Raw genomic sequence first — 230,686 nt, 5'->3', positions numbered from 1 at the left:
GCCAGCCATTGCAGCAGCGCCACCGCCAGCGAGGCATTGCCGTAATTGTTGATGGCGGTATCCGCGGCAAAGTGACCGTCACCGATCACAACCACACGCTGGTGCTTCGGACCGAGTTCGCGCTGCAAGGCAAGCCCAAGCGTAAACGCGCCGCGCGGAGCATCGAGCGGCACGCTGGTTTGATTGGCATCGCTGACGATTACGCTGTCGCTGCTGCTGCTCAGAATGGCCTGGCCGGTGAAGCCATTGCTCGGGGTAAATTGCAGCGCCGCCGCCCACGGCAGCGCCGTCAGACTGGTGACGCCTTTCAGTGCCGGATGCGCGGGGTAATGATCCACCAGCGCAATGGCCGGATGCGGGCTGCCACGTTGCACGCCGGCCAAATCCAGCACGGTGCCGGGCACGCGACTGACGCCGAGTGCCTGCTCCAGCGGGGCAAAGCCAGTCGGTTCGTCGGGTTCGCGTAACCAGAGCAGGGCGCCGCCGCGATCCAGATACTGGCCTATGGCGCGCAGCTCGTCCGGCAGATAAGCGCTGGTCGGCGAGGCCAGCACTAACGCGCTGGTGTTGTCGGGAATACTCGAGCCTGCCTGAAGTTGCAGTGACAATGCGCGAATACCTTGGTTGCCAAGAAGTTGCTTTAGCGTGGCGAAATCACGAGGACTGTTGCCAAACAATCTGCGCTCACCATGACCTTCTAAAAAAACCAAAAATTGGTCGCTCCGCCGTTGCAAACGGACGAGCCAAGTAGCGGCTTTTCGAGCGAGATCGGACGTCGGCAATTTCAGCCAAGCCGATTGCCCGGCTACGCTTATCAGTAGCCCTTCGCGACCGGGCAAGGTGTCGCGTTCCGCCGCGGTTAGTTCGTCGGGGTGAACTCCTCCGACTTCGAGTTTGGAATGGTAAACCTTCAGGATCTGTAACGCCGCGATATAGTCACGCCGTCGTTCTGGATCGGCACTGACTGCTAGCAGGCGATCGAAATTAGGTAGAGATTGCAAAGAAATTTGTTCTGCGGGGCTCAATGTGGCTTCGCTTTGTGGTTGCCACCGCCACGGCAGCCAGCTGGCGCCAACGGCGAGGCCGAGCAGCAGCAGTGTGAGCAGGCGCGACGAGCGCGCCACGCGGGCGTAACGGCTGGCGATCAGCAGGCGCCACAGCGCCAGCAACAGCAGCAGATAAAACAGCGTGCCGGCAGCGGCAATGGCGCCGTCGCGAAAGCTGCGAAACAGACCGAGCGGCGTAGGCAGCAGCGTTTGCAATTCGAGCGCGGCGACGAGCGCCATGGCCAGATAACCGAGCGCCAAGGCGGCAGCCAGTGCCCGTACCTGCAGCGCCAGCCAGAGACTGAGCCAGAGCAAACTGAGTCCGAGCAGCAGCAAACCGAGGCCGGCACTGCACAGCAGCCACAGCGACAGCGCACTGGCGAATTTGAGCAAGGCCAATTGCAGCAACAGCAAAACCGGAACGGCGAGCAACAGGCCGCTGCCGACCAGCAAGGTCGGCAACAACCAGCGAGCATTGCGGGCAGCCGACAAGCGCCGATACGGTGCCTGCAGTGCCGAGCGCATGGCTGCGGCGAGCAGTGGTGCAGTCAACAGCAGCAACGCCGCCAGCACGCCGAGCACCGGCGTCAGCAAATCATTGCCGACCGACAGATTGCGCACGCCACCGGCTTGCAGCGCCAGATAGTTGTCGAGCTGGCCGCGCAGCAGCCAGGTTGCACTCAGTGCCTGCAGCAACAGCGCCGCCAGCACCAGCGGTTGCCGCAGCAGCCGAAGCAGTTCGCGGCCGATGCCGGTGTCACGGTTTTCTGAATGACCGGTGTCATGGTTTTCTGATTGAGTGGAAGTCATGGTCATCAGCCGGCCCGCCGCCACGGTGACGGCAGCGCGCTGACCGGGCCGTCGTGACGCAGGCCGATGGTGCCGCTGTCGAGCGCCGCCAACAGCAGCGCCCGTTCAATGCAATCCGGCAAGCGTTCAATGTGGTGACTGACCAGGATCACGGCGGTGTTCCGGTCGCGATTGAGCCAGTCGTTGAGCAGGGCTTGCTGCTCCGGATCGAGGCCATTACCCGGCTCGTCGAGCAGCAGCACGTCCGGCTTGGCCAGCGTCGCCAAGGCCAGCCCCAGCCGCTGCCGAAAGCCGAGCGACAACGAACCGACCGGCCGGGCAGCGACCCCGGCGAGCTGCCAGTCGGCCAGCGCCTCGCTTACCGCAATGGCCGGCAGGCCATGCAGGGCGGCGGCATCGGCCAGGCTTTCCTGTACGGTCAGCTCCGTCAGCTGTTCCAGCCCGTCGCCGGCCAGCGCCAGCCGGGCGGGTCGGGAAATCCAGCCACTGGCCGCCGGCAGCAGGCCAGCCAGCGCCAGCAGCAGGCTGGTTTTGCCGCCACCATTGGGGCCGAGCAGCGCCAGCTTCTCGCCCGGTCGCAGCAGAAACGTCACTGGGCCAAGCCGCAATGCGCCGCGCCGGAGCACCAGATCGGCCACTGCGAGCGCATCGGGCGAAGGCGCCTGGGCGCCGGGCACAACCGTTTCCGTCATTGCGGTACGCACGTCTTTTGTCAGGACAGAGGGCGCCAACTATACCGGACTGGCTGGCCAATTCGGGCGTGGCCGGCGGCCAGCTTGCAGCGCGTTGCCGGCCGGGTCTTAGATCGGAGCATTCCTTGTTCGGTCCGTGCCGGCCGCGTATCCTGCACACGCTGCAGCCGTTCCGGCTGCCTCCGGAGTTGTATATGTACGGTTTGCTTGATCTCAGCCTGGGTGGTTACATCCTGGCGACTTTCATCCTGACTCAAATCACCATTGCTGCTGTCACGCTGTATCTGCACCGCTGCCAAGCCCACAAGGCGATCGACCTGCATCCGATCGTCAGCCATTTTTTCCGGCTCTGGCTCTGGCTCACCACCGGCCAGAACACCAAAGCCTGGGCCGCGATTCATCGCAAGCATCACGCCCGCTGCGAAACCGAAGACGATCCGCACAGCCCGCAAGTGCTGGGCCTCGGTAAAGTGATGCGCGAAGGCGCCGAGCTCTACCAAAAAGAAGCGGTCAACGAAGAAACCCTGCGCAAATACGGTCACGGTACGCCGAATGACTGGATCGAGAACACGCTGTACACGCCGTACAACTATCTCGGCATCGCGATCATGTTTGTCGTCGACCTGCTGCTGTTCGGTGTGCCCGGCATCACCATCTGGGCGATCCAGATGGTCTGGATCCCGTTTTGGGCTGCTGGCGTCATCAACGGTGTTGGCCACTACTACGGTTACCGCAATTTTGAATGCCCGGATGCCGCGACCAATATCCTGCCGCTCGGCCTGTTCATCGGTGGCGAAGAGCTGCACAACAACCACCACACCTTCGGCACCAGCGCCAAGTTTTCGGTGAAGTGGTATGAGTTCGATATCGGCTGGGGTTATCTGAAAGTGCTGGGCTGGCTCAAGCTGGCCAAAGTCAATCGGGTCGCACCGAAACTGGTTCGTGAAGACAGCCGGCAACACATCGACATGGCCACGCTGACCGCCATCGTCAACAACCGTTATCAAGTGCTGGCGCAATACTCGCGCGACGTAGTCAAGCCGATCTGGAAAGCCGAGCGCGCCAAGGCTGAAGCGGCCATGGCCGACTTGCTCAAGCGCGCCCGCCGCGGTCTGTTCCGCGACGAACGCCTGCTCAAAGGCGTCGACAAAGAACGGCTGCAAAAAGCGCTGGCCGAAAACGAAATGCTGCGCAAAGTGCAGGAATTCCGCGAGCGTCTGCAACAGCTCTGGCAAAACGCCAGCCTGAGCCGCGACGAGCTGGTCGCCGCACTGCGCAAGTGGTGCGAAGAAGCGGAAGCGACCGGCATTCGGGTGTTGCAGGATTTCGCCCGGTCGTTGCGTGGGGTAGTACCGCAAGCGGCGTAATCTGTTCTAGTTGTAAAACAAACGGCCCGTTGGGGCCGTTTGTTTTTGTCGAAGAATCGTCGCTCCCCTGTGTTCGATTGTCTGCACGGTTTGGCAATCGATGGAGGTCGCCGGGTCTCGCCCCGGCGGGCGCCTCACTTTTCTTGCTCGTGCAAGAAAAGTAAGCAAAAGAACACGCCCCACGCGCCAGAATCGTTTCGTTGCTTCGGAAACTCCGCCCGTCGCTTCGGCGTTATCGGCTTCGGGCACGTGCTGATGCGGCGTCCTGCCTTATCAGCACTGCGCTGGCGTCCCTGCCAGCGCACCCGACCGCTAACGCCGAATCGCCGGCTGGCGCGAATGGGGGCCCCGGGATCTAGCTGGTTGAGGTTGCTTCGATTTTTCGTCTGGTCTTTTCTTTGTCATCCCCGCGTACGACTGCATGAATGCAGGAGGTTGAGCAACGCAGGAGCAGTTGCCGAAACGAGGACCCAGTGTCTCTTCTTGATTCAAAGTCGCTGGATTCCCGCCTTCGCGGGAACGACGGTTCATTTTCTTTTTTTGAGCTCTGTTTTTTTGCGCGCAGCGTGCCCTTGCTTTTTTCCCCGCCGTCTGACGAGCCGAGCAGCGGAGTGCAGTCTGGGTTAACAGCCCGTAACGCAGTGAAGGGGCGAGGCAGGAAGCCGAAGCCTTTTCAGACTGCACAAGGATGTGCTGTCTGAAAAGCCCCAGACGGAATGAGCAGCGCAGGGTACCGCGCGTTGTTCGCGCGGCGAGGAGTACAGGCCATGTTCTTTGGTGACTTTCTTGCGCCAAGAAAGTCACTCGGCCGCCGGGCCGAGACCCGGCAATCTCGCCAGCAGAGCCCACTCCAAATCATGAGCAGTACAGAATTGCCACCAGCGTGGGAACGACAAACCACAAATCACAAACCCGCTGCAACTGACAGAACCCTGTCAGCAACTCCGGTTATTGTTCACAGGCAGCCCGCGCGTCTGCGTGTACCATACCGGCCATTAACACTCCGGAATTGTCCGCATGACCCGTCGCGCTGATCGTCTGTTTGCCGTGGTGCAGTTGCTGCGCCGGGGCAAGCTCGTCACGGCCCGCCAGCTGGGCGAGCGGCTGGAGGTGTCGGAGCGGACGATTTATCGCGACATCGCCGATCTACAGGCCAGCGGCGTGCCGATCGATGGCGAAGCGGGGGTCGGTTATCTGCTGCGGGCCGGGTTTGATTTGCCGCCGCTGATGTTCAGTCGTGAGGAAATCGAGGCGCTGGTGGTCGGGGCGCGGCTGGTCAAGACCTTTGTCGGTGCCGGCCTCGGCCGTGGCGCCGAAGACGCCTTGTCAAAAATCGAGCATGTGCTGCCGGATGGCCTGAAACGCGAGCTGGAAAAGTCGCGGTTGTTTGTCCCGGAGTTTCTCGCCGACGCCGGGGTACAGGCGGTGCTGGAGCAGCTTCGTCAGGCCATCAATCAGAAGTCGGTGGTGCAGTTCGGTTATCAGCGCGAAGACGGTTTGCGCAGCGAGCGGGCGGTTGAGCCGCTCGGGCTGTTTTGCTGGGGCCGGACCTGGACGTTGGCCGGCTGGTGCGAGCTGCGCAATGATTTTCGCCATTTCCGGCTCGACCGGATCAACGCGCTGGTGCTGACCGAGCGCCATTTCCAGGAAGTGGCCGGGCGCTCGCTCAGCGACTTCTTCCGGGCGGTGGAAGCGCAGGAGCGCGACCGCAAGGCGGCCGAAGCCTGAAGCTGCCGGGCCCGGCCTGGTCGGGCTTTGAACATCGGCCGCGCCGACAAATATCCCCGACCCTGAGCGGCGCCAGCCGCTAAAATAGCGCCACCTTCCGTTTGCCCCCGCCCCGCCCATGGACCAGAACGCCCTGAAACGTCGCGCCGCCGAAGCTGCGCTCGCCTTTGTCGAAGAAAACAGCATCCTGGGGGTCGGTACCGGCAGCACGGTCAACTGCTTTATTGATTTGATCGGCGAACGCCGGTTTCCGCTGAAGGCGGCGGTGTCGAGCTCAAAAGCGACCGAGGCCAGACTGCGGGCGATTGGAGTTGAAGTGCTGGACTTGAACGACGCCGGCCCGATCCCGCTGTATGTCGATGGCGCCGATGAAACCGATGCCAAACGCCATCTCATCAAGGGCGGCGGCGCGGCCCTGACCCGCGAGAAAATCGTCGCGCAGGCGGCAGCAAAATTTGTCTGCATCGTCGATCAGAGCAAGCTGGTGCCGCAGCTCGGCAAGTTTCCGCTGCCGGTCGAGGTGATCCCGATGGCGCGTTCGCTGGTGGCGCGCGAAATCGTCAAGCTCGGTGGCGATCCGGTTTATCGCGAAGGCGTAGTCACCGACAACGGCAATGTCATTCTCGATGTCTGGCATCTGGACATCGTCAACCCGGCGGCGCTGGAGCAGACCCTGAACAACATTCCCGGTGTGGTGTGCAACGGCCTGTTTGCGCTGCGCCCGGCCGATGTCGTGCTGATTGCCCGGCCGGAGCAGATCGAGCAGATCTGAACCCGTTGGCAACGTTGTTGCCAGCATCACTCGCATTGCCTGCAGAGCGGAGGTCCCGGTCCGCAGGTCCAGACGCTATACTGCCGCCATGACCGAGTCGGCACTGCGCCAGCCGCTCCCGTGCGGGGCGCGGGCAGCAAGGAATGCATCGCGACGCCAGGGTTCGCGATGATTCGCCAGGCTCGGTTACGGCGTTGTCGGCTGCGGGGCTTCTGCCCAGCGCAGCCAGGCCAGGAAAGGTCGCGCTCTCCGGAGCTGGATTTGCTACAAGGACGCAGTCATGAACGCCCGCTTTTTACCCGGTTCGGGTTTCGGTTTTTCCCTTTCTTCGACAGGCCTGCTGTTGGCGCTGGTCATGGCGTTGCCGGCTGCGTTGCCGGTTAGCGCCGATGACGCCGGCAATGCGCTGGCCCAACAGGTGCGCGATCGCCCGACTGGCAAGGACAGCGTCACTGCCGGCAGCATGGTGCTGCTCGAACCCGGCCATCCGCCACGGCTGCGCCGCATGCGCACCTATCAACTCGAACAAACGCCCGATGAGCAATGGACGCTGATTCGTTTTTCCGAACCGGCCGATATTGCCGACACCGGTCTGCTGACGCTGGATCACGTCAGCGGTGAAACCGATCAATGGGTGTATCTGCCCGCGGTGAAAAAAGCCCGGCGCATTCCGGCGGATCGGCGCGGCGGCAATTTTGTCGGCTCGGATCTGATTTACGAGGATCTGCGTGACCGCAAAATCGATCAGGACGTGCATACCATCGTCCGGGAAGAAAAACTCGAAGGCCAGCTGTGCAAAGTGCTCGAGAGCGTGCCGGTCGACAAAAGCAATTCTGAATACAGCAAGCGAGTCAGCTGGATTCATCCGCAAACGCTGGTGGCTTTGAAGGTCGATTTGTACAGCGGGGGCGAGCAGCCGAGCAAACGCATGGAAGTAAAAAAACTGCAGAAGCTGCAAGGCTACTGGACTGTGCTGGAGCTGGTCGTCACCGATCTGAAAACCCAGCACAGCACGCGCATGCTGGCCGATCAGGTGCAGTACGACAAAGGCTTGTCGCCAACCCTGTTCACTCAGGCCGTGCTGGAAGACCCGATTCAGGAAGCGAGTTTGGCCAAATAAGCCGGCAGTACGAATCCGCAGCACCCGCCAACGTGACAAGGACGAGCAGAGATCGGCATGGCGCAGCATCGTGACGGTAGATCCGTCTTCTTCACCCCCGCTTTCATCAAAACTGCCGCATTCAGCCTTCGGCATCGCGGCTTGCGACTGGCGTTGCTGGCGGCAGTGCTGACAGCGAGTGCGAGCCACGCCGATGACGTGGTTGTGCGCGGTGAGTACGACAATTATCCGCGCGCCCAGCAAGTGGTCGCCGATCTGCGCAGCGAAGGCCGTATGGTCAGCCTGCTGCGCGAACCAACCAAACGCCGTGGCGACGCCGTCCAGCTGACGTTTTATCAATTGTTCGATGCCGCCGATTGGGCCGCGCGTAATTTGCAGCGCTACGGTTTCAAGGCCTGGGTAATTCCGCAGCGCGAATCCTACGGCTACGTCGTGCAAGTCGGCATTTACGGCAACAGCGCCGACACGGCGGCCACTGTGGCGAAATTGCGCGAGCTGGGTCATGCCAACATCCGCGTGCGCAAACTGGAATGGCCGGGTTATCGCTACATCGTTCAGGAAACCGTCGATCCCAATCGGCCGCTGCCGGATACCGGCAGTGTGGTCAGTGCAACTGTTCCCGCTATACCGAGCACAACATCAACGACAACCGCAGCACCAGCAAGCCAGGACGAGCCCGATAGTTTTACCTTTGGCGCCGAAGCCGACGAAGGCGCCGTGCTGGCGTTCGGTACCCAAACCAACTACGACGCGCTGCTGGTGCAAAATCAGCACAAGACGCCGAGTCAGCGTAACACCGGTTTCCGCTTTGACGAGCTGCGGCTGGAATACGGCGCGCTTGATGCCGAAGATGGCGGAGTGGTCAAAAGCAGTCACGCCATGCTGGCGCGATTCGGCTATGGCTTTCAGTTCGGTGATCACGTCGACGGCCGCATCGCCGCGCGTTTTGACGGCGCCAAGCAAGGCCCGGATCGCACCGTCAGCAGTTCCGAATGGGAGCCGGATGAAGCGTTCATCCGTTATCGCGCCGGTGATCACAAATTCACCTTGGGTGCTGTGCCGATCAACTGGGGCACGCTGGATGAGCTGGCGCCCGGCAATGTGATCGCGCGGCAGGACATGACCCGGTTTGTGCTCGACGATCTGAGCCGTCGTTATCGGGCCCAGGGCGTGCTGCGTTACGAAGGCTGGTTCGATCGCTTCAAACTCGATGTGGTCGCCATTCCGGTATTCGAACCGGCCGCGCTGCCCGATGCCGACAGCATCTGGTCACCCTACGATCAGCAGCGCGGGCAATTGCTCGGTGTTGAACCGAATCCGGTGCTCGCCACGCTGCTGCAGTTTGGCACCGTTGAGCCGGAGCCAGCCGACGAAGAAAATGATGGCGGCGGTGGCATCCGCTTGTCGCATCAGGGTCAGGGCCTGGATTGGGGTGTGTCAGTGCAACATGTGCGGCATACGACGCCGTATTTTGTCCTCAATGACACGGTGCGCACCGTGTTGCTGGGCACCGGCAATCCGGCGCAGGCGCTGGCCAGCACCACCGACCCGACGTTCACCGCTTGGCATCCGTTCACCGATGTCGCGTCCGCCGATGTCACGTTCAACTGGGGTGAATCCACCTGGCGCGCCGAACTCGCCTATCTCAGTGACTATCCAGTCACCACGCCGGATCTGCGCGCATTGACCGCGCCGGCCATTCAATACGGTTTTGGCGTCGAATTTTTCCCCGGTGATGGCAACACGAGGCTGAGCCTGCAGGCCGGCGGTTTGCAACTGAATCCGGATGAAGAAATCGCCGACCGCGAGCAAGTCGGGTTTTTTTCTGGCGAACTGGAAATGCTGTTTGCGGCTGAGAGCTGGCGGCTGCGCACCCGTTTTCTGGCGACCAGCGGCGAAGGTTTGAGCGATCTCTACGTCAATCCCGAGCTCGCCTATATTCGCGCCGAGCCGGACGAATTTTATATTGGTGTGCATGCGTTCAGCGGTGATGACGGCACCGCTGGCGGTTATCACGACGAGCACGACCTGTTCGTCATCGGCTGGCGGACCCAATTCTGATGAGTGCATCCCCGATTCGGTTTTTGCCCTGGCAACTGGCGGCGGCGCTGCTGGCGCTGATCCTGCTGATTCCGGCTGCGTTGCTGCCGTTTCTGCAAATCAATAACTCGCCGGAAATCTATCTGAGCAAGGATGAGCCATCGGTGCAGCTGCAGGACCGGTTGCGCTCGCTGTTTCCGGATTATCAGGTGATTGTGCTGCTATTCGAGCCGGCCGATATCAGCGCGCCGGAATTCCTGCACAAACTGGAGAGTCTGGCCCAGGATCTCAAGCAACTGCCGCTGGTGGATCGGGTGCACCGGGTTACCGATTTTGAGCAGATCGCTCGCACCGACGATGGCTTCGCGGTGCGGCCGCTGGTCGACGTCGACAAGCTGGACCAGCAACCGGTCACGCGCGAACGCCTGACCGCCGATCCGTTTGCGCCCGGTTTTGTCTTGGCCAAAGATGGCAGCGCCGCTGCGCTGGTGATCCGGCCCACGCATGTTCCGGATTCGCCAACGCGGCAGCAATTGCTGACGACCATCCAGCAAAAAGTGCAGGCGCATGGCTTGAGTGACGTACTGAAAGCGTCGGCCGGGCAGGTCAGCGTTGATGTCGCCGAATTTGAATCGATGCTGCATGACAACCTGATTTTTGTGCCGGCGACGATGGCGCTTGGGTTGCTTCTGATCTGGTGGTTGTTCCGGCGACCGTTGGCGGTCGTGATGGTAGCGGTGGTGATGGCCGCCGCGGCACAAAGCGCGCTCAGCGTGCTGGTGATAGCCCGTGAACCGTTCACGCTGGTCGCGGCAATTCTGCCGCCGTTCATGTCGGCGATCAGTCTGGCGTTCATGGTGCATTTGCTCGGCCAATTGCAGGCAGTGGCCGGCAGCAAACTGAGCCGGGAAGCGCAATTGAAAACGGCCGTCGGCCATGTGTTCCGGCCGAGTCTGTACGCGGCGCTGACCACAGCGGTTGGCTTGGGCTCGTTGGCGGTCAGCCCGATCCGGCCGGTGGCCTGGTTCGGTATTGCCGGTGGCGTGGCGGCGATGGTGCTGTTTGCGACTGTCAATTACCTGTTGCCGCCCTTGCTGCTGCGTTTTGACAAGGGCCAGTGGCCGCGCGAACCGGAAAATACCAAGGCACTCACCCGCATTACATTGCGCATCGCCCACTTTTCGATGCGTCGCGCCGGCTGGGTGGCCTCCGGCTTTTTGCTGGCAACGCTGCTGACGCTGCCGCTGCTGGCGAAGATCTACACCGAAACCGACATCTACCGATTTTTTCAGGACGACCATCCGATCAACGTTTCGACCCATGAAGTCGAGGCCAAGCTCTCTGGCGCCATGCCGCTCGATGTCGTCTTCACCGGTCCGGATCGCGATGCACTGACCGATCCGGCCCGGCTGCATTACATCGAAGCGTTCCAAGCCTACGCCGACAGTTTGCCGGCGGTGAACTACAGCATCTCGATGGTCGATTTGCTCAAGGAAATGCATTGGGCGTTTCAGGAGCAGGACAGTGGCGTGCGTCAGCTGCCAACCGACAAAGCGTTGATCACCCAGTACCTGTTTATTTACGACGGCAAGGATTTGTACGACCTGACCGATCGCGAGCTGAAAACCACCCGGGTTACGTTGTCGCTGACCACCCACAGCACGCGCGAACTGAAAGCGGTGATGGCGCAAATGAAAACCTGGCTGGCGGCGCAACCGGCCATCGATCTGCAGGTCGAGTTTGGCTCCGAGGCGCGCATCTTTACCGATCAGGAAGATCTGTTGGTGATCGGCCAGATCAGCGGGCTGTGGTTGTCGTTCATCATGATCTTCCTGTTTTTCGTGCTGATGTGGCGCTCGCCGCCGGTTGCCTTCATGGCGGTGCTGCCGAACGCCGCACCGATTTTCTTTGTCTTTGTCTTCATGGCGGTGGCCGGCGTGCCGCTAGACATGGCCACCGCCTTGATCGCCGGCGTCGCGGTCGGGGTCGCAGTCGATGACACCATTCATTTCATGGAAAGCTATTGCCTGCTGGTGCAGCGTGGTCGCAAGAGCAGCTACGCGCTGTTGCACACGCTGAAAGATTCCGGCAAGGCCTGCACCATCAACACGCTGATCTTGTCCTCGCAATTTGCCCTGTTGCTCAGTTCGACATTTGTGCCGACCCGCAATTTTGGCTTCATGACCGCACTGGGTTTGATCACGGCGGCCATTTTCGAATTGCTGCTGCTGCCCTCGCTGCTGACCTTGCTGGCGCGACTAAGCTGGTGGCAACACCATGTTCGCCATGCCCGCACGCCCCGTCATGAGCAGGTGGCCTGATGCGGCTGATGTCAGTGCGGCAGTGCACAAAAAATGTTGGCGTCGTAGCCTTGTTGCTGGTGACCACGTTACTGGTGACTACCACTGCGCAGGCTGGTGATCGTTGGGACTGGTCCGAAGGCAGTGCCGATGGCGCCGGCGGTGCAACGCGCGAGTTCTACAACGCGGCGGCCTCGCTGCGCTGGCGCCACGCCAACGGCGATTGGCGTGATCGCAATGGCGACGCCCAGGGCAAACTGCCGTATGCCGAAACTGCGGTTGCCAGCGGCAAAGCCGAACTCGCCGTCGCACTCGATGTGACGGCCTTGGTCAAGGCCTGGCTCGCCGGCAGTGTCAGCAATCGCGGCATGCTGTTGCAGGTCGGCAATGGCAACGGCGGCACCATACGCTTTGCCAGCAGGGAAAATCCGCAAGCCACATTGCAGCCGCGCCTGCAGCTGCAGTTTTCCGATGGTCAGCAAACGCTGGCGGCCAGCGCCGATACCCATCTGGATCCGTCCACGTACAAAGCCAAGGGCAAGACCGCCACGCTGACCATCAGCACCGGCGGTCATCCGGCTTTATTGCAATTTGATCTGGCGGCGCTGCAGGGCCGGCAAAACCGTTTGCAAAAAGCCGAGCTGCAATTGACCGCCGTCGAGCGCAGCGGCGGCACCAGCAAAGTGCAGGTATTCGCAGTCGATATTCCGGTGCCGATGACACTGGCGCCGCGCTTGGGGCTGGCCAGCCAGTTTGTCGGCGATGCCGACATCAAACGTCATCCCGATGTGATCTATGCCACCGGTTTTGATGACAGCGATTTCACCGATCAATGGCCGGAATTTCGCGGTCACTATTGGCTGACGGCGCGCGGTGAACAGTTCGCAGCGCTGCGCAGTAATGCGCTGCAGGTGCGTCTGGAAAAAGGCGACAACTACGGTGCCACCGGCAGCCTGATGTTCAAGCCATTGATCGGTGCCGAACCGGAGCAGATGTATGTGCGCTATTACCTGCGGCTCGGTGCCAATTGGCGACCGCGCAGTCAGGGCGGCAAATTGCCCGGCTTCGCCGGCACTTACGGCAAAGGCGGCTGGGGCGGTCGACCCAATGACGGCCGCAATGGCTGGTCAGCACGTGGCGCGTTTCTGCAACAGATTGGCGAGGGCAATCCGCTGGCCGGGCGCACGCCGATCGGCTCCTATGTCTATGAAACCGGCAAGAGTGCTGATTTTGGTGCGGTCTGGGCTTGGAGTGAAGGCGAGGGCGCGTATCTGGAAAACAATCGCTGGTACTGCGTCGAGCAGTTCATCAAGCTCAATACGCCGGGCCAGGACAATGGCGAATTGCAGGCCTGGCTCGATGGCCGCGAAGTGTTTCATCGCAGCAATCTGCGCCTGCGGCTGGTGCCGGAATTGAAGATCGAAAAATTCTGGTTTGATATCTATCACGGCGGCACGATGACCTCGCCAACCGATCAGGATTTGTATTTCGACAATCTGGTGGTGGCGCGCAGCTACATCGGGCCGATGGCGGAATCGGCGGCGCGCCTGTCAGGGCATGCCGGCGCCGCCCGGTAGTGACCAGTGTTCAACCTTGATCACTTTTTGCTGTTCGTCGACGACAAAGCTGAGCCCGCCGACATTGACCCGGCCCGGCACTTCTTCAATGGCGTTGGCTGACACCCGGCGCTGTTTCAGTGCGCTCAGCAAGTCTGCCTTGCTGAGCCGGCCACCCAGCAATTCACTGAGCAGCTGCACATCACCCTTGGTTCGATCCAGCGCCACCTGTGGCCGCCGGTAAGCATCGGCCAGCAGATAGAGCAACACCAGATTGACCAGCAGCAAACTGCCGGCGGCGAGGAAGAAACGCTGTCGCCAACGGCTGTGCTGGCGTGCCGATTCGGAACTGCGGTGATGACGTGGTGGCATGGTGGTGGCTGACAAGATCCCTCTCGTGCCGACTACTGTACGCAACCGGCGCGCCAGTCTCAATGGTCTCGACGCCGGCTTTCTGCTATCGTGCGCGCACGCAGGATGCGCTGCAGCACAGCCGTGGCGACCAGCCGATCAACCTGATCCGCGCCAGTCAAAACCACGCCGCTGCCAATCACAGTCCGGGTACGTGCCCACCGTACCTGTCAGGCGGAGCGATGCATGGAGCATCTCGCACAACATTTTTTCAGTTATTTCGAACTGCATCAGGCCTTGACGCCCGAGCAGGTCGATATCGCGCTGCGCTTGCGCTACGCCGTCTACTGCGAAGAGCTGGCCTACGAAGATCGGCACGCCTTCCCCGATGGCCGCGAAAGCGACCGTTATGATCCGCAATCCCGACACTGCTACCTGCTGCACAAAGCCACTGGCCGCGCTGCCGGTTGTTTCCGGCTGATCCTGAGCCCGGATGGTGTCAGCCAACTGCCGTTTGAGCAGGTCTGTGACGGCCATCTTGAAGCCGGGCCATTGGCGCCGAGCACCACCGCGCGGCAGCATTTCGGCGAGATTTCCCGGTTGGCGGTGCACAGCGATTTCCGCCGCCGGGCCGGCGAGCAAACCTCGCCCATCGGCATCGCCGGCGATTCCGATGCCAACCCGGACAGTCGGCACTATCCCATGGTCGCGCTGGGCCTGTTTCTCGGTGCCTCAGCGTTGGCGCTGAACCTCGGGCTGGAACGGGTTTACGTGATGATGGAGCCGCGCCTGGCGCGCTTGCTGCGCAGCTGCGGCATCGTGTTCACCCAGGTCGGTGAAGTCATCGATTACCACGGTCGGCGCGGCCCGTTTGTCATCACCGGCGAAGCGCTGTACCGGACCCTCGGCGGCGATACCCGCGAGCTGCTGGAAACCATGCGCGAGCAGCTGCGCCAGCAATAGATTCACGCGCCAAGGCCAATGCGCTCCGCGCTGCACTGACACCTGAACGTGCTGGCCGGCTGGCATTGGCTACACTCGTTGGCATCGGGCCTCACCGGACAGACAACATGGATGCGTTTGATTACTCCCGGGCGTTCTCGCGCAACATCGGCTGGGTCACCGAGGCCGAACAGCAAATCCTGCAGCGCAGCCGCATTGCCATCGCCGGTTTGGGTGGCGTCGGTGGCAGCCATTTGCTGACGCTGACGCGACTCGGTATCGGTGCCTTTCATATTTCCGACTTTGATCGGTTCGAGCAGCAGAACTTCAATCGTCAGGCCGGCGCGTTCGTGTCGCATCTGCATCAGGACAAATGCGCCGTGCTCGCGCGCATGGCCGCCGACATCAATCCGCAAGCCACGCTGAAAGCTTTTCCGCAAGGCATCAACGACGACAATCTTTCGGCCTTTCTCGATGGCGTTGATGTCTATGTCGACAGCCTCGATTTTTTTGCCGTCGATATCCGCCGCAAAGTATTCGCCGCCTGCGCCGCGCGCGGCATTCCGGCACTGACCGCCGCACCGCTCGGCATGGGCACCGCGTTTCTGGCTTTCCTGCCCGGCGGCATGAGCTTCGAACAATATTTCCGGATGGAAGGTCTGCCAAAAACCGAGCAGCTGGCCCGCTTCATTGCTGGCCTAAGTCCACGCATGTTCCAGCGGCCCTACCTGCAAGTGCCGGAGGCGGTGAATTTCAGCAAGGAGAAAGGCCCGTCAACCGCGATGGCCTGCGAACTCTGCGCCGGCGTCATGGGTGTGGAAGTGTTGAAAGTGCTGCTCAAACGCGGCCGCGTCACCGCCGCGCCCTGGGGCCTGCACTTTGACGCTTATCGGCAGCGCTACAAAAAAACCTGGCGCCCGTTCGGCAACGCCAACCCGCTGCAAAAAATTCTGATTGCACTGATCCGCAGCAAACTCAATCTGAACGGCTAAGCCGCTACTGGCCACCGGCGATCCAGCGGATTTGTGGTATTCGCGCCGAGCTGCGCAAAATGGGTATCGATCATGGTGGTCTCCACATGCTGATAGTCGAGCAGACTCTGTGCCGGGCTACTCAGGAGCAGCGATAGTGCGAGTGTCGCTACCGATTTTCAGCAGATGCGTGGCAGAATCATGGCGAGATATCGGCAATGGACAGGCCATTGTCTTGCCTCCTTGGCAATTGACTGTCAGCTCGGTCACCGCCCGTAACGCCCGACCTCAATAATCGATAATCTCAGGTAATTCTTTGAATAGTTGGAATTATTTCGACACGATTGAGAAATATTAAAAACCGCTAGGTGGAATGCCGCCTAATCACTAGTTAGCCGTTGGGGCGCACATGCATCTGTTTCGAAAAGTAGTTAGTATTGTTTTTGTTGTGTTTGCAGTAAGTAGCATTTCATATTGCGCTTATAGCTATGGCACTGCGGAAACTCGTGTCAAAGAGTTGTGCGGTGAAATTAAGCCCGGCATGTCAATTTCTGAGCTTCGCGCTTTTGGCTTGGCTAAAGGCTTAGGCCCTGAGCCACATAATGAGTCTGGTGTTAATTTTATGGTTGAGCGTAAAACGTACGGGCGCTACGGCTGTAAGATCGTTATTGAATCTGGAGTAGTTAAAGGAGCGCAATATGATTTTGCAGATTGAGCCGGCTAACAAGGCAATCAAGTCTCCAAGATATTGCTAGCACTTTCCATGCTGACGCAAAAGAAAAAGGCGAGGTTTCCCTCGCCTTTTTTCAATACCGTCATTGCTCACGGCAATTTCTTGTAGAGCTCTTCCGCTGCGGCCAGCTCGGTGAATTTCTGCTTGCTGTCGAGCACAGCTTTCAGCAGTTTCTTCGCTTCAGCTTTGTTGCCTAGCTTTTCGTTGGCGAGTGCCGCGTGGTACTTCGCTTCCACCATGGTCGGTGCAGCTTTCATCGCGGCATTGAATTGCTCCAGCGCTTTCTTGGCATCGCCAAGTTGCAGATAGGCATAGCCCTGAGTGTCCAGCACGCTTGCCTGAGTCAGTTTCAGCGCTTCCAGTTTGCCGAGGTATTTACGGGTGTTGGCCGCGTCGGCCTTTTCGGCATACAGCCAGGTCAGGTTGTTGAGCAGGATCGGATGATTCGGCAGCTTCTGCTCGATCAGTTTGTATTGCTCCAGCGCCTTGTCGGTTTGCTTGGCTTGCTGATGCAGGGTGGCCAGAGCAAAGCGGGCATCCAGATCATCGCTGTGGGACTTCAGCCAGTCCTGCACCGGCGCTTCGGAATTGGGCTTGCCGGCGCGCTGCAGTGCCATGGACTGGCTGGTGGCCAAACCCAGGCTGGGCTGCTGCTTGTAGGCTTTGTCGAAGGCTTTGGCCGCTTCAACATATTTGCCTTCCGCGACCAGCGCGTCGCCTTCCAGTTGCGCGCCGACCGACAGGGTCGGGAAGTCCTTGCTCAGCTGCGCGGCGCGGCTATGTGCCTCGGCGTAGCGCTGCATGCGCAGATCCAATCGCGCCCGCGCCACCGACGCCTGCCAGTTTTGCGGTTGCAGGCGCAGCAGATCATCGAGCGCGCTGGCAGCGCCTTTGTTGTCGCCGCTCTCTTCCAGCGTATCGGCCACGGCAAAGTAGAAATCGGCATTTTTATGATTGAGCGAAATCGCTTTGCGGAACGCCGAAATCGCCGAGCTCTGGTTCTTGGTGGCGCGTTGCGACAGGCCAAGTGCGAACTGGGCATCGGCCGCATCCGGGTTGGCCGCGACCATTTGCTGAGCAACTGCCAGTGCGTCCATGGCCTTACCAACCTGCAGCAGGCGCCGCATGTAGGCATTGCCGGCTGCCAGCGAACGGGTGTCAAACTCCCAGGCTTTCTTCTGCCATTCCATGCCGTGTTCACGGTCGCCCTTGGCGTCGTAGACCTGCGCCAGTTGCAAGGCAATGACGTTCAGCGACGGGCTTTCCTTGTTCAGCGCGTGCAGCTTGGTCAGTGCCTTGTCGAAATCCTTGCGCGCGACATCGACCCGTACCTGATTGAGCCGGGCGGTCAGGAATTCCGGTTTCAATTTGGCCGACTGGGCAAACAGTTCTTCGGCGCGCTTCAAATCATTGGTGGCCAGCTTGACCACACCGAGCATGTTGGCGGCGAGCGCGTTGTCCTGGTATTTGTCGTACAGCTTTTGCGCCAGCGCGACCGCCTTGTCGGTTTGCCGCTGTGCCATCAGGCTGGAGACCAGCATCAGATCGCTGATTTCCAGATCGGTGTTGTCTTTGGCGGCGGTTTCCAGTTGGGCGATCGCCGCGCTACCTTCGCCTTCCTGCAATTGCAGCAAGGCCAGACCGGTGCGCAGATTGTCGGCGTTCGGATCGATGGCGACTGCCTGCTCCATGATCTCGGCGGCTTTGTCGAACTCCTGCATCTGAATGTAAGCGGTCGCCTGATAGCTCAGCAACTGCACGTCCTGTGGACTGCGCCGCAGCGCGTCGGTGACCAGTGACAGTGCGGATTTTGGATCACGCAAGCCGAGCTTGGTTTGCACCAGCAGTTTCACGGCGCCCGGATGGCCCGGTCGGGTGGCGAGCGTGCGCGACAGCATGTCTTCGGCCTGACGCCAGTGCCGCTTCTGTACGTACAGATAACCGGCCAGCAATTGTGCTTCGGTGTAGTTCGGCATCACCGACAGCGCCTGTTCCAGCGTGTTGATCGCTTCTTCCGGCTTCTTCTCTGACACCAGCGCCTTGGCTTTCATGAACAGACCGACCGGATGCTTTGGCGTTGACGCCAACACCAGATTGATGTCCGGCCAGGCCTCTTTGACTTGACCGAGGCTGATCAAGGCCTCTGACCGCGCCAACCGGATGCGGGCGTCATTGGGCGACAGATCAACGGCTTTGTTGATCGTCTTCATCGCTTCGTCTTTCTGATTTTTCAGCACCAGCAATTCGGTCAGCAACAGATAATTGTTGGTAAAGCTGGGGTCGGCCTTGATGGCCTGATTGACCATGGCTTCGGCCTTGCCGAGATCGTTGCGCAGTCGGGCGATCTGGGCCAGGCCGTACATGGCTTCGCTTTGGTTGGCTTGCAGGCTGGTCGCTTGCAGCAAAATCTTTTCCGCGTTTTCGATATTGCCTTGCTGCAGGATGGCGAGACCACGCAAACCGAGCGCCTCGGCGCGCAGCGGCACCGGATCTTTGCTGTCTTCTTCAATCAGGTCGAGAATTTTCTGCGGCTGGTAAATGGACAGCCAGGTACGGCCGAGCATGCGCTGATAGCGATCTTTCGGGGCTTTCAGTTCGCGGGCCTTGTCGAGTTCTTTTTCGGCGGCGGCCAGATTGCCTTCCTGATAATAGAGTTCACCGAGCAGCAGGCGGGCTTCGACGCTGCCCGGCTTTTCCTGCAGCGCGTTGCGCAGTTCGATGATGGCAGCGCGGGTGTCTTTTTCTTTCAGCAGCTGCTGGGCTCTTTGCCAGGCGTCGCTGTAGTCATCGGCGAAGACGCTGCCGCTACAGACAGCGGCGAGGCAGAGGGCGAGGGCAGAACGGTGCAGCGACAGCGGATGATCCTTGCGTTTCATGGGGCGACTCCTTGTTGCCAAAGCAGGTTATTGCCAGATTATGTGTACAGCTTTTTTATCAAATTTAAAAAATTCCGATTTGCTTGCCGACGCGTGAGCCGTACCGACTTCCGATTGATGCCGAGTTTGTACGCGCCGCCGATCTCGCCAATCCGGCAATCTTTGGTGCGGCGCGTCGCGGAAGTTCAATGCTCAGTGACTGCGGGCCAGCTGATCGTTTTCGTGCAAGTGGTATTTGTCGACCAACGCGTACAGGGTGGGCCGGGTAATGCCAAGCAGTTCGGCGGCACGCGACATATTGCCTTCGGCATGTGACAGCGCCCGCAACACCGCTTCGGTTTCGGCCTGTTCCCGGACTTGCCGCAAATTCAGTGGCAGTTCGCGCTGCAGGTTTGGCTTCAGCTGCAGATCGTCCGCATTGATGTGGCTTTCTTCGGCCATGATCACGGCACGCTTGATCCGGTTTTCCAGCTCGCGAACATTGCCCGGCCAGCTGTGTGATTCCATCGCGTTGATGGCGTCATCGCGGAAGCCTTTGACGTGCCGGTGCAGCTGCTCGTTGAATTTTTGCAGGAAGGCGCGGGCGAGCAGGATGACATCGCCGCTGCGGGCCGCGAGTGGCGGAATGTCGACGGTGATTTCGCTGAGCCGGTAATACAAATCTTCCCGGAAGGTTTCGTGCTTGACCATGTCCGGCAGCACCCGGTGGGTCGCGCAGATGACCCGGACATCGACCGGAATTTCTTCCCGGCCGCCGATGCGCTCGATCACCCGCTCCTGCAGGAAGCGCAGCAGCTTGGCTTGCAGCGCCATCGGCAGATCGCCGATTTCATCGAGGAACAGCGTGCCGCCATCAGCGTATTCGATCTTGCCCTTGGTCTGGCGGGCGGCACCGGTGAAGGCGCCTTTTTCGTAGCCGAACAATTCGCTTTCGAGCAGGTTTTCCGGAATCGCGGCGCAGTTGATGGCGACCAAGCGGCTGTTGCTGCGCGGGCTCAGTTCGTGCACGGCGCGGGCGATGATTTCCTTGCCGGTACCGGAGTCGCCGAGCAGCAGCACGGTCAAATCGGTCGGCGCGACTTTTTCCACCATGCGGCAGACCTTCGCCATTTCCGGCGAGCCGGCGATGATGCCGGCGAGCGGCGCGCTGTTGGCTTTTTTCTGCAGCTGGCGGTTTTCGCTTTCCAGCGCGTGCAGATGAAACGCCCGCTGCACGATCAGGCTCAGCGCCGCGGCGTCGATGGGTTTCTGGTAGTAGTCGTAGGCGCCGAGGCTGATTGCGCGCAGGGCGTTTTCGCGCTCGTCGTTGCCGGTGACCACAATGATTTTGGTGTGCGGGCTGAGCCGCTGGATGGCTTGTAGCGTGGCCAGGCCTTCGGAGGCATTGGCCGGATCGGGCGGCAGGCCCAGATCGAGAGTGACGACTTGCGGTTCGAACCGTCGCAGCGCGGCGATGGCTTCTTCACGGTTGCCGGCGACGATCACTTCGCAGTCTTCAAAACACCAGCGCAGCTGGCTTTGCAGACCCGGATCATCTTCCACTACCAACAGCCGTTTCTGACTCCTGTCCAGGCTTCCCATCACTGTCTTCCCTGTGATCCAGACGCACGAAGCGTCGGGTGAATTCCGCGCCCTATCCCGGGCTACTGTGTTTGCTCAGCGCCAACCGACTCGCTGTCATTGCCGATGCGAACCAGCCGCAAGCTGAACTCCGAGCCCTGGCCGGGACTGCTGGTCACGGTGACATCACCGCCAAAGCTGCGCACCGTCTCGCGCGCCTGGTAAGCGCCGATACCCATACCGGCATTGCCTTTGGTGGTATCAAACGGACGGAAGAGTCGCTCGCGGATAAAGTCTGCATCCATGCCGCAGCCATTGTCTCTTATTTTTACAGTGACGTCATTAACCTCTGACACCACTGTCAAATTGACCTGACCCTCGCCTTCACAGGCCTCCTGCGCGTTCTGGATCAGATGCTGCAGCACAGCAAGCAAGCGCTCGCGATCGGCCCGTACCCGGGCGCCGCTGGCCGGGCCAGCCTGCGGCTCCGGTGTTTGTTTGCTGCACTGCCGCACCGCTTCGGCAATGACCTCGTCGATAGCAACTGCCGTGGTCGTGGCGGCCTCGACCGAACCCTTGCGCAGGGCGGCCAGCATTCGCTGCATCTTGCCGGTGGCATTGCCGACCGTCTGAATCGCGTCATCAATGAAGGCCGGGTTGTTCCGGTGGCGGTCGGCGTTGCTGACGATCAGCTGCAGCTGGGCGGCAACGTTTTTCAGATCATGCACGACGAATGCGCTCAGCCGGTTGAAGGCCTCGAACTGACGGGCTTCGACCAGCGCCAGCGTGGTTTGATACAGCGCCAAGTAGGAGGCGACTTGGGCGGCAGCGGTCTTCAGCAGATCGCGCACTTCCCAGTTGATCGGCCGGTTGGCGCGCGGCGCTGCCAGCAGCATGATGCCGGTCAGGTGTTCGCCGTGGCGCAGCGGCAAAATCAGCCAGGGATTGGGCTGATTGAACCACCAGTTTGGCAAGTCGAGCTCGGCGTAACGGTCAGGAAATTGCCGGTACTCGGCCAGCTCAATCACCCAGCCAGTGCGGCGCAGAAATTCCAGCAGGGCCCGATCCGGTTTGGCATCAAAGTCCTTGCCCGGTGGCATGCACCAGTGCTCGGCAAACTCGCAGTGCTGTTCGTCCTGACACAACCAGAGCATACCGGCCGGTGAGTCGACGATATCGGCCAGCGCCCGAATCGCCCGTTCGTGGATGCGGCCGCCGCCGTCCTCGCCGGCCAGTGTCCGGTTCAGTCGCAGCCATTCCTCGCGGTAGTCGTATTGATAATTGAAAAAGTGCTTGTTGATGAACACCTTGATGCGCGAGCGCACCTGGCCGGAAATCGCCACCACCAGCAGCGCGACCAGCGCCAGCGCCAAGAACACGATGCGCAGGGCGTCGCCAAATTCGGCATTGGTGCTGCGAATGTAAAACCCGACCAGCGCCATCAGCAGCAGATAACCGCCAGCGCCGAGCACCGACAACGAGCGCAGCATCAGCCCGCGCGAGATGAACAGATCAATCGACCAGCGCGGATTGCGGGCCACGGCTACGGCCAGCAAGGGCACCCCGACGGCGTAAACAAAACCACGCGCCGCTTCGATGTCGGCATCGATGCGGCGGAACAGCAGGGCATCGGAATACAGATAAAAGTCGTAGGCAAACACGCAGGCAAAACCGAGGCAGAGAAATTTAATTGCCCAGCGTTGTTCCGGTCGGGTCCGGCGATACAGTTGCTCGGTCAGCACGCCGCTGCTGAGCGCCAGAATCAGCATGCCGGTTTGCAGCAGGGGCAGGCCAAGCGTGCGGCTGATCAGCACATCGAGCGCCGGCCATATCGCGGCAATGGTCAGCACTATCGCCAAGCCAATCAGCAGCAGTTTCAGTTGCCGATACCAGCGCACCGATGCGCCTTCGGCCTGCACCAGCGGTTGCCACAGTTCGCGCAGCAGCAGCAACCAGCCGATATAGCGCAGCGATTCCAGCCAGCCATAAACCCAGGCCGTTTCGGTGGTTTCCAGCCAGTGGAATACGCTGGCCGACAACGCCCAGGCCAGCTGCAGGACCAGCACCAACAATAGCCAGTTGCCGGTCAGCCGGCCGCGCCAGCGAGAAGCCAACAACAGGGCCAGGACAGCAAAAGCCACTGCAGCGATGCCGTAGCCCAGCAAGGCAAACCAGCTGATGGAAAACGACATCATGGTGCGCAACTCTCCAACAGCGCTGAGCCCGTTTGCGGCGACAACGGCTGGCGCAAACACGGGAAAAACCGATCGTGAAAACGGTGATCATTCATGGCGTGATTTTTTCCAGCAAAGGCAACGCGTGCTTGATCGGAATGGCGTAGGTAATGGCGGTCGGATGATCGAGTGCCGATTCCTTGCTTTCTTTGACCAATACCGAATTGATCACGCCGACCACGGCGCCATCGCTGACCCGGTACAGCGGGCTACCGCTGTTGCCGGGATAGGCGATCGCATCGAGCTGATAAATCGGATAAGGGTCTTTCAAGCGGCGAATGGTAACGGCATTCAAATCGGACGCGGCCGAGGCCGGAATGGCGACTGGCGCAATATTCGACACCATCGCTCGCGTGGTGGTTGGATACAGGCCGAGGATATGGCCGAGCGGGAATCCGGTGAACAACAGATCATCGCCTTCCCTGACTGGCGTCTGGGCATCGATGGTCATGGCCGGCAGCGCCGGTCCTTCCAGTCGCAGCAGCGCCAGATCGTATTCCGGTGCCGATTGAATCACCCGCGCCGTCCGGGGCTGGCCCTGCTCGCCAACGCCGACGAAAACCACCAGCGTTTCGTGTTGCTCTTCTGCCAGCGAGGTCGGGATCACGTGGTAATTGCTGAGCACATAACGGCCATCGCCCACGACAAAACCGGTGCCGCGAATGACCGCCGGCGGGCGTCGGGTCGGCAGCAGCGTACCGACACCGACCACAGCCCGTTTTGCGGCAGCAATGCGGGCCGGCACCGGATTGTCGTCGCTGCTGGCGGTGATGTCGTCGCGACTGTCGGCAGCGTCCGCCGCCAGCGCGGTGTTGACCGGCAAGGTGCAGATCAACATGGTGCTGACCAACATGGCGCGAATCCACGCCGCCAGCGCAACCCGCCCCATCCGTCCGCGCAACCGCTTCATTCTGTTGACTCCGCTACCCTGCGTTCAGTCCGGTACTGTGGCCGAGCGCGGCAGCGGAAACAAGCCCGCGCTGCCGTTGATGCCGTCGTTGATGTTGGCGTCGTGCTGGTTACCCGCACTCCCGCTGCCGGTGCCGGCGTGGGCAGGGTACAATCCGGCCGGCACCAGCGTGGTGCCAGGGACCAGCGCGGTCGGCGTCAGCGGCGCCAACGGCAACATGCAGCAGGGAGAGTCACGGATGAGTTCGGCGTTTCGTTTTGCCTATCGGTTGCGGCTGTTGCCGCAGCGGCATCACGTTTTCATTTTTCACCGCGTTGTCGCCGAGCGCGATCCTTTGATGCGGCTGTTGCCCACCGTCGCCGAATTCGCCCAGCAACTCGAGCGCATCCGCGCCGCCTTCACCGTCATTCCACTGGCCGACAGCCTGGACCGGCAACCCGATGGCACGCCAACGGCCAGCATCACGTTTGATGACGGTTATCGCGACAACCACGAACTGGTGTTGCCACTGCTGCAACGCCTGCAGCTGCATGCCACGTTCTTCATTGCCACGGCGTTCACCGACGGCGATCTGATGTGGAACGACTGGCTGACCGAAGCGGTTCGTCAGCATGCCAGCGGCGAACTGGATTTGACCCAAGTGGGCCTCGGCAAAACCCTGCTGAGTGACGACATCGAGCAGCGCCGCAGTGTGCTCGGGCCGCTGCGGCAGAAACTGAAATACTTGCCAGCTCCGGCGCGGATGGCCGTGGTGGCGCAGCTGCGCAGCCTGGTGCCTGAGCCGCCGCGGCTGATGATGAATGCCAGCGAATTGAACGCCATGCAGGCCGCTGGTATGACGCTCGGTGGCCACACTCATGATCACCATGTCCTGGCGACACTGACCACCGATGAAGCGCGCTGGCAGATTCAGCACAATCGCCAGCGCCTGACCGAATTGCTCGGCAGCGCGCCGACGCTGTTTGCTTACCCGAATGGCAAGCCCGGTCAGGATTACCGCCGCGAACATGTCGAGCTGGTTCGTGAAGCGGGCTACCGCGCCGCCTGGACTACCGAACACGGGGCCTGGAATGGCCGCAGCGATTGCTTCCAGATTCCGCGGTTTACCCCGTGGCGCTGGGATGGTTTGGGCTTTGCCCGGCAACTCGCCGAAATCAGTTTCAAGACGCCGCAGTTGTTGCCGGCGTAAGGGCCGATTTGGCTAGTTCGTGGTGAGCAGATTGGCAAGCGCAACACGGTTTATGAATCGCTGACCACGAGCCGCTCACCGCGAACTACATATCACGAACGGTTTAAAGTCAGCCGTTCTCTTCCAGCCACAACTCCAGCACCATCAGAATCCAGTTCAGCTCGCCGAAGAACGAGGCGTGGCCGGTTTCGTGCTGGTGCCGGGCGTGATCGATGAAACTGGGCAGGAAGATGTCGCGCTGCTTCAGCGCATCCAGTTTGCTGGCGACCAGTTCGCGCAGGCCGGCGTGTTCGCGCAGCCAAACGCCGAACGGCAAACCGAATCCGTGTTTGCTCTTGTCCAAGGTTTCGTCGGCCAAAAAGCCGCGACAGGCTTCTTTGTAATAGTGGCGCAGCTTCTGGCCCGGCAGTTTACGCTGGGCCGACAGTTGCAATGACAAATCGATCAGGTCGTCATCCAGCATCGGATAGCGCACATCGATACCCGCCAGCTCGCACATGCTGTTGACCTTGACCAGATCGTTGTCGGCGAGCGTGAACTTCCAGTCTAGATAGAGCGTGGCATCGAGCGAATCCTCGGCGTCGGCTTCGCGGTAGCGTTCGCGCCAGAGCTGCAGCGGATAGCGCTGATCGCTGTGCGCCAATTGCTGTGATGTGAATACTGTTTCCGGTGCATGCAGATGCAGGAAGTTGTAACTCTGCAAGCGATCCGGCATCGGCACTGCCGCTTGCCGGATATAGCTCTGCACTTTGCCAAACGGGCCGGGCCAGCGTGAGCTGTCATCGGCATGCGAGCCGGAGCCTGCGAGCGTTTCGCTGAGCCGGCGCAGGCCGCCCGGCAGCCGCCAGTAATACTCGAACAATTTGTTTTTGGCGTAACGGGAGTTGCCGGCAAACAGTTCATCGCCGCCGTCGCCGGCCAGCATTACCTTGATGCCGTTTTCGCGGGCGAACTTGCCGCAGAAGTAGGTCGGCAGCGCGCTGGAATTGCCAAACGGTTCGTCACCGTGCGCGGCGATGGTGGACAAAGCCGCCAGCGCCTCATCCGGCTCCAGCTTCAGCTCGAAATGTTCGGTGCCGAAATGCTTGGCCGACAGCCGGGCATACGCGCTCTCGTCGTATTTGGGATCACTGAACGCGATATTGAACGTCGCCGGCTTCGGCTGCGCTTTTGCCAGCATGCCAACCACACTCGAACTGTCCAGGCCGCCACTCAGAAACGCGCCGCAATTGTCACTGCCACGGGCGCGTCGCACGGCGGATTCCAGCGCCGGTAGCAGCAGCGCTTCGCTGTTGGCCGGTTCGGCGTCACCGCGATGATGGAAGCGGGCCTTGAAGTAGTTGTCGGTGCGCAGTTTGCCGGCCTGCCAGTGCAGAACATGGCCCGGTGCCAGTTTCTGGCAGCCCTGAAAAATCGTGTCCGGGCTCGGCACCATATGAAAATACAAATAGTTGTACAGCGCTTGCTGATTGATCACCGGGCGCCGACCGGCATGGCGGGCGACATCGGCCAATTTGCTGCCGAACAGCAACTGGGCGCCGTCCTGCCGGTAAAACGCCCGGCGCACGCCGGTGCGATCAATGGCCAGCCAGAGTTGCTGACTCTGGGGCTGGGCGACGACCAGCAGAAAATGTCCAAGCGCATCGGCGAGGCAGGCACTGCCATCGCGGGCAAATCGACGCTGCAGTTTCGGCAAAATCTCGTCCGGCGCGCAGATGGTGTTGCGCCAGCGCAGATCACCAAACAACAAAATCTGCCAACCGTCGTGGCTGAATGCCCGGGCTCCGTGGGCAAGCACCTGTAATCCGGCCGGATCCGTGATGTGATTGAGCGGTTGTGGCGCGTTGCCAGCGGCGGTCAAAGGCGGGGCACTGCCAGTGCCGGCTTGGCCGAACAAATAAGTCATGTTGGGGTTCCTGGCGGCGATCAGAGCGGCGTCGGGGTGGGCGTATCGGTGGTCGCGTTGGTCGAAGCCGAGCCTTCGGTTGGCGCCGGTTTCGTTGCTGCACGTTCGGTTGGTGCAAGTCCAGTTGGTGCAAGCTCAGTTACTGCGGGCTTCGGCACGACAGATTCCGGAGTGACTGCTTGCGGAGAGGCTGCTTCCGGAACGACTGTTTCCGGAGAGACAGCGCCCGGCAACACGCCATCTGGCGAGACCGGTTCAAACGCCGGCGTCTTCGCGATTGGGGCCGGCTCGGTCCAGACCTTGGCGGCGATCAGCCGGTTCTTCAAACCGGGCAGCGGATACTTGAGCTCATAAGCGCGGTGCGCTTCGGCGAGCGATTCCGGCCAGCGTTTTTGATCAGCGAGCAGCAAGCCCAGGTTGTAATGGCCTTCGGCGTAATCCGGCTGGATTTGCACGGCCATGCGGTACTGCGCTTCCGCCTCGTTCAGGCGCTGATTCTGGTGCAGGTAATAACCGAAGATCATCCGCGACACGGCATCGCGTGGTCGCCAGGCCACGGCGCGGTAGAAATAGCATTCCGGCCGCATTTCGCTGGTCCAGTCTTCCGGCTTGTGCAGCTTGAGCCAGCGCGCCAACGCCATCAGGGCGCGGTGGTGATTGGGAAACGCGCGCAGCGTGTAACCAAAATCGACTTTGACTTTGGAATTGGGTTTGTAGGTCGACAATTCCTGTTCCGGCCGGAAGTGGAATTTTTCGACGATGGACAGCTTGTGCGCGAAATGATCCGGGTTGGTGTAATCAAACGGACCGTAGGAGTTGGTGAACTCGCCGCAGTCGGGCGGTAATTCTTCGGCGTGGCCGGGCGTCGGGGTGGCGAGGGTCAGCGCCAGTCCGGTCAGCATGAGGGTGGCAAGCCGGCGGCCAAAAGCCCAATCCAGCCCGCGCAAGCGAGTGTGCATCCGTAAATCCATGACAGTTCGTGCATCCATTGCTGCGTCGGTTCCCGCCGTAAGATGGCGGCAGCGCCTGCGGAAACCGGGCAGGCCGCGGTCTCAACAAATGACCCGCAATCGCCCCGGCACGCCTGATCAAGGTAACAAGCTTGCCGGGCTGCGGGCAAGCTTGTCCGGTCGTGACCGGGTGATGACAACGGCGAATCGGGCCGCGCCGGAGGCGACGTTCCGGGCATTCTCCTGTATCCTGTGCGCCCCGGTCAGGGCCAGCAAAATCAGGCCGCCGCGCGGCGCCAGTGCTGACAACCGACCCGGGCAACTCAATGGATTCGTGGAAAGGAAAGCAAGGACATGACAGTAATGGCTGATGTCACCCGGGTGCTGGGCGAAGTGCTGGCGCTGGGTGAGCGGGCAAAGCAACTGACGGCGGATTCGGCGCTGCTTGGTGCCATGCCGGAATTTGATTCGATGGCCGTGCTGGGCGTGATCACCCGGCTGGAAGAAGTGTTCGGCATCAGCATTGCCGATGACGAAATCTCGGCCGAAACCTTTGAGACCGTCGGCAGCCTGGCGGCATTTGTCGAGCAGAAACGTGGCTGAGTGGCCGCTGACCCGGACCGTTCGGCACGGGTTTGCAGTGGTTTGCTCGGAAAGCGGCCACCGCCATTCAGCGCGCACGCGCATTATGCGGAACTGAACCATTGAATCGCGGCAAGGATGCCATGTCAGACGTCTTTTTCCTGCCCGGCACAGCCGGTCCTCTGTTGGCAGTGCATTGGCCCGGTCGCGCGCAGCGCCAACCGGTCCTGCTGCTGCCCCCGCTGCTCGAAGAACTGAACAAATCACGGCGACAACTGAACCAGCTGGCGCGCGCGCTGCACGGCGCCGGTCACGGTGTTTTGCTGGTCGACTGGTTTGGAACTGGCGACAGCGCCGGTGATTTGGCAAACGCCAGCTGGTCGCAATGGCAGGCCGATGTCGCCAGCGCTCGGGCGTTTCTGCAGCAACAGTATGCGCAGCGTCCGGCGCTGTGCGCGATTCGCGGCGGTGCGCTGCTGCTGCCGGAACACGCAGATTGCGATTGGCTGTTGTGCGCGCCCATCCTGACTGGCCAGCAGCAACTGAACCAGTGGCTGCGGCTGAAACTGATGGCGGCCAGAATGGCGGGCGAATCGCTCAACAACGAGCAATTGCTGGCCCAGATTGCCGCCGGCGGCGTCGAAATTGCCGGCTATCTGTTGACGGCGGCGTTGGTCGAACCGCTGCGGACGGTGAGCATCAGCGCCCCAGCCGGATCGCTCGAGATATTTGAAATCGGCGCCGGCGAACAACCGCTGCCGGCGCTGCAAACCTTGCTCAATGGCCAGCTGCAACACTGGCATCCCATTGCCGGCGATGCGTTCTGGCAGACCACCGAAATCAGTACCTGTCCGGCGCTTGATCAATCCGTGCTGCAAGCCTTGGCGGCGCGTGCGGATGCGACGGTCAGCGAGGCGATCGTATGAACGCCAATGCCACACGCAACGATCACATCAACACCGATCATCCGAGTGTCGAACACACGAACACTAGCCTAATGAGCAGCGAACGCGTACTGACTTTCCCCTGTGCCGAGGCTCAACTCATCGGCATCCTGCACGAACCCGCCGCGGCTGACAGCCCACTCAGCCACACCGGGGTGGTGATCGTGGTCGGTGGCCCGCAATACCGGGTCGGCAGTCATCGCCAGTTTGTTTTGCTGGCGCGGCAGCTGGCCGCGGCCGGGATTCCAGTGCTGCGTTTCGATTATCGCGGCATGGGCGACAGCACCGGCGAGGCGCGCGATTTTGAACAGATCGATGCCGATATCCGCGCTGCCTGCGATGCTCTCTGCGCCGCCAATCCGGCGGTTCGACAACTGGTGCTCTGGGGGCTGTGTGATGCCGCGTCGGCGGCGCTGTTCTATGCCCACACCGATGCCCGTGTCGCTGGGCTTGTGTTGCTCAATCCCTGGCTGCGGCAAGCGCAGGCGCAGGCAAAGACGGTTATCCAGCATTACTACAAGCAACGCTTGTTCTCGGCCGGGCTCTGGCGCAAATTGCTGCGCGGGGAGTTCGACTTTCGCGCCAGTCTGCGCAGCCTGCTGACAACGCTGCGGCAAGCTAGTGCCGGCAACCGCGCCAGCGCGAATGCTGCGGGCACAGAGACTGGAATGCGCGGCAGTTTGTCGGAGCGGATGGCGCAAGGCTGGCAGAAATTCAACGGACCGATCCAGCTGATTTTGTCCGGCGACGATCTGGTCGCCCGAGAATTTGAGACGGTCAGCAGCCAGCAGCCGGAGTGGCGCGGCCTGTTGAGCGCCGCGCGCGTCCAGCAGCTGGCCATGCCGGCCGCCAACCACACTTTCGCTCGCGCGGAATGGCGCGATGCGGTGGCGACAGCGACCCGCGATTTTGTCCTGGCGCTGCCGAGCAAGGCCGGGCCAACCTAATCATCATGCTGCCGCGCCGGGCGCGGTGGAAATCAGCAAGCAAGGAGTGAGTTCGTGCCAGGATTGCATGCTCTGCGACGTATCCTCAACGCCAGCCGTGATGCGGCCCAGCATGGCGGCCTGCCGGTCACACGGCAATTCGCCGAAATGCTGGTGCTGAAATTGCTGCGCGATCTCGGCCCCAATTATTATCACGTGGCCCGGTTCTGGCGCCGCGAGATTCCGTTTCGCAACAAATGGCGCCACGCCAACGAGCGCGAATACGACGAGCTGTTGTTCGCTATCAATCCGCCCGCTTACCAGAAAATTTCACAACATAAGGTGACCGAAAAGGCCACGCTCTCGCTGTTTGGCATTCCAACGCCGACTTTCATTGGATTCTTTCATCAATTTCGTGGTGCAGATCGTCACAACCTTCCGTTGACTTGTAGCGATGATTTGCAGCGAGTGCTCAAGGCCATGGCTGGCCAGCGGGTCTGCTTCAAGGCAGTTGAGGGCTTTGGTGGGCTAGGTTTTGTTGCTCTTGATGTCAATAGTTCTGGGGAAATGCTGCAGCACCCAATCAGTGGCCAGCAATGGACGGTCGACGGGTGGGCGCAGCATCTGCTGCAGTCCTCAGCAGGATGGCTGCTGGAGACCTATTTGACGCAGCACCCTGATTTGGCCGCGCTGAATGCCAACTCAGTCAATACTTTGCGGATATGGGTGTTGGAACAGCACGGGAAATTTACCGCGCATCACGCCGTATTGCGCATTGGTCGGGCCGGTAGTCAGGTTGACAATACCACCAGCGGAGGACTAGCGGTGGCTGTCGATATTGTGACTGGTTGTTTGCTCAATGGTATCGATGTGCGCAAACCGGGCAAAGTGATCAGCCACAATCCAGACACTGGCAATTTGTTGACAGGTGTGCAGCTGCCACATTGGAACGAGGTTTTGCGCTTGAGTGAGCGTGCATTGGCGGTATTTCCCGAAATGCGTTTCGCTGGTGTTGATGTAGCAATCACGCCTGAGGGTCCAGCCATTATCGAACTGAACGTATTTCCTGACCGCATTACGGCTGTCCGCTGGGATTTGCCACACAAGGACTTTTTTGAGCCAGCGCTACGGTCTGATGTGGCGACCGGCCGGGCCAGTGACGGTGGCAAATAACGTGACTGAATCCGTTCTGGTTTTCGAAGCACAAGCCATCGGCATGATCGGCGTGATACGTTCGCTTGGCCGTGCCGGTTATCGGGTTCATGCCGCCAGCGCGCACCCGGATGCGCCGGGCTGCCATTCGCGTTTCGCGCAGGTGGCGGTGGTGCATCCGCGCTATCAGGAGCCGGCGTTTCTCAACTGGCTGGCGACCTATGTGCGCGAGCAGAACATCGCCGCCATCATGCCATCTGAAGCATTTTTGCTGGCGATTGAACCGGTGTACGAGCAATACCGCGCCTTGTTGCCGGATGCGCCCGACGCCGAGGTGTTGTATCGCTGCTTTGGCAAAGCCGATGTTCAGGCTTTTTTTTCCAGCCACAGTAATCCCTCCGTGCAACAGCAGTTGCCGCGCGCGATTGTGGTGCGCCGCAGTCAGCCGCTGCCGGATGCAAATGGTTTTCGTGACTGGCAGTGGCCGCTCTATGTCAAAACCGATGGCCGTCACGCGGATCGCGATCAGCAAGCCGGCGTGCGCGCCGTGCACAGCGCCGAGCAACTGGGCTCGGCATTGGCGGCGGCGCTGCTTAGTCATGATCGCTGTCAGGTGCAGGAAACCGTGCCCGGAGTCAAAGCCACCGTGAACCTGTGGCGCCACCGCGGTGAGTTCCGCGCGGAAAGCATGTGCGTGGCCATGCACGAAAATCCGCACACCGGCGGCTTGACGGCCTACCGGAAAATCTGGTGGCACGAAGCGATGCTGGCCGATGCCAAGCTGCGGTTGAAAACGCTGAACTGGCAAGGCGTCGCGATGGTGGAATACAAATGGGATGCGGCCAGCGGCCGGTTCTGGTTTCTCGAATTGAATGCCCGCTACTGGAATGCGCTGAATCTGGATTTACTGGCCGGCAAGGATTTTCCGCGCTGGCAACTCGATGCGTTTCTCGGCAAGGCAGTCGTGCAGGACCAAGGCCCGGGACCACTCGGTTTTCGCGCCCGCTACACCGTGCCAGCTGATATCGGTTGGCTGATGTCACGTTGTCGTGATTCCAAGGTGACCGTTACCCAGAAGCTGGCGGCGCTGGTCGAGTTTGTGCTGTTGGCGATCAATCCTGCCGTGCATTCGGATCTGTGGTTCAAAGGTGATCGCCGGCTGTATTGGCGGGCCTGGCTGAAATTCCTGCGCCAACTGGGGCAGTCGTCATGAAGCATTCCGGCAAGCGCCGACTGAAGCTGGCGATACTCGCCTTTGCGCAGACGTTCGGGCTGTTTGCGCTGGCGCGTCGATTCACCCGCGAGCAGGCGCGCATTCTGTGCTATCACGGGTTTGCCTATCGCGATGAACATCAGTTCATTCCGCAGCTGTTCATGCAGTCGAGTACATTCGAGCAGCGGCTGCAGCAAATCGAACGCAGCCAGTTCACCGTGGTGTCATTGACCGAGTTGGTCGAGCGGCTGGAGCGTGGCGACTCCATTGCCAATCTGCTGGTCATCACCGTCGATGATGGCTGGACCGGCTTTGCCCGCTTTGCCCTGCCGCAATTGCAACAGCGGCGCTGGCCATGCACCTTGTACCTGACCACCTGGTATGCCGAAAAGGAGCGGCCGGTACTGAACGTGCTGCGCCGTTATCTCGCTTGGCATGGTGTCAGCTTGCCGGCCGAGCAGTCCGACAATGCCGCCGAATACGCCGCGCTGCAGGCCGCCGCTGCCGCGGCGCAAATCGATTTGCGCTGCCCCGATGGCGAACTGTTCCGACTCAGTCCGCTTCCTCACTTTGCCGCGCTGGCGCAACAACCGGAACAGCCGCTCGACATCCAGTTGCACACGCACCGGCATCGTTTGCCGCTGGCACCGGCCGCACTGGCCGATGAGCTGCAACAGAATCGCCAGCGCATCGAAGCGCTCAGCCAGCGCAGCGCCGAGCATTTTTGTTACCCGAGTGGCGAATACACCGCCGCGCATCTGCCGCTGCTGCGCGCCAATGGCGTGCGCAGCGCCACCACCACGCAACTTGGCTTGGTTCGTCGCGATTGTGATCGGCTGCAATTGCCGCGAATTCTTGACGGCGAAAATTTGCACCCGCTGGAGCTGGCGGCAGAATTGTCCGGTTTTATGACGCTCATCCGCCGTTTACGCGGCAAGCCGGTTGCGTTGAACCATTATTCTGAAGAGACGAGTCCGGCACCATGACGGCAGCAAGTTCAGTAAATGTAGTCATGGCAGCCATGCCGCAAGTGGTGCGCCGGGCATGAGCGGAAAAAAAGTCGCAGTCGGCTCCGCCATCATGGTTGCCAAGCGCTGGGCGGTGCGTCTGCTCAGCCTGGTCAGTACGATGATACTGGCGCGATTGCTGGTGCCGCAGGATTTCGGCGTGCTCGCGCTGGCGCTCAGTTTCAGCATGCTGTTCGAAGTGCTGGCCGAATTCAATTTTGATCTGGCGCTGATCCGCAAAAGCGAAGTTGACGACAGCCATTACCACACCGCCTGGACCTTGAATGTCATCGGCAACTCGGCCATTGCCGCGGCGCTCGCCGTGGCCGCGCCGTTGTTCGCTACCTTTGCCAAGGTGCCGGAAGCGACGGTAGTGCTGCAGGTCATTGCGCTGTGCTTTTTCTTTGATGGCTTACAGAACATCGGCATGGTGGCGTGGCGGCGCGAATTGCAGTTCAGCCAGGAATTTCATCTCGAATTCTGGCGCAAGGCGCTGGAAGTGTTGGTCGCGGTGTTGTGGGCGCTGTACTCGCCGTCAGTGTGGGCACTGGTCGCCGGCATGTTGGCCGGTCGGCTCAGCGGTTTGCTGCTGAGTTTCTGGCTGCATCCGTTCCGGCCCCGGTTCAGTTTGCTGCACTGGCGCGAGCTGGTCGGTTTTTCCGGCTGGGCGATGGCGTTCAATTTCGCCGTGAAAGTAGCGCAGCGTACTGATCACTTTCTGATCAGCCGGATGCAGGGCGTCACCAGCGTCGGTTTTTATTCCAATGCGCAAATGTTGGCGTCACTGCCCACGGTTGAGTTGGTGATGCCAATCAGCCGGGCGCTGTTCCCCGGCTTCAGCGCCATGATTGGCGAACCGGCGCGGCTGCGTGACACCTATCTGCAGGCTTTGTCGGGTTTGCTGTTGCTGGCGCTGCCAATGGCGGTCGGTCTGGTTTTTGTTGCTGACGCCGCGGTACTGCTGCTGCTCGGTGAACAATGGCTCAGCACTACGCCGCTGGTGCAGGCGCTGGCATTGGCGCAGGTGGTGGCCTTGTCGGCGGCCAGCAGTGTGCCGCTGCTGATGGCACTCGGCCGCATGCGTGGCCTGTTTTTGCGCGCGTTGGCGATGATCGCCTACCGGCCCTTGCTGATGTATGTCGTGCTGACCTGGCATGGTCTCAACGGCGCGCCGTGGGCGGTGCTGGCTTCCGTGCTGATCCAGGTCAGCATCGACAGCTGGCTGATCCGGCGGGCGCTGGATTTCACGGTGCTGGACTGGCTGCGTCGCACCTGGCGGCCGTACGTGGCGGTGCTGGTAATGGCAGCGGTGCTCTGGCTCAGCCTGCCAGCCGCGGCGCCGGTCGGTGTATCCGCCGCGCTGCTGCGGCTCGCTGTGGCGGTCGCGCTGGCGGCCCCGGTTTATGCCGGCACCGTGCTGCTGCTGTGGTGGCTGGCCGGGCAACCGGCCGGGCTGGAGCGGATGCTGGTGCAGGCCGTGAAGCAGCGGCTGCGGCCGGCAGCGGTTGGCTGATGGGCGGCGGCTTGAAGGTGGTGGCGTAAGGGTGATGCAGTCGGCAATGTCGAGATTGCCCAGCGCCGAATGACGTTGCGGCTTGAGCCGGACCCATCGCCGGACTAGGCTTGGACTTCGTTCCCTTGCTGTCGACCGCGCTGATGCACGATCTCCCGGGCCGGCTTGAGGCGCTGCTGGCACAAGCCGACGAGCTGCTCACCGCCGCCGCTGATGCCGCCACACCGCTGTCACAGCGCACCCGATTGGTCTGGCGTGGCCGCTGGCTGGAAGCCGGCAGCCGGCGCTGGCTGACCGAACAGGCCGATATCGACCCGTTGGCGCACCCGGCGCTCAACGCACTCCCCACCTTGCTCGCGCTGGCCGCTGCTGCCGGCGCTACCCCCTGGTCACAACTCGATGTGCCGGAACGGCAACTGGCCGAGCTCGCTCTCGGTTCGCTGCGCGGGCTGGACCGCTTCAGTGGCCGGCGCAGTGAAAACCTGCCGAATCAAGTCGGTGACATACTCGCCGCTGTGGTCAAGCGCAGCATCGACCCCGGCACCGGCAGTCAGCAACTCGGCGAATTGCTGCGCAGCCACGCCACCGACGTGCGCCCGCTCGAGCAACAGCTCATCAACAAAGAACGGCAAAGCCGCCAGCAACAGGACGCCATGCGCGGCGTCAGCCGGGCGCTGCAGACGCGCATCGGCGAACATGTGCTGCCGGATTTTGCCGTGCAGTTTTTTGATGGCGAATTGCGCAAGCTGCTGCAGATCGTTCACGTCCAGAGTGGCGAAAGCAGCACCGCCTGGACGCAATTGCTGCAAGCCGTGGACAGCCTCATCTGGGGTCTTACCGAACCGGACACTGCAACGCTGAAAGCCGCCTATGGCACCCGTGTGCGCGACGGTCAGCGCCATTTGCGCGAACAGTTCGGGCTGATTCACCACAGCCAGCCGGCGGTCGAAAGCTTCTTCGATACCCTCGATTATTTCCTGCTGATGCGGCAAAGCGGACAAACGCCGGCGCTGCCTGTGCAACCGTGGCCGCAAAGCAGCGACAGCGACCAGGGCTGGACCCTGACCGGCGATCCGCTGCTGAAAGCGCGAGCGCTGCGGGTCGGCGATTGGGTGGCACTGAACTTTGACCAAGGCCCGGTGCGCGCTCGCCTGATCGACAAAGACATGCAGCGCGGTGTTTACCTCTTCGCCAATCTGTCCGGCTTGCGAGTGTCACGGCTGACCCTGAACGCACTCGCCACCGAATTTGCCGAACAGCGCATCCGGGTCATCGACGCCCGCCCGATGTTGCTGTCCGCGCTGCCGGTATTGATCGAAGAACTGGAAAACCGGGTGCTGCAACTGCAGCTCGACGCCAAGAAACTTGAAGATCAGCAACGCAAACAGGAAGCCGAGCGTTTGCAGCGCGAACTGGCCGCCGTGCGCGCTCGCCAGGCCGAAGCGCTGGCGCAGCAACAAGCCGAACGCGAAGCTCAGGCCAAAGCGGAAGCCGAGGCGCGCCTGCTGGCGGAATGCAAACAGGATTGCAAACGGCTGCAACCCGGTGCCTGGATCGAGCTCAGGCAAGACGGCAAAGAGATTCGCGCCCAGCTCGCGGTCATTTTGAATCGCACCGGCGAACTGCTTTTTGTCGACAGTCAGGGCCGCAAGATCTTGCAAGCCGACATCGACAAACTCGGTGCCATGCTGGCCGCTGCCGAACTGCGCATCAGCGATTATGGTCGCGCACTGGATGATGCCCTGCAGCAACTCGTTGCCGATCACCGGCAGAAAATGGAAGAGTGGCGTTGAACGCCTGCCAGCAAAAGCTACCCGCACTTTTCAGTTGCGCCGACCGGCGGCGCAGGAGCCAACCGTGAGCGATTTCGACAAACGGGAAGATCCCCGCCTGCGCCGTCAGGAGCGCGCCTTCATTCGCGTGCTGCTCGGTGATGGCGCCGCGCTGCCCACCCAAACCGAAGACATCTCCCGCGGCGGCTTTCGTGCCCAGTTCAGCGAAGCCATCGCCGAGTCCAGTATCCACCACGTGGTGATCGAACTCGAAGCCTCCAAGCTGCGCTTTCTGCTCGCCGCTGAAGTGCGCTGGTGCCAGCCAGCCGCAACTGGCGGTTACTATGCGGGCTTTGCCTTGCTCGATGCTCGTGGTACCGATTATGAGGCTTGGCGTGCGTTTGCTGAGGCTGATGCGGAGAGCGGAGTGTAATCGGCTTCATAGTTAAAGGGCTCCGACCCGATAATTCCTCATAATTCCGAATGCGCTTCAATGGCAAGGAGTTCATAAATGACTATGTTCAGAAAACTTGGTAAGAGCTTTCTGATTGTTGAGTTTCTCGCCATTAGCCTACTGCCTTTTTCGGTAGAGGCGGAGTCAAAGCTTGGCTTGGCGAATGACACATTTAAAAATACTCCGTTAGCTCTACTCGATCTAACGTGCGACCATAAAGAATCTCTTTCCCTTGTTGATGAGGTGGGCTGGAATATATTTCTAGTACTGGAGGATTGCGTCTCACCAATTCTTAGCCGAGCTTTGGTAGACGCTTATGCTGCCGCTTATTCCGATAAAGTAACTGCAGGCAAGGTTGACTTGGCCGCCATCTTTGAGTGCGAGCTGCAATCAAAAGATGGTTTGTTGCACAGGTTCTTTGCGGCAAATAGGGAGATTTACTTTGAACTTGTTTCAAAGCAATATGGTGCTTCAGAGCTAAAGAGATATGATGAGTCGTATTGGCGGGATACTGATTACTATATTCAGCAGTTTATTGCGCAAGGGTTATATGCGCGCTTAGCTAAAGAATTCAAGTTGGTTAACATTGGTGATGGCGACGATCAGAAGAGTGCTTTATACATTTCTTTAGAGCACGCCGGTTATACGACACCTGAGTCTAAGGCTCGTTGGGTCGTGATGTCGTATGCGGCGAAAGTTGCGAACCTTCCGTTTCCATTAGCATTTGAGTGAGATCTTGTGCGAAGAGAACGCGCGGAAGGTTGATTGTCGGCTCGGCGTAGGGTGGCTTCGCGAAGCAAGCCACCATTTCACGCTCAGCATATGCAGCGTAATTCGAAATGGCGGGTTGTCGCTGCGCGCCGAACCCAGCCTACGCGTGGGCAAAGAACTCCGGAAACAGCCGCCGCCCCGGCTTGCCAAAACACGCGGTGCCGATCTGGGCGGGATTGTCGAGATTGATTTCGATGACTTCCGGGCCGTGTTCGGTGATGGCGATATCGAGGCCGGCGATGGCCATGCCGGGAAAGCTGGCGAGGGCGTCGCAGGCGAGTTGTTTGGCGGCGGCGAAATGCGGCAGCACAAGACCGGTGACGGCAATGCCGGAATCCGGGTGTTGGGGCAGCTCGCGGCGAAACAGATCGCCGGTGCTCAACTGTTGCAACAGGCCGGTTTGTTCGCCGACGGTGCAAATCAAACCACCGACTGCGGTGTTGTCGACCATCACCTGCCGCCGACCAATACGCAGAAGCACGCCCACCACGCGCAACTGATTGGCTTCGCTGCTGTACCGGAACAGAAAATATTGCTCAGCTTCAGATTCAGCGGCGAAGTGGGTTGGAAAAAAGCTCAGTTGAGCGGCAGGTCCAAGGTTTTGAAAATCATGCGGCCGGGCTTATCAAAAGAGGCAAATCCCAGAATGGACGGACTATTGGTATTGATTTCAAGAACCGCTGGACCGTCAATGCCGATTGCGATGTCTAATCCGGCAATGCCCGTCTCCGGCAGTCGACGCAAGGTTTCTACTGCCAGTTGCAGCGTCTCTTGCCAAAATGGCAATTGAACATCCGCGCAGCGCAGTTCGGTACCCGGAAATTGCGAGTACTGACGGCGACAAAGGTCTCCAGTCGTAATTTCCAGTGGTACACCACGCTGCTCATCCAGCTTCACAATGAGACCCCCGGCAGCTGTGTTGTCGACCAATGCGCCCGGGCTGCCGACCCGCAAGAAAGCGCCCACAACCTTGATATCGCGAGCGGCCCTTGCCACAAGTACCCGAATGGTATTCACCGAGCTTTCATTCAACGCAGCTAGCTGCGGGTGTTGTTCGAAGCGTGATTCGATGAGGTAGCCATGTTTATGACTTGCCAGCAAACTAAAAATTGAACTGGTCGGTTGCAGATTCGCCTGCCGACCGCTTCGCAACAAAATTTCAGCACCATTCCCCACCACGGTGAAAGCATGGCAGTCTTCGCCACCACTGCCGTGGGCGTCCTTGATGATGATGTCGCTGCCCACGTACCCAGCCAAAACTGTAGAAAGATCGTTGGCATCACAAAGGCGCTGGCCGGTGCTGGACCATCCCTCGTTTGTATGCAGATAGCCAATGAGGTGTGGCGTCGGAATTCCGGTCTGCAAGAACAGGCATTTTTGGATGGTTTTAAACCGAAATGTGGCTCGGTGCGGGTTCAGTCTGTCGCACAGTCGGTCATATTCTGGAATGCTGAAGTGATGCCATTTTTCCTGCCAGCGCAAAGAGCGACGATAGCATCGTGCAAAATAATAGTACTGAATCGAGTGCCCTCGCAGCAGGCGCAAAGTGATTGCTTCCAGGATCTGGCGCCAAGCCGGAATGCCGTCACGAGCCGCATGCCAGCGAGCCAGCGCGACCAATGTAGCGAAATTCATCGGTTGCATAAATCTCGGAGGTTTACTGTCGTTGAACATTAGCTGGCCACTTTGCTGATGATGTAACGAAACTTGCCATTGGCCTCGGTGGCGATGTGATCCACCACATTGACGCTGACCTGCACGCCACTGCCGAGCCGTGCCTGCATGCCGCGCACAACCTGTTGCTGTTTGCTGGCGTTCCAGCTGTTGCTGACAATCAGCACTTCCAGCTGATTGATGCTGTGCTGGATGATCCGGAAGGCATCAACGCCGTCGATATCGCGCACCACGTAAATCAGCGCCAGCCCATGCATTACGGTGCCATTTTCCGCGACCACGAAATCGGTGCTGCGACCTTCCAGATTGGCAATCAGCGGCAGACCACGACCGCAACTGCAACGCTGATCCGACAGCACCGCGACATCGCCGGTACGGTAGCGGACAAACGGAAAATCGCCAGTGCGCAGATGGGTGACCGTAACTTCGCCGGCAACGCCGGGCGGAGTGGGCAGGCCGTTAGCACCGATGGTTTCGATGATCACGTCTTCGGCCATGATGTGCATGCCGCCATGCGGGCATTCATGGGCGAGAAAGCCGGCATCGCGACCGCCGTAGCCATTGGCCACCGGTGCGCCGAACACCCGCTGGATTTGTTCACGTTGTTCCGGATATAGCCGCTCGGAGGTGACGAACGCCACTTTCAGCTCAGTATTGTCCAGCGCGATTTTCTGCTGCTCGACAAACTTGCCGACCCGCGCCATCGCCGACGGATAGCCGAACAGCATCTGCGGTTTGAACTTGCGGTATTCGCCGAGGAAATGCCGAATGCCCGGTTCAGCCAGATCAAACGCCGGCACCAACTGACTGCGCAGCAGCCAGTCGCGCAGTTGCTTGACCCGATCTTGCGTGTTCACTTCAATGGGTGAACCCCACAACACCAGTTCGCGATCACCGATATCGACATCCCACCAGCGGGTCACGCGCCATTTGGCGGCGACATCGTGATCGGTGCGTTCACCGAGAAAAAAAATCAGCGGCTGGCCGCTGGAGCCGCCGGTGTTGTAGCGCTTCAACCGGGTGGCGCCACGCGCTTTCAACTGCTCGGTGTGGGCGCGGATGGTGGGCTTGTCGAGCAGCGGCAGCTTGACCAGATCGGCGGCGGTCTGGATATCGTCCGGGCGCAGGCTACGTTCGGCAAACAGCCGCTGGTAGTACGGCACCTCCTGGGCAATGCGGCGCATGAACTGCTGCAGCCGCTGCTGCTGCAGCTTCTTCAGCGCGGCGGCATCGAGCCACTGGCTTTTTTCCAGCTCCCGGCGCAGGGCAACGCTGCGATGGCCTTTCAGCTGCTCATGCAAGGGAAACAGCAGCTGACTGCAAAGACGGGTGTAAAGCGACATCAGCTCTTGCTCCCCTGACTGATGGCCGGATTCAAGGCATTGGCAAAACGCGGACCGACGGGCGCCGCTCCAGTTGCGGTGGCCGCAGCGGGCTGCTTGTGCACCAGCACATCCAGGATCACCACAATCGCGATCAAATGGTAAAGCAAGTCGAAATAACACAGTCCGAGGAAGACGCCGCCGGTACAGAACGCCAGCAGCGAGACCTGCAACATGTCGGCCAATTGCGCGGCCCATTCCTGATTGCTGCGTTTGGCGATCCGGCGGATGCTGAGCGCGCGAAACCAGGCCATCGCGATCAACAGCAGGAACAGGAACAAGCCGACAAAGCCATGCTCGCCCAGTATCTTGAAATACAGCGAGTGGGCATCGTGAAAATCTTTCGGGTCCGGCGCGTAGCGTTCAAATGCGGCCGGGTCAAAGGCATCAAAGCCGCCACCGAAAAACTTGTGCTTGGCCAAATTGAACGCAAAACACCAAGCGTTGACCCGGCCGCCAGCGGACGGATCATGGCTCTGAATTTTTGCCGTCATCTGTCCGCACCAGGTCGAGGTGTCGGTGTTGCGGGTGATCTCGACGTTGGCGACATCAACTTTCATGGTCGCCATGCGCTGGTGCCAACTGTCCGGCAGGAAGAAATACAGCAGCGGCAACAGCACCAATGCCGCCACCGTGATCGGCAATTTGTGCGGACTCTTCCACCAGAAGTAAGTGCCCATGACAATCGCCGCCAACAGCGCGCCGCGTGACTGGGTGCCGAGCGCGGCAACAAATACCAGCACCATCGCGGCGGTCAGACCGTGGATCTGCCATTTCTTGCTGACTTGCAATTGGACAAAGCGCAGCAGCGGCAGAATGGTCAGCAAGGCGAGACCGAGCTCGTTATTGCCTTCGAAGAAGCCGCCGGGCGGGCCCCAGACCCGTGAACCGCCGCCGGTCAGCAAAGTGAACAAGCCGCCTTTGATGCCGAAAAAACCGATCGACAGTGAAATGACGGCAATCAGTTGCAGCAGCCGTTCGCGGGTATTCACCAGCATGATGGTAATGAACGTGAACAGCTGAATCTTGAAAATCTTGTCGAACTGAATCCAGGCGTACTGCGTCCGGTCATTGACCAGAAACGTGACCAGCCACCACAGCACCATCAGCAGATGCACGATGACGATGCTGTTCATCGGCAATTTCTTCGGCTCTTTGCTGAACAGGTAGCCAAGCATGAACAAGCCGCCGACGGCCATCGCCACCGGCCAGTGCGCGGTCAGGCCCCAGCCGAGTTTGTGCGGCACCATGTAGGCCACCCAGCACCAGACCAGCAAACCAAAAAAAGGCCGGAACAATACCAGCGGCATCACGCCGAGGATGGCCAGCGCAATGACGTAATCACGCATGACGCAGACTCCGTTGACTGATGGCGGCACGATAACACTGTTGCAGCCGCGGCCAGACACTGGTCCAGCTGAATTCGGCGGCGCGCTGCTGGCCGGCGTGAATCAGCCGCTGCCGCAAGTCTTCATCGCGATGCAGCCGCAGCAGAGCTGCCGCCATCTGTTCCGGTGCGCGTGCCGGCACCAGCAGCGCTTCCTGATCCGGTCGACACAATTGCGGCACGCCACCGACCAGGGTGCTGACGATCGGCACGCCAGCGGCCATCGCTTCGATCAGCGAATTCGGGCTGTTGTCGGCGGTGCTCGGGTTCAGCACGATGCGCGCCGACTGCAGCAGGCCGGCCACTTGCTCGCGCGGCAGCCGGCCAGCAAAGCGCACGGCATCAGCGATGCCAAGTGCCTGCGCAAGTTGCTGCAGCGACTCGCGTTCCGGGCCTTCGCCAGCCAGCGTCAGCCGGGCGTCGTGAATCTCGCTTTTCACCAGTGCAAACGCCTGCAGCGCACTGGCGTTGTCGTACAGGGCTTCGAGATTGCGGGTGACCACGATGTGCAGCTGTGATACCGGATTTGCTGCCGGTTTGAACAGGCTGTTGTCGAGAATGTTTGGCACGATCTCGGCGCGTTGACCGCGCGCGCCGAACACCTCTTGCAGAAATTCGGTCGGTACAGCCAGCACGTCGGTGATGCGCAAGGTTTTCTGCACTCTTGGCCAGGCGGTGGCGAAAAACGCTTCGGCCAGACCGCCGCGATAATTCAGCAGCACCGGCCGGCCGCGCCAGTGAGCGATATGCAGCGCCGGCGCCGCAAACAGATACCAGGCCCAGCCGCTGTTGCCGAGCACATGCACCAGATCATTGCGGCCGCTGCCGCGCCACAACCGCAGCAGATACGGCAGCAAACGGAAACCGGCGCGCAGGCCGGGTACCGATGCAATCCACGCCGGTTGATACGGTGCGTTGTTGGCGACCACTTCTACCTGCAGGCCTTCGCTGCGCAGACAGCGCACCAGCGCTTCGGTTTGCAAGGCCATGCCGCCGTTCGGCGGTGGCAGCGGGCCGACCACCAGCACACGCGCCGGCAGTGGCGCTTGCAATGTGCTGCTGCGATGCGCGTTGTCGGCGACCGGCGCTGTGGTCACAGCAGGCGAATTCATCGACGGGCGTTCCGGGCGGCGTCGGCGTAGACGGTTTCGTAACGGGCGATGCTGCGGGTCCAGTTGCGTTCCTGTTCGACGAATTGGCGGCCGTTGGCCAGCATCGCCGGCCACTGTGCTTGCGCGGCCAGTGCCCGTTCGATGGTGGCGGCCAGCGCCGGCACATTGTCGGCGGCAAACAGAAAACCGGTGTCGCCATCACGGATCAATTCCTGATGACCGCCGACATCGGAAGCGACCACCAGTTTGCCTTGCGCCATCGCTTCCAGCGGCTTCAGTGGCGTGACCAAATCGGTCAGCCGCATCCGGTGGCGGGCGTACACCAGCAGATCGACCAGACTGTAATAACGGTTGACGTCGTGATGCGGTACCCGGCCGGTAAACACCACCCGATCGGCAATGCCCAGCGTTTGCGCCTGCGCTTTCAGCGCGGCCTCCTGCGGGCCGCCGCCAACCAGCAGCGCACGCAAATCCGGATACCGGCCTTTCAGTTGCGCGAGCGCATCGAGCACCATGTCCAGACCTTCGTAGCCGTAAAACGAGCCGAGAAAACCGAGCACGGTTTTGCCTTGCAGACCGAGCTGTTCAGCCAGCGCCTCGTCTTTGCGATCAATCCACTGGAATTGATCGATGTCGACGGCATTCGGAATCACCGTGATGCGTTCTGCAGCGATGCCGCGGGCCATGATGTCGCGGCGCAGGCCTTCGCAAATGCAGGTGATCGCATCGGCGTGCTTCAGGGTCCAGGTTTCCATGGCGCGGGCGGCGCGGTAACGCAGGCTGCCTTCCTTGGTGGTGCCATGATCGACGGCGGCGTCTTCCCACAGCGCGCGCATTTCATAAACCCAGGGCAGACCGTTCTCATGCGCGACCGCAGCAGCGGCCATGCCATTGAGGCATGGCGAATGCACGTGGATGACATTGACCTGTTCCTGTGCCAGCACTTCCCGCAGCCGTGCTTTCAGGGTGCGCACGACATCCCACTGGTTCAGCACCGGCAGCTTGGTCAGTGCGCCGGGCGCGGTGCGGTAGAATTTCAAGCCGTCGAATTCTTCCACCGACGCTTTGGCATCGTAATGCTTGCTGCTGGTGACGTGGACGGTTTGCCAGCCGCGCGCGCGCTGCTCGCGCAAAATGGCGCGACTGCGAAAGGTGTAACCGCTCTGCAGCGGCAGCGAGTGATCAAATACATGCAGTATGCGCATGGCCAGCAAACGTTCCTTTTCTAGCAATAGCAGTGATCGGCAAACCGATCTGATTTCAAAAAACGGTGTGGTTTGACAAACACGTTTGTCCAGCGCGTTGGCGACGCGTTGTCCGGTTCAGGATACCTGCGAGTCCTGCAGTAACTTGTGCTGCGACCGGCGCCATGATTTGCGCCAGGCCAGCAACTGCCACAGCAGAACACCGAACAGCATCAGCTCGATCAGGGCGGCGCCGAGCAGGAATGCCTTGAGTCGACCGACGGCGGCAACGGTGTCGGCATTGTCCTCGGTCACCAGCATCTTGAAGCCGGGCATGGCACCGGTCAGCAGGCCGGCCACTTGTTCCGGTAAACGGCCGAAGCGGGCGGCAAACGCCACCACCGCATTGCTGTCGTAACTGAGCGGATCGTTGCCCCACCACAAATACCATTCATTGGCGCCGTTGCGAAAATAGGTCAGCGCTTCCGCGTCATCATGAAAGCCGAACCGGCCTGCTTCCAACCGTTCCCAGAGGATGCTCTGCGGGCTCTGCAGCAGACGCTGCCGAAACTCCAGCGCCGACAGACCTTCGCCGCTGTTGGCATCGCGCGGATAAAAGCCGTTGAACACATCGATCATGCGCCAGCGCTGCGCCGCTTCGTCCCAGATTTCGTTGAAGGTGTGGCCCCAGCCACCGAAACCATCAAATGAGAACGACCATTGCCGGACCGGAATATCGGCGGCATAACCGAGCGCATTCAGCACCTTGGTGTAGTCGGCGCAATAACCGGCACCGCTGCGTTCGATGATCTGCAGCGTTTGCAACGTCGGCTTGGCAATCATGTTGCCCTTGCGCGGCCGGCCGGTCAGCGCCTTGGCCAGCAACAGGGTTCGTGACCAGACGTTGAGATTCGCCGGTTGCTGCAAGCCATGCCACTGCTGCAGTGCGCTGGGCACCGGCGCGTGTTCGCGCTGGAAATCGGCCGGCCAGTTGGCCGGCGTCCAGTCGAAGTCGCCAGCCTTGCCGCGCTCCGCCAACAGGGCATTGCGATAGCGAGTGACTTCGGTGCCGTGCTGATCGCGCAAGATCGGCAACACGACCACGAGCGCCAGCACCAGCATCGCGAACAGCGTGCTGGCGACCCGTTGCCAGTGTGGTCGTTTGCTCATGGCGATGGCGTCCGTCGCGGTCTTACCAGGCCAGACCGAGGTACTGACAGGGCAGATCGCTGATGTCTTTCAGCGGCGCCAGATCGATCAGTTTGTGCTGGGCTTTCAGCAAGGGTTTCAGTTCCGCGTGCACCTGCTTGTCGCCGCTGCCGAGGATCAGCACGTCAGCGTGTGCGACCACTTCTTCCAGGGTCGGCCGCAGCAGTTCGCCGATATGCGGAATATGTTCCTCGATGTAACGCTTGTTGGCGCCGAGCAGCCGCGACAGATGCACTTCACCGTCATACACCGCCAGATTGACGCCCTTGCCGAGCAGGCGCTCGGCCAGCGTCACCAGCGGGCTTTCGCGCAAATCATCAGTACCCGGTTTGAAGGCGAGACCGACCAGCGCGACTTTGCGCGAGCCGAGTGACAACACCTTGTTGATGGCGTGATCAATATGCACGCGGTTCGACGGCAACATGCTGCCGGTCAGCGGCAGATCGATGTCGTGGTTTTTGGCCATGTACATGGTCGCGCGCAGATCTTTTGGCAGACAGGAACCGCCGAAGGCAAAACCCGGACGAAGATAGGCAGTCGAGATATTCAGCTGCTTGTCCTGGCAAACCAGTTCCATCACTTCAAACGGATTGACCTTCAACGGCTCGCACAGGCGCGCGACTTCGTTGGCGAAGGTGATCTTCAGCGCGTGGAAGTTGTTGCAGCAGTACTTGACCATTTCGGCGGTGCGAATGCTGGTGCGGTTGAACTGGCAGGGCAGGTGGCCGAACAGATCCTTCAGCACTTCTGTGGCCCGATCGGAGTCGGTGCCGATGATGGTGAACGGCGGTTTGTCGTAATCCTTGATCGAGCTTCCCTCGCGCAGGAATTCCGGTTGGAAGCCAACCGAGAAATCGACATTGCGCTTCTTGCCAGACTGCTGCTCGATGAGCGGTACCAGCAACTCTTCGACCGTGCCGGGCACCACCGTTGAACGGAAGATGAAGACATGGTGCCGGTCTTTGTTTTTCAGCGCTTCACCAAACTGGCGGGCGATGCTGAGCAGGGCACCCTGATCCTGGCTGCCGTTATACGATGACGGTGTGCCGACGCAGATGAACGACAAATCGGTTTCACGCAGCGCTTCGCTGACCTGATCGGTAACGGTGGCGCGGCCACTGCTGATGACCTGCGCCATCAGCTCCTGAATGCCTTCCTCGACAATCGGCGATTTGCCGCTGCGGATCAGCGCCAGCTTGTGCGGATCGATATCGACACCAAAAACACGGTGACCGTCACGGGCCAGACAGGCCAGCGATACCGCGCCAACATAACCGAGACCAAAAATACTGATATTCATGATGCGCTTCCCTGTTCACAGTATCGGTCGGCTGCCTGCGGCAACGACCGGGAAAAAAACTTTAAAAAAATGAGTAAACTCAAGCCCTGGCTGGTGCCGCGTTGCCGCGTCGCAGGCTGGCCTGCTTCTGCGCTTCGGCCAGTATCGCATCCAGTCGCAGCATCGATTGCGGCCAGTGGTGATGCGACAACATGCGGGCCCGACCGGCTTCAGCCAGTTGCTGACGCTTGTTGCGATCCTGCATCAGGCTGAGCACCGCCGCTGCGATGTCATTGGCGCTGTCAGCGACCAGCAAATGTTCACCGGCAACGCAATCGACACCATCGGCCGCCAGCGAACTGGTCACCACCGGCACGCCCATCGCCAGCGCTTCGAGAATCTTGTTCTGGGTGCCGCGGGCGATGGCAAGCGGCGCCACCATCACGGCCGAACGCCGGACATAGGGTTGCACTTCCGGCACCGAGCCGGTCACGATGACGCCCGGCAGTTTGCCCAGTGCGCGAATTTCCGCGCTGGGATCGGCGCCAACGATGACCAGCTTGGCACTTGGCCGCACGGCCTGGATTTTCGGCAGCACGTCCTTGCAGAAACGCACCATGCATTCCTGGTTTGGGTAGTAGTCCATCCGGCCGATAAAGCTGATGGTGTCGTCGTCGTAATCGCTGCCGTCCGGTGCGAACACGCTGCTGTTGACGCCGTTCGGAAACCAGTCGCTGGCCAGCCCCGGCGACAGCTCGCGCAGCGTCGCCAGCTCCATGCGGGTGGTGGCCGTGCAGTAATCAAATTTGCGGCTGAGCCGGCGCTCGGCCCGCTCCATTTTCTTGCCTTCCCACCAGTAACCGAGATTCAGCGGGAACGGTTTGTAGTGGGCATACTCCAGCCACTTCTGGGAATCCATGTCACCGAAATCGAGCACCTTGACTGCGTCGTCAATATCTTCGACATACTGGGCGACAGACGAGCAGTGGACGAAAATCAGGTCATAGCGATGTTCGGCATGCAGTTGCCTGATGCGTTGCTTCAATTCGGGAGAATAGAAATAGCCCATCGACGACGGCGTCGGCACCGGTAATCGAATAATCATCCGCAGCGTTTGCCAGGGCTTGCTGACCACCGCGCATTCGGTATGAGCACAGAACTCGCGCAGACCTTTGCCTTCATCGGCCTCGGCGGCGGAGCGCGCCAGCGAGCAGACATGCACTTCATGCTGCTGCGACAGATGCTTGATCATGTTGAACGGCCGAATCTTGCCACCGCGCTTGGGCGGGAACGGGAATCGGTGACAGACATACAGAATTTTCATGGCGAACTCGTCAACGCAGTCGCGTCAGGCAGCGACTTTCAGCAAATCTTCTTTCACCTGCTCGACGCTGTGACCATCGAGATACAGGCGACACCACAATTCCAGATTCAGCAGCGCCTGCAGGTGATCGGTGTGATCGGCCTGCTGGCTCAAATGCTCCTGCATGACCCGTTGCACCGCCGCCGGATCAAACAGGCCGCGGGCGGCAACGGTTTCTGCTGACAACACCTGCTGCATCAGCGGCAGCAACTGGCCGCGCAGCCAGGCGCCCATCGGCGCGCCAAAACCGCGCTTCTTGCGATACAGGATTTCGTCCGGCAACAGCCCACGCAGCGATTTTTTCAGCAGCGATTTCAGTTCGCCGCCGCGGACCTTGATCGAGGCCGGCATGCTGGCGGCCAGCTCCAGCAGCTCATGATCCAGCAACGGCACCCGACATTCCAGCGACACCGCCATGCTCATCTTGTCGGTCAGCAGCAGCAGATCGTCCGGCAGCTGCGTTTGCGCGTCGACTTGCAGCAGACGGTTGATGTGGTCCGGGTTGTTGGCGCGGGCAAAAGCCTCGTGCACCGGATCGCGGCTGTTGTGTGACTTATGGCCGCCGGCGTCCTTGGCCAGCAGGGCGCTGATGGCGTCCGGCGCGAACACCTGAACGTAGCTGCGGTAGCGATCTTCAAACGGCATGTCGGCCGACAGAATGAAACCGCGTGCCAGCCGGGCCAGATCCAACCAGCGATTATGGCGATCCGATGGCAACCGCTTGGCAATGGCGCGCAAGCCACTACGAGCCATGGCCGGCAGTTTCTGATAGCGGCCGGCATAGTGTTCGCCAAGATAACGGCGATAACCACCGAACAATTCGTCGCCGCCAACCCCGCTCAGGATCACGGTGACATCGCGGCGGGCAAATTCCGACACCAGATAGGTGGTCAGAAAAGCCGAGTCGGCCATGGGTTCATCAAGTTGCCACAGCAACTGCGGCAGCAACCGGGCGACATCCGGCTTGACCAGAATTTCGTGGTGCTCGGTGCCAAACAATTCGGCGACTTTGCGCGCATACGGCAGCTCGTTGTAGTAACGGCTGGCGGCATCGCCATCGAAACCGATCGCGTAGGTTTTGACCGGGCCGCTGGCGTGCTTGGCCATGTAAGCCACGACAGCGCTGGAGTCGATGCCGCCGGACAGGAACGCACCGAGCGGAACGTCGGCCACCATCTGCATCGCGATGGCGCGATCCAGTTCGGCGCGAACTTTTTCCTGCCACTCGTTTTCACTGTACGTCGCCAGTGAACTGCCAATCGACCAGTAATTTTTTAGCCGGAGTTCGCCGGCCTTGATGATGGCGACCGTGGCCACCGGCAATTTCTGGATGCCGGCAAACAGCGTCTGCGGCGCGGGCACATAACCCAATGACAGATAGGCCGGCAAAGCGTCCTTGTTCAACTCCGGCCGGATGCCGACCGGGAACAGGCTTTTGGCTTCCGAAGCAAAGCTGAAGGACTTGCCATCAAAATGGTAATACAGCGGTTTGATGCCGATGCGATCACGGGCGACGATCAATTGTTCGCTGCGGCCATCCCACAACGCGAACGCATACATGCCGTTCAGCTTTTGCAGCAGCGTGTCGAGACCCCATTGCAGATAACCCCAGAGGATCGTTTCGCAATCGGAGTGCGAGCGGAACACGTGGCCGGCTGCTTCCAGTTCACGGCGCAAGGCCTGAAAATTGTAAACCTCGCCATTGGCAACCAGCGCCAGCTTGCCGGCTTCGGCGACAAATGGCTGGTGGCCACCGTTCAGATCGATGATCGACAGCCGGCGCATGCCGATGCCAATCGGACCGTCAGTAAAGGCGCCTTCATCGTCGGGGCCGCGATGGATCATCGCATTGCCCATCGCGGTCAAACGCTCGCGCGGAACCGTCTGGCCGTCAAACCGCAGTTGTCCGTAAATGCCGCACATGATTAGACCGACTCCGGCGACGTATTGGCCAGGAAGCGGGCGAACATCATCAGCGTCCACAACGGTGCGCTGAAGTCACGCAGCCCGGACTGATGTTGATCGAGTAGGGTTTGCAGATATTGCCGGTTGAACAGACCGCTTTCCGCCAGTGGTCCGGTCAACAGTTCATTGCGGATGCGTTCGCGCAGGGGGCCGCGGAACCAGCTGGCCAGCGGCACGGCGAAGCCCATTTTCTTGCGGTACATCAAGTCATGCGGCAGATGCGGCGCCATGGCCTGCTTGAGCAGATATTTGCCTTCACCGTCGTGCAGTTTCAATTCGGGCGGCAGACCCGACATCCATTCGACAAAGCGGACATCAAGGAACGGTACCCGCACCTCGAGCGCGTGCGCCATCGAGGCGCGGTCGACCTTGGTCAGAATGTCGCCGACCAGATAGGTTTTCATGTCGAGATACTGGATCAGTGACAGCGGGTGCTCGGTCGGCGCGTTGGCAGCATGCGCGCGCATGACTTCGAGCGCGCCATAACCTTGCAGCGTCGATTTCAGTTGCGGGCTGAACAGATCCCGGCGCATGTCATCCTTGAAAATACTGACCGCGTGAAAATAGGCCTCAACGCTGTCACGTGCCAGACCTTGGAAGGTCGCCTTGGCCCGGATGAAGCGCGGTGCGAAATCCAGTTTCGGGTAGACCTTGCCGAGAAAGCCGAAGACATTTTTGCGCAGACCGAGCGGTAGCCGCTGACGGACCCGCTCTTCCCGCATGTGCCAGAGGTAGCGGCGATAACCGGCGAGGTTTTCGTCACCACCGTCACCCGACAGCGCCACGGTGACCCGTTCACGTGCCAGCTGACAGACCCGATAAGTCGGCAGTGCCGAGCTGTCGGCGTAGGGCTCGTCGTAGAGCCGGGCCAGTTCGTCGATCAGCGAAAAATCTTCCGGGTCAACTTGGCGGACGCTGTGATTGGTATGGTAACGCTGGGCGATCTGGTTGGCGTATTCAGACTCGTTGAACTTGGGGTCGCCAAAACTGATCGAGCAGGTGTTGACCGGCTCGCGACTTTCTTTTGCCATCATCGCGACGACAGCGCTGGAATCGACGCCGCCCGAGAGAAACGCGCCGAGCGGCACTTCGGCCATCAGCCGCACGCGTACCGCTTCCTGCAGCCGCTCAGCCAGTTCATCGCGGGCCGCAGCGGCACTGGCGACGGCAACCGGTTCAAACGGCACATCCCAGATGACTTTCGGGCTGTTGACCCGGTCGCGGGTGATGAGCAAAGTCGAGGCCGGTGGCAGCTTTTTCGCATTGACAAAAATCGTTCGCGGTTCGGGCACGTAGCCGTAGGCGAAATAATCTTCGACGGCGATCGGGTCGAGTTTGCGCACCATGGCCGGGTGAGTCAGCAGCACTTTCATTTCGCTGCCGAAAATCACTTCGCCGGTTTGCAGCTCGGCGTAGTACAGCGGCTTCTTGCCCATGTGATCACGGGCCAGAAAAAGGCAGTCATGCCGGCTGTCAAAAATGGCGAAGGCAAACATGCCGCGCAAGCGGCGCACGCAGTCTTCACCCCATTCCAGCCAGGCGTGCAACAACACCTCGGTATCGGAGTGCGTGTGAAAGTGATGGCCGGCCCGCATCAACTCTTTCTGCAGATCAAGAAAGTTGTAGATTTCACCGTTGAAGACGATGACCACTTTCTTGTCGTCGCTGTACATCGGTTGCTGGCCGGAGGCCAGATCGATGATCGACAGGCGGCGGTGACCCAGACCAACGCCGCGGCCGATATACAGACCGGATTCGTCCGGGCCACGATGGACAATGCTGTCGGTCATCCGACGCAACAAGCCCTCGTCCACCGTTCCGGGCGTGCGCAGGTGAAACAGACCGGCAATACCGCACATAGCGTCAAATTCCTTTTGGATGAGCAGCGAGCAATTGATCGTACAGCGCCTGATAGCGCTCCATCATGCCCGCCAGACTGAATTCGGCAACGGCGCGCGCGCGCGCCGCAACACCATGACGACCAAGCAAGGCGCGGTCATCGACATAACGCCGCAATGCTGCGGCCAGCGCTTCCGGTTGCTCGGCCGGCACCAGAAAACCGGTTTCGCCGTCGACCACCAATTCGGCGTTGCCACCGACCCGGGTAGCCACGACTGGCAAGCCGCTGGCCATTGCTTCCAGCACGGTATTGGAAATGCCTTCGGCGCGGGAGCCAAGCAGAAAAACATCAGCGTGACGCAGGCGCTGGGCGACATCACTGGCGGCGCCGGGCAGTTGCACACAGTCACGCAGGCCAAGCGCTTCGACAAACTGGCGGCAAGCGTCCAGCAGCGGCCCGTCACCCACCAGCTCAAGCTGCATGGGCTGTTGCGGTCGCAATTGCCGGATGGCGGCAAAGGCCCGCAGCACATTGAGCGGATCCTTGACGTCCTGCAAACGACCGACGCTGATGAAGCGCAGCACCTCGTCGCGCTGACCGGTATTGGCCGGCGTGAACCGATCGCAATCGACACCGTTGCAGATCACCCGGACCTTGTCGCTGGCGATGCCGACCGAGTCGCGCAAATACCCGCCCAAATCCTGCGACAGCGCCACCACGGTTTGCGCCAGCGGCAACAGCCAGCGGCGCAACATTTGATAGCGCTTGTTGCGGCCATCGAGATCGCCGACATCGCGACCGTGTTCGCTGTGCAGCCGCGCCGGCACGCCGGCCAGCCACGACGGCAGCAGCGCTTCCAGTGCCGACAGATTGCGGGTGTGGATCAAGTCCGGCTGCAACTGGCGCAGCAATTTGTACAGCCGCCACCAGACCGCGAGATCAAGTCCCGGCTGTTTTTTCAATTCGAAAATTTGGACATCGCTACGCTGCAGCCGGCGCGCGAATTCCGGATCGTGATCGGTCACGCAGATGATGACGTGCCGATAACGGCCGGTCGGCAAATGATTGATCAGGTTGACGACGCCATTTTCCAGACCGCCGACCGCGAACCGGAACAGCACGTGCGCCAATAACGGCCGCGGTTCGGTCATGGCGTGACACTCCCGGCTTCGGCCAATTCTCGCAAGCGTTGTTGCAAGACCGGCAGCAAACCGGCCAGCCGTTGCTCCAGCTCGGCATCGGTCATGCTGCTGGCACGGGCAACGATCAGGTGCAGCGCCGGCGCTGGCCGACGGGCCAGACGTGCCTGCATTTGCTGCCACTTGGCGCGCCAGTCCCGGCCTTGCACGCTGTCGGCAAACACATACAGGGTGTGCACCAGCAGCGCTTCGCCGGCCGGATTGCCGAGCCGCAGGCCATCAGCTTCTACGCCGCTCACAATCCGGCGATCCGCTTGCAGGCGGCGCCAGCGTTGCTTGTCGTACACGCGATGTTTGTCGTTGACCAGTTCATGGCCGCGGCTGTCATTCGGAAAATAGCCGATGATGACTTCGAGCTCGTCGTCGCGCAGCACTTGCACCTCAGCGGCGCCGAGCAGTTGCGCGCCGAGCGGCTCGCTGCTTTGAACTTGCCACGATGCCGGTAGCGACGTGATGGCCAGCATTGGTGCCGTGTTCGCCGCATCCGTGCGCTGCAGCGCTGCCGGCAAACTGACCAGCAGCAACGCGCCGATCAATACGGCGTAAGGTTGCCGGCTCCGGCGTTCGGTTGTGCTGCTACCAGCGCCCGGTGCGTCCGGACCGCCATCGGAGAAACTGCGACCCAGCGCAAACAGCAGGAAGATCACCACGCCGAAGAAAATCCAGCCGTAGATCAGATGATCGACTCCGACCGCGTATTCGTTGTTGGTCAGGTGGGCGGTCAGGATGATGCCGAACGCGCGCACGCCATTGGCAATGATCGGTACCACCGTGCTCAGCGCGATAAACAGTGCGCGACGGCGATAGGAACGGTATTGCAGATACGCATAGACGGTACCGAGCGCCAGTGAAGCGATCAGGTAATTGATGCCGCTACAGGCTTCCTCGACCAGAAAATCGCCGTTGGGCAGCGCGATAAAATGACCATCGCGAAACACCGGAATGTCAAACAGCCGCAGCAACCAGACCGCCATGTCGGCGGTGACATCCTGCAGCTGCGGCACCAGAAATTCGCCGAACGGCACCATGAACCAGAGATAGAGCAGCGGGAACAGCAAACGCCGGCAAATCTCGGTACCGAGCACCGTCCACACCAATGCTTGCACGCTGAGGATAAACGCAAAATGCGCAGCCACCGCAACGCCGGCGAGTTCTGCCAGCAGCAACAGCAGGCTGGCGGCCAGCAGCAGCAGCAGCCCCAGTGCGCTGGCTTGCGGAGTCAGCGTGGTGACGTATTGCCGGCGTTCGTAAACGAGATAAGCGCTGATCAGCGGAATGACCAGACAGTGATTGAAGGTCTTTGACCGCCACCAGATGGCAAACATGTCCTGCGCCAGTTGCCACTGGGCAAACACCAGCAGCACGATCAAACCGATCAGCAGCGTCAGTGCTTTCGCCCAGCGCGAAGCTGACGACGTGGTCGGCTGGTTCGGGGTAGGCAGTATCGTGGCGTCGGTCATGGTTTACCCCAGATGCCGCGACAGCATCGGACCAAGCAGGCGGGCAACCGGCAGCGGCAGCCGTTTCCAGGTCTCGATGAACAGTTTGTATTTCGGATTGAGCGGATTGACATCCGGCATCTGTTTGGCCTTGACCAGAAAATATTCGTAGGCCAGTGGCTGCGGCTCAAAGCCCCAATTCTTTTTGAAGTGATAAGCGCCGGTGTCAATTTTGCTGCGGCCGTAATCGAACAGTCTGGCGCCACGCTCACCGGCGTGTTTCATCAGCGCCCAATACAGCATGTCGTTGCCGGCCAGTTGCCTCGCCAGCATGCCACCGCCGCCGTAGTACGGCAGCACTTCGTCGCGGAAATAGAAACTCATGACGCTGGCAACCGCGGCGCCGTTTTTGCGCACCGTCAGAATCTCACAATCATCGCCGAACACGTCGCGCAGTACCCGGAAATAGCGGCGCGGAAACACCGGCGTGCCGAGATTGCGGACACTGGTGTCGTAGCAGTCGAGAAAGTCGTTCAGCTGTTCGTCGATGCTGTGGTCCAGACCATTGCCGATGGCCTTGCGCACCATGGCCCGCTGTTTGCGCGGAATGGCATTCAGATCCGCCTCGGCATCACCGGTCAGGGCGCGGCGAAAGGTCACGTGCAGCGATTTGCGCGGCCAATCATCATGTACGGGCTGGCGGTTGCGCACTTCGAGGGCATCAACCTGCAGTGACGTGGCGAGTTGTTGGGCTGCCTGATCGAGCGCCTGCTGCACGTCGTGATCATCGCTCAGGATGCCGCCATACACACAGAACGGCAGCGCCACCAGGTTGTGACCGAACAGCAGGCTGCGCACCTCTGCCAGCGGATAAACGCCGACCAGTCGCTCGCCGCGTCGGGCACAGAGAAAATGGCTGCGGTGACCGAGTCCTTCGGTCATCACCCGTTGCCAGCCTGCCAGATGGAAAAAGCTGCCATCCGGATGTTGGCGGACGTAGGCATCCCACTCGGTGGCGAGCGCGGGGCTATACGGTTGTATGCTGATTGGTGTCACACGCACATCCATGGCGTCGGTTATCGCTGGCTGGGATCACTGCAAATCGATGGTCGGAGCGGACTGCGGCAGAAAAATTTCGTCCATCCGGCCCCACTGAAAATCACTGAGCAAACGTTGCAAGCGCGGCGCCATGCGGCGCAAATTCAGGTAGTGGCGAACCCGGGTACGCAGATCCAATTGATTCGGCCGCGGCTGGGCCGGATCAATTTCCCACGGGTGAAAATAAAACACCGCCGACATCTGATCGCGCCGGTTGACCCGTTCGATCAGTTTGCGCGACAGCGCATACGGGAACAGCCGGAAATAACCGCCGCCGCCAGCCGGTACATTGCGACTGCCGAACTGCGCGGTGGTGACCGGCACTTCCAGCAGGGTCGGTGCCCGGGCCGGAAAAAACGGCTGCCGCGGCGCGTCCGGAATGCCGTAGAGATCGTGATGAACCGGATAAATGCTGGAGCTGTAGCGATAGCCGGCGGCCGCCAGTTCATCCAGTGCCCATAAATTGGCGCGGGTGATCGAATAGCTGGCGGCGCGATAGCCGGTGACGCTGACCCCGGCCATGTCTTCCAGCAGGGTTTTGGTCTTGCGCACATCGGCGGCAAACTGTTCGCGATTCTGCTGGTGCGCGCGGGTGTGTTCGTAGCCGTGGCTGGCGAGCTCGTGGCCATTGTCGACAATGCGTTTGATCAGCGCCGGGCAACGCTCAGCGACCCAGCCGAGCGTGAAGAAGGTGGCCCGGATGCCCGCGTCGCTGAACAACTGCAGCACCGTTTCGGTGTTGCGCTCAACCCGCAGCGGGGTTTTTTCCCAGTTTTCACGCGCGACATACGGCTCCATCGCGGACACCTGAAAATAGTCCTCGACGTCGACCGTCATTGCGTTGCGCAGCAATCCAGCTGCTTGTTGCGAGTCCTGCACCATCCACCTCAAAACTGCATGTTCAGTTCGGCGATGACTCGCCCTTCGTCGTAACTGCGGCCACCACGGTCGCTGTCCTGTTGCACTTTTTGTACGCTCAAACTGGTGTAACTGCGCTTGGACAGGTCGATGCGAAGACCGAGGCTGGCGAGCTGAAAATCTTCTTTGGCGCCGTCGCTGGTAAATTCGCCGTGCTGCTCACGGTACTGACTGAGCAGGCTGGTACCGGCTGCAAGTGGCCAGCTGAAGTTGATCGCACCGCCGTAACTTTCATTGTCGAGTTCATCACGGACCAGGTACTGGCGGTCTTCTTTCGACAAGGTGAGGTTGATCGTAGCGCGACGCGCTTTCCAGACCGTACTCAGGGCGCCACGGTGGCGCTCGAATTCATCGTCAGCGATGGCAAAGAAGTTGACGTTCTGACCAAGCACTTGATGGGTGACTGGATCAATTACGGGGTTGCCATTCTGGTCGATAAATGGAACGAACTCCGTGTGGTCGAGCACCAATTGCTGCTCGGTGGTCACTTCTTCGTTGTAGCTCAAGGAACTGGTCAGCGAACGGCCACGAAATTTCGCGCTGGCGCGCCAGCTCGGGCCGGCAACCAAACCGATATCGGTGTCGCGATAACCCAGCGAAAAATCAGTTCGACGGCTGGGCTTCCAGTTCATTTCGGCATCGCTGTAGCCACTACCAGCCAGCGCCGACAAATTGAACCGGCGATTGGGTGACCATTGGAAACCGCCGGCGCTGTAATCGCCATTGCGATCGCTGTCGAAGCCACCCAACTCGCTTTCACTGCGGCCGGCCCGACCCAACACCGCCAGGGTGGTGCTGAGCTGGTAGCTCAGATCAATCTGGGCGCTGCGAAAATCCGGATCGGCCAGCGTTTCCGATTTTCGATCAATGTATCGACGTGTGCCGACCACGCTCCAGTGCAGACCGGTGTTCATGGCTTGATTGTCCAGCCGAACCCGATAGTTCTCGGTGGTGGCGTCGTGCAATACGTCGTTGCGGTTTGGATCATCGCGATCAAATTCGCTGACGCCACGCTCGGCCCGCGCTTCAAAGAAAATGCCGTTGCGGGCACGGTGACGCAGATACGGCGCGATGGTATAGGTCGAATAATCGGTGCGATCGCCAGACAGCGCGATGTTGTCGTAGGAACCGCGATTGCTGTCCGACACCAGCCGCTGCCCGGCGCTGCCGCCGATATCGACATAGAACAGCGATGGCAGCAAGGTGGTGGTGGAGCTCAAGGTCAGCTGCGGATTGCTCTGGGTGTGATCACCATCGGCAATGGCGGCATCGTGGTAATACAGGTTCTGCGACGAGGCATTCAGGTTCATCCGGAACGCGTCGCTCTGGCCGCGCAGGGTGAAGCCCGGGGTCAGTTCGGTGACCCAGTCGCTCTGCGGATCGGTTTCGCTGAGGCCGATGTTGTCGGAGTAGATCTCCCGCAGGGAAATCGTCGGCGTGAAATCCCAGTGCCCAGCCTGAGCGGCAGGGACAAGCAGGAACAGCGGCAGCAACGACAGAGCGAAAGGGCGGGCGCCACGCATGGGCTCAGTACCCGTACCCGTAGCCATAGCCGTAATAGCCGGGGTCCATTTCGTGCCGGGTTTTGTTCAGCACGAAACCGACCGCGGTTTCCGGCAGTGCGCCGAGCCGCTCCAGCGATTCGCGAACATCGGAGCGGGTGGTCCGTTCCGCTTCGACCACAATCACGATCTGGCCCATCAGATGCGCCAACACGCAGGACTCGGTGGTCGGCAGCAGCGGCGGCGAATCAAAAATCACGATGCGATCGCGATAGCGGCTGGACAGTTGTTCGGTCAACTGCTGCATCGCGGTCGAGGCCAGCAATTCGGTCGACAAATGGTGCGGCGTGCCAGCCGGCAGAATGGTCAGCGTCGGCAGTTCGGTTTTGATCAGCAAGTCGCCGAGATCGAGCGTCGGGTCGATCAAATGATCAACCAGACCTTTTTCGGCGCTGAAACCGAGCAGGGCACCCAATGACGGGCGCACCACGTCTGCGTCAACCAGCAGCACGGTCTTGTCGCGTTCGGCGGCAATACTGAGCGCCAGATTGGCCGCAGTGAAGGTCTTGCCTTCGCCCGGGTGCGAGCTGGTCACCATGATCAGGTTGGCGTGCTTGAGCACGCTGGTGCCCTTTCCGGCTGCGTTCATCAGCAGCGGCCGTTTGATATGGCGATACTCTTCCTTGATTTTGCTGCGGGTGCTGTCCGGCACCACCATGCCGGCTTGGCGCAGTCGCTCTTCATCCAGTTTCAGCAGCGGCAGGCCGTGCTCTTCCGAGCGGTGCAGCACCGCTACCGGGCGTGGCGGCGCTTCTTCCCGTGCGTCGACGACATTTTCCGCTTCGGTTTTGCTGGTTTTGTTTTCTTGCTGGGCCAGACGGGCGGCAGCGCGTTCGATCAAATCCATTTGCCTGTCCTCACATCATGAGCCGAGTAACGCGCGGCCGGCGGTCTGCATGTACAGCAGTCCTCCGTAAACCGGTAACAACGCGAGCCCGAGCCCGAGGAAAACCCAGTTCTTCATCCGGCGAATACTTTCCGCGCGCGGACTGAGCACCATCGACACGGTGCCGAGCACCGGCACCTGCAGCGCCTGGGTCAGCATTTTCGGATTGTCGAACGTACTCAAGATTTGCGAAATCAGCAGCGCCACGGCGAAACCGACGCCGAGTCCACCAGCCAGCACGCCGGACAGCAGCAGCGGCCGGTTCGGACCGCTCGGCTCCGGCGGTACCCGCGGCGGGTCGATGACCTGGAATTTGACGTCGCTGGTGTTCTGATCGCGATCCTGGGAAATACGCGCCTGCTCGCGTTTGGCGATCAGTTTGTCGTAGTTGTCTTTGGTGACATCGTAGTTGCGGTTCAGACCAGCCAGATCGGCTTCCACCTGCGGCAAAATGAATACTTTTTTGTCGAGCTCGGTGGCACGTGCCTGGTAGTCCGCCACCTTGGTGCGTAGCGAGGCGCTGCGTGCTTCCGCTTCGCTCAGCGAGATTTTCAGCTGTTGGTAAACCGGATTGGTATCGATCGGGCCGTTGTTGGTAAAACCGCCACCAGCCTTGATTGCTTCGGCTTTCTGGTTTTCCAGTTCGGTGATGCGGGCGCGGGTGTTGACCACGTCCGGGTGTTTGTCAGTGAACCGGGTCAGCAGCTCGTCGAGCTGTTGTTGCAGGCGGCTGATGCGACCATCAAGCTCCGGAATATTGGCGCTGACTTTCGGTGCGGTGACCATGCCGAAGGTCGGGTCTTCGCCTTGCAACTGGCGGCGCAATTCGTTGGCCAGGTTTTCCGATTGCCGCAGCTCCAGTTGCGCCTCTTCCACGGCTTGCCGGGCTTCCTGCAGACGCTGGTAGTAGTCCTTGCCCTGCTCCGGCATCAGGCCGAGGTTTTTCCGTTTGAATTCTTTCAGGCGGTTTTCCGCGTCCTGCAATTTCTGCGCATATTCGTCGATTTGATTGTCGAGAAAACGCTGGGCGCTGTCGGTGTCCTGGCGGGAATCGCCGAGCGCCTGTTCGATGAACAGATTCAGCAACGACTGCACAACCCGTTTGGCCTGGGTCGGGTCATCGGCCTGATAGCTGATCGAATACAGATCGTTGTTGCCGGCACGGCGGAACTGGATGCTTTCTTCCAGTTCCTTGACCAGCTCTTCGAATTCGGTTTCGTTGGTGGCTTTCAGATCCAGATCGGACGAGCGGATCACTTTTTCCAGATTCGGCCGGGCCAGAATGGTTTGCTGCAGCTGACGGACCCGTTCCGGTGCGGCGACCGGCACTGTCATGTCGCTCAGCAGCGGTTGCAGCATCGAATAGGTATCGACCTGGACCCGGGTGGTGGCCTGGTATTGATCCGGCATGTGCATGACAAAGGCCCAGCCGGCGATGCAAACCGACCAGGTAACCAGCAAGGCATACCAGCGCTGGCGCCAGATCCCGCGCAGATAACTGAGGATTTGCTCAATGACGTCCTGCATGTGTGCGTTCCGTGCAAGTCAGGGCCGCTGGCGAGTCGCTTCCGATGCGTACCAGCGGCGAAAAATCAGAAGAAGGCTTCGGGAATGATGATGACGTCGCCGGGCAACAGTTCGGCGTTGGCACTGATGTCGCCGTCCTTGATCAGGTCTTCCAGCCGAACGCTGTATTGCTGCTGCTTGCCGCCAACGATGCGAACCACCAGGGCGTCATTGCCATCAGCAAATTCGGTCAGCCCGCCGACGGCAATCATCACGTCGAGCAGGGTCATGTTCTGGCGGTAGGACAGCGATTGCGGCTTGGCGGCCTCACCCACTACCCGGACCTGCTCGGAATACGGGCCGACAAAGCCGGTCGCGGTGACGGTGACGATAGGGTCCTTGATATAGGAACCGAGCGCTTTTTCCAGATCCCGGGCCAGCTGGGTCGGGGTCTTGTTGGCGGCCATGACGTCTTCGACCAGCGGAGTGGTGATGCGGCCATCCGGCCGCACCGTGACGCTGGAACTGACGTCCGGGTTGCGCCAGACGAAAATGCTGAGACCATCGCCCGGGCCAATCAGGTACTGGTACTGGCCGGGGTCAGTGGTGAACGGTTGATGCGGGGCCGCGCTCGGCAGCGGCTGGATGCCACTGCAGGCGGTCAGGAGGCTCAGTGCAGCCAGGCTGGCGCACAGGCGACGGGTGAAAATTCGAGTGGCGTGACGCATACGAGGGGTCCCCTTTTTCCTTTGCTTGCCGTTGGGCTCCGTCCCAAGGCGGCTATTGTGTGCGCCTGTTATGAAATTGGCAAGAAAGCTGACAACCGGTGTAAATGCTGCACTGCAGCGCCAATTTGCAACGGACGTCTAAACGTGCGAAAGTCGGCCTCAATTTCCCGCCGTTTCCGTCCTGTGAGGTTCACCGTGAGCACCCGTCAGTCGCTGGGCAAGGAGCGCATCCGCTTCCTGCTGCTGGAAGGCATTCATGCCAAGGCCGTCGATTACCTGAAAGCCGATGGCTACACCAACATCGGTTATTTCGAGAAGTCGCTGCCACCGGATCAGCTCGAAGCCGAATTGGCCCAGGCCCACTTTGTCGGTATTCGCTCCAATACCCAGCTGACGGCCGAGCTGCTCGCGAAAGCGACCAAGCTCAATGCGGTCGGCTGTTTCTGCATTGGTACCAATCAGGTTGATCTGGATGCCGCCCAGAGCTTGGGCATTCCGGTGTTCAATGCGCCGTTCGCCAATACCCGCTCGGTCGCCGAACTGGTGCTCGGCGAAATCATTCTGCTCTTGCGCCGGGTGCCGGAAAAAAGTGCGGCGGCGCATCGCGGCGAATGGCAGAAAGCGGCCAACGGCTGCTTTGAAGCGCGCGGCAAAACGCTCGGCATCATCGGTTACGGTCACATTGGCACCCAGCTCGGTATCCTGGCCGAAAATCTCGGCATGAAGGTGCGCTACTACGATGTCGAGAACAAATTGGCACTCGGCAATGCCCAGCCGGTGTCGACGTTGGACGAGCTGTTGGCGACCGCCGACGCAGTGACCCTGCATGTGCCGGAAACCGCGCAGACCAAAAACATGATCGGTGCCAGCCAACTGGCCAAGATGAAACCGGGCGCGCTGCTGATCAACGCCTCGCGCGGTACCGTAATTGATATTGAAGCCCTGTATGGCGTACTGAAAAGCGGACATCTCGGCGGCGCCGCGATTGACGTGTTTCCGAAAGAGCCGAAGTCGAACAAGGATGAATTTGTCTCGCCACTGCGTGAATTCGACAACGTCATCCTGACTCCGCATATCGGCGGCTCGACCCAGGAAGCACAAGCGGCGATCGGCATGGAAGTGATCGAGAAGCTGGTCAAATACAGCAACAACGGTTCAACGCTGTCGGCGGTCAATTTCCCGGAAGTCTCGTTGCCGACCCACGTCGGCAAACACCGGCTGTTGCACATTCACCGCAACGAACCGGGCATCCTGCGTCAGGTCAACAATATTTTCGCCGACGGCGATATCAACATCTCGGCGCAGTATCTGCAGACCAATGCCGAGATCGGTTATGTTGTGACCGACATTGATCAGGAGTCGAGTGATCTGGCGTTCGAAAAACTGAAAGCAATTCCGGGCACGATCCGGGCGCGTTTGTTGTACTGAACGCGGCAGGCAAAAAAAAGGACGGTTCACCGTCCTTTTTTTTCGTCAGTCAATACCGACGGTTAACACCGGCCGTCAGGCGGGTAGTCGCCGATCATTGCAAACGGAACAACCGGACCTGGCCTCTGGTCTTGGCATCGATGAACCATTCGCCATCGAGCATGTCGCCATCGACCAGATCGTCGGAGGTCGGGTCGCCCTCGCTGTAGCTCAGCTGCAGATGCACCGAATGGTTGACGCCACCACTGCCATCGTATTTCTTGATCAAGCTGACCACATCATTGGTCATGGTGCCGCTCAGTGCGGCGCCAAGGCCGGTCGCGGGTTCACCACCAAAGGTCTGCACTTCGATCAGCCGGCCGCTGATGGCATCGCCCTGGCTTTCCAGCACCACCGAGAAGCCGACGTTATCGGTTTCGGTAAACTGCGGTCCGCTGGAGTAGATGCCAACCCACAGACCATCGAGTACGCCATCGGCGTGGGCCAGTTGGCACAATCCAAACCACAGAAACAATCCGTACATCAGTCGCGACATGACAGGCTCATCACGGGAACATTGGAAACTGGCAAGATAGTGGCTTCTCGGCCACTTGGCCAGCGAGGCAGCAACAAAGTTAGCCTCGTGAAGAAATCGGAGTGGACATGGCGAGCCTGACGGCATTTGTGACCGGCGCCACCGGTTTTGTCGGTACCAATCTGGTCAAGCTGCTGACCGAGCGAGGCTGGCAGGTGCGGGCGTTGTGCCGGCAGCCGGCGCGCGCCGGCTTTCTCGACCGCTTTCCGGTCGAGAAAGTGCAAGGCGAGCTCGATGATGTGGCGCGCTTGGCGCAGCTGATCCCATCCGGTGTCGATGCCGTGTTTCATGTTGCCGGCGATACCAGCATCTGGCCACGCGAACGTGTGCAGCAATACCAGACCAATGTCATCGGTACCCGCAACATGGTCAACGCGGCGTTAGCGGTTGGCGCCAAACGGTTTATTCACACCAGCTCGATTGCGGCGTTTGGTCTGCGCGATGATGTTGTCAACGAACACAGCGCGCCGCTGGGTAAGCAAGCGCCCATTCATTACTACCAGACCAAGGCGCTGGCGGAAGAAGAAGTGCGCGCCGGTATTTCGCGCGGATTGTCGGCAAGCTTCATCAATCCCGGTCATATCCTCGGCCCGTTTGACACCAACAATTGGGCGCGGCTGTTCCTGCTGACGGCGGCCAAAAAACTGCCGGGCGTGCCGCCGGGCTCGGGCATGTTTGCCGATGTCCGCGAGGTGGCAAAAGCGCATCTGGCCGCGGTCCGGTATGGTGCCGTCGGCATGAATTATTTTCTGGGTGGTGATGAAATCCGGTTTCTGGAGTTGCTGCAGCAGGCTGGTGCAGCGCTTGGCGTACCGGTGCCAACCCGGCCGTTACCGGCGCCGCTGATCTATCTGGTCGGCGCGATCAAGGAAACCGCTGCCGCCGTGACCAACAAGGTGCCGGATGTGACTCGGGAGGGCGCGCGGATCGTCTGTTCGCAAGTGCGCTGTGACAGCTCACGTGCTATCACCGATCTGGGTTATCAGCCGACGCCGCCCGCGCAATTGCTGGCGGATACCCTGGCCTGGTTGCGCGACGAAGGGTTGCTGCGCTGAAGTGCGGCAAGCGGCTGGGCGAGCGGAGATAGCGCCGACGCTATACCGTGTCGCCTTTCAGCAACGCTATTTCCGCATCGCTATTCCGCAAATAGCCGCGCGCCAGTCTGGCTGCTGATGCTGAAATAGCCACAGACGCAGTCGTGGGTTAGCGAGCGGAATTGTTCCTGGGTTAACTGGATCAAATCTTCGTGATCGCCGGCTTCGAGATAGACCGTGGTTTTGCGGCGCAAACTGTCGTCGATCACGGTTTCGATATCGTAGGCGGCGCCCAGTGCCGGCACCGCGCCGTTATCGCAGTCGGAAAAGCATTGCACCACGTCGTTTTCATCAACCAGCTGAAAATGCCGGCCCAAATGCTGTGACAGATGAAACAGGCTGAGCTGGCGGTCGGCCGGGATCAACGCCAGCAGATGTTGACCATCTTGATCCTGCACCAGCACCGCCTTGATCATCTGTTCCAGCGGTACGCCACAACAGGATGCCGCCCGGGCGCTGCGCTCGGCGTAGGGATGCGGCAGCAGCGAGTACTGCACGCCTTGCCGATGCAGATAGCTTTGCATCGATGGTGCGATCGCCATGGCAGTGACTCCTCGACAGGGGAGGGGCAGTCTAGCGAGCACGGTAGCGGCTTAGCCGTTTTCAGAAAGCAACGGCCTAACCGAGTGAGGGATTGGCATTTATCGGCAATAAAAAAGCCCGACCGTGGTGACGGTCGGGCTCGTTTCCCGCTACAGCTTAGGGCAGGGCTGGGGTGTTTTCCGCGAAGTACTCATGGCTGTCGGCATTGTCGAGCGCGCCGGTCGGGTTGCTGATGGCCAGACTCTTGGCGGCCGATTGACCGTAAGCGCGGTCATCGGTTGCCGCGACCACATTGAAGTGGCTCAGCTCATGGACAATGGTGCCGCCCTTGGAGTCGGTGCCGGACAGTGGTGCGCTCCAGAATGCCGAGCACAGATACACCTTGTACGGTTGGGTCGGATAGACGTACGCATAAGCGCTGTCGGTGCAGCCGCAGTCGAACACCAGCGGTTTGGTGTCGAGCGCATCATCGATGTTGACGAAATGGTTGGTCGCCGTGGTCCAGCGTGAGCTGGTGTAGGAGCCAAACCAGGTTTTGTAACGCTTGCTGCTCGAGCGATTGGCGGTGGCAGTGTTCTGCAGATAGCTCTTGGCATTGGTCGCCATGGTGTTGGCGGCGTTGACGGCGCTGGCGATGGTGCTGCGACGCGATGTGCTGCAATTGCTCGAGTAGCCCACGCTTTGCATCACGACCTGACCGGTCTGCACTTTTTCACTGAGTTGTTTTTCAATCAGCGATTCGCTGGCGGCTTGCACCCAGATGGTCACTGACGGCGAGGTGCCGATGCCGGCAACCTGCTCGGCGCCGGCCTTGTTGGCAGCCAGACTGCCACGATCGATCGGCAGGAAATGCTGCGGCGCGTATTGGATGTTGTAGTTGCCGGTGACGGTGAAATCGAACTGGGTCGACAGATCGATTTTCCGGCTCAGTGTCTCGCCTGCTTTCAATACCAGATAGTCGGCTGCGGCCGGCGCACCGCGTTTGTAATGCTTGCCGATATACAGCACGTCGCGACCATCGCGATTGACTGAAAAGAACGACGCTTCATCGGTTTCACCGGGAATGTCCCACTTCAACAGGCGTACAGAACGGCGACCGTTGTTGGTGATTTGCACCGTGAATTCGACGTCATCACTGGCGTTCAAGCTGGTGCGTACCGGTTGCAGCTCGACCGACAGATCGCTATTGACTTGCTGGGCATTGGCGCCGCTGGCCAGCAGCAGCGCTGCCAACCAGAGCATGGGTTTACGGAACATGACTGTCTCCCTCGATTTTTTTGTGATCAGCCCAACGACCGATTCGGGAGCACAGCCTGATGCAGCGCACAGGATGTCGCGACCAAGCCAGCAGATGGGCCGGTTATAGCGGCAGCCGCTCGCCATTCCGCGTGCGAGCTGCCACTGCCCACCGACCCCTCCGCTGGTGTGCGGAACAGAAAATGGGAGAGAGTGCCGACTACTGTCAAGCGTTGTGCCGGGGAAAAACACAATTCGGGAGCCAATCGACAGGAAAGGCCCTGCGCCAGCGACAGGGCGATACAAAAGGCTACGATTCGATACCGAAGTTGGCGGTGTATACGGCAATTCGAATTGTTGCCGGTGGCATCGAAAAGATGCGTGAGTGGCTGGTGCGCTGCCTGTGATGCCGCGAACAGAACGACGTCAGCAAGATGCGCTGGGCAAAACTGGAGCGTGCATAGCAGGAAGGTGCGAAGCAAAAAAAGGCGAACAGGAAAAGCGCGAATCGAATCGTGAACGCGCGAATAGGCAATGAGCGGTTCAGGAAAAACCGGAACACCAGCGTTGAAAACAAAAACGCCAGCAGGCAGTGCCAGCTGGCGTTTCGAAAATGCTTCAGGTCTTTAACGCACTCTCTGCTGTTTGCAATCGCCGCTGTGACCTGCGCGGCGACGCGCTACCGGACATTGCGTTCCGGTTTTTGCCTTACAGCTTCGGAATCTTGATCGTGCTGATCATTAGCGAACCCGACAGCGCAAACATCAGCACCAGCGGATGCAGCACGCCGGGGCCGAGTTGCCATTGGCCGAACCACAGTGCATCACCGAGGTTGCCCTGACCGGCCGCTGCTGCCAGTACGACCACCAGCAAGGTCGAACTGGGAATCGGTGTGCCTTCAAAATGTTTCACTTTGCCAGCTTCTTCGCTCATCGCCTCGGCGGTGATGTTGTAGCGCGCCAACCGGCTGACGCCGCAGGCGACAAAGCAGAGCAGAATCAGCGCATCCCACAGGCCATGCATGCCGCTGCTGTAGGCAATGGCCGCCGGCGCAACGCCGAACGAAATGATGTCGGCCAGCGAGTCGAGTTCGCGGCCCATGGCCGATTGTTCCTGACGCCAGCGGGCGATGCGGCCGTCGAGAATATCGAAGACCAGCGCCAGCGGAATGAAGCCGGCGGCCAGCAGCAGGTAATCGCGCTGCTGGGTCTGCAGGAAGGCCATGGCAGCGAACACGGCACCCATGCCGCAGAAAGCATTGCCGAGGGTGAACCAATCCGCCAGATGAAAATTGCGGATCATGGAGAAGGGCTTTTTGCCAGTCATCGTATCGTTGTTTGCGTCACGGGTAAGGGAGGTTCGGGCTGGTCAGAGCCCGCATCAGCTTAGTGTAACACCGGCGTTTCGTCCGGTGCGCGGTAGAACCGGCTGATGTCGTGCATCACCTGTTGCATGGCGCGTTGACGGCTGAGCAAGGCGGCATCGGCGGCCTCGTCGCTGACCGCCTGACCACGGCCATCGGTGACCTGCGGCCGGAACCCGGCATCGGTGCTGAGCGGCAGCGTCAGGATGTAATCGGCATCCAGATAGCCAACCCGATCCCAATCGGAGACCAGCACCTGCTGGCGCGCCGGGGCGGCCAGCAAATCAAAACCGAGGCTGTAATCGCTGACCGGATTCTGTACACCCAGTCGCGGCATCAGTGTCGCCACAACATCCATGTGTGCCGACAGCCGATCATCGACTGCCGCTGACTCGCCTGGCAGCCACAGCACCAGCGGCACGTGCAGCTGGGCCGGGACAAAGGCCGAGTTGTGGCCCCAGCGACCGCTGTCCATGAACTCTTCGCCGTGGTCGCCGGTGAATACGACCACGGTATTGTCGAACAGCTTTTCCTGTTCCATGTACGCCCACAGCGGCGCCAGTGCCTGATCCAGCGCCCGCGCGGAATTGACATAGCGATCGCGAATGCCGTTGATGTCGCGTTTGAACGAATCGACATCCATACGGGCGTAATTGAATTCGCGCAGATAATCCGGCCGGATCGCCGCGTCATCCGGGAAGGTGTAGCGAGCATGGGTGGACTCGAAGAAATTGAACAGGAACAGTGGCTGCTCCGCGTGCCGCTGTTGCAATTGTTCGATCAAACGCTGGCTATTGCGCCGATCCCGTTCCCAGCCTTCGCCCTTGTCATCAACGTGCAGACGGTTGCTGTCGATATTGGCAAAAATGGTCCGATCGAATTCCGGGTAGGTGAACGACTGCGCGGTGAAAAGCTGCATTTCATAGTGCTGTTGCTGCAGCACATCGATGACGGCCGCACTGCGGTGCTCGCCGAGAAAACTGAACCAGTAATTGCCGGGCAAGCCGTAGAACAGCGAGAACATGCCCATGCGGGTGCCATTGCCGCCACTGAAATGTTGACGGAACTGGCGACCGCGCTGCGCGGCGTGCCAGGTCGCCGGCATGATGTCCGGATCCAGCATATCGGCACGCAGCGATTCGGCAACCAGCCAGATCACGTTGTAACGCTGTGCCGGTACAGTGACCTGCAAGGGCCGCTGCGGATAATGCAGTCGACCGCTGACGCTCGGGCCGTCGACCTTCACATTGGGCCGCTGAGCCAACCCGATGCGTTTGCCAAAACTGCGGAAATAGGTTTTGTCATACATCGGAAAACTGTTGGCAACGGTCAACACGGTACCGGGACCGCGCAGATCGGCAATACCGTAAATAATGCGCTCACCGAGCAGCGCCACGATCAGCACGATGACGCCATAACGACAGACGCGGGCATTCAGCCAACGCTGACTGATGCGTCGTGCCGCCAACCACAGCAGCAGCAGCGGCAGCAACAGCAGTGCCGTCACTTGTGCGCTCATGCTGATGAAACTCATCGCATCGCCGCCGAGCGAATCAATCCCGCCCGGCGTCAGCACCAGATTCAGGACAAAGCCGTTCAGATGGAAGCCATAAATCGGATACAGCCGGCTGTCGATCAGGGTCAGCACAAACACGATGCCGGCCAGCAACCAGAACCAGACGGCGGCAGCGCGCGGCAGTTTGAATCGATTCAGCAACCAAGCCGGCAGCAGGGCAACGGCCAGATACATCGAAGCATAGGCCAGCAGCGCCATGACACTGAACGCGACGGTCGTCGGGTTGGCGCCGGCACTATCGGGCAGCATGTCGGCCAGCAATATCGCTTCGACCAATACCGTCAGCAGCGCCGCCCGTAGCGGGACTCCTGCTTGCAACAGCTGACGAAGAAACGAAACCAGTTTGCTCATGACACGCTACCAACCCAGAAAAAAAATAATGAACACAACAACCGTACTGGAAAAAAACAACACCCCGCCATCATGACGGGGTGTCGATTAACGCGGACTTAGCGGGCCCTTGCTTTGGACCGTGTGCGATCCCGCTCAGTTCACCTTGGCAGCCAGCTCGCCTTTGGCGTAACGCGTGGTCATCGCGTCCAGACTCAGCACCTTGATTTTCGAGGCCTGACCGGCGCAATTGAACTGCTCGTAACGCTCTTTGCAGATGCCCAGCATCGCCTTGGTGGATTCGGCGAGGAATTTGCGCGGATCAAACTCTTTCGGGTTCTTGGCCAGGAAGCGGCGAATGGCACCAGTCGAAGCCAGGCGCAAATCGGTATCGATATTGACCTTGCGAACACCGTGCTTGATCGCTTCCTGAATTTCGCTGACCGGCACGCCGTAGGTCTCGCCGAGATCGCCGCCGTACTCGTTGATGATTTTCAACCAGTCCTGCGGCACGCTCGACGAGCCGTGCATGACGAGGTGAGTGTTCGGAATGCGGGCGTGGATTTCTTTGACGCGGCCGATGGCGAGAATGTCGCCGGTCGGCGGCCGGGTGAATTTGTAAGCCCCGTGCGAAGTGCCGATGGCAATGGCGAGTGCGTCAACGCCGGTGTCCTTGACGAAGCGCGCGGCTTCTTCCGGATCGGTCAGCAGCTGCGAATGATCGAGCGCGCCTTCGGCGCCGTGACCATCTTCCTCACCCATCATGCCGGTTTCCAGTGAGCCGAGGCAGCCGATTTCCCCTTCAACCGAGACGCCACAAGAGTGCGCCAGTTCGACCACCTGCTTGGTCACGCGCATGTTGTAGTCATAGTCTTTCGGGGTCTTGCCGTCTTCGCCAAGCGAGCCGTCCATCATCACCGAGGAAAAGCCCATCTGAATCGAGCGCTGACAGACCGCCGGCGAGACCCCGTGATCCTGGTGCATGACCACCGGGATATGCGGAAACTCTTCAATCGCCGCCAAGATCAGGTGGCGCAGAAACGGTGCGCCAGCATATTTGCGGGCGCCAGCCGAGGCCTGGATGATTACCGGAGCGTCGACCGCATTGGCCGCTTCCATCACCGCGCGCATTTGTTCCAGGTTGTTGACGTTGAACGCCGGAACGCCGTAGTTGTGCTCGGCGGCATGGTCGAGCAATTGCCGCAGGGTAATCAGTGCCATTTCGTTATCTCCTCTCCATTCGGTAAGTCATTGGGTGCCGATCACTTTGCCCGTTCGATCAAAATCGCAATCGCTGGCAATTCCTTGCCTTCCAGAAATTCGAGGAAAGCGCCGCCACCGGTTGAAATATACGACAGCTTGTCGTTGATGCCGTACTTGTCGACCGCCGCCAGCGTGTCGCCACCACCGGCCAACGAAAATGCCGGCGAGTCCGCTATGGCGAGTGACAGCGCCTTGGTGCCTTCACCAAATTGGTCGAACTCGAAGACGCCAACCGGGCCGTTCCAGACGATTGAACCGGCTTTCTGCAGCAGCGCGGCAAATTGTTTGCGAGTTTCCGGGCCGATATCAAAAATCATGTCGTCGGCGGCGACGTCTTTTGCCGCTTTCACGACGGCCGGTTCGTTGGCATCGAACTTCTTGCCGACCACCACATCGACCGGCACCGGAATATCCGCGCCGCGCGCCTTGGCTTGCGCCATCAGCGTTTTCGCCTGTTCGACCAGATCGGCTTCGTACAGCGACTTGCCGACCGGGAAACCGGCGGCGGCGAGGAAGGTATTGGCAATGCCGCCACCGACGATCAGCTGATCCACTTTCTGCGCCAGCGCTTCGAGTATGGTCAGTTTGGTCGAGACTTTCGAGCCGCCGACAATCGCGACCAGCGGCCGTTTCGGGGCGGTCAGCGCTTTCGTCAGCGCTTCGATTTCGGCGGCCATCAGCGGACCGGCACAGGCAATCTTGGCGAACTTGGCGACGCCATGGGTCGACGCCTCGGCGCGGTGGGCGGTGCCGAACGCATCACCGACATAGACATCGCAAAGCGCGGCATAAGCCTTTGCCAGTTCGTCGCTGTTTTTCTTCTCGCCTTTGTTGCAACGGACATTTTCGAGGAAGACGACTTCGCCAGTGTTGGCTTCGACCCCATTGAGGTAATCACTGGTCAGCCGCACCGGCACGCTCAACCGGCTTCGAAACCAGTCGACAATCGGTGCCAAGGAATCTTCCGGCTTCAGTTCGCCTTCGGTCGGCCGGCCGAGGTGCGACATCACCAGCACCTTGGCGCCTTTGTCGAGGGCCAGCTGGATGGTCGGCAGCGAAGCTTCGAGCCGAATCGCCGAACTGATCTTGCCGTCCTGAATCGGTGCATTCAGATCTTCCCGGATCAACACGCGTTTGCCGTGCAGATCCAGATCGGACATCTTGATAACGTTCATGTGGTTTTCCGTAAACGAACTATTTGGCCTTCATCATCGCAATTGCGGTGTCGAGCATGCGGTTGCTGAAACCCCATTCGTTGTCGTACCAGGCCAGCACCTTGACCAGACGGCCGTTGACCTTGGTCTGGGTCGCGTCAAAAATCGACGAGAACGGGGTGTGGTTGAAATCGACCGAGACCAGCGGTTCGTCGTTGTAAGCCAGCACACCTTTCATGGCACCGGCGGCCATCGCTTTCATCGCGGCGTTGATTTCGTCTTTGCTGGTATCGCGTTTGGCAACAAAAGTCAGATCGACTACCGAGACATTGGCAGTCGGTACCCGCATCGAGAAGCCGTCGAGTTTGCCATTCAGTTCCGGCAGCACCAGACCGACCGCTTTGGCGGCGCCAGTCTTGGTCGGGATGATATTTTGCGCAGCAGCGCGGGCGCGGCGCAGATCCTTGTGGTGACCATCGACGATGTTCTGATCGTTGGTGTAGGCATGCACGGTGGTCATCAGGCCGTTTTCGATGCCGACCAGTTCGTTCAGTACCTTTGCCACCGGTGCCAGGCAGTTGGTGGTGCACGACGCGTTCGAGACCACGGTCATGCCGCTGTTCAGCAAACCATGGTTGACGCCATAAACAATGGTGGCATCGACATCTTCGCCACCCGGGGCCGAGATCAGGACTTTTTTGGCGCCGCCAGTGAAATGGGCCGATGCGGCTTCCTTGCTGGTGAATTTGCCGGTGCATTCGAACACGATATCAACGCCGGCATCGGACCATTTCAGATTGGCCGGATTGCGATCGGCGAACACCCGAATGCGATCGCCATTGACGTAGATGTTGTTCTCGTCGCAGGTCACGTCGGCATTGAAGCGGCCATGCACGGTGTCAAAACGGGTAAAAAAGGCTTCATCCTTGATCGGGTGTGAGGTATTGATGGCGGTGACGATGATCTCGTCACGACGGGCGTGTTCATAAATCGCCCGCAGGACGGTGCGACCAATACGACCATAACCATTGATACCGACTTTGATTGCCATTGCAAAGCGCTCCTGACTGCAATTCAGATAAGACAAACACAACAAACGAAACCATCTTCAGACAAAAAAACCATCTTCAGACAAACAAAACCATGTTCGGTCTTGACCACCGCTGAGTGGCCACGACCGTGATGCGATTAGGCCAGCAGTTCGCGGGCGACGGTGACGACGTGCTCGGCGGTGAAACCGAACTGCGCCATCAACTTGTCGCCGGGCGCGCTTTCGCCAAACGTGGTCATGCCGATTACGCGGCCGTCGAGCCCGACGTATTTGTACCAGCCATCGACATGGCCGGCTTCAACGGCGATGCGTTTGCGCACCGACGACGGCAGCACCGATTCGCGATAGGCCGCATCCTGCCGGTCAAACACATTGGTCGACGGCATCGAGACGACCCGCACGCGCCGGCCGGCTTCGCGCAGCGTCGCCGCTGCGGTCATGGTAATGCCGACTTCGGAACCGGTAGCGATCAGGATCAACTCCGGTGTTCCTTCGCAATCGCTCAAGGTATAGCCACCGCGCGCGATATTGCTGAGCTGGCTGTCGTTCCGGGTTTGATGTGGCAGGTTCTGGCGCGAGAACACCAGTGCGCTCGGGCCATGCTTGTGCAGCAAGGCTTCTTTCCACGCTACCGCTGACTCAACCGCGTCGCAGGGCCGCCACAGGCTCATGTTCGGGGTGCCGCGCAGATTGGCCATTTGCTCGATGGGCTGATGCGTCGGGCCGTCTTCTCCGAGGCCAATCGAGTCGTGGGTATAAACGAAAATGGAACGCTGTTTCATCAGCGCGGCCATGCGCACGGCGTTGCGGGCGTATTCCATGAAAATCAGGAACGTACCGCCATACGGAATGAAACCGCCATGCAGCGCGATGCCGTTCATGATCGCGCTCATGCCGAATTCGCGGACGCCGTAATACAGATAGTTGCCGCTGGCATCTTCGTTGCTGACGCCTTTCGAGCCTTTCCAGATGGTCAGGTTGGAGCCGGCCAGATCGGCCGAGCCGCCGAGCAATTCCGGCAGGTGCGGCGCCAGCGCGTTGATGCTGTTCTCGCTGGCTTTGCGCGAGGCAATGGTGGCCGCTTTGCTGTTGGTTTCGGCGATCCAGGCATCGGCCTTGGCGCTGAAATCGGCTGGCAGCTCGCCCTTGATGCGACGGCTGAATTCGGCAGCGAGGTCCGGATGGGCTTTCGCATAGGCGGCAAAGCAATGGTTCCAGTCGCTTTCCAGTTTCTGGCCTTTTTCTTTTGCATCCCAGGCGGCGTAAATGGCGGACGGAATTTCAAACGCCGCGTGCGGCCACTTCAATTGCTCGCGGGCGCCGGCGATTTCGGCATCACCGAGCGGCGCGCCGTGACATTCTTCTTTGCCGGCTTTGGTCGGCGCGCCAAAACCGATCACGGTCTTGCAGCAGATCAGCGTCGGCTTGCTGGTTTCGGCGCGCGCGGTGGCCAGCGCCATTTGAATTTCGTCGGCATCGTGACCGTCGACATTCGGGATCACTTGCCAACCGTAAGCTTCGAAGCGTTTCGGCGTGTCGTCGGTGAACCAGCCTTCGACATGGCCATCGATCGAAATGCCGTTGTCGTCATAAAAGCAGATCAATTTGCCCAAGCCGAGGGTGCCGGCCAGTGACGCCACTTCATGCGAGATGCCTTCCATCAGGCAGCCGTCGCCGAGGAAGACATAAGTGTGGTGATCGACGATGGCGTGGCCGTCGCGGTTGAACTGCGCGGCCAGCATTTTTTCGGCAACGGCCATGCCAACCGCGTTGGCCAGACCCTGACCGAGCGGGCCGGTGGTGGTTTCAATGCCCGGCGTGTAACCGTATTCCGGATGGCCCGGCGTTTTCGAATGCAGCTGGCGGAAATTTTTCAGATCATCGAGCGAGACGTCATAACCACTCAGGTGCAGCAGTGCGTACTGCAGCATCGAGCCGTGACCGTTCGAGATCACGAAGCGATCGCGGTTCGGCCAGTTCGGGTTTTGGGGATTGTGCCGGAGCGCGTCGCTCCACAGCACTTCGGCGATATCTGCCATGCCCATTGGCATGCCGGGGTGACCGGATTTGGCTTTCTGAACGGCGTCCATTGCCAATGCACGGATGGCATTGGCCTTCTCAAAACGACTGGGCATCAGGGGCGTCTCAGTTTGGCTCGGCGCAGCGGGGGCGATGAGCTGGCGCAGGGGGCTGGCGAAAAAGCGCGCTATTTTCGCTGAACGCGCCGGTCAGGGCAAAAGCTTTCCCGTTTTCCCGCCAGCTTCCTTAATTGCACATGTGTCTTATATAGGAGGGCAATGCCTGCCCCTCGGGTCGCCACGGCCCTGCCGATGGCGCAGCGCAGCAGATGTATCGCTTTGTGGTGGTGTTGTCATCTTACCGTAGCAATGTGACGCAGTTCTCATTTTGACCTCCCCAGCAGGCCTAGTTTCGCCCCCCGGCAGCGGTCATGGAGGTTCGCCATACCGGGAGATAACCCGGAGGCGGAGGCCGACTGCCAGCAACTGCGCCAAGGAAGGGCATGCAGCTGATACTGGCTGGATTGGTTCCGTTTCCCCCGTCTTTGCGTTGTAGGCGTTGGGTTGGGCTGCGTCGGTTTTGGTCGCATGTCGTCGGCAGGCTGGCGTCAACCCGGTTCTCTCAACCCGAGAGGCCCAGGGCACCCTACAACACAACATCGGGGAAACACTGCAATGTCAGTCATGAACAACAAGATGGCAGCCGCCATCGCTCTGGCCCTGGCGGCCAGTGCGCCGGCTTGGTCTGCCGACCGAGTCGAGCTCAGTCTCGACACCCTCGCCAGCAACAATGTCGTCGGCCAAACCTCGACCGCCATGGCCAAGTCCGGCGGCGGCAACGCGATGACCGCGCTGCTGGCCCGCGACGAGTCGTTTGCGCTGAAGGCAGATCGTAACTTGGGCGGCGGTGAGCGGCTTGAGCGCGGTCAACAAACCTTCCGTGGCCTGCCGGTCTGGGGCGCGGAATACACCGCGACCCGCGACAAGAACGGTATTTTCACTTTCGTCTCCGGCACCGTGTACCAAAACCTCGGTCGCGACGTGACCAGCGTGACGCCGCGGCTTGATGGCAAGGCTGTCAGCCTCCGCGCCAAACAAGCCTTTTTCGGTCTGAAGCCGCAAGTTGGTGGTCGCAATGCCTTGAAGCAAGCGCAAGTGCTGCCGGCGGTTGAGCACGAGAAAGCACCGGAACTGATGATTTTCCAGGGCGATGACGGCCGCGCCAGCCTGGCCTATCGGGTGACGTTCTTCAGCAAAGGCAAAAAAGGCCAGCTGCCGAAACAACCGGTGATGTTCATCGATGCCAACACTGGCAAAGTGCTGTTCCAGTACGACAACCTGCAAACCGAAGAAGCCGGTTCCGGCCCCGGCGGCAACGCCCGCATGGGTCAGATCGAGCACAGCACCAGCGGTACCGGTTTGGCCGGCGCCACCATGGTCACCAAAAGCGGTAGCACCTGCTCGATGAGCAATACCGCGACCCGGGTGATGAACGCCAACAACGGCACCAGCACCAGCAGCACCACGCCGGTATCGTTTTCCTGCACCACGACCGCCAACCGTTTCGTCGAAGCCACCGTCAACGGCGGCTACGGCGTGCTGAACGACATCCTGTTCAACGGCGCCAAAACCGTTGAGATGTACAAGACCTGGTTCAACGTCGCGCCGCATCCGCATTGCTCGGGTACGCTGCGTCAGTACGGTCACTACGACAGCGGCCTCGACAACGCGTTCTGGTCGAATTGCACCATGGCCTATGGCGATGGCAGCAGCTTCCACCCGCTGGTCTCGATGGATGTGGTCGGTCACGAAATTTCGCACGGTGTTACCGAAGCGCGCTCGAATCTCGCCTACAGCGGGCAGTCGGGTGGCTTGAACGAATCGTTCTCGGACATCGCCGGCATGGCGGCGATTTACTACGTTGGCGGCAACGTCGACTGGAAAATCGGTTCGATGATCAAGAAGACTTCGGGTCAAATGCGCTGCATGGATGATCCGACTTGCGATGGCCGCTCCATCAAGAACGTGGCCAATTACACCAGCGGCATGGACGTGCACTACAGCTCGGGCGTGTACAACCACGCGTTCTACCGGCTGGCCACCACGGCGGGCTGGAACGTCAAGAAAGCCTTCGAAGTCTATTACCGCGCCAACAACAACTACTGGACTTCCAGCAGCACCTTCCAGCAGGCCGGTGATGGCGTCTGCAAAGCGGCGATCGATCTGGGCTATTCGGCCACGGACGTCAAAGCCTCACTGACGGCGGTCGGTGTTACCGGCACCGCGTGCGGCGGTGGCGGTGGCGGGACGACCACCACGCTGAGCAACGGCGTTGCGCTCGGTAGCCAGGGTGCAGCGGCCGGTTCGGGCCTGAACTACAAGATTGACGTGCCGGCTGGCGCCAGCAATCTGAAGTTCGTCACCACCGGTGGCAGCGGCGATGCCGATCTGTACGTCAAGTTTGGTAGCGCGCCGACCTCGTCGTCGAATGACTGCAAGTCGGAAGGTAGCACCAGTGCCGAGAGCTGCACGATTGCCGCGCCGTCGACCGGCACTTACTACGCTCTGCTGAGCGCCTACTCGACGTTTTCGGGCGTCACCATCACCGCGTCGTACAGCACCGGCGGTGGCGGCGGTGGCAGCAGCGAAGTCGAGCCGAATGACAGCACGGCAGCGGCCAACAGCGTCAGCACCAGCGGCACGACGATGAGCGGCAACATGGGCAGCAGCACTGACAGCGATTACTTCAAAGTCACGCTGCCGGCCGGCGCCACGCTGACCGCGACGCTGACACCGAACACCAGCTCGGACTACGATCTGTACATCTACAACAGCAGTGGTACCCAGGTCGCCGCCAGTGAAAATGGCAGCGGTGCGGTCGATACCGCCAGCAACACCAACAGCACCACGGCGGCCTCGGTTCGTTACGTCCGGGTCAAGTACTACAGCGGTGGCACTGGCGCCACCAATGGCAAGTACACCGTGAAGCTGACCTGGTAAGCCGCCACCGCAGCTTTACCAAGAAGGACTTTACAAAGTCGTACCAAAACGCCCACCACCTGGTGGGCGTTTTGCTTTTCAAGGCACCACTCACTTTGTGTCCTTGTGCAGCGGATTTGTCGAATTTTGTACAGCCATGTTGACGGTGGCGGCACTCGGGTATGCTCTGCGGCAATTATGTGAACTGAATCACGTTGTCGGCTCATGGATCTCAGTGCTCGTGCGGTTCTGATTTTGGCGGCAGCCGTCGTGACCACGGCCGCAACGGTCATGCTCTATGTCCGAGCCAGTCGGCGCGTGTACCCCGGTTTTGGTTTCTGGACACTGGCGATGCTGGCTTATCTTGCCGGCCTGGCCGTGTTTGCCTTGAAAGATGTCTGGAGTCTGGCCCGGCCGCTGGCCAGCCAACTGCTGGTGGCGGCGCCATTTTTGATTGCGCTGGGGTTTCGCCGGTTTTATCAGCAGCAATTGCGCCTGTCATTGCGCTGGGATGTCAGTCTGCTGGCGCTCAGTTTGCTGACCCTGTTGCTGCTGCCGGTGTTGACCACGACGGCCGGTCAGCAGGTTGGCGTGTTCTCGCTGTTGTATGCCGCAGCCCATCTGTATCTGCTGGCACTGCTGATGTGGCTGCGCGACGGCCGTCGCAACGCCACGCTGCGCGCTTACGCGCTGGTGCTGCTCGGCGTGGCGGCCTTGTTCACCTACCGCGCCTTTGTCAGTTTCTTTCTGGAGCCGGGCCACGAGATTTTTTTTGAAGATGCCTCGGCGCTGCTGCGCATGGCCTGGAATGCCGTCGCGGTGGTGTTGACGCTGTGCCTGTTTCTCGTGCTGACCTTTGAGCGCACCGAGCAGGAGCTGGTCCGGACCCAGCAGCAACTGCGCCAGCTGGCGCAATTTGATTCCCTGACTGGCGCGGCCAGTCGCAGCCATTTTCTGGCCTTGGCCTGGCAAGCGGTGCAAACCAGTGCCCGGCAAGCTGCCGCGACTTTGGTGATGTTCGATCTCGATCACTTCAAACGCATCAATGACAACCACGGTCACGCCAGCGGTGATCAGGCGCTGCAGCAACTGGCGATGACCGTGCAGGCCAACCTGCGTGCCGGTGATGTGTTCGGCCGACTCGGTGGCGACGAGTTTGCCCTGTTGCTGCCGGCGACAACACCGGCGGCAGCGACCAGTGTCTGTCAGCGCATTGCCGAGCGCCTGAAAGCGGTGCCACAAACCGACAACGCCACGACCCTGACGCTGAGCATGGGCGCGGTCACAGTGACACCGCCGGAAACCATCGAGCGGGCGCTGGCCCGGGCCGATGCGGCGCTTTATCGCGCCAAGCGCGAGGGCCGTGATCGGCTGATCATCGATGACGCCGCTGCCAGCGCCGGGCTGTACGCTTCGGATTGATGATTCATCGCGGTCGAGTGCTCCTGGCATCGCCGTTCGCACCGAGCCCGTCATCGAGGCCGTCACCGAGCCCATCATCCAGCCGCCACCCGCTGCCATCCATCCACTTCAATCTGCCGGGCGCCGAGACCGTTGATTCAAGGCGGCAAGATTTTGCCGCCCGCGCAGGCTATCCCGTTCGCCATTCAAGTCAGCCGGCACGGCGCCGATAGCCTGTCAACAGCGCTCGCGGAAAAGACTGCTAGTGTTAAGCGGCCGACAGAGGCCCAGTTCGGCGGCGGAGAAAAACAATGAGCATGCGCAATTATTCGGTCGGCCAACGCAATGTGGTCGGCTTTGGTCTGTTGACGGCAGCGATGGTGTTGCTCGGCATCGTGGCCCTGGTCCAGATGAGCAAAATCCAGGATGCCTTGGTCGAGACGCGCGATGTCTGGCTGCTGGGCACCAAGGCGCTCGGCGAGATTCAGTCCGTACACGCGCAATCCAGAGCCGACGAGCTGCGCGCACTGCTGTCCAGCGCGGTCAGTGATCAGCAGCACCAGCGCGATGAGGTCAACCAGATCCGGACCAGTCTGCGGCAACCGGAAAAAGCCTACGACGACACCATCATCGATGACGTCGATCGGCGCAATTTCGATGAGTACCGGCGTCTGGCGCAAAGCTATCAAACGAGTGCCGATGCGGTTTTTACCGCGATCTCCGGTGGCCAGCACGAAGCGGCGCTGAGCAAGGGCCTTGGCGATTCGGAGCAAGCATATACGGCGCTGGCCAAGCATCTGGCGATGATGGTCGATTACAACAGCGATGGCGCCAAGGCGGCCGGCATTGCCGCCGATGACACGGCCAGCGCCGCGCGCTGGACGGTCATCGTGCTGCTGGTGTCGGCACTGATTTTCACCGTGCTGACCGCCAAATTGCTCAGCAGCAGTGTGACCGGTCCGCTGGATCTGGTGGTGAAAGCGGCCGAACGCGTGGCCGACGGCGATTTGACTCACAGCATCGGCGTCGATGGCAACGACGAGCTGACCCGGGTGCAATCAGCATTGCAACGCATGCAGGCCAGCCTGCGTGAAACCATGCAGCAGATTCAGGGCTCGGCGGTGCAACTGGCCTCGGCCGCAGAAGAGTTGCATGCGGTGACCGATGGCGCCAGCAAAGGCATTCAGCGCCAGAATGATGAAATTCAAATGGCGGCCACGGCCGTGACCGAAATGTCGGCAGCGGTGGATGAGGTGGCGCGCAATGCCAACCACACCTCCGATACCTCGCGGGCAACCGAAGGCACCGCGGCCGCGGGACGCAAACAGGTACGCGATACCGCGCAGGCGATTGATCAGCTCGCCGGCAACGTGGTCCAGACCAGTGAATCGATCAAGACGCTGGCGCAGCAGGCCAGTGATATCGGCCGGGTGCTCGATGTCATTCGCGGCATTGCCGATCAAACCAACCTGCTGGCGCTGAACGCCGCCATCGAAGCGGCGCGCGCCGGCGAGCAGGGCCGCGGTTTTTCAGTGGTGGCCGATGAAGTGCGCGCGCTGGCCCAGCGCACGCAAGCCTCGACCCGGGAAATCGAGCAGATGATTGCCAGCATCCAGCAAGGCACCCAGGGTGCGGTCGGGGCAATGGAACAAAGCAACGAGCAGGCCCAGCGCAGCCGCGCGCTGGCCGAATCGGCCGATGACGCGCTGGAAGAAATCACCAAGATGGTCAGCCGGATCAATGAAATGAATTTGACCATCGCGGCGGCGGCCGAAGAGCAGGCGCAAGTGGCGCGCGAGGTCGACAAAAACCTGATCGCGATCCGCGACATCGCCAGCCAGACCGCCACCGGCGCCGAAGAAACCTCGGCCGCCAGCAATGAGCTGGCGCGTCTGGCCAGTTCGCTGAATGCGATGGTCAGCCGGTTCCGACTGCGCTGATCGGGCGTGATAAACCGCGTGCGCCTTGCGGTCCGTTGCCAATAAAAAACCGGCTATTGCCGGTTTTTTATTGGCGTCTCGGCCAGTTTAGCGAAAGCGCGTCTGCCAAGCCTGAAAGTCGCTGCCCTGCGCGGCCATCACGACAAAGCCGACCGAATAGTTGCCGCCTTCACGCGCTTGGCACCAGCGCACTTCAGCGGTCAGCAAATAGGGTTGGCTGCCATCACGCAATTCAATCAGCACATCCAGCAGCAGCCCGGGCGTCAGTTCGACATTGCTGAGGGCGTTGAACCCGCTGCTGGAAATGTCGTGGGTATTGGCATGCAGCACCGCGGTCGTGGCCACCGAGGTTGGCACCTGACGCAGGATCTGGATATGCACCGGCTCGGCGCTGGCGAGTCGATTTTCCTGTCGCTGTTCCTGTTCCGGTTTGTTGCTCATGAGCCGTCCTCGTCACTCAAGAATTGCCGGCGCTCGCTGACCAGATTCTGCAAGGTGTTGTCGAGCGCCGAGCCGGATTCAACCACCCGGAAACCGTCGACCAGCACCAATTGAATCAAGGCGTCTATGTCATGCTCGGCCACTTTCTGGCCCTGCCGGTCGACAAACAGATAATGCTGATCGCTGGCCCGTATCATGGCCAGATAGCAGGCGCGGAAATGCTCTTGGTCGCGGCGCAATTCGACCAGCGCACCACTGCGTAACGTGGCGATCAGGGCGCGGGCCTTTTCCTGTTGGGTGGCCAGCAGCGCAGCCTGTTCAGCCTGTCGCCGTTCTTCCGCGATTCGTTCGGCCCGTTCGGCCGCTTCGGCTTGCTGGCGTTTGGCAAATTCAGCGGCCCGCACCGCTTCTCGCTGTCGCATCGCCTGTTCAGCGGCTGCTTGCTGCTGTTGCTCGGCCTGTTCGCGCTGACGGGCCTGGGTATCGCTGGCGGAACTGAGCAGCGCTTTCAAAAGATGTGGCAGTTGCGGCAGCAGGGCCTGAACCGGATCACGGTCCGGCAGGACCCGGGCTTTGTCTTCCTGCATCAGCGCGTGCAGTTCATTGGGTGAAAACGCCGCGACCCGGCTGCCGGCAAAATCGGCCAGCAAAACGTAATTGCCTTCATCGAGATGGTTGGCGACCCGGACCCGCAACCAGTCGTTACCGCGTTTGAGCAGCAGGCTCTCGCCCCGATCCGGCACCGCGCCCCGATTGCTTGCCGCACTGCTGGCGGCCGCGACATCATCCGGCTCGTCGAGTAATTCACCCAATGGCAGGCCGGCATCCGGCAGGTTGCGCGCCCGCGCCGCCAGCAACGCGGCAAAGGTTTCCGGAAAGCGCTGACCCTGCTCGCTGGTGCGGGTCTGGGCCACGGCTTCGCGGATGCGCCGCATCAACCCCGGCAATTCGGTCTTGACCGCCTTGCCGAGCTCGTCCGGGCTGGCCTCGCTGGCGAACCGGACCATGGCCTGAATGTCGGCGATCGCCTGTTGCCAGAGTGGATGCTGCATGCCGACTTTCAGGTGCAGCAGCTGCAGGTATTTGCGCCAGGTTTCGTCGAGAAAATTGACCACGCTGGCAGGCACCGGCTGGCCCCAGACGGCTTGCCGGATAGCCCGACTGGTGTCGGCCTGGGCATGCAGTGTGCGCCGGCTCTGATCTTCCTGTTCCAGCAGCCGGTGATCGCTGTGCCTTTGCTGGTCGTGCACGTTACGCAGCAGGGCATACAGCGACTTCAGCAGCGGCAACAGATTGTCCGGGCCGGCACCGGCAATGGCCTGTTCCGCCAGATTGTTGAGTCGGCTGTGCAGGCGTTGCGGAAACTGGGCACTGGCCGGGTGGGCGGACAGGCTGTAGCTGCGGCCGGTCAGTAGCAGCTGGTGCAACAGCCGGCGCAGCGGCTGGCGGGGCGAATGCCAGAACTGCCAGTCGGTGAGGCTGGCGGTGGCGACGGTGAACCAGAACGGCCGCATCGCCTGCAGATAGGTGGCGTCCAGTTCATCGCTGTCGCCGACCTGCACCGCCAGCGCGGCGGCCAGCAGCAGCACCGCGTCGCTGCGGGTCTTGGCCGGGTGCAGTGCCCGCACCAGCGCGGCCGGCTCGGCAAAAACCTCGGCGGCCAGCAGCTCGCGCCAGTTGGCAGGGGGAAATTCCCGGTTCAGCGCCGCCAGGCGGTCGAACAGGGCATCACTGGCCGCTATGGGCATGGGTCTCAGTTTCCTAGCTGCGCCAGTCCTTGGTCGCTGCGGGGTCAGCAGTCGGGGTTGGGGGGTCTAGTCAGCGTAGCTGAGCTGGCCGCGCTTGCCCCGGTAAATTGCTTCGGCAAATGGTGTCGGCACAAAGGGGTCGGTGCATACGGTCTCGGCGACGCCAGCGGCGACACCGACACCGACACCGACAGTGAAACCCCCAAGCCGCCGGCCGTCACTGCTCAAGCTTGAGCACGGCCTCCCAGTGCCGCTTCTCCACCGGCGTGATCGACAGCCGGTTGCCCTTGCGCAGGATCAGCAGCTCGGCCAGCGCCGGCGTGGCTTTCAGCTCGTCCAGCGGGATGAACCGCTTCAGGTGCCGAACGTAACTCATGTCGCGCAGGACCCAGCGCGGGTTGTCCTGTTTGGAGTCTGGGTCGAAATAATCCGAGCGGCCGTCGAACTGGGTCGGGTCCGGGTAGGGCTCGGAGCTGACCTTGGCGATGCCGGCGATGCCCGGCGGCTTGGCGTTCGAGTAATAGAAAAAGCATAGGTCGCCGACTGCCATGCCATCGCGCATGAAATTGCGCGCCTGATAATTGCGGACGCCATCCCAGCAATGGGTCTGCTTGGGTGACTTTTTCAGGTCATCGAGACTGAACACATCAGGCTCGGATTTGATCAACCAGTAGTTCATCGGCGAGTGCTTCCAACAATTGATTCCAACACGGGCTGGCGTCGGTACACGACCGTCGCAAAATTTTCAAGAAGTAAGAATTGCATCACTGACTTGACGGAGGTAGAGTCGCATGCTCCGTCGGACGGACGCGCTGTATAAACCGTCCGCGGATTAAAAAACAACAATTTGGCACGGCGCAAGTCGATGTCTTTTCCTTTTGTCGGTGACAAGCAGTGATGATGAAGCGCAAACCGGACCTGTTGATGGTCCTCGCGGCAGTACTTCTTGTAGGTGTGATTGCAACCAGCCTGCTGATGGATTCAGCACCCGAAGACAGTGATCAGGTAGCGACCGGATTCGCCAAAAACAGCGCCAATGATGTGGCGCTGGGTGCCCGCTGAAGCCAGCAACACGCTGGAAATTCAGTGGTTCACGCAATAAAGAGTAAGTGTCGTTTTACTACATCTAGTCGGTAGCGATGCCTTGAACCGGCAGATCGTGTGGCTCACATGCGAGCGTCTCGATCTGCTGCCAATGGTAACCCACTCCGATCAACCGTGGCCTGCTGGCGAGTGAATGCCGGCGGTACGCGAACGTGCGGTCATAAAATCCCCCACCCATGCCCAGCCGATTGCCTTGTCGATCGAATGCGGTCAATGGCAGCAACACAACATCCAGTTGTCGACTTGCCAACACAGCACCACTAATGGGTTCCGGAATGCCAAACCGATTGCGTTTCATTGGCGTATTTTGCGCGTAACGACGAAACCATAACCGCTGCGGCGCCAACCGGGTCACAACCGGCAAATACACCTTCTTATTGTTCGCCCACAGTCGCCGAATCAGCGGCATCAAATCGAGCTCACCATCAAAGGCCAGGTAGACCGCAACGCGCTGACAACGGGTGTGTTGAAGCGACGGCCAAATCTGCTGCTGGAAACGCTCGGCCGCTGCAGTTCGTTCGGCCAGACTCAGGGCCCGGCGCCGGCGCCGCATCAGGGCGCGCAGCGCTTTTTTATCGGTCGGATGATTGCTGTCGGGAGTCATCGGCTCGTTGCTGGCCACCATGGCTCCGCCGGAGTGGGGATACCGATAAGGAAGAAGAGGGGACGCCTGCCGCCTGTGCCGTCCGCGGGTTTAGCCCTGGAACCATAGGCTCCAAGGGGGTGCATCTGGCATCGGATCAGGCTTTCCGGTCGAAACGGACTTGCACAACACCAACGGCACAAACGCACCCGGTAACGCGATTATCGGCTCGAGGACATGACGCCGCTCGCGAACACCGCAGCAGGCGCCCTTTCTAACTCGTAACTTGTTAAACCATACCTAATCAGGAAACAGAAAGCCCGGATACCGGTCCAGCTTAAGCCCATTTTACCTGACTGTTATGACGGATCGTTGTGGCCGACCCCGGTTGTTTTCCACCTTACTCAGCTACTACGGGCCGGATGACCGCTCGGCCCAACCCGCCGCAGGCCGCGGTTACACCAGCACTTCAGAACGCCGGCACGCCGGTGGCGGCGGGACACGCTGACTGAATGGGGAGGATTCGGGCCGTTACAAGTGTCGGCAGAACAAAGGGGTGACAACCATAGCTCTGCAGGCAACATCCGGGGCAGGCAACATCCGGGACAGGCAAAACTTGGGGCGGGCAAAACTTTGGGGCGGGCAAAAACCGGCGGCTGGCAAAAAGACCGGCACCGGCGTGCGATCAGCTCAACCCAGCTCCAATTGCCGGGTCGCCTTCAGGCTATCGTCAATTTTCTCCTGCATCCGGCGCAGCCTGTCGGTCAACTCGGCACCGGCATTGCCGGCCTGCTGCAGCTGCAGCAGCTCGTGGGCCAGATTCAGCGCCACCATCAGGGCAATTTTCTCGACCCCGGCGACCTTGCCGACATCGCGAATTTCGCGCATGCGGCCGTCGAGTTGGCGCGCCGCTTCCAGCAACTCCTGTTGCTGCTCAGGAGGGCAGGCGACTTTCAGCTCGCGGTCCAGCAGCCGCAGGTTCAGGACATTGCTCATGGCCAATCACCGCGCATCCGAACCGCCATCATCGACCACGTTCTCATCCGCGTTGCTCCAGACCACGCAAGCGGGTCAGCATGGCTTCGACTTTGTGTGCCGCCAGCTCGTTTTTTTCCAGCAAACGGCTGCGCTCCGCAGTCAGTTCGGCGGTTTTGGCCCGGAGCTGGGCGTTTTCGCTCTTCAGTCGCTGGAACTGGCTCAGCAACTGATCCAGCTGCCCTTCCAGTTTTTGCAGATCGGCCTGGTTCATGATGACCGCAGTGGGAAAAAGATCGGCGTCACTATAGGGCTTCGGCCCCGGCCGATGCAATTGCCGACCCAGCCCGGTTACCATGTCGCATCCGCCTCTGTTCACAAAACCGGAACCATGGTCAAAGTCGCCGATTATGTCCGCCGCCGTCGCCGGCTGATGCAACTGCTCGGCAAAGGCAGTATTGCCATCATCCCGTCAGCGCAGGAAATCATCCGTTCCCGCGATACCCATTTCCGCTTCCGTCAGGACAGCGACTTCGCCTATCTGACCGGTTTTCCGGAACCGAATGCGGTGCTGGTGCTGATCCCCGGTCGCGTGCACGGCGAGACGGTGCTGTTCTGCAATGAGCGCGATCCGCTGGCGGAAACCTGGCATGGCCGTCGCTACGGCCCGGAGCGTGCCGCCGCCGCGTTTCAGTTTGACGATGCCTTTCCGATTGATGACATCGACGAAATCCTGCCGGGGCTGATGGAAGGGCGCGATCGCATTCACTATGCGCTCGGCCACAATCCGGATTTCGACAATACCGTGATGGGTTGGCTGAACACGCTACGGGCGCAGGTGCGCAAAGGCGTGCATCCGCCCGGTGAAATCATCGATGTCCGGCATCAGTTGCACGATATGCGCTTGTTCAAGGATGCTGCCGAACTGAAACAGATGCGCGCTGCTGCTCATGCGGCGGCACAAGGGCACATCCGCGCCATGCGGTTTGCGAGGCCCGGCGTCAACGAAGCGCAAGTCGAAGCTGAGCTGGTGCACGAGTTTGCACGTCACGGCGCCCGGCACACGGCCTACAACAGCATCGTCGCCGGTGGCGAGAATGGCTGCATCCTGCATTACGTCGAAAATGATGCCGAACTGAAAGCCGGTGACCTGCTGCTGGTCGATGCCGGCGCCGAATACGAGTGGTATGCCTCAGACATCACCCGCACGTTTCCGGTCAACGGCAAATTCACCGCGATTCAGCGCCGCTGCTACGAATGGGTATTGAAAGCGCAGCAGGCGGCGATCGAGCAAGTCAAACCGGGCAATACCTGGAACCAGATCCATGACGCGGCAGTGCGCACGCTGACCCAGGGTTTGATCGATCTCGGTGTGCTCAAAGGCAAACTCAGCGATCTGCTCGACGGCGAAGCCTACAAGCCTTACTACATGCACAAGACCGGCCACTGGCTCGGCCTCGATGTGCACGATGTCGGCGATTATCAAATCGACGGCCAACCGCGTGTGCTTGAGCCGGGCATGGTGCTGACAGTGGAACCGGGGCTGTATTTCGCGCCCAGCAACAAAGGCCTGGCAAAAAAATTTCACGGCATCGGCATCCGCATTGAGGACGACGTGCTGGTGACCAAAACCGGTTTTGAAGTGCTCAGCGCCGGAGCGCCGAAAGATCCGGATGAAATTGAAGCGTTGATGGCCGCGTGAACATGACGGACGCGCAAAACAATTTTGATGTCGTCATCATCGGGGGCGGGCTGACCGGTGCCGCGCTGGCATTAGCGTTGACGCAATCGCCGCAAGCCTTGCGGGTGGCGCTGCTCGATGCCAGCCCAACCAGCGCCAATGACTTGCCGTCATTCGATGAGCGGGTGCTGGCGCTGTCGGAAGGCAGTCGGCGTTTGCTGGTGCAGCTCGGGCTCTGGGACACGCTGGCGTTTGAGGCCTGCCCGATCCGGACCATTCATGTTTCCGATCGTGGCCAGTTTGGTCGCACCGTGTTGACGGCGAGTGAACAACAACTCGATGCGCTCGGTCAGGTTATTGCGCTGCGCGTGCTCGGTCAGCAGTTCTATCGGGCGCTCGGGCAGCGTGCCGGCGTGACTCGCTTGCACGGCAAGCTCAGTGCGTTTGTGCAAGGCGAAGATGGAGTGCAGATCACGCTGCAGCACGATGGCGCGGCGCAGCAGCTGCAGACGCGAGTATTGCTCGGCGCCGATGGTGGCCCGTCCGGTTTGCGAGCGATGGCTGCTTTGCCGGTGGATGTGATTGATTACCAGCAGAGCGCGGTGATCGCCACCGTGCGTGCCGAGCGCGCGCATCAACACTGGGCTTACGAGCGGTTTACCGAAACCGGCCCGCTGGCACTGCTGCCGATGACCGACAACCGACTGTCATTGGTCTGGACGCAAACGCCGGATGAAGCGGCGCGCTTGCTGACGCTGACTGACGCGGAATTTTTGCGCGAACTGCAAAGCGCATTCGGCTGGCGACTCGGCAAGCTGATGCAGATCGGCGCGCGCGAGAAATTTGATTTGCGCAGAATGCGCAGTCCGGTGCGCCGGCAAGGCCGCATGCTGCTGATGGGCAATGCTGCCACCACGCTGCATCCGATCGCCGGTCAGGGTTTCAACCTCGCGCTGCGCGATGCGATGGCGTTTGCCGATCAGGTCCGCGTTCAGCAGGCCGCCGGCACGGACTGGGCCAGCCCGGCTGCGCTCGATGCCTTTGTCGGCTCGCGTCAGACCGACGCCGATGCAGTGGCTGGCGTCACCGACAGTTTGGTTCGTTTGTTCAGTAACCGGTATCCGCTGTTGCGGCCGCTGCGGGCGCTGGCTCTGTCGGCGCTTGATGCGCTGCCGGCGCTGAAACGTCAGGTGGCTGGCGGTGCGATGGGCCTACGTCGTTAGCGGCGGCGTAGTTCGTCAACGACGCTTCTTGGCTTTCCGGCACGGGGCTTTCCGCAAGACCCAGCCTTTCCACAAGACACCCAAAGGCGGGGCCGCGTGAGCGCGCGCCCGCTACGTGCCGGCAGGGCGTTTGGATCAGCGCCGGGGCTGGCGTCCTGACGCCGGTTATGTCCTAATCCCCGCCCCTTTTTTCTCCCTGCCGGGCAGGGGTCGTATGGGTTCAGGAGTTTTCGGCATGACGGCATCGCAACAGCCCACTTCGCCAGCGCCGGCTGGCCAGCGTCAGGTCTGGCGCACGCCGCAGGCCGGCGATCTGGCCCAGCTCAGTCTGCAAACCGAAGCCTTGCCGGACTTGCCGGCCGATGCAGTTCGAGTCGACGTCCGGGCGGTCGGGCTGAACTTTGCCGACATTCTGGCCCTGACCGGCATGTACTCGGCGGCACCAACCGGTGCCTTTATTCCGGGTCTGGAGCTGGCCGGTGTGGTCAGTGCGGTCGGTTCGGCGGTGACGGAATTCAAGGTCGGCGACCGGGTCATGGGTTCGGTGCGCTTTGGTGCCTATGCCAGCGTGGTCGATGTTGCGGCCGACCGCTTGCAGCCGCTGCCGGACAGCTGGAGCTTCGCCGAAGGCGCAGCCTTTTTTGTCCAAACCTTTGCGGCCTGGTATGGCATCCATCATCTCGGCGCGGCCAAGCCTGGCCAGCGCGCACTCATTCATTCCGCCGCCGGCGGCGTTGGCCTGCAGGCGGTGCGGATCTGTAAGGCACTCGGCATCGACGTGGTCGGCACGGTCGGCAATGTCGACAAGGTCGAGTTCCTGAAATCGCAAGGGGTCAGCGATGTGCTGGTCCGTGAGCCGGATTTTGCCGCCCAGCTCAAACGCGAGCTGGCCGACAAACCGATCCATCTGGTGCTCGATGCGGTCGGCGGCAAGGTCCAGGAGGCCTCGTTCAAGGCGCTGGCGCCGACTGGCCGGCTGGTCGTTTACGGTGCCACCGTGTTCGCCCCGGGCGAACGCAAGATGCGCCGCTTTCATATGCTGCTGGAATACCTGCGCCGGCCGCGTTACGACGCGCTGTCGATGATCAGCGAAAACCGGGCGCTGCTGGCGTTCAACCTGATCTGGCTGTGGGAACAACGCGAGTTCTTCGACGCGATGATTCGGGAAATCGCCACCCTGAAGCTGCCGGCGCCGCATGTCGGACACCAGTTCCGTTTTGACGAGGCGCCGCAAGCGCTGGAGCTGCTGCGCAGCGGCCGTTCGGTCGGCAAGGTTGTCCTGACGCGCTGATCGCAATGGCCGTTTCTTTCCTTATTACTGGCGCCGCCTGTCGAGCCCATCGAAAAGGCGGGATTCGCCATTGCCTTTGGTCGAACCTCCCGATAGCATGGCGCCCCTTTCCCGAGCGGTTAAAATTTGACCGACTGCAGGTGCAGGATCGGCAGCGCATGGTTGCGGCTGGCCGCTGCGCCGGCCGGTCGGTTGCCATGGCATGAACGCATTCACCCTTCCGATTCGACGCTGGCATGCCTGGGCACCTGGCGTCGTTGATGCGGCGGCTTGGCAGCAGTGGGCCGAGCAGGGCGCTGCCGTGTTGCCGGCAGCAACCGCTAACGCGCCGGTCGAGTTCGTCGAGCCGATGTTGCGCCGGCGGCTGTCGCCACTGTCTCGGGTTGCCTTGCACTGCGCGCACGCGGCGCTGGCAGGCGAGCGCGCTGAACAATTGATTTTTGCTTCGCGTCACGGCGAGCTTGGCACCACGGTGAATTTGCTGCGCCAACTGGCGCAGGGCGAAGCGCTGTCGCCGATGGGGTTTTCGCTGTCGGTGCACAACAGCGCCGCCGGTTTGTACGGCATCGCCGGCAAAGATGCGACCCCGGCCACGGCGATTGCCGCCGGTCGCGACAGTTTGCTGGCTTGCTTGTTGGAGGCGGCGGCAATGCGGGCCAGCGGCATCAACGCCGTGTTGATCAGTTATGTCGAACAGGATTTGCCGGCGCCGTACCAGCCATGGCAAGACGCGGAAGCACCGCTGCTCGGGCTGGGCTTGTTGATTGCCGATGGTGGTGTGCCCTTGCAGCTTTGCCGTGACCCGAACAATTCAGCCTATGCCTCGCCGGCACTGGCGCTGATTTGTGCACTGACTGGCGCACTGACAGGCAAGAACGCAGCGATACTGGTCGGCGAGCAATCGAGCTGGGTCGTTCGTCATGGCTAGACCGGTCAACGAACTGGCGGTGACCCGCGCTCCGACAACGCTGTGGCAGCGACTTGGTCGGCAGCTGAATTATTGCTGGCGAGTGCTCGCCACCGGCTGGTGTTTTTTCAGTTTCAGTCTGGGCGGTTTGCTGCTGACGCTGACGGTGTTTCCGATCACCCATTTGTGCTGGCGCGATCCGGACCAGCGCCGGGATCGGGCCCAGCGGGCGATCCACCAGAGTTTTCGGTTTTTTATCGGCCAGATGATCTGGCTCGGTGTGATGAGTGTGGAGCTGCGCAATGCCGAACGCTTGCGTGAGCTCAACGGCGTGCTGGTGCTCGCCAATCACCCGACCCTGATCGATGTGGTGTTGATGATCAGCCTGATGCCGCGCGCCGATTGCATCGTCAAGGAAGCGCTGTGGCAGCACCGTTATCTCGGCGGGGTGGTGCGGGCGGCGCAATACATTCCGAACCGCGGCGCCGAGCAACTGGTGCAGGACTGCGGCAAGGCGCTGGCAAAACAGCGGCCGCTGATCGTGTTTCCGGAAGGCACCCGAACCGTGCCCGGTGATCCGTTCAGCTTTCAGCGTGGTGCGGCCCATGTGGCGCTCGCCACCGATTGCGAAATGGTGCCGGTGATTCTCACCTGCAACCCGCCGACGCTGACCAAGGCGACGCGCTGGTATCAGGTGCCGGCGCGTCGGTTTCACGTTCGGCTCGATGTGCTGGAGCCGATCCGGGCCGAACAGATCATTGCCCGTGGCACCGAAGCGCCGCTGGCATCGCGCCAGCTGACCCGCTGGCTGCAACAGTTTTTTTCTGACGCCGTTGCCAAGCGTGATGGCGAGGCGTCGGCAGTAGAGTGATACGGAATCGGTGGCCGCACCGATCACCGTTTGGCAAGTGCAAAACGAAGGTAGCAAGCAGGCATGAACGCATTGGAACTCGAGCTCAAACAGCTGATTATCGACACGCTGGCGTTGGAAGACATGACGCCGGACGATATCGATAGCGCAGCGCCGTTGTTTGTCGAAGGTCTGGGGCTCGATTCGATCGATGCGCTTGAACTGGGCGTCGCGGTGCAAAAGAAATATCAGGTCAAGCTGGACGCCAACAACAGCAGCAACAAGGAGCATTTCCGCTCCGTTCGTAATCTGGCCGCGTTCATTGCCGGTCAGCAGCAACAGGCCGTATGAGGTAAGCACCATGAAAACCCAGACTGAAATTTTTGAGGCCTTGAAAGGCATTCTGGTGGATGTGTTCGAAGTCGATGGCGACGCGATCACCATGGAATCTCGCCTGTACGAAGAGCTGGATCTCGACAGCATCGATGCGGTTGATCTGGTGATCAAGCTGCAGGAACTGACCGGCAAGAAAATCAAGCCAGACGAGTTCAAGCAAGTCCGCACTGTCGGTGATGTTGTGCGCACCGTGAGCGGTTTGCTGCAGGCTGCCTGATGCGGCGATTGCTGCAAGCATTGGCCGTTGGCCTGCTACTGCTCTATCCCGTTCTGGTCTTCGTCGGTATCCAGCATTGGTCGCCGCGGACGCTGGCGACCTTGCTATTGCTGGCGCTGTTGCTGCGCGTGCTGACGCTGCGCTCGACTCAAGCTTGGCGCGATTGGCGCTGGCCGATGCTGGTGGCCGTGTTGTTCGCCCTCTGTGCGATGCTGCTGAACAGCAGTCAGTGGTTGCGCTATTACCCGGTCATCATCAGTCTCAGCATGCTGATCTTGTTTGCCGGTTCGCTGATCTGGCCACCGTCCATCATTGCCCGCATTGCCCGGCTTGAACTGGGCGTCGAACTGGATGCCCGTGAAGTTCGGTACACCGCTCGCTTGACCTTGATCTGGTGCGGTTTCTTCATCATCAATGCCACCGTGGCGCTGTTGACGAGCTTGCAGCCGAATGTTGCCATTTGGGCGCTCTATAACGGTCTGCTGTCCTATCTTTTGATGGGCTCGCTGCTGTTTGGTGAGCGCCTGTTCCGGGCGCGTCTGCGCGATTGGTTGGCGCCGCAATGAGCCATTCCGTCCCGACGCACGACCGCGCGGCGCTGCAAAATACGGCGTCGTCTTCGTCCCGTTCACTGAGTTCGTCGGTGTTGGCTGACTTGTTTGAGCTCGCTGCCTTTCCGCACTGGCCAGGCTTTGCTGATCGCACCGTTTGCCGGCGTGCAAACGCCGCCATGACTGGCGCTGATTTTCTGGCGCGGGTCGAGAATGTGCGAGCGCGACTGTCGTCTACACAACTGTCATCGACACCAAGCCAACGCTGGCTGCTCTGGTGTGAAGACAGTTTTGAATTTGCGGTCGGCTTGTTTGCCCTGTGGCAGGCCGGCCATGGCGCCGTGTTGCCGCCAAATGCGCAGCCGGAAACGCTAGCGCAGCTGTTGCCGGACTGTGCTGGCATCCTGAGTGACCATTTGCCGACAGCAATTCCCACGCAGCAAACGACAACGGCAGCGATGGTTAGGCCGCCGCAACCGATTACGGCTGACGCGTTGGCCTTGCAGCTGTTCACGTCCGGGAGTACCGGTAAACCGAAAGCGGTGCATCGCACACTGCGTCAGTTGCAAGCGGAGTTGCAGGCGCTGTCGCAGCAGTTTCCGCTGCCTGATGCGACCGTGCTGGCAACGGTTCCGCATCACCACATATATGGTTTGTTGTTTCGCCTGTTGTGGCCGTTGGCAAGCGGTCGCTGCTTTGTTGCCGAGACGGAACACTATCCGGAACCGCTGCTGGCACAAATTGCCACGCATGCACCGTGTTTGTTGATCAGCAGTCCGGCCCACTTGAACCGGTTGCCGGCGGCGACCGATTTGACTCGGGTCGCGCCAGCGCTAGTTGCCACATTCAGCTCGGGCGCACCGTTGTCGCGGGACTCTGCCTTGCTGCTGCAACAGCAATGGGGGGCGGCGCCTTACGAAGTGTTGGGCAGCACCGAAACGGGCGGTGTCGCCTGGCGCCAGCGTGATGCCGCCAGCAGCGATGAGCGCTGGCAGTTGTTACCGTCGGTGCAGGCCAGACTGACCGCTGACGGCGGCTTGCAGGTGCTGTCACCGGCCGCCGAACGTCAGGATTGGTGCGATCTTGGTGATCGGGCGGTGCTCCGGGATGCGCGTCATTTCGAGCTGTTGGGGCGCGCTGACCGCATCGTCAAAATTGAAGCAAAACGTTTGTCATTGACCGAGCTCGAGCAGGCTCTGGCGACCCACCCGGCTGTTGCCGAAGTGGCGGCGCTGGTATTGGACAGCCCGCGCAGCATCGTGGCGGTGGTGATACGGCTGACCGCTACGGGGCAACAATCGCTGCATGAGCAGGGCAAGCGGGCAGTGAACGAGCAGCTGCGCAACCACCTCGCGGGACGCTTCGAGCGGGTGTTATTGCCGAAACGGTTTCGCTACGTTGCCGACATGCCGAGAGACAGCCGTGGCAAACTGACCCAGCAGGCGCTGACAGCTTTGTTTGCTGCCGATAGCCATGACGGAGTGCCGCAATGACCCGCATTGCCGCGGTTGAAAAATTGCCGAGTCTGATACAGACCGAGCAGACCGCTGCCGGACTGGTGCTGACACTGAACGTGCCGGCGTCGCTGGTGTATTTCCCCGGGCATTTTCCGATGCATGCGATATTGCCCGGCGTTGTCCAGATTGACTGGGCGACTCATTTTGGTCGTCGTCATTTCGGTTTCACTGGCCGCTTCCAGAAAATGGAAGCGCTGAAGTTCCAGGCCATCATCGAACCACAACAGCAGATTCAGCTGACTCTGGATTACCGGGCTGCCACCGGCAAATTGCTGTTCAGCTACGACTCCGAGCGCGGCCGTCACAGCAGCGGTCGCATCGTGTTTGCCGACCCAGCCGCGACGAGTGAGCATGCCTCGTGACCACGCGACCGGCATTCCTGATACCGAATTTCAATCATGGCGGCGCGTTGCCGGCAACGGTCGCCGGCTTGCGCCGCTTTGGTTTGCCGATACTGATCGTTGATGACGGCAGTGATGCAGCGGATCAACAGGTGCTGGATCAGTTACAGCATCAGCCTGACATTCATATCGAACGTCTGCCGGTCAATCGCGGCAAAGGCGCCGCCAGCATGCACGGTTTTCGCTGGTTGCAGCGCAATGGTTACAGCCATGCTTTTCAGATCGATGCCGATGGCCAACACGATCAGGCCGTGGTGCCACAATTTCTGGCGGCCTGTGCGGCGGCGCCAACGGCGTTGATTGCCGGTAAGCCGGTCTATGATGCCAGCATCCCGAAAGCGCGCTTGTATGGTCGCAAGATCACCGATTTCTGGGTTGCCATCGAAACGCTGTCGTTGGCGATCGAAGATGCCATGTGCGGCTTCCGCATTTATCCCCTGGCCAGCACCTGTGCGTTGATCGACCGGGTCGGTATTGGCGAGCGCATGGATTTTGATATCGAGATCCTGGTCCGTCTGTACTGGGATGACGTGCCGCTGCAGTTTTTGCCGCTCGCCGTGACCTATCCACTGGATGGGGTTTCCCATTTCAAAGCGCTGCGTGACAACCTGATGATTTCGCGCATGCATGCCGGTTTGTTTTTTGCGATGTTGCCGCGGGCACCGCTGCTGTTACGGCGGCGCTTGCGCCGCGTTTTCTCAACGCCGCGTGCACGCGCAGTATCAGCCCAGGTCAGTGCAACTGAGCCGAGCCATTGGTCGGCCAAGCCGGAGCGCGGCTCGACGGCCGGTATCGCGTTTCTGGTCAGCTGTTACCGGCTGTTTGGCCGTCGGTTTTTTTCCGCGCTGCTGTATCCGGTGATGCTGTACTTTGTTCTGGCGGGCGGCAGCGCCCGCCGTGCGTCGCAGCAGTTTCTGCAGCGCGCACATGCGGCCGGCAGCCCGGCATTGCCGACACCGCCGACCTGGCGTGACAGCTGGCGCCACTTTCGCTGCTTCGGCGAGGCCATGCTGGACAAGATCGCGGCCTGGCGCGGTGAGCTGGATGCGCACGATGTGCGGTTCGAGCAACAGGCCGAATTGCTACAGCTAAGGGCCAGTGGTCGTGGCGCGCTGTTGATAGGCAGTCATCTGGGCAATCTGGAATTGGCGCGCGCCCTGAGCACGCGTCAGGATGGTCTGGTGGTCAATGCGGTGGTCTTCACCGAACATGGCCAGCGCTTCATGGACTATCTGAAACAACAGCATCCGGATGTCGCAGCACATCTGATCGAAGTGCGCGACATGAGCGCGGACACGGCCATGCTGCTGCGGCAGCGGATCGATCGGGGCGAGCTGCTGGTGATTGTTGGCGACCGGACGCCGGTGCACAGCCAGGGGCGGGTGCAAATGCAGCCGTTCTTGGGCGCGCCCGCTGCGTTCGCACAAGGACCATTCATTCTGGCCAGTTTGCTCGATTGCCCGGTGTACCTGTTTTTCTGTTTACGCCAGGGCAAACAGTTTGAACTGATTCTGGAGCCGTTCGCCACCACGCTGGCCGGCCCGCGCAGCGCGCGTGCCCAGATGTTGCAGGACGCGGTCGCGCGCTATGCCGAGCGGCTGGCTTTTTATGCCAGGCAGGCGCCACTGCAATGGTTCAATTTTTTCGATTTTTGGCAGCGGCCAGAGGCTGAATACAGCAGCCGGAGTGCAATTCATGACAGCAGCAACTGAACAAGGGTTTGCCGGCAGCCGACCGCCGGTCTTGGTGGGCGGCCAGCGCCTGACCATCGAACAGCTATGTGCCGTTGCCGAACGGCAGCAGGATTTGCAATTGAATCTGGCGCAGCGGGCGTTGATCGACCAGGGCGCTGACTTCCTGCGACGCTATCTGGCCGACAGCGGCATTATTTATGGCGTCACCACCGGCTATGGCGACTCCGTGACGACCACGGTACCGGCTGAACTGGTGCAGGAATTGCCGCTGCATCTGACTCGCTATCATGGCTGCGGACTCGGCCGTTACCTGGACCCGGTCGCGACCCGTGCCGTGCTGGTGGCGCGCCTGAACTCGCTGGCACATGGCTTTTCCGGCGTGCGCTGGGAACTATTGGAACGCTTGCAGTTGCTGATCGAAAAGAACTGGTTACCGTTGATACCGGAAGAAGGTTCAGTCGGTGCCAGCGGCGATCTGACGCCACTTTCCTATGTCGCCGCTGCCTTGGTCGGTGAGCGCGACCTGTTGGTGGACGGTCAAAAAATCCCTGCTGCCGAGCTGCATCGCCAACACGGTCTGGCGCCGCTGAAGCTGGCGCCGAAGGAAGGTCTGGCAATCATGAACGGCACCGCCGTCATGACTGCTTTGGCGGCGCTGGCATACCAACGTGCGGAATACCTCAGTCAACTGTGCAGTCGCATCACCGCATTGGCCTCGCTGACCATGCAGGGCAATCGCGGCCATTTTGATCCGCGCTTGTTTGCTGTTAAACCGCATGCCGGCCAGCAGTTGGTGGCGGAACGAATTTGGAATGATTTGGCGCCGGGGCAACCGGAGCAGGGCCCACGACTGCAGGATCGTTATTCGATTCGCTGCGCGCCGCATGTGATCGGTGTGCTGCAGGACGCGTTGTCATGGATGCGCCGGGATATCGAGAACGAACTGAACAGCGCCAACGACAACCCCATTATCGACAGTGCCGAAGAAGCGGTGCTGCATGGCGGCCACTTTTACGGCGGCCATATCGCCTTCGTCATGGACAGCATGAAAACCGCGGTCGCCAATCTGGCTGATCTGCTGGATCGGCAATTGGCGCTGCTGGTCGATCGCCGCTACAACCATGGTTTGCCGCACAATTTGTCCGGCGCCCATGGCAGTCGTGCCGCCATCAATCACGGTTTGAAAGCGGTTCAAATCGGCGCGTCGGCCTGGACTGCCGAAGCCCTGAAGCTGACCATGCCAGCCAGTGTGTTCTCGCGCTCAACCGAGTGTCATAACCAGGACAAGGTCAGCATGGGCACCATCGCCGCACGCGATTGCTTGCGCACGCTGGAGCTGACAGAGCAAGTCGCGGCGTCGCTGCTGATGGCGGTGGCGCAGGCTTATGATTTGCGCACCGCTGCCGGCGAGTTGAGCGCCGAAGCGCATGCCCCGGCATTGACCGAAACGGTTGTCAGCGTGCGCCAGTTCAGCGGTTTCATCAGTGAAGATCGCATGCTGGAGTTTGAGCTGCGGGCGCTGACGGCTGCGGTGCAGCAGCGGCAGTTCCGTTTGTACTCGGTATGAGCTCGACGGAATACCCCGAGAACACTTTGAGTTTGGCCAACCGGATGCGACCAACGTGAGCACAGCGCTGCGCGAGCAGGAAATCGAACTGGAAATCCCCTTTCATGATTGCGACATGATGGGCGTGGTCTGGCATGGCAATTATTTTCGCTATTTCGAAGTGGCGCGCTGCGCGCTGCTGCGCAGCTTTAATTATGACTATCTCCAGATGCGTGACTCCGGCTATGCCTGGCCGATTGTCGATGCCCAGATCAAATACGTGGGCTCAGCCCGGTACGAGCAGCGCATCAAGGTGCTGGCGAAGTTGGTCGAATGGGAAAACCGCTTGCGTATCGACTATCTGATCCGGGCCGCCGACACCGGTGCCCGCCTGACCCGTGGTTACACCATTCAGGTGGCAGTGGCGATGGCCAGCGGCGAAATGCAGCTGGTGTCGCCGCCGATTTTGCGCGAGCGGCTGGGGTTGTCGGCATGAACTTTCGCCTGCTGTTCATCATCAGCGTGTTTTCCGTGTCGGCCACCGCAGCCGAATTGACGCTGCCGGCGCTGACCGCGCAGCTGGCGCAGCAGACTCAGCAACAGCCCCAGCAACGGACACAGTTCACCCAGCTGAAGACGGTCGCCGGCCTGAGTCGACCATTGCGGGCCTTCGGTGAGGTGTTGGTGGTGCCGGGTCAGGGCGTCTTGTACAGCCTGAAAAAACCTTTGCCGGCGCGCTACGGCATTGGTCGCGACAAACTGATACTGGAAGAAGCGGGTCAACAGCGGCTGTTGCAGGTCAGCGAGGCGCCCTGGCTGCGCACCCTCGGCCGCTTGTTGCACAGCGTGCTGGCCGGCGAGCTGAGCGCACTCGAGCAGGATTTTCACTGCGAGCTGAGTAGCGTCCCCGGCGGCTGGCAACTGACTTTGACGCCGCTGCATGAACCGCTGACGCTGGCGCTTCAGCAGGTGCAATTGACCGGTTCGGCGCATATCGACACGGTCGTGATCCGCGATCGCAACGGTGATCGCACCGAGCTGCAGTTTCAGCCCGCGGCTTCTACGCCACCGAGCGCAGACGAGCAGGCTTTGCTGGAGCAGTTGCGGTGAAAGTCTGGTTGGCGCCGCGCATACTGCTGTTCCTGTTCGCCTTGATTCTGGCTGCGGCTTTCGTTGGCCAGCGCCTGCGCGCCGGTGACGCGTTCAGCACCGATCTGCTGGCGCTGTTGCCGAGCACCGAGCGTGAGCCGCTGGCCGAGCAGGCGGCCCAGCAAGTTCAGGCCACAATCGGCAGCCACAGTATTTTTTTGCTCAGTCATCCGGACCGGGACACGGCCCGGCGCGCCGCCCAGCGCTTTGCTGACAGCTTGCGGCAGAGCGCGGTATTCGAGCGTATCCAGTTCGAATTGCCGGCGACTGCACAAGCGGCCGTGATCGAAGCGCTGTTGCCGTATCGCAGCGCACTGCTGACGCCGGCCGATGCCCAGTTGCTGCAGCAAGGTGGCGAGGCCTTACAGCAACGCGTGCTGCAGGCGCTGTATTCACCGCTGGCGGTGGCGGTTCCGGGTGGTGACCCGTTAGGTTTTTTTGCCAACAGTCTGCAAGGCTTGTCGGCACGGAGCGGTGGCGCCCGGCCCGATGACGGTTTGCTCGCATTGAGTCATGACGGCCGCTACTACGTGCTGGTTGATGCCATCTCGTCGCGTTCAGTATTTGATGACCAATATCAGAACCTCGCCATGGCCGCGCTCAATCAGGCCAAGCAAGTGGCGCAAACCGAAGCAGTGGAGGTGATCGGCACCGGCACGCTGTTGTTTGCCGCGCAAGCGCGCGCGCAAGGCGAGCGTGATTTCAGTGTCATTGCCAGTATCAGCACCATCGGCGTGTTGCTGCTGGTGTTGCTGGTTTTTCGCCGGGTGCAGCCGCTGCTGCTGATGCTGGCCGTGATCGGGGCATCGTTGCTCGGTGCTACCGCGCTGTGCCTGCTGATCTACGGTCGGTTGCATTTGTTGACCTATGTCTTTGGCACCACACTGATCGGCATAGCCGGCGATTACGCGCTGCATTATCTGACCTTGCATGCGAGCAGCACGCACTGGGATGCCCGCGCCGCGATGCGTCAGCTGTTCAAACCCTTGACGGTTGCGATGCTGACGACCTTTGCCGCCTATTTGGCCATCGCCTTGACGCCGTTCAGCGCGTTTCGTCAGATCGCGTTTTTCTGCATGCTCGGCTTGCTCTGCGGTTATGTCGCGGTGTTGCTGCTGTTGCCAGCGGTACTCGCGCAGGCCTCGGACTGTCCGCCGCGCGGTTTGGCCTGGATGACTGCACTGCATGACCGGCTGTTACGGCTTCGGCAAAAACGGCGGCCACTGCAACTGGCGATTGCGCTGTTGGTGCTGCTCGCCTTGCCCGGTCTGTACTGGCTGCATGCCGATGATGATATTCATTTGCTGCAGAAATCCGATCCCGGTTTGCTGGCGCAGCAGCAGCAAATTGCCGCGCTGTTGCAGTTGCAAGGCAACAGCCAGTTTTTTCTGGTTCGCGCCAACTCCGCGGAGCAATTGCTGCAGCGGGAACGGCAATTGACGACCGCGCTGGCAGCAGCGCGCGCGCAAGGTTTGTTGCTGGGCTGGCGCGCGCTATCCGACGGGCTGCCGACAACCGAGCAGCAGCAGGCGAATATCCGTTTGTTGCAGCAAGTGTTTGCCGATGGTGGCAACCTGAACAACAGTCTGCGCCAACTTGAATTCACGAGTGGCGAAATTGCCGAGCTGCAGCAGCGTACGCTCAGCAGCGCGCTGCTCGATCTGCCGCATTATTTGGCCTTGCCGCACAACCGGCTGTTGCAGGCGCAATTGCTGCAAACCGGAACCGAGCACGGTAATGCTGCACCAGCAGCGAACACACATTCCGACGAATTCGCCAGCATCGTGCTGCTCGATGGCATACACGATTTGGCCGCGGTCGCGGCGATTCAAGGCGATGGCGTACTCTGGGTCGACAAAACCGCCAGCATCTCGGCACTGTTTGCCCAGTTCCGTCAGCAAGCCAGCCATTACGTGCTGCTGGCTTACGGTGCGACGCTGCTGTGGCTGTTGTGGCAGTGTGGCGCTTACGGCGCGTTCGTTCGCTTATTGCCGACCGCTCTCGCCAGTGGCATGACGCTGGCCATGCTTGGCTATCTCGGCCAACCTTTCAATTTGTTTACCGGTATCGCGCTGTTGCTGGTGCTGGGCATCGGCATCGACTATGCCCTGTTTCTTGCCGAAGGCGAGGGCCATGAACCGGTCAGTCTGCTGGCGATTTTGCTGTCGGCGCTGACCGCGGTATTGGGTTTTGGTTTGCTCGTTGGTGCCAGCTTGCCGGCGGTCAGCGGTTTTGGTTTGACGGTTTTGCTCGGCGTCTTGCTGGCGCTGATGTTGGCGCCGCTGACGCTGGTGCTGAGCAAGGAAACGCCGTGATTCGCGCTGGTTCTTTCTTTTGTTTGCTGTTGCTTGTGCTGGTGTTGCCGGGCTGCAGTCATCAGCCCTGCGTCCGCTGGCCGGGTGCCGCTGCCTGGTGTGCAGCCGCGCTGCCCGCCCAGCCGGCATTTGCCAGTCGTGAAGATATTGTCAGCGCCGATGCCCGTGGTCAAAAACTGCAAGCGATGGCGAGCACGGAGTGGACTGCAACGCGCTTTACCCAGGTGGTGCTGACGCCGCTCGGTCAGCGCTTGTATCGCTTGCAATACGATGGCCGTCAGCTGCAGTTCGAGCGCGGCTTGTTGCCGGTGCCCATTCTGCCGGAACAATCCTTGCTGGATATCCAGCTGATGCTGTGGCCGCTTGAGCTGCTGCAGGCAAACTTGCCGCGCGGTTGGCAACTGCAGGAACAGGCCGATACCGGGCGGCGTGAACTGCGTGCCGGGGAAGAATTGTTGGCAGAGGTTCACCGGCTGGCGCCGGACGAACTCGAATTGATTCAATACCGGCTCGGTTATCGGGTCCGGGTTCAGACTCTGGATCAGCAAGCGAACCTTCCGGTGGAAGCGCGCGTCCCGGTGGAGCCAGCGCGATGACGGTCGCGCGTTTTTATCTGTCGGCGCCGGGACTGGTGTGTCCGCTCGGCAGCGATCCGCAGACGATCTGCCAAGCCCTGTTCGCCGGCCAGCATGGCTTGACCGAGGCGCACGGTTGGCTGCCCGATCGCGCGGTCTGGCTTGGCCAGGTTGATGCGGAGTTGCCGGCCATTGCGCCGGCATTGGCGGCGTTCGATTGTCGCAACAATCGCTTGCTGCTGGCAGCGCTGCAGCAACTGCAACCCACGCTGGCACCACTGCTGCAACGCTATCCCGCCGAGCGCATCGGCGTGGTCATCGGCTCCAGCACCTCCGGTATTGCCGAAGGTGAACGCGCCATTGCCGAGTACGAACAGCGCGGACAATTTCCGGCCGGTTTTGCTTATCGCCAACAGGAAATTGGTGCGCCGGCCTTGTTTGTCGCGCGTCAGCTGGGCGTTCGTGGCCCGGCTTATACGGTTTCGACGGCGTGCACGTCCAGTACCCGCGCCATGATGTCGGCGCGGCAGTTGCTGCAGGCCGATATGTGCGATGCCGTGATCGTCGGTGGTGCCGATTCGCTGTGCCGGTTGACGGTGCAAGGTTTCGCTGCGCTGGAATCGTTTTCCCGCGGGCAATGCCGGCCATTCAGCGCCGATCGCGATGGCATCAATATCGGTGAAGGTGCCGCACTGTTTGTGCTGAGCCGGGAGCCGGGGCCGGTTGCGTTGGTCGGTGCCGGCGCCTCGGCCGATGCCTACCATATTTCCGCGCCGCAACCTGACGGTCTGGGTGCCGAGCAGGCCATGCGTGCCGCGCTGCAAGACGCCGGACTGACGCCGGCCGCCATTGATTATCTGAATCTGCATGGTACCGCGACAGCCAAAAACGACGAGATGGAAGCGCGCGCGGTGCACCGGCTGTTTGGCGCGGCGCTACCATGCAGCAGCACCAAGGCGCTGACCGGTCATCTGCTCGGCGCGGCCGGTGCAGTTGAGCTGGCGTTCTGTTATTTCGCACTGCAACAGCAGCAGCTGCCGGTACAATTGCGGCCGCCTGTCAGTGATCCGAATCTGCCAGCATTGAATCTGGTCACTCAGCCGGCAGCCGCCAGGCTGGCAACAGCAATGAGTTGCAATTACGCGTTCGGTGGCAGCAATGTCGCGCTGGTGTTGGCGCGCACGGATGCTGGCGAGCGGCAATGAAAATGCGTGTGATCACGATCACTGCATTGTGGTCACAACACTGACGCGCGGGAGGGCATAGTGGCACTCGATTTTTCCCGCTGGCACATAGCGGAGTTGTTGCCGCACGCCGGTGACATGATTCTGCTGACGGCCGTCGAGCATTGTGATGACGACCGGATCGTCGTGACGGCCGTGCCGCATGCCGGCACTATTCTGGTCGATGAGCACGGAGTGCTACCGGCCTGGATCGGTATCGAATATATGGCGCAGGCCATTGCTTGCTTTGCCGGGGTCCACGAGCGTGCACGCGGTGCCGCCCCGAAAGTTGGCTTTTTGCTCGGCACCCGCAGCTATGACAGCAAGGTTGCGGTTTTTGCGCTGGACAAACCGTTATGGATCAGCGCGCAAAAGCAGTATCAGGAAAGCAACGGCCTTGGCGCCTTTCTCTGTCGCATTGAAGATGAAACCGGTTTGCTGGTTGAAGCCAGCATCAATGTGTTCGAACCGCCGGAACTGGAAACCTATTTATCAGGACAACAATCATGACGGCTATCGACCAGCCCCAGTCCCTCACGACACCATTGCGCCGCATTCTGGTTACCGGCTCCAGTCGCGGTATCGGTCGGGCCATTGCCCTGCAATTGGCGCGCGAGGGTTTTCAGGTGTTGGTGCATGGCCGTGCTGACAGCGACGCGCTGCGCGCCACACTCGCTGACATCGCAGCGGCCGGCGGTCAGGCCGCGCCGCTGATTTTCGACATTGGTGATCGCGCCGCAACTCGCGCCGCCATCGAGCAGGCACAGACCGATGGTGCGCTGTACGGCGTGGTCTGCAATGCCGGCATTGCCCGCGACAACGCGTTTCCGGCGATGACCGATGAAGACTGGGATGGTGTCATCCAGACCAATCTCGACAGTTTCTACAACATTGTGCAACCACTGGTAATGCCGATGGTGCGGGCCAAAAAAGGCGGTCGTATCGTCACGCTGTCATCGGTGTCCGGCATTGCTGGCAATCGCGGTCAGGTCAATTACAGTGCGGCCAAAGCCGGCATCATCGGTGCGACCAAGGCGCTGGCGCTGGAGCTGGCCTCGCGTAACATCACGGTCAATTGTGTCGCGCCGGGCTTGATCGATACCGAGATGCTACAGGGCGTCGAAATTGATGAAGCACTGAAACTGGTGCCAGCCAAACGGCTCGGCAAACCGGAAGAAATTGCTGCCGTGGTGGCATTTTTGTGTAGCGACAGCGCCGCCTATGTCACCCGTCAGGTGATTGCGGTAAATGGAGGCATGGTATGACGCCCAAGCGTGTCGTCATCACCGGCATGGCCGGCATCAGTTCGCTTGGTCATGACTGGGACAGTATCAGTGCCAATTTGCGCGCGCGGCGCAGTGGCATACGCTACATGCCGGACTGGGAACGCTTTGATGGTTTGAATACCCGGCTCGCCGGACCGGTAACGGATTTCATCGTGCCGGCGCATTACTCGCGAAAAAAAATTCGCAGCATGGGCCGGGTTTCGTTGCTGGCGACGGTGGCAACGGAGCGGGCCCTGCAGGATGCCGGCCTGCTTGATAATCCGATCATCAAGGATGGTCGCATGGGTATTTCCTATGGCGCGTCCGCCGGCAGCATGGAACCGGTCAAGGCCTTCGGCAACATGCTGAGCAATGGCTCGATGACCGGCATCACCTCATCGAGTTACATCCAGATGATGGCGCATACGGCACCGGTCAACGTCGGGGTTTTCTTTGAACTGAAAGGCCGGGTCATCACCACCAGTTCGGCCTGCACGTCCGGTTCGCAGGGCATCGGCTATGCCTATGAAGCGATCAAGTACGGCAAACAAAAATTGATGGTCGCCGGCGGCGCTGAAGAACTGAGCGGTGCCGAAGCGGCGGTATTCGATACGCTGTTTGCCACCAGCACCCGCAATGAAAAGCCGGAACTGACGCCGCGACCGTTTGATCGGGATCGCGATGGTCTGGTGGTTGGCGAAGGCGCGGGCAGTCTGATTCTTGAAGAGCTCGAACATGCGCAGGCGCGCGGCGCAAAAATTCACGCGGAATTGGTCGGCTACGGCTGTAATTCCGATGGCGCCCACATCACCCAGCCGGAAGCGGAAACCATGGCGACCGCGATGCGGCTGGCGCTCGATGATGCCGGGCTGGCTGCCGCCGCGGTGGGTTATGTCAATGCACACGGCACGGCGACTGAACGTGGCGACGTGGCCGAGTCACATGCAACCGCGGCAGTGTTTGGCAAGCAGATGCCGATCTCGTCGCTGAAAAGTTATTTTGGCCACACGCTTGGTGCCTGTGGCGCGCTGGAAGCCTGGCTGTGCATCGAGATGATGAATCGCGGTTGGTTTGCTCCGACCATCAATCTCGATAACGTCGATCCGAATTGCGCTGAACTGGATTATCTGGTGGGTGACGGACGGCAACTCGACTGCGAGTTTGTGATGTCAAACAACTTCGCCTTTGGCGGCATCAATACCTCGTTGGTGCTGAAACGCTGGTCGTGATGGCCTACAGCGCAGCAGGTTCAGTGCCGACGAGCGCAGCTAACGATTACAGAAAGCAATCACAGCAAACGATCACGGCAAACGATCATAACAAATAGGCGCAGCAGGTAATCACGGCAGCGGATTGCGATTGGCTTTCAGAATCCAGGCCACGGCGAACCCGGCCAGCACCGAGTGTTCGCGGCGGACCAGCGGGCTGTCCAGAAACACGGCGTCACTCAAGTCGTAATAGCGGACAAACGCGCCAAACCAGAAATTGCCTTCGCGCCGAGTCAGCCCGAGTGCCCAGCGCCAGCCGCCAAAGCCGCCTGCGGCATCGTAGGCGGCACGGTCGCTGGTGGCATAGGCAGGGGCCACGGCATAGAAAAAATCGTGATAGCGATTGTCGCCGTAGCTTGGACCCAGCGTGCTTTCAAACTGCCAACGCGTGTTGGCGTCGGTTTGCCAGCGCTGACTGAAATACAGTTGTGGCGAGACGGTGTAACCGGCATTGCTGATCCGGGAAAAATCGGTGCCGATGACTTTGCGAATAGCTAAATCCGCGCGCCAGATCTGGTCATCAGCTTCACGAAATGTGTATTGAATCGACGGCCCCAGTTCGCCGGTGGCATCCAGATCCGGCATGCCGGCGCGGGCGTCATTGTCGTCGCTGTCAACCGGCGGCGTCCCGGACAGCGACAATTCGATTTTCAGATCATCGCGCTCCAGCAGCTTGCCGTGAATGAAATTGCGGTCGACATTCAGTCGCTCGCTGCGGTAAACGAAATAGGGAAACGGCAAGACATAATCACGGGCATCATCAGCGCCAATATAGTGCGGGATATGCACCGCTGTGCCGCCGATGCCGAGTTCCCATTCGGCCTGAGTTGATTCGGTGTGGCGTGCGGTATCGCCTGCGATTTCGCCCGTGACTGACGTTGACTCAGCCGCCGCAGTCGAATCCGGTCCGAAACCGGAAGCGGGTGCCAGCTCGGCTTCACCGGCGGCAACCGTGCTGAGCCAGCCACTGAAGAGAAAACCGTGCACAACGATCAACACTCGGCAACCACCCGATTGCCGCCAGCCTTTTTTGCCACCACGCATCACATGCCACCGATCAGGAAACCGCCGGCAGTTTCGCACGGTGTTGGCAGGCTGTCATGCCATCGGTGATGGTGCACCGACTGGCGGCTGGCGCGAGTGATCTCCTGCGTTTGGCTGAAGCGCTATACTGTCGCCGGCAAACGGTTGGCAAAAAGCCGGCCGCGACTATCCGGTGGCAAGCGCTAGGCGTAGACAGGCACACAACAAGCATGCAGACAACAACCATGCAGGCAAAAACCGCGCAGGCAATAGCCACGCAGCGAACAGTGGAGCAATGACCGTGCAGAGCGAAGTGCTGATTGCCGGCGCCGGTGTGGTCGGCCTGACCACCGCCGCGGTCGCGGCGCGTGCCGGATTCAGCGTGACCGTGATCGACGCCCGGGCGGCACCGACACCGTGGCAGCGTGAGCGTTACGATCAGCGCGTCGTCGCCCTGACGCGGGCCAGTCAGCGCTTGTTGCAGCAGCTCGGAGCTTGGGACGGCATTGCGCTGCGCCGCGTCAGTCCCTACACCGCGATGCAGGTCTGGGACGGTCAGGGTAGCGGCAGCATTCGTTTTGCGGCGGCGGACATTGGCGAGCCGGATCTGGGCCACATCGTTGAACTCTCGGCCATCGAGGCGGCACTGCTCAGCGTGCTGCAGCAGCAGCCGGCGGTGACGCTGCGGCGCGCTTGCAAGGTCAGCGCGGCTCAGGCTGAGGCCGATGCGACGGTGGTCAGTCTGGACGACGGCCAGACGCTGCGAGCCAAATTATTGATTGCGGCGGACGGTGCCCAATCCGGGTTGCGTGAAGCGGCCGGCATCGCACTGACCGAACACGATTACGATCACCACGCGCTGGTGGCGCAAATCCACTGCGAGCGGCCGCATCAGCAAACGGCCTGGCAGCGTTTTACCGAACACGGTCCACTGGCTTTGCTGCCGCTCGCCGAGCCGCAGCAGTGTTCGATTGTCTGGTCGCAGCCACCGGCACAAACCGAGGCCATGTTGGCACTCAATGATGAAGATTTTTCCGCCGCGCTGACCCGCGCTTTCGAAGCGCGCCTGGGCGCGTTGACGGTGCAATCGGCGCGACTCAGTTTTCCGCTGAAAATGCGCCACGCGGATCGCTATCTCGGTGAGCGCCTGTTGCTGCTCGGTGATGCCGCCCACACCATGCACCCGTTGGCCGGGCAGGGACTCAACTTGAGTCTGGCCGATGTCGCGGCCTTGGCGACGGTGCTGGAAACGGCCAAGCGCCGGCAGCTGGATCCGGGTTTGCTGTCCGTGCTGCGGCCGTTCGAGCGCGCCCGCCGCGCTGACAACAGCGCGATGCTGGCGCTGGTCGGTGGCTTCAAGAATCTGTTTGCCCGCAGCGAGTTGCCGGTGGTGCTGGCGCGCAACGTTGGCATGTCGCTGCTCGACCGGCATGGCTACGCCAAGAGCTGGATCAGCCGACGCGCGCTGGGTTTGCGCTGAGCGAGCCGGGCCGAAAAAAACGATGTCATGATTTGCCGCTATGCTTGACCGGGCGCCGAGAACCGGCGGTTTGGGGGCATGGCTCGAACATGATCGTGGGACGCGACCGTCGCAGTCAGCGCGGCAGCCGGATTGAATCGGCCAACTATCGGCTGTTCCTGGTGGTCGCCCACGGCAGCTCGCTCGGGCTGGTCGCCCATATCGGTTTCATTCCGCTGTTTCTCTGGCTGGGCGTGCCGGTGCTGGCCTGGTTCAACGTAGCCAGCGTCGCAGTCTGGGCGTTGGCCAAATGGCTCAATGTCCGCGGCGAGCACCCCTGGGCGATTCAGCTGATCACCATCGAAGTGATCCTGCACGCGCTGCTGGCGACCGCGCTGCTCGGCTGGGCCAGCGGTTTTCCGCACTACCTGGTGACCCTGGTCACCTTTACGATGTTCAACTACCGGCTGCGCAACGCGCTGGTGGCGCTGCAGGCGATCGCCATCGTCTTGCTGTACGCCGGTTTGTTCCACTGGACCCATGCCGGCGGGCTGATGGCGCTGCCGGACGCCACGCTGGCCTGGCTGCAGTTCGGCAACATCCTGATCAGCTTTCTGACCCTGGCGCTGGTCAGTTTCTACTTCCGCGAGGCCTCGCTGCAGACCGTGCAGAGCATGGCCGAGCTGGCTCACACCGACCAGCTGACCGGGCTACCGAACCGCCGAAAACTGTGGGAGCGGCTTGAGGGTGAGCACTTACGCAGCCAGCATCAGGACCGGCCGTTTGTCGTCATCATGGCTGATATCGATCACTTCAAAGCCATCAATGACCAGCACGGCCACGAGGCCGGCGATGCTGTGCTCTGCCACGTCAGCGAGCTGCTCAAAGCCTGTCTGCGCGAGCAGGACACGGTCGGCCGCTGGGGCGGCGAGGAGTTTCTGCTGATCCTGCCGCAGATGAGCAAGCAGGATGGCGTCCGGGCCGCCGAGCGGATGCGCGAGGCGGTCGCCAAGTCGCCGCTGCTGCGCGATGGCAAGGGCCTCAGCGTCACGCTGTCGTTCGGGGTCGATGACTGTCCGCCCGGCGCCGATCTCGACCGCTGCCTGCGTCAGGCCGATACCGCGCTGTACCAGGCCAAGGCCGAAGGCCGCAACCGGGTGCTGGCGGCCGAGACCGGCTGAGTCGGCGCCGGCACTGGTCCGGCTAGTCTTGATCGGCATTTGGTGAAAAAGCCTGCTTTCGCCGTGGTTATGTCAATGCCGAGCCGGGCCCGGATCGGTATAATCCGCGCCACCTTTTTGCCCCGCTTCCGTCGGGGCGGTTCTTTACAGGAAAGCGCCTGCCATGGGTCAACGCACCCCGTTCTACGATCTCCACATTGCTGCCGGTGCCAAGATGGTCGATTTCGGCGGTTGGGACATGCCGTTGCACTACGGCTCGCAGCTGGAAGAGCACCACATCGTCCGCAAGGACGCCGGATTTTTCGATGTCTCGCACATGACCATCCTGGAAGTGCGCGGCGCCGATGCCAAAGCCTACCTGCAACACCTGCTGGCCAATGATGTCGACAAGCTGAAAACGACCGGCAAGGCGTTGTACAGCGGCATGCTGAACGAGCAGGGCAAAGTGGTTGACGACCTCATCGTCTATTACCGCAACGATCAGTACTACCGCGTCGTGGTCAATGCCTCGACCCGCGACAAAGACATTGCCTGGATGGAAAACCAGGCAATGGGTTTCGCCGTATCGGTGGAGCACAACTGCGGTCTGGCGATGCTGGCGGTACAAGGTCCGCAGGCGCGCGAAAAAGCCCATATCGCACTCGGCAAACTGGCCACCGATGGCGTGAAAAATCTCGGCGTGTTCTTTGCTGAGGAAGTCGACGGCTGGTTCATCGCCCGCACCGGCTACACCGGTGAAGACGGCTACGAAATCATGATCCCGCTGCAGCATATCGATAGCTTCTGGAAAGCGCTGATCGCGGCGGGTGTTGCGCCTTGCGGTCTCGGCGCGCGCGACACGCTGCGGCTGGAAGCCGGCATGAACCTGTACGGCTCCGACATGGACGAGACCATCAGCCCGCTCGAAGCCAACATGGGCTGGACCATTGCCTGGGAACCGGCCGAACGCAATTTCGTGGGTCGCGCCGCGCTGACCGCCGAGAAAGCCGCTGGCGTTAAACGCAAGCTGGTGGGTCTGGTCATCAACGAGAAAGGCGGCATTCCGCGTGGCCACCAGAAAGTGGTGCTCGCCGACGGCAGCAGCGGCGAGATCACCTCCGGTACCTTTTCGCCGACCCTGCAGCTCGGCATCGCCATGGCGCGGGTACCGGCCAGCGTCACCGACACGGTCAGTGTCGAAATTCGCGGCAAGCTGGTGCCAGCCAAGGTAGTAAAAGTGGGTTTCGTTCGTAACGGCAAATCGGTGCTTTAATTTCGGTCGGTTTGTCGTTGCTGTTTTCGGTGCCGGCGCTGGCCGGCATTGCTTGGTTCCATAACAACTTTTTACGCTGAGGATACAGACCATGGCGCATTACCCGAATGAACTGCATTACGCCAAGTCGCACGAATGGGTGCGTCGTGAAGAAGACGGCAGCTACACCGTTGGCATTACCGAGCACGCGCAAGAGCTGCTCGGCGACATGGTTTATGTCGAGCTGCCGGAAGTCGGTGATGATGTCGCCGCTGGCGAAGAGTGCGGCGTGGTCGAGTCGGTCAAGGCCGCGTCCGACATTTACAGCCCGATCACCGGTGAAGTCGTCGCCATCAACGAAAAGCTGGCTGATGCCCCGGAAAAAGTGAACAAAGATCCGTACGGCGCCGGCTGGTTGTTCCGGGTCAAGGCCTCGGACGAAGCCGAGCTCGACGATCTGCTCGACGCCGAAAGCTATGCCGAGCATGTCGAGTCGGAAGAGCATTGATCTGTCCCGGCGAGCGTAGGGTGCGTCATGACGCACCGTTATCGCGGCTGGATTGACCAATGCGTGACGGGTCATGACCCGTCCTACGCGATCATCAATGCAGGTTTTCCCAGCCCCCGCCAAAACGGGGGCCGTTCTTTTTACTGTCATACAGTCAGGTGAAACATGAGTGCCACGCTGTCCCAGCTTGAAAAACACGACGGCTTTATCGCCCGTCATATCGGCCCGAACGAGGGTCAGACTGCCGAGATGCTGAAAACGCTCGGCGTGGCTTCGCTGGACGCGTTGATGCAGCAAATCGTGCCGGAACAAATCCGGTTGAACGGCCCGATGGCGCTGGCACCGGCCAAGAGCGAGCACGAAGCGCTGGCCTACCTGAAAAAAATCGCCAGCAAGAACAAGATTTACAAAAGCTTTATCGGCATGGGCTATTACGACACCGTGACGCCGCCGGTGATCCTGCGCAACGTGCTGGAAAACCCGGGCTGGTATACCGCCTACACGCCGTACCAACCGGAAATTGCCCAGGGCCGTCTGGAAACCCTGCTGAATTTCCAGCAGATGATCGTCGACTTCACCGGTCTGGATATCGCCAACGCCTCGCTGCTGGATGAAGGCACGGCCGCCGCCGAAGCGATGGCACTGGCCCGGCGCAGTTCGAAGAGCAAGAGCAACCAGTTTTTTGTCGATGTGGATACCCATCCGCAAACCATCGACGTGATCCGCACCCGCGCCGAAGCGTTCGGCTTCGAAACGGTCATCGCGCCGGCCAGCGAAGCGCTGAAGCACGATTACTTCGGTGTGCTGTTGTCGTATCCGGGTTCGAGCGGTCAGGTCAATGATTTCTCCAGCTTGATCACCGCGCTGAAAGATCGCAAAGCCGTGGTCATTCTCGCTACCGATCTGCTGGCGCTGTGTCTGCTGAAATCGCCGGGCGAACTCGGTGCCGATATCGCCATCGGTTCGGCCCAGCGTTTTGGTGTGCCGTTTGGTTTCGGTGGTCCGCACGCTGCGTTCATGGCCGGCAAGGACGAGCACAAGCGCAACCTGCCGGGCCGCATCATCGGCGTGTCCATCGACAAGCGCGGCAACCGCGCGCTGCGCATGGCCATGCAAACCCGCGAGCAACATATCCGTCGCGAAAAAGCCACCTCCAACATTTGTACCGCGCAAGTGCTGCTGTCGAACATGGCGGTGATGTACGCGATGTACCACGGCCCGCAAGGCCTGAAAGACATCGCCGAGCGCACCCATCGCCTGATGAGCATTTTTGTTGCCGGCTTGCGCGCCAAGGGCGCCCATGTCGACACCAAGGCGTTCTTTGACACCGTCACCGTCGATGTGGGTTCGGTGCGCGAGCAGGTCTACATGCGTGCGCTGGCGCACAAGATGAACCTGCGTCTGGTCGGCGAGACCAAACTCGGCGTTTCATTCGACGAGAAGACCACCCGTGACGATGTCGTCGCGCTGTGGGAGGTGTTCCTGCAGGATCAGGCGCAAGGTCTTGATGTTGCGCAGCTTGATGCACTGTTCGCGCAAACCGGGTTGCAAGACATTCCGGATCAGTTGCAGCGCAGCAGCGCCTACCTGACCCACCCGACGTTCAGCCGCTATCACAGCGAAACCGACATGCTGCGTTACCTGAAGCAGCTGGAGAACAAGGATTTCTCGCTGACCCACGGCATGATCCCGCTTGGCTCCTGCACCATGAAGCTGAACGCCACCAGCGAAATGATTCCGGTGACCTGGCCGGAATTCGGCGACGTGCATCCGTTTGTGCCGCTCGTGCAGGCGCAGGGTTACCTCGAGATGATTCACGAGCTCGAAGCCCAACTGCGTGCGATCACCGGCTTTGATGCGATCTCGATTCAACCGAACTCGGGTGCGCAAGGCGAATACGCTGGTTTGCTGACCATTCGCAAATACCACGAGTCGCGTGGCGAAGGTCATCGCAATGTCTGCTTGATCCCGCAATCGGCGCACGGCACCAATCCGGCCTCGGCGCAAATGGCGAACTTCCGCGTAGTCGTGACCGCCTGCGACAAGGAAGGCAACATCGATCTGGCCGATATGGAAGCGAAAGCCAAAGAGCACGCCGACAATCTCGCCTGCCTGATGATGACCTATCCGTCGACCCACGGTGTCTACGAAGAAAGCGCGAAACAAATTTGCGATCTGATCCACTCCTACGGTGGTCAGGTGTACATGGACGGCGCCAACCTGAACGCGCAAGTCGGTCTGACCGCGCCGGCCCGTATCGGTGCCGACGTTTCGCATATGAACCTGCACAAGACCTTCTGTATTCCGCACGGCGGTGGTGGCCCCGGCATGGGACCGATCGGTGTCCGCGCGCATTTGGCGCCGTTCCTGCCGAACCACGCCGTAGTGCATCTGGAAGGTCCGAATCCGGGCAACGGTTCGGTGTCGGCAGCGCCGTGGGGCAGTGCGTCGATCCTGACCATTTCCTGGGCCTACATCACGATGATGGGACCGCAAGGGCTGAAGCGCGCCACCGAATACGCCATCCTGAACGGCAACTACATTGCCAAGCGTTTGGGCGAGCATTTCCCGGTGCTGTACACCGGTCGTAATGGTCGCGTTGCCCACGAGTGCATTCTCGACATTCGGCCGCTGAAAGAAGCCAGCGGCATCAGCGAAGAAGACATCGCCAAGCGCTTGATGGATTACGGCTTCCATGCGCCGACCATGAGCTTCCCGGTGGCCGGTACGCTGATGGTCGAGCCGACCGAAAGCGAATCGAAAGAAGAACTCGATCGCTTCATCGACGCGATGATCAGCATCCGCAAGGAAATCGACAACGTGCAGAACGGCGTCTGGCCGCTGGACAACAATCCGCTGGTCAATGCGCCGCACACGCTGGCCGATATCACCGAAGGCGAGTGGACCCGACCGTACAGCCGCGAACAGGCGGTGTTCCCGATGCCGGCCCAGAAGCACAACAAGTTCTGGCCGAGCGTCAACCGCATCGACAACGTCTACGGTGATCGCAATCTGTTCTGCGTTTGCCCGCCGATGGAAGACTATCAGGCCTAAGCGCGGCCTAACCGCTACAACAAAAGGCGCGGTGGTGTGTCAGCACGCCACCGCCTTTTTTTTTTGCCTTTCTCGCCGTCTTTGCCAGTATCAAGCAGTGTGAGGGAATCTCTGATTAGGCCATCACTCTGTCATTCCGGCGAAAGCCGGAATCCATTTCTATTGAGAAAATAGACCCCAGCTTTCGCCGGGGTGACAGCATGATTTCTATTTCAGGGCTTATGCAGGGCTTTCTTGGTATCAAAACGGTTAGTATCAGGTTGGTCAGCATCAAAACTTTTGACCGATTGCATCAAAAGCTTTTGCCATGCCGCGGTGCCGATTCTTCTAAGCTGTTCGGCAGCGCTTCCGGTTTTGTCGTTGTCATCACTGCCGCCGTTGCATTCCAGCACTGGCCATCGCTCAAGGAGAGTCATCATGAAACTGTATTACAGCCCCGGCACCTGTGCCTTGCTGCCGCATATTGTGTTGAAGGAACTCGGCCTGACGGCGAGCTTGAGCAAGGTTGATCTGGCCAGCAAGAAAACCGATGACGGCCAGAATTATTTTGACGTGAATCCGAACGGCTATGTGCCGGCGCTGCAACTCGACAACGGCAAGGTGCTGACCGAAGCCAACATCATTGCCCAGTATCTGGCCGACCAAAAGCCGGGCAATACCCTGTTGCCGGCGGCCGGCCAGTTCGAGCGCTATCAGCAGCAGGAATGGCTCAACTTCATCACCAGCGAAGTGCACAAAACCATGGGCGCTTTTTTTAATCCCAAGCTGCATCCGGAAACCCGCGCCGCGCTAAGCGAGCGTCTGGGCCAACGGCTGAATTACATCGTCAGCAAACTCGGCAGCAATGACTGGCTGACCGGCAGCCACTTCACCATTGCCGACGCCTATCTGTTCGTGGTGCTGAACTGGTGTGGCTGGGTCAAATTTGATTTGACGCCGTGGCCGGCGCTGCAGGCGTTTCAGCAGCGGGTGGCCGCCCGTGCCGCAGTGCAAGCGGCGATGGCGGAAGAGGGCATCGGCAAGTAACGGTCGCCGTGCCACCGTTGCGTGTTCATTTGCAGTACGACTGCGCTGCAGTACGATGATCTGCAATACGATTTGCTGTAGCAGCAAGCATGACAAAGGGCGCCAGTTGGCGCCCTTTGTTTGTTTGGCGTGCTGCCGCGCCTCGTTACGTCAAGCCTCGTTAGGTTACGTCACGCGCAGTGCGCTGGATCGGCGAACTGCAGCAATCAGCAATCGTGAGCCGTGATGACGATTGCCCCTGAGCACTGCCGACCGGGGTGCGCTTTAACAACGGGGTTTACCGCCACAGCAACGTGCGTCGTCAGCGCAACAATCATCAATAGTCTTTTTTCTTGTTCTTGCCTTTGCTTTTTTCCTGGCCACGGTTATTGCCGTAGCCATGTTTTTTGGCCAGCCCCGGTGGCAGCCGGTGATAGGTGTCTTCGACCACGAGCCAGGGACCGTCAAAGGCACTGGCGCGGATCCAGATGCCGTCGCGCAGGCGCCAGTAAAAATCATCCCAGAAATAGAAACCCGGTGAGCCGACCACAACATAGACGCCAACACCGCTGTCGAACATCAGATCGTGGTCATGGTATTTCTTGCGATAGCCGTGCGCCGGGGCATGGTCAGGCGGGCCGCCACGGACGACGACAGGACCAGGGCCGGGACCGCGATCCGGGTAAATGTCGACATAGTGGTGGCAGGCGGTTAGCGACAACGCCAACATGCCGGCGAGGACGGTGGTTTTCATCTGTGTGCTCCATTCGAACGATGGTTGGCGTGGAGCATAGTGGCTGGCCGGCCGCTTTCCTATTGCGGTGTTCGCAATTTTGCCGATCTGGTGCCGAACGTTGCCGGTGGTTCAGGCGTGTCGCGCGTGCTGATGCTCGCGCTTGTGCTCATACATGCGCCGGTCCGCCAATTCGAGCAATTGCTCGGCATCCAACATGCCAGCGTCCAGCGCGGCATAGCCGATGCTGGCGCTCAGTTGCACGGGCTGGGTCGCCAGCAGAAATGGCTCGGTAAAGCAGTCGCGGTAGCGCTGGCTCAGCAGCTCCGCCGTGGCAGCCTCATTGCCTTGGAACAGCACCACAAATTCGTCGCCACCGATGCGGGCAATCATGTCAGTGCTGCGGCCACGGGCGCGCAAGCGGCGGCCGAGTTCCGCCAGCAGACAATCACCGGCCTGATGGCCATGACAATCGTTGATGGGTTTGAATCCGTCCAGATCGAGAAACAGCAGCGCGACCCGATGACTGCGATTGCGCCGGTGGCGTTCGCCGGCGGCCGCCAGCTCATGCATCAACGCAGCGCGGTTGTACAGACCGGTCAAGGCATCATGTTGGGCACGGTGCAAAATGTCGGCTTCACTGCGCTTGCGCTCGGTGATGTCGCGCGCAATGGCGTAGAGCAGTTTGCTGCCGGGTGCCGGTGCCGGCGTGGTCCAGTTGAGCCACAGCCAATGACCGTCCTTGCAGCGGTAGCGATTGTCAAAGCTGATCGTGTCGACACCGGTTTTGAGTTTGTCGATTTCCGCCAGCGTGGCGGCCAGATCTTCAGGATGCACCAAATCCAGAAATGGCTGCTGCAGCAGGTCGGCGCGGTCATAACCGAGCGCGCGAACAAAGGCCGGATTGATGTCGTGAAACCGGCCGTCAGTGTCGGCAACGCAGAGCATGTCGAGCGACAGCGAAAAGAAATTGCGCCACTGCTGCACCAGCGCCTGAGCCTCGGCGAGTTGCTCGGCCATGTGCCGGTTAAAGGCGCCAAAGGTACGGGTCAGCGAATCGAGCTCAGCCACCCGACCCTGCAGGATTTCAAACTCCTGAGCGCCGCGGCGAAGCAGTGCCAGTTGCTCGGTCAACAACTCCATCTGTTCCATGCGGGATGGTCCGGATCGGGTGACCTGCCAAGCATAGTTCATGCGGCGCGGGTCAGCGCGTGCCGTTTCCGTACACCGGCACCAGCTGGAGGTTGATCCGGCGCGTGTCGCGCCGGCTGGCGGCGCCCGACTCAGCCGCCCCGGCGCAGCTTGCGCTGCAAGTCAAATCGCTGTTTCAACAACTGCCGTTGTTCCGGGCTCAATTCGCGAAAGCGTTTCACTTGTTCGCGCAGTTGTTTCTTTTGTTCGGGCGTCAGCTGCTGCCAGCGCTTGTGCATCTTGCGCAGGTGTTTGCGCTGTTCGGGACTCAAGTCGCGCCAGCGTTTGAACTGTTTGCCGGCGCGCTGTTTCTGCTCCGGTGTCATCTGGTTCCAGCGCTCCAGGCCCTGGACGATGTGCTGACGCTGGCTGTCGGTCAGTTGCGGCCATTGTCCGGCAAATTTCTTCAGCTGCTTTTGCTGCGCGTCCGGCAGCGCATCAAACTCGGCCGGCACGCTGACCGTCGCCGGCGCGTTGGTGCTGACCTCATCGGCGCGCGGCGCGCTGCCGAGCAGCGCAGCCGACAGGCTCAACACCAGAATGGCGAGAGGGCGCATCATCATTTCTTCTCCACTGCGGCCTGGGCGTTGCTGGCCGGCACGGTCGTTGGTTCGGCAGGGCGCGATAGCGCCGGCTGGTCGGTGGCAGGTTCGTCCGCGTCCGCCGGTTGCACCAAGGCACTGTCAAAATCGTCGGGCAAATTGAGCTCGCCCTGGTCATTGCCGTATTCGCCAAGAAACTCCAGCAATTCCAGACTCAGCTCCGCATCCGGGCCGCCCGCAGCCTCGCTTGCCAGCAGGCCCGAGCTGAACAAACCCAGCAGCATTGCCAGTCGCCAGCCTCTCATGTTGTCTCCGTGGTTCGCGTCAGCACGCGCCCTGAAGCTTACGGCAACTGACCCCGGCCGTCTCTTTCCGGACCGCCGGGACACCCCGTTTCGACGGCAGCGCACCCGGTGCCTGTCGTCTCAAGGCTGATAACGGTCCGCTGCCCCGGCCGTTGACCCCGGCGGCAAAATTTTCCGCCAGCGGTCAACGCTGGCGCCGCTGGCGCGTGAACGGTAGAGTGCCGCGCCCGAGGGCCGGTCTGCCCCTGTCTGCACGCTTGCCGCGCCGACCTGAATCCGTGATGGAGTACAGCCAATGAAACCTCTTTTGTTCGGGGTGCTATGCGCGGGCCTGCTCGGCCAGGCGCCGGTGCAAGCGTTTGACCAATCCGCCGACGAATTGCCGGGCCTCGGCCACGCCAGCCTCGGCTGGCAGCAGGACAGCGACGAAGGCGATTCGGCCGCCCTGGCGCTGGCACTGCCGCTCAGCCCGGTCTGGTATCTGAATGCCAGCGCGGTCCGCGCCAACAGTCAGATGGCCACGTTGAGCGGCAGCGAGTCGGTGCAGGCAACCAGTACCCGACTCGGGCTCAGTCTGGAGCAGAGCGGCTGGGGTGGCGGGCTGTCGCTGCTACGCTATGACGACGACATGCTGCTCAAGACCGATGAAGCACAACTGGCACTGCGCCATCGCGGTGAGCAGCTGGAGCTGGGGCTGGAGCTGTCCAAGCGCTCGCATGAGGTCTCGGTGACGCTGCAGTTTCCGTTGCAAGTGCGGGAATACAGCGAGAGCTTTGACAGCAGAGGCGTTGGCGCGAATATCGCCATCAGTAGCGAAAGTGGTCTGCGCGCCTACGGCGCCTTGCAGCAATACGATTACGATGATGCCCGCGTGTTGAGTGATCAGTTTGGACAGTACTTGCTGTCACATCCGCGGCTGTATCTCGCCATGCTGACCACGCGCCAGCTGGCACAAGGTGGTCTGGCAAAACGCAACGGGTGGCTGGGGGTCGATGTGCCGGTGGCAGAGCATCTGCTGACCTTTGAGCATTTCGTCAGCGTGCCGGAGCTGGATGATGGCAGCTTCCGCACTGACAGCGTGACCTTGGCGCTGAACCTTGGTGAGCGCTGGGGGCTGGATCTGAATGCCGGTATCAACCGCGGCGAGCAAGGTGATGACATCCGCTTTGCCGGTCTGACGGCGCACGTATTTTGGTAAACACTGGCCGGACTTTCCGGCCACTGCATTGAAGACAGGAGCACCGTTCCGGTGAGCGACAACACAGCACAATTACCCCGTTTGCGATTGACCAAACACGAGGAGCGCCGGATCAAGGGCGGCCATTTGTGGGTATACAGCAACGAGGTCGATACAGTCGCGACGCCGCTGAAAGCGTTCGAGCCCGGCCAGCAGGCAGTCATCGAAAGCGCCACCGGCCAGTTTCTCGGTGTGGCCTACGTCAACCCGCATTCGTTGATCTGCGCGCGCATCATCAGCCGCGATCATCATGTGCTGGATCGGTCGCTGCTGGTGCACCGGATCAACATTGCGCTCAGCTTGCGCGAGCTGATGTTCCCGTTGCCGTATTACCGGCTGGTTTATGGCGAGAGTGATCTGTTGCCCGGGCTGGTGGTGGATCGCTTTGGCGATCACCTGGTCGTGCAAATCACCACCGCCGGCATGGAAGCGGTCAAGGACGACATCATTTCGGCGCTCGACAAAGTGCTGAAGCCGGCGTCGATTTTGCTGCGCAATGACAGCAGCGCCCGCGCCTTCGAGAACCTTCCGAGTGAAGTGGTGGTCGCGGCCGGCAACCCGCCGCAGGAAGTCGAGTTGATTGAAAACGGCGTGCGCTTTCTGGCGCCGCTGCACGACGGCCAGAAAACCGGCTGGTTCTATGATCAGCGGCCGAATCGGGAATGGTTGCGCGGTATCGCCAAAGGCAAACGCGTGCTCGATGTCTTCAGCTATGTCGGCGCCTTTGGTGTGCAGGCACTGAGTTTTGGCGCCGCCGAAGTCTGCTGCGTCGATGCCTCCGAATTCGCCCTCGACACCGCTGAACGCAATGCCGCGCTCAACGGCGGCGGCGAGCGCTTCATGACCGTGCAGGGCGATGCGTTTGAAGCTCTGAAAGAACTGAAAGCGGCAGACGAGCGTTTTGACATTGTCATCGTTGACCCGCCGGCCTTCATCAAGCGCAAGAAAGATCTGGCCGAAGGCGTCAACGCCTATCGCCGCATCAATGAACTGGCGATGCGACTGTTGAACAAGGACGGCCTGCTGCTGGCCGGTTCCTGTTCCATGCATCTGCCGCGTGAAGAACTGCATGAGGTTGTGCGTGCGTCAGGCCGCCATCTCGACCGTCATGTCCAGATTCTCGCCGAAGGTATGCAAGGCGCAGATCATCCGGTGCATCCGGCGATTCCGGAAACGCGTTATCTGAAAGCGTTTTTGGCGAGGGTGGTGTTGCCGTAATGTTTGGCTATGAGGCTGAGCGGGTCATAAACTGCCCAGCCTCCTGTTCTTGATACGGTGATGGTGCGTCAAGACGCACCCTACATCACTGAGGCGAAAGTTGATGCAAGCAATTCAGTTTCTCAGACGGCATCGCAAAGTAATTGATTTCACTTGTGCGATCAGTGCCGCTGGGTTTGTTGCCGAATTAATCTATACGCATTTTTTCGGCCCGGAAAAAATGACTGCGGTTTTGGGTGGGGCGATCGTCATCCCATATCTGTTTTTTACGGTTGCGTTTTTCCCGGGTTGGTACCTGAGCTGGTTTCAAGAAGATAGAGATTCAATGTTCAATCGGCTCAGAAAGGCCTTTTTCTGGCTTTCACTCGCCATCGCATTGATTATTTGGGGCAGCATTTTTTCTTGGCTACTTGTTGGTTGAGCGAGTAGCTCGGGCTGGAAATGCCAACACCCCCCTACCGCAACGGAAAGCTCTGCCAGTCCAGCCAATCCAGCCGTAACCGCAGTTGCTCACCGTTCACTTCAAACAGCACAAACTCTTCGCCTTGTTTGACTTCAATATCCCGCACCAGCCCACTTGCCTGCCGGGCATTGCCGTCGGCATCACGCCATTGCAGCTGTACCGGTTGTTTGCGCACGGCGGCGGCTTCCAGTTGGTCGTGCCATTCGCAGTTGATGGGTTGGTAGCGGCTCATGGTGCAGTCCGTTGGTGGCGCAGGCCTCTATAATGGCGCACTTGCTGTGAGAGTGCTGTATGTCCCTGGCCACCCGCTTTGCTGATCTGACCGCCTTGCTGCGCCAGTACGAACCGTTCTGGCGGCCGTCGCCGTTTGTCCATCCGGTGCCGGCCTGGTGCGCGGACTATCCGGCGTTGGCCGCTGACTGCCACGCGTTGACCGATGCCGCGCTCGCTGCGCTGGAAGCGGACCCATCCGCGCTGATGCAATGGCTGATCGCTCGTGAACCGGCGCTGGCGGCGCTGCCGCCCTTGCTGGAAGTGCCGACATCCGCGCCGGCGGTAACGGACTTGCCCAATCTGTGGGCCAAGGACATTCCCGGTCGCAAATGGCAGCAGATTGCCGCCTTCGCCGCGCAGGTGCCAGCACTGGAACCGAAACTGGAATCGGAGCTTGAACTAAAACCAACAGCAGCCGGTACGCTGCTGGATTGGTGCAGCGGCAAGGCGCATCTGGGTCGCACGCTGGCGCAGGTGCGCCGGCAGCCGTTGCTGGCGGTCGAGCGTGATGCCAACTTGTGCGCGGCCGGCGCGGCGCTGGCACAGCAGGCTGGCGTGGCGGCGGAATTTGTTTGCGCCGATGTACTGCAGGACGAGCCTTCCCTGCCTGCATCAGCGCAAGTGCTGGCGCTGCACGCCTGTGGCGATTTACATCGTCGCTTGCTGCAGCGGCTGGCGCAGCAACCGGTGCAGGCGCTGACGCTGGCGCCGTGTTGCTACCATTTGTGGCTGAAAGAAAACTATGTGCCGTTGTCAGCGCTGGCGCGCGGCAGGGATCTGCAACTGGATCGCAACAGCGTGCAGCTGGCCGTGCAGGAAGCGGTGACTTCATCCCATCGCATTCGCTCACGCTCGGAAACGCTGGCGGCGTGGCGGCTCGGTTTTGACAGCCTGCAGCGTGAACTGCGCGGCAAAGACGAGTACCTGACCACGCCATCACTGCCGCAATCGGTGCTGCTGGAAGGCTTTGAATCGCTGTGCCGGCGTATTGCCGCGCACAAAAATCTGCCGCTGCCGGCGAACGTCGATTGGCCGCATTATCAGGCGCTCGGCGTCGAGCGTCATCGCCGTGCCCAGCGACTGCAAGGGGTTCGCCATGGCTTTCGGCGCGCCATTGAATTGTGGTTGGTGCTGGATCTTGCGCTGTATCTGGAGCAGCTCGGTTATCAAGTTGAACTGAGCGAGTTTTGCCCGCGGGAATTGACGCCACGAAATCTGTTGCTGCGCGCCCGCGCAAATCAATCCGCTGCAATCCGCCACCACCGGAATGCGCAACCGAGTCAGCCATGAGCACACAAGAATTTCAGATTCATATCACCGAGCCCGGCCAGATTGCGGTCGATGTACTCGCGGCCCGATCCGGATTGCCGAAAGCACGCATCAAGGATGCAATGGCCAAGGGCGCGGTCTGGTTGAAACAGCGCGGCAAGGAAAAACGGCTGCGCCGGGTCAGCACTGAATTGCTGCCGGGCGATACCATTTCACTGTATTACGATGCCCGCCTGCTGGCGTTGACGCCGCCGACACCGATCAAGCTGGCCGACGAAACTCAGTACAGTGTCTGGCTGAAACCGGCCGGCGTGTTGGCGCAAGGCACCCGTGAAGGCGATCACTGCGCCATGCTTCGGCTGGCAGAACTGGCGCTCAACCGGCAAGCGTTTCTGGTGCACCGACTGGATCGGGAAGCCAGCGGGCTGATGCTCATTGCCCATACTGGCAAAGCGGCGGCAGCGTTGTCGGCGCTGTTTGCCGAACACACGGCCGGTGCGAGCGTGATCGAAAAACGTTACCGGGTCGAAGTGCGTGGCGAGTTGCCGAGCGCCGGGCAAATTGATCAGCCACTCGATGGCAAAGCCGCCAGCACCCGGTTCACCCGGCTGAGTTTCGATGCCGAACGGCAATGCAGTATTGCCGAGGTGGTGATCGATAGCGGTCGCAAGCACCAGATCCGCCGGCATCTGGCGGGTATCGGTCATCCGGTGCTGGGTGATCCGCAATACGGCGAACACAACGCCGATCCGCGCGGCTTGCAGTTATTTGCCGTGCAGCTTAAGTTTGTCTGCCCGCTGAGCAAGCGGCCGCGCGATTACCGCTACCAGCCCTGAGGCAATCGTGCCGACCGGGCGGCGGTACGGTCGATGGCCGAATGAAAACAAGGACGCGTCGTGAACGCCAAAATGCTCCCGCTTTGTTTGCCGTTATTGCTGGCGGCCTGCGCCAGTTCGGAAAAGGTGGTGGTCGATGCCGCAACCACTCCGCTGACCGATCTGAACGTGATCCGGGTCGACATTCCGGCCGTGCTTGATCGCGCCAAAGCCCATCCCTATGCGGTGCCGCAAGAAGACGGCTGTCCGGTTCTGCTCGCTGAACTGGCAGAGCTGGATGCGGCGCTCGGTCCCGATGTTGATGCGCCGGAGGAAGACGAGCCGGACCCGACGCTGCTGCAACGTGGCAGCGAAGAAGTCGGCAAGGCGGCGATCAAAGTGGTGCGCAGCGCCGCTGAAGATGTGGTGCCGTTTCGCAGCTGGCTGCGGAAGCTGAGTGGTGCCGAGCGTCATTCGAAAAAAGTCAGCAAAGCGATTGCTGCTGGAACAATCCGGCGGGCGTTTCTGAAAGGTCTGATGGTAGCGAAACACTGTGAGCTGCCGTCACCAACATTACCGTCACCGAGCACGCCAATGACTGCTCCAGCAAGCGCTCCGACAAATGAAAGTGAAACGCCGGTCACGCCGCCAGTGCAGCCCTGAGCGCTGTTTGTTGTTGCTGGAGTTTGTCCGCCGGGCCAGCCATTGATGGCGACGTAATTCAGTGACAGCGACGCTGCCTATTCATGGTAAGGCAACTCAGCAATGGTGAGGTATTCCGTCATGGCCGACGTAGCGTAGTCACTTTGGCGTAAGCCAGCGCTGGCGGATGCTGGCCAGCGTGCCATTGTCGCTGATGCGCGACACGCCAAGATTGTATTGCGCCAATGCCCATTCACCTTGCGGATGCACCGTGCTGAAACCGAGATAGGCAATCTGGATGCTGGGGCTGTGGAACGCGACACTGACTTTGTTGCTGACACCGGCCGCATGTGGCCAGTAATCGTCACCGGTCAGATCATTGGTCATGACCAGCGCCGCATCCAGTCGACCGGCGGCCAGCATCTTCAAGTTGGTTTGCTCTGCACGATGCGCGTCGAATATCGCGCCGCGTGCCTGCGCGGCCAAGGTGGTGGCCGGGTATTCGTATTCCCGGACCACGCCGATGGTAACGCCGGCGCCGAGTTCGGCTTCACTTCTTGCCTTGAGCGGTCGCTTGCGGTTTTCGAAATAGGTGGGCGTTACCGAGAACAGCGGCGTATCGGCAAATTTGACCTGACCGACTAATTCTGGCGCGGCCGACATGCTGAAACAGGCGACCGCACTGCCTTCGATCACCTGCTTCTTGCAGCGGGAATAGGGCACCACCACCAGCGTGATGTCGACGCCGGCAGCAGCGAACGCGGCGCGGACAATGTCATTGGCATAGCCACTGCCATCCGGGCGCGAGAACGGATCGGCATTGTCTTCGACAAAAATTTCCAGCGGCGCCGCCGCTGTGGCTGACCCTGCCGGCACCGGTATGAATGCGGCGAACGTCAGCAGGGCGCTGAGCAGGACCGCTTTGCGTGCAGGTGGCAACGTTGCCTCGCCCATTCGATTGTCTGACTGCTTCATTCTATAGCCATTGGCCGCCGTTAACTCAAGCGGGTGTGGCGCTGCAGACATGTTCGTTTGCCTGCCGATTTGCCTGCCGATACGGACGGTCGTGAGGCTTCACAGGTGCGTGCTGTCGCGGCTGGCTGCAATTGTCACAGCACATGCTGCTGCAGGATTCGGCTGGTCAGGCTGCGGCGCAAATAGAAACCGCGCGGCAGAGTTTTGATGCGGACACCATCGGGACCGATGGCATCGGTCAGGATGCTGGCGTTGGCGGCTTTTGGCCGCAGCTGCAGATATTCGCCGTGGTGGGCGCTGATGCTCTCGACTTCGCCGAGCTGGATTTTTTCGGCAATTTCTTCGTAGTCGCGCTGCAGTTGCCCGGCCTCTTCTGCACTCGGTTGCCAATAAAACGCGCTGCCGATCCGGCGCTCGGCAAGCGTTAAGTCATCGCGATCCTGCACCGGTAACCACAGCACTTTGCTCAGCTTGGCGCGGACCAAGCTGTGTTCCCAGCGCGGCAACTCGCCGGGTTGCAAATGAGCAATGCAAACCCAGGTCGATTCGGTCGGCAGGCCATCAGCGCCGAAAGGCAGCGTTTTCAGTTCAATGCCGAGTGCGGGAAAATCCGGCTGGGCCAGTGAGCCGCTGCTGGCGCCCAAAGCACGCTCCATCAACTGACCGAGCCAGCCTTTGTCACGGCGCAAATCCGCCGGTGTGGTCAACTCAAACCGGGCAGCGAGCTCGGCCAGTGGCAAGCCGGCGAGCGCGTGGGCGCGCGCAAGCAGTTCGGAGGCGTCACGGGGTGGCGGGATGCGCATCGGTGGCTCGCTCGCGGCTCAGCGGCGCGGTGGCACGGGCTGAAACCAGTCCAGAATCGGCCAGCCATTGTGTTCGGCCTGCTCGCGCAGGATCGCATCGGGCGTAACGGCGTAGGCAAAATGCGCGTGTTGCAGCAGCGGCAGATCGTTGTGCGAATCGCTGTAGAAATGCAGATCGCTGCTGTCGATGCCTTCGGCCGCGCAGAACGCTTGCAGGCGTTGCACCTTGCCTTCGCGAAAGCAGGGAATGCCGGTCAATTCGCCGGTGAAAATGCCGTCGCGCAATTCCGGCTCGGTCGCCAGCAGATCACCAACATCGAGCAGCTCGGCGCTGGCCGCGGCGACAAACCTTGTGGTCGCGGTGATGATGACCACGCGATGGCCGCGCTCGCGGTGCCAGTCAATTCGGGCCATGGCCTGACTGCGCAGGCGCGGCGCAATGCACTGGGCGCCGAATTCGCGGCGCATCGCCAGCAGATCCTGTTCGCGTTTGCCGACCAGAGGGCCGAGCACGACGCGGGCGGCGGCATGAATATCGAGCCGGCCGGCAAGATAGTCGGCAAACAAGGCGTCCTTGTTACGCAGATGGTCGCTACCGACCAGGCCGCGACTGAACAGGAACTCGGCCCACAGCTGGTCGCTGTCGCCTTCCAGCAGCGTGTGATCCAGATCGAACAAGGCAAGCGTCATGGTGATGGGTTTTCGCGTTGGGTGTGCGGTAGTGGTGCAGGTCTTCTCTGCATGCCTCGCCCTTCTTCTTCAATACCGACTCGTCGGCGACGGCTCCTGCCGTCTTGCCCCGGCAAGGGCAAACGGGAAACAGTGACACCCGGCAGCGGACCAGTTGGGATGAAGCGGAGGGCGAAGCCGCCAAACTCTCCTGCGGCTATTGCACCGCATCAGAGAACTAATTGTACCTGTTCTCGTAATGGTGGTTGCTGGCCACGCCACCCTGTGGAAGAATCGATTGCAAGTACACCCGGCAGGAAAGCCGGCATGATTGACGCGGAAGGGTATCGCGCCAATGTTGGCATCGTCATTTGCAACCGTGATGGCCAACTGTTCTGGGCGCGCCGCAAGGGTCACGATTCCTGGCAGTTTCCGCAAGGCGGAATCAATGCCGGCGAATCCCCCGAGCAGGCGTTGTTCCGGGAACTGCGCGAGGAAACGGGCTTGACCCGTAATGAAGTGCGGGTGCTGGGCAGCACCCGTGACTGGTTGCGCTATCGGCTGCCGCAGAAATACATGCGGCACGATTCCAAGCCTTTGTGCATCGGCCAGAAACAGCGCTGGTTTCTATTGCTGTTGACGGGCGACGAGACCAAGGTCGATTTCTACAGCACCGATCATCCCGAGTTTGATGGCTGGATGTGGGTCAATTATTGGTACCCGGTCCGGCAGGTGATCGCGTTCAAGCGCGAGGTCTATCGTGCGGCACTGGCCGAGTTGCTGCCGTTTGCGGCGCAGCTGAGCCGGCAACGTGACGGCGGCACGGTCGAGCCAACTGTCGGCCCGCGGCCAGAAGGCCAGCGTAAGGAAGGCCATCGTCAGCACCATCGCCGGCGACGTAATCGTTAGCAGGTAGCGGGCAAAAAAAACGGCAACCTCGGGTTGCCGTTTTGCATTGTCTGATTTGCAAGGCGCGATCAGGGCGAGAATTTTTTCCGCAACATATCGTACAAACGCGCTGTCGCGGCCAGCTCGGTGCCGCTCAATTTTTCCTGCGTCTGCAGTTGCTTCATCAGCGAGTCGATCTGGGCATCGATGGTCAGCGGCTTGGCCGGTTCGGCCGGTGCCGGCGCGGCGGCCGGGGCGGGGTTGCTGCCCCATTGCAGGTTCTTGAAGCTGTCCTGCAGCTCTTGCTGACGCTTGCGGTGGGATTCTTCGGCGTCGTATTCGCGCTGCTTTTCCAGCCGCAATTGTTCGGCCTCATCGGCGGCGCGTTTGGCTTCCAGCCGCTTGCGCTCTTCCATGACTTTCATGCGCTGTTCTTGCACCAGCCGGTTTTGCTGCGCGACCTTTTCGTTTTCGGCTGCGACCACCGCTTCCTGGGCTTTGATTTTTTCCAGCTCGGCTTGCTGCTTTTTCACCGCCAGTTCTTCTTTGGCGATGGCATTGAATTCATCGATGCGCTGTACCAGGGCGTGATACATGGTTTTGATCCTCGCTTGCAGAGCGCTCAGGCCGAATTTCTGGTGGAAGTCGTTGGCTTCGGCCAGGAAGCGCAATTCTTTGATCAGTCCTTCAACAAACGCCGGCCGGAACCGCTGTTCCTTGTCGAGCCGGGCCAGTGCCTGTTCGTATTGTCGGTGGGCGTTTTGATACCACTCGGCCTGACCGAGATCGTCGGTGCGCAGATGAAAGCGGGTCAGCGTGGCGGTGACCTGCTCCCAGCTGAAGTCGTCGCTTTGGCAGCGGGTCGACAGCTCGGTGATGGCGGCCTTCAGCGCATCCTGTTCCTTGTAGGTGCTTTTCCAGTGGTCCCAGGCTTTGCCCGGATCTTCCTTGACCAATTCGCGCAGGTAGCCGAGGTGGCCACGCCATTCACCCAGGCGTTCTTTTAGTGCCGGTTTTTTTTCGTTTTTGTCGTCGGAGGCCATCGGGGCGGTCGGGTTGTCGTTGCGGTGGGAGGTAAAACTGGGAAAGCAGTCACAGGATTAAAGCAGCCCAACCCGGTAATCGGCAAGCGCTGGCCGCATCGGCCGGCATTTCGCCGGTCCATTTTGGTGGGTAGATGCCGGTCGATTCGGTGGTTCAACCGGCGAGCGCGTGCGCCAGCAGCTGGGTCACGCGCCGTTCGGACCAACCGTCGAGGGCCCAATTGCTGACAAAGCCGCAGTGGCCACCATGTGGCGTGACTTCCAGCGTCAGCTGTGGCGGTTTGGCCACCGCCAGCCAATCTGCAACCGGGATGACCGGATCGTCGGCCGCGACGATGACATGGGTGTTGACCGGTAGCGCCGCCAGTTTGGCCGCTGTCATCGCATAGCCGTTGAGGTAATCGAGCAGACTCGGGTACTCGGTATGGTGTTCGACAAAATGCGCGGTCAGCTCGGTCAGGCTGCTGATGCGTTGCCAGTGCGGATTCGGAAACTGGCCCGGATAGACTGCCGCTTTGCGGTACAGCGACTCCTTCCATTTGCGCAGAAAATAGGCCCGGTACAGCAGCGGCCCGGTTTCCAGTGCCTGCAGCGTCGCGGCCGGGCTGATGACCGGACAGACCGCAACCACGGTGCGCAGCGGTGACAAAGTCGATGCCGACTGAGCTGACGCGGACAGCGCAGCCAGTCGCAGCGACACCCGCATGGCGAAATTGCCGCCGAGCGAAAAGCCGGCCAACGCGAAAGAGGCTGGCCGCAGCCGCGCCACGGCATCGGCAATGGCCAAGGCGACTTCTTCGTCGCGGCAGGAATGAAACAGTTCGGGGTTCAGATGATGGCTGTCGCCGTGGTCGCGCAGATTCAGGCGCAGCACATCAAAGCCGGCCTGAAACGCTTGGCTGGCGGTGGCCAGCAGATACAGCGAATCGCTGGAGCCCTCCCAGCCATGGAGCAAAATCACCAGTGGCCGCGGCGTGTTGGCAGCAGCCGGGTGTTGCGACAACCAGCCGAGCAACTGGGCCGCGCCGCCGTGCAGCAGCAAAGGCCGGCCGTGCTGGCGCAGCGCTTCGGCCGCCGTCTCGATGCGGGCACGACGGGGCGGCAGGCGCGACAACACGCCTTGCAGGTGCGGATTGCGCAGCAGGCCGCGCGGTGCGAATGAGGTGGTGATGTCGGTCATGGCGGGTTGGTTCCAAGCATGCTCCGATTATACGGAGCACAGCCAGAGCCGGTCATGATGATCCGCTACAATCGTGATCGGCCTTCGACTTTCCGACTGGTAACCGACCATGACCGCGCAACAAACCGTGCAACAACATCTGGCCAATCTGGTGGAAAGTTTTTCCAAGCACATTCCGTTTCACCGCACGGTTGGCCTGCATTTTGAGCAGGTCGACCACGAACGCTGCGTGCTGAGCTTTGCCTCGCGCGACGAACTCATCGGCAATTACATCCAGAACATTCTGCATGGAGGGGTCATTGCCACGGTGCTCGATGTCGCGGGTGGCACCATGGCGGCGGTCGGGCTCATCCACAAGCACGGCGACGCCAGCGAAGCGGAAATCCGCGAGCGCTTGTCGAAGCTGGGCACCATCGATCTGCGCATCGATTATCTGCGGCCCGGCCGAGGCCAGCATTTCCGTGCCGATGCGGTGTTGCTGCGCGGTGGCAACAAGGTGGCGGTGGCGCGGATGGAATTGCACAACGACAGCAATGAACTGATTGCGGTGGGTACGGGTACTTATCTGGTGGGGTAGTTTTGTGAGGTATTTGTGGTTTACCGTTTTTACGCTTCTAATACTGGCCTATGATCAGTATGCCTATGCGGCTCGCTGCATCCCTGCAGATGATTCTATGGAGTACTATCTGAAGGAGCCTCGTCACGATCTTGAATCGTCGGATCTGGTGGCTAAGGTTGCGATTGAACGCTCGTTTCTCAATGTTGAACGGAGCGATGGTTCGATTGGATCTGAGCGCACCATCTACGTCGCAAAAGTTCTCTCGCTATGGAAGGGGCCGCTCAATCCCTTCATTGAGCTGACAAACGCCGCCCCGGGAGCCAGAGACTTTGAGCTAGGTAAACAATATCTTTTGTTCGCCAGGCTCGCGGATGACGAGCTCTATTTTGCTCATTGGTGTGGTGGGACCGTTGATGCTGTTTATGCCAGTTTCAAACAAAGCAAGCTCGGCACTCCCTCATATGATGTGCAGTAGTCTCAGCGTATCCAAAACATGACCGAACATCGACGTGGTCTATTACTGGCCGGCAGCGCCTATTTGATGTGGGGCCTGGTGCCGATTTACTTCAAGGCGGTGGCCAGCGTGCCGGCCCATGAAATTCTGGCGCACCGGATTGTATGGTCGATTCCGATTGCCATTTTGCTGATTGTGGCGCTGCGCCAGCCCTGGCAGCTGCGCGAGATTGTCAGCAAACCGCGGCTATTCGGCACGCTGATTCTGTCGGCGCTGCTGGTCAGCACGAACTGGTTTATCTACACCTGGGCGGTCACCCATGAGCGCGTGCTCGATACCAGTCTGGGCTATTTCATCAATCCCTTGCTGACCATTGCGCTCGGTGTGCTGGTGCTGCGCGAGCGTTTGTCCGGGGTGCAGAAGCTGGCGCTGCTGCTGGCCGCGTTTGGGGTTGGCTGGCTGATCTATGCCCGCGGCACGTTGCCGTGGATTGCGCTGGGCTTGGCGCTCAGTTTTGGTTTGTATGGGCTCATCCGCAAGCGCACGGCGGTCAACGCCATCAACGGTTTTTTGATCGAAACCGCAGTGCTGATGCCGGTGGCGCTGATTTACCTCAGCTGGCTGCATGCCGGCGGACAGGGCCAGTTTGTGCATGCCGGCTGGTGGCTGTCGCTGCTGCTGGTATTTGGCGGCGTGGTGACGGCGGTGCCGCTGAGCCTGTTTGCTGCCGGGGTCCAGCGCATTCCGCTGACCACGTTGGGTTTTTTGCAGTATCTGTCACCAAGCCTGGTCTTCCTGCTGGCCGTTTTTGTTTATCACGAACCGTTCGATCATGACCGTCTGGTCAGTTTTGCTTGCATCTGGACTGGCCTCGCCTTGCTGACCGGCCATAACCTCTGGCAGCGGCGTTAGCAGGATCGGCCAGGACCGGCCAGCGGCGCGCGGCTGCCCCGGGTCTATTTGACCGACTACACTTGCTTCATCTTGTTCGGTGCCAAGGCCAGCGGCACCCAACGACACCGAGTGATGGATAACCGTGGGGGCAACCATGCTGCTGATTCCGGGATTGGAGTTACGCAACGCACACATCGCTTTGCCCAATCCCAAACCTGATGATGACGAGCCGCTGCTCTATCTGGATGCGCTGGAAACGATTGGCACACTGGTCGCCGCCGGCGCCGAGCGCGTGCACCTGATCGACGCTGACGGCGCCCAGGACAGCGAACCGGTCAATACCGATATCGTCCAGCGGCTGCACAAGGAATTTCCGAAACTGGCAATCGAAATCACCGGCGGCGTGCGCAAAATCGAGCATGCGGAATTGTGGCTCGATGTCGGTGCCAGTTTTGTCGTGCTGACCTGGAAGCTGCTGCGCAATCCGGAAGCCACCGGCGATCTCTGTGCCGAGTATCCGGGCTCGGTGGTGGTGGCGCTGGAGGCGCGTGACGGCATGGTGCAAAACGGCGGCGGAGTAGCCGTCGCGGCCGATGAATTGGCCCGGCGCTACAGCGAGGAAGGTGTGGCCGGGATTTTCTACACCGAGCTGCATGCCCCCGGCGAACGCACGGATCCCTTGCTGCCGGCTGGCCGGTTGGCGCAGGCTTGTGACATTCCGGTGTTCTGCAACGGCGGCATTCATGATCTGGACGCGATTGCCAATTTGCGCAAGGCGCCGCAATCGGCGCTGGCCGGTGTGGTGGTGGGCCGGGCACTGCTGAATGGCCAACTCAATTTTGCCGAGGCCAAAGCGGCAATGAAAAAGCGCTGACTGACCACCAGCAACCGTGTCGAACGCTTGCTGACGAGCCGGCAAGCCGGTAAAACCGGCGCTGACACAAATTCGCAGGGGATGCACAGGTGAATCACCAGCAATCGGTAATGACGCGGGCGGCAGCGGCGATGCTGCTGGCTGCTGCCGTCGTGGTCGGCCAGCCCGCGCTCGCGGCCAATCCACCAGCCAATCCGCAGGCACAGGCGCCGAACAACGCCGCCAATCCGGCGAATTCCACCAACGCCGCAACCGCGGAATACGTGCCGCTTGGCACGGCATCATTCGGGCCGAATGATCACGGCTCCTACGCTTGGTTTATCGAGGTCAAAACCCGGCAGGTAGTGATGTGTCTGGTGCACAACCCGCAGTCGGCCATCGAATGCAAGCGACTGCCGATTCCGCCGCCTTGAGTCAGGTTGGCCGGCTTGAATCGGGCGGTGTAATAAAAAAGGGCTGCCACAGGCAGCCCTTTTTTTGGTTACTTTTTTCGAGCGGTTGATTCGTTGCAGGAGCTTGAAGGCTTACCAGGAGTGCGGCAGGTTTTTCTTCAGCACCAGATGGCCGTCAGCATCCGTATCGACATAGCCGCCCAGCTTCAGATCCTTGAGGATGCGGGCAACCATTTCCCGCGAGGCGCCAACCCGACTGGCGATACTCTGCTGGGTCAGTTTTTCCTTCATCACCCGCTGGCCGTCCTTCTCTTCCGATTGGGTCAACAGCAGCACCGCGATACGGCCATACACATCCATCAGACCCAGCCGGCGAATGGTCTCGGTTGCCTGCAACAGGCGATCGATCAGATCGCTCATGACGTTGGCGGTGAAGTCGGGGTAGTCGCGCAAGCATTGCTTGAAATCCTGATCCGACATCAGGCCGAGCCGGCTGTCGTCCATCGTGACCACCGAGGCCGAACGCGGAATGCCCTGGATCACCGACAGCTCGCCAAAGACTTCGCCGCCTTCGTGAATGTTGACGGTGATTTCCTTGCCCTTCTCGTCGTCCAGATAGACCTTGACCCGACCGGACAAGACGAAATACAGGCAATGGGCCGGATCGCCCTCGCTGATGATCTGGGTTCGCTTCGGGTAGTTGCGGATATGGATGTGGCGGCCGAGCTGGGTCATCTGCTCGGGCGACAGGCCATTGAATATCTTGAAAGTTGCCAGTTCCATGTCCGTGGGGGTGGCCGAAGCGTCTGTCATAAGGGTTCCTTACAAGACCGCAGATGGGCCATGAGGGACAACGTAAATAGTGCACACCATAGCATTGGCAAAGTACAGCTGGGCAGGGGCAGTCCCCCGCCCTAGACTGACAGGGTAATGATAATTGAGGTTATGACTGTGAAGCAGGGCATAGGCATGGCATTGGCTTTGGTGCTGGTCAGCGCGATTCCGGTCGCGCCGGCGCAAGCAACGCCGAGCGACCGTGAGAATGAGAGCATGCCCTACCAGTATATCTATCTGGCAGATTTTGCCCGTCTCCGCCATCACGCCGAGCTCGGTAATGTCGATGCACTCTTTCAGCTGGGGCTAATGCACTACGACCCGCCGGAGAGTTCCGGTATTGGACAAAGCTATCGCCGCGCATTTGCGCTGTTTTTTGAAGCGGCACTGCGCGGCCACACGACGGCGCAACACAATGTCGGTGCCATGTACTGGAACGGCGACTACGTTGCCCAGAACCCGGTCGAAGGCTACGCCTGGTTCCTGCTGGCGGCGAGCAATGGCGACAGCGCCGGCAAGCGCAAGCAAAAGCTGCACGCGCCTGATTTGACGGCGCAGCAAATCGAAGAGGCCAACGTTCGGGTAAAGGATTTGCAGGCGCTGCTGGTCAAAGCCAAACACAATCGCGATTACGATCCGCATCACTACAACATTCACTAGCGGAAGCCTATTCACCAGCGGAACAGCCTTCATTGGTGGACATGAAGGCGGCAATAATCAACACCGTGTCAGCAAGTTCTTTCCCGATTGACCTCAATTAGCCGGATCAGCCGAGTCGCCGCCGGCGATCAGTTTCAGCCGCGCTTCAGACACTTTTTCCGGTTGCAATTCACAGACCCGGTGGGCGTGACCAAAGCCCTTGACGGCAATTTCCTGCAGCGGTTCGAACGGATAGCGATCCCGGGTCAAGGCAAACACCGGATAGCTGACCAGCACTCGGCCGGGTTCGCAATGTGCCTGCAACCGCGCTGCCAAATTGACGCCGCTGCCGACTGCGCGATAGGCGAGCACCAGACCGGAGCCGAAATTGCCGACCGTGGCAAAGTCCTGGTGAATGCCGATCCGCAGCTTGATGTTGTGATCGATGCCGGCATCCAGCCAGCTGCGCTGCAAGCGTTGCATTTCCCGTTGCATCGCCACTGCCAGCGCGACCGCGCGCTCGGCCTGATCTTCTTTTTCCATCGTTTCGGGCGCGCCGAACAACACCACCAGACCGTCACCGAGTAACTCGTTCAAGGTGCCGCCAAATTTTTCCACCAGCGCGCCCATGCCGCCGAGGAATTGATTCAGCAAGTCGGTGATGATCTCCGGTTCGAAGCGGTCGGTCAGCGCGGTGAATTCGACCAGATCGGCAAACAGCACGGTGAGCCGGCGCCGTTCGGCTTGTAGCTGTTTGGCATCCGGATCGGCCAGCAGTCGCTGCACCAGCGGCGGCGGAAAATAGCGGGCCAGCCGGTTGACAGTTTCCTGCACCACGCGGGCTTGTTCGCGCTCGCGCCTGGCGGCGTTGACCTCGTGCAGCGCCAGCAGGTTTTTCACCCGCGCCACCAGTTCGCTACGCTCGACCGGCTTGCCGATGTAATCGTTGGCGCCGGCGGCGAGACCGGTGGCCACGTCTTCAGGTCGGTTGCGCGCCGACAGCATCAGAATCGGCAACTCCTGCTGACTGAACGTCTCACGCACCCGGCGGGCAACATCGAAGCCGGACAGTTTCGGCATCATCACATCGAGAATCAGCAAACTGAACGCCTGCTGGCCGAGCGCATCGATCGCCGCCTGACCGTCACCAACAGTGACGATGTTGTAACCCTGCATGCTCAGGCAATCGGCGACCACCTGACAGTTCAATGGTTCGTCGTCGGCAACCAGAATGGTCGCGGCGTTGCCGAGTATCGGTGCCGCGATCGCTTTGCGCAGCGGCAGCAATTTACCGGGCGCGGCCGGTTCGCTGCGAGCCTTCTTGACCTGGGCACCGGCACTCGCCAGCGGCAAGGTGAAACTGAATTGCGAGCCGTTGCCTTCCAGCGAATGCACCGCCACTTTGCCGCCGTGCAATTCCACCAGTTTTTTCACCACTGCCAGACCGAGGCCGGTGCCGCCATGCCGGCGGGTGTTGGCTTCGGCCACTTGCTCGAACGGCAGAAAAATGCGGTCCAGCTGATCGGTCGCAATACCGATACCGGAATCCGCCACCTGAATTTCCGCCATGCCATCGACCACGCGCGCGGTCACGGTGACATGACCCTGCGGCGTGAACTTGACCGCATTGCCAACCAGATTATGCAAAATCTGCTCGAGCCGATTTTCATCGGCATCGAGCGGTGGAAAGTCGGCCGGCACCGCATTGACCAGCGCCAAGTCCTTGTCACCAGCGAGCGGCCGTGACAGCGCCAGCACCACCGCGACCGAGGCTTGCAAATCGGTCGGGCTGCGCTCCAGAGCAACGCTGCCGTGCGACAGCTTTTTGAAATCCAGAATTTCGTTGACCAGATGGGCCAGTCGGCGGCCGCTGTCGGCGATGAGGGCCAGATGATCGCGCGCCCGGTCATTCATTTCCCCGGCAACGCCATCGCGCAGCGATTCGGCAACGCCAATGATGCCGTTCAGCGGCGTCCGCAGTTCGTGCGAGGTGTTGGCGAGAAACTCGTCTTTCAGTTGGTCAATGCGGCGCAGCTGATCGTTGATGCGTTTTTGCGCCGCCACTTTCCGGATATGGCTGCGCCACAGCCACCACGCCGCCAGCAGCAGCAGCAGGGCATAGCTCAGGTAGCTGTACCAGCGGGCAAACCACGGCGCCTGAATGAAAAAGCGCAGCTGCACCGGCGTGGCGCTCCAGACGCCATCGGCATTGGCGTTGCGCACTTCAAACAGATAATGGCCGGGGTTGAGATTGGTCAGTCGCAATTCATTGCGGTTGCCATTGCTGGTCCAGTCTTTCTGCAAACCGCTCATGCGCCAGACAAACTGGTTCTTTTGCGGATCGCGATAATCGAGCGCTGCAAACTGCAGATGCACGTCGTTCTGATCCGCGGCCAGCTGCCATTCGTTCTGCTGTTGGCGCAGCGGCTGATTGTCCGGATTGCGAACCTCAAACCCGGTAATCAGGGTGCCGACCGCGCTGGTGCTGCCGCGCAGATTGCGCGGCTCCAGCACGGCGATGCCGGTGGTGCCGCCAAACCAGAGTCGACCATCGCTGGTGCGGGTGGCGGCGAGGCCGTTGAATTCGTTGGTTGGCAAGCCATCGCTTTGATCAAAGCGGCGGAAGCTGTTGGCGACCGGATCGAATTCGGCGAGACCGGCATTGGTACTGAGCCAGAGTTTGCCGTTGCCATCCGGTTGAATGGCGTAGATCACGCTGTTGGGCAGACCGTCGGCAACAAACCAGGAATCAAAGCGTTCAGCGCCGGCCCGGCGATCGGCCGCGCGCCAGCGATTCAGGCCGTTCTGGGTGCCGATCCAGACGTCGCCACTGGGGTCGGTGTAAATCGCGCGCACGACATCATTGGACAGGCTGCGCGGGTCGTCATCGCGGTGACTGAAACTGCGCACGGCGCGGCTGTCGTAATCAAAACGCTGCAAACCGGCGCCTTGGGTGCCGAAGAACAACTGGCCGTCAATTTCCGCCATGACCCGCACCAGTGCCCGCGGAAAGCCTTCTTCGTTGACCGGAAAACTGCGCAGCACTTCCAGTCGTTCCGGATCGATTTCCAGCACGCCTTCACCGACGCCGACCCAGATCCGGCCTTTGCTGTCTTCGCTGATGAGAAAAATCCGGTAGCTGCTGAGCTTGCCGCGACTCATGGCCGGATGGCTGATGATTTCGGTGCGCAAGGTGGCCGGATCAAAAACCGCCAGTTCCCCGGTCGTGCTGCCGAGCCAGACTCGCTGTTTGCGATCCACCAACAAGGCCTGCAAGCGCGGCGGGAACACGCTGCCATCGCGGTCACTGAAGTTGACGTAGTGCACCACTTCGCCGGTACCCGGATTCAGGTGATCGAGTCCGGCCAGCGTGGCAATCCAGATGTTGTCTTGTTTATCGCGGGCCAATTGCCAGACAAACGGATCCGACAACGAGTTCGGTTGATACGGCGAATGAATGACCCGGCCGATCGCAGTGCGTTCCGGGTGCGTGGTGTTGACGCCGCCGCCGAGCGTGCCAATCCACAGCAGCCCGGTACGGTCTTCGTGCAGGGCATCGATTTCATCAAAGCTGATGCTGTGTGGATCAGCGCCGTTGCGCCGGAACACATCAAAGCCGGAGCCATCCGGCAACAGGCGCGCCAGACCGCCACCTTCAGTACCGATCCACAAACGGCCACCGCGATCACGCAGCAGCGAGCGCACGGCATTGCTGGGCAAACTCAGCGGATCATGCGGATCATAGCGGTAGTGACGGAATTGTTTGGCCTCTGGCGCCAGATAGAACAGGCCGTTGCTCAGCGTGCCGACCCAGACGCCATTGTCGGCATCGCTCCACAGCGCGGTGATTTGCTGCGGCACCGTGCCGCTTTTGCTGGTCAGCGGAAATTGTTCGAGGCTGTCGTCGACGGGATTCAACCGGGCCAGCGTCGCGGCACCGATCCAGATACGACCATCGGCGGATTCGGCAAAAGCATTGACGAAGCCGGCCGGAATGCTGTCGCGATCGAGCGGGTTATGCTGGTAATGCAGAAAATCATTTTGTTCGCGCCGGTAAACATCGATGCCGCGTGGCGTGCCAATCCAGAGCCGATCCTGGCGATCGCGAAACAGCGTGTTGATGCGGCGATGGCTGATTGCGCCCGGCGCATCGGACGGCACGAAGCGGGTCAGTTGCTGGCGGTCGGCGCTGAATCGGTTCAGGCCATTCTGGGTGCCAATCCACAGTTCGCCGTGACTGTCTTCGGCGAGTGCCAGCACCATGTTGTCGGTCAGCGTGTTTGGCGCGCGCGGATCGTTGCGGTAGCTCTGGAATTGATAACCGTCGTAACGTTGCAGGCCATCGAATGTGCCAAGCCAGACGTAGCCATCGTGGTCCTGCACGATGCTGGTCACTGAGTTCTGCGGCAGCCCGGCGCGGCTGTCGAGATGGCGAAACGCCACCGTTTCTACCGCCATGGTTGCACCGGGCAGCAGCGTCAACGCCAGCAACAGGCGCTTGAGGGCCGCGCTCGAGGCCAGCCAAGTCAAATTCGGTACCGCACGCATCATGAAATCATCCGCAGAAAACAGCTTGATCCTAGGCTAGGCAAGCGGTTCACCCAAGCAGAATCGCCCGCAACAACGGCATTGGACAGGAAATACGCGACTGTGCACGAACGCACAAGAGCGAAAATTGCCGCCATTTCGGGCTGTGCAGTTGCAATCCAGCGCCTATTCTTCAAAGCACAACAGGCTGGCGGTCGGGTAAGGGATGAATCTGAACGAGTTGGTGCGCCAAGCCGGCCGGCTGTACAGCTTGCCGGATATCTGCCTGCGGCTGCAGGAGTTGATCGCCCGTCAGGCCAGCGTGCTGGAAATCGCCGACCTGATTGCGCTCGATCCGGCGTTGACCGCCCGGCTGCTGCGGCTGGCCAACAGCTCGTTCTACAACTTTCCGGCCCAGGTCGAGTCGGTGTCGCGGGCAGTTCGGCTGATCGGCACCAACGAGCTGTACAACCTGGCGCTGGCCACCTCGGCCGTGGCGGCCTTCCAGCGGGTGCCGCGCGAGCTGATGGACATGGACAAGTTCTGGGAGCACAGCGTCTATACCGGCCTGATCGCCCGCGGCCTCGGCCGGCGCAGCGGCTTTCGTCAAGGCGAGCGCTTGTTCGCCGCCGGCCTGCTGCACAACATCGGCCTGTTGGTGTTGCTGGAACAGGCGCCGAGTGAATGTGCCGCAATGCTGCAGAAAGCCGAAGGCGGCATTCGGCCCGATCTGGAACAGGCCAGCTTCGGCTTCCGGGTAGCTGATCTGGGTCACGCGCTGATGACGCTATGGCGCTTGCCGACCAGTCTGACCGAGGTGGTGCGGCATCAGCATGAACCGGAGGCAGCCAACGGCGAGCGGGTGGCCTGCGCGCTGGTTCATGTCGGCATGTATGGCGCCCGCCATCTGCAGGCCGGGTTCAGCCCGGAGGCCGACAGCCCGCTGCTGGCGCCGCTGCGCAACGACCGGCTGCAACTGGCCAGCGCCGACACGGTGCTGCTCAAAGAAGCGCTCACTTCGGCGCGCGACTGCGCCATGCAAGTGCTCAACATCATCGCGCCCGGCGCCGCCGTGGTCGTCTGAACCGTCGTGTCCTTTCTGCTGTGGCGCGCGATGACGGCCGCCGGCGCAAGCTGCTAGCCTTGGCAGACCCAGACACCCGTTCCGGTTCACCGCCATGAAACTGTTCTATTCGCACGCCTCGCCCTACGCCCGCTGCTGCCGCGTGCTGCGGCTGGAAAAGCAACTGGCCACACAGGTTGAAGAAGTGCTGGTCGACCCGCTGCAGAACCCGGCCGAGCTCATCGTCAGCAACCCGCTTGGCAAAATCCCCTGCCTGCTGCTCGACGACGGTGACACGCTCTACGACAGCACCGTCATCAACGACTATTTCAACAGCCTCGGTCAGGGCCCGGATTTGCTGGCCGCCCACAAGACCAGCTGGCAGGTGCGCAAATGGCAGGCGCTGTCGCAAGGCATGCTAGATGTCGCGGTGGCGCTGCGCATCGAAAAGACCAAGCCGGAGCCGCAGCAGTCCGGCTTCTGGATGGAACGGCAGCGGGCCGCGCTCAAGCGTGGCCTGGCCACCCTGCAGGCCGACCGGGCGCTGATGCCGGCCGAACCGGGCCTGCTGGACCTGCACATGGCCTGCATGCTGGCCTATCTGGCATTCCGTCATGAAGATCTGAACTGGCAACAGGACTACGACCGGCTGGCTGACTGGTATCGGGACATCAGCCAGCGGCCCAGTTTGGTGGCGACCGAGCCGAAATAACGCTGGGCCGGCAGCTGCCATGCCCGAATTGACTGCGACGGCCGCGGTTTTGCCGGCGATTGCCGTTCTGCCCCGCCACATTCGCGGAGCCAGTAACCGACAAGCCAAAGGCCGCAATGTCATAAGCCCCGCGCCCGGCATTTGCCGGCCGCCCTTCCCGGCACCGACGGCAGTCGCTAGAATGCGCGCCGGTCTTGCCTTGCGCCAAACACGCGACAGGGCAACCGTTGGGGATATAGCTCAGTTGGTAGAGCGCGTCGTTCGCAATGACGAGGTCAGGGGTTCGACTCCCCTTATCTCCACCAAATCCGAAACAAAACGGCCCGCATTGCGGGCCGTTTTGTTTTTGCCTGATGCCATGCCGGCAACGGGCTCTGCTACAGTCCATGCCAGTTCTGTCCGTGCGCTCGCTTGCTGGAGTTCCCCGCGTATGTCTGACAAGGCATTGGAGGCGCTTTATCCCGTGGAAGGGGAGTACCGGCTGATTGCGATCAAGCTGGCGGAAGCGCGGCAGTTGTTCAATACGCTGGATCCGGCGCCGTTTGAAATGCGCGAACTCGATGCCGACGCAGCGGCCTGGCTGCTCGATGCCGGCCGCGAACTGCATCGCGAACGCAAACTGAAAATCGTCTTGTATTTGCCGGCGCCCGATGCCCGCATCGCCGATGCCGACATGCGCGGCGCGATTCGCCACTATTTTCATTACCGTGCGATGAAATACCGGCAACATCTGCGTCACCTGTTCCGCATCGGCCGGCAGTCGCTGGCAGTGGGTCTCGCGTTTCTGATCGCCTGCGATTTTGTCGCCCGTTATTTGTTGAACGGTCCGGCCGAACATCTCGGCCTGGTGCGCACCGGCGTCAGCATTCTCGGCTGGGTAGCGATGTGGAAACCGGTGGAAATTTTTCTGTATGAATGGTGGCCGATCCGGCAGGATGAACGCACCTGCGAACGGTTGATGACCGCGCCGGTGGAAGTGCGGGAGCGCAAGTCCGGTGCGATGGCGACACCGGCTGCAGTGTCGACGCTCAGCAGTGCCAATGCGCAGCCTTGACCACCGCTGCCCCAAACGGTAAATCGGAAAATGGCGGCCGATATGGTGAATCTGCACGGTGGACCAGTACGGTGTGCCAGAACGTAAACACCGATAAAGACAAACCCAATAACGACAACAACAATAACGATAGCAATACAAATACCGCACTGATGCCGAAACCGGTGCGGCCCAGTTTCCACCACACACACTGACAAACCAGCCAATGACCGAATCCGCTGCTGCCACTCGCCTGCCACCCACACTGAGCCGCTATGCCTGGCTTTCGGTCGCGGCGGCGCTGTCGACCATGGCACTGAAACTGATCGCGTGGTGGCTGACCGGTTCGGTCGGCCTGCTGTCTGATGCGGCGGAAGCCAGCGTCAACCTGCTGGCCGCATCGTTTGCCGTGTTTGCGCTGCGCGTTGCCGCCTTGCCTGATGACGACAATCACCAATACGGCCACGGCAAGATCGATTACTTCGCCGGCGGTTACGAAGGCGGCATGATTTTGCTGGCGGCGGCGACCATCGGTTATCTCGCCATCGACCGCTTGTTGCATCCGGCCGCGCTGGAGCAAATCGGTTTTGGTGTCGTGTTTGCTGCGCTGGCCTCGCTGATCAATCTGGCGGTTGGTTTGCTGTTGCTAAGGGTCGGTCGCAAGCATCGTTCGCTGACGCTGGAAGCCGACGGCCACCATTTGCTGACCGATGTCTGGACCTCGGTCGGTGTACTGGTTGGCCTGGGGCTGGTCGCGCTGACCGGCTGGTGGTGGCTCGATCCGCTGGTGGCGCTGCTGGTCGCGGCCCATATCCTGATTACTGGCGTGGGCCTGCTGCGCCGGGCCATTGCCGGCCTGATGGATGAGGCGCTGAGCACGGCCGATCACGACATTTTGGTTGGTGTGCTCAATCGACTGGTGCCGGCGCCGCTGCAATGGCATGCGCTGCGACACCGGCAATCCGGTCGTCAGGGTTTCGCCACCGTGCATGTGCTGGTGCCGGATGAGTGGACCGTGCGCCGTGCCCACGATTTGTCAGAAGACATCGAAGACGCGGTGGCGGCCGCGCTGCCCAGCGTGCACATCAGTATCCACCTCGAACCGCTCGGTGACCCGCGCGCCTACACCGATCATCAGCCGCATCAGCGCTAGCAGAACCCGACCTTTATGCCCCGTGCCGGCATGGCGCCGCACCGACGGTTACAGCGAACGAGGCGGCACTTTGTGAGTGCAAATGGCAGCCGCTGCCATCACTACGGACGTCCCAGCTTGTGCAAATAGCGTTCGACAGACGGCAGTAATACCTGTAGGGTGACGGCTGCATTCGTTTCAAGCAGTGTAGTCACCTCGTGCTTCATCCCGTGTTTTGTCCCGTAAAGCTTCGGTTCACCGGCAGTCCTTCGAACACATTCGCTACGTTTCTTGAACGCTTGTTGGCTGATTCGCTCAGCAAAAAAACAGGCTCTCAGCCTATTTCTCTGATTTATTGAAAGGAACGTAACAAATGTCGACTCAAACCGGTACCGTCAAGTGGTTCAACGAAGCCAAAGGCTTTGGTTTCATTACCCCTAGCGATGGCAGCGCCGATCTGTTCGCGCACTTCTCGGAAATTCAAAGCAGCGGTTTTAAATCGCTGAATGAAAACGACAAAGTCGAATTCACCGTCAAGCAAGGCCAGAAAGGCCTGCAAGCCGCTGGCATTCGCGTTGTGAATAACTGATTCAGCTAGTCGCAAAAAAAAGGCCCGCATTGCGGGCCTTTTTTTTGCCTTTTTAAACCTTCTCCCCTGACGAAAGAAGGTCGGGTTGAACGTGTACTTGCAGTTTACTTTGGTGCTTGGCGTAATTCGAGATTGCCGGGTTGCGCCCCGGCGTGCGCCTCACTTTTCTTGCTCGTGCAAGAAAAGTAAGCAAAAGAACACGCCCCAGCGCGCCAGAATCGGTTTGGTTGCTTTGGGTAGTCCGCCCGCCGCTCACATGCCAGTGTCTTCGGGCACGCACTGATGCGACATCCTGTCTTATCAGTGCTGCGCTGGCATCCCTGCCAGCGCACCCGGCCACTGTCACGTGCCCGTCGGCTGGCGCGAATGGGGGCCCGGATTCTAGTTGAGTCAGTTGCTTCGGCTTTTCTTCTTTTGTTTGTCATCCCCGCGTACGACTGCATGGATGCGGGAGGTAGAGCAAGGCAGGAGCAGTTGCCGAGGCGGGGACCCAGTGTCTCCGCATTTTTCAAAGTCTCTGGATTCCCCCTTTCGCGGGAATGACAGGTTCCTTTTCACTTTTAGCCTTAGCCTTAGCCTTAGCCTTAGCCTTAACCTTTGCGCGAAGCGTGCCTTTGAATTCCCCGCCCGTTCGACGAGCTGAGCCGCGGAATGCAGTCTGGGTTAACAGCCCGGAGTGAAACGAAGGGGCGAGGCATGGATGCCGAAGCCTTTTGTGACTGTACAAGGATGTACTGTCACAAAAGCCCCAGACGGAATGAGCAGCGCAGGGAACCGTGCGCAGCACGGCTCGGAGCCGGGCATGTTTCTTTGGGACCTTTCTTTCGCAAAGAAAGGTCCTCGCCCGCCGGGGCGAGACCCGGCAATTCTGATGATTGTAACGAGGCGGGATCGAGCGAGCTGAGTCGAGACGGGCCACTCGAAACGGGCTAAATAATCAAATCCCCAGCGAATCGCGCATTTGGTAATACCATGCGCCCAGTGCCGTCGCCGGCACCCGGAACAAGCGGCCACCCGGAAACGGCAAATGCGGCAGCTTGGCGAAGGCATCGAAGCGGTCGGCTTGACCGCGAATCGCTTCGCTGAGCAAGCGTCCGGCCAGATGGGTCATGGTGATGCCGTGGCCGCTGCAACCTTGCGAATAGTAGATGTTGTGATTGAGCCGGCCGAACTGCGGCAGCCGTGACAGCGTCAGCAGGAAATTGCCGGTCCAACCGTAATCGATTTTGACGTTTTTCAATTGCGGAAAGGTCTTCAGCAATTTCGGCCGGACGATCCGTTCGACGTGAGCCGGATCGCGAGCGCCGTAGATGACGCCGCCGCCGTAAATCAAACACTTGTCGGCCGACAGCCGGAAATAATCGAGTAGAAAATTGTTGTCCTCGACGCAGTAATCACTCGGAATCAATTCATCGGCCAGAGCGCCGAGCGGTTCGGTGGCGATCACCTGGGTGCCGCAGGGCATCGACTTGGCCGCGAGCGCCGGAATGAGATTGCCGAGATAGGCATTGCCGGCAACGACGAGAAATTTTGCCGTCACCTGACCTTGTTCGGTGTGCACGATTGGCGAGGCCAGTTGCTCGATGCGGGTGACCTGGCTGCTTTCGTAAATCACGCCGCCGCGTGACTCCAGCGCCGCCGCTTCACCAAGCGCCAGATTGAGCGGATGAAAATGGCCGCCGGTCGGGTCGACCAGTACCGCGCTGTAGCGCTCGGAATTGACGATGCGGCGCGCGGCCTCACCTTCCATGTATTGCAAACCGGGATGACCCCAGCGCTGCCACAGTTCTTGATGGTGCTGCAGTTGTTCGGCTTTTTTGCCGCTCATGGCCGCGTAGACGCCACCGTTTTTCAGATCGCACTGGATGCCGTAGTCGCGAACGCGGCTGCGCAGGATGTCGGCGCCTTCAAAAATCATGCTGCCAAGCGCGCGGGCGGTATCAAGGCCGTACTTGGCCTCGATCACATCGACGTCGCGCGAATAGGAATGCACGATCTGGCCGCCGTTGCGCCCGGACGCACCCCAGCCGACCTTGTTCGCTTCCAGCACGACCACCTTGAAGCCGGCTTCGGCCAGATGCAGCGCCGCCGACAGTCCGGTATAGCCCGCGCCGATCACGCAAACGTCAGCACTGACCGCGCCTTGCAAAGGCGGCCGTTCCGGCGCCGGATTGGCGGAGGCGGCGTAGTAGGAGGGGGCGTGCGGCTGGGCGCGGTAGGCTGTCGTGCTGTGCTGCATGATTAAACTGGCCGTCTATTATTTTGAACGGCTCGATACTACCCGAGCGCCAGCAGACTGGGTAGCCCTGCCCGAACGCCGATAGCCTGCCGCCAGACAGCACAAAGCCGCCCGTGGGCGGCTTTGGCATAGCGGTGCCAGTTTTTAAGGCTCCGCAGTGAAAGCGGGTGCTTACTGGCGTTCGCGGGCAATGGCCCGCCAGCCGATGTCCTGGCGGCAGAACATGCCTTTCCAGCTAACCCGGTTGGCCAGCAGATACGCCCGCTGCTGGGCTTCGTGCACCGACTCGCCAAGGGCGGTCGCGCACAGTACCCGGCCGCCATTGGTGACCACGGCGCCGTCTTTTTCGGCGGTGCCGGCCTGGAACAGTTTGGCATCGGCCACGGTGGCATCGAGGCCCTCAATGACGTCGCCTTTGCGCGGGTCGTCCGGGTAGCCAGCGGCGGCCAGCACCACGCCCACCGCGGCGCGGTGATCCCAGTCGGCCTGGACGGTGTTGAGTTTGCCGTCGGCGCCGGCTTCGCACAGCGTCGCCAGATCCGACTTCAACCGCATCATGATCGGCTGGGTTTCCGGATCGCCAAAACGGCAGTTGAACTCGATGACTTTCGGTTCGCCTTGCTCGTTGATCATCAGGCCGGCATACAGGAAGCCGACGTAAGGATGGCCATCGGCGATCATGCCGCGCACGGTCGGCTGAATGATTTCTTTCATCACGCGATCATGCACTTCCGGCGTCACCACCGGTGCCGGCGAGTACGCACCCATGCCGCCGGTGTTCGGGCCACGGTCGCCGTCGTCACGGCGCTTGTGATCCTGCGAGGTCGCCATCGGGATCACGTTGTTGCCATCGACCATGACGATAAAGCTGGCTTCTTCACCGGCGAGGAATTCCTCGATGACCACGCGCGAACCGGCGCTGCCGAATTTGTTGCCGGACAGCATGTCGTCAATCGCGGCAAAGGCTTCGTCTTTCCTCATCGCAACGATCACGCCCTTGCCGGCAGCAAGACCATCGGCCTTGATGACAATCGGCGCGCCCATTTGTTCGACATAGGCTTTGGCGGGCGTGATGTCGGTAAAGGTTTGGTATTGCGCGGTCGGGATCTGGTGCCGCCACAAAAACTCTTTCGCAAACGCCTTCGAGCTTTCCAGTTGCGCCGCGTGCCTGTGCGGGCCAAAGATTTTCACGCCGGCCTTGCGGAAGGCATCAACCACGCCCGCGGCGAGCGGCGCTTCCGGACCGACGATGGTCAGATCGATTTTTTCGCTTTGCGCAAACGCCAGCAACTTCTCGACATCGGTGGCGCCAATCGCGACGTTCTGGATCTTGGGTTCGCGTGCTGTGCCCGGATTGCCCGGCGCGACAAACACCTGCGACACCCGGCCGCTTTGTGCCACTTTCCACGACAGCGCGTGCTCACGGCCGCCGTTGCCGATCACCAGAATTTTCATTGTTGTTGTCCCTGTAACAGATAGGTCGCCGCTGCCACGCTCACAAAGGCGGTGATTTTGTAGGAGCGGCCTTGGCCGCGATTGTCTTTCAGCGAATGGAAAGTATCGCGGCCAAGGCCGCTCCTACAGGGTTCGACTCAATGCCGGAAATGACGCATGCCGGTAAAGACCATCGCCATGCCGTGTTCGTCGGCGGCGGCAATGACTTCGGCATCGCGCATCGAACCGCCCGGTTGAATCACGCAGGCGATACCGTTCTTGGCGGCGTTATCGATGCCGTCGCGGAACGGGAAGAACGCGTCCGAGGCCATCACGGCGCCTTTGACTTCCAGACCGGCGTGTTCGGCCTTGATCGCCGCAATACGGGCCGAGTTGACCCGTGACATCTGGCCGGCGCCAACGCCGATGGTCTGGCGGTTCTTGGCGTAGACAATGGCGTTTGATTTGACGAACTTGGCCACTTTCCAGGCGAAGATCAGATCATGCATTTCGGCTTCGGTCGGCACCCGTTTGGTCACGACTTTCAAATCGCTTTCCGTGATCATGCCATTGTCGCGATCCTGCACCAGCAGGCCGCCGTTGACGCGCTTGTAATCCCAGCCCGGCGCGCGGTCCTGCGACCATTCGCCGCTTTCCAGCAGGCGAACGTTTTGCTTGGCGGCGACGACGGCGCGTGCCGCTTCCGAGACTTTCGGCGCGATGATCACTTCGACAAACTGGCGCTCGACAATCGCCTTGGCGGTGTCGGCATCCAGCTCGCGGTTGAAGGCAATTATGCCGCCAAACGCGCTTTCCGGATCGGTGGCGTAGGCCAAATCATAAGCAGCGCGAATGCCGTCGAGCGATACCGCGACGCCACACGGATTGGCGTGCTTGACGATGACGCAAGCCGGTTTGACAAATGATTTGACGCATTCGAGCGCGGCATCGGTATCGGCGACGTTGTTGAAGCTCAGCTCTTTGCCTTGCAGCTGAATCGCGGTGGCGACGCTGGCTTCTACAGGCTTGTTGTTGAAAGAAGCCGCTTCAACGTAGAACGCCGCATTCTGGTGCGGGTTCTCGCCATAGCGCATGTCCTGCTTCTTGATGAACTGGCTGTTGAAGGTGCGCGGGAACAAATCCGGTGCTGCGTGTTTGGCGGCGACGTCGTCACTGCCGACACGGGTGCCGAGATAGTTGGCGATCATGCCGTCATAGCCGGCCGTGTGTTCAAAGGCTTTCACTGCCAAATCGAAGCGCAGCGCGTAGGTTGTGCCGCCGCTCTTCAGCGCGTCGATAACGCGGCCGTAATCACTGGCGTTGACCACAATGGTGGTGTCTTTGTGATTCTTGGCGGTCGAGCGAACCATGGTCGGGCCGCCGATATCGATGTTTTCGATCGCGTCTTCCAGTGTGCAGCCCGGCTTGGCGACGGTGGCGGCAAACGGATACAGGTTGACCACGACCAGATCGATCGGCTCGATGCCGTGCTGTGCCATCACCGCGTCATCGGTGCCGCGGCGGCCGAGAATGCCGCCGTGCACTTTCGGGTGCAGGGTCTTGACGCGGCCATCCATCATTTCCGGAAAGCCGGTGTATTCCGACACTTCTTTCACGGCGATGTCGTTGTCTTTCAGCAGCTTGTAAGTGCCGCCGGTGGACAGCAGCTCGACACCGTGCTGGCTCAAAGCCTTGGCGAAATCAACGATACCGGTTTTGTCGGAAACGCTCAGCAAAGCGCGACGGATGGGACGGAGTTCTGATGAAAAGGCGACGGACATGGCGGTTTCAGTCTTCACGAGATGAGAGAGAATGGAATCCCCTCTCCCGCCGGGAGAGGGGTAGGGGTGAGGGGTGAGGGGGCTGACCGGTCGCGCAAAAGCAAAAAGTCGCTCATGCTGAGGGTTTCCTCACCCTGCTCCGCTCCGCGCCCCAGCCATTCGCCTTCGGCTCATGGCGCTGCGGCGGAACGAAGCAGTGCTTCGTTAATTACCGCCTCGCCCCAATGGGAGAGGGGTAAATGAAAATTACAGATCGTACTGCTTCAATTTCTTGCGCAGCGTGCCACGGTTCAGACCGAGCACTTGCGAGGCTTTGGTCTGGTTGTTGCGCACCTGCTTCATGACCACTTCGAGCAGCGGCGCTTCGACTTCGGCCAGCACCAGGTCATACAGATTGCTCGGCAGCTCACCTTCGAGGTGGGCAAAGTAATTTTGCACCGCAGTTTGCACGCATTCGCGCAGGGTCGGTTGCTGGACGGTTGCCGCGCTGGTGGATTTCTCGCCAGCGGTTTTTTCCACAAAGAACTGTTCCATTACTAAGCTGCCTGTTGTTGATGATCAGTTTTGACGTCAGTCAACCGATCGGGTTGAACGTTTGTTAATGAATCAGTTGTGCTGTTGCTTGCGGCCAACAAAAAGTCGGCCAGTGCTTGCCGCTGCTCGACAGCGTTTTCAATGCTGTTAAAGCGGTTGCGGAAGTCGGCGCCGTTGGCACGTTCTGCCACATACCATCCCACATGTTTGCGCGCGATGCGCAGGCCCATGTACTCGCCGTAAAAGGCGTGCAACTGCGCCACGTGTCGGTCCATCACTTCATGCACTTCCGCGGCCGATGGTGGTGGCAACTGCGCACCGGTATCGAGAAAGTGCTGAATCTCGCGAAAGATCCAGGGATTGCCCTGGGCGGCGCGGCCAATCATCACGGCGTCCACGCCGGTATGGTCCAGCACCCATTTCGCTTTCGCCGGCGAATCGATGTCGCCATTGGCAATCACCGGAATCGACAGCGCCTTTTTTACCGCCGCGACCGTGTCGTACTCGGCCTGGCCTTTGTACAGCTGGTCGCGGGTGCGGCCATGCACGGTCACGGCGGCCGCGCCGGCGTCCTGGGCGATCAAGGCCAGCTCGACCGCGTTACGGACATCGGCACACGGGCCGGCCCGCATCTTGACGGTCACCGGCACCGGGTTGGGCAAGGCCCGCACCGCCTGCACGGTGGCTTCGATGATGGCCTTGGCCGTAACCAAATCCGCCATCAATGCCGAACCCGCGTACTTGTTGCAGACCTTCTTGGCCGGGCAACCCATGTTGATGTCGATGATCTGCGCGCCGCGCTCGACATTGAATCGGGCCGCTTCCGCCAGCCAGGCCGGCTCGGCACCGGCGATCTGCACCGCCCGGACGCCCGATTCGCCGCTGTGGTCCATCCGCCGCAGGGACTTTTCGGTATCGCGCAGCTGCGGGTTCGCCGACATCATTTCCGACACCGCCTGACCGGCACCCAGCTCCCGGCACAGCTGCCGGAACGGCCGGTCAGTCACGCCTGCCATCGGCGCCAGCCAAAGCTGGTTCGGCAGGGTGTAAGGACCAAGACGCATTCGGGGGAAGCCGGGACCGGAAGGGGGCGCGCATTATAGCCATGCTCTGGTTGAAATTTAAGCAGTTGACAACAGGCTTTTTTGCCAACCGGCGCCGGCCAACTACGCTCTAGAGGTTTGTCGGTGCCAGATCGGCGCCGGCGCAGCCAAAACGGAGCCCGGGTTATGCGCGCAGGTCCGGCAGCAGTGGCGTTGATGGCGCTGGCGACAGCGGCGACAGGCGATGAATGGGCGCTGGTGTATACCGGCGAGTCGTTCCGCAATCTCAGTGGCGGCCTGCAAGAGGACAGCGGCTACCTCGGCAATCTCGATGCCACGATGGAATGGCGCGAGCTGAGCTGGTTCGGCGACGGCGGCACCGCGTTTATCTATGTGTTGGGCAACCATGGCGACTCGCCGAGCGAAGTGATTGGCGATGCCCAGACCTATTCCAATATCGATGCGCCGCAGGCGCTGAAACTGTATGAGCTTTGGTATGAGCAGCCGTTTGCCGACGGCGCCGCCAGCTGGAAGTTTGGTCTGATCGATCTGAACAGTGAGTTCGATGTGGTTGAAGCGGCCGGGCTGTTCCAGAACTCGTCGTTTGGCATCGGTCCGGATTTTTCCCAGAGCGGTGAAAACGGCCCGTCGATTTTTCCCACCACTTCGCTCGGCGCGCGTCTGCACTGGGGTTTTGCCGGCGGCGTTTATGGTGCCTGCATCCTGCTCGATGGTGTGCCCGGTGACCCGGACAATCCGCGCGGCACCCATATCAAGCTGGAAAGTGATGACGGTTTGCTGAGCACCTGCGAAGTCGGCTGGGAGGACAAAAGCGACGAAGGCCAGATCAGCAAACTCAATCTCGGCTTGTGGCGCTATTCCGAACCGGTTGCGCGACTCGACGGCAGCGGTGACGAAAACAATAACGGCTGGTATGTCGCAGCCAGTCACCGGCTTTGGCATGACTGGCATTCGGCATCGGCGCTGCATGGTTTTGTCCGGCTCGGCTTTGCCAATGACGAGGTCAATGCCTTTGCCCGCTACCGCGGTGCCGGTCTGCAGTGGGTCGGCGTGCTCGCAAGTGATGATTCCGATGCGCTCGGCATCGCGATTGCCCAGGTGGAAAATGGTTCGCCGTTTTTGCGCGCTGCGGCGGCCGATGGTGTCGATCTGGAGCGCACCGAAACGGCCATTGAACTCAGCTATCGTTTCGTCGTGACCGAGTGGTTGGCGCTGCAGCCGAGCATCCAGCGCATTCACCAACCGGGCATGGATCCGAATCTTGATGATGCTACCGCGATCTCGCTGCGGTTTGAGTTGGGTTTAGCCGGCGAGCCTTGAGTGGGCTTGTGCAGACGTAGACCGGTTGGCATTTCGTTTTGTGAACAGAGGGCGGGGTGAATCTTGGGGATTCCCGGGTTTTGCTGCGCTGCATCCGGGCTACGTTGTTTCGGACCCACGTTGTTTCGGACACCCGTTGATTCAGACACCCGTTTTGTCGTACGACGACAGGATCAGTACTAACTGCTTGCAGCTGTGGCAAAGCGCTGTCAGCGCTTGTAGAGCATGGCGTGGATGGTGCTGTGGATGATTCTTTTGCCATGCCCAGTTGTTTTCATGCCAAAAGCAAACCGGGCGCTGAAAGTGGCGCCCGGTTTGTTGTCTGAATCTTGCTTTTCGGTGGCTTAGGTCTGGAACCGCGCCACCGAGCCCTGCATTTCCCGTGCAACCGCTTCCAGCCGGCGGGCCGCTTCGGCCAGCCCGAGTACGGTCTGATTGTTCGAGCGCGCCATCTGGGCAATGTGTTCGACCCGCTGCGCGACTTCGGCGCTGGCTTTCGATTGCTCGCCGATGGTCTGGGAAATTTCTTCCACCACCACGGCCGCGCGCTGGGCACCGCCGCGGATTTCGTTGATCGACGTGCCGGCCTGCTGGGCCAGCGCCACACCATCGTTCACCCGCACCACGCCGGTCTGCATACTGCTGACCGCCTGATCGGTGCTGCTGCGGATGCGCTGAATCATGTCAGTGATTTCTTGCGTGGACTGCGCGGTGCGTGCGGCGAGGTTACGCACTTCATCGGCCACCACGGCAAAACCGCGGCCAGCTTCACCGGCCCGGGCCGCTTCAATTGCCGCGTTCAGCGCCAGCAGATTGGTCTGTTCGGCAATGCTCTTGATGACTTGAATAATCGAATAGATTTCTTCCGATGATTTGCCGAGCGCGGTAATAGTGGCAGAGGATTCGTTGACCGCGTCGGCAATGCGGTTCATACCGTCGACCACGCCCATGATCACCTGACCGCCGCTGCTGGCCAGTTGCTCCGACTCCGATGAAATGGATTGCGCGTTGCCCGCATGGTCGGCGATTTGCTGGATATTGCGGATCATCTCTTCCATGGCCGCGGCCATGCTGGTTGCGCTGTCTGACTGCTCGCCGGTGCCATCAATAATGGCTTTCGAGCTCTGATTGACCAGCTGTGCGGTTTCCTGCAACAGCTCAGCTTCACTATGGATGGTTTTGATCATCTGGCGCAAATTGCTTTGCATGTCAGCCAGCGCGGCCTGTAGCTGGCCGGCTTCGTCATTGCTGTCGACACTGACATTGGTACGCAGGTTGCCGTGAGCAATGGCGCGCGCTACCTGAATGGTTTTTTCCAGTGGCAGTAACACCGCTTTCATTAATCGAGTCGTCATCAGACAGAGCAAAAAACAGATCACGACAATACCGCCAACCAGCCACCACGCCGCACTGCTGACAGCCGCTTCGCCTTCCTTGCGAGTTAACGCCGCGTGCGCTTCAATCAATTCGCTGAGCGATTCTTCTTTGTCTTCGAGAACGGCAAACGTTTGCAGGAAGGCGGGCAATTCCGCGCGGGCGGCGGCGGGATCTTGCAGGGCCAAGTCGACCACGCGACGGGCGTGATCGATATAGCTGGCCAGTGCCGGTCGCGCTTCACTGAGCGCGCGCTTGATGTTGTCATCGAGCTGCAACTTGGCATTTTCTTCCAGCGTCTGCTGGAAGCGCTCGCTGTGATCCTTCAAATCCTGACGGACCTGGGCAGCGGCACTGGCATCGCCGCCGGTCAGCAATGCGGCCAGCACGTCGGCGCGCAGCGCGTCGTGCATCATGTCACCGTCGAGGTGATTGCGCAGCGCCGTGATGCTGATTTCGTTGTCCTGCATGGCGGTGGCCAGCTCGGTCTGGCCGTAGAAACCGATGCCGCCAAGCAGCGCCGCCGAGAACACGCTGAGCGCACCACACGCGAGCATTTTTTGTCGAATATTCATTGCCCAACGCCTCATCTCTCGCCGGCCGGCAAATGGCCTAACCGTACAAGCGTAGACCACTGCTGCGCCGTTGGTGGCCGGGGCTATTGAGGGCGGCCAGCCAAGCGCGCGGGTTGCCGATGGTGGGAGCTGGTGAGCGGCTCGCCCGTTCGACAGGCGAACGGACGGGCGCGATGGTTGTGGCTGGGTCAGGAACTGCTGGGTCAGCAACTGCCGGGTCAGGAACAGCCGGGTCAGGGATTGCCGGTTCAGCGATTACCGGGTCTGGGCTTTTACCCGTTATCGGTCGGTGGGCAGGAAATCGAATTCGTAGCCCGTCACTTTGGCGTCCGGTGCCCGCACGGTAAACGCGATATGAATCGGCACGCCGACTGGCATCTGATCGCTGTCCGGTTGCTCACGCAGGTACTCAGACGGTTTGAACCGGCGCTCGGCCACCACCTCGGCCTCGATATTGGTGAAGCGCAGCTTGATGTCCGGGTACGGCTGGCTGAACTCGGCCTTGTTGGCGATCAGCAAATCAATTTGCAGGACCCGCGGATCGGTGCGGTCTTTCAGCACGCTTTTCTGCTGCAGCTGCACTTTGCTGACATCCACCCGTGGCGGCAGGTCGCAGTCAATGTGCTGGCAGATGCTCTCCACCCACGGGCCCCATTGCGGGTCTTCGCGCAGTTCGCCGCGCTGTGGCCACAGCAGCTGGCTAACCAGCAGCACCAGCGTCAGCAGCGCAGCTGCCGTCCAGGCCAGTCCTTTCCAGGGAAAGCGGCGCTTGGGCGGCGGTGCGAACAGGCTGGCCTCGTAATCTTCACGCGGTTCGGTGCTGACCAGCGTCCAGTCGTCGCTGCTCAGATCATCCAGCGGATCGATGACCGGCTGGAACACCCGGCTGCCGGGGTCGGCAGTGAAGGCTTCGCTGTCGAACGGTTCCGGCTGCGGTTCGGCTGCGGCCGTGGCCGTTATCGTCGCATTGGCCTGCAGCTGTATGGACGGCTTGTCCCAGTCGCTGCTGATGTCGCCAAAGTCGGCAATGGCGACCGCGTCCGGTGCGGCTTTTGCGGCGCTTTTCGGGCTGGTGTTTTTCAGATTGGCGCTCGTGCTGACAGCGGCTTCAGCGGCTGGCGACAGCGCAGCGGGCACCGGCATGACGTGCGGCGACGCGGGTGCCGGTTGGCGGAGCTGGTCGCCATCGCCAGCCTTGTCGACAGTTTCATTCTGGTTCAGTGACCAGTCGCCGATCACCGGTTGGTCATTGCTGAACTCAGCCAGATCCGGATGCAATTCAAATGACTCATCGGAGTCGGCTTTGAACACGCCGAATTTTTTCGGTTCGGTCTTTTGAGCTTCGGCTTTTTTGGACTCAGTTTTTCTGGATTCGGGTGTTTGGGGCTCGGCGGTTTTTTCTGGCGCAGGCGCTTTTGTCGGTGCGGAGGCGTTTTCCGGCACGGCGCTGGTCAGCGCCGGTTTGCGCGCCGGCAGCTCGGGCTGTGGCTCGATCTTGGCTTTGCCCTGATCGAGCGGTTTGGTCGCCGGTGCGCTGTCTTTGTCCGATTTGCCGAGCAGCGGTTTTGCTGCCGGTTTGCTTGCGGTCGCGGTGCGTTCGTCCAGATCCAGACCGTTGTCGTCGTCGAAAACCGGCTCCTGACGCGGCGCCTTTTTCAAACTGGCCCAGTCATCCGGCAATTCCAAGGCCAGATCTTCGAGTGCCGATAATGGTTCGGCCGTGGTGTGGCCGGTTTGCTTGGCGGCGCTTGTTTTTTCTGACGATTGCTCTGCGCTGTGCACCGAGGTTTTTGTCGGTTGGTCGCTGCTGACCGCAGTCGTTTTAGCGCTTGTGATCGGCGTATCGAACGGCATTTCCGCAACCGAACTGGTCTCGTCGGTTGCTGCCCAATCGGCCTCGCTCTCGGTCTCAGCCTCGCCGTAAATATTGAACTCGGGGTCCGGCTCGATTGCACGGCTGGCCGGGACCTCATTGCGCGGTGCTGCCGGCGCGTTGGCGGGTTCGAGGCTGGGTTCGTGGCGGGTGTCGAAGTTTGTCTCGAAAGCTGTATCGAGACCTGTTTCGAAACCCGTATCGAGACCTTCATCAGAAGCGGGCTCGGCAGGCAGCGGCAACTCGTCCAGTGTGAGCTCTTCGAAACCGGCTTGCGCCGGCGTGGCCGACTCCGCCCGATCGTTGAAAAAGCTGTCGAAGTCCAATTCCAATGGTGCAGGTGCAGGTGCAGGTGCTGGAGCCGGAACTGGAGCAGGAACCGGAGCAGGAACCGGAGCAGGAACCGGAGCAGGAACCGGAGCAGGAACCGGAGCAGGAACCGGAGCAGGAACCGGAGCAGGAACCGGAGCAGGAACTGGAGCCGGAGCCGGAGCCGGAACTGGAGCAGGAACTGGAGCAGGAACCGGAGCAGGAACCGGAGTAGGAACCGGAGTAGGAACCGGAGTAGGAACCGGAGCTGGAACCGGAGCAGGAACCGGAGCTGGAATCGGAGCTGGAATCGGGGCCGGGCTGACGGCTGTCGTCACGGCCGCAGCGGGTGCACCGGAAGTTTTCGGTCTTACCAGATATTGCCGGGCCGGGAAGACCCGCAGGCAGGCGCCGCAGCGGACGCGGCCGCCGGCCGCGTCGAGTTGGGGCGGCGACAGCCGGAATACGGTTTGGCAGTGCGGGCAGCGGGTGTACAGATCCATTGTTTTTTTCGCGCTCAGGCTGCGGAGGGGCGTCAGCTCAGGTCTTTTACAGCAACAGGTTTTTACGACAACCGTTTTTTACGACAACAGGTTTTGCAAACTACAGGTTTCGCCTTGTGTGTCAGAACCGGCAAGTCACGGCCAGCTTCTCACCAACACACGCAACCACATCAATTCGAATTGCGCACGCCGTCCAGACGGATCCAGTCTTCGTGCCGGGTGATGACAAGGTTATCAAACCACGGCGCATAACGCTGCCGTAACTCGTCGCCCTGTTCGGCCAGCAAACCGGATAACACCAGCTTGCCGCCTGCCGGCAACCAACGGGCAAACGCCGGCGCCAGTTGCCGCAGTGGTTCGGCCAGAATGTTGGCGACGATCACGTCACAGCGAAAATCATCAGCGAGCGGCGGCAGGCTGACCGTCAGCATGGCCGGATCGATGGCGTTGCGCTCGGCATTTTCCCGGGTCGCCAGCAGCGCCTGCGGATCATTGTCGATGGCGGTCAGCGCGCTGGCGCCGAGTTTGCCGGCGGCAATGGCCAGAATGCCGGAGCCGCAGCCGTAATCGAGCACATGCTTGCCGGCCAGCATCTGGCCGTCGAGCCATTGCAGGCAGAGCCGGGTCGTGGGGTGGCTGCCGGTGCCGAACGCCAGACCGGGGTCGAGCAGCAGCGGCACCGTGGCCTCGGCCGGCACAGGGTGCCAGCTCGGGCAAACCCACAGCCGATTGCCGAACGGTTCCGGCTTGAACCGATCCTTCCAGGCCCGGATCCAGTCCTGATCGGCCACCGGCTGAAAGCGGGCATGGCCGGTGGTTGGCCAGATGGCGTTGCTCTGAAGGCTGGCCAACAGAACTTCGGTGTCGATATCGCCGTCGAACAGCGCGGTCAGCACAATCTGCTGCCAGAGCGGCGTTTCGCCCGGACCGGGTTCCAGAATCGGGTGATCCTCGGCGTCTTCATAGGTCACGGCCAGCGCGCCATGGTCGAGCAACAGCTCGTCCAGCGGCTCGGCGACGGCTTTTTCAATCTGGATTTTCAGTTCGACAAAGGCCATACGGCTCTCCTGACCACCGGCGACACCGGAAAAGGCGCGCCACCCTAACCGTAGTCGCATTCGAGAGCAACCGTGACCCCGTACACAAAGCTACAGAACGATACTGAAATGCGATTGAATGAGACTGGCCGGACCGCTCTAATGACCCCCGACAGCCAGTCTCACTCTTGCATGGTGTCGGCCAGCGGAGGGTCGCGCTCGGGAAAGCATTATTGAGACTGGCTGTCCCTGTCTCTCCGGAGTCAGGCTGTGTGCAGCTCTCCACTCGCTCGCAAGGCGGGTGTTCAAAATACCTCGCAGTCTGCAGGGGGCAAATCGCTAACGTGATTTGCCCTTTTCTTTTTTCCGCGCCGTTTACCGTCCGTTTTCCCGACTGGCCACCACATCGGGACAGCGACCCGCAGCGGCCGTTGCCGTTTCGGCAGATGGGCCGATTTCACTGCGGAATTGTGCAGAATTGTCGGAATCGACCGGGTCGCCAGACGCTGCCGGATAGACTCCCGCCGAGCGTGAAAACGAGTGGTGTGTGTCGGGATGTCATGGCGTATCGTCGTCGCGGTCTGGGTAATCTGGCTGGCGGCCTGCAGCAACCAGCCAAAGCGATCAAGCGGTTTGCAGCAGGATCGGGAAGCCGGCACTGGCGCCCTGTACCTGACCACAGCGCCGGTCCGGCTCACGTCGCAACATGATCAGCACTATCAGCTGCAGTTCTGGTGGACCGAGAAAAGTCCGACCTATTTGGTTGTCAGCGTGCGGGCCTTGAATCGGCAGCGCATTGAACAGCTGAGCTTCGACCTGCCGACCGGTGCGCAAACACTGAATATCGCAACGGATCGATTCCGACCAATGCATCAGGGCTTGGAACGCAATCCCTTTCTGGCTGTGGACGATACCGGCAACGGCCGATCGTTTCCGGCGCCACTGGCGCTGACCGGGCAATTGCTGCAATTACCGCAACTGCAGCTGACGTTGCGGTTTGTCGGCGAAGTCAACGCACAAGCGGAATTGTCATCTGCCGACTGGTCGACCTTGCAACAGCAATTGGCGGCGTTGCAGGCGCAGCTCGCGCCCGCAGCAACGGTCAATTGATTCAGGCGATATGCACCGGCACCCGGCGCCGGCCCCAACTTTCGGCCGGGCCGTCAAACACGCCCGCCAGCTGATAGCCGCAGTGCCTGCAGGCGCCGCTATCGCTGAGCGCGTAGCGACCCAAGTCATACCAATCCCGTTCGATCAGCAACTGCTTGCAGCGTGGGCACCAGGTGCTGCTGCCGCTGCGGTCATGGACATTGCCGGTGTAAACGTAATGCAGGCCGTGCGCCAGCGCGATCTCGCGGGCGCGGCTCAGCGTGGCCGGTGGCGTCGCGGCGGTCTCACGCATTTTGTAATCGGGATGGAAGGCGGTGAAATGCAGCGGCACATCAGCACCGAGGTTGTCGGCCAGCCAGCGGCACTCGTTTTCGATTTCTTCCGTGCTGTCGTTGGCGCCCGGGATCAGCAGCGTGGTGATCTCGAACCAGACCTTGGTTTCGTGCTTCAGATAGAGCAGGGTGTCGAGTACGGCGGATAGCTCGGCACCGCAAACGTGCTGATAAAAGTGTTCGGTAAAACCTTTCAGATCAACATTTGCCGCATCCATGTGCTGATAGAATTCGCTTCGCGGTTCCGGGCAGATATAGCCGGCGGTCACCGCGACCGGGTGCAGTCCGAGTGCGCGCGCTGCGTCGGCGCAGTCAATTGCATACTCGAGAAAAATCACCGGATCGTTGTAGGTGAAGGCAATGCTGCGACAGCCGAGGCGTTTGGCCGTTGCGGCAAGCTGATCGGGGCTCGCGGCCGACGACAGGGTTTCGGTTTCACGCGCTTTGGAAATGTCCCAGTTCTGGCAAAACTTGCAGGCGAGATTGCAACCGGCAGTGCCGAAGCTGAGCACGCTGGAGCCTGGCAGAAAATGGTTCAGCGGTTTCTTTTCAATGGGGTCGATGCAGAAGCCACTGGAGCGGCCGTATGAGTAAAGCTTGATTTCATTGTCTTCGCGACCACGCACGAAACAGAGCCCGCGCTGGCCCTCGCGCAGCTTGCAGGCGCGCGGGCAAACGTCGCACTGGATGCGCTGGTCATCCAGCAGATGCCAGTAGCGGCCGGATACGGTAAAGGCGTCCATCAACATGACTCCTGCAGGCGTTGTGCGTCAGGCGTGATCGGTTCACCCTGTCAATGGTTGCGACGCTCTATACTTGCAAGCCTCAGTCAGAAATGGTCTCAGCAAACGAGCCCGATGCTCCGTTATCAATCTAGCGGGTTGTCGATACGGCTTTCGGAGTGCTGCCATGAACATCCGTCCCGCAGCAGTCGCCGGTTATTTCTATCCGGCCGATGCGGTTGAATTGCAAACCGAACTCGGTGCACTGATACCGCCGGCCTCGGCGACCGTATCAGCGCCAGCGCCGCTACGCGCGCTGATTGTGCCGCACGCCGGTTACCGCTATTCCGGCGTCATTGCCGGGGCGGCCTATGCCTGTTTGTCCGCAGGCGCATTTCAACGAGTGCTGTTGCTGGGGCCGGCTCATCGCGTGGCGCTGCGCGGTATCGCGATCCCCAGTGTGGCGGCATTCGACACGCCGCTCGGTGCCATCGCGTTGGACCGGGCAGGGCTGGATTCACTGCGCGCCTTGCCGTTCGTGCAGCAACGCGATGATGCCCACGCCAAAGAACATGCGTTGGAAGTGCAGCTGCCGTTTCTGCAGCGGCAGCTGGGGGCGTTCACGCTGCTGCCGCTGGTGGTTGGCGACTGCGAGCCCGAACAGGTGGCGATGGTGATCGAGCAGTTTGCCGACGCCAAGACGCTGATTGTGATCAGCACCGATCTCAGTCATTTTCATTCTGATGCCGAAGCCCGCGTGCTTGATGCCGAAACAATTGCCCATATCGAAAACGCCGAGCCGATGCTGGAACCGGAACAGGCCTGCGGCGCCATGCCCTTGAACGGATTTTTGTACTTTCTGAATCAGCATTCGCACGGCGACGGCGCGCGCGGAAAACCGCAACTGCTGCGTGCCGGTAATTCTGCCGAATACGGTGGCCCGGCGGATCGGGTGGTCGGTTATGCCAGCTTTTGCGTCCACTGAAAACGGCCGTGAACTTTCTGTCAGCCAGCAGCAGCAATTGTTGGCGCTGGCCCGGCGCAGCATCGAATCGGGCTGTCGGAATGGCCGACCGTTACCGTTAGAAAAGATTGTCCCGCTGGATGAATCTGCTGCCGAGTGGTTACGGCAACCGGCAGCCTGTTTCGTGACCTTGACCCTCGCGGAGCAATTGCGTGGCTGCATTGGCAGTTTGTCGCCGCGCCGCTCACTGGCGCTGGATGTCAGTGACAATGCCTTTGCGGCGGCGTTTCGCGATCCGCGCTTTCCGCCGGTGCAGGCGCAGGAGCTGACGAGACTTTGCATCGAGATTGCACTGTTGTCAGCGCCGGTGCCGCTGGCGGCGGTCGCCGATGAAGCGGCGCTACTGGCCCAGCTACGACCGGCCATTGATGGTGTGGTGTTGGAGCAGGATGGCCGGCGCGCAACATTTTTGCCGAAAGTCTGGTCGCACTTTGATGAGGGCAGAGCGTTTCTCGCTGCCTTGCGGCAGAAGGCCGGGCTGCCGACGCCATTTGATCCGGCGGCGCGCTACAGCGTTTATCAGGTCACTGCCTTTTCGGAGCAGAACTGAACAGACGGTGTGGTTTGTGCAGTGCGAGATCGGATTTGCTGACGGTGATGCTCGGATAGCAGGCGCCCTCATCCGGCGCGTTGCGCCACCTTCTCCCGGGGAAGGGATCGGGATAGGCGTGATTGCGACGACTGATCACGAGGTTCTGTGTGATGCGGTGGTAGTCGGAAAAAGAAAAACCGGCAGCGAGCGCTGCCGGTTTTTTTTATACTGACTAAGCCAGTCCGCTCAGATCACGCCGCGGCGTTCCTGGTCCTTTTCAATCGAGCGGAACAGCGCGCCGAAGTTACCTTCGCCAAAACCCTGCTCGTTCTTGCGCTGGATGATCTCAATGAAGATGGGGCCGATCAGGTTGCGGGTGAAAATCTGCAGCAGATAGCCGTGCTCGCCACCGTCCACCAGCACCTGATGCTTGCGGATGCGGTCATGATCTTCGATGACATTCGGTACCCGGTCAAAGACCTCGGCATAGTACTCGTCATCGATATCCAGGGTTTCAATGCCAGTGCCGACCATGTGGTCGAGCGAGGCCAGGATGTCGTAGGTGCCGAAGGCCAGATGCTGGACGCCGGGGCCGTCGTATTCGCGCAGGTATTCGGCAATCTGATCCTTGTCGTTTTTGTTCTCGTTGATCGGAATGCAGAAGCTGCCATCCGGCGAGCGCAGCGCGTACGAGGTCAGCCCGGTCTTGACGCCGTTGATGTCGAAGTAACGCACTTCGTAAAAACCGAACACGGTTTTGTAGAAATTCGACCACTGCTCCATCGTGCCCTTGTGCACGTTGTTGGTCAGGTGATCAACAAACTGGAAGCCCTTGTCGGCTTGCTGCTTCGGCTGATCCAGACTGACAAAGTCGGTGTCGTAAATGCTGCCATTGGCACCGAACTGATCAATGAAATAAATCAGGCTGTCGCCAATGCCATAAATGGCCGGATAGGGCAGATCCTTGTCACAGTCGACCGCTGCTCGGGCGCCACGCTTCAGAGCTTCGGCGTAGGCAAACGCGGCGTCATCGACGCGCCAGCCCATCGAGCTGATCGCCGGGCCGTGCTTCTTGGCGAAGCTGGCCGAAAAGCCGGACTTTTCGTTATTGATCAGAAAGTGGATGTCATTCTGGCGGTAGTAGGTGATGTCTTTGGCGCGGTGCTTTTTCAGTTTGGAAAAACCGAACGCCCAGAACAGCTGGTCGAGCATGTCGGCGCTCGGGCCGCAGAATTCGGTGAATTCGATGCCGCGCAATTTCAGCGGGTTGTCGTGGTGGGTGACGGCAGCGGTCATGGGCAAAGCTCCGGAAAGGATGGCAGTTCGGCGGACGAAAGCCGGGCGGTCTACGGGCAGGTCGCCAGCCTAGGCAGGCACGAAGCGCAAAAAAAGAATAATATTTGGGCCATCTCCATCCAATAAATCGATGACCGGCCCGAGCGCCGGCATCATCAGGGGCAGGGCATGAGTCTGGATCTGGAATCGCTGCGGGTGCTCGATACGGTGGTCCGCGAAGGCGGCTTCGCCAAGGCTGCCGAGCGGCTGCACAAGGCCCAGTCCGCGATCAGCTACCACGTCCGCAAGCTGGAGCAATCGCTTGGCCTGACCTTGCTGACCCGCGACGGCTACCGGGCCAAGCTGACTCCCGCCGGCGAAGCGGTGCTGACCGAGGGCCGCCGCTTGCTGATCCAAGCCAGTCAGGTCGAAGCGCTGGCGCGCGAGTTTGGTCAGGGCTGGGAGCCGAAGCTGACCGTGATCATCGATGGCATTCTGGCGCTGGCGCCGATTCTTGCCGCGCTGAAGCAATTGGCGGATGAACACATTCCGACCCGCATCCAGGTCAAGGTCGAATACCTGTATGGCGTGCAATACCGCTTCGACAAAGAAAACGCCGACATCATGCTGGTCAAGGATTACCAGTCACAGCCGAATCTGCAGGCTGTTGAATTGCCGGAAGTGGAATGCGTGCTCTGCGCCGCCGCCAGCCACCCGTTGATCGCGATGCCATCGGTGACGCTGAACGATCTGCAGCAGGAAATTGAACTGTCGGTGCAGGACTCCAGCGAACGCGGCGATGATCGGCATATGTTCGGCGGCGAGCGGGTGTTTTTTCTGGCTGGCTTCACCACCAAGAAACAGGCGCTGCTGATGGGCCTCGGTTTTGGCTGGATGCCGCGTTATCTGATCGAAGACGAATTGGCGAATGGCAGTCTGAAAGAAGTGCCCTATGTCGGCGGCGCCCGTTATCGCTTCACCCCCGCGCTGGTGCACCGGCGCGATCAACCGCTGGGCCGGGCCGGACAACGATTGAGTGGTTTGCTGTTGGCGCAGTAGTCAGCCAAACCGTCGTCAGTAACTGGTTTCAGCAGGCTCAGGGCGCGTCCGGCCACACCAGCTCAAAGCGGGCACCGCCGAGTGGTGATGACAGCAGCTTCAAGCGGCCGCGGTGCAGCATGGCAACGCGCCGGACGATATACAGGCCAATGCCGAAACCCTGTTCCCGGTCGCCGCGCACGCGCTGGCGTTCAAACGGTAGGCTGCGGCCGAACACTTGTCGTGCGGCCAGCGGAATGCCGGGGCCGTCGTCATCAATCTGCAGCACGCAGCAGCCATGTCGATGTTGCAGGCGAATGCGGATTTGCTGCTTGGCGAAGCGCTGGGCGTTGTTGATCAGGTTGTCGATGGCCCGTTCCAGGCCAAACGCATCAGCATGAAAATGTGCCTGTTTGGGAAAGTCGATGGCAATCGGAATCGGTCCGGCATGGCGGAAGCGCTGAGTCAAATCGGCAAAGAAGCTGTCGGTCGATAGCCGGGTCAGGCTAAGCACGGAATGGTTGGCTTCATCTTCCGCGTAACGCAGATATTCTTGTGCCACCTGTTCGAGCGCGCTGATGTTGTCGATCAGATCCTGTTTCAGATCGGCCTGCTCGGTTTTCAGCATGGCCAGGGCAAAGCGCATGCGCGCCAGTGGTGTGCGCAGATCATGGGCGATGAAATGGCTCATCTCACGCTGACTGTGCAGCAGCTGCTCGACTTCGCTCGACAACTGGGTGATGACGCGTGCCAGCGGCTGCATCAGGCTGCGCTTCGGCAGGGCAAAGCGCAGCACGCCCTTGCGCTGATCGGCGCTGGCCAGCGTGGCACGAACATGATCCAGATCACGAAACAGCGGCCACAGCCAGAACAGCAGCAGCAAGGCGAACAGGCCGAAGAACAGCAGATAGAGATAGAGCGCCAGATCGCGGTTGTCATCCTGCAAATCGACCGGGCCATAGCTCAGGTAATTGTCACCGTTCTGGGCGATTAAAGTGGCAATGCCGGAGCGGGTATTCAGCGCAACGACATCACCGCTCGCCAGTTGCTGACGCGTTTCGGCCGGCAGCGAAACCGCGCTGACCGGCAGTTGCTGAAAGCCGACCGCGTCGCGGTCGCAGGCCGGCAGCGGAATTTTTTCGCAGAACAGCAGATGCGCCGGCAGCCATGGTATTTGCGGGCCGCTGTGCCAGGACAGTACGCCTTCAATGCCGAGCGCCAATGTAATCATCGACAGCAGCAGGGCAAAATAGAATTTCAGAAACGACCACTTCACTGCGTGCTTCCTTTCGTCGTGCGGTCGGTGTCCAGGTGACCGCAAAGTCTGCCGTGAACTCAACTGGCGGGACTGTCGCCTTTGCAGAACATGTAGCCACGACCCCAGACCGTGCGTATGGTCCAGGGATTGCCCGCGATGGCTTCGAGTTTGCGCCGCAGCCGGCTGACCCGGCCGTCGATGATCCGGTCCTTGCCGTCGTAGCCACGTTCGGTGACGGCATCGAACAGCAAATCCCGATTCAGGATGGTGTTCGGATACTGGGCTAGCAACCAAAGCAACTCGAATTCTTGCCGAGTGATGTCGAGCGCTTGCTCGTTTGCTTGCGCCAGCCGCGAGCTGGCATCGATGACGAATTTCTCCAGGGTAATGCAGCGGGCATGCGGGCCTTTTTGTTGGCGCCGGCGCAGCTGGACCTTGACCCGGGCCAGCAGCACATTCGGCTCAACCGGCTTGATCAAGTAATCCACCGCGCCTTTTTCCAGCCCTTCGATATGGCTGTCATCGTCACCGAGCGCGGTCAGAAACAAAAACGGCACGTCGCTGTCGCGCTGGATGCGATCGAACAATGTGAACCCATGTTCATCCGGCAGCATCAGATCGCAGATCACCAAATCGAACAATTGCGCCCGTGACGCCCGCACCGCTTCGGCGGCGTCACGCGCCCACTGAACCTGATAGCCCTGTTCCTGCAAAAAGCGGCAGACCAACGCGCCCAGTTTTTGATCGTCCTCGACCAGCAGCAGCTGGCCGGCGGGTGGATTCGACAAGGCGGCGTGCTCAGAAAATTCCCCAACCATGGCGCCTCCGTGGTCGCAGATCGGACAGTTGCCGGGCAATGGTGACCGTCGCCCGAGCCAGCACGTTCAGATCATTTTGCCGGCGCAGTTCAAATTCGGTGTTATGGCTCAGCGCCAGTTGTAGACGGTGCTCGCCAGCGCCCGCGCTGTTATCACAGAACAGCGGCTGAACCTGATCGGCGATATACAGACAGAGGGTAGTCGATTCGGTCAGCGGCAGTTGCCAGCGCACTCGCAGCGGCGTGGTGCATTGCTCCTGTTCGCTGGTCAGCACGCACAGCGCCGGGTCTATCGACAGGCTGTGCTCCAGTGCGGTGTTGATCGTCTGCGCCTGCAGCGCCGGCGCGCACAGGCCTGCCAGCAGGAGCGGCAGGGCGGTTCGGCGCGGGCGATGCGGATGGCGCATGGTTCAGAATCCGTACTGCAAACCGGTGAACCAGATAATGGAGTCGCGCCGATCAACCAATGGGCTGGAGTTGACGCTGTCGCCCAGCCAGTGCTGGCCATACCGGGCGATGGCGGCCCAATGTTGATCAAACTGGTAGCTGGCACGCAGCTGCAGCTGAAAGCTGTAATCGCCTTCGGCTTCATAGACGTAATCCAGCGGCAGCACTTCGTCTGCACGGTTGTCGTAGTAATACTCGACCAGACGCTTGCTGCGGTAAGTCAGTCCCAGTTCGGCACCGGCCGTGAACTTGCCGAGCGTCAGCAGCGCGTCATGACCGACCGCCAGCGTGGCTGTCCAGCCATGATGCACGCCGCTAATGTCCTTGCCGGCAATCACATTCCAGTAGGCGTCGCCGAATTGCTGGGCAAAGCGCAGGCCACCGTGCCAGGCCAGTTCGCGCTTTTCGATGCCGCGCACTTCAAACGGTGGCTCCACCGGCATCGGGGTCGGAATCAATCCTCCCGGTGCCAGCGGTTGATCCTGGGTATACCAATAAAGCAGACCGTCGCTGCTCGGAAAGATCACCACATCGAATTGCTGATCGGACGCTTCGCTGACGGCATAGCCGAACATGCCGTCTTCGAAATACAGCCGCTCGCCATACCAGGACAGGCTCGGCAGCAGGTAGAGATCGGCGTCGTCAATGGTGGCGAGCGGCGTGATCAGCCGGCCGTAACCGACCGCGATTTTGAGATCGAAATCGTCGGCAGCAATGACGTCATTGGCCGCACGCAGGGACGGGGAGATTGCGCTGGCTACCAGGGCCAGCAGGGCAACGACGCGCATAAACAACAAGGTTTCCAAAGGAGTTACGTCATTAGAGTCGCTGGCGTGCGGCGATGCAATCGACCGGCGGCGACGCGGCGGTCAGCTCTACCTCCAGGAATATAGTTAATGTCTTGATTTTATGGAGCTTTACCTTCCGACAAGCTGCTACGTGCGTACGAATTTCGCACAAATCTGCACAAATATCTGCTCACTATTTGACCGACCCCAGGCGCATAGATAGCCCACTCCAGCAAAGGAGTAACAGAAGTACCACAAAAAAAAGGAGGGTTTTATGGGCAATCTACGACCGCTGGCCGTACTGGTCGCGTCGGCGTTGGCCGCCAGTGCCATCGCGGCAACGGCCGCGACCGCTGGCCGAGTGAGCGGGCACACACTACAGCAAATTCCTTTGGCTAAATCCGCCGCGACAGCGCAGGTCGAACGAGCAGGGCCGAACGGATTGGGCGCTCGCCGCGGCGGGGTGAATCAGCACATTCGCCCGGCGTCTGCCGCCGACAAATTCACTGCCGAACCAGACCGGAGCGGTGAAGACACCTACATCGTGCGCTTGCACGATCAACCGGTCGCGACCTACGACGGTCGCATCAAAGGTTATGCCGCGACATCGAAACGAAGTGTCGCGCTGAGCGAAGCGCAGCAATCGACCTGGGACAAGTGGCTGCAGAAAGGCAAAGCGGCACTGAACCTGACCAGCGACGCGCAGAAAGCCAGCAAGCGTTACAAGAATTACCTGCTGAACAAGCAGCAAGGCGTGCTCAAACAAGCGTTGTTGCTGGGCATCACCAAGCCGGTGCGCATGCAGTACACCGATGCGATCAACGGTTTCTCAGTCAAGATGACGCAACAGCAGGCAGCGGCGATGGCGGCGATGCCGGAGGTTGCTTACGTGCAGCGCTCACAGCTGTACAAGTTGAACACCGACGAAGGGCCGCATTTTATCGGCGCCGATCAAATCTGGCAGGGCCAGAGCGTGACCGGGCTCGCCCATCAGGGTGAAGGCATGCTGGTCGGTATCATCGATACCGGCATCAACAGCGATCATGTGTCGTTCGCCGCGGTCGGCGACGATGGTTATCAGCACGTCAATCCGCGTGGTGCAGGCAATTATCTTGGCGATTGCGCCACTGGGTTTGCCGCGATGTGCAACGACAAATTGATCGGCGTCTGGAGTTGGCCGGTGATCACCGGCATTTACGACAACGATGAATTTCAGGCGCCAGATTGGGATCCGAGCTGGATGCCGCGCGTCATGAAGCGGCCAGCCAACGGCGAAGATTACAACGGCCACGGTTCGCATACCGCTGGCACTGTCGCCGGCAACGTGACCCACAACGCGCCGATGCTCGGTTCCAGCATCGGTGATGGCGACGGTGTGCCAACCGGGCTGACGTTTGCTGCCGTGTCCGGTGTCGCGCCACACGCCAATATCATTGCCTATCAAGTCTGCTATCCCGGTGGTGGTGGCGATCCCTACTACGGCTGCATGGGCGAAGCGATTCTGAAAGCGGTGGATCAAGCGATTCAGGATGGCGTCGATGTGATCAACTTCTCGATCGGTGGTTCGGAAAGTTTTCCATGGGAAGATGCCGCCGAGCTGGCGTTCCTGAGCGCGCGCGAAGCGGGCATTTCGGTCGCCGTGTCGGCCGGCAATTCCGGTTCCGACGGTTGGTCCGAGATCATGCAATCGAGCGACCACACTTCACCCTGGCTGCTGTCGGTTGCCGCGACCACGCATGATCGCGTACTCGACATTCCGGCCAAAACGCTTGGCAGTTTCAGCGGCGGCACTGATTCGATGCCGGACATCACCGAAGGCCGCGGCATTTCGCCGGGCTACAGCGGACCTATTGTTTCGGCTGCCGCGTTCGGTGACGAGCTCTGCGAGAATCCATTCCCGGCCGGCACGTTCAATAATGGCGAGATTGTTGTCTGCAAGCGCGGCAACAACGGCCGCGTCGAAAAAGCCAACAACGTTGCCGCTGGCGGCGCCGGTGGTTTTGTGTTGTACAACGCCATCGATTGGGGCGAGGGCTCCGATCTGGTCAACGATGTTTATCCGATTCCCGGTGTGCACATCGCCAGCTGGGACGGTGACAGCCTGATCGCCTGGCTGGGATCTGGCAGTGGCCATGTCGCAAGTATCTCGGCGGCGATTCCAACCCGAACGATTGATTCGAGTGCGGCCGATCTGCTGGCTGACTTTTCCTCGCGCGGACCGAGCAGCACCTATGAGGGCCATCTGGTGCCCGGCATTGCTGCGCCCGGTGTCGATATCTTCGCACCGTTTGCCGATGAACATCCGTTCTCGGTGGCGCCGTTCTCGCGTGACTGGACCGTCATGAGCGGTACCTCGATGGCGAGCCCGCATGTCGCCGGCGCAATGACGCTATTGCGCCAGGAGCATCCGGACTGGACGCCGGCTGAAGTGCAATCGGCGCTGCAAATGACCGCGAGAGAAGTGGTCAGCTATCAGCCATATCAGGGTGCCGATCCGGTTCCGGCCAGTACCTATCGTGCCGGGTCCGGCCGTATCGATGTGCTGGCGGCCAGTAATGCCGGTTTGGTGATGGATGAAACCGCCAGCAATTTCGAGTTGGCCAATCCGCGCAATGGTGGCGACGTCAAGAGCCTGAATCTGCCCGAACTGGTTAATATGCATTGCCGGCATAACTGCGTGTGGTTGCGCACCGTCAAGGCGACTCGTGATGGCAGTTGGACCGTGTCGGCCGAAACCGATGAATACAGCGTGCGTTTGAGCAGTATTCCGGAAACGTTCACGCTGCGCGCCGGCGAGAGCCGAACCATCCAGATCCGCGGCGAAATTCTCGATTCGCAAAGCGCAGCCGGCAATGCCGAGCAGGAAGTCTGGGGCAAGGTCCGCTTGACGCCAGATGACAGCAGCATTCCGGCAGCGCATTGGCCTGTGGCGCTGAAGTTTGATCACGGCGCCTTGCCGGAAGCGCTGACGATTGCTGGTCATCGTGACCAAGGCAATTATCGCCTGAGCAATCTGACTCTGCCGAAACTGAATCAGGTCAGCTATCGCGGTTTTGGCTTGACCAAGGCCGAGGTGGAAGATGTGACCTTGCCGATCGATCCGGACTGGCAGAGTCCGATTGTCGACAATGACTTCCAGGCGGCGGCGATCCGATTGGTGCAGGTGCCAGCAGGTACGCTCCGTCTGGTGGTCGAGAACATCAAGAACCTCGGCACGACCGCCGAAGAAAACTGGCGGCGTGGTGATGCCGACATCATGATTGGTTTTGACAGCAATGGTGATGGCTTGCCGCAGTGGGAGGACGAGTCGATTTGCTACTCGACCACCGAATCCGAAATGGATTTCTGCAATATCAACCGGCCGGAGCCGGGTCAGTACTGGGTCGTGATTCACAACTTCAACACCCAGATGAGCGATCAGCAAACCAGCGACAGCTACCGCATAGCCACGGCGATCGTCGCGGATGCCGTCAGCAGTGATTTGCAGCTCAGCGGCCCGGCCAGCACTGATGGCATCAATCCGGCGGCACTCGATCTGACTTACGATCTGCAAGGTGCCGATGATGGCGACGTGTTGTATGGTGCGCTCGATATCGGTTCGGCCAACACGCCGGGTTCGGTCGGCATGGTGCCGCTGAAGATTGCGCGCGGGGTTGATGACGTCAGTTTGAAGACCAGTCAGACCCGGGCCCGCGCCGGCGAATTGATCGATGTGTCGCTGCATGTAGTGGAGAACCTGACTGGCGCGGATCGGAGGTTCGATCTGGCTACGACGCTGCCGTCGGGGCTGACATTGGTACCGGGCTCGGTCAAGCTTCAGCAGGCGTTGCAATCCAGCCTGACTGTCACCGGTAATCACATTCGCGTCGCCGGCAGTCAGCAGAATTCGGAGCAATGGCCGGCAGATTATCGCATCACCACCAACCGCACCGACGCGCTGTGCCGGACACCCGATTACGGTTACTACATGGATGGCACAACATCCGATGGTGGCTATGTTGATCTGGCGATGTTTGGCTATGCCCCGGACTTTGGTGGCCATTACACGAACGAGGATAATTTCACCAACTACGCGACCTTGCCGTTGGCGGCGTACTGGGGTGATGGCATGTCCTTGTACAACAATCCGAATGTGTCCTACCCGGAACTCATGGTGTCGCCACAGGGCTGGGCGGCGTTTGATGCCGCGATGATCTTCGAGATGCACGGCCACAGTAAGCTGCCGACCTGGACCGCGCCGGACGGCAAGCTCGGCGTGATCTGGCAAGGCGATCCGTGGAACAACTACACGATGGGCACGCCGCTTGGTTGGGATGGTGAGCAATCTGCCGGCATGACCGTCGCCTACACCCACGATGAAGTGGTCGTCGAGTGGGACGGTGCTCGTAACGAAACGCACGAACTCGATCTGAATACCTGGGAGCGGATCTGGACCGAACTGGATGACCGTTACGACGCCGAAATGATCCTGAATCGCCATACCCGTTTTGAAGACGGTGAATTCGAAGTGATCATGGCCTATGACGACATTGATTTCGGCACCCAGCCGGGCAATGGCGCGATCGGTTTGCAAGGCTTCACTGGACCGATGACGATGTTCGGCCCATTGGATGGGCCGAAGGGGGTCACTTACGCGTTCAATGATCTGAAAGCCAAGCTGTCCGATGGTCTGGTGGTTTGCTATGACTACGTTGGGCCGGAATCGACTCAGTTTGATCTGCGCTTCCAGGTGCGAGTCAATGACGATGTCGGCAGCCAGGATCAGCTGATTCATTTCGTCAGTCAGGTCGATGGCGTCAGCAACGTCAATGTTGATCAGCTGATTACCGTCAATGGCAACCTCAGCATTGGCGCCATTCCGAACCAGACAGTGGTCGAGAACACGCTACTTGAAGGCATTGCTGTGCTGTACAGCGATAACGATAGCGCCAGCAATACGGTTTCGGTGCGTGGCGATCATGTCACGGCGACGATGCATGGTAACGAACCGGGCGATGAGTTCGATCTGATGCCAGCGGCCAACTTCGAAGGCACCACCGAAGTCACGGTGACCGTTACCGACAATGACAACCCGGCTGACAGCGTGTCGACCTCGTTCATGCTGACGGTGACCAAAGGCACGGATGTGGTCGTGACGCCGCCGCCGAGCAATGGTGGTAGCAGCGGCAACAATAGTGGCGGCGGCGGTGGCAGTGTCGCTTATCTGGCACTGCTGCTAGTGACCGCAGCAGGCTGGCGGCGTCGGCGTTCGCTGGTACTCACAACCTAATTGGCACGGCTAATCGGTAACAGGCGGCGACCTTCGGGTCGCCGTTTTTACTTTGGCTGCCGTACCGGGCAGTTGTCGTTGCGAGAATTTAGCAATCCTGGCCAAGTCACTGATTTTGCGCATTATTCTTTAACTCATCCGGCCTGGTGCCGGCGCCGGTTTCGACAATTCTGCACAAATATTCGCTCACTCCTTGACCAATCCCTGCGGCATACATAGCCCCGCGAAAAAAGCAGTACCCAGAACGATCCCTGCGGGGAGCATGAGGAGAAGACCATGTTTAACCGACGGCCTCTGGCCATCGTGATTGCCTCGGCGTTGTACGTCGGCGCGGCAGCAAATGCCGCCGCCGGCACCAGCAATGCCACGCAAGCGGATAACCACTTGCAACAGGTGCGCATGCAGAACCTGGCGAGCTATGCCACGGCGCGCACCGGCAGCCAGACCAACAAAGCACAGACTGAAGTCCGCCAGGGCAAGCCCGGTGGCCTCAACCAGCAGATTCGTCCGGCTTCGAGCCGCGCCAAATTCGTCGCCGAGCCGGCGCGCAAAGGTGAAGATGTCTACATCGTTCGCCTGCACGACCAGCCGGTTGCCACCTATGACGGTCGGGTCAAAGGTTATGCCGCCACCGCCAAGAGTGCGCTGAAGGCCGAAGCGAAAAGCCAATCAGGTTGGGAAAAGTGGCTGGACAAGGGCAAATCGCTGGTCGGCATGCAAACCAGCGAGAAAGCCCGCGTTGAGCAGTACAAACACTATTTGAATGGCAAGCAGCAGGAAGTGCTGCAGGCGGCCCGCAGCAAAGGCGTTTATAACGCGCCGCGACTGCGCTTCACCGATGCCATCAACGGCTTCACGATGAAGCTGACCCAGGCCCAGGCCAAAGCGCTGGCAGAACTGCCGCAAGTGGAGTTTGTCCAGCGTTCTGACTTGCTGAAACTGCACACCGATCGCGGACCAGAATTTATCGGTGCCGATCAAGTCTGGACCGGCATGTCGGTCACCGGTTTGCCGCAGCAAGGCGAAGGCATGCTGGTCGGTATCATCGATTCGGGTATCAACACTGATCACCCGTCGTTTGCCGATATCGGTGATGATGGCTATGACCACAGCAACCCGCTCGGTTCTGGCAATTATCTCGGTGATTGCGCCACCGGCGTGCTGCAGTGTAACGACAAGCTGATCGGCGTCTGGAGCTGGCCGTTTATCACCAATTCATTCGAAGGTATTCGGCCGGCCAGTGGTGAAGATTACAACGGCCACGGCAGCCATACCGCCGGTACGGTCGCCGGCAACGTGATTCACAATGCGCCACTGCTGGGTTCTTCGCTCGGCGATGGCGACGGTGTACCGACGGGTCTGGTATTCGATACCGTCTCCGGTGTCGCTCCGCACGCCAACATCATCGCCTATCAGGTCTGCTTCCCGAACGGCGGTTGCCCGGATGAAACCGTGATCAAGGCGATCGACCAAGCCATTCAAGATGGCGTCGACGTGATTAACTTCTCGATCGGCGGTGCCGAGCGTTTTCCGTGGGAAGACGCCAACGCGCTGGCCTTCCTGTCGGCACGCGAAGCCGGCATTTCGCTGGCCGCTTCGGCCGGAAATGCCGGTCCGAATTTCTATACGCTGTCGCACTCAGCGCCGTGGTACACCATTGTCGCGGCCAGCACGACTGACCGGGTGCTGGAACTCGGCAAGAAAACGCTGAGCCTCAGCGGTGGCGGCACCACGCCGCCGGATTTTCCCACTTACGACTGGACCGAGTACGGTGGCATCTCGGCTGCGGGCATCAATGGCACCTTGGTCGACGCCGTCGATCATAGCGATGAGCAGTGCCTGAACGAATTTGCTCCAGGGACTTTCACCAGCACGGAAATCGTTGTGTGCAAACGCGGCGGCAACGCCCGTGTCCAGAAAGCCTATAACGTCATGGCCGGCGGCGCCGGTGGCTTTGTCCTGGTCAACGCCGGTTATCCGGATGACGATGACGGCTTGGTCAATGATACCTATCCATTGCCGGGCATCCAGCTGCACTCCTGGGATGGTCAGGCAATGCTGAGCTGGATGCATGACGGTGGCGCGGGTCACAGCGCCGATATTTCCGCCAGCACGATCACCCGCACCATCGATCCGGCTGCCGGCGATCGCCTGGCCGATTTTTCCTCGCGCGGACCGATCAGCACCTACGAAGGTTCACTGGCACCGCATCTGAGCGCACCGGGCGTCGATATTTTTGCCCCGTATGCCGACGAGCATCCGTTTGACCCGAACTCGGCGCTGTCGCGTGACTGGGCAGCGATCAGTGGCACCTCAATGGCGAGCCCGCATGTCGCCGGTACGATGACCCTGGTGCGTCAGGCGCATCCGGACTGGACGCCGGCCGAAGTGCAATCGGCGTTGATCATGACCGCCAGTGAAACGGTCACTGAACAATTGAGCGAGTGGACGCCGCCACGTCCGGCTCACACCCACAAGGCTGGTGCCGGCCGCGTCAACGCGCTGGCCGCGGTCGATGCCGGTCTGGTGATGGATGAAACCGCCAGCAACTTTGAAGCGGCCAATCCGCACAACGGCGGCGATGTCAAACAGCTGAACCTGCCGCAGCTGGTCAACAATCACTGCCGCGATATCTGCAGCTGGATTCGCACCGTTCGCGCCACCCGCGATGGCACCTGGACGGTCAGTGCCGGCGACTGGACCTATGATCGCTGGAACACCGGTGAAGGCGAGTTCCCACAAAATGGCGTCAAGTTCGAGGTGTTCCCGTCAACCTTCGCGCTGCGCGCTGGCGAAAGCAAAACGCTGATGCTGCGCGCCGATCTGACCGATGCCCAGTTCCGCTCTAACGGCAATGATCACGTTCTCAACTCGGAACAGATCGAGCTGTGGAGCAAGGTCATTTTCACTGCGGACAATCCGGCGATCCCGGTCGCACACTGGCCGATCTCGATCAACTACGATCATGGCGGCTTGCCGATCAATCTGGAGTTGACCGCCCATCGTGACAACGGCGCCTACCGGCTCAGCAATGTCGCGCTGCCGGCGATGAACAGCGTCAATTATCGCGGTTATGGTCTGGTCAAGGCCGATGTCGAAACGGTCGCCCTGAAGCAGGACATCGACCACATTCCGCCGCAGTTCGATGGTGACTATACCCACAGCAACACGCTCACCACGCTGGTCAACGTGCCGGAGGGTACGGCCCGTCTGGTGGTGGAAAATATCCAAAACGTCGAGACGGTCGACGCGGCGCCACTGGTTTGGCAGCGTGGCTGGGCGACGATCTACATCGGCCAGGACAGCAACGGTAACGGGCTGCCGGATTTCGACGACGAAACGCTGTGCATTTCCAACACCGAAGTCGAGCTGAATTATTGCAGCATCAGCCATCCGGACGCAGGCCAGTACTGGGTGTTCATCAACAACGTCCGGACCGGTCTGTCTGACGGTGAAGAAGTCGACTACATCGATACCTATCGTATTGCCACCGCGATTGTTCCGAACAGTGTCAGCAGCAATCTGCGGGTCAACGGCCCTGGCAGCAGCAATGGCACGGCGGTGGATGTCGATCTGAACTGGACCCTGTCCGAAATGGTCGCCGGTGACGTCGCTTACGGTGCATTTGATATCGGCAGCGCTGGTGCGCCGGGCAGTGTCGGCTTTGTCCCGGTCAAACTCAGCCGCGGTGTTGATGACGTCAGCCTGACCACCAGTCAGACTGGCGCTCGTGGCGGTGATGTGATCGATGTGACGGTGCATGTGGTGGAAAATACCAGCGGTGCCGACCGCAATATCGATCTGCAAACGACTTTGCCAGCGGGCCTTACGTTGCTGCCGGATTCGGTCAGCATCAACAACAAACGTCAGCGCGCCAGCCTGAGCGTCAATGGCAACACCATTCGCGTTGCCGGGACGCAGTTGAATTCAGAAAATTGGCAGCGCGAGTATGTGCTCACGACAAGCAAGACAGACGCTAGCTGCAAAACACCAATTTACACCAGCAACTATGGGTCGAGTCGGGGCGGATTCGTTGGTCTGTATAAGAACCTAGGTCTGATGCCAGATTTTGGTGGCCAGGCAGATCATTGGGGAACTCAGGCTCTGGCGGTTCCGCTCGCGAACTTCTGGGGCGATGGCGCAGGCTATGCGCTGTACAACAACCAGGATTTCGTTTCCTATCCGGAATTGTTGGTTTCGCCACAGGGCTGGGTGATCATGGAGCCGTATTTCGCTGACACCATGCTCTTGCATCATGAGTTCCCCTATCTGACGCTGCCGTACACGCCGATGATTGGTGTAATGTGGAAAGGTGGCGATCTAAAGTTCGATGCTTTTGGTGGGATGACCGGTAAGTTCCTCGGCACCCCGCTGAATGTTGACTGGTTTGATGCGAGTGCGACTTCTGGCATGTTGATGGCCAGTTCGAGTTCGACCAATGACTTGATTTTCGAATGGGTCGGTGCGCGCACCCAGAACATGGAGGTAGGTTGGTGGGGGGATACGAACTACATTAGCGACGAAGATGATCGGTATAGCTTCGATCTGATCATGAATCCTGAGATCCGTCACAATGACGGCCAATTTGAAATCATGATGGCCTATGGTGATCTGAATTTTGCTGACCAGGCCGGAAATGGTTCGATTGGTGTTCAAGGCTACACTGGCCCGTTGACCGCATTCGGTCCTTTGTATGGCGATCTCGCCACCAAGTACGCTTACGATGATCTGAAGAGCAAGCTGAGCAAAGATCTGGTGGTTTGCTATGACTATGTGGGCCCAGAGTCGACCCAGTTCGACCTAACCTTCAAAGTCCGTGTCGCGGAAACCGCGTCAGGTCAGACACTGCCGCTGCAGTTTGTCAGCAACGTGACCGGCATGGGACAGCGTCAGCTGGTCCAGAACATCACCGTGGCGGGTAACCTCAAAGTGGGCGATATTGGCAATCAGACGATTGCTGAAAACACCACGCTGAGCGGGCTGCCAGTGATTTATCACGATAATGACAATGGTCCGAACATCATCAGTGTTACCGGCGCGCACATTAGCGCGAAAGTGAACGGCAATGATTCGGGTGACAGCGTTGACATCACCCCGGAAGCCAACTTTGAAGGCACAACGGAAGTCACCGTGACGGTCTATGACCAGGCCAATCCGACCGATCGCTCGTCGACCACGTTCATGCTGACCGTGACCAGCGGCACCAACGTCAGCACCAGCAGCAAAGGTGGCGGCGGTGGCGGTTCGGTAGGTATCGGTGCGCTGGCGTTGCTGGCGTTGCTGGGCCGCCGTCGCAAAGCGCGTCGCAACTGAGCGAACGACAGGAGCTTTGGTATCGCTATAACTAGAAAGGTGTGGTAGCAAACATTACGGCGGCCGGGATGGCCGCCGTTTTTTTTGCTCGGAAGAAGCGCCTTGCGATGCAGCATTTTGTGCGCACTGCGCACCCCTGCAAATGCGTACAGATCTGCACAAATTTTCGTTTTTGATACGTCGGTCTTGGTCGGCACTATCAGCAGTTGATGCAGGCAATGCAGGCCTGCCGATGCCAGAAAAACAACAAGCCGGGGGTATCAATGAGCAAGATAACGACAGGTTGGCGGCGCCGCAGTGCGCTTGCCTGCGGCGTGGCGCTATACGTTGCCGCAGCGGGCAATGCCGCTGCTGGCGGCTTTGTCGATTGGGCACGCAGCCTGTTGTCATCGCCGCAACCGGGTGGCTTTCGAGCGGTGCAATTGCCGGAGCGAAAGCCGCAAGCCAGCAGCCAAACCGAAGGCGCGGGCATTTACGCCGGCCACAGTCAGTTGAATCGGCAGTTGCAGCCACGCCGGGAAAAATTTGTTGAAGAGGCCGGCCTGCGCGGCCAGCATGACTATTTGATCGAGCTGCAGGATGCCGCACTGCCGCTATATCAAGGCGAGTTGCCCGGCTTGCAGCGCACGGCGCGCCAGTCCGGCAAAGTCGATCTGAAAAGCTCAGCTGCAAAGAAATACCGCCAGCATCTGCTCAGCCAGCAGCAAGCCATGAGCCAGTCGATTCGCGCGCTCGGCGTTGCCAGCAAAATGGGCCACCAGTTCACCACCGCATTGAACGGTTTCAGCCTTCGGATGAGCCAGCAAGACGCTGCTCGCGTAGCCCAGTTGCCAGGCGTCAGAAGCGTCAAGCGCAGCCAGTTGCGCCAGCTCACGACCGATCGCGGTCCGGCGTTCATCGGTGCCGATCAGGTTTGGCAGGGCAATGTTTTTTCCGGCACGCCGTATCAGGGTGAAGGCGTCGTGGTCGGCATCATCGATACCGGCATCAACACCGACCATCCGTCATTCGCCGCCACCGGCAGCGATGGTTATACGGTCAGCAATCCGCGCGGCAGCGGCAATTATCTCGGCGATTGCGTTGCCAGCCCGATGCTGTGCAATGACAAGCTGATCGGTGTCTACAGCTTTCGGGAAATTACCGACACCTATGCCGACCCGGCCTACCAACCGGATGCGCCATGGTGGGATATCACGCCGCTACGGCCATCGAATGGCGAAGACTACAACGGCCATGGCAGTCACACTGCCAGTACTGCTGCCGGCAATAGTCTGCTGAATATTTCCTATTTGATGCCGTCGCTGGGCAACAGTGGTGATGGCAATGCCACCAGTTTGCATTTCAGTCAGCTGTCCGGTGTGGCGCCACATGCCAATTTGATTGCCTACCAGGTTTGCTATCCGGGCGGGCAGGGCGATTTGTATTCCGGTTGTCCGGAGACCGCCATCCTGGCCGGCATTGAGCAAGCGATCACTGATGGCGTTGACGTGATCAACATGTCGCTCGGTGGCAGCGAAAGCAATCCGTGGACCGATGCCGTGGAGCGGGCCTTGTTGGCCGCGCGCGAAGCAGGCATCAGTGTCGCCGCGTCGGCCGGTAATTCCGGCGAATACTTTACCGCCGATCACGTTTCGCCGTGGCTGATGTCGGTCGGTGCGGTCACCCATGACCGGGCGATTGATCTGCCCGCGAAACAACTGACCGATATGACAGGCGGCAGCAATCCGCAGAGCTGGCCGATGGATGGCGAATCGATCAGCGGTGGCCTGACCGCGAATCCCATTGTCTGGGCCGGTCGCTACAGCAACCCGAATTCGGCGGAAGCGCCGGAGCTCTGCAACGAGCCGTTCCCGGCTGGCACTTTCAGCAATGATCCGGATGGCAATCCGTACAGCGTGCCGCCGATCGTGGTGTGCAAGCGTGGCGGTGCCGCGCGCATGCAGAAAGCGGCAAACGTTGTCAGTGGTGGCGCGGGTGGTTTTGTCCTGTACAACGCGGTCAGCTGGGCGACCGACGGTAGCAGCTCACTGTACAAAGATCCGTATCCGCTGCCGGGCATCAACGTCGATTACTGGGCGGGTCAGCAACTGGAAAGCTGGCTGGCCGCCGACAGCGATCAGCTGGCCACCCTCACCGCGGCGGAACCGGCATCCATCATCGATGCCAGCCAAGGCGACTTGATCGCGGATTTCAGTTCCAAAGGACCGAGCCGGACCACAACGAATGTGATTGTGCCAAGCATCTCGGCGCCGGGCGTGCAGATCTACGCGGCTTTTTCGGATGACCAACCGTTCACCAACAGTCCGCATCCGAGCGATTTCACGCTGCTCGACGGCACCTCCATGGCATCGCCGCATGTGACTGGCGCGCTGGCATTGGTGCGTCAGGCACATCCGGACTGGAGCGCGGCGGAAGTGCAATCGGCGCTCATGCTGACCGCGGCACAAACGCCTGCATTCCCCGCCTATGGTTCGCGGGTGTTACCGGACTCGCCCTACGCGGCTGGCTCCGGTCGCGTCGATGTGGCGGCCGCTGTCAATGCCGGTTTGGTAATGGATGAAACCGCTGCGAACTATCTTGCCGCCGATCCGAACAATGGTGGCCGGGTCGAGTGGCTCAATCACGCCAGCATGGCCAATTTGAATTGTCAGAGCACCTGCACCTGGCTGCGTACGTTCCGTGCGACGCGCGCTGGCAGCTGGACGGTCAGTACCAGCAGCATTGACAGCTATCAGCAATTGCAGCTGAGCGTAACGCCTGCGCAGTTCACGGTCACGGCAGGGCAGATGGTGACGGTGCAAGTGACGGCGACAATCAGTGGTGATGCGTATGGTCGCACCGAAGATCGTTTGAATGGCCAATTCTTCGGCGAAGTCACGTTGACCGAAGACAGCAATGCCAGTCCGACTGCACGGCTGAAAGTGGCAGCGGGTTTGGCCGGCAAGGCCTTGCCGCGTCAGCTCGATCTGACCGCGCACCGTGATCGCGGCAGCCAAAGCTTCAGCGGCTTGAATCTGCCGAGCGCACCGCAGTTGACCACCCGGGTCTACGGCCTGGTTGCACCGACGGTGAAAGATGTCGATTTGCATCCGGACAGCTTCTCGCTCAATCCGTTTGATGATCCGAGCGACGGTGTCCACTGGGAACTGATCACCGTGCCGGCGGGCACCAAGCGTTTGGTGGTTGAAGCGTTGTCGCTGACGCCGGTGGACTGGACCGCGCAATACGATCTGGAACAACCGAATGTGCTGGTCGGTATCGATGCCAATGGCGACGGCTTGCCGCCGACCATGGAGACTTACCACGACGAATTGCGCTGCATGAGCTTTGCCAAGTGGCAGAACAACTTCTGCTCGATTCAGGATCCGGAGCCGGGTCAATACTGGATCATGGTGCATAACGCTCGTGGCGTGATGTACGACAGCGAACTCGCACAGACGGATCGCATCCGTTTTGCCTACGCCGTGGTCGGCGGCAATGACAACCATGATCTGACCGTTACCGGCCCCAGCAGTCATGACGGCGCCGAGCCCCTGGCGCTGACATTTGATTGGGATCTCGACAATCTCGCGGTCGGTGATATCCGCTACGGCGCGTTTGACGTTGGCCCTTCAGCCGCCGCCGCTGGCGCGTTCGGCATGACCGGTATCCGACTCGAACGCGCGAGCGATGATGCAGCGCTGATCTTGTCGAAAACATCGGCCAAACCCGGCGACGAGATCGATGTGACATTGCGCGTGCTGGAAAACCTGGACGAGAGCAATCGCAATCTCGCAGTCAGCGTGCAGTTGCCGGCCGGTCTGACTGTGGTGCCGGGCTCGCTGCAACACGGCAGCAACATGAATGGCATGGTGACGCTGAGCAATGGCTTGCTGCAGGTCACCGGTCAGCAACCGACCACCGCTGATGTCGCGCGTCGCTACGTGGTCACTAGCAACGACACGTCGGCGACTTGCCGGGTGCCAAATCCGAATGAACCACAGGGCACCAACGGCTATCTGGATCTGTTCGCGGAAACCGGCTTGCAACCGGAGTACGACATTGCCGGTGACGCCAACGCCGTGTTCCGTCTGCCGATCGATTGGCTGTTCTTCAAACCAGCGGACATCGAATTGTTTGCCCAGCCCAGCAAAGGCTGGCTCGATGTCAGCCCGGCTGGCTTGATCCGGCTTGAAGATCTGTATTGGCCCTGGGATTACTCGGTATCGATGACCTATGGTGGTGGATTGATGCGGGCCATTGCGCCGTTCTGGCGCGGTAGCTCGACCATGGAAGCCGAGCACCATTGGGAAGATCCAAAAGGCCTGACTATGGCAACGATCTGGAAGGAGGATTTTCCGGAGCTGGGCGACCTGTTGTACCTGGAGTGGGACAACGTTATTGACGCCAACAACGGCGACCAACTTGACTTTGAAGTCGTGCTGCGCAATGGCATTGATTTTGAGCCGAGCCGTCCGGAAATCATTTTCGCCTATGCCAACCTGAGCGGTGCCAATAGCGAAGGTTCAATCGGCGTGCGCGGTTTTGCCGGCACCATGAACTGGGATGCCGGTGAACCGAACGACGGTGGCTGGCTGATTAACGACCTGGGCTACAACAATCTTGATCAGGTGATCAGCGACAACAAAGTGTTCTGCCTCGATTACGACGGCCCGGAACGCAGCCGCATGGACGTCAGCTTCAAGGCGCGCGTCAGCGAGCTGGCTGCCGGCGCCGATCTGGTGATCCATGTCGAGCATCAGGTAGGCAACGTTCCGGTTACCGCTCGGGAAGTGCATGTGCCGGTGGCTGGCAACCTGAAGATCGCTACCATCGCCGATATGGACGTCGATGAGGATGACACGCTGGAAGACATCGACGTGCTCTATACCGATGCTGACAACTTACCGAATGTCATCACCGTCAGTGGCGAGCATGTCAGCGCGGTCGTGCATGATGATGGCAGTTTTGATCTGACACCGGAGCCGGATTTCAGCGGCCAGACCGTGGTAACGGTAACCGTTGCCGATGCCACTTACAGTCAGGACCGCAGCAGCACGCAATTCACCCTGATGGTCAATCCGATCAACGATGCGCCGGTTGCGGTAGTCAGTTCCGGTACGGTTAATCTGGCCGCCGGTGGCACGCTGACGCTGGATGCCAGCCACTCTCACGACGCCGACCATGATGTGCTGAGCTATCAATGGCAGCAGATCAGTGGCGCTAATGTCAGCCTGACCAGTGCCGACCGTGCAGTCGCCGCGGCCAGCAACATGGCGACGGGCAGCTATGAGTTCCGGGTGACGGTCAGTGACGGCGAAGATGAAGCCATCGCCAACGTCAAAGTAGACGTTGCCAACGGTTCGGCAACAGTCAGCAGCTCAGGTGGTGGTGGCGGTTCCTTGCCTTGGCTGTTTGCCGTGTTGCTGTTGGTCCTGCAAGGTCGTCGTCGCCGTGCCGGTAGGTAAGAGGGACAGAAGCAAGCACCGGAACAGAGACAGAAATGAGAAACCGCAATAAAAAGCAGGTGTGCTAGCAAACATTGGGCGGCCGTTTCGGCCGCCCTTTTTTCTCTGCGAGGTAAGACCAGAACAACGTGGTGAAGCCATTTGCATTCCCGTGGTGCCGGTTTATGCTGGCGCAAACAAGGTCAGCAGCAGATGTTTTCACCGCAATGATCGCTGGCGATTGACCGTGCATGCACGGACTCGATTCTCTTTGCCGTGAGCGGATGTGGTTATTCTTGGTGGGGTCGCTCGTGGCCGGGCGACCGAATGAGGTGAGCGATGTCCTTACGCACGCGTCTGATGCTACTGGCGTTGTTGCTCGCGCTGGCATTTGCTGCCGTGATTGGCTTTGCCCAATACAATCTGACCGCCATCCGTGCCATCGTCGCGTCGATTTATGACGACCGGGTGGTGCCGCTGAGCCAATTGAAAGCCGTCAGCGATGCCTATGCCGTCAAGATCATCGATACCGTCAACAAAGCGCAGAACGGCCTGCTTGATCAGCCGTCTGCACTGGCGTCAATAGACCAGGCCCGGCACATCATTGATGAACAGTGGCAAGCCTATCTACATACTTATCTGACCGCAGAAGAGTCGCAGTTGGTGGCACAGGCCAGCCAGCAATTTGTTGTCGCCGATCGAGCGGTGATTCAGCTGCAGCAGTTCCTGCAGCAGACGCAGTCGCCACTGGCCGGCAAGCTGACGGCATTTGACGGCTCGCTTTATCAACAGATTGATCCGGTTACCACCACGCTGGCCAAGCTGATCAATTTGCAGCTGGATGTGGCGCGGACCGCGCGCGCCGACATTGGTGATCGCACGGCCCATGTCAGCACGGTGTTTGTCTGGACCGCGGTGTTGTTGTCATTGCTGGTGCTGGCTGCGGTCTGCTTGTTGTGGCAACAGTTCCGGCAGCAGCGCCGGTTGCAAAAGCTGCAACAGGCCAAACAGGAGTTGCTGCAATTCAATGCTGAATTGAAGCAGCAGGTAACCGAGCGCAGCGAAGAATTGCAGCATGCGGTTGACGAGTTGGAGTCGTTCAATTTTGTCGTCTCCAATGATCTGCAGGCGCCGGTGCGGCATGCCAGCAGTTATCTGGAGTTGCTGCGTGACGAGATCAGCGAAGTCGGCCACCGCGATTGGCTGGAACTGGTCAACCGCGCCACTCGTGCGATGGACCGCATGAGCCAGATGATCGGTGACATGCTGGCACTGTCGCGGCTCGGCCGCGACGTGCTGCAGCCCGGACCGGTCGATCTGGGCGTGATGGTCAGCGAGATGGTCGCGCAGTTGCCAGTCGCAACGCGTCAGCGCTGCCAGTTCGAGTTGGGGACGTTACCAACTGTCTTTGCCGATCGCGCCTTGCTGCGTCAGGTCATCCAGAACCTGCTCGACAATGCCGTCAAGTCTTGCGCCAACACCAGCGCGCCACTCATTTGCGTGACCACTGTGCAGCACCCGAAATACCAGACCGCTGTGGTCGTGCGCGACAACGGCGTCGGCTTTGATCCGGCCTACAGCCGACACTTGTTCCGGCTGTTTCAACGGCTGCATCGGCAGGATGAGTTCCCCGGTGCCGGCGTCGGCCTCGCGCTCTGCGCCAAGATCATTCACCTGCACGGTGGCCGCATCTGGGCCGAGGCGAGCCCCGGCCACGGAGCGAGTTTCTATTTCAGCTTGCCGGACATGAACGGCGCAGTGCGGGCCGCCTGAAACGCGTTGGTAGTTGGCCTCTTTGTAGCCCGGATGCAGCGCCGCGAATTCCGGGATGGTTTTGCACATCACGCCGGATTCCATTTCATTGCATCCGGGCTACGTTTACTGCCAGCATAGTTGCTAACGCTGTGAGTTCGAGTAGGGGACATTGCCTATTTTCTTTGCCGACCGCGCCTCATCTGGACTACTCCCACTGAAACTGAGTATCCCCAGCCAAACTTGACAAATGCGGCCTACCCGCTGCGGAAAGCAAGTTGAAATGTGCGGGGATAGCATGACAGCATATGGCACCGACCTATCAAGTAAATGGATTGAAGTTGATGAATTGGATATTTCCGATTGTTTGGCTGGTGATTTTCGTTGCAGTGTTAATTCCAGGTAATGCAACTGCGCAAGATGTTCCGAAACGCTATTTTGCCGATGCCCCCGTCGATGCCCGGGAGTTCATGACCAAAGCTAAGCAAGCAGAGGCGATTGTAGATCCGCTACAGCGTTGTTTGAGCTATCCGGACCTGCCCGCCAATCAATGGCAAGTAAGCTTGGCACGTGCTGAATGCGAGTATTCCTTTGCTCATGCCATTTCCTTAAAAACCATCAAGCAATATGTCGAGGCAGACCAGCTTGCGGAACTTGATGCATTATTTCGCACCGATTTGGAACGGCATTTTGTCAAAGAAGGATTCAGTGAGGTAATTCACAGGGATTTCGCTGCAATAGATGATAGCTATGATTCTGGCCGATTGACGCAACGCTGGCTCGAAAAGGCGCCGAAGAGTCCCTTTGCGCTGACGGCCCGTGCACTGTTTTATCGCCATATGGCAGGCAAAGCCAGAGGCAGTAAGTGGGCAAGTGATACGCCGGCAGAAAATATGAAGCGCATGGCTGAGTTTGTTTTGCTCTCAGTTGATTTATATAACGATGCAATTCGAATAGAACCTCGCATGCTAGATGCGTATGTCGGTCTTATGATCATGGCGCGAATTGACTCGCGAGGTGAATTGGAAGACTTTGCTTTTACTCAAGCAAACGCGATAGACCCCGCATGTCGCAGTGTCTCCTGGAGCAGGATGATTTCATTGAAACCAAGGTGGGGTGGAAGTTACGAACAGATGGAGCAATATGCGGAGGCACTTAAAGCGTACTTGCCGCTAAGACCTTTGCTGGCAGACAGCATTGGTGAAGTCGCTGCGGACAAAGCCAACGTGGCGAGCCGAAATAAGAATTACGGTGAAGCTGAGCGAGCTCTCGCATCTACAGTACGAACGGTTACCCTTTCCGAATTTCATGATGACTATGCATCTTATCTTGGCAGCTTGAAAGCAAGTCCATGGCCACAGATTCTGCATCTAGTGAGCGCCGAACGGTTCTCTGAGCTTAGTCCACACGGTGCTCGCCAGTTGGGTCGCTTGTTGACGGAATCGAACTTGGATCTGGAATGGGCAATAAAGTTGCTGAAAAGGGCTGTGTTGGTAGAGCCCGAGAGCACGTTTGGTCAGTTTTGGCTGGCACAAGCCTTATTGCGGGCTGACCGGAAGGTCGAGTTATTGGAGCCATTGACGGTGCTTACAGATGACGAAACGTACCGTAAAGATGCGCTCTATCAGCTGAGCGTGGTATTTGACCAGCTGCACCGACCGAAGGATGCACTGGAGAACCTCGACTTACTGCTTAAAGAGGTCCCTGAATATATCGAGGGTGTCGCAAGGCGGGGACAGCTATTAATGCAATTGGGGCGAAAAGCCGAGGCGCATGTTGAATTCACGCGGTATCTGGAGCTCAGTAGAAATGACCCTGAGCAAGCTGAAACCCGAGCTGAAGTTCAGCACATGCTGAATGTCTCGACCCCATGAAGGTAAGAGCTGATGAAATTCCATACACTTGTTTTTCTTTTGCTGATTGTCAGTCCAACTGCTGGCGCGGGTAAACCAAATTTTGTGTTGCCATTAAGTGGCTCAATTGGCGGCGGAGACGCGGAATATCACGTTGCTCGCTGGTGGCGGTGGGTCAATAAAGTTCCGGATGGTGTTCGGCCATATCAGGACCCGACAGGTCAATTGTGCGGGCTCAATCAGACCGGAGATGTATGGTTTCTTGCTGGTACCGACGGCACAAGTAGTGTCAGACGTAGCTGCACAGTTCCCTCTGGGAAATACCTGTTTTTGCCTATTATCGCGGTCATGGCTAATACGAGTCCGACGAACAGACGCAGCTGTGATGAGCTCAAGAAGTGGGTTTCAATCAATAATGACAATAACGTCACGATGAAAGTTGTTCTCGATGGTATTCCGATAGGAAAACTGGATGCAATGCGTGTACGTACCGAGAAATGTTTTAATGCGTTCGCCGATGCATTGTATGTCGATAAGCCTGAGCTATATTCGCCAGCAGCCAGTGATGGTTATTGGCTTTTTTTGAGACCTTTGCCAGAGGGAGAGCATACTTTGGTGGTGGAGGCCAATTACAATTCCCCGGACAATGAGCTCGGGGATTTGCGACAACAATTTCAATACCGGTTACGTGTTGAGCCTGAACGTAAATCAGACGACAAGAAATCGAAGGTGAATGAAATTTTGACTGTGTTTCACGAAGCGACTGTGAAATTTGATGTAAGAGCGGAGTGAGCAGATTTTTCTGCTATTGATTTCTTTGTTGGAATAGACAAACTGCTGCTGCAGCGTATCTTTGTCATTGATGCGCTTGTGGTGCAACTCGAAAGCGCGGTCAATTGAATCAGAAAAAAAAAGACGGCCCATTGGGCCGTCTTTTTTAAGCAAAGAAATGCCAATTAGCCTTCTTTACGCAGCTTTTCCATCAGGTAATGAATGGTGGTGCCGCCGCGCTGGAAGTTCGAGTCGTTCATGATCTCGCGCTGCAGGCTGATGTTGCTCTTGATGCCGTCGATGACCAGTTCTTCCAAGGCGGTGCGCATCTTGGCGATGGCGGTATCGCGGTCATCGGCGAAGGTGATCAGCTTGCCGATCATCGAGTCGTAATTCGGCGGCACTTTGTAGCCGGCATAGACATGCGAATCCCAGCGAATGCCCAAGCCACCGGGCGGATGGAAGCGCTGGATCAGGCCCGGGCTCGGCACGAAGGTCTTGGGATCTTCGGCGTTGATCCGGCACTCGATGGCGTGGCCTTTGAGCTTGATGTCTTCCTGCTTGATCGACAAGCCGAGACCCGCGGCGATGCGCAGCTGTTCCTTGATGATGTCGACGCCGGTGATCATCTCGGTGACCGGATGCTCGACCTGGACGCGGGTATTCATTTCGATAAAGAAAAACTCGCCTTTCTCGAACAGGAATTCAAACGTGCCGGCGCCACGGTAACCGATTTCGACGCAGGCCTTGACGCACAGCTCGCCAATGCGTTTGCGTTGCTCGGGCGTGATGCCCGGTGCTGGTGCTTCTTCGACCACTTTCTGGTGCCGGCGCTGCATCGAGCAGTCGCGCTCGCCCAGATAAATGGCGTGGCCCTGACCGTCGGACAGAATCTGGATTTCAATGTGACGTGGCGCTTCCAGGAATTTCTCCATGTAGACCATGTCGTTGTTGAACGCGCTCTTGGCTTCGGCCTTGGTGGTTTGCACGGCGCTGTGCAGATGCGCTTCGGAGTGCACCACGCGCATGCCGCGACCACCGCCGCCGCCGGAGGCTTTGATGATCACCGGGAAGCCGATCTTGCGAGCAATTTTTACTTGCTCGACCGGGTCATCCGACAACGCGCCTTCGGAACCGGGCACGGTCGGTACGCCAGCTTTTTTCATCGCGTCTTTGGCGCTGACTTTGTCGCCCATCAAGCGGATGGTGTCAGCACGCGGACCGATGAAGACAAAACCGCTCGATTCGACCCGTTCGGCAAAATCGGCGTTTTCCGCCAAGAAGCCGTAACCGGGGTGAATGCCGACGGCGTCAGTCACTTCGGCAGCCGAAATGATCGCCGGGATATTCAGGTAGGAATCTTTCGAGGCCGGCGGTCCGATGCAGACTGACTCGTCGGCCAGTTTGACGTGCATCAGATCGATGTCGGCAGTCGAATGGACCGCCACGGTCTTGATATCCAGATCGCGGCAGGCGCGCAGAATGCGCAGGGCAATTTCGCCGCGATTGGCGATCAACACTTTATCCAGCTTCTGGGCAACCGGGTTGCTCATGGAATGAGATCTCATTTGCGCACCGTTCGATTTGCGGGGCTCTGCGTTGGCAGGGCCGAGTGGCATCGACAGACGAACGGTGCCGGTTGAATGACCGTTCCGGCTCGCACCGGAACGGCATGCTTCATCTATTCATTGTTGCTGGTGGGCGCTGACCGTAATCTGCAGCCTCCCACCCCGTTTTTGTATTATTCGATCACAAACAGCGGCTGATCGAATTCCACCGGTTGGCCGTTTTCGACCAGGATGGCTTTGATCGTGCCGGCTTTGTCGGATTCGATCTGGTTCATCATTTTCATGGCTTCGACGATGCACAGGACATCGCCGACTTTGACTTGCTGACCGACTTCGGCAAAGGCCTTCGAGCCCGGGCTTGCCGAACGGTAGAAGGTGCCGACCATCGGCGACTTGAGGGTGTGACCGCTGGCGGCGGCCGGAGCAGCAGCGGCTGCGACCGGGGCAGCAGCAGGCGCTGGTGCGGCCATTGGCGCCGGTGCGTGCATCGGCACGCTGTAGTGCATAGGTTGCGGCGCGCTGGAGTGGCGCGAAATGCGCACCGACTCTTCGCCTTCCTTGATTTCAATTTCCGCGATGCCGGACTCCTCGAGCAGCTCGATCAGCTTCTTGATTTTGCGGATGTCCATCTTCTCTTTCCCCATGGGTAGAACCTTCAAGGTTGGTAATGCGAATTCGGTAGTGGTGTCAGCGCCCGGTCAGCCGCGCGCTGGCGGCGCGAACGGCCAGTTCATAACCCTGCGCGCCGAGACCGGTAATGGTGCCGACGGCGACATCACTGAAATAGGAATGCTGGCGGAAGGCTTCCCGCGCCTGAACATTCGACAGATGCACTTCGATAAACGGAATCGCCGCCGCCAGCAGCGCATCGCGCAGGGCAATACTGGTGTGAGTGAATGCGGCGGGATTGATGATGATGAAGGCGGTGCCGTCAGTGCCGGCGGCATGGATGCGCTCAATCAGCGCCTGCTCGCCGTTGCTCTGCAGGCTGACCAGCTCGTGACCCAGCTCGCGCGCGAGTGCGCTGCAGCGGGCATCGATCTCGGCGAGACTGACGCGGCCGTACTTGTCCGGCTCGCGGGTGCCGAGCAGGTTCAGGTTGGGGCCGTGCAAGACCAGCAGTTTGGCCATCAATAAAGGATTCCGTCGTTACGCCCTGCACGCGGTCGGGTTCCGGACCACGTGATGTGTCGAACAGGTCGACATCTGGCGCTATTTAGTCGAGTTTTCACGACAACCTGTTATTTCGGAACAGGTTACGATACGGCATCCCAGCCGAGGCCGGGTATTGTGAAGGGCGACGACCCGAATGTCTATCTGACACAGGTCTAACCACAAGATCACACCAGATTTGCCGAATATCGGCACCAATCGCCACAAGATGCTGCGTTTGTGGCATTGGCCGGCGACCGGGCATGGCGGGCGCGGGCGGCTAAGATAGGCGGAATGGCTCAGGCGGTCAATCCGGTACGGTCGCACTTGGCGGCAGGGGCGTGGGCTGCCAGCGGGCCGCGCCAACCGAACAGCCGCAAGCCAAAACCAGAAAACAACGCAATCCAATTAAACGCAATTCAATAAACGCAACTCAATAAAGAGGATCAGTGCGATGGCAGGTTTGCTGACCGGAGTCCGGGTGCTGGATTTGTCGCGCATTCTGGCCGGGCCTTGGTGCACCCAGTTTCTGGCTGATTTGGGCGCCGATGTGGTCAAGGTCGAAAAGCCGGGCGAGGGCGACGACACCCGGCGCTGGGGCCCGCCCTTCCTCAAAAATGCTGACGGCAAGGACAGCGCCGAATCGGCCTATTTTCTGGCGACCAATCGCGGCAAGCGCTCGATTGCCATCGACTTCGCCAGTGCCGACGGGCAGGCGCTGCTGTTGCAGCTGGTCGGCAAGGCCGATGTGCTGGTGGAAAACTACAAGGTCGGCGCCCTGGCCCAGTACGGACTCAGCTATGACCAGCTCAAGGACCGGCATCCGCAGCTGATCTATTGCAGCATCACCGGTTTTGGCCAGACCGGCCCGGACGCCGACAAGGCCGGCTACGACGCCATGATTCAGGCCCGCGGCGGCCTGATGAGCCTGACCGGCGTGCCCGAGGGCGAGCCGGGAGCCGGCCCGGTCAAGGTGGGTGTCGCGGTTGCCGATCTGATGACCGGCATGTATGCCGCCAGCGCCATCAGCGCCGCGCTGTATCGGCGCGCGGTCAGCGGCGAGGGCGAGTACATCGATCTGGCCTTGTTCGATACCCAGGTGGCCTGGCTCGCCAACCAGGGCATGAACTATCTGGTCGGTGGCCAGCTGCCGGTGCGCGAGGGATCGGCGCACCCGAACATCGTGCCGTATCAGGCGATGCCCGCCAGCGACGGTGAATTCATGCTGGCGGTCGGCAATGACAAACAGTTCCGGGCCTTTTGCCGGGTCGCCGGACGTGAAAGCCTCGCCGATGAGGCGCGCTTTGCCAGCAATGCCGAGCGGGTGCGCAACCGACGCGAACTGCTGCCGCTGTTGCAAACGTTGACCCGACAACACTCGCGGCAGCACTGGCTGACCGCGCTGGCCGCGGCCGGTGTGCCGGCTGGCGAGCTGAACAATCTGGCGCAGGTGTATACCGATCCGCAGTTGCAGGCGCGCGAGATGATTCAGCATTTGCCACACGCCAGCGGCGTGAGCGTGCCGCATGCCGGCAATCCGTTGAAGCTACGTCAGCATCCGGTTACTTATCGCGCTGCAGCACCATTGCTTAATGCCGATGCGGTAGCGATACGGCAATCGTGGTTGGGTGAAACGTGATGCGATATGCTGCGAAGCCGCGTTTCAGCCCAGAGCCAATCCGTTTACATGGAGCAACAAATGACAAGGAAGAATTGGTCGGCATGGTGTTTAGGTTTGGTGGCAATAACCACGGCAATGTTGCTGACAGGATGTATTGGCACCTATCCCCAGAGTTTGGCCATGGTCAAGCCGGAGATCACCGGTGATCTCTCCGGCCCGCTGCGGGTTGAGGTCATCGACAATCGGCCTTACGTGCAGTCAGGCGACAAGACCAGCCAGTTTCTCGGCACCCGTCATCGGGCGATGATTTGGGGAATCCCGGAAAATATCATCAACGCTTCCGCAAAACCGGTGGCGCAAGAACTCGGTGACATTGTCGCCAGCAGCTTGCGGCAGCGCGGTGCAGTGTTATGCCCGTCAGAAAGCGCCGATATGAAGTGCAAGGCGGCGAAACTGGTGAAGCTCACGCTGCACGATTGGCGTTTCTCGTGGTCAAGAAATTCGGAACTGATGGTGGATGCCGAATTGGCTGTCAGTGATGATGCCAACACAATTTTGGCCAAAACACGGGTAACGACGCGTGCGCCACTGCAGCGCCCCGACGTCCAAAAAGACTTCCAGACGCAGCTGGAGCGCTTGCTCAATCAGCCGGAAATCCGAAGTGCGCTGCAGTAGAGATAAACGGCTCGAAAGAGGAGAGCGCGCAAATTCTGAAGCGCAATCTCATAAAACGTGTCGGCGCTGAACGTTGCTGAGCACCGTAGCAGGTGCATGCTTACATGGAGCATCCGTTACCGCCGCAGCGCTATTTTTCTTCTTCCTTGCTTTCGCTGCTGTCCTTGGTCACTTCGTTGACCACACGCTTGGTGCCTTGGCCCACTTCCTTAGCGGCATCGCGGGTGGCGTGACCGATATCGGTGGTCACTTCCTTGGTGGTGTGGCCGATGGTGCGGCCAGCGGATTTGAGCTCGGCACAGCCCGAGGCACTGAGAGTCATGACGATGGCAATTGCCAAGGCGCGTATCAACATGGTTTGGCCCTCCGCGGACGTTGTGGTCAGTCTACTACGCACTGACCCGGCGTACAGCATCGACTGGTTTGCAGAACGACAGGTTTTCAGAAAAACGGGCTTATAGAAAAACAGGGTTACAGAAGGCAGGCTCACAGAAAACAGCGTGATGCTGTTGTAGGAACGGCTGCTTCGGTTGCATTGACTGCGGCCCACCGGATCGGTTCCCGGTGGCACTGGGCGCCTGTCTCGTGCACGGCGTTCAGGTCGCCTACGTGGCCACTACGACCCGATCACGGCCATTGTGCTTGGCTTCATAGAGCGCGCTGTCGGCGCATGCCAGCAGATCGCGCAGCTGGTCGCCAACGCGATACTGCGCAACACCAAAAGAGCCGGTCATCTGCTGGCCTTCCGGCAATGTTGACTGATGGGCATTGCGCAGGGCGTTACGCAGCCGTTCAGCGCAGAGTCGGCTGCCTTCGAGATCGGTGTCCGGCAACAGAATCACAAACTCTTCACCACCATAACGGGCGACCAGCTCGTCGCCGCCATGCGCCAGCCAGTCGGTAGTGCGCAAATGCTGCATCAAGGTTTCAGCGGCGGTTTTCAGCACCGCGTCACCGGCCAGATGACCGTAGCGATCATTGATGGCTTTGAAATGATCCAGATCACACATGATGATGCTGAATTGACTGCCGCGGCGGCGCGCCCGCGCCTCTTCCCGCAACAAGGCTTCCATCAGAAACCGGCGATTGTGCAATCCGGTCAGGGCATCGAATGCCGCCTGATGACTGATCTGTTCGTGAGCCTCTTGCAAAGCCTGATGCTGCAAGCGTAGCTGCTTGCGCATGTCGTAGATGTGGCCACCCAACACGCTCTGGATCAACAGGACCACGGTCAGCATGACAAAGCGCACGATATTTTGTTGCAGCGAAACGCCGGCAGTTTCGTTGTAGATATCCAGCGCCATGATGCCGAGATAACCGCACAGCGCCACCAGCACAATCTGCAGAAAATCCTGACGCTGCAGCCGAAAACTGCCGAAGAAGAACGCACAGAGGTAAAACATCAAAATCTCGGCACGCAAATCCGGATTCAGATAAAGCGGAACGAATGACCACAGCGTTGCGAACAGCACCTGTGGTTTGGTCAAGCTGGGGTCGCGCCGCGACAAATTGCGGCCGCTGGCAATCCACCAGAGAAAACCGAGGTTGGCGAGCAGCGCGCTGCCGATGATGAATGCCAGCGCGATCTCGTTCAGGTGCACGCTGCCTTGCCAGCGGAACAGCAGCAGCAGGGCAATGCACACGGCATAGATCGCCCCGGCCAACAGCGTTCGTTGTTGGCGCAGACGTTGTGCTTTGGCCAGTACGATGGCGGCCTGTTCCTCGGCAGAAGTGATCATGGTGTGGACCGTTACCAGCTCCGGAGCGTCGAGCCCGGTTCATAAATACCAGTACATAAAGACCAGTACATCAAGACCAGTGAACAAAGCGTAGCAGCGAGCCAATTGCCTGTGTGCAAACATCGTTCACAAACCATGTTCACAAAACATCGTGCGAATCCGCTTTGCAACGTCCGGGAAATGCCGGCTGCGGCGGTAACTGGTCGGATGCACGGCCTTGCCAGCATACCGGTCATCGGAGGCTTGCGGTGGATTCCGTGGCCCGTTTCGCTAGGGTGAATGGGCGGGCGCCGGGACTGGCGGCGACTCTTTTTCCGGCGCATTCCGTGGCGCCTGCTTATCATCGGAGGGCGTGAACGGCCAATGCGTCTGCATATTGTCGACTGTGGTGTTGGCGTTCTTCAGCAGCGCCTCGGTATCTTGCAAAACGGTCGCAAGCTGCGGCCGGGTTTCGGCCAGCAATTGCTGCAGTGACTGCAGCGCCAGCGATGCGTCCTTGCCACTCTGATCGAGATTGCCGAGGGTGGTCTGCAGGCCGGCCGAAATTTCCGCCAGCCGCTGGTCGGCATTGCCGGCCAGCGTGCGTATGCTTTGCAGGCTGGCCTCGGTTTCCGCCAGCGTTTTCGGCAACTGTTTACCGGTCAGTTGATTGACGTTGGCGAGCATCTGATCAAGCTGCTGGCGCGACTGCCGCATCTCCTGCAGAAGGCCACGGGTTTCACTGGCAATCTGCTGCCAATCGCCGTTGGGGTCGTTCAGCGTCGCGGTGAATTGCTGCAGGTTGTCCAGCACCGGCAGCAATTTTTCGCGCAACTGATTGATCACACCGCCTATGCCGGGATCGTCTTCAAACGGCAATTCGCTGTTCTCTTTCAACGGGCTGCCGCTGCCAGCCACCAGCACGATATAGCTGTCACCAAACATGCCGTCACGCGCCTTGATGGCGCGGGTGCCGGCGCCGAGAAAGCGCTGGTAATCGGCATCGATCTGCAAGCTCACTTGCACCCGCGCCGTGTCATCCAGTTGCACGTCGCTGACTTTGCCTATCGGCACGCCGGACAAGCGAACCTGCATGCCGGGGCGCAACTCGTTGGCGCTGTCGGCCTGAAAACGCAAGTCAATGGTCGGGGTAAACCAGCCTTGTTCGTGCGCGAGTCCACCCAGCAGCAGCAGCAGCAGGCCGGCACTGCCGAACAGAAATAATGCGACCCGGTATCGGTGCTTGCCCGTTGCTGATGCCGTCATACCGCGACCTTCTCCAAAGCAAGTTCCGTCAGTTCGTGATGCTGCCAATTGATCTGTGCCAGCGCCGGCAACGCATCGGCGTACACCACCAGCCAACAGCATGGCCGACACAGCACATCGGCCTGTTGCAGCAATTGCAATTCGGCCCGGTTCTGTTCGACAAACCACGGTTCGTCGCAAACCAGCACGGTCGGTTCGGTCAGCAGTGCCCGGACAATGATGGCCGCGCGCTGTTGCACACTGGTCAACTGATTGGGCCGTTTGTTTAGCCAGTGCAGTGCGTTGTGGTCGGCAAAGCCAAGCTGGGCAAACAGTGTGTGCAAGCGTGCTTCCAGCGCCTGTTCGGCCTGCGGCTGCTGCCAGCTTGCCGGCAGCAAAATATTTTGCAGCGTGCTCAGGTTGCCGAGCAGCGCGCCCTGTTGATGCAGCAGGCCATAGCGAATCGACTGCTGCTGCAGATGCAGGCAGATGCTATCCAGCCATTGCTCGCGCTGCGACTCCTCGCTGCAACGCAAGGCGTGATGCTGACCGGCGCTCAGGTCAAGCGCTGTCCAGTTCATGTCCGTGCCATTTCGTTCATGTGCGATCAGGTCCACAAGCGCAGCAGCACGCCGAACAAGACGTCGAGCAGCAGAATGCTGATCACACTGTACAACACGGTGCGCGAGGCGAGGCGGGCGATTTCGGTGCTGGCACTGCCGGCGGAAAATCCGAGCTGACAGGCGATGCTGCTGACCGCCATGCCGAATATCGCGGTCTTGGCCATGCCGTAAAACGGTAAATGGGTTTCGGTATTGGCGGCCAGCGCGCGCAATTCGGTCAGCATGCCGGCCTGCGGTGTCATTGCGGCACCGATCAGCATGGCGCTGGCGACAAAATAGAGATACAGCGCGGCGCAGCACATGCTGGCGGCGAGCACGCGCGGCCACACCAGATACTCAATCGGATCGATGCCGAGTCGTTGCAAGGTGCGCAGCTCGCCGGTGACGCGCATTGTCGCCAGTTCGGTCGCCTGAGCGGCGCCGCTGCGAGCAGCGAACAACAAGCCGACCATGATCGGCGCGGCTTCTTCCAGTGTGCTGATGCTCATGATGCGCAGCGCCATGGCACTGCTTTGACCAAAGCTGCCCAGAATCAGGCTGACAATGATGGCGCCGAGCGCGCCACCCGCCAGCAAGGCAACGCCGACCGATTGCACACCGGAGAAATACAGCTGGCTCAGATAAACCTGCCGGATGGGCAGACGTTGTACATGCTGCAGCAGCGCCGGAAACATGATGGTTCCTGGTGGGTTCGCGCTCAGTATAGGTGACGGGGTTCCGTCTGCGCGCGCCATTTCGAGTGGCGGTTGTGGCGGGTGGGGTCACGTTCGCCCGCGCTGGCGATGATTCGGTGGTCTGCTGGGTGGCGCTGCAAAAGAAAAGCCGGCGTTCGCCACGCGGGCGAGCGCCGGCTTTGATGGAGTGTGCTCAGTTCAGCCGGGTGCTGACGTGCTGGGCAAACGCCTCGGCCTTCATGAAGCCGGTCACGCGGGTACCGGCCAGCTCGTTGCCGTTGCGATCAAAAAACAGAATGGACGGCAGCCCGAGAATGTTGAACTTTGCCATCAGCGCCAGATCGGTGTCGTCGTTGGCGGTGACATCGGCTTGCAGCAGCACGGTATTGGCCAGCGCTTTTTGCACAGCGGGATCCGGGAAGGTGTAGTCGGCAAATTCGAAACAGGCGACGCACCAATCCGCGAAGAAATCCAGCATCACGGTTTTACCGGCGGCGTTTGCCGCCGCCAGTTCGCGTTCCAGATCAGCGATGGACTTGATGCGTTTGAAGCCGGCGTGGGCATCGACCTTGCGATTGGTTTCGGCGGCTGCGCCCGCGCTGGCGAAACTTGGCAGCGGCTTCAAGGGATTGGTTTGCCCGGCCAGTGCGCCAATGACCAATGCAATGCCGTAAACAAGCGCGCCATAGCGCAATGCCTGCAGCAGATACTGCCAGGCGCTGTGGGTTTGCAGGCGGGCAAAGTAAGCCGAGAACGCCAACGCGAACAGCGCCCACAACAGCAAGCCGGCGCTGGCGGGAATCAAGCGGTTGACCAGCACAATCGACACTGCGATCAAACCAAAGCCGAACAGATGCTTGACGTTGTCCATCCAGGCACCGGCGCGCGGCAGCAACTGACCGCCACCGACGCCAGCGATCAACAGCGGAAGGCCCATGCCGAGTCCGAGCGCATACAAGGCGAGACCACCGCGCAGTGACTCACCGGTTTGCGCGATATAGGCCAGCGCGCCGGCCAGCGGTGCGCTGATGCACGGCGAAACAATCAAGGCCGACAAAGCGCCCATCAACGCGACACCGGTGATCGAACCACCGGAACTGCCAGCACTCGATTGCGCCAATCGATCGCGCACGGCGGCCGGCAATTGCAATTCGTAAGCGCCAAACATGCTGAGTGCCAACAACACGAACAACACCGCCGACGGCACAATCAGCCAAGCGGATTGCAGATAGCCTTGCAAGGCCGCGCCGGCACTGGCAACCGCCAGACCCAGTGCGGCATAGGTCAATGCCATGGCTTGAACATAGACAAAGACCAAGGCAAAGCGGCGACCGGTCGACAGTTGCGCACCTTGGCCGCCGATGACGGCGACAGTGATCGGAATCATCGGCAACACGCATGGTGTAAACGTCAGCAGCAGGCCGGCACCGAACGCAATCGCCATGGCCAGCAGCAAATTGCCACCGAGTGCGGCGGCCAGATCACCACCAGCGGCGGCGCCGGCAATCGGTGTCGATGCAGAGGTTGATGCGGATGCGCTGGCAGCAGTTTCGGTTGTCTGGATTAATTCGGATGCGGTGGCGGAATTGGTTGAATCGGATGCACCGACAGCCGCGTTACCGACGGCTGCACCAGTAATCGAAAACTTGCGCGTGGTCGGTGGATAGCACAGGCCGGCTTCGGCACAACCCTGGAAGGTCATTTTCAGTTCAAAGTCGCCGCTGGCTTGCGCGATTGGCAGCCGAATTTCCGCGAATTTGAAATAGACGATTTGTTCGCCAAGAAATTCGTCGTGTTTCAGTTTGCCGTCCGGAAACTGCGGTGCGGCGAATGTGGCGCCGTCGGCCTTGAAGCGGAATTGATCTCGATAGAGGTAATAGCCGGGCGCAATCGTGAAGCGGATCAGAATGTCGTTGTCGAGCCGGCTGACCTCGGCCTGAAACGCCTGATCGACTTTCAGGAATTCCTCGTTCTGGCCGTTGTCCGCTGCAGCGCGCAGCAGCTCGCTGGCCGATGCCGCATGGGCCGGCGGTGGTGCCAGAAACAATGCGCACAGCGCGATCAGTGTCGCAATGGTCAGCAAACCGAACCGCAGCCGTTGCTGCTCGGCGATCACGCGCCAGGCCTGCGCCCGGCGTTTGCCAAAGGTTGGCAGCGAGAAGCGGCGGGCGGCCTTGCCGGTGCTGGCGGACGCGCAGGACAGGACGATCTTCGAGGTGAGCGGGGTACGGGCACGTACCGGGAGCAGACCAGCCAGACGGCGGCCAATGGCGAACAGAACAGCTTTCATGGACAGATCGATCCGGTAACGGCTGCCGCCGTCCCACGGCAGCAATCCAGCGTTTATTTCAGGTTGTCATGCAGCCAGCGACCATAGCCGTCGCTGACGTGACTGGCCGGCAGCACAGTAAAGCCGGGAGTCTGGTAAGGGTGCAGCGCCAGCAGCCGTTGCTCCAGCATTGGCAGATGTGCGGCATCGGATTTCAGCACGAGCAGCCATTCGTTGTCGCGGCACAGTTCACCTTGCCAGCGATAATAGGAAACGATGCTTGGCAAAATGTTAACGCAGGCCGCGAGGCCCTCATTGACCAAGGTTTCCGCCAAATAGTTCGCGGCGGCCTCGGTGGCGACCGTGGTCAGGCAGACCCGGACAAAGCAATCGGTCATGGTGGTGACCTCCGTTGCGGTGAGGGCCGGACGCATCCATTGTCCGGCCGGGACAGCCAGCGTAGGCGTCAGCTGGCCAATCGGGCCCTGTTATCACCGGCGTCTTTGGCCCTTTTCGTCGGGCTTTTTGGTCGGGCCGGGCGGGCCGCCAGCAAGGCTTCAGCTGGCTAAGCGAGCGCTGTTGCCGCCAGCGTCCTTGGCCCACTGCAGGGCTTTTTCGGCGGCATCGCGCAGCGCGCCGGGAGCGCCGCCGTCATGCTGGGCGACGCCGGCGGACAGCTTGACTGCCAGAGTATGGCCGCCGTGCAGCAGCGGATGCTTCGCCAGATCGGAACGGACTGCGTCGATCAGCCGTAGCGCGTCATCGCCACGACAGCCCGGCAACAGCACGCCAAAGCGGTCGCCGCCGAGCCGGCCGATGGTGTCGCTCTTGCGCAGTCGCCGGCCGAGCAGGCGCGCCAGCTGGCGGACCACGGCATCGCCGGCACCATGGCCGGCGCTCTCATTGAGCGGACCGAGCCGGTCGATATCGAGCTGGGCAAAACAGAGCGGCTCGCCGGTGCGGCTGGCCTGGGCGCATTGGTTGTCGATGGCCTGGGCCATCGCCGACAGGTTCAGCAGGCCGGTCAGGCCATCGCGGTTCAGCTGGGCCAGCTGCATCCGGCTGCGGGCGATGCGGGTCAACACGGCTTTTTTCAGTTCATCAGCGCGCACCGGCTTGAGCAGAAAATCATCGCCGGACACGGCCATCGCCGCAGCCTGTTTCTCCGGGTTTTCTTCCGCCGACATGAACAGCACCGGCACCGTCCGCCAGCCCGGCATCTGTCGCAGCACGCGCGCCAATTCCAGCCCGGTGCATTCCGGCATCTGCATGTCGAGCAGGATCAGTTCCGGCTGCAGCGCATGCAGCGCTTCGAGAATCTTCAGCGGCTGATTGACCACCGCCGTCGAACAACCGGCCTCCTTGAGCACCTTGTTGTAATGCATGCTCTGCGACTTCGAGTCTTCGACAATCAGTACCCGCGGCGGCTCACCGGCGCTGGCTGGGCTGACCTCATCAATGGCTTCGATGAGCGCGGCGGTGTCCAGCGGTCGCGCCAGAAAGGCCGCGGCGCCCTGGCGAATGGCCAGCAGGCGGGCGGTGATCTGATCATCGTCCGCTACCACGATCAGCGGCGGCAGTTGGTCGCCATAGCGGGCGCGCAAATCGCCCACCTCATTGGCTTCCGCGACCAGCGCAACCGGCGCGCCGCCATCCTGCGGCACCGTGCTGGCGGCAAAGCCGAACAGCGCCAGCTGGCCGGCCAGCATGGTTCGTTCCTGTTCCGGCAGCGCCAGCCATAACGGCTGCAAGGCCAGATTGTCGGTGGCTGGCGCTTCCATTTGGGTCGCTTGCGGCTCGGCTGGAGCCAGACTCGGCTTGCCGTCGAGCTCCTCGGCCAGATGCGCCAGGGCCTGAATCAGCGGGGCGTAATTTGCCGGCTCGGGGTTCAGGCACTGATTTTCCACCTGCTGCAACAGCCGGGCGCAGGCGGCAAAACCAAAGCTTTCACAACTGCGGATGCTGTGCTCAAGCTGCACCACCAGCTGGCCGCCTAGCCCGGTCAGCGCTTCGCCGGTCTGCAAGCGCTGCACATAGCCGGCAATCTGGCGCAGCTTGCCCGGCAGTCGGCGGGCAAACAACCGGCGCAATTCGGCTTTTTGTTGGTCGGTTTCGGTGGACATCGGCACCTTCAGGCAGGGTCGGGTGGCACGTGGCGGGCAGGCAAAACTGCCTCAACTATAGCCGAGCTGCCCCGACTGGACGCGCCGTCGACGTGACCGGGTTCGCGCTTCTGTCGGGCCATTCGTCCGCTGCCGGGTCTTGCTGGTCGTCATGCGAACAAAGCCCTATGATGCCGCGCTTGGCTCGGCCGGTCAGATTCGCCGAGCGTTTGAACTGGGACATTAATCCCGGAATGATATTCGGCAGTGCAAGGCTGCCGTTGCCAAGGATGTTTCACCATGCGGTCTTTGCCTATCGCGACGCTAGTCGCGCTGATGTTGTTTGCCTTTCCTTCGGTGCATGCGGATGACAGCACCGACCCCGCCAAAGTGCAGCGTTTCGAGGTGTACAAAGAGCTGGCTGAGCAAGGCGATGCCCGTGCGCAATTCCAGCTCGGAACTCAGTATTTTCTGGGACAGGGCACGGCGGCAGACAAAGTCGTCGGCGTGCAATGGATACGCAAAGCGGCGGATGCCGGCGTCGCCGATGCCCAGGAATTTTTTGCCATGGCCTTGCAGGAAGGGGTTGGCACGGAACGCAATGTCGCCGAGGCGCAGCGCTGGTTCGTCAAAGCCGCCGAGCAAGGCAAGGCACGCTCACAGCGGCTGTTGGCCGCGATGCTGCTGACCGGTACCGGTGGCGAAAAAAATGCCGAGCAAGCGCGCATCTGGTTGACCAAGGCGGCTGAGCAAAATGACAGCGATGCGGTGTATCTGCTCGGGCTCAGTCATTTCGACGGCGCGTTCGGCACACCGGACTATGCGCAGGCCAAGCTGTGGCTCAGCAAGGCATACATTTCCGGCAAACCGGAAGCGGCTGATTATGTTGGCCAGATACACGAACGCGGCGTGCTCGGTTCGGCCGATGTCGTGCAAGCGGTCAGCTGGTATCTGGCCAATTATCGACTCAATGAGGCCACCAGTTTGCTGCGGCTGTCGCTGTTGGTGGCCGCGCATCCGGAATGGACGGTGCTGAAAGACGAGCGACTGCAACTGTCACCCGTGCTTGGTCAAGCTGATGATGCCGCGATGCTGACGACGCTGCGGGCAGAGCTGGCTGCCGGTGATGCGACCGCGCTGCTCAGTTACGGTGTGTTGCAGTATCTGGGCGCGCGAGGCGTCAGCAAGGATCACAAAGCGGCATTTGCATCGTTCAAGGCCGCCGCCGACAAAGGTTCGGCTGACGCCCGTTTTCTGGTCGCTCGCCAGTACGCCAGTGGTGATGGTGTCGAAGCCAATCGGGTATTGGCGCTGCAAGGTCTGCAAGCGCTGGTCAATGAAAACCATCTGCTGGCGCAGGCGTATCTGGGGCACATGCTGCGCTTTGATTCCCTGACCGCGCGCAATGTTGGTGAAGCCGAGCGTTTGCTGACCACCGCAGCACAGCGCGGTTCAATCGGGGCGGCCAGCTTGCTCGCCTATCTCTACGAAACCGGCAAGGATTTCAGCAAGGACAACAAGAAGGCGTTCGAGCACCAGCTGCAGGCCGCTCGTGGCGGTATGCCGTTCGCCCAGAGCCAGGTCGCCGGCATGTATTTCTATGGTACCGGTGTGTCTGACGACAAGGCGGCGGCATCGGCGTGGCTGGCATTGAGCAAGCGTGTTGTCACGCCCAGCACCAGCTGGGAATCACGGCTGGAAAGCGAGCTGCGCGATAAAGATCGCAAACGGGCGACCCGCCTGCTTGGCGAGTTGCAGGCTCAGCAGCCGACTCCGCTGGCAGTGCTGCCAGCGCTGGCGGTGGGCAAGTAAATCAATACCGATATTGCATGACCAAGGTTTCATCAGAAGGAGACAACATGAGCAGGACGAACTGGCGCCAGTTTGCGGCCATTTTGCTGGCAACGTTCTTGACCGGTTGCGGCACGATTCCCACCGCCAATCTGTGGCAATACAAGCAGGTTGGCGTGCCGAAAGATCGCGGTGCGGTGGTGATGAACGTCGCCAACAATGCGCATCGCATTGGCACGATCAGCAACTGGGATTACATCACGCTGACCAGCAAGACCAATCCGAACAAGAGTTTCAATCTCAATGCAGCGGATCACGTTGGCAGCACCAGTTCGCGGGCCTTCATTGGTGCGCTGCCTGCCGACGAGTATTTTCTGCAGACCATTGGTGGCAGCGAAGCCGGTTACAACGTCACCTATTTCAACTGGCTGAATCCGGGTGAAAAATTTGGCAGCTTCACGGTGGAAGCGGGCCGGCTGACCGATTTGGGCACCGTGATCTACCTGCCGGATCCGATCAACAAGCAGAGTTACGCGCTCGGCCGGGCACCGTTGCCGACACCGCTGATGGCGCTGCACCAGAAAGAAATGCCCAGCGTATTCAGCAAGCTGAAAAATGAGGCGCCGTTGGGCTGGAAGGACGGCTCAACGTATCTGACGCCGATCCTGATGTTTGCCAAACGCGCGGCGCTGGCCAATGGTGACTGGAGTCGGGATCGTGACGGCAATCTGCTGTTGCCCGGCAAGTTCGGCCAGATCAAGCGTCGGGCTCCGGATGGCAAATGGCAGCATTTCGACACGGGTCTTATCGAAGATCTGACCTGGGTGGGCCAGGGACTGGATGGTCGCTATGTGGCGTTGGCCGAATTCAACCGTTTGCTGACGGCGCCGACACTGGCCGGGCCGTGGACGGTGCGCGATGCCGGTCGTGGCGATGGTCTGCCGCTGGCTGCCGGAACGCTGGCTGATGGTCGTGTCTATCTGGCCGTGCGTTTGCAACGTGCTGCTACCGGCCCCAATACGCTGGCCCTGCTGATCGAAGACGGTCAGGGTGGCTGGGTCGATCGCGATCGGATGCCGTTCTCGGGTCCGCTGGCGCACAACGGTATTGCCCGCTGGGACGGCGAGCGTTTGTATCTGCTCGAACCGGGCGAACATTTGTGGATTTACCAACCGGCGACCGACACGATCAGCAAGCAGGTCACCAAAATCGAGCGTTTGATTCCGAGCTGGAGCGGCCCGTTGGCGGCGGCCACCACGCACGCGTTCAGCAAGGATGAACAGTGGATCAGTACCGACCGTGGCCAGAACTGGGCGCCGCTGAATGAGTACAAACGGCCGGAAAAATCTCTGGTACCGCTTGATATCGCGATTCCGGTCGGTGATCGGTTGTTTGCCCGTGCGCGCAAGAATGGCGAGGCGTTTGGTGATCAGATCTGGACCCAATCCAGCGATGCCGGCAAAACCTGGCAACCGGACGACAGCTTCTCTTACGCCTGCGCTGAATACCTGCGTGACGGCTGGTTCCAGAACGATGGCCAGAAGCTTTGGCAGGTTTGCAGCAACGGTTGGGTGTATCGTCGCGACGACTTGAACAGCATGTGGCAAGTCGACTGGCGGCCGCTGTTGTAATTGCAACAAGAGACAGCAAAACGGCTCCTGCGGGAGCCGTTTTTTTACTCTTTTGCAGCTGAACTGACCGAGCGGTCAGGCTGGCTAATTGGGCGCTGAAAACCTGCCATTGCTGTCGGTCACGGTTCGCAGCTCGCTTGTTGATTGCTTGCTGATTGCTTGCTGATTGCTTGCTGATTGCTTGCTGATTGCTTGCTGCGGATAGCTGCAGCATCAAAACAAACGGCCCCATCGGGGCCGTTTGTCATTTGCTGTGATACGCAGGGCTTATTTGCGGCGACGTGCCAGCAAGAAGGCTCCGAGCGAGAACAGCGACAATGTAGCCGGCACCGGCACTTCGATGTGCGGCGGTGGTGGCAGCGCTTCGGCGTCGTGCGAGAACGGTGCAAACACGTAGCGGCGACCATCGTTGGTGTAGCCAAAACCATCAAAATGCAGGAAATCGAAATCGCCCAGCATGGTGACGTGGTAGGCATTGATTTGACCGTGGAAATTGCCATCCACATCGACCGGCCACGCGCCTTGAGTGGCGTCGCCAATCAGCGAGTCGGTCAGGGCAAATACGCCGAGGTCGAATTGCTGCCAAGCGATACCCGGTTGATTGAAGATGCCGTGGTCGGCCAGCACGCTGTGATGACCAGTGCCCGAAAGGGTTGCAATCGGGTTGCCGGCCAAGGACGGGTCGACCACGTCGCAGCAGCCGGCCAGAGTCGGGGTAATCGACAGATTGGCCAGATCACCACCTTGGGTCGAGACCACCAGGCTGACACCACCAAGGCCATTGGCGCCGGTGATGGTGCCGCGTTGGCCGGTGTTACCAATGACCCAGACGGTGAAATCGTTCTCCGTTACCACCCAGGTTTCGCTGGCAACGTCATAGGTACCGCCTTCAACGTACAGCTGGAGGACCGGCAAGGCATGCACGGCAGGGGCTGCGCTCAGGGCGAGCGCGAAGATCCATTTCTTGATATTCGGGAACAGCATAAGAATCCTTGTTTATCAGATTGTCGCGTTTGGATACGCGAGCCGGAGCAAAGCAAGGACGGGGCCATCCCATGAAAAACAAGGTCTTAGCTACAAAACTGTACAATTGTTTTACATGTCACCGTAAAATATTTTGACATTTTTGCCAACGCGCCATCCTGACCTTGCACTCTCCCCTCGCGAGTGCCAACATTTAGCACTCTGGCCCCTTGAGTGCTAAAGAGTCGTCCCCATCAAGTGGCCACCGATATTCCGGACCCCGGTTCCGGGGTCCTGTTCCTATGTGTACCAATGAGGAGAAAACGCAATGAACCTGCGTCCGTTGCATGACCGCGTTGTGGTCCGTCGCCTGGAAGAAGAGCGGATGTCCGCTGGCGGCATCGTGATCCCTGACAACGCCACCGAAAAGCCGAGCAAAGGCGAAGTCGTGGCTGTCGGCCCGGGCAAGCGTCTGGACAACGGCAGCGTCGCTGCCCTGTCGGTGAAAGTCGGTGAGAAAGTGCTGTTCGGCAAGTACAGCGGCACCGAAGTGAAAGTCGACGGCAAAGAGTTTGTTGTGCTGCGCGAAGAAGATCTGTTCGCGGTGATTGGTTAATCCAACGGTTGTCCGATGGACCGTAGCCTGGATTAGGCGCAACGCGCCGTAATCCGGGTCCGCAAAGCGGACGGAAACCATCCGATCGTTCCGAACTTTCTACGCAAAATTTAGAGGATTCAAACATGGCTGCTAAAGACGTACGCTTCGGTGACGAAGCTCGCGCAAAGATGCTCAATGGCGTCAACATTCTCGCCAACGCTGTCAAAGTGACGCTGGGCCCGAAAGGCCGTAACGTCGTGCTGGACAAGAGCTTCGGCTCGCCGACCATCACCAAAGACGGTGTTTCGGTTGCCAAAGAAATCGAACTGGAAAACAAGTTCGAAAACATGGGCGCCCAGATGGTCAAAGAAGTCGCTTCGCAGACTTCGGACGTCGCCGGTGACGGCACCACCACTGCAACCGTGCTGGCCCAGGCCATTTTGGTTGAAGGCATGAAGCTGGTTGCCGCCGGCATGAACCCGATGGATCTGAAGCGCGGTATCGACAAAGCTGCCGCCGTGATCGTCGAAGATCTGAAGAAACTGAGCAAGCCATGCTCGGACGACAAGGCCATTGCCCAGGTCGGCACCATTTCGGCTAACAGCGACGAAGCCATCGGCCGCATCATTGCTGACGCGATGAAGAAAGTCGGTAAAGAAGGCGTGATCACCGTCGAAGAAGGTTCGGGTCTGGAAAACGAGCTGAACGTCGTCGAAGGTATGCAGTTCGATCGTGGTTACCTGTCGCCGTACTTCATCAACAAGCAGGAAAACATGAGCGCCGAGCACGAAAACGCGTTTGTGCTGCTGGTTGACAAGAAAATCTCCAACATCCGTGATCTGCTGCCGGTGCTGGAAGGCGTTGCCAAAGCCGGTCGTCCGCTGCTGATCATCGCCGAAGACGTCGAAGGCGAAGCGCTGGCCACGCTGGTGGTCAACACCCTGCGCGGCATCGTCAAGGTTGCTGCGGTCAAGGCCCCGGGTTTCGGCGATCGCCGCAAGGCCATGCTGGAAGACATCGCTGTGCTGACCGGCGGTACCGTGATTTCGGAAGAAATCGGTCTCAGCTTGGAAAAAGCCACGCTGAAAGATCTCGGCCAGGCCAAGCGCATCCAGATCACCAAAGAAAACACCACCATCATTGATGGTGCCGGTGATCACAAAAACATCGAAGCCCGCGTCAAGCAAATCCGCGCGCAAATCGAAGAGACCTCGTCGGACTACGACCGTGAGAAGCTGCAAGAGCGCGTCGCCAAACTGGCCGGCGGCGTTGCCGTGATCAAAGTCGGTGCCACCACCGAAGTCGAAATGAAAGAGAAGAAAGCCCGCGTTGAAGACGCGCTGCACGCCACCCGTGCTGCCGTTGAAGAAGGCGTGGTACCTGGCGGCGGTGTCGCACTGGTCCGCACCCTGAAAGCGCTGGAAGGCCTGAAAGGCATCAACAGCGATCAGGACGCCGGCATCAACCTGCTGAAGCGCGCCATCACCGCGCCGCTGCGTCAGATCGTTGCCAACGCCGGCGAAGAGCCGAGCGTGATCCTGGACAAGGTCGTTGCCGGTTCGGGTAACTACGGTTACAACGCCGCCACTGGCGTGTACGGCGACATGGTCGAGTTCGGCGTGCTGGATCCGACCAAGGTCACCCGCACTGCGCTGCAAAACGCCGCGTCGGTTGCCGGTCTGATGCTGACCACCGAGTGCATGGTCTCCGAGCTGCCGAAGAAAGACGCTGGCCCGGCTATGCCGGCTGGCGGTGGCATGGGCGGCATGGATTTCTAATCCACGCTTGTCCTGTTGTCATCAAACAAAACCCCGCCTCAGCGGGGTTTTGTTTTTCCGGAAATAATGAATTGCTTTGGTAGCAGCGAGCTTGCTCGCGATGCTTTCTGAATCTGCCAGCCATTCGCGAGCAAGCTCGCTCCTACAACGTCAGCACGAATGATCTGGCTTTGTTAGGATCCGTCCACGTTTTGTCACAGTACCGGAGTGAACCATGCTGGAACTCTTTGCCGCGGCCACCCCGAATGGCTACAAGATTTCGATTGCGCTGGCGGAGCTGGATTTGCCGTATCAGCTGCGCTTGCTGGATTTAAAAAAGAACGAACAGAAACAACCGTGGTTTCTGGCGATCAATCCAAACGGCCGCATTCCGGCATTGGTTGATCATGACCATGATGATTTTGCCGTGTTCGAATCCGGGGCGATTCTGATCTACCTCGCGGAAAAGACCGGCAAGCTGCTGCCGCGCGAACCCAAGGCCCGTTCCCAGACCTTGCAATGGCTGATGTTCCAGATGGCCGGTATCGGGCCGATGCAAGGTCAGGCCCATCATTTTCGCCATTACGCGCCACAGCGCGTGCCGTATGGCATCGAACGCTATACCAAGGAAACCGCGCGGCTGTATGGTGTGCTCAATGAGCGACTCGGTCGCAGCAAATACCTCGGCTGCAATGAACTGACCATCGCCGACATTGCCGTCTGGCCATGGATCGCGTCGCACGCCCGCGCCGGTCAGGATCTGAATCAGTTTCCGGCGCTGAAACGCTGGCATGATGAATTGGCGATGCGGCCCGCGTTTCAGAAAGGTCGACAAATGCTGGCCGCACGCTGAAGCGATGAAACCGATACTGGTGCTGTTGCCAGGCCTTGACGGCAGCGGCCAGCTGTTTACGCCACTGTTGACGGCACTCGGCGATGACTTCGATTGTCGAGTGCTGGCCTTGCCGACTGACGGTGAGCAGACGCCGATCACTTTGGCGCAGCGACTGCTTCAACAATTGCCGACGCAGCGCTTTGTTCTGCTGGCAGAATCGTTCTCGGGCGCGATTGCCGCCGAGATTGCCACGATGCAGCCGGCAAATCTGGCCGGTCTGATTTTGGTTGCCACGTTTTTGCAAACGCCGAGGCCATGGTTATTGCAGATGCCGAAGCCGGTGGTCTGGCTTGGCTGGCGTTTGCATCGGCCACTGGTGGCATTGTGGTGGCCATTCTGCGGTTATCGGTCCGATGTCAGTACTCGTGATCGGGTTTTGGCATCATTACGGATTTTGCCATGGTCAACGTTGTGGCAACGGTTGCAAGCCATTCGGACTCTGCCAGCGCGGCCATTCAACATTCTCTGTCCCGCCATCAGCATTCACGCGCAAGCTGATCGGTTGATACCGGCGTCAGCTCGCGCACAACTGGACTGCGTGGCATCGTCGCGCAGCATGCGCGGACCACATTTTTTACTGCAGTCCGAGCCGGTTGCCGCGGCAACGCTGATCCGCGATTGGTTCGACATCACTTTTCCCGAAACTGGGTGATGCGGTCCAGCCAGTTGACCAGCTTGCGCGCGGCGATCAGCAGCACGGTGATCACAATCAGCGCTTCTGGCCAGGAGCCGCCGTAGGTCAGGCTGCGCTCGCCGGCCTCACAGGTTTCACAGCTCAGCACGACGGCAGCGGGGGTGATCAGCAAGCGGTTCATGGTCGTTCCTTCGGTTCAGCGGCAGGTTGCCGGCCGGCGCAGACTCCCATCGGTTGGGTCCAATCGCAACCCAAACGCCAAAAGCGGTGCATAATGGCGCCATTAGTATTACTGGATGATACCGATGGCCCAAACCGAGTTACTGATGGACGCGCTGAAGCGGCAGTTGCGCAGCGCCGGGGTGACCTATGCCCAGGTGGCAGCGGCGCTGGAATTGTCCGAAGCCAGCATCAAGCGGCTGATGAGCTCGGGTGATCTGAGCCTGGATCGGGTGCAGGCCATTTGCGCGCTGTGCGGGATTGATCTGTTTGATCTGGTGCAGGTAGCAGAGCGTGAACGGCGCTCGCTGAGTCAGCTGGATGAGTCGCTGGAAGCGGAGCTGGTCGCCGACGAGAAGCTGCTCCTGGTGACCTATCTGGTGCTGAATGATTGGTCGATGGCGCAGGTGCTGACCCATTACCAATTCACCGAGCCGGAATTGATCCGACTGTTGATTCGTCTGGATCGCATGCGGCTGATCGATTTGTTGCCCGGCAACCGCATCCGCTTGCGTACCGCGCGCGATTTTGCTTGGCGGCCGGGCGGGCCGATTCAGCAATTTTTTGACATGAACGTGCGCGAGAGTTTTTTTGCCGGCGACTTTCGCGACGAGGGTTATCAGCGGTTTTTGCCCAGCATGGTGACCCGTGCCACCGCTGAGAAAATTCGTGAGCGCTTGTTGAAAACTGCGCAAGACATCGGCGAGTTGGTTCGGTTCGACGCCAGTCAGCCGGCCGAGCAGCGCGAAGGCTGCTCGGTGCTGCTGGCGTTTCGCTTGTGGGGCTATCCGGGCTTTGCCCGCTGGCGACGCGAGCCTAATTCGTGATGGGCGCGATCTTCTGGCCGCGCAATGGCTCGCCGCGCGCCACCTTGTTGCCGTCCGCCAGATAGTTGTTGAAGAACGCCGGCAGGCCGTCACCCTCGCCGAAGTGAGCGGCGTTCTGCAAATGGAAATGCAAATGCGGCTCGCTGGTATTGCCACTGTTGCCACAGCGGCCGAGCAACTGACCGGAACTGACCTTGTCGCCGACCTTGACCTGGACACTACCGTGTTGCAAATGCGCCAGCAGCGCGTATTCCTGATTGCCGAGATCGAGCATCACGTGATTACCGGCGGCGTGCGCCGGATCGGTCTGGCCGGGTTCGTTATCCGGTAATTCCGTTACCACTTCGGTGACTGTGCCGGCGGCGGGAGCGAGTATCGGCTGGTTCCAGCAATAATAATTTTCCTTTTTGCTGGCATCGCCGCGGTAGCTGCTGCCATCACGGAGCACCAGCAGATCATAGGCAAAACGCTGGCCACGATTGATCACGTGATAATTTTGTTCAGCCGTGCGACCGCCCCAGAACGCATACCATTCGCCGGTGAACGGCAACTGCAGTTTCGCCTTGGTTTGGTAGTCGAGATAGGCGGTCGGTGCCGGCTCCTGCGCGTGCGCCGGTTTGATGAAGAAGCCAGCGATTTGATCCTTGCTGTCGAATACACAAGCCAGTTCAATGTGACTCGGGGTTTTGCTGTAACGGGCAATGCGGCTGTAAACACGATAGTCCTGCTTGCGCATGTCGTGTTCATGCACCAGCTCCGTTTCCTCACCGAGGCTGGCGCCGGTTTGCTCGCGAAATTGTTTCAATGCCGCTGCCGAGCCGAGCGCCTGCTGCATTTCTTTGCTCATCCGCGGCCACAATGCATCGGTGTGGCCGTTGTGAAAATCATTGGCACAGGCGCGGCCCAGAGTCAGTACGGCGTTTTGATCGCCGGTTTCGTTACTGTCAGCGTGTACGGCCTGAACGAACATGATGGCGCACAACAGCACGACCACCCGGTCACAGACGGAAAGATGATTTCGCATGGCTTCTCCTTGTGAAATTGCAGGCAACACTTTCCCGTTACCGGAGAGTTGCCTTGCTCCGGCTGGCTTCAACAACAATTATTTTGATCACGGCTTCCGATCACGACGACAGCGAAAGGCCCTTACTCGCTGTCCTGCAGCAGCGCGGCCAGTTGCGCACGATAGGCCTGCAACGCGAGCTGACCCTGTTCGGTCAGGCGGGTGCGGGTCAGTGGCCGCTTGCCGCGAAAACTCTTTTCAATCTCAATCAGGCCACCTTCTTCCAGTTTGCTCAAATGGCTGGACAGATTGCCTTTGCTCAGTGCGCACAGCGTTTCCAGAAAACTGAATTCGGCCCAATCAGTGCGTGCCAGCACGGTCAGTATCGCCAGCCGCGCCGGTTCGTGTATCAACCGGTCCAGCGCCAGCACGGTTTCAACTTGCTGCTGCGGAATGCGCTCGCTCATGCCGCGGTGTCCGCCGCATGGTGCAGGGTACGTGTTTGAGTAAGCTGCTGAGCAAGCTCGCGGCGCAGCTGCAAATAATCACGGTGTTCGCGGATGCCGAGCCAGATGCTGAGCGCGCCAGCGCCCAACATGTAAAGGCCCAAGGCATCCAGTTCGTAATGGCGGCCGGCGATGATCAGCGCGGCTTGGCACATGACATTGACGCCGATGATGAAATCGCTGCTTGACCACAACCAGCGCCACACCACCACGGGCATCGCGATGACAAAAACAAAATAACCAAGCTGCTGCCAGGGCAAGGCCAGCAAACCCGGCACGCCAAATTTGTACAGGCCGAGTCCGAGAATGCCGAGGCTCACCAGCGCAACGAAAGCGGTCAGTCCGACGTGCAGGCGCCATTGCCCCGGCGACAGCTTTTCCAGCACCATGCCGGCGCGCTGGTAGTAATAGCGGCGCAGCAACTCCTTGCTGAGCAACCAGAGCAGCGGCGCGATGGCCAGTGCCACCCGGACCGGCTGGCTCAGCTCGAACACCAGCGCCGTACCAAACATGATCAGGCACAGCAGACCGCCGAGTACCGACGACAGTCCGCCAGCGCTGCGGCTGTAGCGGGCATAGCGTTCGGCCAGATTCTGCAGCCGGTCGAGGTCGGCGGGGTTATAGGTCGCGCTGGTCATCGTAGTTGGGCCGTATTGTGTATCTGCAGACTAGTTTGCGATGCAAACCATTTGCTGTCAATGGTCAATTTTCATCCAGCCAAGCAGGGCTATCCGTGAAAACTGCGTGGACGGCTGGATTGGCCATGCCTCTGCACGACGCAGCTGGGCGGCAAGTACAGGATTCGATATGGTGCTCGACTGACCCTATCCTGTGGATGGCCTCGCTTGCCGGCGAGACTCAGGATTGCCTAATACGAATGGGAATTCAGAATGAAAAAAACGCTGCTTGCTTTTGTCTTGGCACTTCCACTGACCGTCGGTGCCACCTCCTACGTTCCGATAGAGAACATTGAGCATCATCGGTTTGTTGGGCCGAGTGGTGTGGTCATGACGGCGGCGGACGTTCGCGCTGCGATCATTCGTGGCGCGGCGACACACGATTGGGTGATGCGGGATGTTGCCCCTGGACGTATTGAGGCGGTACTGACTGAACCGACTGGTGATTGGAAAATTACCCTGGAATTCACTTACACCGACACGGACTACAGCATCATCTACAAGAGCAGCGAAAATCTGTTGAACAATAAAGGATTTATCCATTCGTCGTTTATTCGTTGGGGTCGAAATTTGATGAAGGCGATCGACGCACAATCGAAGGCGATGGAAGTTGAGCGACAAGCCATTCCCGCAGGCTGAAGCGTGCTAACAGCAAAAAAGCGGATGGGTTCATCCGCTTTTTTGCTTCATGCAGCGGCCGCCGAGCGCCGTATTGGTGCCTTCTCTGTCACCCGCCGGGTTTGACGCCGGGCCGGGCCGGCATCACCGGCGCGCGGGTGCCGGGGATGGCGCCTTCCATGACCGGTTGGGTCAGTACCGGATCGTCTTTCTTTTCTTCTTCGGTTGGTTCCAGCGCCAGCGTGAAGCTGGGTTTGGCGGCGGGTGGCGGCGCCGGCGTTGCTGCCGGACGTGCGGAAGCGGCCTGCATTGAGGGCGCCGGGCTTTCAATATGGCTGTTTGGATCTTCGCCGGCGGTTTTGCCTTCTGCCAGGGTCATTTTCAGTTTCAGGTTGTTCTTTGAGTCGGCGTTCTTCAGCGCTTCATCCATCGAAACTCTGCCTTCGCGCCAGTGTTTGAATAGCGCCATGTCGAACGTCTGCATACCCACGTTTTCGCTTTTCTCCATCACTTCCTTGATCAAGCCAACTTCACCTTTCTTGATCAGATCCTGCACCAGCGGTGTGCCGATCAGAATCTCGATGGCGGCTGCACGTTTGCCATCTACGGTCGGGATCAGTCGCTGCGAGATGATGCCGCGCATGTTCAGCGATAGATCATTGAGCACTTGCTTGTGCCGCTCTTCCGGGAAGAAGTTGATGATGCGCTCAATGGCTTGGTTGGCATTGTTGGCGTGCAGTGTCGAAAGGCAAAGGTGTCCGGTTTCGGCAAACGCCAGCGCATGCTCCATGGTCTCGCGGTGGCGGATTTCGCCGATCAAAATCACATCCGGCGCTTGTCGCAGCGTGTTGGCCAGCGCGTCTTCATAGGAAAGCGTATCGGAGCCGACTTCGCGTTGGTTGATGATGCAGCGCTTGTGCCGGTGCACAAACTCGACCGGATCTTCAATGGTGATGATGTGACCGCTGGAATTGCTGTTGCGGTAATCGATTAACGCTGCGAGCGAGGTCGATTTACCGGAGCCGGTGGCGCCGACAAACAGAATCAAACCGCGTTTTTGCATGATCAACTTGGTCAGTACTTCGGGCAGACCGAGCGAGTCGTAGCTGGGGATCTCGGTTTTGATCGAGCGGATCACCATCGACACTTCATTGCGCTGGCGAAAAATGTTGACCCGGAAGCGGCCAATGCCCGGCAACGAATAGGCCAGATTCATTTCCGGTCGATGGACAAAGTCGGCGCGCTGCTGTTCGTCCATCACATCGTTGGCAATCTGCGCGACCCGGCCGAGCGCCAGCGGGGTCGGGTCCAGAGCTACCAGTTTGCCGTGGGTCTTAAAGCTGGGTGCGGCACCGGTCGACAAGTAGAGGTCAGAGCCATCTTTCTCGACCATGGTTTTCAGGTAATCGGTCAATTCCATTTGCGGCAAGCTCGGGTGAATGCGCGAGAGGTCAAAGTATAGGTCGGCGCCGCCTTGCCACCGGACCAAGGGCTAGGTCCAGCCGGGCCTCGGCCACCGCCAGCGGGGTTTTCTGCTGTTCGCAGCGCGAACGCCAATATCCGGGCTTGCGGGCCGCGTCACATTTTTGCCGGCCAGCAATGCCTAGCCTGCGCATATGGCTGCAATGCAGCATGGTTATCGTCGCCGGTGTTTGCTGGGCGATGCCCCGGATTGAGGCCAGGACGGCTGAGGGTTGCGCAGGGAGGCGTTTGGCCGATGCCGCCAGTGGCGCGGGTCGGAGGAGTGCTTCGACATGACCGTATCCATTCGGGTTGAACGGGCGACAAGCCCGGCGCAACTCGCCGATCACCATCGCTTGCGGTATCAGGTCTATTGCCTGGATCGCGGTTTTGAGCCAGCCGAGCTCGGCCCCGATGGCGAAGAGCGCGACAGCTTTGATGCCCACTCAGTGCATTTTGTCGCCTATGACGCCGTCGGCGAGGTCTGCGGCGCGCTGCGTCTGGTCTACCCGGTCGCGGGTTTCCCGGCCGCCCACGTCACCCGCATTAATGAACAGGCGCTGGCGCCGCTGAGCGGCCGCGTGGTTGAGCTGTCGCGGCTGTGCCTGCGTCACCCGGATGGTCACGCCACCGGCGAGTTGTTCCAGGGCTCGGACGTGATGCTGGCGATGCTGCATGCCGCCTGGCGCTATTGCCGCAGCGAAGGCGTCAGCCACTGGCTGTGCCTGATCACCCCGGCACTGCAACGGATGCTGAGTCGCCTGCAGGTGCCGTTCGAAACCGTCGGCGCCAGCTGCAAATATCGCGGCCTGCGCCGGCCGCTGATGACCGAAATCAATCTGATGATGCGAGCCGCCATGCGCAGCTGCCAGCGGGTCGAGCAAATCATGCAGCAGGACCCGGATGCGGTTGTCGAGGGTCTGTTCGCGCACTGACTGGTGCCGCTGCATTGGTCCGCGCGTTTTGTTGGACCGCCACGGAGGGCGGCTGACAAGGATGCCAGCAGCCAAAACCTGCACTGGCTACGAAACTGGCGTATCCGCACCCGCGCTGCCGGCACTGGTCAGCACCAGTGCGCTTCCTTACACTGACGGCTCCTTTCTGGAGCCGTTTTCATTGGCGCCAGCCCTACCAAAATGCCCACGTCGCCAGCTCGTGCCGCACCGACGAGCGGCACCAACCGACCGCGCCAAAAAGACACCATGCTGACCACTCTCGCGCTTCGTGATTTCGCCATCGTGACCCGGTTGCAACTGGAATGGGCCGACGGCATGACCGTGCTGACCGGCGAAACCGGCGCCGGCAAATCGATCCTGATCGACGCCCTTGGCATCGTGCTCGGCGATCGGGCCGATGCGGCCGTGGTCCGTCACGGCGCCGAGCAGGCCGAAGTGCTGGCCGGTTTCGCCGTCGCCGGCAATCGCGTTGCGCTGGCCTGGCTGGCCGAGCAAGCCATGGAACACGACGGCGAAGTGCTGCTGCGCCGGGTCATCAGCAAAGACGGCAAATCGCGGGCGTTCATCAACGGCACCCCGGTTACGCTAACCATGCTGCGCGAGCTCGGTGGCTCGCTGGTGGAAATTCATGGCCAGCACGAACACCAGCGCTTGCTGCACAGCAGCGCCCAGCGCGACATGCTCGACGAATTCGCCGGCCACGACAGCGAGCGCAAAGCGGTGCGCGAGGCCTGGCAAAGCTGGCAAAAATTGCGCGATGAATACCAGCAACTGAAAACCGCCGCCGCCGATCGCGGCGCCCGTCTGGATCTGTTGCAATTTCAAACTCAGGAACTTGCCGCCGCACGCGTCGAAGGCCTGGATATCGCCGACCTGGAGCAGCAACACAAACGCGCCGCCCACGCCAGCGAAATGGCCCAGCTGGCACTGCAAGCCGCCGAGTTGCTGGAAGGCGAAGACGGTGAGGCGGCAGCGGACCGTTTGGAAGCCGCATTGGAACGGCTGCTGCGCATTGCCCACATCGACAACAGGCAGCAGGCCACGCACGACAGCCTGCTGGATCTGCTGAGCCAACTGCGCGATCTGGCCGCCGATGTGCGTCGTTACGGTGAACACATTGAAATTGACGAGCAGCAATTTGCCGAGCTCGATGCCCAGTTGGTAACGCTGCATCAGCTGGCTCGCAAGCATCGCTGCGAGATGGTCGAGTTACCGGAGCTGTATCAAAAACTGCAGCAGGAACTCGACAGCCTGACTCATTCCAGTGAACGGCTCGATCAGATGGAGCAGGCCATCGCCAAAGCGCGCGCCAGTTACATTGCCAGCGCCGAAAAGCTCAGCACCGGCCGGCAGAAAGCCGCCCAGAAAATGGCCAAGGCCATCAGCGCCACGCTCGAACAGCTGAACATGAAAGGCGGCAAGTTCGAGGTGGCGTTATTGCCGCGCGACGAGACCGAATGGGCCATTGACGGCCGCGAGAAAATCGACTTTCTGGTCAGCGCCAACGCCGGCCAACCGCCACGCCCGTTGAACAAGGTGGCGTCCGGCGGTGAACTTTCACGCATCAGCCTCGCCATACAAGTGCTGATCTCGCAGAAGAGCCAACTGTCCTGCATGATCTTCGACGAAGTCGACGTCGGCATAGGCGGCGCCACCGCCGAAATCGTCGGCCGCCTGCTTCGCCAACTCGGCGACAAGGCGCAGGTGCTCTGCGTGACGCACCAAGCGCAAGTCGCCGCGCTCGGCCATCACCACTACCGCGTGCAAAAAGCTAGCGACGGTAAGAGCACCAGTACCGAAGTGGTCACGCTCAGCGCCAAAGACCGTATTGAAGAAATTGCCCGCATGGTCGGCGGCACCACCATTACCGACACCACTCGCAAGCATGCGAAAGAGATGCTGGCGGTGGCGACAGGCGCTTGAGGGAAAGTTGTCACTAGTGAAGCTCAGATTTTTGATTGCGTTAGCTCTATTTTCTCTGTTCGATCTGGTTAATTCGAATCCTGCCTTTTGGACTAGCTATGAAGCTGGATATTTTGACAAGCAATGATGATGAGGTTTTTCTTTTTGAACGCATCGTAAAGCACGTTCAAAAGTTGTGCGAATGTACGACAGATGAAGCTGTTAATCTTGTGAGTGCTTATGTTGCCAACTTTACAGATCCTGTCTTCTGTAAAAAAATAATATTCCCGTACAAGCGATGAACCTGTTTTGCCACATTGAAGCGAAGGGTATGTCAGAAAGGGTGTATTATTATCAGGTTCTCAATCAATCTCCAGATGAGAGAGCATTTATTGAGTGGCAGAGAAAATTTCGTAGCATGTGTTCATGACCTGACACATGGGGCGCATTCTCATTTTCCAGCGCAATATTTACTGGATAGCCCCGAAATAATAAACGGAGCCATCGGCTCCGTTTTTGTTTACGGGCGCAAGCTCAGCCCTTCTTCTGACAACTCTCGCAAACGCCATACAGGTACAGCGAGTGATCGGTCAGTTCCATTTTGTATTTCTCGGCGATCGCTTTTTGCCGTTGTTCGATCACATCATCGATGAATTCGATGACCTTGCCGCATTGCAGACAGACCAGGTGATCGTGGTGGCGGCCCTGGTCGAGTTCGAACACCGAATGGCCGCCTTCGAAATGGTGGCGCAGCACCAGGCCGGCTTGTTCGAATTGGGTCAGCACGCGGTAGACGGTGGCGAGGCCGACATCGTCACCTTGATCGAGCAGGGTTTTGTAGACGTCTTCGGCGCTCATGTGCCGGCTCGGCGTGGTTTCCAGAATCTGCAGGATCTTCATCCGCGGCAGCGTGACCTTGAGGCCGACTTTTTTGAGTTGTTGGTTATCCACGTGGTCCTCTCTTAAAAACAGCGGTACTGACGGCAATGCCGAACTGCGACTATCGCCCCAGACGGAGCAAGCAACGGAATGGTGTCGGAATCGGGGCGGGTTGCGTGTGACCTGACCGCCGGCCACGCCACACGCGCGTGAATCTGGCCGCCGAATCGGCAGGGGCGGGAACCTTGCGCCGGCGCGCCGGTCTGTCTGGCTGTTGCCTGTGCCGGCGATACGGTAGAATCCGCCGGCTTCCTGCCCTTTGGGCCCCACAAAACCGTACGCCAGTTTACTCCATGAATGTCCACTCTGTGAAAAACGGCGCCAAGAGTCTCTCCGTGATGAAAAGGTCTGTGTTGCTGGTTTCCGCCCTGGTCCTGCTGTTGTCGGGTTGCAGCGTCATCGACTGGATGACTTACAAGTTGCCGGTCAATCAGGGCAACATCGTCGAGCAAAAGGATGTCGACAAGCTCAAGCCCGGCATGACTCGCGATCAGGTCGTGTTCGTGCTTGGTCAGCCGCTGGCCCAGTCCAGCTTTGCGGCCGACCGCTGGGAATACCTGTACACCACCCGCTCGGGTCATGGTGAATCGACCGCGAAGCGACTGACCGTCACGTTCAACGGCGAGGCGCTGGCCACCGTGTCAGGCGACTTCACCGCGCCGGAAGGACTGGCCGCCAAGTAACGGGCAGTCAATTCAGCGCGAGCGGCCGAGCAAGCCGGCGTCATCGCAACCCCCAGCGCAAGAACTCAGCGCAACACGATTGGCAAAAGGCCGCTGTAACAAGCGGCCTTTTTTCTTCTCCAAACGGGCAACGGGATAGCCGCTGGCAGGTCATGGCTGGCGTCCCACGCTGCCGGAATTCCAAGGGAGAAGATCAGTCATGTCGGCTTTGCTCGCACAGTACCAACGTTTCCATCAGGCCCTGTTTGAGCGCTGGTTGCGGCCGCTCGACGGCATTCCGGCACTGTTGCTGCGGCTGTATCTGGTGCCGATTTTCTGGGAGGCCGGCACCCACAAGCTGAACTGGGCCGACGGCGAAGGCCTTGGCCGGCTGAGCGTCAATCCGTCGGTGGTGGAGTGGTTCGGCAATGCCGATTGGGGCCTCGGCCTGCCATTTCCGGCGCTGCTGGCAACGCTGGCCGCCTATACCGAATTTTTTGGCGCCATCCTGCTGTTGTTCGGTTTTGGTGTGCGCTGGATCAGCATTCCCCTGATGGCGACGATGGTGGTGGCGATAGTCACTGTGCACTGGCAAAACGGCTGGCTGGCGATTGCCAGCGGCAGCGGTTTCTGGGCCAGTGATCGCACCATCGGCGCACAGGAAAAGCTGGAGCGGGCGCGGGAAATTTTGCAGGAACACGGCAATTACGATTGGCTGACCGAGGCCGGCAATTTTGTCGTGCTGAACAACGGCATCGAATTCGCCGCGACCTATTTGCTGATGCTGTTGGTGCTGCTGTATGCCGGTGCCGGTCGCTATGTCAGCGTCGATTATTGGTTGCGCCGGCGTTATTTCGCCGCGAGTTGATACAGCGTTTGCTCCGAGCGCGGGCGTGGGCATCAGATGCAGGCGGGCAGCGCCGAGACGATGGCTGCCCGTCAGCCCATGACCCGGTTGCGGCCGTTTTGCTTGGCTTGATACAGCTGACGGTCGGCCGCCTTAATCAGCTCCGCAGCCGTCATGCCCGGCTTCCATTCCGCGATGCCGATGCTGACCGTGATGGGTCGATACGGCCAGTTCGCCGCGGCGATTTTTTCCCGCGTGCGATCGGCCAGTAACCGACCGCCATCAAGACTGGTTTCCGGCAAAATGATCGCGAATTCCTCGCCGCCGTAACGCGCTACCAAATCACTTTTGCGGGCCTGCTCGGCGAGCAGACTGGCCACCTGCTGCAGCGCGCTGTCGCCGGCCGGATGACCGAACTGATCGTTGAAGCTTTTGAACGCGTCGATGTCGATCATCATCAAGGTGATCGCCTGCTGATAGCGCTCGGCGCAATAGACCTCGCTGTCCAGCTGACTGTCGAACCGCCGCCGGTTGGCGACGCCGGTCAGGGCGTCGGTTTGCGCCTCGCTGCGCAAACGGTTGATGCCATCTTCCAGCTCAATCTGATGCGCCTCCAGCAACCGGCGCTGCCGGGCTTGCTCTTGCAGGGCCAGCCGCAATTCCAGCAGTGCCATCACCTGCCGCGCCAACGCCAGCAAGGCTTCACGCTGGGCCGGGTTCAATTCCCGCGGCTGCCGGTCGAGCACGCAGAGGCTGCCAAGGGCGAAACCGTCGCGGGTGACCAGCGGCGCACCGGCATAAAAGCGAATGTTCTGCGGCCCGGTCACCACCGGATTGTCGGCAAAACGCGGATCGAGCCGGGCATCCGGAATCTCCATGATCTGCTCGGGCTGCAAAATGGCGTGGGCGCAGAACGATAGCTGGCGCGGCAGTTCATTGATGTCCAAGCCTTGTTTCGCCTTGGTCCACTGCCGATCGCTGTCGATCAGATTGACCAGCGCAATCGGCACATTGCAGATATGCGATGCCAGCATCGTGATGTCGTCAAAGCTTTGTTCGGCTGGCGTATCCAGCACGGCATAGCTGTGCAGCCGGGCAAGCCGGCCGGACTCATTGGCGGGAATGGCAGGAGCGGACACGTGAGCCATCCTGGCAGCGGGAAATGGCTCAAGCATAGTCCAGCTGGAACCCGGTGAACCTGACAGCGCCGGCGCCGGCTCCTACAATGGCGGTCTGACTCGCCCGCTCATGAGTGCTGCATGGACTTCATTTCCGCAACCCTGACCCTGTTCCTGGTCATGGACCCGCTCGGCAACGTGCCGATGTTTCTGGCCTTGCTGAAAGATCTGGAGCCGAAGCGTCGGCGCAAAGTGATTTTGCGCGAGATGCTGATCGCGCTGCTGATCATGGCGTTGTTCTTGTTCTTTGGTTCGAGCGTGCTGGGCTTTCTCGGTCTGAAAGCCGAAACCATCAGCATTGCTGGCGGGATCGTGCTGTTCCTGATCGCGCTGCGGATGGTGTTTCCGCAGGAAGGTGGCGTCATGGGCGAGATGCCCGGCGGCGAGCCGTTCATTGTGCCGCTGGCGATTCCGTTTGTTGCCGGACCGTCGACGCTGGCGACGCTGATTCTGTTCTCGCAGCAGCAAGGCCATTTGCTGGAATCATCCGGCGCCATGCTGGTGGCCTGGTTCGCCACCGCCGTGATTCTGATCTACTCGACCAAGTTCTACAAAATTCTCGGTGACCGCGGTCTGGCAGCGATGGAGCGGTTGATGGGCATGCTGTTAATCATGATCGCGGTGCAGATGCTGCTCAATGGTGTGCTGGAGTTTGCCGCGGATTTTGGCTATCAGGTAAAACACTGAGTCGCCAATACAGCAAAACAAAAGGCGCTGTCAGCGCCAATGCCGCTCAGTTAAGGTTTGTTCTGTCACCCCCGCGGTGGCGGGGGCCCAGTGTCTTGCGCGAAAGTCGCTGGATTCCCGCCTACGCGGGAATGACGGTTTCTCTTAACTGATCGGCATTGCGCCAACAGCGCCTAATGCTGATCAGTTGAGAAGTCGCGCTAGCGCTCCCCTCCTTGTCAAGGAGGGGCTGGGGGTGGTTCAGCTCAGCACGCATTGACTTACGCTATTCGATTCAAAACGTTCCCCCAATCCAGGCATTGCATTGCGATGGCCAGCGTGATCGTGTCCGGAGTTCAACCACCCCTAACCCCTCCTTGACAAGGAGGGGGATCATCCGAGGCGTGCTGGCGATTCTGGTTATTTGCGCAAAGCAAAAAGGCGCCTGACGGCGCCCTTTTGCTTTGCATAAAGCCTTAGCGATTCAACACATCCAGATATTGCTTCACGCCGGTTGCCACATCCAGAAAGCTGTCTTTGTAGCCGGCCGCGCGCAGCTGGCTCAGATCGGCTTCGGTATGGGCCTGATAGGCCTCTTTCAAACCGGGCGGAAACGGTACGTATTCCAGTTTGCCGCGACCGTGCCAAGCGATGACCGCGTTGGCGACATCGTTGAACGGTTGAGCACGGCCGCTGCCGCAATTGAAAATGCCGCTTTGGCTCGGGGTATCAAAGAAGAACAGATTCACCTTGCAGACATCATCGACGTGGATGAAGTCGCGCAGCTGGCCACCGTTGCCGTAACCGTGGCTGCCTTCAAACAGTTTGCAGACCTCGCCGGCTTTCAGTTGTTTGTTCAAATGAAAAGCGACCGAAGCCATGCCGGCCTTGTGCTGCTCGTTCGGGCCGTAGACATTGAAGTAACGCAGGCCGACGATCGGCGCTGTCGCCTTTGGCAGTAGTCGCCGAACATATTGGTCGAACAGGTATTTCGAATAGCCGTAAACGTTCAGCGGCTTTTCGTGCTTGAACTCCTCAACGAATTTCTCGCTGCCGCCATACACGGCGGCGCTGGAGGCATAGACCAGCGGGATCTTGTGATCCTGACACCAGTGCAGCAGCTGTTTCGAGTATTCGTAATTGACGTCCATCATGTACTTGCCGTTCCACTCGGTGGTGGTCGAGCAGGCGCCCTGATGGAACACGGCCTGCACTTCACCGAGATCGGCATTGCATTGAATGCGGGCGAGAAACTCGTCTTTGTCGAGGTAGTCGGCAATCTGCAAGCCGGCCAGGTTGGCAAATTTGTGGCCGTCGGTCATGTCGTCAACGACCAAAATATTGGTATGGCCGCGGGCGTTCAGATGCCGAACCAGATTGCTGCCGATGAAGCCAGCGCCGCCGGTGACGATAATGAGTTGGTCGTTCATTCTTTGGCCTTGATCGAATTGATGATCGCTGTTGTCGACACGCCATCGACAAAGGTCAGCACTTTCACTTCGCCGCCGTGTTTGAGCACGGTATCGGCACCGACAATGGTTTCCGGTTTGTAATCGCCACCTTTGACCAGCACGTCCGGGATGACCGCGTCGATCAATCGGGCCGGCGTGTCTTCACTGAACGGCACTACCCAGTCGACGCTTTCCAGCGCGGCCAGCACATGCATGCGCCGGTCAACGCTGTTGACCGGTCGGCCGTCGCCTTTCAGTGCGCGCACCGAGGCATCGGTGTTGACGCCGACAATCAAGCGATCGCCGAGTTTGCGGGCCTGATCCAGATAGGTGACATGGCCGGCATGCAAAATGTCAAAGCAGCCGTTGGTGAACACCACTTTTTCGCCGTGCGCTTTCGCGTCCTGCACGGCGATCAGCAACTGTTCTTCGGTCATCACGCCGCGCAGCGAATCGTGCTGCTGGTTCAGCGCCCGGCGCAGTTCCGGCGCCGACACGGTCGCGGTGCCGAGTTTGCCAACGACGATGCTGGCAGCAAGATTGGCCAAGGCAACCGACGACGGCAGATCATCACCGGCAGCCAGCGCGGCCGCGAGCGTGCCGATGACGGTATCGCCGGCACCGGTAACGTCGTAGACCTCGCGTGCCTGCGCCGGCAGATGCAGTTCCGGTTCGCCATCGCGCAGCAGCGTCATGCCGTGTTCGCCGCGGGTGACAAGCAGCGAATCGAGTTGCAGTTCGCGCAGCAAATTCAAACCGCGTTCGACAATCTGGCTTTCGTGCGCGCAGTGCCCGACCACGACTTCAAACTCGCTCATGTTCGGGGTAATCAAACTGGCGCCGCGGTAAATCGCAAAGTCTTTGCCTTTCGGATCGACCAGCACCGGAATCTTGCGCGCGCGGGCCTGGGCGATGAGCGCAGGTACCCGCTGCAAGGCGCCCTTGGCGTAATCGGACAGCACCACCGCGCCGATGCCATCGAGCGCCTGGCCGAACTGGCTGACCAGCTGGTCCTGACCCTGCTCGCCGAAACCTTCCTCGAAATCGAGCCGGATCAGTTGCTGATGCCGGGACAGAATGCGCAATTTCAGAATGGTTGGCAGGCCCGGCACCCGGACAAAACGCGACTGGACCTTGGCAGCGCCGAGCCGGCTTTCGAGGGCGTCGGCAGCTTCGTCGTCGCCGGTCAGTCCGAGCAGGGTGGCGCTACTGCCGAGGCTGGCGATATTCAGCGCAACGTTGGCGGCGCCGCCGGGACGCTCTTCGTTCTGGTTGACCCGGACCACCGGCACCGGTGCCTCCGGCGAAATGCGCGAGGTGCTGCCATGCCAGTAGCGGTCAAGCATCACATCGCCGACGACAAGAACGCGGGCACGGTCGAAGTTGGGAAACTGGGTTTTCACTCGTACAGGCTCTGCAGGCCGGGTGTCCCGGCGTGGGTTCGGCAAAGCGGGCCAACACCGGTAGCGCCGGGCCCGCAGGGGGCTGGGCCAAGCCGGGCGTGGCTCGCGGAACAGGGGCGCAATTCTAGCATGCGTGACCCGACCCGCCGGAGCCCGTTCGGGCCGCCGTTCTGATCGCGGCTGCGGACCTTGTCCTGATCCCCGTTATGACAACAAGACAGCCTGCTAGAATGGGCGCCCTTCGGTGCGGTACGGTCCCGGCATGCGTCTTCTTGTAGTCAAAACCAGCTCGCTTGGCGACGTGATCCACGCGCTGCCGGCCCTGACCGACGCCATGCATGCCATCCCGGGCCTGCGCGCCGACTGGCTGGTGGAGCAGGCCTTTGCCGAAATTCCGGCCTGGCATCCGGCCGTTGATACCGTGATTCCGGTGGCGGTGCGACGCTGGCGCAAGCAGCCATTGGCGCTACGCCGGGATCCGCTCTGGCAAGCATTCCGGCAACAGCTGGCACATCGCACTTACGATCTGGTGATCGATGCGCAGGGCCTGCTTAAAAGTGCGCTCTTGGCCCGTTACGCTCGCGGCCCGAAAGCCGGCTTTTCCTTCAACTCGGTGCGGGAAACGCTGGCGGCGCTGTTCTACCGTCATCGCTATGTCGTCGCCCGCGATCAGCACGCCGTGCTGCGTCAGCGCGAGCTGTTTGCCAAAACGCTCGGTTATGCCTTGCCGGACACCGCGGCCGATTACGGTCTGCGCAAACCGGCCAACGCCATGTCGCCGGCCAGTCCGGCACTGATGTTTTTTCACGGCACGACCTGGGCCAGCAAACACTGGCCGGAACCGTACTGGCTGCAACTGGCGCAGCGCGCCGTTGCGGCCGGTTATCAGGTTTGGTTGCCGTGGGGCAATGATGTCGAAAAAGCCCGCGCCGAACGCATTGCCAGCGTCGGCACCGCCGTGAAAGTGCTGCCGCGCAGTTCGCTCAGCGATCTCGCAGCGCGCTTGCAACAGGTGCAGGGCGTGGTTGCCGTCGATACCGGCCTCGGCCATCTCGCCGCGGCGCTCGGTGTGCCATCGGTTTCCCTTTACGGCGCCACCAATCCGGCCTTGACCAGCACCCACGGTGCCGGGCAATTGCATCTGCCGGCGCAATTTGGCTGCGCGCCGTGTTTGCAGCGTGACTGCACCTACAAGGGCGCATCAAGCGTCAAACCAGCCTGCTACGAAACCGTGGCACCGGAGCGGGTTTGGCACAGCCTGCAGCAACAATTGCCGCAGCCCATCACGCTTGTCTCCCCCGTCAACAAGAGTCCGGCATGAACGCGGCTGACCGCGCGGCGCCGCCGCCTTCCCTTTCACTGGCGATACGCTTGCGGTTCTGGCAAGCCGGCATCGAGATCGCGCTGATGCGCGTGCTGGCGCTGCTGCCGCTGCGCGTATTGCGCGGTCTTGGCGCCGGTCTTGGCACGGTGCTGTGGCCGCTTGCGCGCGAGCGCCGGCTGATCACCTTGCGCAATCTGGAATTGTGCTTCCCGGAAAAAACCGAGGCCGAACGGCTACAGCTGGCCAAGCAAAATTTTCGCAATACCGCCATCGGTTTCATGGAAACCGCAAAGATTTGGTACACGCCACCCGAGCGCATCAAGCGCTGGGTGGAGGTGGAAGGACTTGAGCATTTGCAGGCCGCGTCCGCGCGCGGCAAAGGTGTGCTGGTGTTGGGTTTCCATTTGACCGATCTGGAGCTCGGCGCGGTTGCGGTTGCCCATTTCACCAAACTGGCCGGCATGTACCGGCCGCATGCCGATCCGGTGTTCGAAGCCGCGATGCGCCGTGGCCGTGAGCGGCATTTTCCGATGATTCCGCGTGACGATGTCCGCGGCATGCTGCGCTGGCTGAAAAGCGGCGGCAGTGTCTGGTATGCCGCTGATCAGGATTACGGCGCCCAGCACAGCGTATTCGCGCCATTTTTTGCCATTCCGGCCGCCACCATCACGGCCACCTCACGCTTCGCCAAACTGTCGGGCGCGCCGGTGCTGCCGCTGACCCATGTCCGCACCGCGACCGGCATCAAACTGTTTTTGCATCCGCCGCTGACCACCATTCCCAGCGGCGACGAGTTGGCCGACACCACCACCGCCAACCAGTTTCTGGAAACTTGGCTGCGCCAGCATCCGGCCGATTATTTGTGGTTGCACCGACGCTTCAAAACCCGTCCGGCGGGTGTTGAGTCGCGTTATCCGGCACGCAAGCCGCGGCACAAACCGGATGAGATCAGTGGCAAGCGGCTCGACAAGATCCTTGCCGGCGCGACGGTGCTACAACGGGATGCCGAGGCGCGTCCGGCACTGATACAGACCAGCAAAGGCGGCGTGTACTGGATCCGGCATCGGGCGCTGTTGACCCGCGAGCACCGCGAGCGTTGGCAACAGGAATTGGCGGAACTGATACCGACGTCGGCGCTGCAGATTGGCAAGGTGTGGCATTGTCGCGCCCGCCATTGCACGCTGATTCAGTGCCTGCCAGCAACCACCGTTACCGAATTGAGCAATAGAGGCGAGTAGACATGACCGCGCAGTCCCCGAAACGTCGAGTAATTACCTTCGGTACCTTCGATCTGTTTCACATTGGCCATCTGAATATTTTGAAGCGCGCGCGTGCGCTGGGCACCGAGTTGTATGTCGGGCTGTCGTCTGACGAGCTGAACATGGCCAAGAAAGGCCGTAATCCGATTTACGATTACGAACACCGCAAGCAGATCCTGGAATCGCTCCGTTGTGTCGATCAGGTGTTCAAGGAAGAGAGTCTGGAACTGAAAGTGGATTACGTGAAACAGTTTCAGGCTGATGTGCTGACCATGGGCGCGGACTGGGAAGGCAAGTTTGATTTTTGCAAACCCTATTGCGAGGTGATTTATCTGCCGCGCACGCCATCCATTTCAACCACCGAGTTGATTGAAATCATTCGCGAAATCTAGCGAGCTGGCCGCCTACCTGACTACCGCTTTGAACTGGCCTCAATTGCCGCCAGTGCGACGTTGGCGAGTGAGCGCAAATCGTGGCTCGCGGCGTAAGTGCTGGCTTGGGTGCGGGCCTGTTGCAAGTGCGCATCGGTGAGCAGCTGGCGCAGTGCCAGGTTGAAGTTGGCCTGCTGGAATGGCACGGACAACACCTGTCCTGCTGCTGCCTCGGCAACGTGAAAGGCATAGCCACACTCGCCGCTGGCCAGCACCGGCAAATTGCTGCACAGCGCTTCAACGATGCTCATGCCGGCCAGTTCAGTGCGCGAGGGTTGCAACAACAGATCGGCGATTTGCATCAGCTCAGGCACATCGGAGCGGCCGCCAAGAAAATGCACCTGCCCGGCAATGCCGAGTCGCGCGGCCAGTTTTTCCATCGGCGCAGATTTGCCAGCACCGACAAGCCATAGCTGACAATTGTTACGCTGTTCAGGCGGTAGCGCTGCCAGTGCTTGCAGACTGCGGTCGACACCTTTGGTACGAAAGTGGCTACCCACCATCAGTAACAACCGATCTTGCGCACGCAATCCTGCAGCCTGTCGGCGGCTCAGCCGCTGCTGAACACTGAGCGGTTGAAATGCCCCAGTCACGCCCGGCGGTAATAGCGTGAATCGCGCTGACGGCGTGTCATAGCACTGCTGGTAGATCTGCTGTTCACGCACCGTCAACGTCAGAATGCGAGTGCTTGCCGTCGGGGCAAAAACCGCCTGCTCCATTGCGGCCATCGTGCGATAGCGAGGCAGCCACTGAATCCAGCGTCCGTAACTGCCTTGACTGCGAGCGCGGAAACAGGGGTCGCCGGCGAAATACACATCCAGCCCGGGCATGCGCAGAAAACCGATGCGGACATCGACGGCATGGTGTTGGCACCAGTGCAGCGCAGCACTGGCGAAATTGTGTAGCCGGCGATGATTGCTGCGGCCGGTGGCCGGCAGCGATACCACCTGCATGCCGTCTGGCACGTCGCCCTGCCAGGTATGGGTCAGCGCCGTGACCTGATGACCTGCGGCCATTGCAGCAGTTGCAATCTTCATGAAGTCGCGTTGCTGGCCACCAAACGGAAAATAATCCAGCAGCACAAAAACCAGATGCAGATGGGCGCTCATGGCGTCACCGGTAGAACAGTGTGCTGGGCGCTCGGCCATGCAGCTTCTGATAAAGCGGTATCGCCATACCTTCGACCTGACGCCACAGTCGTTGCTCGCTGGCATCAAGCTGGCGCAGCGGTTTGCCACTGTAGAGGCGAACAAAACGCAGCAGGTTGCGGCGGCTGAAACCGGCATCCATTGCCGAAAAATACAAACCGGCCAAATCTTTCAGCTGCCAGCGATACGGGGTTTGCGCGCGGATTTGTGCGCGGTGCAGATCAATCAGGTGTAAACGCAGCCGATGGGCATGGCGTTGACTGTTGGCCAGCAGAAAATGGCAGAGATAGAAGTCGCGATGATTCATGCCGCTCTGGTGCATGGTGCGGGCGATGCGGGCCAGCTCGTGAATGATGGCGCGGCGAAAGTGTGGCGTCGGTGGTGTGGTGAGCCATTCGAGCGCCAGATCTTCCAGCGAGATGGTGTCGGTCAATTCGTCGGTCAGTACAAAGGATTCGATGCGGGCCGGATTGCGGCCGCGTTCGCCGTAACCGGCCAGTGTCATCGTGCCGATATCGTGTTGTTCCAGATGGCGAATGGCGAGCCATTCGTTGCGGGCGCTGGTGATCGGCAGCCGGCCACTGAGCAGGTTCTTGAAAATTTCCAGCCAGCCGATACCGAAATGCAGTTTGGCGAAATACGATTTGCCGGCGCGGACAAACCGCAGCGTGCGGCGACCATCGAGTTCGCGGAACACCTGGCCTTGCAGGGCCAGCACGTCGTCAAAGCGATTGCCGGGTGCCAGTGCGTCGCGAAGATCAGGGCGGAGAAAAAATTCGGTCACGTGATGGCCTGCGTGGTGACAGCAGCGTTACAGCAGACGCGGCTGCAGCGCCCGAATCGCGTTGAGCACCTGACTGGGCGCCAGCTGATTCAGGCAATTCAAATGACCCAGCGGGCATTCGCGTTTGAAGCAGGGGCTGCAGGGCAAATCGAGTTGCAGGATGCGCACCTGTTCCGACAGTGGTGGGGTGAATTTCGGTGATGATGAACCGTACGGGACGACCAGCGGCCGTTGCAGCGCCGCGGCAACGTGCATCAGGCCGGAATCATTGGATACCACCTGCGTTGCCAATGACATCAGATCGATCGCCTGTGCCAGCGAGGTGCGGCCAGACAGATCAAC

At 60.2% G+C, this 230,686-nt stretch carries 198 protein-coding genes, 1 tRNA gene, 1 other RNA gene and 1 pseudogene (2 of these 201 cut by a window edge); 103 read left to right on the top strand and 98 right to left on the bottom strand.

Features of this window, described 5'->3' with window-relative positions; translation table 11 throughout:
- Together HPT27_RS01260 and HPT27_RS01255 are read right to left on the bottom strand one after the other, a co-directional pair.
- Positions 1-1,856, bottom strand: partial view of a Gldg family protein gene (locus HPT27_RS01260; RefSeq protein WP_172237800.1) — the 5' portion only. Its footprint begins 166 nt before the window's first position; the window shows 1,856 of its 2,022 coding nt (coding positions 1-1,856); its start codon is at positions 1,854-1,856; the stop codon falls past the left edge of the window.
- 5 nt (positions 1,857-1,861) lie between these two features.
- A complete protein-coding gene (locus tag HPT27_RS01255; protein WP_172237797.1) occupies positions 1,862-2,548 on the bottom strand; it encodes an ATP-binding cassette domain-containing protein in 687 nt (228 codons plus the stop codon).
- A gap of 188 nt (positions 2,549-2,736) precedes the next feature.
- Between HPT27_RS01255 and HPT27_RS01250 the strand changes: the two genes are divergently transcribed.
- From HPT27_RS01250 to HPT27_RS01220, 7 genes are all read left to right on the top strand, one after another.
- Positions 2,737-3,915, top strand: a complete 1,179-nt coding sequence (locus tag HPT27_RS01250) for a DesA family fatty acid desaturase (protein WP_211197992.1) — start codon at positions 2,737-2,739, stop codon at positions 3,913-3,915.
- A 1,017-nt stretch (positions 3,916-4,932) separates the two neighbouring features.
- The gene (locus HPT27_RS01245) at positions 4,933-5,643 is read left to right on the top strand and encodes a helix-turn-helix transcriptional regulator (RefSeq protein WP_172237791.1); all 711 of its coding nucleotides are present in this window, start codon (positions 4,933-4,935) and stop codon (positions 5,641-5,643) included.
- A gap of 118 nt (positions 5,644-5,761) precedes the next feature.
- On the top strand, positions 5,762-6,415 hold the full coding sequence (gene rpiA, locus HPT27_RS01240) for a ribose-5-phosphate isomerase RpiA (RefSeq protein ID WP_172237788.1): 654 nt from the start codon (positions 5,762-5,764) through the stop codon (positions 6,413-6,415).
- Between the two features lie 280 nt (positions 6,416-6,695).
- Entirely contained in the window at positions 6,696-7,535 is an 840-nt protein-coding gene (locus HPT27_RS01235; protein WP_172237785.1) for an outer membrane lipoprotein-sorting protein, read from the top strand.
- Between the two features lie 57 nt (positions 7,536-7,592).
- On the top strand, positions 7,593-9,596 hold the full coding sequence (locus HPT27_RS01230) for a hypothetical protein (RefSeq protein WP_172237782.1): 2,004 nt from the start codon (positions 7,593-7,595) through the stop codon (positions 9,594-9,596).
- The gene (locus HPT27_RS01225; RefSeq protein WP_172237779.1) at positions 9,596-11,896 is read left to right on the top strand and encodes an efflux RND transporter permease subunit; all 2,301 of its coding nucleotides are present in this window, start codon (positions 9,596-9,598) and stop codon (positions 11,894-11,896) included. Before HPT27_RS01230 ends, HPT27_RS01225 begins: the two co-directional genes overlap by 1 nt.
- Positions 11,896-13,452: a polysaccharide lyase gene (locus HPT27_RS01220; protein WP_172237776.1), complete on the top strand. Its 1,557-nt coding sequence runs from the start codon at positions 11,896-11,898 to the stop codon at positions 13,450-13,452. Before HPT27_RS01225 ends, HPT27_RS01220 begins: the two co-directional genes overlap by 1 nt.
- On the opposite strand, the gene HPT27_RS01215 is transcribed toward HPT27_RS01220, so the two are convergent.
- Positions 13,426-13,818: a hypothetical protein gene (locus HPT27_RS01215; protein ID WP_172237773.1), complete on the bottom strand. Its 393-nt coding sequence runs from the start codon at positions 13,816-13,818 to the stop codon at positions 13,426-13,428. The two genes, HPT27_RS01220 and HPT27_RS01215, sit on opposite strands and share 27 nt — an antisense overlap.
- A 210-nt stretch (positions 13,819-14,028) precedes the next feature.
- Between HPT27_RS01215 and HPT27_RS01210 the strand changes: the two genes are divergently transcribed.
- The 3 genes from HPT27_RS01210 (at position 14,029) to HPT27_RS01200 (ending at position 16,410) form a co-directional block, all read left to right on the top strand.
- A complete protein-coding gene (locus tag HPT27_RS01210; RefSeq protein WP_172237770.1) occupies positions 14,029-14,745 on the top strand; it encodes a PEP-CTERM/exosortase system-associated acyltransferase in 717 nt (238 codons plus the stop codon).
- 107 nt (positions 14,746-14,852) lie between these two features.
- Positions 14,853-15,716 (top strand): ThiF family adenylyltransferase, encoded by an 864-nt coding sequence (locus tag HPT27_RS01205; protein ID WP_172237767.1) that lies wholly within the window; start codon positions 14,853-14,855, stop codon positions 15,714-15,716.
- A gap of 388 nt (positions 15,717-16,104) precedes the next feature.
- Positions 16,105-16,410, top strand: coding sequence for a hypothetical protein (locus HPT27_RS01200; RefSeq protein WP_172237764.1), 306 nt, complete (start codon positions 16,105-16,107; stop codon positions 16,408-16,410).
- A 107-nt stretch (positions 16,411-16,517) separates the two neighbouring features.
- Here the strand turns inward: HPT27_RS01200 and prsT are convergent, their stop codons facing one another.
- From prsT to HPT27_RS01175, 5 genes are all read right to left on the bottom strand, one after another.
- A complete protein-coding gene (prsT, locus tag HPT27_RS01195; RefSeq protein WP_172237761.1) occupies positions 16,518-19,304 on the bottom strand; it encodes an XrtA/PEP-CTERM system TPR-repeat protein PrsT in 2,787 nt (928 codons plus the stop codon).
- Between the two features lie 192 nt (positions 19,305-19,496).
- Positions 19,497-20,885, bottom strand: coding sequence for a PEP-CTERM-box response regulator transcription factor (gene prsR / locus HPT27_RS01190; RefSeq protein ID WP_172237758.1), 1,389 nt, complete (start codon positions 20,883-20,885; stop codon positions 19,497-19,499).
- Between the two features lie 62 nt (positions 20,886-20,947).
- Positions 20,948-23,059: an XrtA/PEP-CTERM system histidine kinase PrsK gene (gene prsK, locus HPT27_RS01185; RefSeq protein ID WP_172237755.1), complete on the bottom strand. Its 2,112-nt coding sequence runs from the start codon at positions 23,057-23,059 to the stop codon at positions 20,948-20,950.
- A gap of 91 nt (positions 23,060-23,150) precedes the next feature.
- Entirely contained in the window at positions 23,151-24,008 is an 858-nt protein-coding gene (locus HPT27_RS01180) for a S1 family peptidase (protein WP_211197804.1), read from the bottom strand.
- Between the two features lie 24 nt (positions 24,009-24,032).
- Positions 24,033-24,227: a hypothetical protein gene (locus HPT27_RS01175; RefSeq protein WP_172237752.1), complete on the bottom strand. Its 195-nt coding sequence runs from the start codon at positions 24,225-24,227 to the stop codon at positions 24,033-24,035.
- A gap of 19 nt (positions 24,228-24,246) precedes the next feature.
- Here HPT27_RS01175 and HPT27_RS01170 point away from each other — a divergent pair, with 19 nt between their 5' ends.
- Entirely contained in the window at positions 24,247-25,197 is a 951-nt protein-coding gene (locus tag HPT27_RS01170; protein ID WP_172237749.1) for a polysaccharide deacetylase family protein, read from the top strand.
- A 109-nt stretch (positions 25,198-25,306) separates the two neighbouring features.
- Here HPT27_RS01170 and HPT27_RS01165 read toward each other — a convergent pair whose 3' ends face one another.
- A complete protein-coding gene (locus tag HPT27_RS01165; RefSeq protein ID WP_172237746.1) occupies positions 25,307-27,103 on the bottom strand; it encodes an asparagine synthetase B family protein in 1,797 nt (598 codons plus the stop codon).
- Between the two features lie 20 nt (positions 27,104-27,123).
- Positions 27,124-28,092, bottom strand: a complete 969-nt coding sequence (locus HPT27_RS01160; protein WP_172237743.1) for a tetratricopeptide repeat protein — start codon at positions 28,090-28,092, stop codon at positions 27,124-27,126.
- Between the two features lie 315 nt (positions 28,093-28,407).
- On the opposite strand from HPT27_RS01160, the gene HPT27_RS01155 reads away from it, so the two are divergent.
- The 10 genes from HPT27_RS01155 (at position 28,408) to HPT27_RS01110 (ending at position 38,348) form a co-directional block, all read left to right on the top strand.
- A complete protein-coding gene (locus tag HPT27_RS01155; RefSeq protein ID WP_172237740.1) occupies positions 28,408-28,656 on the top strand; it encodes an acyl carrier protein in 249 nt (82 codons plus the stop codon).
- 122 nt (positions 28,657-28,778) lie between these two features.
- Positions 28,779-29,561: an alpha/beta hydrolase family protein gene (locus HPT27_RS01150; RefSeq protein ID WP_172237737.1), complete on the top strand. Its 783-nt coding sequence runs from the start codon at positions 28,779-28,781 to the stop codon at positions 29,559-29,561.
- Entirely contained in the window at positions 29,558-30,526 is a 969-nt protein-coding gene (locus tag HPT27_RS01145) for a hydrolase 1, exosortase A system-associated (protein ID WP_211197803.1), read from the top strand. The genes HPT27_RS01150 and HPT27_RS01145 overlap by 4 nt, the downstream gene beginning before the upstream one ends.
- A 54-nt stretch (positions 30,527-30,580) precedes the next feature.
- Positions 30,581-31,678 carry a sugar-transfer associated ATP-grasp domain-containing protein gene (locus HPT27_RS01140; protein ID WP_172237734.1) on the top strand — a complete coding sequence of 366 codons (1,098 nt, stop codon included), beginning with the start codon at positions 30,581-30,583 and terminating at the stop codon, positions 31,676-31,678.
- 1 nt (position 31,679) lies between these two features.
- Positions 31,680-32,870 (top strand): hypothetical protein, encoded by a 1,191-nt coding sequence (locus tag HPT27_RS01135; RefSeq protein WP_172237731.1) that lies wholly within the window; start codon positions 31,680-31,682, stop codon positions 32,868-32,870.
- On the top strand, positions 32,867-33,856 hold the full coding sequence (locus HPT27_RS01130) for a polysaccharide deacetylase family protein (RefSeq protein WP_172237728.1): 990 nt from the start codon (positions 32,867-32,869) through the stop codon (positions 33,854-33,856). The genes HPT27_RS01135 and HPT27_RS01130 overlap by 4 nt, the downstream gene beginning before the upstream one ends.
- A 58-nt stretch (positions 33,857-33,914) precedes the next feature.
- Positions 33,915-35,390: a lipopolysaccharide biosynthesis protein gene (locus tag HPT27_RS01125; RefSeq protein WP_172237725.1), complete on the top strand. Its 1,476-nt coding sequence runs from the start codon at positions 33,915-33,917 to the stop codon at positions 35,388-35,390.
- Between the two features lie 110 nt (positions 35,391-35,500).
- On the top strand, positions 35,501-37,183 hold the full coding sequence (locus HPT27_RS01120; protein WP_172237722.1) for a DUF1631 family protein: 1,683 nt from the start codon (positions 35,501-35,503) through the stop codon (positions 37,181-37,183).
- Positions 37,184-37,247: 64 nt separating this feature from the next.
- Positions 37,248-37,595, top strand: coding sequence for a PilZ domain-containing protein (locus tag HPT27_RS01115; RefSeq protein WP_172237719.1), 348 nt, complete (start codon positions 37,248-37,250; stop codon positions 37,593-37,595).
- Positions 37,596-37,673: 78 nt separating this feature from the next.
- Positions 37,674-38,348 (top strand): hypothetical protein, encoded by a 675-nt coding sequence (locus tag HPT27_RS01110; protein ID WP_172237716.1) that lies wholly within the window; start codon positions 37,674-37,676, stop codon positions 38,346-38,348.
- Between the two features lie 139 nt (positions 38,349-38,487).
- Here HPT27_RS01110 and HPT27_RS01105 read toward each other — a convergent pair whose 3' ends face one another.
- The 19 genes from HPT27_RS01105 to HPT27_RS01015 form a co-directional block, all read right to left on the bottom strand.
- Positions 38,488-38,883: a sugar-transfer associated ATP-grasp domain-containing protein gene (locus tag HPT27_RS01105; protein WP_268935718.1), complete on the bottom strand. Its 396-nt coding sequence runs from the start codon at positions 38,881-38,883 to the stop codon at positions 38,488-38,490.
- Between the two features lie 80 nt (positions 38,884-38,963).
- Entirely contained in the window at positions 38,964-40,061 is a 1,098-nt protein-coding gene (locus tag HPT27_RS01100; protein ID WP_172237710.1) for a sugar-transfer associated ATP-grasp domain-containing protein, read from the bottom strand.
- Positions 40,061-41,404 (bottom strand): phenylacetate--CoA ligase family protein, encoded by a 1,344-nt coding sequence (locus tag HPT27_RS01095; RefSeq protein ID WP_172237707.1) that lies wholly within the window; start codon positions 41,402-41,404, stop codon positions 40,061-40,063. Before HPT27_RS01095 ends, HPT27_RS01100 begins: the two co-directional genes overlap by 1 nt.
- Complete coding sequence (locus HPT27_RS01090) at positions 41,404-42,792, bottom strand: putative O-glycosylation ligase, exosortase A system-associated (RefSeq protein WP_172237704.1); 1,389 nt, start codon at positions 42,790-42,792, stop codon at positions 41,404-41,406. The genes HPT27_RS01095 and HPT27_RS01090 overlap by 1 nt, the downstream gene beginning before the upstream one ends.
- On the bottom strand, positions 42,785-43,942 hold the full coding sequence (locus HPT27_RS01085) for a glycosyltransferase family 4 protein (protein ID WP_172237701.1): 1,158 nt from the start codon (positions 43,940-43,942) through the stop codon (positions 42,785-42,787). Before HPT27_RS01085 ends, HPT27_RS01090 begins: the two co-directional genes overlap by 8 nt.
- Positions 43,939-45,147 carry a TIGR04063 family PEP-CTERM/XrtA system glycosyltransferase gene (locus tag HPT27_RS01080; protein WP_172237698.1) on the bottom strand — a complete coding sequence of 403 codons (1,209 nt, stop codon included), beginning with the start codon at positions 45,145-45,147 and terminating at the stop codon, positions 43,939-43,941. The genes HPT27_RS01085 and HPT27_RS01080 overlap by 4 nt, the downstream gene beginning before the upstream one ends.
- Positions 45,148-45,264: 117 nt before the next feature.
- Positions 45,265-46,296 carry a hypothetical protein gene (locus HPT27_RS01075; RefSeq protein ID WP_172237695.1) on the bottom strand — a complete coding sequence of 344 codons (1,032 nt, stop codon included), beginning with the start codon at positions 46,294-46,296 and terminating at the stop codon, positions 45,265-45,267.
- A 22-nt stretch (positions 46,297-46,318) separates the two neighbouring features.
- Positions 46,319-47,635: a nucleotide sugar dehydrogenase gene (locus tag HPT27_RS01070; RefSeq protein WP_172237692.1), complete on the bottom strand. Its 1,317-nt coding sequence runs from the start codon at positions 47,633-47,635 to the stop codon at positions 46,319-46,321.
- A 79-nt stretch (positions 47,636-47,714) separates the two neighbouring features.
- Positions 47,715-48,938, bottom strand: coding sequence for a TIGR03087 family PEP-CTERM/XrtA system glycosyltransferase (locus HPT27_RS01065; RefSeq protein ID WP_172237689.1), 1,224 nt, complete (start codon positions 48,936-48,938; stop codon positions 47,715-47,717).
- Positions 48,939-48,962: 24 nt separating this feature from the next.
- A complete protein-coding gene (gene asnB / locus HPT27_RS01060) occupies positions 48,963-50,900 on the bottom strand; it encodes an asparagine synthase (glutamine-hydrolyzing) (RefSeq protein WP_172237686.1) in 1,938 nt (645 codons plus the stop codon).
- Between the two features lie 2 nt (positions 50,901-50,902).
- Positions 50,903-52,801 carry an XrtA/PEP-CTERM system amidotransferase gene (locus HPT27_RS01055; protein WP_172237683.1) on the bottom strand — a complete coding sequence of 633 codons (1,899 nt, stop codon included), beginning with the start codon at positions 52,799-52,801 and terminating at the stop codon, positions 50,903-50,905.
- A gap of 4 nt (positions 52,802-52,805) precedes the next feature.
- Positions 52,806-53,933, bottom strand: coding sequence for a TIGR03088 family PEP-CTERM/XrtA system glycosyltransferase (locus HPT27_RS01050; protein WP_172237680.1), 1,128 nt, complete (start codon positions 53,931-53,933; stop codon positions 52,806-52,808).
- Positions 53,930-55,441, bottom strand: a complete 1,512-nt coding sequence (gene xrtA, locus HPT27_RS01045; protein ID WP_172237677.1) for an exosortase A — start codon at positions 55,439-55,441, stop codon at positions 53,930-53,932. Before xrtA ends, HPT27_RS01050 begins: the two co-directional genes overlap by 4 nt.
- Positions 55,442-55,444: 3 nt before the next feature.
- Complete coding sequence (locus HPT27_RS01040; RefSeq protein WP_211197802.1) at positions 55,445-56,476, bottom strand: FemAB family XrtA/PEP-CTERM system-associated protein; 1,032 nt, start codon at positions 56,474-56,476, stop codon at positions 55,445-55,447.
- Positions 56,477-56,512: 36 nt separating this feature from the next.
- The gene (locus HPT27_RS01035) at positions 56,513-57,370 is read right to left on the bottom strand and encodes an XrtA system polysaccharide deacetylase (RefSeq protein WP_211197801.1); all 858 of its coding nucleotides are present in this window, start codon (positions 57,368-57,370) and stop codon (positions 56,513-56,515) included.
- Positions 57,371-57,405: 35 nt separating this feature from the next.
- Positions 57,406-58,959: a TIGR03016 family PEP-CTERM system-associated outer membrane protein gene (locus HPT27_RS01030; protein ID WP_172237671.1), complete on the bottom strand. Its 1,554-nt coding sequence runs from the start codon at positions 58,957-58,959 to the stop codon at positions 57,406-57,408.
- Between the two features lie 4 nt (positions 58,960-58,963).
- Complete coding sequence (locus tag HPT27_RS01025; RefSeq protein ID WP_172237668.1) at positions 58,964-59,845, bottom strand: XrtA-associated tyrosine autokinase; 882 nt, start codon at positions 59,843-59,845, stop codon at positions 58,964-58,966.
- Positions 59,846-59,860: 15 nt separating this feature from the next.
- Positions 59,861-61,411, bottom strand: a complete 1,551-nt coding sequence (locus tag HPT27_RS01020; protein ID WP_172237665.1) for an XrtA system polysaccharide chain length determinant — start codon at positions 61,409-61,411, stop codon at positions 59,861-59,863.
- Between the two features lie 65 nt (positions 61,412-61,476).
- Positions 61,477-62,118, bottom strand: a complete 642-nt coding sequence (locus tag HPT27_RS01015) for an XrtA/PEP-CTERM system exopolysaccharide export protein (protein ID WP_172237662.1) — start codon at positions 62,116-62,118, stop codon at positions 61,477-61,479.
- 195 nt (positions 62,119-62,313) lie between these two features.
- Between HPT27_RS01015 and serA the strand changes: the two genes are divergently transcribed.
- Positions 62,314-63,546, top strand: a complete 1,233-nt coding sequence (serA, locus tag HPT27_RS01010) for a phosphoglycerate dehydrogenase (RefSeq protein WP_328819839.1) — start codon at positions 62,314-62,316, stop codon at positions 63,544-63,546.
- Between the two features lie 94 nt (positions 63,547-63,640).
- Here the strand turns inward: serA and HPT27_RS01005 are convergent, their stop codons facing one another.
- Complete coding sequence (locus HPT27_RS01005) at positions 63,641-64,081, bottom strand: hypothetical protein (protein ID WP_172237656.1); 441 nt, start codon at positions 64,079-64,081, stop codon at positions 63,641-63,643.
- Between the two features lie 107 nt (positions 64,082-64,188).
- Here HPT27_RS01005 and HPT27_RS01000 point away from each other — a divergent pair, with 107 nt between their 5' ends.
- Positions 64,189-65,175 (top strand): SDR family oxidoreductase, encoded by a 987-nt coding sequence (locus HPT27_RS01000; RefSeq protein ID WP_172237653.1) that lies wholly within the window; start codon positions 64,189-64,191, stop codon positions 65,173-65,175.
- A gap of 80 nt (positions 65,176-65,255) precedes the next feature.
- Here HPT27_RS01000 and HPT27_RS00995 read toward each other — a convergent pair whose 3' ends face one another.
- A complete protein-coding gene (locus HPT27_RS00995) occupies positions 65,256-65,756 on the bottom strand; it encodes an aminoacyl-tRNA deacylase (RefSeq protein WP_172237650.1) in 501 nt (166 codons plus the stop codon).
- A 157-nt stretch (positions 65,757-65,913) separates the two neighbouring features.
- Entirely contained in the window at positions 65,914-67,014 is a 1,101-nt protein-coding gene (locus HPT27_RS00990) for a M35 family metallo-endopeptidase (protein ID WP_172237647.1), read from the bottom strand.
- Between the two features lie 182 nt (positions 67,015-67,196).
- Here HPT27_RS00990 and HPT27_RS00985 point away from each other — a divergent pair, with 182 nt between their 5' ends.
- Positions 67,197-67,400: a hypothetical protein gene (locus tag HPT27_RS00985; RefSeq protein WP_172237644.1), complete on the top strand. Its 204-nt coding sequence runs from the start codon at positions 67,197-67,199 to the stop codon at positions 67,398-67,400.
- Positions 67,401-67,701: 301 nt separating this feature from the next.
- Here the strand turns inward: HPT27_RS00985 and pssA are convergent, their stop codons facing one another.
- From pssA to tkt, 6 genes are all read right to left on the bottom strand, one after another.
- Positions 67,702-68,295, bottom strand: a complete 594-nt coding sequence (gene pssA, locus HPT27_RS00980) for a CDP-diacylglycerol--serine O-phosphatidyltransferase (protein WP_211197800.1) — start codon at positions 68,293-68,295, stop codon at positions 67,702-67,704.
- Between the two features lie 83 nt (positions 68,296-68,378).
- Positions 68,379-70,283 (bottom strand): sulfatase-like hydrolase/transferase, encoded by a 1,905-nt coding sequence (locus HPT27_RS00975; RefSeq protein ID WP_172237638.1) that lies wholly within the window; start codon positions 70,281-70,283, stop codon positions 68,379-68,381.
- 135 nt (positions 70,284-70,418) lie between these two features.
- The gene (gene fba / locus HPT27_RS00970) at positions 70,419-71,483 is read right to left on the bottom strand and encodes a class II fructose-bisphosphate aldolase (RefSeq protein WP_172237635.1); all 1,065 of its coding nucleotides are present in this window, start codon (positions 71,481-71,483) and stop codon (positions 70,419-70,421) included.
- Between the two features lie 41 nt (positions 71,484-71,524).
- On the bottom strand, positions 71,525-72,700 hold the full coding sequence (locus tag HPT27_RS00965; RefSeq protein WP_172237632.1) for a phosphoglycerate kinase: 1,176 nt from the start codon (positions 72,698-72,700) through the stop codon (positions 71,525-71,527).
- 19 nt (positions 72,701-72,719) lie between these two features.
- On the bottom strand, positions 72,720-73,730 hold the full coding sequence (gap, locus tag HPT27_RS00960; protein ID WP_172237629.1) for a type I glyceraldehyde-3-phosphate dehydrogenase: 1,011 nt from the start codon (positions 73,728-73,730) through the stop codon (positions 72,720-72,722).
- A 137-nt stretch (positions 73,731-73,867) separates the two neighbouring features.
- Positions 73,868-75,865, bottom strand: coding sequence for a transketolase (tkt, locus tag HPT27_RS00955; protein WP_172237626.1), 1,998 nt, complete (start codon positions 75,863-75,865; stop codon positions 73,868-73,870).
- Between the two features lie 558 nt (positions 75,866-76,423).
- Here tkt and HPT27_RS00950 point away from each other — a divergent pair.
- The 3 genes from HPT27_RS00950 to HPT27_RS00940 all read left to right on the top strand — a co-directional run bounded on the left by HPT27_RS00950 (position 76,424) and on the right by HPT27_RS00940 (position 82,068).
- Entirely contained in the window at positions 76,424-78,748 is a 2,325-nt protein-coding gene (locus HPT27_RS00950) for a M4 family metallopeptidase (RefSeq protein WP_172237623.1), read from the top strand.
- A gap of 204 nt (positions 78,749-78,952) precedes the next feature.
- Positions 78,953-80,149, top strand: coding sequence for a GGDEF domain-containing protein (locus tag HPT27_RS00945; RefSeq protein ID WP_172237620.1), 1,197 nt, complete (start codon positions 78,953-78,955; stop codon positions 80,147-80,149).
- A 290-nt stretch (positions 80,150-80,439) separates the two neighbouring features.
- Positions 80,440-82,068 carry a methyl-accepting chemotaxis protein gene (locus HPT27_RS00940; protein WP_172237617.1) on the top strand — a complete coding sequence of 543 codons (1,629 nt, stop codon included), beginning with the start codon at positions 80,440-80,442 and terminating at the stop codon, positions 82,066-82,068.
- 87 nt (positions 82,069-82,155) lie between these two features.
- On the opposite strand, the gene HPT27_RS00935 is transcribed toward HPT27_RS00940, so the two are convergent.
- The 3 genes from HPT27_RS00935 to HPT27_RS00925 all read right to left on the bottom strand — a co-directional run bounded on the left by HPT27_RS00935 (position 82,156) and on the right by HPT27_RS00925 (position 84,936).
- On the bottom strand, positions 82,156-82,509 hold the full coding sequence (locus tag HPT27_RS00935) for a PilZ domain-containing protein (protein WP_172237614.1): 354 nt from the start codon (positions 82,507-82,509) through the stop codon (positions 82,156-82,158).
- Entirely contained in the window at positions 82,506-84,257 is a 1,752-nt protein-coding gene (locus tag HPT27_RS00930) for a DUF1631 family protein (protein ID WP_172237611.1), read from the bottom strand. The genes HPT27_RS00935 and HPT27_RS00930 overlap by 4 nt, the downstream gene beginning before the upstream one ends.
- A 217-nt stretch (positions 84,258-84,474) precedes the next feature.
- Positions 84,475-84,936: an EVE domain-containing protein gene (locus tag HPT27_RS00925; RefSeq protein ID WP_172237608.1), complete on the bottom strand. Its 462-nt coding sequence runs from the start codon at positions 84,934-84,936 to the stop codon at positions 84,475-84,477.
- 218 nt (positions 84,937-85,154) lie between these two features.
- Between HPT27_RS00925 and HPT27_RS00920 the strand changes: the two genes are divergently transcribed.
- Complete coding sequence (locus HPT27_RS00920; RefSeq protein WP_172237605.1) at positions 85,155-85,319, top strand: hypothetical protein; 165 nt, start codon at positions 85,155-85,157, stop codon at positions 85,317-85,319.
- Positions 85,320-85,383: 64 nt separating this feature from the next.
- On the opposite strand, the gene HPT27_RS00915 is transcribed toward HPT27_RS00920, so the two are convergent.
- From HPT27_RS00915 to HPT27_RS00900, 4 genes are all read right to left on the bottom strand, one after another.
- Positions 85,384-85,986: a 5-formyltetrahydrofolate cyclo-ligase gene (locus tag HPT27_RS00915; protein WP_211197799.1), complete on the bottom strand. Its 603-nt coding sequence runs from the start codon at positions 85,984-85,986 to the stop codon at positions 85,384-85,386.
- A gap of 41 nt (positions 85,987-86,027) precedes the next feature.
- A non-coding RNA gene (gene ssrS, locus HPT27_RS00910) (6S RNA) lies at positions 86,028-86,212 on the bottom strand.
- A 422-nt stretch (positions 86,213-86,634) separates the two neighbouring features.
- Positions 86,635-86,940 (bottom strand): cell division protein ZapA, encoded by a 306-nt coding sequence (locus HPT27_RS00905; protein WP_172237602.1) that lies wholly within the window; start codon positions 86,938-86,940, stop codon positions 86,635-86,637.
- A 43-nt stretch (positions 86,941-86,983) separates the two neighbouring features.
- Positions 86,984-87,277: a TIGR02449 family protein gene (locus HPT27_RS00900; protein WP_235950836.1), complete on the bottom strand. Its 294-nt coding sequence runs from the start codon at positions 87,275-87,277 to the stop codon at positions 86,984-86,986.
- A gap of 33 nt (positions 87,278-87,310) precedes the next feature.
- Here HPT27_RS00900 and pepP point away from each other — a divergent pair, with 33 nt between their 5' ends.
- The 20 genes from pepP to HPT27_RS00800 all read left to right on the top strand — a co-directional run bounded on the left by pepP (position 87,311) and on the right by HPT27_RS00800 (position 106,949).
- Complete coding sequence (gene pepP / locus HPT27_RS00895; RefSeq protein WP_172237599.1) at positions 87,311-88,621, top strand: Xaa-Pro aminopeptidase; 1,311 nt, start codon at positions 87,311-87,313, stop codon at positions 88,619-88,621.
- A 2-nt stretch (positions 88,622-88,623) separates the two neighbouring features.
- Positions 88,624-89,823: a 2-octaprenyl-6-methoxyphenyl hydroxylase gene (gene ubiH / locus HPT27_RS00890; RefSeq protein ID WP_172237596.1), complete on the top strand. Its 1,200-nt coding sequence runs from the start codon at positions 88,624-88,626 to the stop codon at positions 89,821-89,823.
- A gap of 235 nt (positions 89,824-90,058) precedes the next feature.
- Positions 90,059-91,114, top strand: a complete 1,056-nt coding sequence (locus HPT27_RS00885) for a zinc-binding dehydrogenase (protein ID WP_172237593.1) — start codon at positions 90,059-90,061, stop codon at positions 91,112-91,114.
- A gap of 202 nt (positions 91,115-91,316) precedes the next feature.
- The gene (locus tag HPT27_RS00880; protein WP_172237590.1) at positions 91,317-92,042 is read left to right on the top strand and encodes a beta-ketoacyl synthase chain length factor; all 726 of its coding nucleotides are present in this window, start codon (positions 91,317-91,319) and stop codon (positions 92,040-92,042) included.
- The gene (locus HPT27_RS00875; RefSeq protein WP_172237587.1) at positions 92,035-92,892 is read left to right on the top strand and encodes a lysophospholipid acyltransferase family protein; all 858 of its coding nucleotides are present in this window, start codon (positions 92,035-92,037) and stop codon (positions 92,890-92,892) included. The genes HPT27_RS00880 and HPT27_RS00875 overlap by 8 nt, the downstream gene beginning before the upstream one ends.
- 63 nt (positions 92,893-92,955) lie before the next feature.
- Positions 92,956-93,222 (top strand): phosphopantetheine-binding protein, encoded by a 267-nt coding sequence (locus HPT27_RS00870; RefSeq protein ID WP_172237585.1) that lies wholly within the window; start codon positions 92,956-92,958, stop codon positions 93,220-93,222.
- 10 nt (positions 93,223-93,232) lie between these two features.
- Positions 93,233-93,484 (top strand): acyl carrier protein, encoded by a 252-nt coding sequence (locus HPT27_RS00865; protein ID WP_172237583.1) that lies wholly within the window; start codon positions 93,233-93,235, stop codon positions 93,482-93,484.
- On the top strand, positions 93,484-94,050 hold the full coding sequence (locus HPT27_RS00860) for a COG4648 family protein (RefSeq protein ID WP_172237581.1): 567 nt from the start codon (positions 93,484-93,486) through the stop codon (positions 94,048-94,050). The genes HPT27_RS00865 and HPT27_RS00860 overlap by 1 nt, the downstream gene beginning before the upstream one ends.
- Positions 94,047-95,528, top strand: a complete 1,482-nt coding sequence (locus HPT27_RS00855; RefSeq protein ID WP_172237579.1) for a class I adenylate-forming enzyme family protein — start codon at positions 94,047-94,049, stop codon at positions 95,526-95,528. The genes HPT27_RS00860 and HPT27_RS00855 overlap by 4 nt, the downstream gene beginning before the upstream one ends.
- On the top strand, positions 95,525-95,914 hold the full coding sequence (locus tag HPT27_RS00850) for an ApeI family dehydratase (protein WP_172237577.1): 390 nt from the start codon (positions 95,525-95,527) through the stop codon (positions 95,912-95,914). Before HPT27_RS00855 ends, HPT27_RS00850 begins: the two co-directional genes overlap by 4 nt.
- The gene (locus tag HPT27_RS00845; RefSeq protein WP_172237575.1) at positions 95,911-97,665 is read left to right on the top strand and encodes a glycosyltransferase family 2 protein; all 1,755 of its coding nucleotides are present in this window, start codon (positions 95,911-95,913) and stop codon (positions 97,663-97,665) included. Before HPT27_RS00850 ends, HPT27_RS00845 begins: the two co-directional genes overlap by 4 nt.
- Positions 97,649-99,214, top strand: a complete 1,566-nt coding sequence (locus tag HPT27_RS00840; RefSeq protein ID WP_172237573.1) for an HAL/PAL/TAL family ammonia-lyase — start codon at positions 97,649-97,651, stop codon at positions 99,212-99,214. The genes HPT27_RS00845 and HPT27_RS00840 overlap by 17 nt, the downstream gene beginning before the upstream one ends.
- Before the next feature lie 55 nt (positions 99,215-99,269).
- Complete coding sequence (locus tag HPT27_RS00835) at positions 99,270-99,689, top strand: acyl-CoA thioesterase (protein ID WP_328819816.1); 420 nt, start codon at positions 99,270-99,272, stop codon at positions 99,687-99,689.
- Complete coding sequence (locus HPT27_RS00830) at positions 99,686-100,303, top strand: LolA-related protein (protein WP_172237571.1); 618 nt, start codon at positions 99,686-99,688, stop codon at positions 100,301-100,303. Before HPT27_RS00835 ends, HPT27_RS00830 begins: the two co-directional genes overlap by 4 nt.
- On the top strand, positions 100,300-102,657 hold the full coding sequence (locus HPT27_RS00825) for an MMPL family transporter (protein ID WP_172237569.1): 2,358 nt from the start codon (positions 100,300-100,302) through the stop codon (positions 102,655-102,657). Before HPT27_RS00830 ends, HPT27_RS00825 begins: the two co-directional genes overlap by 4 nt.
- Complete coding sequence (locus HPT27_RS00820; RefSeq protein ID WP_172237566.1) at positions 102,654-103,253, top strand: DUF3261 domain-containing protein; 600 nt, start codon at positions 102,654-102,656, stop codon at positions 103,251-103,253. The genes HPT27_RS00825 and HPT27_RS00820 overlap by 4 nt, the downstream gene beginning before the upstream one ends.
- On the top strand, positions 103,250-104,437 hold the full coding sequence (locus HPT27_RS00815) for a beta-ketoacyl-ACP synthase (RefSeq protein ID WP_172237563.1): 1,188 nt from the start codon (positions 103,250-103,252) through the stop codon (positions 104,435-104,437). Before HPT27_RS00820 ends, HPT27_RS00815 begins: the two co-directional genes overlap by 4 nt.
- Positions 104,438-104,497: 60 nt before the next feature.
- Positions 104,498-104,965 (top strand): hotdog family protein, encoded by a 468-nt coding sequence (locus tag HPT27_RS00810; protein WP_328819813.1) that lies wholly within the window; start codon positions 104,498-104,500, stop codon positions 104,963-104,965.
- Positions 104,962-105,720 (top strand): 3-ketoacyl-ACP reductase FabG2, encoded by a 759-nt coding sequence (locus HPT27_RS00805; RefSeq protein ID WP_172237560.1) that lies wholly within the window; start codon positions 104,962-104,964, stop codon positions 105,718-105,720. Before HPT27_RS00810 ends, HPT27_RS00805 begins: the two co-directional genes overlap by 4 nt.
- Positions 105,717-106,949, top strand: a complete 1,233-nt coding sequence (locus tag HPT27_RS00800; RefSeq protein WP_172237557.1) for a beta-ketoacyl-ACP synthase — start codon at positions 105,717-105,719, stop codon at positions 106,947-106,949. Before HPT27_RS00805 ends, HPT27_RS00800 begins: the two co-directional genes overlap by 4 nt.
- 111 nt (positions 106,950-107,060) lie before the next feature.
- Here the strand turns inward: HPT27_RS00800 and HPT27_RS00795 are convergent, their stop codons facing one another.
- Positions 107,061-108,032: a MipA/OmpV family protein gene (locus HPT27_RS00795; protein WP_172237554.1), complete on the bottom strand. Its 972-nt coding sequence runs from the start codon at positions 108,030-108,032 to the stop codon at positions 107,061-107,063.
- 274 nt (positions 108,033-108,306) lie between these two features.
- On the opposite strand from HPT27_RS00795, the gene HPT27_RS00790 reads away from it, so the two are divergent.
- The 5 genes from HPT27_RS00790 to gcvP all read left to right on the top strand — a co-directional run bounded on the left by HPT27_RS00790 (position 108,307) and on the right by gcvP (position 115,444).
- Positions 108,307-109,491 (top strand): UbiH/UbiF/VisC/COQ6 family ubiquinone biosynthesis hydroxylase, encoded by a 1,185-nt coding sequence (locus HPT27_RS00790; protein WP_172237551.1) that lies wholly within the window; start codon positions 108,307-108,309, stop codon positions 109,489-109,491.
- Positions 109,492-109,580: 89 nt separating this feature from the next.
- Positions 109,581-110,651 (top strand): GGDEF domain-containing protein, encoded by a 1,071-nt coding sequence (locus HPT27_RS00785; protein ID WP_172237548.1) that lies wholly within the window; start codon positions 109,581-109,583, stop codon positions 110,649-110,651.
- Positions 110,652-110,814: 163 nt separating this feature from the next.
- A complete protein-coding gene (gene gcvT, locus HPT27_RS00780) occupies positions 110,815-111,903 on the top strand; it encodes a glycine cleavage system aminomethyltransferase GcvT (protein WP_172237545.1) in 1,089 nt (362 codons plus the stop codon).
- A gap of 91 nt (positions 111,904-111,994) precedes the next feature.
- A complete protein-coding gene (gene gcvH / locus HPT27_RS00775) occupies positions 111,995-112,390 on the top strand; it encodes a glycine cleavage system protein GcvH (RefSeq protein ID WP_172237542.1) in 396 nt (131 codons plus the stop codon).
- Between the two features lie 165 nt (positions 112,391-112,555).
- The gene (gene gcvP / locus HPT27_RS00770) at positions 112,556-115,444 is read left to right on the top strand and encodes an aminomethyl-transferring glycine dehydrogenase (RefSeq protein WP_172237539.1); all 2,889 of its coding nucleotides are present in this window, start codon (positions 112,556-112,558) and stop codon (positions 115,442-115,444) included.
- A 212-nt stretch (positions 115,445-115,656) separates the two neighbouring features.
- Here gcvP and HPT27_RS00765 read toward each other — a convergent pair whose 3' ends face one another.
- Positions 115,657-115,863, bottom strand: a complete 207-nt coding sequence (locus tag HPT27_RS00765) for a hypothetical protein (RefSeq protein ID WP_172237536.1) — start codon at positions 115,861-115,863, stop codon at positions 115,657-115,659.
- Between HPT27_RS00765 and gstA the strand changes: the two genes are divergently transcribed.
- Positions 115,862-116,470 carry a glutathione transferase GstA gene (gene gstA, locus HPT27_RS00760; RefSeq protein ID WP_172237533.1) on the top strand — a complete coding sequence of 203 codons (609 nt, stop codon included), beginning with the start codon at positions 115,862-115,864 and terminating at the stop codon, positions 116,468-116,470. The genes HPT27_RS00765 and gstA overlap by 2 nt on opposite strands.
- Before the next feature lie 316 nt (positions 116,471-116,786).
- Here gstA and HPT27_RS00755 read toward each other — a convergent pair whose 3' ends face one another.
- The 4 genes from HPT27_RS00755 to HPT27_RS00740 all read right to left on the bottom strand — a co-directional run bounded on the left by HPT27_RS00755 (position 116,787) and on the right by HPT27_RS00740 (position 119,220).
- Positions 116,787-117,203, bottom strand: a complete 417-nt coding sequence (locus tag HPT27_RS00755) for a hypothetical protein (protein ID WP_172237530.1) — start codon at positions 117,201-117,203, stop codon at positions 116,787-116,789.
- Positions 117,204-117,314: 111 nt separating this feature from the next.
- Positions 117,315-118,334 carry a diguanylate cyclase domain-containing protein gene (locus HPT27_RS00750; RefSeq protein ID WP_172237527.1) on the bottom strand — a complete coding sequence of 340 codons (1,020 nt, stop codon included), beginning with the start codon at positions 118,332-118,334 and terminating at the stop codon, positions 117,315-117,317.
- A 131-nt stretch (positions 118,335-118,465) separates the two neighbouring features.
- Positions 118,466-118,936, bottom strand: a complete 471-nt coding sequence (locus HPT27_RS00745) for a DUF3106 domain-containing protein (protein ID WP_172237509.1) — start codon at positions 118,934-118,936, stop codon at positions 118,466-118,468.
- Complete coding sequence (locus HPT27_RS00740; protein ID WP_172237506.1) at positions 118,933-119,220, bottom strand: hypothetical protein; 288 nt, start codon at positions 119,218-119,220, stop codon at positions 118,933-118,935. Before HPT27_RS00740 ends, HPT27_RS00745 begins: the two co-directional genes overlap by 4 nt.
- Before the next feature lie 295 nt (positions 119,221-119,515).
- On the opposite strand from HPT27_RS00740, the gene HPT27_RS00735 reads away from it, so the two are divergent.
- The 3 genes from HPT27_RS00735 (at position 119,516) to HPT27_RS00725 (ending at position 122,096) form a co-directional block, all read left to right on the top strand.
- The gene (locus HPT27_RS00735; RefSeq protein WP_172237503.1) at positions 119,516-120,418 is read left to right on the top strand and encodes a hypothetical protein; all 903 of its coding nucleotides are present in this window, start codon (positions 119,516-119,518) and stop codon (positions 120,416-120,418) included.
- Positions 120,419-120,469: 51 nt separating this feature from the next.
- A complete protein-coding gene (locus HPT27_RS00730) occupies positions 120,470-121,675 on the top strand; it encodes a class I SAM-dependent rRNA methyltransferase (RefSeq protein WP_172237500.1) in 1,206 nt (401 codons plus the stop codon).
- A 103-nt stretch (positions 121,676-121,778) separates the two neighbouring features.
- Positions 121,779-122,096 (top strand): hypothetical protein, encoded by a 318-nt coding sequence (locus HPT27_RS00725; protein ID WP_172237497.1) that lies wholly within the window; start codon positions 121,779-121,781, stop codon positions 122,094-122,096.
- Positions 122,097-122,130: 34 nt separating this feature from the next.
- On the opposite strand, the gene HPT27_RS00720 is transcribed toward HPT27_RS00725, so the two are convergent.
- Positions 122,131-122,370 carry a Rho-binding antiterminator gene (locus tag HPT27_RS00720; RefSeq protein ID WP_172237494.1) on the bottom strand — a complete coding sequence of 80 codons (240 nt, stop codon included), beginning with the start codon at positions 122,368-122,370 and terminating at the stop codon, positions 122,131-122,133.
- A gap of 59 nt (positions 122,371-122,429) precedes the next feature.
- On the opposite strand from HPT27_RS00720, the gene HPT27_RS00715 reads away from it, so the two are divergent.
- The 3 genes from HPT27_RS00715 to HPT27_RS00705 are packed head-to-tail and all read left to right on the top strand — an operon-like array spanning position 122,430 to position 125,158.
- On the top strand, positions 122,430-123,701 hold the full coding sequence (locus HPT27_RS00715; protein ID WP_172237491.1) for a methyltransferase: 1,272 nt from the start codon (positions 122,430-122,432) through the stop codon (positions 123,699-123,701).
- On the top strand, positions 123,698-124,516 hold the full coding sequence (locus tag HPT27_RS00710) for a pseudouridine synthase (RefSeq protein WP_172237488.1): 819 nt from the start codon (positions 123,698-123,700) through the stop codon (positions 124,514-124,516). Before HPT27_RS00715 ends, HPT27_RS00710 begins: the two co-directional genes overlap by 4 nt.
- A gap of 60 nt (positions 124,517-124,576) precedes the next feature.
- Positions 124,577-125,158 carry a hypothetical protein gene (locus HPT27_RS00705; RefSeq protein ID WP_211197798.1) on the top strand — a complete coding sequence of 194 codons (582 nt, stop codon included), beginning with the start codon at positions 124,577-124,579 and terminating at the stop codon, positions 125,156-125,158.
- Between the two features lie 138 nt (positions 125,159-125,296).
- Here HPT27_RS00705 and HPT27_RS00700 read toward each other — a convergent pair whose 3' ends face one another.
- From HPT27_RS00700 to HPT27_RS00690, 3 genes are all read right to left on the bottom strand, one after another.
- Complete coding sequence (locus HPT27_RS00700; RefSeq protein ID WP_172237485.1) at positions 125,297-126,112, bottom strand: substrate-binding periplasmic protein; 816 nt, start codon at positions 126,110-126,112, stop codon at positions 125,297-125,299.
- A gap of 134 nt (positions 126,113-126,246) precedes the next feature.
- Positions 126,247-126,915 (bottom strand): DNA mismatch repair endonuclease MutH, encoded by a 669-nt coding sequence (gene mutH, locus HPT27_RS00695; RefSeq protein ID WP_172237482.1) that lies wholly within the window; start codon positions 126,913-126,915, stop codon positions 126,247-126,249.
- 18 nt (positions 126,916-126,933) lie between these two features.
- A complete protein-coding gene (locus HPT27_RS00690; RefSeq protein ID WP_172237479.1) occupies positions 126,934-127,605 on the bottom strand; it encodes an HAD family hydrolase in 672 nt (223 codons plus the stop codon).
- 306 nt (positions 127,606-127,911) lie between these two features.
- Here HPT27_RS00690 and rppH point away from each other — a divergent pair, with 306 nt between their 5' ends.
- Entirely contained in the window at positions 127,912-128,493 is a 582-nt protein-coding gene (rppH, locus tag HPT27_RS00685; RefSeq protein WP_172237476.1) for an RNA pyrophosphohydrolase, read from the top strand.
- Positions 128,494-128,561: 68 nt separating this feature from the next.
- Here the strand turns inward: rppH and HPT27_RS00680 are convergent, their stop codons facing one another.
- Complete coding sequence (locus HPT27_RS00680) at positions 128,562-129,515, bottom strand: coiled-coil domain-containing protein (RefSeq protein ID WP_172237473.1); 954 nt, start codon at positions 129,513-129,515, stop codon at positions 128,562-128,564.
- Positions 129,516-129,669: 154 nt separating this feature from the next.
- Positions 129,670-130,695, bottom strand: coding sequence for a YheT family hydrolase (locus HPT27_RS00675; RefSeq protein WP_172237470.1), 1,026 nt, complete (start codon positions 130,693-130,695; stop codon positions 129,670-129,672).
- A gap of 109 nt (positions 130,696-130,804) precedes the next feature.
- On the opposite strand from HPT27_RS00675, the gene HPT27_RS00670 reads away from it, so the two are divergent.
- The 5 genes from HPT27_RS00670 to HPT27_RS00650 all read left to right on the top strand — a co-directional run bounded on the left by HPT27_RS00670 (position 130,805) and on the right by HPT27_RS00650 (position 133,889).
- The gene (locus HPT27_RS00670) at positions 130,805-131,272 is read left to right on the top strand and encodes a thioesterase family protein (protein WP_172237467.1); all 468 of its coding nucleotides are present in this window, start codon (positions 130,805-130,807) and stop codon (positions 131,270-131,272) included.
- Positions 131,273-131,369: 97 nt separating this feature from the next.
- Positions 131,370-131,729 (top strand): hypothetical protein, encoded by a 360-nt coding sequence (locus tag HPT27_RS00665; RefSeq protein ID WP_172237464.1) that lies wholly within the window; start codon positions 131,370-131,372, stop codon positions 131,727-131,729.
- A gap of 18 nt (positions 131,730-131,747) precedes the next feature.
- Entirely contained in the window at positions 131,748-132,620 is an 873-nt protein-coding gene (gene rarD / locus HPT27_RS00660) for an EamA family transporter RarD (protein ID WP_172237461.1), read from the top strand.
- Between the two features lie 136 nt (positions 132,621-132,756).
- Positions 132,757-133,476: a 1-(5-phosphoribosyl)-5-[(5-phosphoribosylamino)methylideneamino]imidazole-4-carboxamide isomerase gene (locus HPT27_RS00655; RefSeq protein ID WP_172237458.1), complete on the top strand. Its 720-nt coding sequence runs from the start codon at positions 132,757-132,759 to the stop codon at positions 133,474-133,476.
- Between the two features lie 89 nt (positions 133,477-133,565).
- Positions 133,566-133,889 carry a hypothetical protein gene (locus HPT27_RS00650; protein WP_172237455.1) on the top strand — a complete coding sequence of 108 codons (324 nt, stop codon included), beginning with the start codon at positions 133,566-133,568 and terminating at the stop codon, positions 133,887-133,889.
- 111 nt (positions 133,890-134,000) lie between these two features.
- Here the strand turns inward: HPT27_RS00650 and HPT27_RS00645 are convergent, their stop codons facing one another.
- Positions 134,001-134,681 (bottom strand): Crp/Fnr family transcriptional regulator, encoded by a 681-nt coding sequence (locus HPT27_RS00645; RefSeq protein WP_172237452.1) that lies wholly within the window; start codon positions 134,679-134,681, stop codon positions 134,001-134,003.
- A 156-nt stretch (positions 134,682-134,837) separates the two neighbouring features.
- Between HPT27_RS00645 and HPT27_RS00640 the strand changes: the two genes are divergently transcribed.
- On the top strand, positions 134,838-135,362 hold the full coding sequence (locus HPT27_RS00640; protein ID WP_172237449.1) for a tetratricopeptide repeat protein: 525 nt from the start codon (positions 134,838-134,840) through the stop codon (positions 135,360-135,362).
- A gap of 93 nt (positions 135,363-135,455) precedes the next feature.
- On the opposite strand, the gene HPT27_RS00635 is transcribed toward HPT27_RS00640, so the two are convergent.
- A complete protein-coding gene (locus tag HPT27_RS00635) occupies positions 135,456-139,892 on the bottom strand; it encodes a two-component regulator propeller domain-containing protein (RefSeq protein ID WP_172237446.1) in 4,437 nt (1,478 codons plus the stop codon).
- A 202-nt stretch (positions 139,893-140,094) separates the two neighbouring features.
- Between HPT27_RS00635 and HPT27_RS00630 the strand changes: the two genes are divergently transcribed.
- The 6 genes from HPT27_RS00630 to cspE all read left to right on the top strand — a co-directional run bounded on the left by HPT27_RS00630 (position 140,095) and on the right by cspE (position 144,397).
- Positions 140,095-140,952, top strand: a complete 858-nt coding sequence (locus tag HPT27_RS00630) for an HDOD domain-containing protein (protein WP_172237443.1) — start codon at positions 140,095-140,097, stop codon at positions 140,950-140,952.
- Between the two features lie 94 nt (positions 140,953-141,046).
- Positions 141,047-141,643, top strand: coding sequence for a glutathione S-transferase N-terminal domain-containing protein (locus HPT27_RS00625; RefSeq protein ID WP_172237440.1), 597 nt, complete (start codon positions 141,047-141,049; stop codon positions 141,641-141,643).
- Between the two features lie 229 nt (positions 141,644-141,872).
- Positions 141,873-141,948 (top strand) — tRNA-Ala (locus HPT27_RS00620).
- A gap of 125 nt (positions 141,949-142,073) precedes the next feature.
- Positions 142,074-142,697, top strand: a complete 624-nt coding sequence (locus HPT27_RS00615; protein ID WP_172237437.1) for a hypothetical protein — start codon at positions 142,074-142,076, stop codon at positions 142,695-142,697.
- 205 nt (positions 142,698-142,902) lie between these two features.
- Positions 142,903-143,829: a cation diffusion facilitator family transporter gene (locus HPT27_RS00610; RefSeq protein ID WP_172237434.1), complete on the top strand. Its 927-nt coding sequence runs from the start codon at positions 142,903-142,905 to the stop codon at positions 143,827-143,829.
- Positions 143,830-144,181: 352 nt separating this feature from the next.
- A complete protein-coding gene (cspE, locus tag HPT27_RS00605; RefSeq protein WP_172237431.1) occupies positions 144,182-144,397 on the top strand; it encodes a transcription antiterminator/RNA stability regulator CspE in 216 nt (71 codons plus the stop codon).
- A gap of 937 nt (positions 144,398-145,334) precedes the next feature.
- Here cspE and HPT27_RS00600 read toward each other — a convergent pair.
- From HPT27_RS00600 to dusB, 5 genes are all read right to left on the bottom strand, one after another.
- Complete coding sequence (locus tag HPT27_RS00600) at positions 145,335-146,636, bottom strand: NAD(P)/FAD-dependent oxidoreductase (RefSeq protein ID WP_172237428.1); 1,302 nt, start codon at positions 146,634-146,636, stop codon at positions 145,335-145,337.
- A gap of 171 nt (positions 146,637-146,807) precedes the next feature.
- Positions 146,808-148,091 carry a phosphoribosylamine--glycine ligase gene (gene purD, locus HPT27_RS00595; RefSeq protein ID WP_172237425.1) on the bottom strand — a complete coding sequence of 428 codons (1,284 nt, stop codon included), beginning with the start codon at positions 148,089-148,091 and terminating at the stop codon, positions 146,808-146,810.
- A gap of 137 nt (positions 148,092-148,228) precedes the next feature.
- On the bottom strand, positions 148,229-149,851 hold the full coding sequence (purH, locus tag HPT27_RS00590; protein WP_172237422.1) for a bifunctional phosphoribosylaminoimidazolecarboxamide formyltransferase/IMP cyclohydrolase: 1,623 nt from the start codon (positions 149,849-149,851) through the stop codon (positions 148,229-148,231).
- Between the two features lie 246 nt (positions 149,852-150,097).
- Positions 150,098-150,385: a DNA-binding transcriptional regulator Fis gene (gene fis / locus HPT27_RS00585; RefSeq protein ID WP_172237419.1), complete on the bottom strand. Its 288-nt coding sequence runs from the start codon at positions 150,383-150,385 to the stop codon at positions 150,098-150,100.
- A gap of 2 nt (positions 150,386-150,387) precedes the next feature.
- Entirely contained in the window at positions 150,388-151,449 is a 1,062-nt protein-coding gene (gene dusB, locus HPT27_RS00580) for a tRNA dihydrouridine synthase DusB (RefSeq protein WP_172237417.1), read from the bottom strand.
- A 165-nt stretch (positions 151,450-151,614) separates the two neighbouring features.
- Here dusB and HPT27_RS00575 point away from each other — a divergent pair, with 165 nt between their 5' ends.
- Complete coding sequence (locus tag HPT27_RS00575) at positions 151,615-152,769, top strand: carbohydrate porin (protein ID WP_172237415.1); 1,155 nt, start codon at positions 151,615-151,617, stop codon at positions 152,767-152,769.
- 344 nt (positions 152,770-153,113) lie between these two features.
- Here HPT27_RS00575 and HPT27_RS00570 read toward each other — a convergent pair whose 3' ends face one another.
- Both HPT27_RS00570 and HPT27_RS00565 read right to left on the bottom strand, forming a co-directional pair.
- A complete protein-coding gene (locus tag HPT27_RS00570; RefSeq protein WP_172237413.1) occupies positions 153,114-154,718 on the bottom strand; it encodes a methyl-accepting chemotaxis protein in 1,605 nt (534 codons plus the stop codon).
- A 279-nt stretch (positions 154,719-154,997) separates the two neighbouring features.
- Positions 154,998-156,923, bottom strand: coding sequence for a DUF3426 domain-containing protein (locus HPT27_RS00565; protein ID WP_235950895.1), 1,926 nt, complete (start codon positions 156,921-156,923; stop codon positions 154,998-155,000).
- On the opposite strand from HPT27_RS00565, the gene HPT27_RS19185 reads away from it, so the two are divergent.
- Entirely contained in the window at positions 156,923-157,135 is a 213-nt protein-coding gene (locus HPT27_RS19185; RefSeq protein ID WP_235951077.1) for a hypothetical protein, read from the top strand. The genes HPT27_RS00565 and HPT27_RS19185 overlap by 1 nt on opposite strands.
- A 163-nt stretch (positions 157,136-157,298) precedes the next feature.
- Here the strand turns inward: HPT27_RS19185 and HPT27_RS19180 are convergent.
- Positions 157,299-157,403, bottom strand: a pseudogene (locus HPT27_RS19180) (MJ0042-type zinc finger domain-containing protein); the annotation flags it as partial.
- Positions 157,404-157,573: 170 nt separating this feature from the next.
- Positions 157,574-158,461, bottom strand: a complete 888-nt coding sequence (prmA, locus tag HPT27_RS00560; protein WP_172237409.1) for a 50S ribosomal protein L11 methyltransferase — start codon at positions 158,459-158,461, stop codon at positions 157,574-157,576.
- Between the two features lie 534 nt (positions 158,462-158,995).
- Here prmA and HPT27_RS00555 point away from each other — a divergent pair.
- Positions 158,996-159,550 (top strand): hypothetical protein, encoded by a 555-nt coding sequence (locus HPT27_RS00555; protein WP_172237407.1) that lies wholly within the window; start codon positions 158,996-158,998, stop codon positions 159,548-159,550.
- A 1-nt stretch (position 159,551) separates the two neighbouring features.
- Here the strand turns inward: HPT27_RS00555 and amrS are convergent, their stop codons facing one another.
- Positions 159,552-160,625: an AmmeMemoRadiSam system radical SAM enzyme gene (gene amrS / locus HPT27_RS00550; protein WP_211197797.1), complete on the bottom strand. Its 1,074-nt coding sequence runs from the start codon at positions 160,623-160,625 to the stop codon at positions 159,552-159,554.
- A gap of 166 nt (positions 160,626-160,791) precedes the next feature.
- On the opposite strand from amrS, the gene amrB reads away from it, so the two are divergent.
- Positions 160,792-161,589 carry an AmmeMemoRadiSam system protein B gene (amrB, locus tag HPT27_RS00545; protein WP_172237403.1) on the top strand — a complete coding sequence of 266 codons (798 nt, stop codon included), beginning with the start codon at positions 160,792-160,794 and terminating at the stop codon, positions 161,587-161,589.
- Positions 161,567-162,178, top strand: coding sequence for an AmmeMemoRadiSam system protein A (gene amrA, locus HPT27_RS00540; RefSeq protein WP_172237401.1), 612 nt, complete (start codon positions 161,567-161,569; stop codon positions 162,176-162,178). Before amrB ends, amrA begins: the two co-directional genes overlap by 23 nt.
- A gap of 228 nt (positions 162,179-162,406) precedes the next feature.
- Here amrA and hppD read toward each other — a convergent pair whose 3' ends face one another.
- Positions 162,407-163,456 carry a 4-hydroxyphenylpyruvate dioxygenase gene (hppD, locus tag HPT27_RS00535; protein ID WP_172237399.1) on the bottom strand — a complete coding sequence of 350 codons (1,050 nt, stop codon included), beginning with the start codon at positions 163,454-163,456 and terminating at the stop codon, positions 162,407-162,409.
- A 168-nt stretch (positions 163,457-163,624) separates the two neighbouring features.
- Between hppD and HPT27_RS00530 the strand changes: the two genes are divergently transcribed.
- Positions 163,625-164,494: a LysR family transcriptional regulator gene (locus tag HPT27_RS00530; RefSeq protein WP_172237397.1), complete on the top strand. Its 870-nt coding sequence runs from the start codon at positions 163,625-163,627 to the stop codon at positions 164,492-164,494.
- A gap of 37 nt (positions 164,495-164,531) precedes the next feature.
- On the opposite strand, the gene HPT27_RS19550 is transcribed toward HPT27_RS00530, so the two are convergent.
- From HPT27_RS19550 to HPT27_RS00510, 4 genes are read right to left on the bottom strand one after another with little or no spacing between them, the layout of a single operon-like run.
- Positions 164,532-165,749, bottom strand: coding sequence for an ATP-binding protein (locus HPT27_RS19550; protein WP_172237394.1), 1,218 nt, complete (start codon positions 165,747-165,749; stop codon positions 164,532-164,534).
- A 59-nt stretch (positions 165,750-165,808) separates the two neighbouring features.
- Positions 165,809-166,549, bottom strand: coding sequence for a response regulator transcription factor (locus HPT27_RS00520; RefSeq protein ID WP_172237391.1), 741 nt, complete (start codon positions 166,547-166,549; stop codon positions 165,809-165,811).
- The gene (locus HPT27_RS00515) at positions 166,530-166,955 is read right to left on the bottom strand and encodes a DUF3019 domain-containing protein (protein WP_172237388.1); all 426 of its coding nucleotides are present in this window, start codon (positions 166,953-166,955) and stop codon (positions 166,530-166,532) included. The genes HPT27_RS00520 and HPT27_RS00515 overlap by 20 nt, the downstream gene beginning before the upstream one ends.
- Positions 166,956-166,958: 3 nt before the next feature.
- Positions 166,959-167,783 carry a MipA/OmpV family protein gene (locus HPT27_RS00510; protein ID WP_172237385.1) on the bottom strand — a complete coding sequence of 275 codons (825 nt, stop codon included), beginning with the start codon at positions 167,781-167,783 and terminating at the stop codon, positions 166,959-166,961.
- A gap of 274 nt (positions 167,784-168,057) precedes the next feature.
- Between HPT27_RS00510 and HPT27_RS00505 the strand changes: the two genes are divergently transcribed.
- From HPT27_RS00505 to HPT27_RS00480, 6 genes are all read left to right on the top strand, one after another.
- Positions 168,058-173,052: a S8 family serine peptidase gene (locus HPT27_RS00505; RefSeq protein ID WP_172237382.1), complete on the top strand. Its 4,995-nt coding sequence runs from the start codon at positions 168,058-168,060 to the stop codon at positions 173,050-173,052.
- A 276-nt stretch (positions 173,053-173,328) separates the two neighbouring features.
- Positions 173,329-178,365 (top strand): S8 family serine peptidase, encoded by a 5,037-nt coding sequence (locus HPT27_RS19545; protein WP_172237379.1) that lies wholly within the window; start codon positions 173,329-173,331, stop codon positions 178,363-178,365.
- A 263-nt stretch (positions 178,366-178,628) separates the two neighbouring features.
- Positions 178,629-183,812, top strand: a complete 5,184-nt coding sequence (locus tag HPT27_RS19540; RefSeq protein WP_172237376.1) for a S8 family serine peptidase — start codon at positions 178,629-178,631, stop codon at positions 183,810-183,812.
- A gap of 318 nt (positions 183,813-184,130) precedes the next feature.
- Complete coding sequence (locus tag HPT27_RS00490) at positions 184,131-185,564, top strand: sensor histidine kinase (RefSeq protein ID WP_172237373.1); 1,434 nt, start codon at positions 184,131-184,133, stop codon at positions 185,562-185,564.
- Positions 185,565-185,851: 287 nt separating this feature from the next.
- Positions 185,852-187,417: a tetratricopeptide repeat protein gene (locus HPT27_RS00485; RefSeq protein ID WP_172237370.1), complete on the top strand. Its 1,566-nt coding sequence runs from the start codon at positions 185,852-185,854 to the stop codon at positions 187,415-187,417.
- Positions 187,418-187,429: 12 nt separating this feature from the next.
- Positions 187,430-188,188: a hypothetical protein gene (locus HPT27_RS00480; protein WP_172237367.1), complete on the top strand. Its 759-nt coding sequence runs from the start codon at positions 187,430-187,432 to the stop codon at positions 188,186-188,188.
- A 164-nt stretch (positions 188,189-188,352) separates the two neighbouring features.
- Here HPT27_RS00480 and accC read toward each other — a convergent pair whose 3' ends face one another.
- The 3 genes from accC to aroQ form a co-directional block, all read right to left on the bottom strand.
- The gene (accC, locus tag HPT27_RS00475) at positions 188,353-189,720 is read right to left on the bottom strand and encodes an acetyl-CoA carboxylase biotin carboxylase subunit (RefSeq protein WP_172237364.1); all 1,368 of its coding nucleotides are present in this window, start codon (positions 189,718-189,720) and stop codon (positions 188,353-188,355) included.
- 188 nt (positions 189,721-189,908) lie between these two features.
- Positions 189,909-190,364 carry an acetyl-CoA carboxylase biotin carboxyl carrier protein gene (gene accB, locus HPT27_RS00470; protein ID WP_172244973.1) on the bottom strand — a complete coding sequence of 152 codons (456 nt, stop codon included), beginning with the start codon at positions 190,362-190,364 and terminating at the stop codon, positions 189,909-189,911.
- Between the two features lie 58 nt (positions 190,365-190,422).
- Positions 190,423-190,866: a type II 3-dehydroquinate dehydratase gene (gene aroQ / locus HPT27_RS00465; RefSeq protein ID WP_172237361.1), complete on the bottom strand. Its 444-nt coding sequence runs from the start codon at positions 190,864-190,866 to the stop codon at positions 190,423-190,425.
- A gap of 475 nt (positions 190,867-191,341) precedes the next feature.
- On the opposite strand from aroQ, the gene HPT27_RS00460 reads away from it, so the two are divergent.
- A complete protein-coding gene (locus tag HPT27_RS00460) occupies positions 191,342-192,526 on the top strand; it encodes a CaiB/BaiF CoA transferase family protein (RefSeq protein ID WP_172237358.1) in 1,185 nt (394 codons plus the stop codon).
- A 48-nt stretch (positions 192,527-192,574) separates the two neighbouring features.
- Positions 192,575-193,183: a hypothetical protein gene (locus HPT27_RS00455; RefSeq protein ID WP_172237355.1), complete on the top strand. Its 609-nt coding sequence runs from the start codon at positions 192,575-192,577 to the stop codon at positions 193,181-193,183.
- A gap of 130 nt (positions 193,184-193,313) precedes the next feature.
- Here the strand turns inward: HPT27_RS00455 and HPT27_RS00450 are convergent, their stop codons facing one another.
- From HPT27_RS00450 to HPT27_RS00415, 8 genes are all read right to left on the bottom strand, one after another.
- The gene (locus HPT27_RS00450) at positions 193,314-193,538 is read right to left on the bottom strand and encodes a hypothetical protein (protein ID WP_172237352.1); all 225 of its coding nucleotides are present in this window, start codon (positions 193,536-193,538) and stop codon (positions 193,314-193,316) included.
- A 250-nt stretch (positions 193,539-193,788) separates the two neighbouring features.
- Entirely contained in the window at positions 193,789-194,922 is a 1,134-nt protein-coding gene (locus HPT27_RS00445; protein WP_172237350.1) for a GGDEF domain-containing protein, read from the bottom strand.
- Between the two features lie 270 nt (positions 194,923-195,192).
- Positions 195,193-196,167, bottom strand: a complete 975-nt coding sequence (locus tag HPT27_RS00440; RefSeq protein ID WP_172237347.1) for an MlaD family protein — start codon at positions 196,165-196,167, stop codon at positions 195,193-195,195.
- A complete protein-coding gene (locus HPT27_RS00435; protein WP_172237344.1) occupies positions 196,164-196,727 on the bottom strand; it encodes an ATP-binding cassette domain-containing protein in 564 nt (187 codons plus the stop codon). Before HPT27_RS00435 ends, HPT27_RS00440 begins: the two co-directional genes overlap by 4 nt.
- Positions 196,728-196,753: 26 nt before the next feature.
- On the bottom strand, positions 196,754-197,443 hold the full coding sequence (locus HPT27_RS00430; RefSeq protein WP_172237341.1) for an ABC transporter permease: 690 nt from the start codon (positions 197,441-197,443) through the stop codon (positions 196,754-196,756).
- Between the two features lie 193 nt (positions 197,444-197,636).
- The gene (dsbD, locus tag HPT27_RS00425; RefSeq protein WP_172237338.1) at positions 197,637-199,733 is read right to left on the bottom strand and encodes a protein-disulfide reductase DsbD; all 2,097 of its coding nucleotides are present in this window, start codon (positions 199,731-199,733) and stop codon (positions 197,637-197,639) included.
- Positions 199,734-199,786: 53 nt separating this feature from the next.
- Positions 199,787-200,146 (bottom strand): divalent-cation tolerance protein CutA, encoded by a 360-nt coding sequence (gene cutA / locus HPT27_RS00420; RefSeq protein WP_211197796.1) that lies wholly within the window; start codon positions 200,144-200,146, stop codon positions 199,787-199,789.
- A gap of 123 nt (positions 200,147-200,269) precedes the next feature.
- Complete coding sequence (locus HPT27_RS00415) at positions 200,270-201,835, bottom strand: diguanylate cyclase domain-containing protein (RefSeq protein WP_172237335.1); 1,566 nt, start codon at positions 201,833-201,835, stop codon at positions 200,270-200,272.
- Between the two features lie 279 nt (positions 201,836-202,114).
- Here HPT27_RS00415 and HPT27_RS00410 point away from each other — a divergent pair, with 279 nt between their 5' ends.
- Both HPT27_RS00410 and HPT27_RS00405 read left to right on the top strand, forming a co-directional pair.
- A complete protein-coding gene (locus tag HPT27_RS00410) occupies positions 202,115-203,626 on the top strand; it encodes a tetratricopeptide repeat protein (protein ID WP_172237332.1) in 1,512 nt (503 codons plus the stop codon).
- Positions 203,627-203,673: 47 nt separating this feature from the next.
- Positions 203,674-205,236, top strand: coding sequence for a beta propeller repeat protein (locus HPT27_RS00405; protein ID WP_172237329.1), 1,563 nt, complete (start codon positions 203,674-203,676; stop codon positions 205,234-205,236).
- 267 nt (positions 205,237-205,503) lie between these two features.
- Here the strand turns inward: HPT27_RS00405 and HPT27_RS00400 are convergent, their stop codons facing one another.
- Positions 205,504-206,220 carry a choice-of-anchor N protein gene (locus tag HPT27_RS00400; protein ID WP_172237326.1) on the bottom strand — a complete coding sequence of 239 codons (717 nt, stop codon included), beginning with the start codon at positions 206,218-206,220 and terminating at the stop codon, positions 205,504-205,506.
- 307 nt (positions 206,221-206,527) lie between these two features.
- Here HPT27_RS00400 and groES point away from each other — a divergent pair, with 307 nt between their 5' ends.
- The 4 genes from groES (at position 206,528) to HPT27_RS00380 (ending at position 210,101) form a co-directional block, all read left to right on the top strand.
- Entirely contained in the window at positions 206,528-206,815 is a 288-nt protein-coding gene (groES, locus tag HPT27_RS00395; RefSeq protein WP_172237323.1) for a co-chaperone GroES, read from the top strand.
- 125 nt (positions 206,816-206,940) lie between these two features.
- Positions 206,941-208,575, top strand: a complete 1,635-nt coding sequence (gene groL / locus HPT27_RS00390; RefSeq protein ID WP_172237320.1) for a chaperonin GroEL — start codon at positions 206,941-206,943, stop codon at positions 208,573-208,575.
- 214 nt (positions 208,576-208,789) lie between these two features.
- Positions 208,790-209,407, top strand: coding sequence for a glutathione S-transferase family protein (locus HPT27_RS00385; protein ID WP_172237317.1), 618 nt, complete (start codon positions 208,790-208,792; stop codon positions 209,405-209,407).
- A gap of 4 nt (positions 209,408-209,411) precedes the next feature.
- A complete protein-coding gene (locus HPT27_RS00380) occupies positions 209,412-210,101 on the top strand; it encodes an alpha/beta fold hydrolase (RefSeq protein ID WP_172237314.1) in 690 nt (229 codons plus the stop codon).
- Here the strand turns inward: HPT27_RS00380 and HPT27_RS00375 are convergent.
- Positions 210,079-210,264: a hypothetical protein gene (locus HPT27_RS00375; protein WP_172237311.1), complete on the bottom strand. Its 186-nt coding sequence runs from the start codon at positions 210,262-210,264 to the stop codon at positions 210,079-210,081. The two genes, HPT27_RS00380 and HPT27_RS00375, sit on opposite strands and share 23 nt — an antisense overlap.
- Positions 210,265-210,388: 124 nt before the next feature.
- On the opposite strand from HPT27_RS00375, the gene HPT27_RS00370 reads away from it, so the two are divergent.
- Entirely contained in the window at positions 210,389-211,129 is a 741-nt protein-coding gene (locus HPT27_RS00370) for an XRE family transcriptional regulator (protein ID WP_172237308.1), read from the top strand.
- Here HPT27_RS00370 and HPT27_RS00365 read toward each other — a convergent pair.
- From HPT27_RS00365 to HPT27_RS00355, 3 genes are all read right to left on the bottom strand, one after another.
- Positions 211,119-212,153 (bottom strand): M23 family metallopeptidase, encoded by a 1,035-nt coding sequence (locus HPT27_RS00365; RefSeq protein ID WP_211197795.1) that lies wholly within the window; start codon positions 212,151-212,153, stop codon positions 211,119-211,121. The genes HPT27_RS00370 and HPT27_RS00365 overlap by 11 nt on opposite strands.
- Before the next feature lie 122 nt (positions 212,154-212,275).
- On the bottom strand, positions 212,276-212,599 hold the full coding sequence (locus tag HPT27_RS00360) for a transcriptional regulator (RefSeq protein WP_172237305.1): 324 nt from the start codon (positions 212,597-212,599) through the stop codon (positions 212,276-212,278).
- A complete protein-coding gene (locus tag HPT27_RS00355) occupies positions 212,596-213,276 on the bottom strand; it encodes a hypothetical protein (protein WP_172237302.1) in 681 nt (226 codons plus the stop codon). Before HPT27_RS00355 ends, HPT27_RS00360 begins: the two co-directional genes overlap by 4 nt.
- A gap of 252 nt (positions 213,277-213,528) precedes the next feature.
- On the opposite strand from HPT27_RS00355, the gene HPT27_RS00350 reads away from it, so the two are divergent.
- Positions 213,529-213,954 (top strand): hypothetical protein, encoded by a 426-nt coding sequence (locus tag HPT27_RS00350; RefSeq protein WP_172237299.1) that lies wholly within the window; start codon positions 213,529-213,531, stop codon positions 213,952-213,954.
- Positions 213,955-214,042: 88 nt separating this feature from the next.
- Here HPT27_RS00350 and HPT27_RS00345 read toward each other — a convergent pair whose 3' ends face one another.
- On the bottom strand, positions 214,043-215,353 hold the full coding sequence (locus tag HPT27_RS00345) for a PilT/PilU family type 4a pilus ATPase (protein ID WP_172237296.1): 1,311 nt from the start codon (positions 215,351-215,353) through the stop codon (positions 214,043-214,045).
- Between the two features lie 334 nt (positions 215,354-215,687).
- Here HPT27_RS00345 and HPT27_RS00340 point away from each other — a divergent pair, with 334 nt between their 5' ends.
- Entirely contained in the window at positions 215,688-216,329 is a 642-nt protein-coding gene (locus tag HPT27_RS00340; RefSeq protein WP_172237293.1) for an acyl-homoserine-lactone synthase, read from the top strand.
- A gap of 267 nt (positions 216,330-216,596) precedes the next feature.
- Positions 216,597-218,273 carry a DNA repair protein RecN gene (recN, locus tag HPT27_RS00335; protein WP_172237290.1) on the top strand — a complete coding sequence of 559 codons (1,677 nt, stop codon included), beginning with the start codon at positions 216,597-216,599 and terminating at the stop codon, positions 218,271-218,273.
- A gap of 513 nt (positions 218,274-218,786) precedes the next feature.
- Here the strand turns inward: recN and fur are convergent.
- Positions 218,787-219,203: a ferric iron uptake transcriptional regulator gene (fur, locus tag HPT27_RS00330; protein WP_172237287.1), complete on the bottom strand. Its 417-nt coding sequence runs from the start codon at positions 219,201-219,203 to the stop codon at positions 218,787-218,789.
- Between the two features lie 326 nt (positions 219,204-219,529).
- Here fur and HPT27_RS00325 point away from each other — a divergent pair, with 326 nt between their 5' ends.
- Both HPT27_RS00325 and HPT27_RS00320 read left to right on the top strand, forming a co-directional pair.
- Complete coding sequence (locus tag HPT27_RS00325) at positions 219,530-219,874, top strand: outer membrane protein assembly factor BamE (protein WP_172244969.1); 345 nt, start codon at positions 219,530-219,532, stop codon at positions 219,872-219,874.
- Between the two features lie 199 nt (positions 219,875-220,073).
- Positions 220,074-220,721, top strand: a complete 648-nt coding sequence (locus HPT27_RS00320; RefSeq protein ID WP_172237284.1) for an HvfX family Cu-binding RiPP maturation protein — start codon at positions 220,074-220,076, stop codon at positions 220,719-220,721.
- 71 nt (positions 220,722-220,792) lie between these two features.
- Here the strand turns inward: HPT27_RS00320 and HPT27_RS00315 are convergent, their stop codons facing one another.
- Positions 220,793-221,839 carry a GGDEF domain-containing protein gene (locus tag HPT27_RS00315; protein ID WP_211197793.1) on the bottom strand — a complete coding sequence of 349 codons (1,047 nt, stop codon included), beginning with the start codon at positions 221,837-221,839 and terminating at the stop codon, positions 220,793-220,795.
- A gap of 120 nt (positions 221,840-221,959) precedes the next feature.
- Here HPT27_RS00315 and HPT27_RS00310 point away from each other — a divergent pair, with 120 nt between their 5' ends.
- Positions 221,960-222,565, top strand: a complete 606-nt coding sequence (locus HPT27_RS00310; RefSeq protein WP_172237278.1) for a YhgN family NAAT transporter — start codon at positions 221,960-221,962, stop codon at positions 222,563-222,565.
- A 455-nt stretch (positions 222,566-223,020) separates the two neighbouring features.
- On the opposite strand, the gene rfaD is transcribed toward HPT27_RS00310, so the two are convergent.
- Both rfaD and hldE read right to left on the bottom strand, forming a co-directional pair.
- The gene (gene rfaD / locus HPT27_RS00305; RefSeq protein WP_172237275.1) at positions 223,021-223,974 is read right to left on the bottom strand and encodes an ADP-glyceromanno-heptose 6-epimerase; all 954 of its coding nucleotides are present in this window, start codon (positions 223,972-223,974) and stop codon (positions 223,021-223,023) included.
- On the bottom strand, positions 223,971-225,398 hold the full coding sequence (hldE, locus tag HPT27_RS00300; protein ID WP_172237272.1) for a bifunctional D-glycero-beta-D-manno-heptose-7-phosphate kinase/D-glycero-beta-D-manno-heptose 1-phosphate adenylyltransferase HldE: 1,428 nt from the start codon (positions 225,396-225,398) through the stop codon (positions 223,971-223,973). The genes rfaD and hldE overlap by 4 nt, the downstream gene beginning before the upstream one ends.
- 262 nt (positions 225,399-225,660) lie before the next feature.
- Between hldE and waaC the strand changes: the two genes are divergently transcribed.
- Genes waaC through HPT27_RS00285 form a run of 3 tightly spaced genes read left to right on the top strand, consistent with a single transcriptional unit; the run spans position 225,661 to position 228,373 of the window.
- The gene (waaC, locus tag HPT27_RS00295) at positions 225,661-226,719 is read left to right on the top strand and encodes a lipopolysaccharide heptosyltransferase I (RefSeq protein ID WP_172237269.1); all 1,059 of its coding nucleotides are present in this window, start codon (positions 225,661-225,663) and stop codon (positions 226,717-226,719) included.
- On the top strand, positions 226,716-227,960 hold the full coding sequence (lpxL, locus tag HPT27_RS00290) for an LpxL/LpxP family Kdo(2)-lipid IV(A) lauroyl/palmitoleoyl acyltransferase (RefSeq protein WP_172237266.1): 1,245 nt from the start codon (positions 226,716-226,718) through the stop codon (positions 227,958-227,960). Before waaC ends, lpxL begins: the two co-directional genes overlap by 4 nt.
- A gap of 2 nt (positions 227,961-227,962) precedes the next feature.
- A complete protein-coding gene (locus tag HPT27_RS00285; protein ID WP_172237263.1) occupies positions 227,963-228,373 on the top strand; it encodes an adenylyltransferase/cytidyltransferase family protein in 411 nt (136 codons plus the stop codon).
- A gap of 20 nt (positions 228,374-228,393) precedes the next feature.
- On the opposite strand, the gene HPT27_RS00280 is transcribed toward HPT27_RS00285, so the two are convergent.
- The 3 genes in view from HPT27_RS00280 to waaF are tightly spaced (at most 27 nt apart) and all read right to left on the bottom strand, a layout consistent with a single transcriptional unit that may run on beyond the window.
- Positions 228,394-229,521: a glycosyltransferase family 4 protein gene (locus HPT27_RS00280; RefSeq protein ID WP_172237260.1), complete on the bottom strand. Its 1,128-nt coding sequence runs from the start codon at positions 229,519-229,521 to the stop codon at positions 228,394-228,396.
- A gap of 4 nt (positions 229,522-229,525) precedes the next feature.
- Positions 229,526-230,344, bottom strand: a complete 819-nt coding sequence (rfaP, locus tag HPT27_RS00275; protein ID WP_172237257.1) for a lipopolysaccharide core heptose(I) kinase RfaP — start codon at positions 230,342-230,344, stop codon at positions 229,526-229,528.
- A 27-nt stretch (positions 230,345-230,371) separates the two neighbouring features.
- On the bottom strand, positions 230,372-230,686 hold the end of the coding sequence (gene waaF / locus HPT27_RS00270) for a lipopolysaccharide heptosyltransferase II (protein WP_211197987.1). 666 nt of this gene lie beyond the right edge of the window; the window shows 315 of its 981 coding nt (coding positions 667-981); the start codon falls outside the window, past its right edge; its stop codon occupies positions 230,372-230,374.

The sequence above is a fragment of the Permianibacter fluminis genome (genome assembly GCF_013179735.1).
GTDB classification, from domain to species: Bacteria; Pseudomonadota; Gammaproteobacteria; order Enterobacterales; family Permianibacteraceae; genus Permianibacter; species Permianibacter fluminis.
The sequence above is the reverse complement of the archived record's forward strand: the minus strand, read 5'-3'. Positions and strand labels throughout refer to the sequence as shown.

What these genes read in the sequence shown, in the direction of transcription:
- HPT27_RS01255 (WP_172237797.1), bottom strand. Translation starts at nt 2,548, where the DNA reads ATGACGGAAACGGTTGTGCCCGGCGCCCAGGCGCCTTCGCCCGATGCG.
- HPT27_RS01245 (WP_172237791.1), top strand. Translation starts at nt 4,933, where the DNA reads ATGACCCGTCGCGCTGATCGTCTGTTTGCCGTGGTGCAGTTGCTGCGC.
- rpiA (WP_172237788.1), top strand. Translation starts at nt 5,762, where the DNA reads ATGGACCAGAACGCCCTGAAACGTCGCGCCGCCGAAGCTGCGCTCGCC.
- HPT27_RS01235 (WP_172237785.1), top strand. Translation starts at nt 6,696, where the DNA reads ATGAACGCCCGCTTTTTACCCGGTTCGGGTTTCGGTTTTTCCCTTTCT.
- HPT27_RS01230 (WP_172237782.1), top strand. Translation starts at nt 7,593, where the DNA reads ATGGCGCAGCATCGTGACGGTAGATCCGTCTTCTTCACCCCCGCTTTC.
- HPT27_RS01225 (WP_172237779.1), top strand. Translation starts at nt 9,596, where the DNA reads ATGAGTGCATCCCCGATTCGGTTTTTGCCCTGGCAACTGGCGGCGGCG.
- HPT27_RS01220 (WP_172237776.1), top strand. Translation starts at nt 11,896, where the DNA reads ATGCGGCTGATGTCAGTGCGGCAGTGCACAAAAAATGTTGGCGTCGTA.
- HPT27_RS01210 (WP_172237770.1), top strand. Translation starts at nt 14,029, where the DNA reads ATGGAGCATCTCGCACAACATTTTTTCAGTTATTTCGAACTGCATCAG.
- HPT27_RS01205 (WP_172237767.1), top strand. Translation starts at nt 14,853, where the DNA reads ATGGATGCGTTTGATTACTCCCGGGCGTTCTCGCGCAACATCGGCTGG.
- HPT27_RS01200 (WP_172237764.1), top strand. Translation starts at nt 16,105, where the DNA reads ATGCATCTGTTTCGAAAAGTAGTTAGTATTGTTTTTGTTGTGTTTGCA.
- prsT (WP_172237761.1), bottom strand. Translation starts at nt 19,304, where the DNA reads ATGAAACGCAAGGATCATCCGCTGTCGCTGCACCGTTCTGCCCTCGCC.
- prsR (WP_172237758.1), bottom strand. Translation starts at nt 20,885, where the DNA reads ATGGGAAGCCTGGACAGGAGTCAGAAACGGCTGTTGGTAGTGGAAGAT.
- prsK (WP_172237755.1), bottom strand. Translation starts at nt 23,059, where the DNA reads ATGATGTCGTTTTCCATCAGCTGGTTTGCCTTGCTGGGCTACGGCATC.
- HPT27_RS01180 (WP_211197804.1), bottom strand. Translation starts at nt 24,008, where the DNA reads ATGAAGCGGTTGCGCGGACGGATGGGGCGGGTTGCGCTGGCGGCGTGG.
- HPT27_RS01175 (WP_172237752.1), bottom strand. Translation starts at nt 24,227, where the DNA reads ATGTTGCCGTTGGCGCCGCTGACGCCGACCGCGCTGGTCCCTGGCACC.
- HPT27_RS01170 (WP_172237749.1), top strand. Translation starts at nt 24,247, where the DNA reads ATGAGTTCGGCGTTTCGTTTTGCCTATCGGTTGCGGCTGTTGCCGCAG.
- HPT27_RS01165 (WP_172237746.1), bottom strand. Translation starts at nt 27,103, where the DNA reads ATGACTTATTTGTTCGGCCAAGCCGGCACTGGCAGTGCCCCGCCTTTG.
- HPT27_RS01160 (WP_172237743.1), bottom strand. Translation starts at nt 28,092, where the DNA reads ATGGATGCACGAACTGTCATGGATTTACGGATGCACACTCGCTTGCGC.
- HPT27_RS01155 (WP_172237740.1), top strand. Translation starts at nt 28,408, where the DNA reads ATGACAGTAATGGCTGATGTCACCCGGGTGCTGGGCGAAGTGCTGGCG.
- HPT27_RS01150 (WP_172237737.1), top strand. Translation starts at nt 28,779, where the DNA reads ATGTCAGACGTCTTTTTCCTGCCCGGCACAGCCGGTCCTCTGTTGGCA.
- HPT27_RS01145 (WP_211197803.1), top strand. Translation starts at nt 29,558, where the DNA reads ATGAACGCCAATGCCACACGCAACGATCACATCAACACCGATCATCCG.
- HPT27_RS01130 (WP_172237728.1), top strand. Translation starts at nt 32,867, where the DNA reads ATGAAGCATTCCGGCAAGCGCCGACTGAAGCTGGCGATACTCGCCTTT.
- HPT27_RS01125 (WP_172237725.1), top strand. Translation starts at nt 33,915, where the DNA reads ATGAGCGGAAAAAAAGTCGCAGTCGGCTCCGCCATCATGGTTGCCAAG.
- HPT27_RS01110 (WP_172237716.1), top strand. Translation starts at nt 37,674, where the DNA reads ATGACTATGTTCAGAAAACTTGGTAAGAGCTTTCTGATTGTTGAGTTT.
- HPT27_RS01100 (WP_172237710.1), bottom strand. Translation starts at nt 40,061, where the DNA reads ATGTTCAACGACAGTAAACCTCCGAGATTTATGCAACCGATGAATTTC.
- HPT27_RS01095 (WP_172237707.1), bottom strand. Translation starts at nt 41,404, where the DNA reads ATGTCGCTTTACACCCGTCTTTGCAGTCAGCTGCTGTTTCCCTTGCAT.
- HPT27_RS01090 (WP_172237704.1), bottom strand. Translation starts at nt 42,792, where the DNA reads ATGCGTGATTACGTCATTGCGCTGGCCATCCTCGGCGTGATGCCGCTG.
- HPT27_RS01085 (WP_172237701.1), bottom strand. Translation starts at nt 43,942, where the DNA reads ATGAATTCGCCTGCTGTGACCACAGCGCCGGTCGCCGACAACGCGCAT.
- HPT27_RS01080 (WP_172237698.1), bottom strand. Translation starts at nt 45,147, where the DNA reads ATGCGCATACTGCATGTATTTGATCACTCGCTGCCGCTGCAGAGCGGT.
- HPT27_RS01075 (WP_172237695.1), bottom strand. Translation starts at nt 46,296, where the DNA reads ATGAGCAAACGACCACACTGGCAACGGGTCGCCAGCACGCTGTTCGCG.
- HPT27_RS01070 (WP_172237692.1), bottom strand. Translation starts at nt 47,635, where the DNA reads ATGAATATCAGTATTTTTGGTCTCGGTTATGTTGGCGCGGTATCGCTG.
- HPT27_RS01065 (WP_172237689.1), bottom strand. Translation starts at nt 48,938, where the DNA reads ATGAAAATTCTGTATGTCTGTCACCGATTCCCGTTCCCGCCCAAGCGC.
- asnB (WP_172237686.1), bottom strand. Translation starts at nt 50,900, where the DNA reads ATGTGCGGCATTTACGGACAACTGCGGTTTGACGGCCAGACGGTTCCG.
- HPT27_RS01055 (WP_172237683.1), bottom strand. Translation starts at nt 52,801, where the DNA reads ATGTGCGGTATTGCCGGTCTGTTTCACCTGCGCACGCCCGGAACGGTG.
- HPT27_RS01050 (WP_172237680.1), bottom strand. Translation starts at nt 53,933, where the DNA reads ATGACCGAACCGCGGCCGTTATTGGCGCACGTGCTGTTCCGGTTCGCG.
- xrtA (WP_172237677.1), bottom strand. Translation starts at nt 55,441, where the DNA reads ATGACCGACGCCACGATACTGCCTACCCCGAACCAGCCGACCACGTCG.
- HPT27_RS01030 (WP_172237671.1), bottom strand. Translation starts at nt 58,959, where the DNA reads ATGCGTGGCGCCCGCCCTTTCGCTCTGTCGTTGCTGCCGCTGTTCCTG.
- HPT27_RS01025 (WP_172237668.1), bottom strand. Translation starts at nt 59,845, where the DNA reads ATGGATTTGATCGAACGCGCTGCCGCCCGTCTGGCCCAGCAAGAAAAC.
- HPT27_RS01020 (WP_172237665.1), bottom strand. Translation starts at nt 61,411, where the DNA reads ATGCAGGACGTCATTGAGCAAATCCTCAGTTATCTGCGCGGGATCTGG.
- HPT27_RS01015 (WP_172237662.1), bottom strand. Translation starts at nt 62,118, where the DNA reads ATGCGTCACGCCACTCGAATTTTCACCCGTCGCCTGTGCGCCAGCCTG.
- HPT27_RS01005 (WP_172237656.1), bottom strand. Translation starts at nt 64,081, where the DNA reads ATGTCGCGACTGATGTACGGATTGTTTCTGTGGTTTGGATTGTGCCAA.
- HPT27_RS01000 (WP_172237653.1), top strand. Translation starts at nt 64,189, where the DNA reads ATGGCGAGCCTGACGGCATTTGTGACCGGCGCCACCGGTTTTGTCGGT.
- HPT27_RS00995 (WP_172237650.1), bottom strand. Translation starts at nt 65,756, where the DNA reads ATGGCGATCGCACCATCGATGCAAAGCTATCTGCATCGGCAAGGCGTG.
- HPT27_RS00990 (WP_172237647.1), bottom strand. Translation starts at nt 67,014, where the DNA reads ATGTTCCGTAAACCCATGCTCTGGTTGGCAGCGCTGCTGCTGGCCAGC.
- HPT27_RS00985 (WP_172237644.1), top strand. Translation starts at nt 67,197, where the DNA reads ATGGGAGAGAGTGCCGACTACTGTCAAGCGTTGTGCCGGGGAAAAACA.
- pssA (WP_211197800.1), bottom strand. Translation starts at nt 68,295, where the DNA reads ATGATCCGCAATTTTCATCTGGCGGATTGGTTCACCCTCGGCAATGCT.
- HPT27_RS00975 (WP_172237638.1), bottom strand. Translation starts at nt 70,283, where the DNA reads ATGAGCAAACTGGTTTCGTTTCTTCGTCAGCTGTTGCAAGCAGGAGTC.
- fba (WP_172237635.1), bottom strand. Translation starts at nt 71,483, where the DNA reads ATGGCACTGATTACCCTGCGGCAATTGCTCGACCATGCCGCCGAGCAC.
- HPT27_RS00965 (WP_172237632.1), bottom strand. Translation starts at nt 72,700, where the DNA reads ATGAACGTTATCAAGATGTCCGATCTGGATCTGCACGGCAAACGCGTG.
- gap (WP_172237629.1), bottom strand. Translation starts at nt 73,730, where the DNA reads ATGGCAATCAAAGTCGGTATCAATGGTTATGGTCGTATTGGTCGCACC.
- tkt (WP_172237626.1), bottom strand. Translation starts at nt 75,865, where the DNA reads ATGCCCAGTCGTTTTGAGAAGGCCAATGCCATCCGTGCATTGGCAATG.
- HPT27_RS00950 (WP_172237623.1), top strand. Translation starts at nt 76,424, where the DNA reads ATGTCAGTCATGAACAACAAGATGGCAGCCGCCATCGCTCTGGCCCTG.
- HPT27_RS00945 (WP_172237620.1), top strand. Translation starts at nt 78,953, where the DNA reads ATGGATCTCAGTGCTCGTGCGGTTCTGATTTTGGCGGCAGCCGTCGTG.
- HPT27_RS00940 (WP_172237617.1), top strand. Translation starts at nt 80,440, where the DNA reads ATGAGCATGCGCAATTATTCGGTCGGCCAACGCAATGTGGTCGGCTTT.
- HPT27_RS00935 (WP_172237614.1), bottom strand. Translation starts at nt 82,509, where the DNA reads ATGAGCAACAAACCGGAACAGGAACAGCGACAGGAAAATCGACTCGCC.
- HPT27_RS00930 (WP_172237611.1), bottom strand. Translation starts at nt 84,257, where the DNA reads ATGCCCATAGCGGCCAGTGATGCCCTGTTCGACCGCCTGGCGGCGCTG.
- HPT27_RS00925 (WP_172237608.1), bottom strand. Translation starts at nt 84,936, where the DNA reads ATGAACTACTGGTTGATCAAATCCGAGCCTGATGTGTTCAGTCTCGAT.
- HPT27_RS00920 (WP_172237605.1), top strand. Translation starts at nt 85,155, where the DNA reads ATGATGAAGCGCAAACCGGACCTGTTGATGGTCCTCGCGGCAGTACTT.
- HPT27_RS00915 (WP_211197799.1), bottom strand. Translation starts at nt 85,986, where the DNA reads ATGGTGGCCAGCAACGAGCCGATGACTCCCGACAGCAATCATCCGACC.
- HPT27_RS00905 (WP_172237602.1), bottom strand. Translation starts at nt 86,940, where the DNA reads ATGAGCAATGTCCTGAACCTGCGGCTGCTGGACCGCGAGCTGAAAGTC.
- HPT27_RS00900 (WP_235950836.1), bottom strand. Translation starts at nt 87,277, where the DNA reads ATGGTAACCGGGCTGGGTCGGCAATTGCATCGGCCGGGGCCGAAGCCC.
- pepP (WP_172237599.1), top strand. Translation starts at nt 87,311, where the DNA reads ATGGTCAAAGTCGCCGATTATGTCCGCCGCCGTCGCCGGCTGATGCAA.
- ubiH (WP_172237596.1), top strand. Translation starts at nt 88,624, where the DNA reads ATGACGGACGCGCAAAACAATTTTGATGTCGTCATCATCGGGGGCGGG.
- HPT27_RS00885 (WP_172237593.1), top strand. Translation starts at nt 90,059, where the DNA reads ATGACGGCATCGCAACAGCCCACTTCGCCAGCGCCGGCTGGCCAGCGT.
- HPT27_RS00880 (WP_172237590.1), top strand. Translation starts at nt 91,317, where the DNA reads ATGAACGCATTCACCCTTCCGATTCGACGCTGGCATGCCTGGGCACCT.
- HPT27_RS00875 (WP_172237587.1), top strand. Translation starts at nt 92,035, where the DNA reads ATGGCTAGACCGGTCAACGAACTGGCGGTGACCCGCGCTCCGACAACG.
- HPT27_RS00870 (WP_172237585.1), top strand. Translation starts at nt 92,956, where the DNA reads ATGAACGCATTGGAACTCGAGCTCAAACAGCTGATTATCGACACGCTG.
- HPT27_RS00865 (WP_172237583.1), top strand. Translation starts at nt 93,233, where the DNA reads ATGAAAACCCAGACTGAAATTTTTGAGGCCTTGAAAGGCATTCTGGTG.
- HPT27_RS00860 (WP_172237581.1), top strand. Translation starts at nt 93,484, where the DNA reads ATGCGGCGATTGCTGCAAGCATTGGCCGTTGGCCTGCTACTGCTCTAT.
- HPT27_RS00855 (WP_172237579.1), top strand. Translation starts at nt 94,047, where the DNA reads ATGAGCCATTCCGTCCCGACGCACGACCGCGCGGCGCTGCAAAATACG.
- HPT27_RS00850 (WP_172237577.1), top strand. Translation starts at nt 95,525, where the DNA reads ATGACCCGCATTGCCGCGGTTGAAAAATTGCCGAGTCTGATACAGACC.
- HPT27_RS00840 (WP_172237573.1), top strand. Translation starts at nt 97,649, where the DNA reads ATGACAGCAGCAACTGAACAAGGGTTTGCCGGCAGCCGACCGCCGGTC.
- HPT27_RS00830 (WP_172237571.1), top strand. Translation starts at nt 99,686, where the DNA reads ATGAACTTTCGCCTGCTGTTCATCATCAGCGTGTTTTCCGTGTCGGCC.
- HPT27_RS00815 (WP_172237563.1), top strand. Translation starts at nt 103,250, where the DNA reads ATGACGGTCGCGCGTTTTTATCTGTCGGCGCCGGGACTGGTGTGTCCG.
- HPT27_RS00805 (WP_172237560.1), top strand. Translation starts at nt 104,962, where the DNA reads ATGACGGCTATCGACCAGCCCCAGTCCCTCACGACACCATTGCGCCGC.
- HPT27_RS00800 (WP_172237557.1), top strand. Translation starts at nt 105,717, where the DNA reads ATGACGCCCAAGCGTGTCGTCATCACCGGCATGGCCGGCATCAGTTCG.
- HPT27_RS00795 (WP_172237554.1), bottom strand. Translation starts at nt 108,032, where the DNA reads ATGCGTGGTGGCAAAAAAGGCTGGCGGCAATCGGGTGGTTGCCGAGTG.
- HPT27_RS00790 (WP_172237551.1), top strand. Translation starts at nt 108,307, where the DNA reads ATGACCGTGCAGAGCGAAGTGCTGATTGCCGGCGCCGGTGTGGTCGGC.
- HPT27_RS00785 (WP_172237548.1), top strand. Translation starts at nt 109,581, where the DNA reads ATGATCGTGGGACGCGACCGTCGCAGTCAGCGCGGCAGCCGGATTGAA.
- gcvT (WP_172237545.1), top strand. Translation starts at nt 110,815, where the DNA reads ATGGGTCAACGCACCCCGTTCTACGATCTCCACATTGCTGCCGGTGCC.
- gcvH (WP_172237542.1), top strand. Translation starts at nt 111,995, where the DNA reads ATGGCGCATTACCCGAATGAACTGCATTACGCCAAGTCGCACGAATGG.
- gcvP (WP_172237539.1), top strand. Translation starts at nt 112,556, where the DNA reads ATGAGTGCCACGCTGTCCCAGCTTGAAAAACACGACGGCTTTATCGCC.
- gstA (WP_172237533.1), top strand. Translation starts at nt 115,862, where the DNA reads ATGAAACTGTATTACAGCCCCGGCACCTGTGCCTTGCTGCCGCATATT.
- HPT27_RS00765 (WP_172237536.1), bottom strand. Translation starts at nt 115,863, where the DNA reads ATGATGACTCTCCTTGAGCGATGGCCAGTGCTGGAATGCAACGGCGGC.
- HPT27_RS00755 (WP_172237530.1), bottom strand. Translation starts at nt 117,203, where the DNA reads ATGAAAACCACCGTCCTCGCCGGCATGTTGGCGTTGTCGCTAACCGCC.
- HPT27_RS00750 (WP_172237527.1), bottom strand. Translation starts at nt 118,334, where the DNA reads ATGGAACAGATGGAGTTGTTGACCGAGCAACTGGCACTGCTTCGCCGC.
- HPT27_RS00745 (WP_172237509.1), bottom strand. Translation starts at nt 118,936, where the DNA reads ATGATGATGCGCCCTCTCGCCATTCTGGTGTTGAGCCTGTCGGCTGCG.
- HPT27_RS00740 (WP_172237506.1), bottom strand. Translation starts at nt 119,220, where the DNA reads ATGAGAGGCTGGCGACTGGCAATGCTGCTGGGTTTGTTCAGCTCGGGC.
- HPT27_RS00735 (WP_172237503.1), top strand. Translation starts at nt 119,516, where the DNA reads ATGAAACCTCTTTTGTTCGGGGTGCTATGCGCGGGCCTGCTCGGCCAG.
- HPT27_RS00725 (WP_172237497.1), top strand. Translation starts at nt 121,779, where the DNA reads ATGCAAGCAATTCAGTTTCTCAGACGGCATCGCAAAGTAATTGATTTC.
- HPT27_RS00720 (WP_172237494.1), bottom strand. Translation starts at nt 122,370, where the DNA reads ATGAGCCGCTACCAACCCATCAACTGCGAATGGCACGACCAACTGGAA.
- HPT27_RS00715 (WP_172237491.1), top strand. Translation starts at nt 122,430, where the DNA reads ATGTCCCTGGCCACCCGCTTTGCTGATCTGACCGCCTTGCTGCGCCAG.
- HPT27_RS00710 (WP_172237488.1), top strand. Translation starts at nt 123,698, where the DNA reads ATGAGCACACAAGAATTTCAGATTCATATCACCGAGCCCGGCCAGATT.
- HPT27_RS00700 (WP_172237485.1), bottom strand. Translation starts at nt 126,112, where the DNA reads ATGAAGCAGTCAGACAATCGAATGGGCGAGGCAACGTTGCCACCTGCA.
- mutH (WP_172237482.1), bottom strand. Translation starts at nt 126,915, where the DNA reads ATGCGCATCCCGCCACCCCGTGACGCCTCCGAACTGCTTGCGCGCGCC.
- HPT27_RS00690 (WP_172237479.1), bottom strand. Translation starts at nt 127,605, where the DNA reads ATGACGCTTGCCTTGTTCGATCTGGATCACACGCTGCTGGAAGGCGAC.
- rppH (WP_172237476.1), top strand. Translation starts at nt 127,912, where the DNA reads ATGATTGACGCGGAAGGGTATCGCGCCAATGTTGGCATCGTCATTTGC.
- HPT27_RS00680 (WP_172237473.1), bottom strand. Translation starts at nt 129,515, where the DNA reads ATGGCCTCCGACGACAAAAACGAAAAAAAACCGGCACTAAAAGAACGC.
- HPT27_RS00675 (WP_172237470.1), bottom strand. Translation starts at nt 130,695, where the DNA reads ATGACCGACATCACCACCTCATTCGCACCGCGCGGCCTGCTGCGCAAT.
- HPT27_RS00670 (WP_172237467.1), top strand. Translation starts at nt 130,805, where the DNA reads ATGACCGCGCAACAAACCGTGCAACAACATCTGGCCAATCTGGTGGAA.
- HPT27_RS00665 (WP_172237464.1), top strand. Translation starts at nt 131,370, where the DNA reads ATGGAGTACTATCTGAAGGAGCCTCGTCACGATCTTGAATCGTCGGAT.
- rarD (WP_172237461.1), top strand. Translation starts at nt 131,748, where the DNA reads ATGACCGAACATCGACGTGGTCTATTACTGGCCGGCAGCGCCTATTTG.
- HPT27_RS00655 (WP_172237458.1), top strand. Translation starts at nt 132,757, where the DNA reads ATGCTGCTGATTCCGGGATTGGAGTTACGCAACGCACACATCGCTTTG.
- HPT27_RS00645 (WP_172237452.1), bottom strand. Translation starts at nt 134,681, where the DNA reads ATGACAGACGCTTCGGCCACCCCCACGGACATGGAACTGGCAACTTTC.
- HPT27_RS00640 (WP_172237449.1), top strand. Translation starts at nt 134,838, where the DNA reads ATGGCATTGGCTTTGGTGCTGGTCAGCGCGATTCCGGTCGCGCCGGCG.
- HPT27_RS00635 (WP_172237446.1), bottom strand. Translation starts at nt 139,892, where the DNA reads ATGATGCGTGCGGTACCGAATTTGACTTGGCTGGCCTCGAGCGCGGCC.
- HPT27_RS00630 (WP_172237443.1), top strand. Translation starts at nt 140,095, where the DNA reads ATGAATCTGAACGAGTTGGTGCGCCAAGCCGGCCGGCTGTACAGCTTG.
- HPT27_RS00625 (WP_172237440.1), top strand. Translation starts at nt 141,047, where the DNA reads ATGAAACTGTTCTATTCGCACGCCTCGCCCTACGCCCGCTGCTGCCGC.
- HPT27_RS00615 (WP_172237437.1), top strand. Translation starts at nt 142,074, where the DNA reads ATGTCTGACAAGGCATTGGAGGCGCTTTATCCCGTGGAAGGGGAGTAC.
- HPT27_RS00610 (WP_172237434.1), top strand. Translation starts at nt 142,903, where the DNA reads ATGACCGAATCCGCTGCTGCCACTCGCCTGCCACCCACACTGAGCCGC.
- cspE (WP_172237431.1), top strand. Translation starts at nt 144,182, where the DNA reads ATGTCGACTCAAACCGGTACCGTCAAGTGGTTCAACGAAGCCAAAGGC.
- HPT27_RS00600 (WP_172237428.1), bottom strand. Translation starts at nt 146,636, where the DNA reads ATGCAGCACAGCACGACAGCCTACCGCGCCCAGCCGCACGCCCCCTCC.
- purD (WP_172237425.1), bottom strand. Translation starts at nt 148,091, where the DNA reads ATGAAAATTCTGGTGATCGGCAACGGCGGCCGTGAGCACGCGCTGTCG.
- purH (WP_172237422.1), bottom strand. Translation starts at nt 149,851, where the DNA reads ATGTCCGTCGCCTTTTCATCAGAACTCCGTCCCATCCGTCGCGCTTTG.
- fis (WP_172237419.1), bottom strand. Translation starts at nt 150,385, where the DNA reads ATGGAACAGTTCTTTGTGGAAAAAACCGCTGGCGAGAAATCCACCAGC.
- dusB (WP_172237417.1), bottom strand. Translation starts at nt 151,449, where the DNA reads ATGCGTCTTGGTCCTTACACCCTGCCGAACCAGCTTTGGCTGGCGCCG.
- HPT27_RS00575 (WP_172237415.1), top strand. Translation starts at nt 151,615, where the DNA reads ATGCGCGCAGGTCCGGCAGCAGTGGCGTTGATGGCGCTGGCGACAGCG.
- HPT27_RS00570 (WP_172237413.1), bottom strand. Translation starts at nt 154,718, where the DNA reads ATGAATATTCGACAAAAAATGCTCGCGTGTGGTGCGCTCAGCGTGTTC.
- HPT27_RS19185 (WP_235951077.1), top strand. Translation starts at nt 156,923, where the DNA reads ATGGTGCAGGTGCAGGTGCAGGTGCTGGAGCCGGAACTGGAGCAGGAA.
- prmA (WP_172237409.1), bottom strand. Translation starts at nt 158,461, where the DNA reads ATGGCCTTTGTCGAACTGAAAATCCAGATTGAAAAAGCCGTCGCCGAG.
- HPT27_RS00555 (WP_172237407.1), top strand. Translation starts at nt 158,996, where the DNA reads ATGTCATGGCGTATCGTCGTCGCGGTCTGGGTAATCTGGCTGGCGGCC.
- amrS (WP_211197797.1), bottom strand. Translation starts at nt 160,625, where the DNA reads ATGGACGCCTTTACCGTATCCGGCCGCTACTGGCATCTGCTGGATGAC.
- amrB (WP_172237403.1), top strand. Translation starts at nt 160,792, where the DNA reads ATGAACATCCGTCCCGCAGCAGTCGCCGGTTATTTCTATCCGGCCGAT.
- amrA (WP_172237401.1), top strand. Translation starts at nt 161,567, where the DNA reads ATGCCAGCTTTTGCGTCCACTGAAAACGGCCGTGAACTTTCTGTCAGC.
- hppD (WP_172237399.1), bottom strand. Translation starts at nt 163,456, where the DNA reads ATGACCGCTGCCGTCACCCACCACGACAACCCGCTGAAATTGCGCGGC.
- HPT27_RS00530 (WP_172237397.1), top strand. Translation starts at nt 163,625, where the DNA reads ATGAGTCTGGATCTGGAATCGCTGCGGGTGCTCGATACGGTGGTCCGC.
- HPT27_RS00520 (WP_172237391.1), bottom strand. Translation starts at nt 166,549, where the DNA reads ATGGTTGGGGAATTTTCTGAGCACGCCGCCTTGTCGAATCCACCCGCC.
- HPT27_RS00515 (WP_172237388.1), bottom strand. Translation starts at nt 166,955, where the DNA reads ATGCGCCATCCGCATCGCCCGCGCCGAACCGCCCTGCCGCTCCTGCTG.
- HPT27_RS00510 (WP_172237385.1), bottom strand. Translation starts at nt 167,783, where the DNA reads ATGCGCGTCGTTGCCCTGCTGGCCCTGGTAGCCAGCGCAATCTCCCCG.
- HPT27_RS00505 (WP_172237382.1), top strand. Translation starts at nt 168,058, where the DNA reads ATGGGCAATCTACGACCGCTGGCCGTACTGGTCGCGTCGGCGTTGGCC.
- HPT27_RS19545 (WP_172237379.1), top strand. Translation starts at nt 173,329, where the DNA reads ATGTTTAACCGACGGCCTCTGGCCATCGTGATTGCCTCGGCGTTGTAC.
- HPT27_RS19540 (WP_172237376.1), top strand. Translation starts at nt 178,629, where the DNA reads ATGAGCAAGATAACGACAGGTTGGCGGCGCCGCAGTGCGCTTGCCTGC.
- HPT27_RS00490 (WP_172237373.1), top strand. Translation starts at nt 184,131, where the DNA reads ATGTCCTTACGCACGCGTCTGATGCTACTGGCGTTGTTGCTCGCGCTG.
- HPT27_RS00485 (WP_172237370.1), top strand. Translation starts at nt 185,852, where the DNA reads ATGGCACCGACCTATCAAGTAAATGGATTGAAGTTGATGAATTGGATA.
- HPT27_RS00480 (WP_172237367.1), top strand. Translation starts at nt 187,430, where the DNA reads ATGAAATTCCATACACTTGTTTTTCTTTTGCTGATTGTCAGTCCAACT.
- accC (WP_172237364.1), bottom strand. Translation starts at nt 189,720, where the DNA reads ATGAGCAACCCGGTTGCCCAGAAGCTGGATAAAGTGTTGATCGCCAAT.
- accB (WP_172244973.1), bottom strand. Translation starts at nt 190,364, where the DNA reads ATGGACATCCGCAAAATCAAGAAGCTGATCGAGCTGCTCGAGGAGTCC.
- aroQ (WP_172237361.1), bottom strand. Translation starts at nt 190,866, where the DNA reads ATGGCCAAACTGCTGGTCTTGCACGGCCCCAACCTGAACCTGCTCGGC.
- HPT27_RS00460 (WP_172237358.1), top strand. Translation starts at nt 191,342, where the DNA reads ATGGCAGGTTTGCTGACCGGAGTCCGGGTGCTGGATTTGTCGCGCATT.
- HPT27_RS00455 (WP_172237355.1), top strand. Translation starts at nt 192,575, where the DNA reads ATGGAGCAACAAATGACAAGGAAGAATTGGTCGGCATGGTGTTTAGGT.
- HPT27_RS00450 (WP_172237352.1), bottom strand. Translation starts at nt 193,538, where the DNA reads ATGTTGATACGCGCCTTGGCAATTGCCATCGTCATGACTCTCAGTGCC.
- HPT27_RS00445 (WP_172237350.1), bottom strand. Translation starts at nt 194,922, where the DNA reads ATGATCACTTCTGCCGAGGAACAGGCCGCCATCGTACTGGCCAAAGCA.
- HPT27_RS00440 (WP_172237347.1), bottom strand. Translation starts at nt 196,167, where the DNA reads ATGACGGCATCAGCAACGGGCAAGCACCGATACCGGGTCGCATTATTT.
- HPT27_RS00435 (WP_172237344.1), bottom strand. Translation starts at nt 196,727, where the DNA reads ATGAACTGGACAGCGCTTGACCTGAGCGCCGGTCAGCATCACGCCTTG.
- HPT27_RS00430 (WP_172237341.1), bottom strand. Translation starts at nt 197,443, where the DNA reads ATGTTTCCGGCGCTGCTGCAGCATGTACAACGTCTGCCCATCCGGCAG.
- dsbD (WP_172237338.1), bottom strand. Translation starts at nt 199,733, where the DNA reads ATGAAAGCTGTTCTGTTCGCCATTGGCCGCCGTCTGGCTGGTCTGCTC.
- cutA (WP_211197796.1), bottom strand. Translation starts at nt 200,146, where the DNA reads ATGCGTCCGGCCCTCACCGCAACGGAGGTCACCACCATGACCGATTGC.
- HPT27_RS00415 (WP_172237335.1), bottom strand. Translation starts at nt 201,835, where the DNA reads ATGTCCACCGAAACCGACCAACAAAAAGCCGAATTGCGCCGGTTGTTT.
- HPT27_RS00410 (WP_172237332.1), top strand. Translation starts at nt 202,115, where the DNA reads ATGCGGTCTTTGCCTATCGCGACGCTAGTCGCGCTGATGTTGTTTGCC.
- HPT27_RS00405 (WP_172237329.1), top strand. Translation starts at nt 203,674, where the DNA reads ATGAGCAGGACGAACTGGCGCCAGTTTGCGGCCATTTTGCTGGCAACG.
- HPT27_RS00400 (WP_172237326.1), bottom strand. Translation starts at nt 206,220, where the DNA reads ATGCTGTTCCCGAATATCAAGAAATGGATCTTCGCGCTCGCCCTGAGC.
- groES (WP_172237323.1), top strand. Translation starts at nt 206,528, where the DNA reads ATGAACCTGCGTCCGTTGCATGACCGCGTTGTGGTCCGTCGCCTGGAA.
- groL (WP_172237320.1), top strand. Translation starts at nt 206,941, where the DNA reads ATGGCTGCTAAAGACGTACGCTTCGGTGACGAAGCTCGCGCAAAGATG.
- HPT27_RS00385 (WP_172237317.1), top strand. Translation starts at nt 208,790, where the DNA reads ATGCTGGAACTCTTTGCCGCGGCCACCCCGAATGGCTACAAGATTTCG.
- HPT27_RS00380 (WP_172237314.1), top strand. Translation starts at nt 209,412, where the DNA reads ATGAAACCGATACTGGTGCTGTTGCCAGGCCTTGACGGCAGCGGCCAG.
- HPT27_RS00375 (WP_172237311.1), bottom strand. Translation starts at nt 210,264, where the DNA reads ATGAACCGCTTGCTGATCACCCCCGCTGCCGTCGTGCTGAGCTGTGAA.
- HPT27_RS00370 (WP_172237308.1), top strand. Translation starts at nt 210,389, where the DNA reads ATGGCCCAAACCGAGTTACTGATGGACGCGCTGAAGCGGCAGTTGCGC.
- HPT27_RS00365 (WP_211197795.1), bottom strand. Translation starts at nt 212,153, where the DNA reads ATGCGAAATCATCTTTCCGTCTGTGACCGGGTGGTCGTGCTGTTGTGC.
- HPT27_RS00360 (WP_172237305.1), bottom strand. Translation starts at nt 212,599, where the DNA reads ATGAGCGAGCGCATTCCGCAGCAGCAAGTTGAAACCGTGCTGGCGCTG.
- HPT27_RS00355 (WP_172237302.1), bottom strand. Translation starts at nt 213,276, where the DNA reads ATGACCAGCGCGACCTATAACCCCGCCGACCTCGACCGGCTGCAGAAT.
- HPT27_RS00350 (WP_172237299.1), top strand. Translation starts at nt 213,529, where the DNA reads ATGAAAAAAACGCTGCTTGCTTTTGTCTTGGCACTTCCACTGACCGTC.
- HPT27_RS00345 (WP_172237296.1), bottom strand. Translation starts at nt 215,353, where the DNA reads ATGGAATTGACCGATTACCTGAAAACCATGGTCGAGAAAGATGGCTCT.
- HPT27_RS00340 (WP_172237293.1), top strand. Translation starts at nt 215,688, where the DNA reads ATGACCGTATCCATTCGGGTTGAACGGGCGACAAGCCCGGCGCAACTC.
- recN (WP_172237290.1), top strand. Translation starts at nt 216,597, where the DNA reads ATGCTGACCACTCTCGCGCTTCGTGATTTCGCCATCGTGACCCGGTTG.
- HPT27_RS00325 (WP_172244969.1), top strand. Translation starts at nt 219,530, where the DNA reads ATGAAAAGGTCTGTGTTGCTGGTTTCCGCCCTGGTCCTGCTGTTGTCG.
- HPT27_RS00320 (WP_172237284.1), top strand. Translation starts at nt 220,074, where the DNA reads ATGTCGGCTTTGCTCGCACAGTACCAACGTTTCCATCAGGCCCTGTTT.
- HPT27_RS00310 (WP_172237278.1), top strand. Translation starts at nt 221,960, where the DNA reads ATGGACTTCATTTCCGCAACCCTGACCCTGTTCCTGGTCATGGACCCG.
- rfaD (WP_172237275.1), bottom strand. Translation starts at nt 223,974, where the DNA reads ATGAACGACCAACTCATTATCGTCACCGGCGGCGCTGGCTTCATCGGC.
- waaC (WP_172237269.1), top strand. Translation starts at nt 225,661, where the DNA reads ATGCGTCTTCTTGTAGTCAAAACCAGCTCGCTTGGCGACGTGATCCAC.
- lpxL (WP_172237266.1), top strand. Translation starts at nt 226,716, where the DNA reads ATGAACGCGGCTGACCGCGCGGCGCCGCCGCCTTCCCTTTCACTGGCG.
- HPT27_RS00285 (WP_172237263.1), top strand. Translation starts at nt 227,963, where the DNA reads ATGACCGCGCAGTCCCCGAAACGTCGAGTAATTACCTTCGGTACCTTC.
- HPT27_RS00280 (WP_172237260.1), bottom strand. Translation starts at nt 229,521, where the DNA reads ATGAGCGCCCATCTGCATCTGGTTTTTGTGCTGCTGGATTATTTTCCG.